A 226,294-nucleotide genomic window follows, 5' to 3' on the forward strand; every position below is an offset into this window, starting at 1 on the left:
CGTGGCCCCCTGGCTCGGGGGCCACGACGACACCTGTCAGCTCAGCACACCACCGATGGCCATCACCCCGGCTGGGTCGTAGGACCGGATCGCCCTTCGCAGCCGCGCGATCGTCACCTCGTCGTAGGCGTCGGCGTACTCCTCGGGGGTGAAGGTGAAGTTCGGCAGCCGGTACCCGCCGGTCCACGGACGCATCGCCGCCAGGATCGCCGCCGCGTGGTCCTGCACTCCGGGGATCTCAGCGATCCCGACGATCAGGAGCGAGTAGGCAACCTCACGCGACGCGAAGGCACTGGGGTGCTCGCCACCCCGGGCGATCGCACCGCCCATCTGGCGCACCTCGACGAGCACCTGCGGCGAGGCCGCACCAGTTCCCGTCAGTTCAAGCAGAGCGTCGACGGCATCTTGAGGGAACTCCGTGAGGACGGCCGCCGCCTCGTACGCCGGTGTGGGTTCCAGTGGGTCCGTGTGCACGGAGTCGATTGCGGTGTATGGCTTGTGGGCCACATCGTCGAGGATCACCGGAGCCGCATCACGCATCGCAGCGAAGCGGCGCTCTCCCTCCTCGGCATCGCCGGTCCACACGTAGCGCACGGACAAGGAGAGGCGGTCGGCGAGCTGCGGGGGGACGCCTGGCATGTCCGGCAGCTGGAACAACGCGAAGGAGGTGGTGCCCAGCTCAGGGAGGCCGTCAGACCAGTCCCGCCACCGCTCGATCACTGACGGAGCATCCCCGCCGTCGAACCACAGCGAGCCGCCGTAGAACATCGGCTGGTGCACGAGGTCGAACTCGATCGCCGTGACGATGCCCAGCATCCCCTTGCCGCCTCGAAGGGCAAAGAACAGCTCAGGGTGGTCCGTGGGCGTGACCCGGCGCAGGACGCCGTCGCCAGTCACGACCTCGATGGCGCGAACCTTGTCGATCGCCAGCCCGTAGGTCCGCGCCATCGGCCCGAGGCCACCGCCCGTGGTGTAGCCGACGATGCCCACGTCGGTGATGGAGCCGGACAGCGGCGCAAGTCCATGGGGCGCGGCGGCTTCGACGACGCGGAGCCACTTCACGCCGGCGCCGGCCCGCGCCCAGCCCTCGGGGTGGACGACGACCTCGTCCAGTCGCTTGGTCGTGACGAGCAGCTCGGTGACGAGCTCGGCCATCGGGCCGTGTCCGGTGGCCTGTGGTGTCACGCGCAGGCCGTTGCGTGCCGCGAAGCGGACCGCCTCGACGACGTCCTGGTCGGTCTCCGCGGCCAGGACGGCTGCTGGCCTGACAGGGACCGCCACGTTCCACGGCGAGACGAGCGCGTCGTACTCCTCGTCTCCGGGGACGGCGACGATTCCCTGCGTCCGTGCGCTCAGCTCTGCGAAGGGCACAGGGCGTTCGAGCGCGGCGGGCGATTCGGCGATGGTCATGATTCCTCCGGGTCTTTCGGTGTGGTGGTGGAGCACCACCGTGAACCCGGTGCCTTGAGACGAACTTGGCGTCCGCTTGAGGCGGCGTCCCTCAGCCGGGCTGGGAGCCTGGGCGAGGCGAGACGAACAGCCCCTCGGGGTCCGCCGCCCCCCTGATGTCGACGAGTCGCTGCCACGAGTTGGCCGGCCAGCCGCGCTGTTCGTCGACGTCCGCGTCAGCCATCAGCAGGTATGCCGAGCCCGTCGCCCACGGCTGGAGGGCCTCCGTCACGCGGCTCGCGTCCTCGCGCACCGCCGCCCACCCCGCTCCCTGGTCGAGGCCGACACAGAGGACCAGGACCGAGCCGTCCATGCGGTCCAGCGCCCCCGCACGCGACGCCGTCCGACCCACCGCTCCCCCGAGCTGGCGCAGCTCGACGAAGAGCAGGTCCGACCCCGACCCGTGGCCCGCCGTCGCAACCAGCGCCTCGACGGCTCGCTCGGGCAGCGCGTCGAGCAGGACGCTGTTGGCGTAGACGGCAGTCGGCGCAAGCGGATCGAGCTGGAGCTGTGCCACCGAGGCTGCTGGACACTCGCTGAAGGTGTCGATCTCCGCGTCGAGGGCGCGCAGCGGCGCGAGCACCTGCGTGGCTGCTTCGCGCCCCTCAAGGACGACGGCGTCGATCATCACGAGCGTGCGTCCGCGGACGTCGGCGGGAAGCCACGGCAGGTCGGGCGCCTGGAAGAGCCGCGCGACACTGGTCACGGTGTCCGGCGCCTCCGCGGCCCACGAGCCCCACGCCGTGAGCACGCGCTGGGCGTGGGTCCAGTCCCAGGCGAGCAGGCCGGCATACACCGTGCTCACGGGAAGCAGGTCGAACTCGAGCGCGGTGACGACACCGAAGCCGCCACCTCCGCCGCGTGCCGCCCACAGGAGGTCACTGTCGACCTCGTCCGTCGCTCGCACGAACGTGCCGTCGGCCGTCACCAGCTCGACAGCTGTGATCGCGCTGCACTGGAGCCCGTGCTGGCGGGCGTACCAGCTCAGGCCGCCCCCGAGCGACGACCCGACGACACCGACGCCTGGGCTCGACGTGTGCAGTGCTGCGAGGTCGACGCGGCCGGCTCGCTCCACGACGTCGCCCCAGAGCACGCCGGCACCGACCCGCGCGGTGCGTCGGCCGGCGTCGACGCGGAGCTCGGTCATGGCGGTGGTTCGCAAGAGAACGGCGTCACCGAGATGGCCGGCGAGTGGAGGTGCGCCATGGCCGGTGCCCTGGGGTGCGACCTTGAGGCCCGCCGACGCGGCCGCGCGCAGCACCGTTGCCACCTCTTGGGGAAACGCCGGATAGGCAACGGCAGCAGGGTGGGAGTCAGCCTGGAGGTTCCACGGCATACGTGCCTCGTCGTATGCCGCGTCCCCGGGCAGGTGCACCGCGCCACCGCACAGACCTCGCAGGAGCTCCGCTCCGGACGGAGAGCGGGACGGTGCGGGGGACGCGGACTCGGGCACCACGGGATTCCTCACGATCGGGGCGTACCAGCATGACAAGGACGACTTGAGGGCAACTTGAGCCGGGACCCTGAGGCTCTTCGACGGATCATCGCCGGGCTCCCTGCACTGACTCGAGCACGGCTCGCACCGTCCCGGGTGTCAGGAACAGCCGCTGGGCGACCTCGTTGACGTCGAGCCCCGACGCGACCAGGTCCGTGACACGCCGCTGGCGGCTCGTGATCCCCACGGGGACGTCATCCACCTCGGCGGCGCTCTCTCCCCTCTCGACGAGAGCCGAGAGAGCGTCATGGACAACCCGTGCGGCCCCACAGGCGCGGGCAGTTGCGAGTGCGGCCTTCAGGAGGGGCACCGCCTCCTGGTGGGCGACCGCCTGACATCGTCCGAGAGCGAGTCGTGCGCGAGCCTCTTCCAAGACCGAGGAGGTCCCCGACAGCACCTCAACTGCCTCTCGGAGGTGCTCGGCGCCGTCAGCCCCTCGCAGCTCACCCAGGAGTCGCAGGGACGGGCCGAGGGCTGTCGGCGCACCCCAGCGGCGCAGGAGGTCGACCTCCTCCTGAGCCAGGACCATCGCCTCGTCGCTGCGCCCGAGGGCATGGAGGGCCCGTGCCGCGAGCCCACGCCACGGACCCCAGGCCGGGTTGGCGACCGGAGGGCTGTCGGCCGAGGCGGCCAGCTCGCCAAGGGCATCGGATGGTCGGCCCTGCTCGAGGAGCAGTCGGGCCGCGGCTTCTCGCATCAGCCTGCCGCCCTCACCTACCCAGGGGAGTCGGCGTGCGTCTTCCAGACTCGACGCGGCCGCGTCCAGGTCGCCGAGGTCGGTCAGGACCCCCAGGGTGAAGGCCGCGGCATACGTCGACGTGGCCTCGGAGATCCCCCAGACGCGCTGCTGCTCGACGGCATCGGTCAGCGACTGCACCGCGTCGTCGAGCTGGCCGCGACGCCACTGGGCGAAGCCTCGCCACAGGTTCACCGAGAGTGCGGCGAACAGTCCGCCCGTCGCGTGAGCTCGGGCGAGGGCACGGTCCCAGAAGTCCCCCAGCTCGTCGTCTGCCAGCATCAGGACGTTGGCGGCCACGATCCAGAGCAGTCCGTTGTCCACCGCCAGGAGGCGGTCCTCCTCGAGGGCGAAGCGGGCCAGCCGGACCGCACCCGCCCTGTCCTCGCCCTCACGCAGCAGCTCGTAGGACAGGGTCGCGGCAAGCATCCGGGCACCGTCGCCCTCCCCTGACACCTCAGGGACAGGTCCTGCTCGGTAGGCGTCAGCGGGGAGCCCGTGCATGAAGCCGGTGATGCGCTGCAGCGCGAGCAGTCCCTGCCGCTCGTCGTCGAGCCGGTCAGGAAGGGCTGCGCTCGCTGCGCGCGCGAACGAGGTGGCGACCCCGGGTGGGGAGACGAACACGTGGGTACGGGCGATGTCCATTGCCAGGAGCGCGCGCTCGTGCGGCTCGTCCAGGGCGGTGTACGCATCGCACAGGTGCGACACACCGGCGGGACCGTCGACCTGGGTTTCGACGCGTCCGAGCTCGACGAGAACGGCGGCACGATCGGGTCCGGACACCGGCTCTTCCAGCGCCCGCCTCAGCAGCCCGACAGCTGCATCGGCGGCACCCCGCGAGATCGCCGTGCCGGCCGCGCTCCGCAACAGCTGCACGGTGGCGACGCTGCCTCGGTGCGGTGCCCGCAGCAGGTGGACCGCCACCTGCTCGGGTGTCGCGCCCAGCGTCCGGAGGACTTGCGCGGCACGGTCGTGGTGCAACGCACGCTCGCCGGCTGGGAGGTCGTCGTAGATCGCGTCACGCACCAACGGATGGACGAAGGTCAGGTGCCCGTCATCGGTGAGGATCTCGCTCCGGCTCAGGGTGTCCAGGGCAGCCGCTACCTCGTCCTCGGGCAGCTGGGCCAACGCGGCCACGGTCGGCAGGCCGGCGGCCTCGCCCAGCACGGCAACGGCACGCGCAGAGGCCGTCACCGTGGGAGGCATCCTGCGCAGCCGCAAGGTCACCAGAGCGGAGACCGCACGAGAGCCGACTGCCCGGACCGTGTCGACGTGGGAGACATCGGGCCGGACCCCCTCGTCCGCCAGGGCGCGCAGCAGCTGGCGCAGCAGCAGTGGGTTGCCCGAGGTCATGCGGTGGCATGCCTCGACGAAGGGGTCGGCGCCTTCGCCCAGCCGCGCCCGGACGAGGGTGGCAGCCGCTTCCGGCGAAAGCGGTGCGGGCCGGAGCACGGTGACCGACGAGTCCAGGGCGAGGTCCGCCAAGAGCGCGTCATCAGGATGCTGTTCGCCCGTGCGCATGGCCAGGACGACGAGGACAGGGAGCCCTTCGAGCCGCTTGACGAGGTACGCGAGGTAGCGGAGCGAAGCGCTGTCGCACCACTGGATGTCATCGATGCAGATCACCACCGGCCCTTCGTTGGCAAGGTTCACGGTGAGCCAGTAGAGGCCGTGGAGGACGGCGAAGCTGCCGTTGTTCGCAGTCTCGTCTCCTGCCACCTCGTCGAAGACCGGCTTCGCAACCGAGGCGGCGCCGGCGAGCAGCCGGTCGCGTGCCCCGGGGTCGCCGGTGCAGGGATCGAACAGCTGGCGCACCGCACCGAAGCCAAAGGATCGCTCGAGCTGGCTGCCCCGGGCCGAGAGCACGCGGAGGCCCGCCGACGTCGCGACACGCACTGCCTCAACGAGGAGCCGTGACTTGCCGATGCCGGCCGGGCCCTCGACGAGCACGCAACCGGGTCTGGCGTCGGCCACCTCGTCCACCATCCGCCGCAAGGACGCGAGCTCCCGTGCTCTGTCGACGAGGTCGGACGTTGAACCCGTGTCAGGGGACGTCTCCCGCACGCCCAGCTCCCCCGCGGGCTGCTCTCTGACACTCCGGTCCCCCGGGCGCTGCTCCTCTGGGGGCTGCTCCCTCCCATGGAGCTCGACCCCGATCCTCGGCACCGGTCCGTCAAGGGCCGGAGACTGGGCGAGCACCTCGGCCTCGAGCGCTCGAAGCGCGGGCCCCGGGTCCACGCCCAGCTCCTCGGCCAGGGTCTGGCGTGCCCTGCGCAACGCCGCCAAGGCCCCCGCCTGACGCTGGGCGCGGTAGAGCGCAAGCGCCAGGAGTCGCCAGCGCTCCTCCCTCAGGGGGTCCTCGGCGACCAGTGCCTCGAGCTCACCGATGACGACGGCGGCGTCTCCCAGCTGCAGTCTCGTCTCGAGCCGCCGCTCGCGCGCCACGGCATACAACTCGGTGAGTCGCAGGGCTTCGGCTTCGACCCAGGGCTCGCCCAGGTACTCGGCATACGCCGGACCGCGCCACAGCCGGAGGGCGTCGTCCAGCGAGCRCATCGCCTCGGCCGGCGCGAGCCCTGCCGCGGAGTCCAGGGCTCGTTCGAAGCACCACGCGTCGACGGAGCCGGGCGCGAGCCGCAGGACGTAGCCGGCCGCTTCACTGGCGATGACGCCGTCGCGCTGCCGGGCCACGGCCTCGGGCTGGAGGCAGCGCCGGAGGTGACTGACGTAGGACTGGAGTGCTCCAGCCGGGTTCGAAGGTGGGTTGTCCCCCCAGACGCAACGCGTGAGTCGCTCGGCTGAGACGACCTGGTCTCGCCAGATCACCAGCGCGGCGAGGACGGCGCGCTGGCGCCGCCCACCGAGGTCCACGACCACGCCGTCGCGCGTGGCCGCGAGCTCGCCGAGCACTCGGAGTCGCACCGTCGTCCCGCGCTCCACCCCGCTCCCCAGTCTGCTCCGTCACGCAGGCGGCGACCGCCCGAAAGGGCGTGGTCCAGCGCACCCTTCAAGCCACCTCAGGACCGGCTCAAGGGTCCCGCGGGAGGATGGTCTCGGCAACCCCCTGCGGCCCAGACCCCAACACCAAGCCCCAACACCAAGCCCCAACACCAAGCCCCGGCACCAGGCCCCGACGACGCACTGGGCGGCACGGTGGAGCTCCAGGTCCACGGAGACGAGGGCGAGAAGGTGACCATCCTGGACGTTGGCCGAGCCACCCTGGAGATCTCCAACCCCCGGCAGGTGGACATGATCGACCTGCAGATCACCGTGTTCGAGGAACGGGGCGGTCAGTCGGTCAATTCGAGCCAGGCGTCGTTCGGTGCGTAGTCCCACTCCGTGACGAGCCCGTTCTCGGTCACGGACGCGTAGGCGTAGAAACCCGTTGCGTTGGGGAAGACACAGGCTTTGTCTGCACCTGTCAAGAAGAAGATGCTCACGTCTCGCCGGGACTCGTTCGCCGTCTCGCTGGGATGGAAGAAGTCGAACGGAAAGCCGTACGGCCCGCCGACCCGCTCGTCGGTGACGCCAGTCGTCAGGTTCTTGACCCACACCCGCAGCTGCCCGGGTTTCGGGGCGTCGGTATTGATGCCGATCTGGCAGTCAGCGGCTCCATCGCGATCGGTGTCGAAGACGAAGCCGTGTTCGACCACGCGGCTCGCGGGGTCAAGGGTTGACGCCAAGGGCGGTGTCTCCCGGAGCTGGATCCCCCAGGACAATGAATGCGAAGGGTCTCCCGAGTTGACCTCGCGGATGTCAATCCCACCGTAGCTGGAATCTGCTTCATCGATCTGGGACTGCCTCGCAGTGACCCGCCTCGAGGTGTCCGGGCGAAGCGGGGTCCAGTGCTTCGCCAGCGCATCCCCGGTGGGCCGGGGCATCGGGTCCTTGGCCGGCTGCGGAGCGGTGCGATCGAACCCGCCCACGAAAGACGTTCCGAGCATTGCCAGGACGATGAGCGCGCAGGCAGCGGCAGCGGTGATCACGATGCGGGTCCGGTGTCGCTGGGCTCCGCGCTGCTCGATGGCCGAGAAGTCGGGCGACTGCGCAGCCTGGGCCGCAGCGCGGGACATGTCAGAGCGCAGGAGCCGGTCGAGGTCAGGCATGGGGCGCCTCCTCCTGACGGGGGTCGGGAAGGTCGGCGAGCAGCAGGGCGAGTGCGGCGCGTCCCCGGCGCAGCCGGGTCTTCACGGTGCTGACGGGGACGCCGGTGGCCTCGGCGACCGCCTGGACAGGGAGGTCGGCCAGGTAGTGCAGCGCGATGGCCTCCCTCTGGATGTCGGGCAGCGTCCGGAGGGCAGCCATGAGCGCCAACCGGTCGTCCTCCATCACTGGGTGTCGCGCGACCTGCGCTCGCTCGCGGTCGCCGAGCAGCCTGCGTCGGCGCGCACGGGTGCGGCTGACGTTGACGGCGACCGTGCGCAGCCACGCCTCCGGGTTGTCCAGACGGGCGAAGGTGCGTCGGTGCTGCACCGCGCGTGCAAAGGCCTCCGCGACGACTTCCTCCGCCTCGGTGAGGTCGCGGCAAACGCCATACAGCTGACCCACCAGGCGCCGGTACGACGCTTCGAACACCACGCGCACGAGGTCGGACTCACTGTGGACCTCGTGGGCCACGAGTGGTTCTCCAGTCCCCGCATTCATGCTGGATCTACCCCTCGATGCGGATCGAGTCGAGGGCGGCCTTCAGGTCGGCCTGGTCGGTGTCGGACATGCCGGGGCCCGTCTCGACCAGGAACACCTGGCGCCTGTCGTGCACCTCGAGGACGTACACGCTCATGAGATGGTCGGGAAGGAGCACGAAGTACTTGTCCGCACGCCTGCTGTTCCAGACCTGAAGACCCATGACGTCGTCCTGGGCCAAGCGACACTTCGCCAGGTCAAGGCTCTGTGGGATCTCCAGCTCGATCCGCGTTGCGGGGTAGCCCGCCAAGGTGTCGGTCACAGGGCCCTTCTTGGTCGGGCCGGGCTGCTCCATCAGCGCCGTGACGAGGTCCCCTACGCCGGAGCCGACGGCCATGGGGACACCTTCACCCTGGCACGGGTCGGTGAAGATCTCGTCGACCACGACGGCATAGAACCCGAACTCGTTGTCCTGATCGGAGTGCTTGCTGAAGATGTGGCCGTACTGCACCGCCCAGCCGTCCCGGAACGTCACCGTGTAGTCCGCAACCGACCACGGCGAGGCCGGAATTCGGTAGCTGCCTGGCTCGATGGCCAGGTGCGCAACGGAGGACCGGCCGCTCGTCGTGGTGTCGCTGGCCCACGTCGGAATCACGGGCTGCGGGGCCCCGTCAGTGGCATCCCCCGCGCACCCTGCCAAAGCCCCCACCACCATCAGCCCAGCCGCCACGACCCGGTGAGGTGCCGGGACATTCACCCCCCGCTGGATCATGCCTCTCATGACCAAACGACCCACGAGCGGCCGGAAAGGTTTCACACCAGCGACGATCCCACCCCGCTCGCGGACAAAGGAAGTGCGTCCCTGGTGAGCATTCACCGGGCCGACTTCGAAGTGAGGGCGCCTGGCTCATGATCCCTGCCGGGTCGGTCGGGGACATGCGCGGGGTCCTCCTCGCGCGTAGCGTTAGCTGGGCGTGGCGATGCTGAACCCGGGCCGGGTGCCAACCCCGTCCCGTCCGCCGCCGGACAAGATCCATCGGCGATGGAATGGCTCCTGCACTCGCACCTGCCGGCCCGGACGGGAAAAGGTGACATGACCGGTACGCCGCCGAGAAACTCCACACGTCACGTCCGACGTGCAGCTCTCCTCCTTGCACTGGCGATCTTTCCGTATGTCTTGGCAACAGCCATAGAGCGTGGCTTGGTCCCCGAGTCGCCTGTGACCCGCCGGATGTTTGACAGCGACTTCATGCTGCTCGGGATCTGCGTCACACTTGGTCTGGCCATTGCCGCGTGGCGCTCTTCGCTCGCCGCCATGAATGCTCGCCCGACCGGAAGCGTCGCTTCTCCGATGTCGTCGGTCGCGTTTCTCCTGTCGGTCCTTGTCACCATCGCCACCGCGCTTCTGGCCGTCGGACTGGTCATCCTGAACTAAGGCCATGGCGGCGGCGATGGCCCGGATGCCGACGTGGTCCTCCAGTCCACAGCCGTAGCCCAGCGCACGACGACCACGGGCCCTGAGGCTGACGACACCTGCTGAGGGGTGGCGAGATGGTGAGAGGCCAACACCATTGCAGGACAGTGAAGACCCGTAGGAGATGCCATGAAGCAGGTGCGCAGTCGGACCCATCGGCGTTCGGCGAAAGGCGCATTCGCCACAGCACTGACCCTCAGTGCCGCAATGGGCGTTGGCGCCACGCCAGCAGATGCCGCGACCACCGTCCGGGTCCGATCGGTCGTCCGCACACAGGTCGCCGTGTCGCAGGCGTCCGGGGCCATCGTCAGCATCGTCCATGTGTGCCCCCTCGGGTCTGATCTCGACCGTCCGATGACGAAGTCGCTGATTGCCAGAACACCGCCTGGCTACCGCCTGTTGAGCCGCGAGCTGTGGCCTCGCGGCATGGTCACGCGGTGGCGCCAGACCGGGCCGATGTCTCAGGTCGACAACCCGCCACTGCCACAGCAGACCGTCGCCTGCGTGCGGAGCGTGCAGGCCGGGGCTGCACGGAGTACTGCCAACATCAGTGTCACCATGCGGCTCTGGGGCCCTGCACCAGCGAAGGCCGAGGTGTCTTCCTGGCACGATCCGTCCGGCACCTGGGGCGGTCGAGCAGCCAAGAGCACCATCACAGTTCGCGATTTCACCTCACGGCGCCTGGTGTACGCCGACGCCGGAAGTGACTTTCCCGACGAGGCGTTCGGTTACGGCTTCATCGACGGCCCCTATCCCGCCGGCAAGTTCGCGGAGCTGAAGCTCTACCTATCGGTTACCACCCGGCGGCCCTGAAGAAGGATCCATCATGTCCTACTCACAGCGGGAGACCCCGCCCGCAGACCAGCGACCACCCGCACCCACCGGGATAGTCGGAGGGTGGTTCAGCTCATGACCAGAAGTGGATTCTCGCTCAGCCCGAGTGTCGCTCGATCGGCGGCGGCAATAGCCGCGATCGCCACGGTTGCCACCATTGCGTTCTGGTCCGTCGCCATCATGGACGTTCACACCGCATTCTCGGAGTGGCTGTTCACCAACCACCTGGGACTGGCGATCGCCCTCACGGTGGGCATGGCGGCAGTGGCCTCCGGCTTGGCACTGATTGCCCTGCAGGTGTCTGATCTCGCGCCGACGTCGAAGGCGCAAGCGAAGTTCGCGCTCCGCTGCGTCGGCCTCGCTGTCCTGATCTCCGCCGGCCTGTTCCTGATCACCCGTGGGCAGGGGGGATGACGTCACAAGCCTCAACCCCGCTCCCAGAGATGGACCACGACCCGGGCGTCGTGCATCCCCTGCGTCCGGGCCGTGGTGTCGCCGACGCCTCGTGGGGCCCCCTGCTGGACCCAGCGCCTCGACCACGGGTACCTACCCAAGCGGTAAAGGGCAGAAACGTGACCGGGTCCCAGATGCGGTCCCACCTGCGTTGAGCCCAAAGAACGGACAGTTGCCGTCATTTACGGGTGTTTGACAGCGAATCCCCGCCCCAGCTCCACACAGCCACACCCGGCCGTACTGGCGATTCATGCTCAACCATGGGCCCCAACCTTCCCCCTAGGACTTCGCTACTGCTCAATCAACGAGCCGACAGACCGTCGGTTACGTCACGGTCGCGAGAAGGCGCTGCAGGCACGGCGCATGACCGCCCAGGTCGACGCGGCTCGGAAAGGGGCTCAACTCACCGGTGTTCCAGTTGCAGACACCCTTCCCCGGCGGTCTGATGGGAAGGATCTACCCGTCAGGATCCCTCCCTGAGGAGCACCAATGCCCAACTCCGTATCCAGGCGTACCTTCCTCGGCGGTTCCGCCGCGACGCTCGGCTTCGCATTTGCCGGCGCTGGCAGCCTCGACCCCTTCCTCAGCTCGGCCGCGGCAGCCACCCGCACCAGCGCCGGCTACGGCCCCCTGTACCCGGCAGGCCCCCTGCTCTCCCTCCCCAAGGGCTTCTCCTACAAGGTGATCGGGCAGTCTGGTGTCGCCGGCGCCAGCGGGTTCGTCCACCCCGGAGATCCTGACGCCATGGGCTGTTTCGCCCGCCCGGATGGCGGCTCGGTAGTCGTGTCGAACCACGAACTGGCCGGCTCGGACCGGCACGCGGTCCCACACGTCGACGGCCTCGTCTACGACGACGGTGGCATCGGTGGAACCTCCACGATCGTGCTCGACGCCGACAACAACGTGATCGAGCAGTACACATCCGTGTCCGGCACCTGGAACAACTGTGCTGGCGGCGTCACACCGTGGGGCACCTGGCTCACCTGCGAGGAGACGGAAGCCAGGACCGGCGGCACCCTCACCAAGGACCACGGCTACGTCTTCGAAGTCGACCCGACCAGCCAAGCCGCCAACATCCACAGGTCCCCGCTCCCCCTGAAGTTCCTCGGCAGGTTCGCCCACGAGGCAGCAGCGGTCGACCCAGCGACAAGCAGCATCTACCTCACGGAGGATGCCGGCGGACCGAACGGACTGTACTTCCGCTGGACCCCACCCACCGGCTTCACGCCAGGGAAGGGCGCCCTTCACGCCCTCGCCGCAGACGGCGCCGTCGAGGTCGGCACGCTCGAGGCAATGAAGTGCTTCGACGAGGACGGCAACCACGTGCCCGACCTGTCGATCGCCACCACGGTCAACACGGTCTACACCGTCACATGGGTGACTGTGCCGGATCGCGACGCCCGGAGCACCTCGGTCCGCAAGCAGTTCACCAACAACCAGATCACCCGGTCGCGCAAGCTCGAGGGCCAGTGGTGGGGCGACGGCGGCGCCTACTTCGTCGCCAGCTTCGCCCGTCACTCGGACGGCTCGACCAACGAGCACGACGGCCAGGTCTGGTTCTACGACCCCGCTAAGTCGCGGATCGTGCTCAAGACGATCTTCGGGGTCAACACGGACCCGGCCACCGGCGACTCCAGCTTTGACGGGCCCGACAACATCACCGTCTCACCACACGGCGGCCTGATCCTCGCCGAGGACGGCGAGGGCCGCTCGCACCTCGTCGGCGTGACGGAACAGGGCAAGGCCTACCCGCTCGCCCTGAACCTCGCGAACGAGAGCGAGTTCGCTGGCCCGGTGTTCAACGCATCTGGCAGCACGCTGTTCGCGAACATCCAGGCGCCGGGCTACACGCTGGCAATCACCGGACCATGGGGCCGGCCTTCAAACGCCAGTTAGGCCCCTCGGGGGGGCCCAACGGGTCAAGGACTTTCGCTCCGTCCGCGCACGTCCCTGAGCGTCATCCTTAGCACGAGCCACTCCCCCACCGTCCACGATGTCAGCCTTGGTTCGGCGCCCGCTCAGCAGGCAGAACGGAGCACAGACGCGGGGTTCCTGATCAAGACCGCCGCCCCGGCGATAGGCCTTCCCGCGCATGGTCCGAATTCCTGCTGGCGGGGGAGCATCGCTGGGGATCGGGAAGAGCGCGCCGGACGACGCGCGCTGCCACCAAGAGGTGCGGTGGCGAGGACTACGTTCACCGCACCCCTAGGTCAGCGCGTCGTGAGCGTGCACATCCCTGAGAGCGTCGTCGATCTCCATTGCTCGTCCCGCGTTATACGCGTCATTCCACTGCTGGTCCGTCAACGCAGCGCGAGCCCTTTCCCACGCACCAGCAATCTCGGCCTGTTGTCGTGGGTCGCGCATTTGCCCGAACCGTTCGTACGTCGCTTCTGCGGCGCCGAAAAGGTGCGCGGCCAGGTGGTGCTGCCCGAGTTCGGCGAGGACGCAGGCGTAGTCCTCGGCCAGGATCATCAGGTTGCTGGCCCAGTTGACTTTCAGCGCGTCCGGGACGAGTCGGTACATCTGCTCGTGCGCCTCGCCTACGCGTCCAATTAGGCGCAGGCTGCATGCCATGTTCTGGCGATCGTTGACTGCCGCGTCGGGGGCTTCGAGCTGATGGGCGATGGCTAGTGTCTCGGTCTGCAGATCCAGAGCGGACTGCAGGTCGCCGTCTGACGCTTCGAGCATGGCGAGGACTTGCAGAGCGTCGCGGAGTTCGTTCGTGTTCTGGGATTCTCGGGCGAGCCGAACCGCCTCTTGCAGCAAGGGGCGTCCCGCCGTGAACCGTCGCCGTGCGATTTCCACGCCGCCGAGATCGATGAGGCCCTTGAGGATTGCGGTGACGTCTCCGAGTCGCTTGGCCATCTCGACGCTTGCCTGCGCGGCTACGAGCGCAGCTTCTTGCTGACCCGACCGACCAAGGAGCACTGCCCGCGCCCGAAGGCAGGCGGCTATCTCAGAGCTGTCGCGGTCGCCAGCACGCTCAAGAGCTCTCTCAAGGTGTTTTCCTCCATCGGCTGGGCGATATGCCACCAGCCATTCGTTGAGCGCCTTACACAGGCGGAGACCCGAGCGGAGTCGCTCTTGATCAGCTGGGGACGGTTCGGCCTCAGGCAGCGCCCAGCTGAACACCTCGCCGAGGTTGGCGTCCTCGGCTTCGAACCAGGCTCGGGCCGCCCAGTATCCCGAGCCAACGAACTGCGTACTCATTTCCTCGGCAACGTCGACGTAGTGGCGCGCGTGCCGTTCCCTTGCCACGTCGACCTCGCCACTCTCGGTCAGCTTGGCGTGGGCGTAGTCGCGGACGATCTCAAGTAGGCGCACTCGGGGTTCCCCGTCGAGCGCCTCCGTGATGTCTACCAGGCTGGCTTCGACAAGGCCCGCAATCGCGTCAAGCGGGTCCTCGATGCCGGGTTCGCCGGCGGGTGCCACGACGGCTGCGATCGCACGCAGGTCGGCGCCTCCGCGGAACACACTCAACCGGCGGAGGACACCCTGCTGCCGTCGGGTCAACAGGTCATACGACCACGCGATCGTGTCCCGGAGCGTTCGTTGCCGACTCGGGACGCGCCGGCCGGTGGTCTCGAGGTCGAGTGCTGAGTCCAGCCGCCCCAAAACGGCAGCCGGGCTGAGTAGCCTCACTCGAGCCGCGCCCAGTTCCAGCGCTAGCGGCAAACCATCCAGTCGCCTGCAGACCGCCGCAATGTCGGCAGCGTTGTGCTCGGTAAGGGCGAAGGTTGGCCGAACCTGACGGGCGCACTGGACGAACAGCTGGACCGCACCGGAACCCGCGGCCTCGTCGATGCTGTCGCCGATTGGCAGCTCCAACGGCGGAACCAGGTACTCGTGCTCCCCCGGCAGATGCAAAGGACGCCTGGACGTGGCGATGAGCCTCACCGCTGGCACACCCGCCAGGAGCGCGGCGACCACAGTGTCTGCTTCACGCAGCTGTTCGAGGTTGTCCAGCACGAGCAGAGCCGACGCACCGACCTGTGCATTGATTGCTGAGGGGGTGCGCGCCTCTGGTGGCGCGTCGAGCGCCTCGGCGATGGAGTTCCACATACCGTTGGCCGTCGTCACCGACGCCAGAGGAACGAAGAACACGCCGTCGGGAAAGTCGTCGACGACGCGACGAGCAAGCTCTGTGGCCAACCGGGTCTTACCAGACCCTCCCGCACCGGTCAGTGTCAGGAGCCGGACGCGCGGCGTCGTCAGGGTGTCGGCCAGCCGATCCAGCTCTCCCGAGCGCCCGACGGTTGGTGTTGGTGGCTCAGGCAGGCGCGATGGCGCACCCAGCGACCACAGTGGGGGGAACTTTGCCTGCAACCCCACACCCGTCACCTGAAACAGACGTTCGCGTCGACCCAGATCCTTCAGCTGGTGCTCGCCCAGATCGCGCAACAACAGACCCTCGGGCAACTCCTCAGCCACCAGGGCCGCGGTCGCCGCCGACAGCACGAGCTGACCCCCATGCGCGGCAGCGGCTATTCGTGCCGCGCGATGTACGTCCATCCCGACGTACGCGCCATTGTGGACCGTCGGAGCGCCCGTGTGCGCACCCATCCGCACCCTGACCGGCTCCCCGCCTGGCCACGCGGAAACGCCAAGCCGACGCTGGGCCTGAACCAAGGCGCCAACAGCTTGCCGCGCCGTCTCGAAGACCACGAAGAAGCTGTCCCCCTCCGTGCCAAGCTCAACCCCACCGAAGTCGGCCCAAGCGGCGCGCAGGATCCGGCGCATCTCATCCAACGATGCCGCGTAGCCCGAACCCAGACGCGATAGCAGGGCAGTCGAACCCTCGACGTCTGTGAACACCAAGGACACCGTCCCAGACGGCAACGCGTGCATCACCACATCATCCCGCACGCTGATCCGTGGCACGTTGCATCACCGCGGCGGCGGCGCAGCGTGGTCCGGAGGGTGTTTGGTGCTTGGCCGCAGCTCGCAATGGGTCGTGGCCCGGGCTCAGACGGTATAGGCGTCGCGAAGGGCCAACAGCAGCCGGCGTCGCCGCTCCATGGGGCTGTCAGCCCCCGTGTCTCTAGCTTCTGGCTGCGATGCCAGGACCTCCCCGTCGGAGGTAAGGAAGACATAGATCCACCCAAGAACGGCGTCCGGGTCGTTGGCGTCGACGAGCGGCTTGTACGAGATGCCGAGGAGGTCTGCCCACGCGACCAGAGTGCGAGAGTATGTGTTGCTCACCAGAATTCCACGGCGGTCGACTCGGAGTCCCAAGAATGGGAGCCGGATTGCGAGCCAACCCAACAGGCCGGCGATCGCGACGCTGAGGACCAGGAATGAGGTTCCGAGCCAGCCCGCCGTATAGGGGTCCTCGAATGCCCCGAGTCCGACGAGCGGGCTGACGAGAGCTCCCGCCACACAGAGGGGAACCTGAACGACTGGCAGCTTTCCGCGAAGGTGGAAGCGGGGAAGCTCCAGTCGGGTAGTGCCGTCCGGTCCGGTGAGGAAGCCCCGCCGGCGCAATTCTGCTGAGAGAGCGACGTAGCGTTCTTCGTTGTTGGGCCGGGCGCCCGTTGGCGTGTCCTGCGGGCCATTTTCGTCGGTCGTCATCTGCGCGCGCTCCGCCCACTCGCTGGCCAGTTCGACCAGCTGCAGATAGATGACGTCCTGCACCGTGCCAGCGTAGCCAGCCTATTGAGGCTGGACCCGAGCGATTTCCGCCGCTCTGACCGATTCTCCCCGACACCCACGGGACTCACATCCCCCGATCTCCCTCGGGGCCGCCACGGATCGGCACCCGTGCCAGCCCTCCGAGTGGTTTGTACCCGGACGTGATGGGTAGGTTCGAGGTGACCTGCGCACGTCCCACCTGGGGCTGCTCACGCACCGGCAGAACGAGGTTCAGGATGTCCAAGCACGACGAGGGCGACTACTCCGAGGCCGACCTCGTGGTCAGGGGCCAGGAGGACCACGCAGCCGGCCCCACCGCGGTCGCGGTGTCGATGAAGCGGTCCCTCGACCACATGGGTGTGAGGCGTACCGCGCAGACCCTTCTCAAGCTCAACCAGGCCGAGGGCTTCGACTGCATGAGCTGTGCGTGGCCGGACCCCGACCCGGGCCACCGGCACACTGCAGAGTTCTGCGAGAACGGCGCCAAGGCCGTCGCGGAGGAGGCGACCCGCGACCGTGCCACGCCGGAGTTCTTCGCCCAGCACAGCATCGCCGCGCTCGACGCCCACACGGAGCACTGGCTCGGCCAGCAGGGCCGCATCACCCACCCCATGGTCAAGCGGCCCGGCGGCACGCACTACGAGCCGATCGAGTGGGAGGAGGCCTTCGAGCTCATCGGCGCCGAGCTGCGCTCGCTGGCCAGCCCCGACGAGGCGACCTTCTACACCTCCGGGCGGGCCTCCAACGAGTCCGCGTTCGCCTACCAGCTGTTCGTCCGTGCGTTCGGCACCAACAACCTGCCGGACTGCTCGAACATGTGCCACGAGTCCACGAGCATCGCCCTGCAGGAGTCCATTGGCATCGGCAAGGCCAGCGTCACGCTCGATGACGTCCACACCGCCTCCGTCATCGTCATCGCCGGCCAGAACCCCGGGACCAACCACCCGCGCATGCTCTCGGCCCTCGAGATCGCCAAGCAGAACGGCGCGAAGATCATCTCGATCAACCCCCTCCGCGAGGCCGGGCTGGTCAGGTTCAAGAACCCGCAGAAGCCCAAGGGCGTCATCGGGCACGGCACAGCCATGGCCGACCTGCACCTCCCCGTGAAGGTCAACGGCGACCTCGCCCTCTTCCAGGCGATCGGCTCACTCCTCGTCGAGTGGGACGCACTCGACCACGACTTCATCGCCACCCACGCCACGGGCTTCGAGCAGTGGCGCGACCACGTCCGCGCCGTCGACTGGGAACAGGTCGTCGAGGTGACCGGGCTGTCCCGCGAGCTGATCACGCAGGCCGCCGAGATGCTGCGCGGCTCCACGCGCACCGTCTACTGCTGGGCGATGGGCCTGACGCAGCACCGCAACGGGGTCGCGACCATCAAGGAGGTCGTCAACCTCGCCCTGGCGCAGGGCAACATCGGCCGCGAGGGCGCCGGCCTGCTGCCGGTGCGCGGTCACTCGAACGTCCAGGGCGACCGCACCATGGGCATCTGGGAGCGACCGCCCGCCGCCTTCCTCGATGCCCTCCAGAAGGAGTTCGGCTTCGACCCGCCGCGTGAGCACGGCCTGGACGTCGTCGACTCCCTGCGCGCCATGCGTGACGGGAAGGTCCACTTCTTCATGGGGCTCGGTGGCAACTTCGTGCAGGCCGTGTCCGACACCCACATAGCCATCCCGGCGATGCGCAAGGTCCGCATGACGGTGCAGGTGTCCACCAAGATCAACCGCTCGCACCTCGTCTGCGGGGAGACCGCGCTGATCCTGCCGACCAAGGGCCGCACCGAGAAGGACATCCAGGCCAGTGGTGCCCAGTGGATCTCCGTCGAGGACTCCACGTGCTCCGTGCACGCCTCCCGCGGCCCGCTGGAGCCGGCCAGCCCCCAGCTCAGATCCGAGGTCGACATCGTCACCGGCATCGCCGAGGCGACGCTGGGAGACCGGTACGGCCTGCAGTGGAAGGCGATGCGGGACGACTACCGCGTCATCCGTCACCACATCGCCAAGGTCGTCCCCGGGTGCGAGGACTACGAGGTCAACGTCCGCAAGCCTGGCGGCATGATCATGCCGCACCCGCCGCGCGACACCCGGACCTTCGACACCAAGTCCGGCAAGGCTGAGTTCGTCGCCTCGCCCATCGAGATCGTCCACGTCCCCGAGGGTCACGTGCTGCTCCAGACCCTGCGCAGCCACGACCAGTACAACACCACGATCTACGGCCTCAGCGACCGCTACCGCGGCATCGAAGGAGGCCGCAAGGTGGTCTTTGTGCACCCAGACGACATCACGGCGTTCGGGCTCAAGGACGGCGACCTCGTCGACATCACAACCCGATGGACCGGCGACGACCTCGTCCGGCGCGTTCACGGGTTCCGTGTAGTCAGCTATGACACCCCGCGCGGATCGGCCGCCGCCTACTACCCCGAGACCAACCCGCTGGTGCCGCTGGACTCGACCGCCATCGGGAGCAACACCCCGACCTCCAAGTCCGTGGTGGTGTCGCTGACGCTGGCCGCCGGCCCCGGCGCGGCGAACGGCACCACGCCGGGGCAGACCGGAGGCACGGCCCAGAACCCCACGGGTTCGGACTGGGACCACAAGAAGACCCCGGAGCCCGAACACCTGTCCTGAGGACGGCTCAAGACGGTTCCCCCTTCGGCGCAAGTGCCGATGAGAGTTCTCGCGCGTCCTGATCAAGCGCAGGCCGCGTCGTCGATTCGAGAATTTTGCGGGCTCGACGACCTAGGTCGTGCAGATCAACTCGGCCTGCCTCGTCTGCGGCCGCCAGACGAGCCGCCAGATCCAACGCCTCTTCGATCTCAGGTCCGGCAGCGGCGACCTCTTGGCCCATGTCTCGAAGGATGGTGCCCTCGGCCCTGGACGCGATCAAAGGATCGGCGACTCCGTCGATCCAGACCCGGGTTCGGCGGCCATCTCCGCGCTCCCCGCCAGTGATTCGCTCAAGCGCGTATATGCGGTCTGCACGCGCGAACTTGCCGAAGCCCAGGGCGACCATCCGACTATCCGAAGCCACCCTGACATCTTGACACCCGCCACTGACAAAGGTCTCGCGAGCTGGGCTGGCCGCGTCGGGAAGGCGCGTCTTACGGCTCCTCTTCGCAACACCCCAAGCCGCCTCAGCCGAAGCTGCCCCCAAGGCTAGGTGCGAGGACTTCACTCTGCATCCCGGGTCTTGGCTCCGGCGTGCCCATCACGCATCGCCTGGTGGCTCCTGACTGAGCGGAGGCGACTTGGTCACTCAGGTAGTCACTCAGCAGGGAAGAGGTCAGAATCAGCCCCTTCCCGATCGAACGAGAGCAGCCCCTGACTGGCGTTTCCGCCTGTCAGGGGCTGTTCCGAACGGGTGGGCGATACTGGGTTTGAACCAGTGACCTCTTCCGTGTCAACGACTTTCGCACCGTCCGCGGCTGTTCGTAACGGTCCGTCTGAGCACGAACCACTCCCCCGCTGTCCCCAGGCGTCCGCCCAAATCCGTACCCGTTGTCACTCACTTGGTCACTCACCCCGATCCCGCCCTCTGCACCCTCAAGCCACGGCAGACCACTCGCATCGACCACCAGTCGCCGGGGGCACATTCGCGAATCGGGACGCGTACCGCCCGGACATGGCGCACCGCCGACCCGCGTCTTCCCGCCCACTTAGACGCGGGCACGCGTGCCGCCGAACGTCGCTCCCGCCGGGTTGGTTGCCTTCGATCCCGCTCGCCGCACTGTGCGCCCTTGTCCTGCCGGTTATAGGCGGAGCAGGACCTTGATGGCCTGCCGGGTGTCCATGGCCTCGTAGCCAGCGGCGACGTCCTCGAACGGCAGCTCCAGGTCGAAGACCTTGCCCGGCTCGATCTGACGGGTCCAGATCGAGTCGATCAAATCGGGCAGGAACCGCCGGACCGGGGCGGGGCCGCCGTGGAGGTGGACGTGGGAGAAGAACAGGTCCATGCCGTCAAGGGCGACGTCGTGGGTGACCCCGACGTAGCCGACGTGCCCTCCAGGTCGGGTAGAGTGGATGGCTTGCATCATCGACTCCTGGGTGCCGACCGCCTCGATCACCGAGTGCGCGCCTAGCCCGCTGGTCAGGTCCTTGATCGCGGACACACCGTCGTCGCCGCGCTCGGCCACGATGTCGGTGGCGCCGAACTCGAGCGCGAGCTGTTGTCGTGGTTCGTGCCTGCTTATCGCGATGATCCGTTCGGCGCCGAGCTGCTTGGCGGCCAGCACACCCAGGAGCCCAACCGCGCCGTCGCCGACTACGGCGACGGTCTTACCGGGCCCGACGGCAGCGGCCACGGCGGCGAACCAGCCGGTGCCGAGCACGTCGGACGCGGCGAGCAGGTGCGGGACCAGGTCGTCGTCTGGGAGGTCCGGGGTGGCGACCAAGGTGCCGTCGGCCAGCGGGACGCGCATGCGTTCGGCCTGTGCCCCGCCCGGGGCGGCTGCCTCCCGGCGGACGCAGGAGGAGTGGTACCCGGCTAGGCAGATCTCGCAGGTGTTGTCCGAGGCAAAGAACGATCCGACCACGAACTGGCCGGGCCGGATTGTGGTCACCGCGGAACCGACCTCCTCCACGATGCCTGCGTACTCGTGCCCCATCGGGGTGGGGCCGGTCTGCTTCTCGATGCCGCGGTACGGCCACAGGTCGGAGCCGCACACGCAGGTCGCGGACAGCCGGATGACCGCATCGGTGGGCGCCAGGATCTGCGGCTCGGGACGGTTCTCGACCCGGACATCGCCGGGGGCGTACATGACCGCTACACGCATGGGCTTACTTCTTTCAGTCGGTGGCGGGACTACGGGGAAGTCGGTGGTCGGCGAACGAACCAGACGTATGCCGTCGCAGCGAGGGTCGTGCTAGCGACCGTGACGAGGCCGAGAGGAATCATCGTCATCGATCCGCCAAGGCCCACCAAGGGAGCGGCGAAGGCCCCGGCAGCGAAACGGGTGACGCCGAGGATGGATGACGCGGTGCCGGCAAACTGTGGGTAGTCCGCCAAGGCCAGCGACGTCGCTGGTGGCGAGACCGCCGCGGCACCGGCGGCGACGGCGAAGAACGACACGACCGCAACCGGCAACGGCAGGTGAATGAGCGCGGTGGCCAGGAGCCCGCCAGCGCCCACGGCGATGACTCCGAGACCGAGGACGAAGGCCAATCGCTCCGACCAGCGTTCCGCAGCGCGCCCACCCAGGAATCCAAACAACGCGAATCCTGCGGCGTTGAGCCCGAACACGAGGGAGTAGGCGGCCGGGGACAGCGCGTAAATGTCCTGAAGGACGAACGATGCCCCTGCGAGGTAAGCGAAGTAGGCAGCGGCGGTACAAGCACTGGCGAGCATCGCACCGAGAAAGAGGCGGTCCGCGATGAGGGTCCGGACGTGTCCGCCGGTGCTCCGCGCGCCCCCGCTGACCCGATGCCCCACCGGCAGGGTCTCGCGGAACCCGAGGACAGCCGCGAGCAGGACGACGCCGCCGACCGCGGCAAGAACGGCGAAGAAGCCTCGCCAGTCGACCAGCGTCGCCAGCTGCCCTCCAATCACCGGTGCAACGATCGCAGCCAGCCCGGACAGCACGACGATGCGACCGTAGTACCGCGTCAGCTGCCGGCCCTCGTGGATGTCGCGTCCCGCAGCTTGGGCAATGACGAGGCCGACCGCGCCGGCCAACCCCTGGACCAGACGCAGAGCAATGAGAACGGCGGCGGAAGTGCTGAGCACACACAACGCCGAAGCGATGACGAAGATGCCGAGGCCGACGAGCAGCGGGCGACGGCGTCCGTAGCGGTCGGAGACCGGTCCAGCAACCATCTGGCCGAGCGCCAGTCCGAGCAGGCAGGTCGTCATGGTCAGTTGCGCGGACGAAGTGCTCGCGTCTAGGTCCCGGGCGAGGGCGGGGAGAACCGGCAGGTAGAGGTCCATGGACGCCGGACCCAGGATCGTGAGCAGCGCCAGGATCGCCGGGACACCACGGCCTACCGTGACTGGCGGGGAGGACGTCGAACGTGTCGGCCCAGGAAGGGGCGGTTGGGTGGTCTCCACCTTCAGGACCCCATCCGCGGGATGGTTACGCCGGCCGGCTCGACGCGGACGTTTCCCCCCGACCTGGCGATAGCGGACAGTCCGCTGTCCACGCTCCCGAGCCGGATCAGGCCGGGCGAGGGCACGGACTGGCCGAGGTCGTCATAAAAGATCGCGATCGTGTGGCTCGGCGCCCAGTAGTACAGCTCGCCGACGCTGGGGTTGAACACGCGCTCGGCGCCGGTGACGTCGATGGGCGAGGCAAGCTTGCCGGATTTCGCCTGACCCATTGGGTCGTCCAAAACCACCCTTAGAGGCACCATGGCGGCAAACGCGCGCGCCGCCGGAGTGTCATCGAGCGTGACCGTAGCCAGCCCGTCGGTTACGCGGAGCAGCACTTCCCGCCCGGCCGGGGTGCGGCCGGCGCTGGCGACGCTGGCGGAGGCCCGGTCAGCGGGCAGCGTCGGGGTAGTGCCAGCTGGGCCGCCCAGCGACCAGCACGCCAGCACCGCGACCACGGACGCGGGTAGCAAGGCTGCACCGGCCCGCAGGCCGGAGCGGAGTCGGGGTGAAGTGTCCATGCTCCAAGGAGACCGTTGCTCCGATGGCTGGAAAAGTCACTGAGGATGGGTGTACTGACAGGGCATCCCTGATCGCCGATCGCCGCCGTACCGTGGTCCACGTGGACAACCGAGCAGAAGTCCGCGAGTTCCTGACCTCGCGACGAGCCAAGATCAGTCCCGACCAGGCGGGCGTCCCCCAAGCGGGGCAACGCCGGGTCCCCGGACTGCGCCGCAGCGAGGTGGCCGCCCTGGCCGGGATGAGCGTGGAGTACTACGCCAAGCTCGAACGCGGCTCACTGGGAGGCGTCTCGGCCGGTGTCCTCGACGCCATCGGCCGCGCCCTACAACTCGACGACGCCGAACGCCGCCACCTGTTCCTGCTCGCCCAAGCCGCCGATGGAACCGCGGCTGCGATGCGCCCCCGCCGACGCAGCCCCGCACGGTGGGCGCCGCGGCCGAGCCTGCAGTGGGCACTTGACTGCATCACCACGAGTCCGGCGATCGTCGGAAACAACAGGTCCGACCTTCTTGCCGCCAACCACCTTGGGCGCGCGCTCTACGCCGACGTGTACGTCGACACGACTCGCGTGCCGAACCTGGCCAGGTTCGCTTTCCTCGACGCCGCCTCCCACCGGCTCTACCCCGACTGGGAGCAGATGGCGGACATCACCGTTGCCAACCTGCGCACCGCCGCTGGTCAGGACCCGCACGACAAGGCGCTCCAGGATCTGGTCGGCGAGCTCTCCACCCGCAGCGATGAATTCCGCCGCCGTTGGGGTTCCCACAATGTGCGCACCCACGCAGGGGGCACCAAGCACTACCACCACCACGTCGTCGGCGAGCTCGACCTTGCCTACGAGACTATGGACCTCAGATCCGAGCCTGGGCTCAGCATGACCATTTTCACGGCTGAACCCGCATCCCCCACCGCCCAAGCCCTCGCCCTGCTCGCCTCCTGGGCAGCCACCCAGCAAACAACTCCGGTCCGGACGACCTGAGCGTGCCGTAGACCGATACAACAGTTCGCTACCGGCCCCTGCCGCCGCCCCGTAGACCGGCTTCGCTTGGGGCGCTCACCGCGTTTTCGAACGCGATGTGGATCCGCGATCATGTCGTCGCGGAGGGTGCTGCATTCCGCCGCCTGTGCATCACGTCCAATCCGGCATGAGCCGAGGCTGCCCCGGCGCTAGGTGTGCGTGCTCCGCTATGCTTCAGAAGCCTTGGCTCCGGCGTGAGCATCACGCATGGCCTGATGGGTCTTGAGGATCCCTTGGAGCTCCTTGGCCCGGCTAGGGCTGATGTCGCCGCTGTTGCAGTGTCTCCGCCATTGATCCGCCGGCGCGGTAGTGCGACTGTCACGGCCATCCGAACTGAGATTTCCTCAGCGCGTTCATCGCGCGCCCAACGGTCAGGCGGGGAGGACCAGGTTTCGGTGTCGGGTTACCAACGCTGACCACAGCGCCAGAAGCAGTCCGACCAGGGTCAGTCCCAGCATCGGGGCGAGGGTGACTGCGGCCGCCGGCGCATTGGGCACATGAGTGAAGGGCGACAGGTCCAGCAGCCACGGCGGCAGCCCCAAGGAGACGCCGAACATGGGTCCCGCGACGATAGAAAGCACCACGAGCGCCCACGCGAGACTCGATGACCACCGCGGGGCCACCGCGGTGGCGAGCACGGCCGTGGCGCCGAGGACCGTGATGGCGGGAAGCTCTACGGCGGCAGCGCCGAGAAGGTCGCCCAGCAAAGGACGGGTGCCGCCGAGCACGCTGCCGCCGGTGATGCTCATGGCCACAGCGAATCCGCCCATCAGGATCGTGGCCCCGGCCAGCGCGTTCACGGCGTGGGCGCCCAGCCATCTAAGGCGTGAGACCGCGGTCGCAAGCACCGCCTCCAGGGTGCCCTGCGCCTCGTCGTGGTGGAGGCGAAGCATGAGCGTCACCACGTACATCCAGACAGCTGTACCCGCAATCTGCATCATCGAGGCCCAGTAGGCACCCATCAGGTCAACGTCGCCGCCAAATCCCTTGTACCACTCCGTTGCCGCACCCTTGAGGCCCCTGATCTGCTCGCTCAGAGCACCGAAGATGAGGCCGAAGCTCACCATGCCCAGGACCCAGGCGAGCAACACTCCCCGCTGCAGGCGCCAGATGAGGCCAAACGGACTCAGCAGAACCTGGCTGGCGGAGGCTGCACCGCGGCGCTCGGGCCACATCCCGCGGCCCACGTCACGTCGGGCTGCCAGAGCGGCCGCGGCGACGAACAGGCCGGCCACCGCGAGGGCGGCCAAGCCCAAAGGCCACCACAAGTTGTCGGCGAACGGACGCATCTGCTGACCCCAACCGATGGGCGACAACCACGCCGGCCAGCCGCTGGTGACCCGAAGGGCGTCCGAGTCGACGATTCCGGTCATGTTGCCCAGCGCGGCGAGCACGAACGAGGCGCCGACTCCCGCGCTGGCCAGCCCGATCGCGCCGCGGCTGGTCGACACCAGCTGTGAGGTCACCGCGGCGATGCCTGTGAAGAACACGCCCACCAAGGCGATGGACGCGCCGCCCACCAGTGACCCGGCGGCGGGTTGTCCGGCGAGCACCAGACCTAGCGCCAGCATGATGGCCAACACAACGTTCGCGGCGAGCGTGACGACCGTGGCCGCTGTCATGGACGCGTACCGGCCCACCACACCGGCGCCCAAGATCTCCTCACGCCCCAGTTCCTCGGACTGGCGCGTGTGTCGCACCACCGCGAGCACGCTCATTACGGCGGCCAGTACAGCCAAGGTCAGCGCGTCGCGGTGGAGAGCGTAGCCGCCGACGCTGGGGCCGGTCACCAGCCCGAGGACCCGCATGCCCGGGTTCTCCACGACGATGCGGGTGTCCAGCTCCAGCAGCCCGGGGTGCTTGGCGTAGTTGCTGTCGAATAGGGCTGTGGTGGCATTGGTGAATGCCGCCATCCCGAGGACCCAGGCGGAAAGGGTGATCCGATCGCGCCGCAGGGCAAGGCGGACCAGTCGCACGGTGCCGGTGAAACCACTCATCGAGTCGTCACCGCCCCCGCGGGAGCCTCCTCGTCGACCGGCGCGCTGAGGGGTTCTCCGTAGTGCCGCAGGAACAGCTCCTCGAGAGTCGGTGGGGAGGTCACCATCGTGCGCACCTCGAGCTCGACCAGATGGGCCAGGACCTGGTTCAACTCACCGGGGTCGACGCTGAACTCGGCGTGCCCATCGTGCTGGCGGGCATCGTGCACGCCCGGCCAGGACTCCACGGACTGCAACGGGTTGACGGTGTCGACCACCACCGATGTGCGGGTGAGGTGACGCAGCTCCTCGAATGTGCCGCTCTCGGCTGCCCGCCCCGCCCGGATGATCGTGACGCGATCACAGAGCGCCTCCACCTCGGACAGGATGTGGCTGGACAGGAGAATACTCCGACCCCCAGCGCGCAACTCCTGGACGACGTCCTGGAACACCGCCTCCATCAGCGGGTCCAGCCCCGAGGTGGGCTCATCGAGCAGGTAGAGCTCAACATCGGAGGAGAACGCCGCCACCAGGGCGACCTTCTGCCGGTTCCCTTTTGAGTAGGAACGGATCGTCTTCGTCGGGTCGAGCTGGAACTTTTGGAGCAGCTCCTCTCGGCGCGCTGCGTCCAAGCCGCCCCGCAGGTCGCCAAGCAGGTCAATCACTTCCCCGCCGGTGAGATTGGGCCACAGATTCACTTCCCCGGGCACGTACGCGAGGCGCCGGTGCAACGCCACCGCATCACGCCACGGGTCGCCACCGAGCAGGGTTACCTGCCCCTCGTCCGCACGCAACAATCCCAGGAGAACGCGAATCGTCGTGGTCTTTCCGGCGCCGTTGGGTCCCAGGAAGCCATGGACCTCGCCGGCCTGCACGTGAAGGTCAAGTCCATCCAGGGCCCGGGTGCTGCGCCCGAAGTCCTTTACCAGTCCGGAAACTGCTATGGCAGTAGCCATCGGAACCATCTCCTTCCAGTCCCACCCGCAGTCCATGCCAAATGGGCCCTGTCTGGAAGGGTCGAAGGTCCCGAGCCCGACCTGGCCCTTCGCAGCACCCCCTGGCGAGCAGGTTACCGACGCGTCTTACGGGCTCGCTTCTGTTGTCCACCGGCCGCTTTCGAGGGAGCTGGCGGTTGGCTCTTCCCCGCCGTGAGGGTGCGGGGTATCGGGCGAGGTGGGCAGTTGCTACTAGCCGAGCTGGCCGCCGATCACCTTGACCACACCCGGGTCCGATGGCTGCCGGCGGTCAGCCCCGCGACCGAGGGCACGATTGTCTGTGTCGTCAGGATGGAGGCTGGGTAGTGCCGGTCGGCTCGTGTTCGAGGTGCTGCTTCAGGCTCTGCCAGATGCGCCGTTCCTGGCGTCGACCGAGCCAGGTGATCAGGGGACTGAGCAGCCGCAAGGCACCTTTCGGGCGGACCTGTCCGGCCCAGCTCATGCGGGTCCCGCCAGCGACCGGCTCGAACTTGAGCCTGTAGTCGATATCGGCCTGCTTCATCGTCGTGGTGCTTGCCAGCAGCCTCGGCCGGTCGTATTCGGTGATCTTGATCAGCATCTCCGCTGTGCGTCCGGCGGACCGCACCGCGGATTGGAACCTGCTACCCGTGCCGACCGGGGCAGTGCCGACCTTCTGAGCGCGGATCATCCCGGCGTTGTACAGCGGCTCGTTCGACTGGTCCGCCACGAAGTCGAACACCACCTCCAGCGGGCGGCAGATCGTGACCTCACCCTTGATACCAGCCATATGTCACCTCCCCAACCCTCGGCCACCCGCGCCAGGTTCGTCGACCCGCACCGCCCGCACATCCCGGAGCAGCAAGACGAACCCGATGACGTAGAACGCCAGGATCACCGGCTCCAACGGGTCGAACGACACCGCATCCGGAACGCCGGCCGTGACCTGCAGTGGCATGCCGAACATGTAGCTGATCTGCTCGGGGATGCCCGACAACAGCGCCACGAACGCCAGCAGGTAACCCCACCCGGTCCGACGCCACAGCAGCACGGCGCCAGCCGCGTACAGCGGAACCTGCACCGCCAGGTCCAGTACCAGCGCGAGGTGGATGATCGCGGGCGTCTCCACGAGGGCACTGCCAGCGGGCACGGTCCCGTTGGCCGCGTTGGCGACCGCCGCCGAGACCCACATGCCGCCGAGGGAGAGTGCAAGAATGCCCAGGGCCGCGGCCACCGGCCGAACGCGCCTAACCCTGCCGAGCCGTTCGCGCACCGCGTCGATGTCAAGGCCGGCCAGCGTGAGCACCAGGGCGGTCAGGCTCGCCGAGAAGACGACCACGTGGAGCAGGAACACGTCGTTGAATCCGGTGCCGAAGACGTAGAAGGCGTAGCTGTAGACCAGGTCGGCCAACAGCCCTGCCGTCACCAACCGGCCCTGCAAGGACCCCCGGCGCGTGTAGGCAGCAGCGACGCAGAGTCCTGGAACAACGATGAAGGCCGTCACCACGTCGTCACCCCGAAGGATTTCGGCCGTGGAACGAGCACCGATGTACACCCCGTCGACCACAAGCCCTACCACCGCCGCCGTCAAGGCGAGGGCAGCGGTCGCCCAGACAAACCCAGCCAATCCGTTGTGGATCGAGGTTACTCGCACCGATCGCCTCAGACCCTGGGGCTGGAAACCGCTGACCGTGACCATCGTGGCCACCTCCCTCCACGGGGCGGCCAACCGCTCGGAGAGGACAAGACCGCCGTCTTTGGTCCCCACGCTAGGAACCCCCGGCCACGCGGATCAGGGCCAGAAGTCCCCACTTTGAGAACCACGCCGCGAATTCGTGCTAATGGCCCTGCTACCTTGACAAGCACCAAGGAATGCCTCGGCCGCTCCACCCACAGTGGGCTCGGCAACAGACTCTTTCCGCCGCACTGGGCGGCAAATGTCCACTAGCAAAGCCGATGAGCGTGCGTCCCAGATGTGAGTCTGGGCCGGCTCAGGGCAACAATCGGGCGCATCGACCACCCGCTACGGCGGGGTCACGCGTGGCAAGGGGGCTGCCCGTGCTGGTGGCCGAGCACATCGCTCCCACCCTGCGACGGGCGATCTCCACTGCGGTGGGCGACGTACCGCATCACCAGCACGACCACCGCCGTGGTGAGCAAACCGGCCAGCAGCACCTTCATCGCGTGATAACCCGTCTATGTTCGGCTGAAGGTCTTCTTCGGTGGCCCAGCCGAACAACACCTCGCGGTGACCAACCCCAACAACGACTTCACACCTTCCATCGTCATCCGTCGGCGTCCAACTGAGCACGTGCCACTCCCCAAAGTCCGCCAACGTCCACCCAAATCGGCGGTCGTTGTCACTCATTTAGTCACTCACCGGCTGGGCGAGGAGGACGCGGTTTGGATCCACCAACGAACATGACACTTGGCCGCTGACGACACGGCGGACTGCACCGACCAAAGGGGTTGAACCCCGGCCTGAATACATGGATTCTCGAACTGGCGACGATACCGCTCGGCAGCCCGCCCAAACGAGGCGGCTATCACGCCTCCACCGGCCTCCGCGGTCACCTACTCGGGCTGAAACGTCCCCCCTCAAGGTGATGGAAGTTGTCGCCCGTTGCTGCGGCGGCATGGCGGTAGGTGTCAGTCGCGGGTGGCTGGCCTGACCGCGCGGCCGCTGATCTTGCGCGGCTCGATTTCAATGAACAGGTTGCGAGCTCCGTCGGCCCACGGCACCGGTCCGGTCTCCCAGGCCGATGTGAGCAGGTGGTCGTGTGTCATCGCCTCAGCGAATCCGAGTACGAGAACGCTCCAGCCGGATTTGTTCTGCTCATCAATTGCGTCGATCTCGAAGGCGACACTGGTTCGCCGGACGAGCCCGGCCATAGGGCCGTAGGGGGACGTACGGAAGATCACTCTCCCGCTCAGGTATTGATAGGTCACCGGCAAGATCTGCGGGCCCTCGCCAGCCGTGAAACCGACCCGGCCGGCGGTGTGTTGCGCCAAAAGCTCCTTGCACTCGGTCTCCGACAGCTCAGCGAAATTGCCGGCGTGGGGTTTCTCGTCCTGTGGTGAGGTCATGACCAGACTCCATTCATTGCATCGGGGCGGTGAACTTCCCCGTGGTGGCCGGCTTCACCGCCCCGCCGATTTCGGGTCGCGCGCCGCGTTGGTCGCATGACTGGAGTCCTGCAGAGTCCGGAAGGTGGGCTAGTCCGTCCGGCGTTCGGCCCTGGGAGATTTCGACTCTACGCCGAGCTTGCCGGACCCGCCTTCGCCTGCCCTTTCCATGCCCGAAGGCCTTCTGGAGCGTTGGCATCGTAAGGGAGGGCAGCTGCGAAGACGACCTCGCTAGGCAATTCTCACCACAGCAGCCGGTTGGTTGACCCCGACTTGGTGAGCCGACGCGTGTTGTGTGCGCTCCGCCATAGCGTCCCCACCTGACGGGTCACGAATCGGGAAGCTCATCGTGGTGGCATGGCGCCCTCGGAACGCTGAGTTACCGTCTCCCACCAGTTCACCCTCGCGGCGAGCCCTCAACCCCGGGGCAATTCGCGGACGAAGGTCTCATCGTTGGCGCAGCACTGCTCGCTGTCGGGCCAGAGTCTCCGCATCGATCTCCCCGCGCGCGTACCGCAGCTCAAGCTCTTCTTCCGCTGCCGTGCGAAGTGCCGCATCCTGCGCGGGAGGTGTGCGATCGCCTTGACCCCTAGAGGGATACAGAGCGTTGATGCCCACCACGAGACCGACCACCAGCAGAATGGTCAGAACCGCCATGATGACGATCAACATCAGGCCCGTTTCCCCGTCCGCCCAGTCCATCATCAGGCTCACCTCACCAGGTTGTTGTTCAAGGATGTCAGGTTTGCATGCAGTCGTTCCCGTGGGCTGTGCCAAAGGTCCCGCCACATCCAAGGGCTGTCAGCCCCGCACGATCATGACTGGACAGGACGCCTCGTGGATGACTGCGTGGCTGACCGAACCCAGGAGCAGCCCCGCGAACCCGCCATGCCCGCGGGTGCCAACGACGATGAGCCCTGCGTGCGCACCTAGCGGGCTCAGAACGTGCCCCGCGCTGCCGTAAAGGACTTCCGTCTCGATGGGCAGGTTTGCGAAGGTCGCTTGAGCTCGGCGAGCAGCAAGCCGAACCATGTCCTCCGCGTGCGCGCGCACTGCCTTCGTGTGCTCGGTTCCGGCCTGTTCGCTCTCGACGTAGGCCTGAGCATCCGGGGAGAAGTAGCCGTGCGCCACGTGCACGATGTGCAGGGCAGCGTCAGAGATCGCTGCCATCTCGGCCGCGAGGTCCAGGGCATCCTCCGACGCCCGCGACTCGTCAACGCCCACGACGACGGGATGGTCGCGACCCGGCTGGACTGGCCGTTCGGTGCCCACCACCACGGCTGGACACGATGCGTGGGCGGTGACGGCGTAGGCGACCGAGCCCAGCAGCCCGGCCGCGAGTGGGCCTCGTCCACGACTGCCGGTCACCACGATGTCGGCATCCTTGGATGCGTGGACGAGCTCGGCGGCTGGAGAGCCGATCGCGAACAGACCGGCGACCTGCGAAGGTTGCGTCATCAGCTTCCGAGCACGAGCGACCCCATTGGCCAGCAGCTCTCGGCCGGCCTCGCCCAGACTGTCCGGGAGTCGAGCCAGGTCGTATGCCGGCTCGATGGGTGCCGCTGCAAGGTCGACGGTGTGCATCACGGTGAGGGTCGTGCCCCACCGGTTTGCTGTGGCGGCAGCCCATTCCAGGGCTGCAATGGAGCCGGGAGAGTCGTCGTACCCGACGACAATTCCCTTGGCCAGGCGGTGCTTTGACTGGTCGACCATGACGTTCCTCCTGAGCTGATGGGCTGGCGGGCTCGCGGGACTACCGACCTGCCATGACCCTGGTGAGAGCATCCGGCGGCTCGGCGGCCTGGGCGAGGGCCGAAAGTCCCTGCTCAACGGACGTTCCGAGATTCGGCGTATCGGACTGCTACGACTGGTGCCCTTTGCGTCCGCGATGCGCACGCACTCGTCAGATGTGATCAGCTCGAAACGGGGACGGTGCTGTACATCGGCAACAAGAGCAGTGACCTTCGCCCCTCTCCCCCAGTCGACGAACTATCAAGAATCAAGGCATGGGCGATGAATCTCTCCGGTCATACGTAGATCTGTTCTGGCTTCCGCTCGGCGCGGGAGGGCACTTCGTGCGCTGGAATGGCCGCCTCTACGAGTGGTGGTCAGCGTGGCGCGATAACCGCGCCTCAGCGGACCTGTACCACTGTGGCCTGATGGTCTGCTTTGACGGCACCAAGTACGCGGTCGAGATGGGTCCGGTATGGAACGTCAGTGACCCTGAGCGTGGTGTCATCGTCGAAGGGCCAGTTGGGTCGAGGTCGCTCGGTCGCTTCCGCGCATTTCGCTACGAGGTGCGGTGCTGGCCCGGGGGTTACATCCCGGACATCGCCGAAGCAGTCGATAGTCCAGTGCGCACGACCCAAGACCCGATACGAGTCGCAGCCGTGCTCGAGGTGCTCGGCGATGTGCCGGCGTTGACCTGGGGCAGAGATGAACTGGGCGCAGGTGAAATGTGGAACTCCAACTCGGCGGTGGCCTGGGTGCTGGCCAAGACGCGCCATGACATGGAAGGCATCAGGCCGCCTTCACGCGGCCGGGCGCCGGGTTGGAACGCAGGTCTCGTGGTCGCGGCCCGACAGGCCTGATCCGTGATGTGGGAACGGTGATTGGCCCTGACATGGCCTTGGCCGATGTCTGGGCGACCGCCGCCTGGGTGGACCCGGACGAAGCCACCCGGCATACCGCCTGCTGCGGCACCGATGAACTCGACGCGGGCCCGTCCGCGTCACCGGGCCAGGTAGCCCCCGTCGATCGGGTAGTAGGTCCCGGTCGCGAACGAGGCTCCGTCACTCGCAAGCCACGCCACCAGCTCAGCGACCTCCTCCGGCTCCCCCAGCCGCTGGAGGGCGTGTTGACCGGCCAGCCCGGCTAGGGCCTCCTCGGTGAGGTGGGTCGTCACGAGCGGCGTGCGAATGAAGCCGGGACCGACCGCATTGACGCGGATCCCGTCGGCAGCGTGCTCCCAGGCAGCGACCTGGGTCATCCCCACGACACCGTGCTTGGCGGCGGTGTACGCGACGGCGGTCGGGAACCCCACCACGCCCAGGATCGACGCCATGTTGATGATGGACCCACCACGACCGGAGGACTTCATTGCCCGAATCGCCGCCCGCTGGGTGTAGAAGACCCCGTCGAGGTTGACCCGGATGACCTCGTGCCACGCCTCATCGGTGTAGTCCCCACTGGCCAAGGCTTCACCACCGATCCCCGCGTTGCACACCGCGACGCTGACGTGGCCCAGCGTGTCCAGGACCTCATCCATCGCCGCGTCGACAGCGCCGGAGTCACCGACGTCGACCACCGCACCATGAGACCGGTAGTCATAGTCCTCCAGCTCCTTGAGAACCGTGTCGATCGCGTCCTGGTCCCGGTCCCAGATGCAGACGTCGGCACCCGAGCGCGCCATCACGTGCGCGCAAGCACGCCCGATCCCGGACGCACCGCCGGTGATGACCGCAACCTTGCCGCCCAAGCCGTAGTTGTTCATGCTCAATCACCCTTCCTGTCGATGACTCAAGCCTGCGCGCCTCCTGGCCGCTGTCAAAGGGTCCTTGGTCCTGTCCGCGAGTCACGCGCCTTCGACGGGCGCGCATTCCGTTCCGACACGTACGGCCTTGCCCCACCGCCCGGGTCTTCGCGCTCGTCCGTGGCGCTTGCACGGACTGGCGTCGGCTCGGGAGCTAGCCCCCGGATCCTCACGCTGCGACGCGCCAAGAGCGCGGCGGAAGACGGGTCAAAGGTCCCTTATCTGGCAGCCGAGGGGCCCGCAACATGGGTCGCATGAGCGCTCCACTCCTCCTGCCATTCGCCCTTGGCGACGCATCCATGGTCGACCTGTTGGGTGGCAAGGGTGCCAACCTCGCAGAGATGACCCGGCTGGGACTGCCCGTACCTCCGGGTTTCACGATCACGACGCAGGCATGTCGTGAGTTCCTGAAGAACGGCGCTGTCCCCGATGAGCTCCCCGGACTCGTGACCGCGGCAGTCAGGCGGCTCGAGGCGCAGTCCGGGAGGTCCTTCGGCTCCGTGTCCGACCCCCTCCTCGTGTCGGTCCGGTCAGGTGGCAAGTTCTCCATGCCGGGAATGATGGAGACCGTCCTCAATGTCGGAATCACCGACCTGACGCTGCCCGGCCTGGCCGCCCGCGGCGGCTGGCACTTCGGGTGGGACTGCTACCGGCGGCTCGTCCAGATGTACGGCCACACGGTTCTCGGGGTCGACGCCGGGACCTTTGACGGGCTGCTCGCCGCCGCCAGGTCGCGTTACGACGTCATGGACGATGCACATCTGCCGGCCGAGGCCCTCGAGATCCTGGTCTCGGACTTTCGGGATGTGCTGGTGAGCGAGACGGGCCGCGACCTCCCCCAGGACCCGCACGAGCAGCTCGACGGCGCCATCACGGCGGTCTTCCGGTCGTGGAACGGCGACCGTGCGAAGACATACCGCGCTCACGAGGGCATTCCGGACTCGCTCGGCACGGCGGTCAACGTTGTCGCGATGGTGTTCGGCAACACCGGCAACCACTCGGGCAGTGGCGTCTGCTTCACCCGAAACCCAGCGACCGGAGCTGCCGTCGCGTACGGGGACTACCTGCCGGACGCACAGGGCGAAGACGTGGTCAGCGGCAGCCGCACGACCATGCCGCTGACTGAGCTTGCTGCCCGGGAGCCGGGCCTGCACGGTGAGCTCCTCAAGCACCTGTCCACCCTCGAGCACCACTATCGCGACCTGTGCGACGTCGAGTTCACCGTCGAGGCCGGCAAGCTGTGGTTGCTCCAGACCCGAGTGGGAAAGCGCAGTCCCGCAGCGGCCTTCCAAATCGCCGCCGACCTGGCAGCCGAAGGGCTCATCACGCTCGACGAGGCCCTGTGGCGAGTTGACGGGCACCAGCTCGAGTCCCTGCTCCACCCACGTTTCGACACTGTCGCGGGCGGCGAGGTACTCGCTACGGGGCTCCCGGCCAGCCCAGGCGCCGGCGTGGGTCCCGTGGTGTTCGACTCCGCCGAGGCGGTGGCCTCCCACTCCCGCGGAGAAACCCCGGTCCTCGTCCGTGTGGAGACGTCTCCGGACGACCTGGCGGGGATCATCGCCGCCGAGGCGGTCGTGACCGCGCGAGGTGGGCTCACGTCCCATGCTGCGGTTGTGGCGCGAGGCCTGGGCAGGACCTGCGTGACCTCCGTCGCAGGGCTTCTGGTCGATCCGGTTGCACGACGCGCAACCACCTCGGAGGGTGTCGTGCTCCGCGAGGGGGACGTCGTCTCGGTCGACGGGACCAGCGGACTGATCTACCGCGGGGCACTCGAGGTGCGCCCCAGCCCGGTTGCGCGCGCGCTCGAAGCCGGAACCACCGACGAGCCCGACGCCCTCGTCCAGGCGGTGACGACCATTCTCGGCCACGCCGACGCGCGGCGGACGCTCCACGTCCGCGCCAATGCTGAGACCGAAGCCGACGCGCTCCTCGCACGACGGCTCGGAGCAGAGGGGATTGGGCTGTGTCGCACCGAGCACATGCTGCTCGGGCCGCGGCGTGAGCTGGTCGAACGCGTCATCGGCGGAGACAGCCGCGACGAGGCCCTGATCGAGATCGAGGAGCTGGCGGTTCGCGAGTTCACCGGCCTTCTGCGTGCCATGGACGGCTTCCCCGTGGTGGTGCGGCTTCTCGACCCACCGCTGCATGAGTTCCTGCCTGATGTCGTCGAGCTCACGACCGAGGCCGCTCTTCGCCAGGAGCGGCACGAGACCGACCAGCGCCAGGACGCTCGGTTGGCAACCGCGCGAAGGTGGCACGAGACCAACCCGATGCTCGGGCTGCGCGGCGTCCGCCTGCTTACCGTTGTCCCCGAGCTCGTCGTGGCTCACGTACGGGCGGTGGCCGAAGCGACCCGCCAGCTCCGCGCCGAAGGCCTGGACCCTCACCCCGAGGTCATGGTGCCGCTCGTTGCCGTAGAGACCGAGCTAGCACTCGCCATGAGCCACATCGAGGAGGCCCTGCGGGACGCCGGGTCAACATGGCCCGTTCCGGTGGGGACGATGATCGAGTTACCCAGGGCCGCCCTCATCGCCGACACGCTTGCACAGCGGGCGGAGTTCTTCTCCTTCGGCACAAACGACCTGACGCAGACCACCTGGGGCATCTCCCGCGACGACGCCGAGGCCAGCTTCCTGGCGGCATACCGGGACCAGGGGCTGCTCGCCACCGACCCCTTCACGACCTTCGACCAAGCCGGAGTCGGACAGCTCGTCCAGACCGCGGTGCGGCTTGGTCGGGAAACCAGACCCGACCTCGGGCTGGGGGTCTGCGGGGAGCACGCAGGTGACCCGGCGTCCATCCACTTCTTCGCAGCCATCGGTCTCGACTACGTGTCGTGCTCACCTCCACGCGTGCCGGTCGCCCGTCTGGAGGCGGGACGCGCGGCACTCCGTCGCCAGGCGCCGGACGACGTAGGCACCCGATGAGTCGCACACGAGTCAGGAGAACACCATGACCTCCACCCTCTCGTTCCTCGGCGCGGCCGGAACCGTTACCGGCAGCAAGTTCCTAGTTGAAGAACAAGGCTCACGCCTGATGGTGGACTGCGGTCTCTACCAAGGGGAGCGACGCTGGCGCAGGCTCAACTGGGACGACCTACCGGTGCCCGCCGACACCCTTGACGATGTGCTGGTGACGCACGCACACCTCGACCACTGCGGCTATCTCCCGGCGCTGGTACGGCAGGGCTACTCCGGGCCCGCGTGGGCCACGGCCGGGACCGCCCGACTCGCTGACATCGTGCTTCGTGACAGTGCTCGTCTGCAGGAAGAGGACGCTCTCCACGCAGCGGGTGGCGGCTGGTCCCGGCATGACCCGCCACTCCCCCTCTACAGCGTCGCTGATGCCGAGCGGGCCATCGCGCGATTCGAGATCCGGCCCTACGACGAGCCCTTCGCTCTCTCGGCTGGCGGCTCGGTGACCTTCGGTCGTGCGGGCCACATCCTGGGCTCCTCCACGGCACTCGTCGAGCTCGGCGAGAGCAGCATCCTGTTCTCCGGCGACCTCGGGCGCCCATCGCACCCGCTGCTTCGTCCGCGCGCCGCTCCACCCGCAGCGCGGACGGTCGTCATCGAGTCCACCTACGGCAACCGGACCCACCCACGTGGCGACGGGTCGCACCCCGTGCTCGCCGCCGCCATCCGTCGCACCATCGGCCGAGGAGGCTCTGTCGTCATCCCGGCATTTGCAGTCGACCGGACCGAGCTCGTCCTGCTCGCGCTGGCCAGGCTGGTCACCGCCGGGTCCATTCCCGATGTGCCCGTGTACGTCGACAGTCCGATGGCCCTGCGCGCACTCGACGTCTACAGCCAGCCCGAGTCTGCCGGCGAACTCGCGGGCGCCGGACTCGGCGAGCTCTCGGTACTGCATGGACTGCGCGCGGCGCGGAGCGCCGACGAGTCCAAGGCGCTCAACAATCCGGGGAGACCTTGCATCATCGTGTCCGCCTCGGGAATGGCCACCGGAGGCCGCGTGGTCCACCACCTGCGCAACCTCCTCCCCCACCCCCGAAACTCAGTGATCCTGACGGGGTACCAGGCCGTCGGCACGCGGGGCCGTGACCTGCTGGAGGGTGCGGGCCAGGTCAAGATCATGGGGCAGTACGTGCGAGTGCGCGCCGAGGTCGTCGCGGACGACGAGTTCTCCGTCCACGCCGACGCCGACGAGCTCCTCGGGTGGTTGCAGCAGATGCCGACACCTCCGCAGACCGTGTACCTGGTCCACGGAGAACCGGACGCCAGTGCGGCGCTCGCCACCCGGGTGCGGGAGGCACTCGACTGTGCCGTGGTCACGCCCCGCCTGGGTGAACGTGTCCTCGCCGACTAGCGAGACGGGCGCTCACGCTGGGGGACGCACTGCCAAGCCGCCACGGGATGTTCGGCGACGAGGAGGCGATCAACGAGGAAGCGCGGTATGCCGGCCGGTCACCGACCGGCATACCGCGCTTGGGCGTGGTGCCTGCCGAGGCTGGCCGGAGGAGGGTGGGCCCGAGTCGCGGAGTCCCTCATGCGGAGGGACGAAGGCACGTCCTGGCCACGGCGTCCAGCGCGTCGTTGACGGTGCCGAACACCGGTACGGAGCCGTGGTGCCGAGACCCGCGCCGGCCGACCGCCACGATGGCGGGGGTGGGCTCACCCGTCGACGACACGCCCGGCAGCCCACCAAGGAGCCGCAACAGAGCGCGCTGACGCCGTGCCGGACTGGAACTGTGGTCGACCACCACGGCGTCAACGCCGGGGTCGTCCAGCAGGGTCTCCAGGACCTCCCGAACACGGTCCGGGGTCGTGTCCACGGGCAGCGAGACCACTGGGCCGCGGGTGGTGGCCCACGGACTGAGGAAGTGGATCCGCATTTCGGTGTGCTGCGTCAGGTCAGGACCGGTGAGGGCTCGCCGGGCGAGCTGGCGGCTTGCTCCGTCCTGGGCCGGCCGCGGACTGCTGCTGACGACAGCGACCCGGCGACCCAGCGGCCGATGCTCCAACACGAGCAGCATGGCCAGGTCGACGAGATCCTCGAGCGAGGTCGCACGGATGGGCTCAGCGGCGTTGTCCGTGAACGCCCCCTGCTCGCCGCTCACGTTGACGGCGAAGAGGACGACGGGTTTGACTGCCTTGTGGACTCTCGCCAGCTCGTGGACGAGACCAGCAGGGGCTGAGCCACCGAGGCTGACCAGGATGACCTCTGTCCGTGAATCTCGGGCAAACCAGGCGACCATGTCGCCCACGCCGAGGTCGGTCGCCCGGCCGACGTCGACGATCGCCGAGACGCCCAGACCTCCTGCCGCGAGGAGGGCACGCAGGGAGTGCAGGCAGCTCGAATCGTCGGTGACAACCGCCACGGTGCCCGCAGCCACCCGGGTTCGCTCGTCTCCGACGTGCAGCCGGATGAGCGGGTTCGTGTTGACCAGGGCCTTCGACCCCGGCCCGAGCACGCGCGCGCCCGCATCAAGGATGCGTTCCAGCATGCTTACGTCTAGGACGTCCCGTCCACGGCGTGTTCCCAATCGGTCAGGGCCGGATCCAACAAGGGCGATCGCACGGACACCCGCCTGCGCGCAGGCCAGTGCCGCAGGGGCGGCATCCCTCACTCGTTCCGGGATCAGTGCGAGGTCTGCGCCGACCGGTACCTCGTATCCCCCATCCACCCGCTCGATCGTCGCGACGGGTATCTCGGGCCGTCGAGCCAGTGCGACGCCTCGGACACGGGTGCCAGACGGTGGGGCCAGCATCGCCACGCCGCTCGGCTCCAGAAGCAGCCCGACCGCCGCGGCCCGTGCTTCTTCAGCCCTCGCCTCATGGGCGGACGCGTAGGCCGGGTTCTCTGCAATGGTAAGAGTCACGTTCGCGATGCCATTGTCGAAAACCGAGTGGTAGGACAACCCGAGGTGCCGGAGGACGTCGAACATCTGAGTGTTCGCGCCCAGCACCGTGCCCACCATCGTCCGGACGCCACGTTGGCGAGCCTTCGTCACGAGAGCCTCAACGAGCACCGTTCCGATGCCGTGTCCCTGGTCTTCGTCGTCGACGGCCACGGCAAATTCGACGGTGCCGTCAGCCAGCGGATGGGTCGAACCCACCCCGATGATGCACGCCCCCGATTCGACCACCAGCGCATCCATCGTGCGCAGGGCGTCTGTCAGTTCGTGGGCGTACCACTGTCCCGGCTTGTTCGAGATCGACAGGAAGCGCTGGCGGGCGGACCGCGTCGACAGGTGGTGGAGCAGTTCCCCGATCGCCACAACGTCCGACGACATGACCTCACGGACCGTGAGGACCCGTCCCCCACGATCGAGAACCTGCTCCATGGACACCACCCTGTCCCGGGGGGTCCCCGGCAGGGAAGGGACCAATGTCCCTTCACGCCTGCGGCCGGCGCTGGCTCACGAGCTCTGGAGAACAGCGACGCCGGTCACACGGCCGCCGGCCAGGTCGTCCAGGGCTCGGTCGGCGTGGACGAAGGGGTAGCTGGTCACCTGTGCGGACAGGGCAAGGGCACCGGCGAGTCGGAGCAGCTCGGCGCCGTCCGCGCGGGTGTTGGCGGTCACCGAGGTCAGGTGCTTCTCGTAGAACAGGTGCCGCTGGTAGTTCAGGGTGGGAATGTCGCTGAGGTGGATCCCGGCGAGGACGAGGGTGCCACCCCGCTCGAGAGCCTCCAGCCCGACCGGCACGAGCTCGCCAGCGGGGGCGAAGAGGATCGCCGCGTCGAGTGGCACTGGCGGCGCGCCGTCCGCCGGGCCCGCGGACGCGACACCGAGTTCCAGGGCGAGGCGCCGTGCGCCCTCGCCCCGCGTCAGGACGTGCACCTCCGCTCCCTGGTGCATCGCGATCTGGGCCGTGATGTGGGCGCTCGCTCCGAACCCGTAGATTCCGAGGCGCCCGCCGGGCCGCAGCTTGGTTCGGCGAAGAGCCCGGAACCCGATGATTCCAGCGCACAACAGGGGTGCCGCCTGCAGCGCTTCCATCCCGTGAGGGATGCGATAGGCGTATGCCGCCGGGACAGTGGCGTACGCCGCATACCCGCCATCGGCATCCCAGCCCGTGAAGGTGCACCGGTCGCACAGGTTCTCGGCTCCGCTGCGGCACCACTGGCACTGGCCGCAGGTCCCTCGCAGCCAGGCGATCCCGGCGCGGTCGCCGACCCGGAACTCGTGCACACTCGCTCCGACGGCGACCACCGACCCCACGACCTCATGACCTGGCACCACGCGTTCCCGGTGGACCGGCAGGTCACCGTCGGCCACGTGCAGGTCTGTTCGGCACACCCCACAGGCCTCGACCTCGACCAGCAGGTCTCCGAGGCCGGGTACCGGGACGGCCCGCTCTGTCTGCCGGATCCGGCTCAGCCCTCCCGCCTCGCCGGTGACCTCCCAGGCCGGCATCCTGTTGCGGCCGACGACTTCAGAGGGACGGGCGGGAATCCTGTCGGTCATGTGATCCTCCTCCGTGCCACGTGCGTATCCAGTGATCGGCTCCACTCTTGCCCTACGCAGCAGGGTCGGTCAGGGACTTGGTCCCGGTTTCGTCGCCCCATCGATGGCGCCGTGGCCCTGACACGGGACTTTCGGCCCGATCGCAAGGCCCGGAGTGCGACGAGCCTTGGGGGACCAACCACCTGCTGGAGGACACCATGAGAGCCAAGCCCGGAGACCGCATCATCCTTGCCGCACCTGTCATCGACGGCCCGCTCCGCGACGGTGAGGTGCTCGAGACACGTGGAGACGACGGCGCACCCCCGTACCTCATCCGGTGGAGCGACGGCCACGAGGGACTGTTGTACCCGGGACCCGGTTCGGTCCTGCGGATCACGCCACATGCCGTGGAAGGCGCGGTCGAGCCCAAGCTGAAGGAGCCCGAGCCGCACCCGACCGGCGCACACCCGAGACTGCGTGACTGGGAGGTTCGCGTGTCGATCTTCGGCTCGGACGACGATGCGGAGGCCACCGTGGTGCTGCTCTCCGACTCCCCTTCGCACCTGACCGCTCATGGGCACAGTCACCGGAGCAGCAGCGACCGGGTGGTCCCCGAGATCGGTGACGAGGTCGCGGTGGCGCGGGCCCTGCGGCGGCTTGCCGACCAGCTGCTCGAGACCGCGGCCGACGACATCGAAGGACTCACTGGCGAGCACGACGTGAGCCTGCGGGCCCGCTGACTGCGGCTGACCTGATGCAATCCTCCCCCTCGCCATCGAGGACGGGCAGCGTTCGTGGCTCAGACGGTGTACCCGTCGCGACCGGACTGACCGCCGCCGAGGCCGCCGCCCGGCTCGCCCGCCACGGACCGAACATCCTTCCCGAAGCCCCGGTTCCCGGGCTGGTTCGCCGCGTGCTCCGGAGCCTGCGGGATCCACTGGTCATCGTGCTGCTGATCGCGTTGGCACTGACGCTCTTGACCAGGGATCTCAGCGATGCCGCAGTGATCGCCCTCGTGGTGGTGGTGAACTCTGCCATCGGGGTTCGGCAGGAGGTTCAGGCGGACCGAGCCGTTCGCGCCTTGTCGGCCATGGTGGCCACTCACGCGTGGGTGGTGCGCTCGGGGAGTCCCGCAAAGGTTCCTGTCGCGGAGGTGGTGCCCGGCGACCTGCTCCGACTCCGACAGGGCGAGCTGGTGCCCGCGGATGCTGTGCTCGTCGAGGGTTCGGGCCTGCAGGTCGACGAGTCGACGCTGACCGGCGAGTCGCTGCCGGTGGACAAGCAGCCGGGCTGTGACCCCGGCCCGGCCCTCGATCGACCGGAATCCCCTCGGGAACGGCTCGCCGGTGGGCAAGAGACCGACTCGAGCCTCCTGTCCGGAACGGTCGTCGTCCATGGTCGCGGCGTTGCCCGCGTGACGACCACCGGTGCCACCAGCTCGGTCGGCCGCATCGCGGGCCTCATGAGGGGTGCCCCACCGGCCACCCCCCTACAGCTCCGCATGGCCAGGCTCTCCGCCCAGCTCGCCGTCGCGGCTGTGGTGCTGAGTTGTCTGGTCCTGGTCCTCGGTCTGCTGCGCGGCGAGCCCCTGGAGCAGATGGTGCTGACAACCATCGCCCTCGTCGTCGCTGCCGTGCCCGAGTCGCTGCCCCTGGTGGTCACTGTGAGTCTGGCGATGGCCGCCCGACGAATGGCAACGCGACACGCCGTGGTACGCCACCTGTCCGCCGTCGAGACCCTTGGCTCGGTGACGCTGCTGGCCACGGACAAGACGGGGACACTCACCCGCGGGAGCATGACGGTCCACGACAGGTGGCAGCCAGCCGGCCTGGGCTCTGACCTCCTCGAGCGCGGCCTGGCGCTCTGCAGCGACGCCGCCCTCGACACGGATACCGGACACGCTCACGCCGACCCCACCGAGGAAGCTCTCCTGAGAGCGGCGACGATGTCCGCGACGGACACGCGCGAGCTGCGGTCGGCCTACCCACGCACGGCCGAGACTCCGTTCGACAGCGTCCGCAAACGGATGAGCACAACCCATCGGGCCCCGGACGGGACACTCGTCACGTGGCACAAGGGCGCTCCCGAGGCAATCCTCGTAGGCGACTGGCTGAAGGACGCCGATGCGGTGTTGGAGGAGGCGCGGGACAAGGCGGAGTCGTGGGCTCGTCGGGGCACACGCGTCATCGCCGTTGCGGTCGAAGATCAGAGCGCGGAGGGCACCCCCCTGTCCGGGCCGCACCTGGTGGGCCTGGTCGGACTCGAGGACCCTGTGCGGGACTCCTCGCGCGCGACCATCGCCGCGTGCCGTGACGCAGGCATCCGCGTCGTCCTCATCACCGGGGACCATCCGGCAACGGCCGACGCCATCGCGGGGCGGGTGGGCATCGGTGACGGCCATCCCGCGACGAGCCTCTCGAACGGCAATGCCACCGTGGGCGCGTGCGTCGCGGCAGAGGCCGCAGTCGTGGCGCGCGCCACGCCGGCCGACAAGCACGCCCTCGTCAGTGCCTTCCAAGCCGCCGGTCACGTGGTCGCGATGACCGGGGACGGGGTCAACGATGCTCCAGCACTGCGTCAGGCCGACATCGGGGTGGCGATGGGCATCCGAGGCTCCGAGGTCGCTCGCCAGGCGGCAGACCTCGTCCTGACTGACGACGAGCTCGGCACCGTGGTCGCCGCGGTGGAGGAAGGGCGAAGGGTCTATGCCAACATCCAGCGCTTCCTCACCTATGGTCTGGCGGGCGGCGGGTCGGAGGTCCTCCTCATGTTGCTGGGACCCCTGCTCGGCACCCCCTTACCGCTCCTTCCGGCACAGATCCTGTGGCTGAACCTGCTCACGCACACCTTCGCCGGCGCCGGTCTAGCCGCCCAGCCTGCCGACCCGGCGGCGCTTGGCCGAGGCCCACGACACCCTGGGAGCAGCCTGTTGTCCGGAGGCCTGGGGTGGCGGACGGTCCTCATCGCGGCGCTCCTCACGGCGGCGAGTCTGGTTGCCCTTGCCGTGAGTCCGTCGGGCTCCGGTCAGACAGCCGCCCTGCTGACCCTCGGGGGCGGCCAGCTGGGTGTCGCCTGGGGGCTCAGAACCAGGCGGGCAGATGCCGCCGGGGCCGGATGGTGGTCGGATCCCCTCCTGCCGCTGCTACTGCTGGCCGGCGCAATGCTGGTCTCCGCCACCCTCTTGCCTCCTGTTCGCCTCCTGCTCGACACGGTCGCGGTCGGCACTCAGACGTGGGTCCTTGTGGGCACCTCGGGCGTCTTGGCCTGCGTCGTCACCCGTCTGCTCCGGGCGCAGGCACCGTGAAGCCGCCCTCCGGCGCGCGGGACCAAATGCCCTGTGCCCCGTGCGGGGACGGCGCGACGGTGGGTACACGTCCTCACACCAGGGAGAGATCATGACCACCCAAGCCCACATCCACCGACCGGTCGTGGTCGGTGTCGACGGCTCGCCACACGCATCGCTGGCACTCGACTGGGCCGCAGCGGAAGCAGCGCTGCGCGGCGCCCCGTTGGAGGTGCTTCGGGCCTTCTCGCCCGACTACCCCGCGGCGCGGTCCGCCGGACCCGGGGAACCTGTGCCCCCTCAACCTTCGAGCGCCCTCCAGGCGGCCGCCGAGGACGGCTGCGCCGAAGCAGTCGCCAGGGTCCGTGTCGCTCATCCGACCCTGGCGGCCACCGGCCGGACCCTGCCTGGCGACCCCGGAGCGGCCATAGTCGACGCATCGAGCACGGCGGGCCTCGTCGTCATGGGCGCGAGAGGATTGGGCAGGGTCCGCGGGATGCTCATGGGTTCGGTCTCCTCCTATGTCACGCCTCGTGCACACTGTCCGGTCGTCGTGGTGCGCGAAGCACCCAGTCGGTCGCTGGCCGAGCTGCGGGTGGTGGTCGGCGTGGACGGTACGACCGACTCGACGACGGCCCTTCGGTTCGCCTTCGAGGCCGCGGCCCGTCGTGGGACCGGGCTCACCGTCGTCCACACGTGGGACCTTGACGTCGATACCACCGCGGCCGCCCTGGCGTGGTCGGTGGACTCGCAACAGGCCGACGAGCAGGAGCGATCCCTGGTGGCCGAGGCCGTGGCTGGGTTTGCCGCGGAGTACCCGACCGTCGATGTGCGCCGACACGTCGTGCGCGGCCATCCCGTGGCCGAGCTCGTGCGACAGAGCGAGAATGCGGCACTGCTGGTAGTCGGGACCCGAGGGCGTGGCAGCGTCAGAGGAATGGTCCTGGGTTCGGTGTCGCAGAACGTCCTGCACGACGCACGCTGTCCCGTGGCCGTCATCACCTCGTCGGACGACGCCCCGTCCACCGCACCCACTTCGAGGAAGCACGAGTTCCACCTCCCCGTTCCGCCGGTGCGCGAACGACTCTGACACCCCTGCAGCAGCATGACTTACGCCCTGACACCACCGCGCACGGGAAGCCACGTTGGCGGTATACCCAAGAGGAGGAGCCATGACCAGTGAGAGAACCCAGCCGATTGGCGCCATCGTCGTGGGTGTCGACGGGAGTCCTGCGGACGAGCGGCCACTCGAGGTCGGCATCGCTCAGGGACGCCTGCACCGGCGGCCCGTGCACATCATCCACGCCACGGGCGTCGGAATCGTCCCGTGGACACCGGAGCGCCTCGCGAAGCAGGCCGCCCTCACGGCGGCATGCGTCGAACAGGCGTACGTCCTCACCGACGCGGTAGACATCAGCTCTGCGACTGTGGTCGATGACCAGTCGGCCGCCCTGGTCAACGCCAGCGGCACAGCGTCCCTGATCGTCATGGGAGCCGGTCGACTTGGGACCGTGGGCAGCGTTGTCCTCGGGGCGACTACGGGCAAGGTCGCCAGCCACGCGCGATGCCCGGTAATGGTGGTGCCCGACGCGTGGAGCACTCACGATGACCTTCCCGTGGTGGTGGGTGTCGACGAAGACGTCCATTCGAGTCGCGCCGTGGGCATCGCCTTCGCGGAGGCTTCAGCTCGGCAGGCACCTCTGGTGGCGTTGCATGCCTGGTGGTGGGACGAGGCGAGTCCACTTTCGTCGGAGATCGCCGGGGACCAAGATGTCGACTTGAACGACGAGTGGAGGGCAGTCGCCGCCTCCCAACGCGTGATGATGAGCGAGATGTTGGCCGGCTGGCAGGAGAAGTACCCCGATGTCGACGTCCGCACCCAGTTCGTCCGTGGTGATGCCACCGCAGTCCTGGAGGAGGCCTCAGGAGATGCCCAGCTGTTGGTGGTGGGCAGCCGTGGCAGGGGCGGATTCACCGGTCTGCTCCTGGGCTCGGTCAGCAGCCGAGCCTTGCACCACTCCCTTTGTCCGGTCCTCGTCGTCCCGTCCCTGCCGAGAGGTCCCGAAGCCGACTGATCGACACGATCACTCCGGACGCTCGCGCCGTTCGCCGAGACTCGTCGCAATCATTCAGGCGGTTCGCCCGCTGGTCACAGCAGCGTTGACAGCGACGTCTGGTTGACAGCGACGTCTGGGATGACAGCGACGTCTGGGACGTCTGGAACGACGACCACCGGGCAGGCGGCCCGAGCCAGGACCGCCTGCGCCCCCTTTCCCAACCCACGCGTCGACGCCGTTGCCTCCGTGAACAGTCCGGTTCCGGTTTCGCATCCGAAGCCGACCACCACCAGGCCACCTCGACGCGAACCACGCACGAGAGCGTCCTCCGGGTCCATATGTTGGACCCGCGTCTGCGTCGCCACGGTCGGATACTGGTGCCGGACATCGTCCTCACTCCTGCTCGCAGCGGCCGTCGCGCGCGTACACAGGTCGCGCGCCCACTGGCCGGCCGTGTCAAAGCCATGAGGTGGACGGGACCATTCCCGAGCCGGTGGCAGCGACCAAGCAGCCACGATCGTCAGAGGAACACCGCGCACCTGGGCCGTGTGGGCCGCGAAGTCGAGGGCCGCCTGCGAGCTGGCCTCCCCCGTTGCGCTCACCACCACAGGGAGTACCGCGCGCTCGGGACCCGTTGCTCCTCGCACGATGACGACCGGACAGCGCGCATGGTCCGCCAGGACCATCGAGGTGGAACCGACGGCGCTGGAGACCGGGTCGTCCTGTGACCGCTGACCGACCACGACCAGCGAGGCCCCGGCCGCCGCTTCCGAGAGCACTCCGGCCGGGTGCCCGGTGATGCGCGCTCCACTGACCTGTCCATCCGTCACCAGAGTGCTCGCAATCCGGATCCCTTCGTCTAGTAGGAGATCCCGCACAGATCCGGAGTGCTCCCCACCGGCCCCAGGCAGGGAAGCCAGCGTGCCGGCATACGGAACGACCTGGATGACTCGCAGGGGCAGACCACGACAGGCTGCCTCCCGAGCCGCCCACTTCAGAGCCGCAAGAGCACGCCCCGATCCGTCGTAGCCGATGACGACTGAGGTGCTGCGCTGCATCAGGTTCCTTCCGTCGTCGGGCATCTCACGCCCGTGACTCCACGATGCTCTGACGAGGCTCAGCCCGCCCGGGGCCTTGGTCCCGAATCACGGGCGAGCATGTCCTGCCCAGCGGCGCACCGACACGAACGTCGGGCCATTGGTCCCTGCCCGACGCCCCCGGCAAGCAGGAAAGTGGAGTTGCCAGCAAGGTTCACTGGCACTGACCAAGGAGGCATTCCATGAGCACCAACGTTCGCAACCGCCACCATGGCGACACGCGGACCACCCACGAGGTGGTCCCAGAGACCGCTGGCAACAAGGCTTTTCGCTACGTGGCCGCAGCCACCCGCCTGTCCCTCGGCTGGGTGTTCCTGTGGGCGTTCCTGGACAAGCTGCTGGCACTGGGGTTCTCGACCGGACGCGACGCGAAGACCGATGTGGTCGACACCTTCGGCCCGGCAGCCTGGATCCACGAGGGGTCTCCAACGCTGGGCTTCCTCAAGTTCGGCACCAAGGGTCCGCTGGCAGACTTCTACCAAGGATTCGCCGGTGACTCCTGGGCGAACTGGCTGTTCATGGTGGGCCTCGCCGGCATCGGGCTCGCACTCGTCCTCGGGATCGGCATGCGCATTGCCGCAGCGTCCGGCACAGCGATGCTCGTCATGATGTGGAGCGCCGCCCTGCCGCCGGAGAACAACCCCTTCATGGACGACCACCTTGTCTACGCCTTGGTCCTGGTCATGCTCGCCCTCGCAGGGGCTGGCCGCACCCTCGGCCTCGGCCGCTGGTGGGAGCGTCTGGCGATCGTCCGTCGCCACTCGGTCCTCAAGTAGAGGTCGATGTGATCGCCCGAAGCAGGTCGGACGGGCCCGTCGCGATGCGTCGGGCCCGCACCGGTGACCTGATCCGGTGGAGCGAAAGTTCTGACGCAAATATTTGAGCGGATGACCGGCACGAAGGAGCTGGAGCAGATGTCGCTAGGCGACGATCCACGGACCGATAGGAGACCGCGGGCCCTCGTGGTCTACGAGTCCATGTTCGGGAACACCCAGGCCGTGGCCGAGGTCGTGGCCCTCGGGCTGTCCCGTGACTTCGAGGTCGACCTCATCGAGGTCGGGGAGGCGCCCTCTCCCATCCCTGATGATGTTGCCTTGCTGGTGGTGGGTGCGCCGACCCACGCCTTCAGCCTCAGCCGTGCGAACACCCGTGACAGTGCACGGCAACAGGCTTCCGCAACGGCCCGTCCGTCGGAGTCGGGGCTCCGCGACTGGCTGAGCCGCCTGCAACAGAGCGGCCGCCAAGCCCTGCCGGCGGGCCTGGTCGCTGCGGCCTTCGACACGAAGGTCGCCCGCCCGCGAATGCCTGGCTCCGCCGCGGGTGCAGCCGCAAAGAAGTTGCGCCACCTCGGTGTCCGTGTCGTCGCGGCCCCCCAGACCTTTTACGTCGTAGGGATGCAAGGCCCGCTCGTCGACGGTCAGAGCGACGAGTCGCTCGCGTGGGCCCGTTCCCTGGCCGCCGCATACATGACTTCCGGGAGCGCCACAGCCAGGTGACCACCAATTCGCTGCGGAGCGGATCCAGTCACAGCAGGTGTTGCCAAGCAGCCTCGATGGCACTCAGCGCCTGCCGCGCGCTCTCCGCTTGGCTCGTGGACGTACTGACCAGCACCGCCGAGGGCCACGACTCGCGTTGCGACGCGAGCTTGCTTCCGATGACGAGGTCCGCGTCGCTGTAGCGACTGGGCTCGTGGTCGCGATCTCGCAATCGGGCTGCGAGGACCCGAGCCGGGGCCGTGCACTCAAGTTCAACGAGGGGTGTGTGCAGGTCAATCGCGATGCGGTGGAACAGTTCTCGCTGCTCGGCCGTTGAGAACGACGCGTCCACGACCACAGTCTCGCCGTAGGCAATGATGAACCTCGCCTTGACCGCGAGCGCCTCGTAGACTGCCACGGTGTGGGCAAGCGAGTACATGCCCTGCCCGAAGGCTTCGGGGTAGTGCTCGACGGGGTTGAGGCCGGCCAACTCCTTGCGGATGCGGTCCGCGCTCAGGACCGCTGCGGGCAGACGCGCGCCGAGCTGATCGGCGACCGTTGACTTACCTGATGCGGGTGCCCCTCCCAGAAGAACTAGCCGAGGGAGGCCGGCGCGCAGATGGCGCAGTCCCAAGTCGGCCAACAACTCGGCCTCGAGCGCGGCCTCATCCCTGACCCGGCCAGACGTCGTGCTTTCGCGGATCGCCGACACCTTGGCTCGCATCACCGCTCGGTACGCGATGTAGTGGTGCGACAGCGACTTCGGCTCCACCGCGCCTGAGAACTCGTGGTAGTCGTGCACCAGCTGCTCGGCGACATCGGCGGCCCCGAGATGCTCGATGTCCATGACCAGGCTCGCGAGGTCGTCCACCACGTCCATCCAGCGCAGTGCGTCGTCGAAGTCGAGGCAGTCCAACACCTGCGCTCCCTCCGTCAGGAGGAAGATGTCGTCGGCGAGAAGGTCGCCGTGACCGTCGCGCACCCACCCGTCGCGCGCCCGGTCCTCGAGAAGAGAGCTGCGCCCGGCGACATATGCCGTGGACAGGGTCTCGATCTCGTCGACAACGAGGGGGGACAGGCGGCTGGGAGCCAGTGCCCGCAACCCGGCGACGTTGGACCGCCACCGTTCTCCGAGCGCCGCCGGGCTTCCGGCTGCACTGATCTCGGCGTTGGTTCTCGCCGTCGAATGAAAGACGGCGATCTGCTTCGCGAGCTGGCGTATCGCCCATGTGACGTCAATACCCTGCCTGACGAGGGTCGCGAGGCGGCGATCTGCCGGCATCCGCTTCATCACCAGGACGCTGTCGCGATTCTGGCCACGCCCATCCACGAGGTCGAGCACCTCGAGGTAGACGTCAGGGGCCATCCGGCGGTTGAGTGTGAACTCCCGGCGACAGGCCACATTGCGCCGAGCCGGGGTGCTGAAGTCGAGGAAACCGAGGTTGACAGGCTTCTTGATCTTGTAGGCGTGGTCACCGCACAGCAGCACCACGGCGGAGTGGGTCTCTCGCACTTCCGCGCCCGCGATCGTGCGCTCGTCGGCACCCGGCGAGGTCCGCGCCTGCGACTGCAGATCGCGGTCTACTGTCGGTAGCTCTGCCATCAGTTCAGTCTCGCTGCGCCCCCGCGAAGCCGACAGGGACCTTGGACCCTGTGGACTCCCATCGGTTCGACCGACGATGTAGGACATGGACACCAAACGCACGAACCCGACTGAACAACCCGATCAGGACGACGTCCACGTCACCACTGCGGCAGAGTCATGGGACCTGTTGCGCGAGGGTGTCGTGGGGCGTCTGGCGGTCATCTACGAGGGCGCACCTGAGATCTTTCCCGTGAACTACGCGGTTGACCACGGGACCGTGGTCATTCGCACGGCGGGTGGCACCAAGCACCAAGCCGCCCGCAAGCGTCGGGTGGCTTTCGAGGTCGACGGGTACGATCTCCATGCCGGTGCGGCCTGGAGTGTGGTCCTCAAGGGCCGGGCCGTCGAGGTCTTCGACGTGGACGAGGCGATCGAGGTTCTGAGCCTCCCGCTGATCCCCTGGGCGAAGGGTTCCAAACCACATCTCCTTCGGATCGTCCCCGACTCCATCACGGGCCGGCGGTTCGCCGTCGCCGGAGGCGTGACGCGGGCGTGATCACGTCGACGCGGAGCGCCATCGTCACCGTTCTCCGCGGACTGGCGACGCAACACGACCGGCCGCTACGGGTGGTGGCCAGTGGCAACGCGTCCGCACCGTGGACCCTGCTGCAGCTGCTCGACGACTCGGTGCCACGGTTCGAGTTGTTCATGCTCAACGCGCCATACGGCATACCCACTCGACCGGGAGTTGCCCACGTGACCCCCTTCGTCGGCTCCGGGATGCGGGGCACGGCTGGACTCTCCTACCTTCCCGCGCGCCTGTCCCACGTACCGACGCTCCTTGCCACGAGGTTCGTGCCGGATCTCGTCCTCGTGACGGTGTCGGCACCGATCGCGGGCAGCTGGTCGTTGGGAGCCGAGGTCAACATCCTGCCCGCTGCGATGGAGGTATGCCGTGCGGCCGGCGGCGTAGTTCTTGCCGAGTCACGTTACGACATGCCCTTCACGTTTGGCGACGGCACGCTGCGTGTCGACAACCTCGATGGTGTCCTGACCACCACCAGTGCACAGCGGTCCCACCCGAGGGTTCCGTCCGTTGGTTCCGACATCGTGAGTATCGGCACCCAGGTCGCAGCCCGAGTGCGGTCTGGTTCGACCCTTCAGCTGGGGATCGGCGCCATCCCCGATGCGGTCGTCCCCCGCTTGACAGCTCGTCACCACCTCGGAGTGTGGAGCGAGATGGTCTCGGACGGGATCCTCGACCTCGATCGGGCCGGGGCCCTCGACCGAGAGCGCGACGTTGTTGCCTCCTTCGCCGCAGGCGGCGCGCGGCTGATGGCTTGGCTGCACGAGAACCCGCGAATCCAGATGTTGCGCACCGAGACCGTGAACGACCCGGGACGAATTGCCGCCAACCCGCAAATGACGAGCATCAACACCGCGCTGGCCGTCGACCTGTTCGACCAGGCGAACGGGAGCCACATCGGATCGCGCCTGTACTCGGGGTTCGGGGGCCAGTGCGACTTCGTTGTCGGAGCGATGGACTCCGTCGGCGGTCAGGCGTTGATGGCACTGCGGTCGTGGCATCCGCGGGCCGACGCGTCAGCCATCGTCGGCCTTCTCGAGGGACCGGTGACCTCGTTCCAGCACACGGCCGTCATCACCGAGCAGGGGACTGCCGAGGTCATGGGTTGGGACGCCCAGTCACAGGCCAGGCACCTCATCGATCAGGCGGCTCATCCATCGGTTCGCGCCGAACTCTGGGAGGACGCGAGGGAACTCGGCCTCGCCGATTCAGCTCCGGAAGCGGCCGGTGATGCTCCTCGGACCAGGACGGCGTCTGGGACACGGCAACCGGTGCTGAACGCGACCCTGGACAGGCCGGCCCCTGCCTCTTCAGCCCGAGACTTGGGGGACGACCACGACCGGACACGAAATGTCGTGGAGCACTCGTCGGACCGTCGGTGAGCCGACGAGGTCGGGGCGCGGCCTGGGGTGACGAGAGCCCAGTACGACGAGGTCTGCGTCATCCGCCGCTGCCAGGATGGCCGCCGCTGGTTGCTTGCGTATCGACACCCGGCTGAGCTGCACGTCGGGGTACTTCTCGGCCCATCCGGCCAGCGACTCTGCCATGGCCGCCTCTTCGTTGCCGATCTTGGTCTGCCAACGTTCCGACGGTGTGACCGCGGCACTGAGCCCGATCCGGTCCGAGCCGTGCCAGGCGTGCACCGCCGTGAGACGCAGGTGGCGGGCGTCGGCTTGTGAGAAGGCGAATCCGATTGCGTCGTGGCAACCGGCGGACTCATCGACGCCCACCACGACTCGCCGGGGAACGTCCCGATCCATGTCCCGGGGGCGGATCACTGCCACCGGGCACAGTGCGGACGCCGCCACGGCCAGCGCGGTGGACCCGAGCATGGCGGGAACCAAGCCACCCCGCCCGTGGGCTCCGACACACACGATGGCGGCCTGCCTAGATGACGCGATCAGCGCGGACTCGCCCGATCCGTCGACCACGATGTCGCTCACGCGCAGTCCCGGAGCCACGACTGCAGCGCGCTCCCTCGCCGTAGAGATGACCTTCGCGGCCTCGCCATCCGCACCCCGGCGTCGTCCGTGCGCGTGGACGAGGTGCAGAGCCCGGCGCTCAAGCTGGGCAGTCTCGATGGCCCAGTCGAGCGCGACCAACGACTGCTGCGAACCGTCCAGCCCGGCGACGACCGCGCCCTGTGCCACCACTGTGCTCATCTCGAGACCCTCCAGTCATCCATTCCTGCCCCCGTGTCCTTCCTTGGGACCAAGCCTGTCGCTCGTGACAGCTGTGGCACAGGGCACTTGGTCCCGTCCGGGACCAAGTGCCCTGTGCACGATGGGCTCGATGGCGAACGCTGGAGGTCAACGGACAAGGAAGGAACGGTGGGTGATGTTGGTCGCCGATGTCATGACCTCGCCTGCGGTGAGCATCCGCCGAGGCGCGACGCTCGAGGACGCGATTCAGCTACTCGGAGCAGCCGGGATCAGTGCCCTCCCTGTGGTGGATGCCGAGTTGCGAGTGGTGGGAATCATCTCGGAGGCAGACGTCCTCCGGGAGCCTCTCCCCCCTGACCCCCGAGCTCACCTGCGGCCTCAAGAGGCCATTTCGCGCCGGGACCGCACCGTGGACGAAGTGATGACGGTTGACGCGGTGTGCGCCACAACGCACACCGACTGCTCGGACGTGGCTCTGGCCCTGGCGGACACGGGCTGGAAGAGCATGCCCGTCGTGGAGGAGGGCCGCCTCGTCGGAATGGTGAGCCGCAGCGACATCCTGCGTTCGCTGGCGGTACCCGACACGGTGATCACCCAGGCGGTACTCGGCGCCTTTGCAGCAGCCGGACACCCGGAGTGGGTCGCCGTCGTGCGCTCAGGACATGTGACGATCGATCCCCCCGACACCAACCTCGTTGAGGCTGCACTGGCGACCGCTGCGACCGTGCCCGGTGTTCGGAGCGTGCAGCTCGGGTCAACGGAAGAGGCCCCCGACCACGAGGTGGGGCGAGAGGCATGAAGGACTCCTGCGTCGTGGCCTGGCTCCGGGCTGATCTGTCCATCCGCGTGATGGCACGGGCAACGGCCGAGTCCGCTGTGCGCGGGGCAGATTTGCGCCTGCTGTCAACCGGACCACCCCCACCGCAGTGGTCGTCGTGGCGGTCCGCTGCGGCGAGTCTCGGAGTAACGGCGAGCTGGCATGTTGTCGCCGATGTCTCGCACGCTGGTATGCCGGACGCCTTGCTCGCGGAGGTGGCGCGGGCAACCCTGGTCGTCACCGACACGACCAGCCTTGGGACAGCCGCCCGTTCGCAGCTCGCGCAGGTCGTCGATGTGTACGTCGTGGCGGACCCACGCGTCCAGGCGCTGGCTCGGTTGCGCGAGCCGGCTGTCGTGGTCGGTGTTCCCGACAGCCCTGAGTCAGCACACCTCGTCTCAGCAGCAGGGCGGGAGGCCGACCTGCGTCAGCGGCACCTCATCGTCCTGCATGCCGAGTCGCGAGTAGTCGATGTGCCGGGCCATGGGATGGAACGTCGCTGGTTGATGGCCCTGCCCTCCGACAACACCGGCGCGCCGCACCCCCCGTCGCGAGTGGTCGTCACCCATCGACCCGTGACGGACGCACTGCGCGACCACGTGGAAGGCGACGACGTTCTCGTCGTGGGCGTGCACTCGCCCACCGAGGTGCATGCGGACAGCCTCGACGCGTCACTGTTGGAGGCACCTCCTTGCGACCTCCTGCTCACCCAAGCAGCGCGCCGTCCCGCAAGCGAGACAATTCAGGCATCGCACGGACTGAACCTGACCGTCTAGTGCGGCAGCAGTTCGCGCCCTGTGATCTCGTCGGACCTGATCCGGATCCACACGGAGTCTCCAACGTCCGCCTCACTGATCGGCCAGGGCCGACGGTCGAGACCGTTGAGCTCTGCTGCGGTCTCATCGTCGTCCACGACGGAGGCTGTGCCCGACAGGGCGACGCTCCAGCCAGTAGCTGCTGACGCGTCGTACACGTCCACCTCGAAGCCCATCGGGTCGTGGTCGGCCGCAGCCTCGATCTTGGATCCCCCGCTCGTCCGGAAGTAGACGTCCATGCCTCGTACTACATGGTGAACCGGCAGCACGACGATCTTGCCGTCGCGGGTGAAGGCCACCCTGCCGACGGCCGTCGAGCGAATCCGCTCGAGGCACTCATCGGTGCCCATGACGCGCAGACCGCTGTGGTCGGTGGGGACGTCGGTAGTCATCGCAGGCACCTATTCCTGGGTGTGGATGACAGCCAAGGGGCAGGGCCGCTCGTGGTGCAGCAGCCCTTGGCTCACCGAGCCGAGTAGAAGACCGGTGAACCCTCCGTGGCCGCGGCTGCCGACAACGATGAGCTGTGCCCCTTCAGCCTCCGCGATGATCGCCTCGACCGGCAGCTGGCGGACCAGGACCCTGCGAACGTCCACCTCAGGGTACTTCGCCGACCACGCAGCCACGGCCCCCTGTAGCAGCCGCTCGTGAGCGTCGCCGATGTCCGTGACCTTGTCCTCGCTGAGCCATGAGACGCCGATCCGATCCGGGACGTCGAGCCACCACGCGTGCAGCGCCACCACGGGGGCGGACAGCGTTGAGGCCCGCTCGAAGGCGAAGGCGAGCGCGGCGTCGTTCGCCGGCGAACCGTCCACCGCCACGACGATTGGGGCCGTGGGTGGGCAGTCGAACTCGTGATCGACAACGACGACCGGGCAGGCTGCGTGGGCCACTACCTGGGTCGATGTCGATCCGGCGATGGCTTCGCCGACTGCCGTGTGGTGCCGGCGACCAACAACGATGAGGTCAGCCTTGTGTGAGGCCTCCACCAGAGAGGAGGCAGGCGATCCGAGCGCGGAGTCGATGGTCACTGATGCGCCGGGTGCGCGCGCGGCCGCATAGCTGCGAGCCTCGTTGACGAGTTCACCGGTGAGATCACTCGGCCAGGGTGTTGCTGCTCCGAAGCCCGGCGCGGCGTTGTACAGAACACCACGCGCGACGAACATGTGAAGCGGGGCTTCTCGCCGCGCCGCCTCTTGAACTGCCCAGTCAAACGCGGCGTCGCTCGCTCCGAACACGTCATAGCCCACGACCACCGGGCGGCGTCCTACCTTGGTATCCATTGCTCCTCCAGGGTCCTGGTAATGGGATTGATACGACGATCGTGGCAGCGCCCGCCGAGCGGCCACAGGGTCATTGGTCCCGAACGGATCCCGTCACGGAGTGCGGCGTTCTAGGCGCCTCGGCGACTACTCAGTCCCTAGACCTGCTCCAGGGAATGCCGCTGACGGAGCTGCGATCGCGTCCTCGCTCGCTGGTTCTGGCACCAGTACGACGTCGCAAATTGCCGTCTCCAGGAGCTTCTGGGTGAGTGAGCCGGGAACCGGGCCCCGCAGCCTGCCCTTGCCCCGGTTCCCGAGAACCAATAGGTCCCCCGCTGAGCACGCGGCCAGCAGTGCGTCCGCGACCGGTGCGACCGAGACCGACACCGTGATCGAGGCCGCCGCACCATCCGTCTCAACGTCTTCGACAGCGTCAGCGCATTCCCGCTCGGCCCGGCCGACAGCGGCGGCCAGGTGCGGCTGGCCCGGAAGGACCGCCTGCACCACGACGAGGGCGATGTGCCGAGCGGCCGCCTGTGCCGCGGCGTAGGAGAGCGCGTGATGTGACCACGACTGAGGAGTGAGGCCGACCACCACTGTTGGCTGTTGACCGGTCGAGACCTCAGGGCCGTCCGGCGCGGCAAGCATCAGCGGCGCTGTGGCGCTGTGTGCGAGCCGGAGGCTCGTCGACCCCAGCGAGAAGGCGCGTTGACCGCCTCGACCGTGCCCACCGAGGACCAGCAGGTCGGTCTCGGCCAGAAGGGCCGTCAGCTCCGGTGCCTCGAGAGGCACGACGAGGGGACGAACGCTCACGGCTGGGTCGATCTCGCGAGCCCACGCCAAGCCCGTTCGTGCCATGCCTGTCGCCGTGGACAGAGCGTCGTGCTCGCCACGAGCGACGTCTGCAAGTCGGTCAGTTCGTGCATCGCGAAGGTCGGGGATCGACAAGATGACGAGGTCTGCGTCCCTGCGTACCGCTTCGAGAGTTGCAGCGGTGACGGCGCGGTGGCTGTGCCACGACCCGTCGCATCCCACAACCACGGTCCTGGGTGTCTTCACTGGCATGGTCTCCACCGTCCTCACGCCCGACCACGTAGTCGTGACCGGTTGCATGCCAGCATCACTCGCCGGACGAGTCGTCACCGGGGCCTTTGGTCCCGGGACTGTCACCGGTAACCAGGTGACGACCAGCTGGAGGTACGGGGGGCCAGGACCCCGCCACGTCGTCGGTTTCAGGATGACCCGGTCTCGACGCGCGTCGCGGGCCGAGGGGTGTGCCCCGTCGTGGTGGCGAGGTAAACCGCCGCCTGGGTCCGGTTCTCCATGCCCGTCTTGCCCAGCGCGACGTCACGTAGTTCTTCACAGTCTTCTCGGGCAATGACAGGGTCTCACCGATCTGACGGTTGGTCAGGCCTTCAGCGATGTGTTCCAGGATGCGGCGCTCCTGCGGGAAGAGCTCGGCGAGCCGTGGGTCCTGCACGTGGCGACCACCGAGACTCCGTCGCGCGGCCGTGTCACGCGATGCAGGGGGTCCAGAACAGGACAAGAGTTCAGGACAGTCAAGACCTGGCCGCCCAGCGAACTGGCTGGATATCAGCGCGTCACGACGGGTCGAAAGTCCCTGTCACCCCACCGAGGAGGGAGAGACGGTGGAGGTGACCAGCAAAGGAGAAATCCCATGTCGACCACGATGGCCGCGCCCCCGACCCCGCGACAGTCTCCCAACTACCCCGTGCGAGTGCAGGCCGCTTCCCAACCGCACGCGTCGCGGTGGCTGTGGCTCGTGAAATGGCTGCTCGTCATCCCGCACGTCGTCGTGCTGGCGTTCCTCTGGATCGCCTTTGTGGTGCTGAGCCTGGCGGCGTTTGTAGCGATTCTCGTCACGGGCCGCTACCCCCGGGCACTGTTCGACTTCAACGTGGGAGTGATGCGCTGGAGCTGGCGTGTTTCCTACTATGGGTACAGCGCTCTCGCCACCGACCGGTACCCGCCGTTCACGCTCTCTGACGTTCCCGACTACCCGGCGCACCTCGAGGTCGACTACCCCGAGCACCTGTCCCGGGGGCTGGTGCTCGTCAAGTGGTGGCTGCTTGCATTGCCGCACTACCTGGTGGTCGGCATTCTCGCCGGTGGTGGCACGTGGTGGATCGCGACCGATGACTCGCCAGCGCGCTTTGCCTGGGGTGGCGGACTGGTCGGACTCCTCGTGCTGGTCGGGGCGGTTGTGCTTGCCCTCACCGGTCGGTACCCGCGTTCTGTGTACGACTTGGTGATGGGGCTGAACCGGTGGGTTCTGCGGGTGTGCGCCTATGCCGCTCTGATGACTGACGATTACCCCCCCTTCCGCCTCGACCTGGGTCCCGACGAGCCCGGCGGGACGGATGTCTCCACGGGCCCGGGGCAACGGGGTCCGGCCGCACCGACCGCGCCGGCCGTGGCGTCTGCCGCGCCCCCCTCGCCCGCCGTGGCAACGACCAGCAGACGGGGTTCGGAGGCTCGGGCCGGCTGGACCGCAGGCAGGATCGTCAGTGTGGTCGTCGGTTCCGTCCTGGGACTGACCGCCTTGGCCATGCTGACCGGGGGTCTGTCGCTGCTGGTCGCCGACACCGCCCTGCGTGACGGTTCGGGTTACGTCAGTTCTGCCGAAGGGCACGTGAGCAGCTCCGGGTATGCCGTGGCGATGCCTTCCCTGCGCATCGACACCGCACCCGGCGCCACGATGCTCCCGCGACGGATGCTGGGGGACGTGCGACTCCAGGCCACGGCTCCCGAAGGCGAGTCCGTGTTCCTCGGCATCGCCCCTCGAGCGAAGTCCAGCAGTACCTGGGCAACGTGGCCCGGTTCGTCCCAGACTCAGCTTGGGCGGGAGGCCGCGAAATCACCGGCATTGCACCGACAACGCCGCCGACCGCGCAGTCCATCTGGGATGTGTCAGCGGTCGGCACCGGTTCGCAGGAGCTGAACTGGACTCAACGCAGTGGTGACTGGGCATTGGTGCTCATGAACGCCGACGGTTCCCCCGATGTGAGCGCGCAGGTCAGGGTTGGTGCCCGGCTGCCCTGGCTGGGTCGGGCCGGGATCGCCGTGCTGATCGGAGGCCTCATCCTTCTTGTCAGTGGCGTCTCCTTGGTCGCCACGGCAGCTCGACGCGCGAGCCGTCGACTCTCCGGACTCGGCACCGACGAGAGTCGCAGCACCTCGACGGCGCAGCCATTCGAGTACCAGATCGAGTCCTTCACCCTGCACGAACAGCCCGCGCTGGTGGTTCGTGGCACGATCGGTCAAGGCCAGTTCGGCTCCTTCCTCAGCGCTGCGTTCACGCGCGTGAGCGAGGTCGCCCCGGCTGACGGGATGCACGTCTCCGGACCCCCTTTCGCCCGGGTGCACCCCGAGCCTGACGGAACGTTTTCAGTGGAGGCAGGCTTCCCCGTGAGTGGCATGCTGCTCGGGCAGGGAGACGTCAAGGCGACTCACCTACCCGGGGGGTCTGCGCTGCGGACGACCCATCGGGGCGGCTATGCGGAGACTCGGAACGCGCACCAGGCGTTGCACGCCTACGCATCCGCGCATGGCATGAGTCCGAGCGGTGATGCTTGGGAGGTCTACCTCGATGCTCCGGATGTCGCTCTGCCCAGGACACTGGTGGTACTACCGACTCGACCTTCGAGCGAGGCTTCCACGAGTGCGAAGGGTTGACCCGACGGGGTTGACCACCGGGCGTGCTACGGACGCTGAAAGCCCGGGGGCGGGCCGCCGAGGTTCGCTATCGACCACTCGACGTACGCCTGTACGGCGGTGGGTAGGGTCATGAAGATTCGCTCCTCCCCCACTCTCGCAAGGAATCCGGTGCGCTGGAGATCGTCTCGCAGGTCCTGCTTCACCCGGGCCATCGCGAAGACCACCCCTCGTCGGCCGACCTCCTGGCGAAGTGACTCCAAGATGTCAGCCGCTGTGAGGTCGACGGTGACGTTGGCCTCGGCGTTGAGCAGGAACCATCTGGCTGGCGCGGGTGCCGCGTCGAGGGCTGCCAACGCCCGCCTCGTGAAGTCCTGAGCGTTCGCGAAGAACAGGGGTGAGTCATAGCGGTAGACCACCAGTCCGGGTACGGGTGTGGCCTTCGGATAGTCGTCGATGTCGTGCATCCCGGGAAGGCCGGGCACGTAGCCAAGGATGCCATCGTGAGGGCGGGTGACGCGGTGGACCAGGTCCAGCACGGAAAGGGCGACGGCCACGAGGACCCCCTGGAGCGCTCCGAGAACCAGTACAGCGGCAGTGGTGCCGACGGCGAGCGCGAGCTCCACACGGCGAAAGGCAGCGATGCGGCGGAATTCGGGCAGGTCCACCAGACGCACCGCGGCATATACGACCATCGCCCCGAGGGCTGCCCGTGGGAAGGCGGCCATCACCGGTCCGAGGAACGCGACGGAGAGCACGACGGCACCCAGCGCCACGAGCGAATAGAGCTGGGTCCGGCTGCCCAGCGAGTCGCCGATCGCCGTCCGGCTCCCGCTACTGCTCACGGGAAACCCCTGGGCCGCACCGGAAGCGAGGTTTGCGGCGCCGAGAGCCAGGAGCTCCTGGTTGGCGTCGAGGGCAGTCTCGTTGCGTGCGGCGAAAGCGCGAGCTGTCAGCACGTTGTCAGAGAACGCGACCATGGCGACTCCGAGGGCCGCAGGCAGGAGCGTCAGCAGATCCTCCGGCCCCATGTGTGGCAGCTGGAGAGCAGGGACCCCGCGCGGGATGGCTCCCACCACCGACACACCCGTCGCATCGAGGTCGAAGAGGGCAACGACCCCGGTTGCCAGAAGCATCCCGATGAGGGGGACGGGGGCCTTCGGGAAGTACCGGCTCGCAAGAAACAGGAAGGTCAGGACGAGAAGAGCCAGGACTGCCGTGGGAGGGTCGACGTCCCCCAGGTGACGCAGGACGAAGCCGACCTCCTCCACCGGTGAGTCGCCCTCCACCGTCAGCCCGGTGACCTTGCCCAGTTGGGTCACCACCATGAGTAGGGCCACTCCCGCCATGTAGCCGACGAGCACCGGCCGCGAGAGCAGGTCCGCCAGGAAACCCAGACGTGCCACCCAGGCGACCACGCAGATGAGGCCCACCAGACCCGCGAGCACGGCGGCAAGGGCCGCGTACCTTTCCGGCTGCCCTGCTGCAAGACCCGCCAGCGCCGTGGCGGTCATCAGGGCGGTGGTCGACTCAGGGCCCACGGACAACTGGGGTGACGACCCCATCACCGCATAGACGAGCAGTGACACCGAGGCAGCCCATAGCCCCGCCACTGCGGGGAGCCCGGCGACCTCGGCATACGCCATCACCTGCGGGATGAGGTATGCCGCAACCGTGACCCCGGCCAGGACGTCACCACGCAGCCACCCCCGCTTGTAGCCGGCGAACGCTGCGACACCCGGCGTCACCCGGCCCCAACGCCGTCCACCCTGCGATCGCAGCCGGCTCACGTCGCTGGCCTGAGGCCGCCGCGGGTCAGAAGAGTCATCACGCCACGCCTCCTCCCGGTGTCCAGCGTCCCATTCTCACGTCCGCCGGAACACCTGTCACAGGGCCAAGATCCCGGGCCGCGCCCGCCCAATTCCGTGACCGAGGCCGGTTTCGTGCCGATGTCGATCATGTCGTCCAGGGTCCTGAGGTAGTTCACTGGCCGCGTTGAGCCCGACCGCCCTGCGCGGCGAGTGCTGATTCAGGCAGCGCCGCCCGAAGTGCCGCCGCCAGGCCTCCCGCAACCACCTCGCGCAGCTCGTACCGTGCCCGCACAACCGGTACGGGGACGGAAAGCACTCGTGTCAGGTCGATCGGCGTGCCGCTGACCACCGCGTCGCAGACCCCTGCATCCACGGCTGCCCGGATCGTCGCCTCGAGGTCGCGTACCTGCGCCGCGCCGTAGCCCATGGCCGGTAGGACGCCACGGGCGTTCGCATACTTGGCGTACGTTGGGGCGATGCACCCCACGGCATACGGCACCGGGTCGACGATCTCGGAGGCCCCAGCCGCCCGGGCGCCGACCACGCCGGCGCCGTAGGTCATGGATCCGTGGGTGAGCGTCGGGCCGTCCTCGACGACGATGACACGACGCCCGTGCACTGCCGCAGCGTCGTCGACGGTCACCGGGCTGTCAGCCCGCAGGACGGTCGCGGCGGGGTTGAGGGAGCGCACTGACGCCTCGACTGCCTCGATGTCGGCCCTTCGCGCCGAGTCGCACTTCGCGACGACGACGACATCGGCCATGCGGACGTTCGCCTCCCCTGGGTGGTATGCCGCCTCGTCGCCCGGGCGCAGCGGGTCGGCGAGCACGATGTGCAGGTCGGGCACGAAGAAGGGAAGGTCGTTGTTGCCGCCGTCCCAAAGAGTGACGTCTGCCTCCCGCTCCGCTTCGCGCAGAATGCGCTCGTAGTCGACGCCCGCGTAGACGACTCCCCCCGCGTCGATGTGCGGCTCGTACTCCTCGCGTTCCTCGATGGTGCAGTGGTGTCGGTCGAGGTCGGCATAGGACCCGAACCGCTGGACGGCCTGCGCGGCGAGGTCGCCGTAGGGCATGGGGTGCCGGACCGCTACGACCCGCAGGCCGTGGTCGCGCAGGATCCTGGATAGGTAACGGGTGGTCTGGCTCTTGCCAACACCGGTGCGCACCGATGTGACCGCGACGACCGGCTTCGTGCTGCGCACCATGGTGCGCCGGGCGCTGTGGAGACGGAAGTCCGCGCCCGCACCGATACACCGCGACGCCAGGTGCATGACCTCCTCGTGGCGCACGTCGGAGTAGGCGAAGACAACCACCTCCACGCGCTCGCGCTCCAGGAGATCGGTCAGCTCCGACTCTGCCACGATCGGGAGGCCGTCCGGATAGAGCGCCCCGGCAAGCTCTGGCGGGTAGCGACGTCCCGCGATGTCGGGAATCTGCGTCGCGGTGAAGGCGACGACCTGGTGGCTCGGGTCGTCGCGGAAGACGACGTTGAAGTCGTGGAAGTCGCGCCCGGCAGCGCCGAGGATGACGACGCGGGTGCGGGGTGAGTTGGTGCTGGTCACGGCCATCTCCGCGACTGGGTCACCGACGTGACCGATCCACCCAGTGTGGGAGGTCTCTCGTTTCCAGCGTCCGCGTCAGCGGTCATGGCGGCGGCCGATCAGGAAGTAGGCGCACGGCCCCACGAAGTTCACGAAGGTGGCGCCGACCCACACCCAGCGTGGTCCGTTGACCTGTTCCGGCGCGCGATGACGCAGGTCTCGAAGGGCTGCGAGCTGAAGAGCCACCTGCGCGAGCGCCCCCGCCACGACCACGCGGCGCTGAAACTGGCTCAGGTCAGCCCAATTGCTCTTCCCCATGATGGTCTCCCTCGGAACGTCATTTGACAGTGAAGTCTTGTCGTCCGTGGCTGGGCCGTTGCCCTCCCCGCCGGAGGGGTCGTCGGTGGACAGGGTCACGATGTATGCCAGGTCCCAGCCGACTGCTGAACGACAATGCGCCGAAGCCTCCGGTGCCGGTGCCACCCATGGTCGAACCCCGGGCGACCTCGATCCCAGCGGCGGTGCGGATCGTCCAGCCGAAGGTGGCCTCGAACGACGCCCCGAGTCCCGTGAAGGTCACCTTTCCGGCCCTGCGGATGCCCCCCTCCTGCGGGGCGGTGATCCATGCCTGAGCCTGGACCTCGAGCGGGACGGCCCGCTTGGTGGCGGTGCCGATACGCAGGGCTCCCCACACGTCCGCGGGTTTGCCGTCCCTGGTGATCGTCACGCTGGTCGCCGGCGTCCCGCTCCGGGCGGCCGCGGCGGTGGCGGTGTAGATGAGCTGCTGGAGGGCGGTCGCGGCGACCTCGCTGCCGAGGTTGGTGTTCGCGAACGCGTCAGCGGACAGGTCGACCGCGACGTTGTTCCCCGTCTGCTGCACCGTAATCCGGCTGGCGGGTCGCCACGGCGTCATGTAGTCCGTGTCGAGTGGGGCCAGTCGGGTCATGGCGCTCACGGCTGAGGCGACGGTTCCGCCCGTGTCGGGCACGGTACGGAACGCGCGGTACAGCTTGAATGAGCGCTGGGACTCGGCGACGTAGTAGACGGGGATGCTCTTGAGGGTGGTGGCCGCCGTCGGAGTTGACGGGGTCGTGGTGGACGGGATGGTCGTCGACGTGGTCCCCGATGGGCGGGGCGACGCCGGGGTGACGAGCGTGCTGGATGAGGGCCGGCCCGGGCCGTCTGCGCCGCCGCACGCCGCGACGGAGGCAACGGATGCGGGGACGATGAGCGCGCCCGCGACCACCTGCGTCGACTGACCTCTCATGACTCCTCCTCGGAACGTTGCTTCCTTCCAGTGCAGAGCGGAAGGAAGCCGCGGACAAGGGCCGAAGGGCCCGTCACGGAGAGGACCGACCTGGGTCCACACGAACCAGGTCCTCAGCTCTGGCGGATCCGGGACCAAGGTCCCTGCTGCGATCTCGCCAGAGGTGAGAGAAAGGGGGTGTCGCAATCGGCAACGACGGCGACACCGAAGGGAACCACCACCCTCGGTCCCACGGGCCAGACCCGCGGGACACGCCCTCGACGACGGGATGTGGTGGCACGGGTTCTCATCGGCGCTGCGTGCAACGTCGGCAACGCAGACGAGGCCCCGGACGATTCTTGAATCGCCCGGGGTCTCGCCATGTCGGGCCGAAAAGCGTGGCTGCAGGGAAGCTTGGCGCCTGTCCCTGCGTGAACGGAGACTGATCAACTTCGAGGCACCCCGCCGAAGAATTTCATGGGCATGGCACAGGACGATCCAAGCACTCGATCGAATCAGCCACAGGCGGCCTACGGCCAGGCTCCCCCATCCGCATCGATCTTGACGGGGTCGGAACCGAGTGCCGTGGCAACAAGTGCGCCAGCGCGGCGGCGGCGCCGCCCTTGTGTTGGGCCATGTACAGATGCGCGGCGGCCGCGTATACAGGAACCATGGCGTGGTGCTCAGCTATAAGCCCACCGAAGGAGCTGGCTCTGGTCCGCGCGAGGCGATGTGGTTGGCCCGTGGGCTGTCCGACAATCGCACACTCGTTGCCCGTTACGACAGGTGCCAAGTTGCTGTCCCACCGTATTGGTGGAGCGTCCACGGCCTGCAAGAGCGGTCGACTCCAGAAGCAAGAGTGGTCATTCAGACCGCCGGTTGGGACCAGTCATGTCGGCAACGGAGTTTCACATCACCATCGGATACTCGCCCGCCTCGGACGGATGGGGGTTTGTGGGCAGCGTCAAGATCGAAGAGCACGAGTGCTATCGGACAATGCAGGGCTTCACGACACCAACCGAGGCCCTCCAAGCAACCCAGCTGATCGTCGGTGACGCCCTCGGAGTTTTGCTGGCAGGACAAGAGTGGCGCGCTTTGGGCCAAGGGACGGGACACGCGCCGACCCGTCAGGACCTGAAGTTCGGGCTTTCAACCTCGGATTCGCGCGGCGGCGGCTCGCAGCGCAGCTCATAGGTCGGGCGACTCGCCAGGACCGGATGTGCCGGGCCGTGCCGCCAAAGCCAACGAGACTGCGGTGGCCCTTGCGACAGTGTGTGCTGGTGGGAGCTCAGGACTTGTGGCCATTCGGGGAACGGTGGGCCAGCCGCAGTCTGATCAACGGCTGATGCCCCGACTCGACAAAGACGCAGTGAACGGAACGCCGCTTGGCGCCCACTACACAACGTTGAGCTCGAGCAGATAGACGAGAAAAGCGCGCACTGGCGGATCAAACCACGCCGCGCCCGGCTTTCAGCGGCAGCGGTCGGTGGTGGCTCCAGCGTGCGGACAGCCGGTGGACGCGGTGGGTGTGGTCGCGCTGAAGGGGACGCGGCGTGGTGGTGAGGGCTGCCTTGTAGAAGAAGTACTTGCCCATTTCCACGGCGGCCAGGTAGGCGATCACGAAGGCGGTGAGCACCCCGAAAAACGCGGGAGGCAGCGGCGCGAACCCGAGTACGTCGTTGAACGGGCTCTGCGGGACCAGGACACCGACGGTCACGACGGCGAGAACCGAAATCAGCAGAGGCCTCGAGGGGCGACTGGCGAAGAACGGGACGCGACGGGTGCGGATCACGAACACGATGAGGGTCTGGGTGGCAAGGGACTCGACGAACCAGCCGGACCGGAACTCGGGCGCGGTGGCGTCGAAGGCCCAGAGCATCGCGGCGAAGGTGGCGAAGTCGAACACCGAGCTGATGGGACCGAAGCGGATCATGAACCGGCGGATGAAGCCGATGTCCCAGTGCGAGGGACGGGCCAGCTGTTCCTCGTCCACGCGATCGGTCGGGATGGTCATCTGGCTGGTGTCGTAGAGCAGGTTGTTGAGCAGGATCTGGAAGGGGAGCATCGGCAGGAACGGCAGGAATGCGGCGGCGGCGGTGACGCTGAACATGTTGCCGAAGTTCGACGAGGTGCCCATGAGCACGTACTTGATGGTGTTGGCGAAGATCCGGCGTCCCTCGGTGACACCATCTGCGAGCACGTCGAGGTCGCGTTCGAGCAGGATGATGTCGGCGGCGTCCTTGGCGACGTCGGTGGCCGAGTCAACCGAGATCCCGACATCCGCGTGGTGCAGGGCGAGGGCGTCGTTTACACCATCGCCGAGGAAGGCCACGGCGGAGCCGGCGTCGCGCTGGGCGCGAAGGATCCGAGCTTTCTGCTCGGGGCTGACCCTGGCGAAGATCGTGGCCCTGCCGACAGCGGCGACGAGCTGGGCGTCGTCGAGTGAGTCGAGATCGGCACCGGTGAGGGTTCCGTCAGACTTGACCCCGAGGGTCCGGCACACGGTCTCGGCTACCACCGGATTGTCACCCGTCACGATCTTGACCGTGATGCCGAGCCCTGCAAGCCGCGCGATCGACGCAGCGGCCGATGGCTTCGGCTGGTCGAGAAACACGAGGAAGCCCGCGAGGGTCAGGTCGTGTTCGTCGCCGGGGGCGATGGTGTCTAGGTCCGGGGCCAATCGGCTGGCGATGGCGACCACGCGGTGGCCGGCGCTGAACTCTGCGTCGAGCACGCGAAGGGCACCTTCGGCGACGTTCGTGCAGTGCCCTAGAACCGCTTCGGGAGCGCCCTTGGTGATCAGGAACCGCTTGCCGTCGTGGGCGGCGAGCACCGACGCACAGCGCCGCTCGTGATCGAAAGGTGTCACGGCAATCTGCTGAAAGTTGCCGAACTGGCTAGTAGCCGCGGCAGGCGCTTCCCACAGGGCGACGTCGAGCGGGTTTCCACCCACGGCTGTGTCCCCGGTCGGAGTGGCCTCGTTGCACACCAAGCCGAGGGTGAGCACGTCGTCGCTCTCGTTGCCGGCCGGATCGATCGCCCGTTCGAAACTGATGTGGCCATCGGTCAGAGTGCCGGTCTTGTCAGTGAACAGGACGTCGATGTCGCCGAGGTCCTCGATGCACACCAGACGCTTGACGAGCACCTTCTTTTCCGCGAGGCGCCGAGATCCGGTGGCCAGGCTTGTAGAGACGACAGCCGGCAGCAGCTGCGGGGTGATGCCGACGGCTACAGCAAGAGAGAACAACACTGCGTCTATGACCGGGCGCCCCAGGCCGACGTTGATCACAAAGATCGCCGCGCTGAGCACCGCACCTACCTTCGCCAACAGCCCCGAGAAACGGGTGAGCCCGAGCTGGAACTCGGTTTGAGGATGTCGCTCACCGAGCCCGACGGCGATACGCCCGAACTGGGTCGAGGAGCCGATCGCCACCACCACCGCCTCGGCGGCTCCTTCGTGGACGACCGTGCCCATGAACAGGCACGACGACAGCTCGGCCAGCGGGGCGGCCCTCGGCACACGATCGGCCGACTTCTCCGCCGGAACTGACTCACCAGTCAGGAGCGACTCGTCACACTCAAGATTGCTCGCGGATAGGATGCGCACATCGGCCGGGATGATCGAACCGACACCCAGGCGCACGATATCCCCCGGCACAAGGTGGGTGACTTCAACGCTGACCGATCCCCCATCGCGCGTCGTCGCGACCACGTGGCGTATCTCCGAGTGCATCGCCTCCGCCGCGCGCTCGGCCCGGTACTCATTGGTGAAGCCGAGGCCCACCGACGCCGCGACGATCACCCCGATGATGACAGCGTCGAGTCCCTCGCCCACCACCCCGGACACAGCCGCCGCGGCAAGCAGCAACCACAACAACGGACTCTGCAGCTGCCGGGAGAGCACCGGCCACGCACTCGCATGATGCGAACGCACGGCGTTCGGACCAAAGAGTGCAGATCTTGTCGCGACCTCCACCGACGACAGACCCGACAGCCGGGACCCGAAGGCGGCCAGCGCCTGGTCCGGGGTCAGCGCAGCCGCCTCCACGATCGACGGTAGTGACGCAACCTCGAGCGAGGATGGGAGAACGGTCACACCCGAGTATGCGCTGCCGCATTGGGTGAACGGTGTTTCTGCGTCGTGCGCGAACGCGCGAATCCACAACTCACGCCGCTGCTGAGGTACCTGCCGTCATGGCTGTACGCGGCTGACCCTGGCGACYTGAACCCCGCGACGCCCACACCGGAGCCAATCTCTTCATGCCTAGTCTCGAGGACCCGGCGGACTAACCGCATACCTCGCAGTCCACCGTGACCGTCGGCGGATCTGGTGGACCTTTGGCACAGGCCCCGGGACCGGTAGAGGAGCTAAGCCGATCGGCGCGCACTCCACCTCCCGCATTTGGGGCAACCTTCCATCACCGATCGTGGGCGTGGGTGACGCGTACCCGTGTCGACCCGATGCTTCGCGACGGACAACCTGGTGCTGACTTCCAGCTCGTGCCTCCATTCGACGAACCTCGATGGCGGACTGGTCCGCGCGAGACGTGTCGATCGCCGAGCGAAGAACCTCCATTGGGTCGCCTTCAGGAACACCGACGTGATTGGTGTCGCCGTCGAGGTCGTACGCAACATCGACATAGAGGCGGTTGCACTCGCGTCCCCTGGTGGCCATGACGTACAGAGGTTCGCGCATTGTTGCCCCCGTCACGAAGGCGTGAGCGGTGTCGACGGTGCGGCCCTGTGCCCGGTGGGCGGTCGACGCGTAGCCGAGTTCGACATTCTCGGCAACGTAGTCGCGGGGAAGAACACCCAACGCTCCTCCACGAACACCGCGCACGCGAACGGAGCCGTCACGGTTAACGGCTTCCACGATCCAGTCATCACCGTTCTTGACCCACCCGCGCCCGTTCACGATGGAGCGCCGGTTCAGGCGGGTGACAATGAGATCGCCGACCCCAACCTTCGTTCCGTCCGCCGTGGTCCAGCCGGTGTTGGCAACCTCGCCAGTTGCGACCCTGTGGGCGCGCGCACGGCTGTTCAGGTCGGCCACGGTTAGGGCGTCGGCGGCAACCATCAAGGATTGGCGTCCGGCTCGAGTGTCGTTGAGCCAGGCTGCGAACAGCAGGTCGAGCATGTCCTCGCGGGACCCGGACTCAACGCGCCCATGCCGGAGGTAGACGTCGGCGACGTCGCCGTTGCCGATGCGCAGTTGCAGCGAGGCATCGCGTTCCCACTCGTGGCGGAATCGGCGCACCCCGTGAAGAGTCGGAACCTCATGGCCGCGGTCGTCAGTGAGCAGCTTGAACGCACCACCGGCCTGTACAGGGGAGAGTTGCGCCCAGTCCCCCACCAGCAGCACCTTGGCGCCGGCGCGTGACGCAAGGGCGGTGATCTGGTCAAGGTCCTTGGTGTTGGCCATAGATGCCTCGTCAACAATGACCAATTGCCCGGGTGTTAGGGTCCAGCGTCGGTATGCCGCGCATTCGGTCGCCGCCTGTTGCTGCAGTTGGCGGGTGGCCGGGGATGGGTAGGCGCCCGCCAGCCGGGCGGCATACTCGCGCAGTCTTTGCTCGCGTTCGGGCAGGCGCGCGTTCTCACTGATCCACTTGGCGGTGTTTTCGGTGTTGACCCCTACGGCGTCCGCCAAGACGTCTGCGGCGGCCGCCGACGGAGCCAACCCGACGACCGAGCCGGGACCGAACGTGGCTTCCCATATGGCGCGGACGCCGGCCATCGCAGTGGACTTTCCGGTACCAGCCGCTTCGACGAGTACGTCGAGGCGACGCCCAGACGTGACGATGACGGCGACCGCGTGCGCCTGCTCCGCAGACAAGACATGGTCTCTGCCGGGGGGTACCAATTGGTCCATCCTGGTGACAACCTGCGGGTGCACGGCCGGCCCGTCGGTGGCTTGCCCGGCGATGAGCAGCCGGGCTTCGGCATCGAGGATCTCCTGGGTTGCGTAGACCTCGCTGTTGCGGGCTCGCAGCCGGGACGTACCGTCCGCCCGCAGCAGGTGCGCAGGCACAAGTTCGACGCTGTATGGCGTCAGCCTGACTGCTTTCGCGACAGCAAGGTCAGCAGTCCGTTCAGCGACGCTGATGCGGTCGGTGGGCGTGGCAAACCGGACCCCGTGCAGCTGCCTGTGGATCTCCGCCAGCAGGTTCGCGCGAGTGAACGTGGCCTGCCTCTCCGCGACCTTGGCCAACACAAGGGTGGCCGCATCGGCAAGGATCCCCTCCCCCAGGTCAGACGCGGGCACCAGGCTTTGCATGAGTCGTCCGGCCAGCTGGGTCACCCACGAGGTCTGATCTGGGCCGATGAACACGGCAGCACGTTCGCGCCAAGACTCGACGAGCTGGCTGAACGGCCGGACATGCTTGTCCCCGCGGGTCACGAGGGTGGCCTGCTGCCGAAGCTGGATGACCTCACGAGCCGTGGGCTGACGACCGTGCGAACCGACAAACGCGTCGACGAGGCCATCCTTTGCTCGTTCGATGTCGGTCGTGCGTTGGGAGAACTCAGCCCGCAACTCCTTCGGCACGCCCTCGACTGCCCACTTCGGCTCGGCCGAGCGGCGCCGCGCCTCGGGCACCCACGCCCACCCAAACTCGCGCGTGAGCTCATCGGCCAGGAGGCCGTTGTAGAGCTCGGACATCCCCACTGCCGCCCGGAACAGGGCCTTCGAATCGAGCGTCCGCCACGCTCCATCGCGTACGGATTGAGCCCTATTCAAGACGACTACGTGTGTGTGCAGCTGGGGGTCACCGGCACGGGAGTCCCAGTGGTCGAACCCGGTCGCGACCACTCCGCGCACGTCCTCGTTGATCGCGCCGCCATGGCCGGTGCGGGTGGCGAAGACCTGGGACTCCCCGTAGGCGATGACCGACAGAAGGGCACGCGCGTGTGCCGCGTGGATTCGCGCGCGCGTGCCTTCGTCGGCCAATGCCCAGGCAACCGACACCGACTTGGGCGCAGAGAACGTGAGGTCGAAACCGGCTATTGACTGACGCGCTTTACAAACCCGGCCTAGGTGGTCGACGAACACCATCCCTGGCCCCGTCGGTGCCCGGCCGAGCTGCTCTCCCGTGACCGGGTCCTGCAGCATCCCTAGCATCCGCCACAGCTGCTCTTCCGTCACCGCTGAGCCCGGCTCGACGCCGGCTCCCCCGGCAAGGCCAGCCAACCCCGCCCCGAGAAACCGGCCAGGTGGAGTGCCATGGGCAGCGTAGTAACCGGTCAGGCCGCGAGCCGGGCCTGCTTCGTCCACGCGAGCGACTGATGACATCAGGTATCGGTAGCCGGCACCCAGCGTCATCCGCCTGATCGACATCGTCATACCTCGCAAACGCGCCCTTGGGGGCAACATCGCAACCACATCCCGCACCTTGGTGCCAGACGTGTGAAGCGGCGTGGTGGGTGTCGAGCGGGTGGCCGGGGTGGGGCGCGCGTTCTGTCCGTGGTTGGAGGTCGTCGGCGGCCAGATTCGGCCCCGGGCCGGACCTGAGGAGACGGGGAGGTGGAGCGGACCTGACTGGAGCGGTAGGGCTTGGCGCGGTCGTGGACGAGGTGTGAACCACCCAAAGCCGCGGCCGGCTGAAGGGATCGCTTCGGGCTTGCAAGGGGAGCTTTGCGCTCAGGCGCCAGCCTCAGTGGGCTGGATTGGCCCTGGGATGTTGTCAGATCGGCGTCGTTGCCGTTCTTCCAGCACCTCGATGATGATCACCTGGATGGAACCCGCGATCGGGATGGCGGCCAGGGACCCCAGGATGCCGGCGACCTCGGTGCACAGGATGATCGATATCAGGACTGCCAGAGCTGAGAGCTGCAGGGCGCGGCCGTAGATGAGCGGGCGCAGCGTGTGGCCCTCGATCAGGTGGTAGAGGAGCATGAGGACGAAGACAATGGCGGCGGCGGCGGGGCTTTCGGTCAATGCAACCAGGCTGAGCAGCACGGTGACGACCGCTGGGCCGATGTAGGGGATCAGCTCGACGATCGCCGTGAACAGGCCAAGGGGGAGTGCGTACGGGACCCCGACGAGCAGCAGGATCACCGTGGCGACGACTCCGGCGAGAAAGCTCGCCAGGAGGTTGCCGGTGACGAAACCCCTGACGGACTTGTACACGCCAGCGCCGATGCGCTCGGCCGGGAGCATGTGACGCTCGGGTATCAGGTCGGTGACCCGTCGCCGCCATTCGGGGCCCTCGAGGAGCATGAAGAGCGTCAAGAAGGCGATGATGACCATGCCGGTAACGGTTGTGGCCACGCCCTTGGCGATGCCGAACGCTGGCGTTGCCGCTCCCGTCAGCGCGTCGGAGCTTTGCCTGGTCGTTGCCCCACGGACGCTTTCGACGACGTGGTATCTGCGCTCGAGGAACCCGAACGGTCCGTGACCCTTGGTCAGGTCGTCCACCAGAACGGGCAGGGCAGTGACGAAGTGCGAGACCTGCGTCACCAACGGCGGGATGAAGACCAGACCCAGCAGCGCGAAGAAGGCCACCGTGAGGCTGGAGACGAGGGCGACCGCCACCCCGCGACCCAGCCCGCGACGCTGGAAGAACTCCACGGCGGGGTTGATGGCGATCGCCAGGAACAGAGCGACCGCGATGAGTGTGAGGCCTTTTTGCGCCCGCAGGATGAACTCGAGGGCGGCCAGTACGCCCAGCGCGATACCCAGCCCGATGAAGACGGTGCGAAGGCGAAGCGTGACCACCCGCACGTTGCTCGTGGGGAGTTGTGGTTGGGGCGTGCCAGCCGACATGCGCAGAGTCCTCTCAGCGGTGCCCCTGCGCTGCAGGGTTGACCTGACCGTAGTGCCCGTCCGGTGAATTGGCAGGCCGGAGCGCGCTCGTGCTCGTCAGGGAGCTGGGCTGGATCCGCTGGACCTGTTCCTGGTCCACATGACGGACTTCGTCCTCCCGACCAACGTCCTCGCCATCGGCGTGGGCTTCCAGTGCACCAAAGTGGCCGGCGATCTCCACAGGCAGGGGATTCATCCTGCCGAGCTCGCCCACAGAGGTAATCGCGGGAGGGCATCGGGCGGACGAAGTGCCGGGATAGTGGCCCATGCGTGGGCCGGCCCCTTCCTCCCTTTCGCGGTGCGCGCCGACGCGGGAGAGGTCAAGCTCCGTTACCCCGCTACATACAGACTCCGTGCATCCACCGCCGGTCGAGCGAGTGAAACCTTGGATGAGGCAGAGCCATCCACAGAATCACCGTGGCTCATCCCAATGATTCCGAGAGTGCCCAACAATGCTGACGTCGGCTGCACCACCAGGCCACGAACTAGCTGATGGTGCCCCCTCTTCCGCGTTGTCCATCCGAGGACAACAAGGGAGAAACCAATGACAGCAGTGGCAGAACGAGCGCTCTACGCCATTTCTGATGTCATGACGTTGCTGAGCATGAGCCGCAGCGTCATCTACGAGCAGATCCGCGCCGGACGGCTCGAAACCGTGCATCAGGGTCGTCGGTGCTACATCACCGGCGCCGCGATCGACCGCTACATCGCCTTGCTCGAGTCCGAGGCCCAGACTGATGCCAACACGGCGTAGCCGTGGCGAGGGCGGGGTCCATTACTCGGAGGCAAGGGAGCGGTGGATCGCCACCGCCCATGTCGGATTCAGCGCCGACGGCAAGCGCATCGTCAAGCGGGTCAGTGGCCGGACGAAGACAGAGGCCAAGACCAAGCTCCAAGCGATCCGCCGTGACCTCGACGACGGCGTTGGCGTCCAGGGGCACAAGTTCACCGTGGAGGATGCCCTGATGGACTGGCTCGAGCACGGTCTCAACGGTCGCGATCCCAAGACCATCGCATCCAATCGCTTCTTGATCGAGCACCGGCTCGTCCCAGGTTTGGGACGACGTCGCCTGCGCGAACTGACAGCAGATGACGTTGACCGATGGCTCGCCAATGAGGCACGTCAGGTCAGCAGCGCAACCCTGAGCAAGATGATGTCGATCCTGCGCCGCGCGATCCAACGGCAGATGGCGCGGGATCGAGTCAAGCGCAATGTCGCGCTGCTCTGTGAGCTGCCCAAGGGACAACCGGGACGTCCGTCGAAGTCAATGACGTTCGAGCAAGCCAAGGCGTTACTTGCCGCTGCAGAGGACTCAGATTTGAACGCCTATGTTTCCCTCTCCCTGCTCACCGGCGCCCGGACCGAGGAGCTGCGCGCCCTGACCTGGGCCAACGTCGACCTCCTCGGAGATACAGAGGTCAACCCGCCCGGGCCCCCAACCGTGCAGTTGTGGCGCTCGGTACGCGCCAGCGATGACACGAAGACCAAACTGTCTCGGCGTACCTTGCGGCTTCCTCTGCGCTGCGTCGAAGCGCTGACATCGCATCGGGATGATCAGCAGGGGGTTCGTGATCGTGCGGGCGATCGCTGGCAGGACAACGACCTGGTCTTCACGTCCTGGCACGGCGCTCAGCTCGACGCCGCCAACGTACGTCGGGCCTTCAGACGGGTGCTGGCCGACGCCGGCCTGGACCCCAAGGCGTGGACCCCCCGGGAGCTACGGCACAGCTTCGTGTCGCTGATGTCCGACGCGGGAGTCCCGGTGGAAGAGATCGCGCGGTTGGTCGGGCACCGCGGCACGGTCGTCACCGAAGCCGTCTACCGCAAGCAGCTCCGCCCCGTGATCACCGAGGGAGCCGAGGCGATGGACCGGATCTTCGCCGTTCATAACGTCCAGAAACATCCCAGGACACCCACGGATGTCGACGCGAAATCGGATCCTTAGTCACTCACTTAGTCACTCAGTGGCCAATTTGGCCGCTCTGCAGGCATGAACAAAACAGCCCCTGACCCGCGTTTTCGCAGGTCAGGGGCTGTTTCGTGCTGGTGGGCGATACTGGGTTTGAACCAGTGACCTCTTCCGTGTCAAGGAAGCGCGCTACCACTGCGCCAATCGCCCCGGGTCCTGCTGGGTGGTGGGTCGTGCTGGGTGGTGCTGGGTTCGACTCAGGGTTCAAGTCGTCTGAGGTGGAGACGGGATTTGAACCCGTGTACGCGGCTTTGCAGGCCGCTGCCTCGCCTCTCGGCCACTCCACCGTGAAGGCGGTCAAACCCTCCGAGCGGATGACCGGGCTCGAACCGGCGACCTCAACCTTGGCAAGGTTGCGCTCTACCAACTGAGCTACATCCGCATACACGCGCTATTGGTGTTGAACGGGGTTTTTCACCCGCTGCGCGTGCGTGCAGACATTATCCGATCATCAGCGTCGTCTCCAAATTGGGTGTCGTCCGCGGCGTTTTCCGACCCACGAGGCATGGGGGTCAGCGGCTTTCGCGCCTCGTCCCGCAGTCCCTCGACCGAGGACGTCAGCTCCTCGCGCGCCCCGTCGACACGCAGCCGATCATCGCTGGCCGGCGCGTTGAGGGGCAGCGAGCCAGTCCTGCGCGCAGACACGCGGGCCTTCACCCACTTCACCATCTGTGCCCGCAGGGAAAGCCGATCCGCCACCGGCCACATCGTGCGGATCGCTGCGTTGAGGGCGGCACCGATGAGGACGGCGATGGCCAGCGCGTACAGGAAGATCAGCAGCACGATCGGGGCGGACAGCGGGCCGTAGATCGAAGTTCCACCGCTGACCGAGGCCGTGATCGTGCCGCGAAGGACGAAGGACGCAAGCACCCAGATCAGCAAGGTGAGTACTGCGCCGGGCACGTCCCTCAGCCACGGCGACCGACGCGGCGTGGAGATGTGGAACAGGGTCGCGATGCTTGCCACAGCGGCAATGGTCACCACGGGCCAGTAGAGGTACGCCAGGAACTCTGCCCCCGGCGGCAACAGATCCTTGAGCCACGTCGGGCCGATCACGACGAGCGGGACGACCACGATCCCGACGACCAGAGACAGGAAGTACAGGGTCAACGACAGCGCACGGGTCCGGACGATCCCCCGCTCGCCCGACTGTCCGTACATGATCGAGATCGTGTCGACGAAGACGTTGAGCGCTCGCGACCCCGACCAGATCGACAGCAGGAAGCCGAGCGAGATCAGGTCTCCGCGACCGTTCTGCAGCACGTCGTTCGCCGTGGGCAGGATGATCTGTTCGACGACGTTGGCGACCAGGAAGTCGGACGCGAAGTTCTGGATCCCCTTGATCAGCTGGTTGACGATGTCCTTGCCGAGCCACCCGCTGATGTAACCCACGCCACCGAACAGCCCCAGCACCAACGGCGGCAGAGACAGCAGCATGAAGAAGCCTGCCTCCGACGCCAGGCCGGTCACCCGGTACCGCAGGCACACCCGGATCGTCTCCACGGTCAGCTTGGCCGCGGGCATGGCGCCGGGCACGCGTAGCAGCGCGCGGCGTACCCGGGCCTTAGGTGTCACCCCGTCACGGTATCCCGGCATAGTGTGCCCTCGTGCCCACCCACGCCGTCACCAACCAGGTGCCCCCACTGCCCGACTACAACACGGTCACGTCCCAGCCGGCGCTGGACGAGGGGCTGAGGCGCTGGGCCGGCTCCGCGGCATACGACGAAGTCAGTGCGCTGGGGGCCCGTGCGGGCAGCGCCGAGGCGCGCGAATGGGCCGTCCAGGCCAACGAGAACGAGCCCGTGCTGCGCACCCACTCCCCCACCGGCGAGCGCATCGACGAGGTCGCCTTCCATCCAGCCTGGCACTCCCTGATGGACGTCGCCGTCGGCGCCGGGCTCACAGCCGAGCCGTGGACCCAGCCCGCCGGGAGCGGCGCCCACGTGCGGCGGGCAGCGGGCTTCGTCGCGTGGTCCGAGAACGAGCAGGGTCACCTGTGCCCCATCTCCATGACGTATGCCGCGGCGCCGGCCCTCGCGGCCAACGCACCTCTCGCGGCGCGTTGGCTGCCCCAGCTCGCCTCGCGCAGCTACGACTTCGGGCTGAGGCCCCTGGCCGACAAGCGCGGGGCGCTGGTCGGGATGGGCATGACCGAGAAGCAGGGCGGTTCGGACGTCCGTGCCAACACGACGCGTGCAGTCGCGACGCCGGACGGTCCGGTCGAGGGCGGCGAGACCTACCGGCTGACCGGCCACAAGTGGTTCTGCTCGGCCCCGATGAGTGATGCGTTCCTCGTCCTGGCGCAGACCGATGCCGGCGTCGGTTGCTTCCTCGTGCCGCGCGCGCTCGACGACGGCGCACGCAACCCCTTTGCGCTGCAACGACTCAAGGACAAGCTGGGCAACCGGTCCAACGCCTCTTCCGAGGTCGAGCTCGACGGCACATGGGGCGTGCGCGTCGGCGATGACGGTCGCGGGATCCGCACCATCCTCGACATGGTCGCGGCCACCAGGCTCGACTGCATCCTCGGTTCGGCGTCGACGATGCGAGCCGCCCTCGTGCGGGCGATCCACCACACCCGACACCGCTCCGCGTTCGGTGCCCTGCTCGTCGACCAGCCGCTCATGCAGAACGTCCTGGCCGACCTCGCCCTCGAGGTCGAAGCCGCCACCACCCTCGCGCTGCGTCTGGCGCACGCGGTCGACGAAGGCGACACCGCGCTGTCGCGACTCGGTGTGGCCGTCGGCAAGTACTGGGTCTGCAAGCGCACCTCACCGATGGTCGCGGAGGCGCTCGAGTGCCTGGGCGGCAACGGCTACGTCGAGGAGAACGGCCTCGCCCGGCTCTACAGGGAGGCACCGCTCAACTCGATCTGGGAGGGCTCGGGCAACGTCAACGCCCTCGACGTCCTGCGCGCAATCACCCGCGAGCCCCTGTCCGTCGAGGCGTTCCGCAAGGAGCTCGCCCTCGCCAACGGCCACAGCACCGTCCTCGACGAAGCCATCACCCGCGTCGACGACGTGATCGCGTATGCCGCGGAGCCCGGCGCGCAGGCGGGCGCCCGACACGCCGTGGAACGCCTCGCGGTGACCCTGCAGGCGTCCCTGCTGGCCCGCTACGCGCCGACCGTGGTCGCCGACGCGTTCGTTGCCAGCCGCCTCGGAGGGCAGCACGGCGCCACCTTCGGCACCCTCGACGCGGGTCTGTCGACCCAGCATGCCCGCACAATCATCGACCGCGCGTTCGCCGGCTGATGCGAGGCGGTCGCGCGCGCGGGCTCTTGATCGGCGCCGCCCTCGGCATGCTCGTCACGGGCGCACTGATCCTGCTCCCGGCGGCCCTCCAGGGCGACTTCTACGAGATTGGCGACGCGCTGCTCGTCATGGGTGTTCCGATCATCGTCCTCAGCGCCATCGTCGGCGCCGTCGTCGTGGCAAGTCCCCGCGGATCCGGGGCTGGCAGAGCGGCGCACACCTCCAAGGGTGCCCGGCAGGTCTGGATCGGGTGTCTGTGCGTGGGCGCCCTCCTCGCTGTCTGGCTCCTCCTGTGGGGCACTGGGGCGATCAGCACACCGGTGCTCTGGATCGGCTAGTCCTGGATCACGGAGAGGACGTTGCCTGCGGGGTCGGTGAACCAGGCGATGAGCGGGCCGCCCTTGCGGAAGATGCCCTTGGCGTCGGTCTCCATCGGGGTGCCCTCGTACCTCTCGAAGGCCACTCCCCGACCCGTTAGTTCGTCAACCGTCGCCTCGATATCGCTCACCGGGAAGTTCAGGATCGTGAAACCTGCCGGCTCGTGGTTCGGCTTCGGGTAGGCGATGGCGTGGTGTCCCCCGCCGAGCTGGATGCGCAGGATGCCGTTGGCCTCGCTCACCTCCAGCCCCAGAGTCTCGGCATAGAACCTGCGGGCGGCTTCGGTGTCCGGCACCGAGAAGCCGCTGAACGCCTGGGAGTCCTTGAGCATGGCTGATTCCTTCCGTTGACGACCCAGTGTCGGCTACCGGTACCGACCCAGACGGCCCGGCAAACTCATCGGTCGGACGGTCGGGCTCAGGACTTCGCCAGTCGCTGCTTCTCGGCCTCGACGTCGAAGTCGGCGGCCGGCCACTGGGGGTCCATCGCCTCCAGGTGCTCGAGCACCAGGTTCTGGACAGCCAGCCGGGCGTACCACTTGCGGTCGGCGGGAACGACGTACCACGGGGCTGCCTCGGTCGAGGTCTTCTCGAGCACCGCCTGGTACGCCTCTTGGTACTGCGGCCACCGCAGGCGCTCGTCGACGTCCCCGGGGTTGTACTTCCAGTGCTTGTCCTCGCGCTCGAGCCGCTCGGTGAGGCGGGCCTTCTGCTCGTCCACCGAGATGTTCAGCATCACCTTGACGATCGTCGTGCCGTCAGCGACGGCCTTGGCCTCGAAGTCGTTGATCTGGGCGTAGCGCCGCGACCACGTCGCCCGGGGCACGAGCTCGTGGACGCGGACGATGAGCACGTCCTCGTACTGCGACCTGTCGAAGACACCGACCTGACCGGGGCCAGGCAGGGCGTTGCGGATGCGCCAGAGGAAGGGGTGCTTGCGCTCCTCGGCGGTGGGCGCCTTGAAGGCGGTGTACTTGACGCCCTGCGGGTCCATCTGCCCGACGACGTGACGCATGATGCCCCCCTTGCCGGAGGTGTCCATGCCCTGCACCACCAACAGGAGAGAGCGCTTCACGTCACCCTTGGACTCGGCATAGAGCCGCTCCTGGAGCTGGCTGATCTCCCCTGCGCGTGCCGCGAGGGCTTCCTCGCCCGCTGCCTTGTCACCGTCGAAGCCCGGGGTGGAGCGTGGGTCGCACTCGGCGAGGATGAAACCATCCGTGACCCTCAACGCGTCGGCGAAGGCCGTCGGCTCGGGGACACCCTTGTCGGATGCCGCCGTGGCGTCCAGGCCTGCGACCTTGGACTTCGGCCCCCCCTTGGACTTCTTGTCGCCCTTGGACTTCTTGCTGGCCTTTGCGTCGTTCTTCCCCTTGCCCATTGACGCATCCTGTCATCGCGGGGCACGGCGCGCGAGGGATTCCAGCCGAGCAAGTGCCCGTGCGTCAGCCGGCACCCCCGCCGTCGCCCGGCCCCCACTGTCCCGGAGGCCCACCCAGACCCGACCCGGACCGCGGGTCGTCCGGGCGATAGCTCGGGTCGCCGGTCGAGCCGCGCCGCCTGAGGACGAGGAAGAGCGCAGCGATCACCGCGACAACGACCAGAAGCCAGATCCACCACATGGTCGCTCCCTCCATGCCGCACCCAGCGGCGGCCACTTCCAATGTCCTCAGCCCGAGTGTCCTCATGTCGAGGATGGCTGTCCACAGCCCAGCAGATGGGGCAGTTGCTCAGTCGGCGTGGCGCGCGAGGGAAGTGAGTCGCGAGATCGCGCGAAAGTACTTCTTCCGGTAGCCGCCCGCCAGCATCTCCTGGGAGAACAGGTCGCCCAGCTGCAGCCCGCTGGCGAACACAGGGATGTCGGCGTCGTAGAGCCGGTCCGCGAGGACGACCAGCCGCAGGGCGACGGCCTGGTCCGTCACGGGGCGCACGTGGGTCCACCCGACGGCGGTGACCCCGTCGAGCATCGCGCGATAGCGGCTCGGGTGCACGGTCGCGAGGTGACGCGTCACGTCGACGAAGTGGTCGAGCACCCCACCGTCGACGTCCACGCCAGCGCGCACCTCGTCCTCTGAGGAGGGCGGGGGGCTGTCGACGCTGTCGCGGTGCCGGTAGTCGGGGCCGTTCACCGTCAGGACCTCGAAGCGTGCCGACAGCGCCTGGATCTCCCGCAGGAAGTCCTCGGCCGCGAACCGCCCGGCCCCCAGCGCGTCGGGCAGGGTGTTCGACGTGGCGGCCAGCGAGACCCCCGCTGTGGCCAGCCGCCCGAGCAGCGTCGCCATCAACACGGTGTCGCCCGGGTCGTCGAGCTCGAACTCGTCGATGCAGACCAGCTCGTGCCCGCTGAGCGCCTCCACGGTGGGTTGGAAGCCCAGCGCTCCGACGAGATTGGTGTACTCGACGAAGGTGCCAAAGGCCTTGGCCCCGGTGGCTTCGTGCCACAAGGACGCCAGCAGGTGGGTCTTGCCGACTCCGAAGCCGCCGTCGAGATAGACCCCGCGGCCGTCCCCTGCGGCGGCCTTTCGCCGCGCGAACCATCGGCCACTCGCGCGCTGGCCCAGCGACCTGGCATACCGCTCGAGTCGCTCCACGGCAGCCGCCTGCGAGGGTTCGGACGGATCTGGCCGGTAGGTCGCGAACCGCTCGGTGTCGAAACGGGGAGGGGGCACGAGCTCCCGCACCAACCGCGCACGGTCCAGCCGAGGAGAGCGGTCGAGGAGGGAGCCGGGCACGATGTCGAGCCTAGTGAACCAAGATCGAGGGAAATGCAAGACTGTGCGCATGCGCCTGCTGCTTGACTCCTCCGGCACCCATGCCCCCGGTGACCTCGTCGACGCCGCCGACCTCGCGGACCTGTACGCCCCGCCCGCCCGTCGCTGGCTGCGCGCCAACTTCGTGGCGACCCTGGACGGCGCGGCCAATGGTCCCGACCAGAAGTCGGGCAGCATCAACACCGAGGCCGACCATGTGGTCTTCGACCTGCTGCGCCGGATGACGGACGTCGTCGTGGTCGGGGCCGGCACGGTCAGGGCCGAGGGTTACCCCTCGCTGAAGGCCGAGAACGCAGCGGCACCGACGCTCGTGGTCGTCAGCCACTCAGGACAGCTGCCTGTGAGCGTGGCCGACGGACCTCCCGGATCCGTCCTGCTCGTCACCCGCAGCGGAGCCGACGCACGCGCCCTGGACGCCTCGCGTGAGCTGATCGGTGAGGAGTTCGTCCTCATGTCCGGCACCGACTCGGTGAACTTGGTGCGGATGAGAAACATGTTGGAGGACAAGGGCTTCCGGCAGATCCTGTGTGAGGGCGGCCCCACCCTGCTCGCCAGCCTGTTGAAGGCCGGGGTCGTCGACGAGCTCGACCTCACCTGGTCGCCCGTCATCGTCGGCGGCCAGCATCCGGCGATCGTCAACGGACCGGAGCTGAACGTCCCCGCCTCCCCCGCGGTCCTGCTCGAGGAGGACGGCAGCATCCTCGGACGCTGGTTCGTCAACCGCTGACCTGACAGGTCCGCGCGGCACCGGGTGTGGATGGCTCAGGTGGCCACGAACTCGGCGACAGACCGCTCCCAGCGGTCCGGGTCGACGTTCCACTCCTTGGTGTGCCGCGCGGTGTCCCACCGCTCCATCGTCACCAGGTCTGGCCGCGCCTGCGCCAACGCCTGGGACGGGCCCACGGGGACGAACTCGTCGTCGACCGAGTGGATGAGCAGGATCGGGTGCGCCAGCTCGCCCGCACGCGCCACCCAGTTGGTCTTGGCCACGTCCACCGGGTCGTGCACGCCGACGAGTCGGCGCGCCGAGCGGCGACCCATGAGGGCCCGGCCGAGACCGCCGATCGGGGCCGGGATGCCGTTGGCCCGCGCGTGGTGGGCCAGCACGTCACCCCAGTCGATGACCGGCGCGTCGAGCACCACGTGGGTGACGTGGTCGGCCAGCCAGGAGCGGCTGAGGGTCTGCAGGACGATGGCCCCTCCCATCGACCACCCGACGAGCAGTAGCTCCCGCGCCCCACGCTGCACCGCGTGCAGGCCGGCGTCCTCGATGTCGCGCCACTCCGAGAGGCCCAGGTTGTAGCGCCCGTCCGGTCCGCTGCGTGCTCCGAGGTCGTTGCGGTAGCTGGGGATGATCACGTTGATCCCGTTGTCGTGCAACGGCTTCACCGCCCGCACCCCCTCGTGGCGCCTGGCCCCACGGCCGTGGACGAGGATTGCCCACCGGTGCGACGTCGTGGCGGCCGGCACCACCCAGGCGGGCATGGTGCCCAGCTCGGTGAGCACGTCGACGTACTCGGTGCGCAGTCCCAGTGAGCGGTCCGGGGGGCTGGCGAAGTAGTACTGGTTCCACCGGCCGAACCCGCCGGTGAGGTGTCCGAAGTCGACCCCCAGCAGCTCTCGACGCACCCGGCCCGATCCCTGGTCGAGCTCCAGGACGTCGCCGACGCGCGCGTGACCGCTCTCGCTGTCCAGCCAGAGGCCGTACCGTCCGGGCGAGACCGTCTCTGGGCTCACCCCTAAGGTCACCGAGTCGTCGGCGACGGCAAGGATCTGGGTGTCATCGGGTCGCTGGCGGTCCGGGGTGAGGACCCGGCGTGCGAAGTAGGTCGCGGCGCCCATGGTGGTCAGGGCACCTGCGGTCAGCACCGACCCTGCGGTCACTGCTCCCGCGATGGCCGCCTTGCGGCCGGCAGACATCGGGGTCGAGGTCGCCCCGGTGGCCACTACCTCTCCCCCAGCACGTCGGCGAGGTCGAAGCTGACCGGCTCCTCGAGCTGGTCGTAGGTGCACGACTGCGGGGTTCGGTCCTGGCGCCAGCGGACGAACTGGGCTGTGTGGCGGAACCGGGCGCCCTCCATGTGGTCGTACCTCACCTCGACCACGCGGTCGGGCCGAAGCGGCGTGAACGACAGGTCCTTGCCCGCGTTCCAGCGCGACGTCGCCCCGCCCGTCGGGGTGCGGTTGCCCATCTCCTCCTTGGCCCAGGCCCACGGGTGGTCGTCGAAGTCGGTGACCAGCGGCTGCAGCTCGTCGAACAGCTCCTTGCGTCGCGCCATCGGGAACGCCCCGATCACGCCCACGCTCATCAGGGACCCCTCGTCGGTGTAGAGGCCCAGCAGGAGTGACCCGATCAGGTCGTCGCCGCTCTTGTGGGTCCGATAGCCCGCAACCACGCAGTCAGCGGTCCGCTCGTGCTTGATCTTCAGCATCAGCCGCTTGTCGGGCACGTAGCCGATGTCGAGGGGCTTGGCGATGACGCCGTCGAGCCCGGCCCCCTCGAACTGCTCGAACCACTCCTGCGCAACGCTCGGGTCGTGGGTGGCCCGGGTGAGGTGGATGGGCGGCTGCGCCGCGGCGAGGGCCTCCTCGAGCCGGGCACGGCGCTCCGAGAACGGGCGCGCGGTGAGGTCGTCCTCGCCGATCGCGAGCAGGTCGAACGCGACGAAGCTGGCAGGGGTCTCGGCGGCGAGCCTCTTCACCCGGCTGGCGGCGGGGTGGATCCGTTGCTGCAGCGCGTCGAAGTCGAGCCCGTCGCCGGTCGCGCCGATGAGGACGATCTCGCCGTCCACGACGCACTTCTCGGGGAAGTTGGCCAGCACGGCCTCGACCACCTCGGGGAAGTAGCGAGTCATCGGCTTCTCGTTGCGGCTGCCGATCTCCACCTGGTCGCCCGACCGGAAGATGATCGAGCGGAATCCGTCCCACTTGGGCTCGAACAGGTAGTCGCCCGTGGGGATCCCCTTCACCGGCTTGGCCAGCATCGGGGCGACGGGCGGCACGACCGGACCCCACACGGAGCGCAGGTCCGCATCGCGTTCGGCCTTGGGGGGCATGTAGTCCTCGTCGGACTTGTCCTTGCGGCGCTTGCTCGGCTGCACCCTGGGTGGCTCTCCCGGCATCTTGGGGTAGTCCGGCGGGAAGTTCAGCTCGCCGAGGCCACGCTCGCTGATGTCCTTGTCCCACAAAGCAATTGCCGAGGAGACGTCACCGACAGCATCGTCCATCGCCGCCCATGCGTCACCATCCGCGGCGACGATCCCCGGCACCGTCAGCACGGTGAAGTCGCCGGGACTGACGCCGGGCAGCGTGTCCCAGCTGACCGGCATACTCACCGGCGCTCCGGGGAGCGGGCGCGGGCTGTAGGCCGAAGCGATGGTGCGGTCCCGACACGCCTGGTTGAAGTCGACGAAGACGCGCTCGCCGCGCTCCTCCTTCCACCACGAGGTCGTCACGAGGTCGGGCAGGCGACGCTCGAGCTCGCGCGCGATCCCGATCACCCCGTGCCGCACGTCGAGGAACTCGTGGGTCGGCGCGACCCGGACGAAGACGTGGACACCTCGGTTGCCGGAGGTCTTGGCCCAGCCGGTCAGCCCGAGCTCGGTGAGCAGCTCGCGGAGCACGAGGGCGGCTTCGACGGAGTCCTTGAAGTCGCGGCCCGGCTGCGGGTCGAGGTCGATCCGCAGCTCGTCGGGGTTGTCGACGTTGCTCGTGCGCACCGGCCAGGGGTGGAACGTCACCGTGTTCATCTGCATCGCCCACACCACGGCTGCCGGCTCGTCGACGACCACCTGGAGGTGCTTGCGACCCGAGGGGTAGGTGCACATGACGGGGTCGATGAAGTCGGGCATGCCCTTGGGCGGGTTCTTGGTCCAGAACTCCTCGCCCGTGATGCCCTCGGGGAACCGCTGCAGGGTCACCGGGCGGTTGCCCAGTGCGCGCATGAAGCCGTCAGAGACGTCGACGGCGTACTGCGCGAGGTCGAGCTTGGTGATCCCGTCGTCGGGCCAGATCAGGCGCTCGGGGCTCGAAATCCGAACACGTCGCGATCCCTCAGGTCCCCCGGGGACTTCCAGCTCGGTTGCTTTGGCCGCCATGGCGCGAGCCTATCTGGGGAGCCCGTCAGCGGACCGTAAGGATCTGCGGGACCAGAATGGGCCTTGATTGCGTTGTGATGGACGTGAAGCTGTTTGGACGAAGTGGGATCACCGGGCGAAGGAGCCGAAACGTGAGCATGGACCAGACCGACCGCACCTATGCCGTCACCAAGACGGACGAGCAGTGGCGTGAGGAGCTGAGCCCGGCGGAGTACCAGGTGCTCCGTCAGGCAGGCACCGAGCGGCCGTTCGTCGGGGAGTACACCGACACCAAGGACGAGGGCGTCTATGCCTGCCGAGCCTGTGGTGCCGAGCTGTTCACCTCCGACACCAAGTTCGACAGCCACTGCGGGTGGCCGTCGTTCTACTCACCCCTCGCCGGCGACTCGGTCGAGTACCTCGAGGACTATGACATGGGCATGAAGCGCGTCGAGGTCAGGTGCGCCAACTGTGGCAGCCACCTCGGCCACGTCTTCGAGGGCGAGGGCTACGGCACCCCCACGGACCAGCGCTACTGCATCAACTCGATCTCGATGACCCTGCGCCCCAAGCCCGACGCCACCTGACCGACCCCCCTGCCCCGCCTTTATCGGGTCATGGGACAAAGGTCGGCTTCACCCCGGAACGGTTTCGGGGTGAGGCCGACCTTTGTGGGGCGCGGCCGGCTTGAGCACAGCGCTGGATGGGTATGCCGCGTGGCTGAGGACACCGAGCGCCCGCAGCCGCGCGATGAGCGGTCCAAGGCGCTCGAGATCCGACCAGACGACGCGGACCACCCGGTATCCCAGCCGTCTCAGCTCGTCCTCTCGGCGTTTCTCAGCGATGAGCGCCTCCGAGCCACCGTCGCGATACTTCACGAGGCCGTCGAACTCGATCACGACGTTGGTGCCCTTGACGAGGAAGTCGACCCTCGCCACGACTCTGCCTCGCTCGTCGCGGATGGCGACCTGCGCCTCGACCTCGATCCCCACCGCGGCGAGGCCGACGCGAAGGCGCGACTCCCCCACGGACTCGGACTTCGGGTCGACGAAGGCCAGCATGGTCCTGACCCGGCTCGACCGCGGCCAGCCGTGCACGCGCGCGGCGACGGCCTCGAGCTCGTCGCGCGAGATCATGCCCTCGTGAAGCGCCGCGTCGGCCGCCACCACTCCGGGGGTGGCGCCGTGCTCGAGGCAGTGCTGGACCACGGCCACCGGAGTGGAGACCACACCACGGGGCGCCTTCAGCCCAGCGAACGGCGGCCGGATCACGAGGTCTCGCGTCAACACCTCACGGTGGATCGGTCGCTCGAGGTGCGCACGCTGCAGGGAGGCACCCCAGACGGGGAGCCCGAGTGCCACCAGCGCCGTGTGACCAGAGAGCGCGCCGTCCGGATAGAGCAGCTGCGCGCCGCGGCCGAGCAGGCGATGCCTTTCCGCCGAAGCCGTCGGGCCGTCGGGCGGCGCGCCCACGGCATACACACCGCGAGTCAGGCGCACCACGCCGCCGTCGCGAACCAGTGCCGCCAGCGACTCGCGGCTGTGGCCGAGCAATCTCGCCTGACGGGTGATGAACACGCCGTCCTGCGAGTTGGCGATGTCGAGAAGCGCAGGGTCCATGGCCCGAGGATGTCCGCCGTCGAGGCGCTCCATCGACCCACGGACGTGGACCTGTGGAGGGCTGGGTGCGGACAGGTCGCTTGTGGACGGCCGTCGCCACACCCGGGCAAGGACGGCATGACCCGAGAACGGTTTCGGGGTGAAGCCGACCCAAGTCCCTAGACCCGATAAAGGTGGGGCGGGGTCAGCGCAGGGAGGCGAGGAGCTCGTCGACCTGGACGCGGCGACCGGTGTGGAACGGCAGCTCCTCGCGGACGTGCATGCGGGCCCGCGAGGCGCGCAGCTCACGCATCAGGTCGACGATGCGGTGCAGCTCGTCGGCCTCGAAGGCCAGCACCCACTCGTAGTCGTTCAGCGCGAACGAGGCGATCGTGTTGGCCCGCACGTCGGGGTAGTCACGTGCCTGCTGCCCGTGCTCGCGCAGCATGTCGCGGCGCTCGGCGTCCGGCAGCAGGTACCACTCGTAGGACCGGACGAACGGGTAGACGCAGATGAAGTCCTTGGGCGGCTCGTCGCCGAGGAACGCCGGGATGTGGCTCTTGTTGAACTCCGCCGGTCGGTGCAGCGCTGCCGCCGACCAGGTCGGCTCGAGCAGGTGGCCCAGCTCGGTGCGCAGCAGGGAGCGGTAGGCCCGCTGTACGTCCTCGATCCGTTCGGCGTGCCACCAGACCATGAAGTCGGCGTCGGCGCGCAGCCCCCCGATGTCGTAGACGCCGCGGGTCACCACACCCTCTGCCTCGAACTGCGCGAAGAGGTCCTCGACCTCCTTGGCCATCACGTCCCGGTTGTCGCCCAAGGGCCCGGTGACGGAGAACACCGACCACATGGCATACCGGATCGAGTCGTTGATCTCGCGGATCCGGGCAGCGTTCGGGTTGGAGGGGTGCGGCTCGCTCATGCCCCTATCCTCCCGCGCCGATCGTTCGCGTCCGCAGGTGGGTGGTCACCGCCAGTGCCGCCGACCGCCCAGTCGCGATGCACGCCGGGATCCCCACACCTTCGTATGCCGCGCCGGCGAGGGCCAGCCCCGGCGCGGCCGCCGCTGCGGCCCGGATGCGGGCCACCCGGTCGAGGTGCCCGACGGTGTACTGCGGCAGCGCACCGCCCCAGCGTTGGACGTGGGTGTCGACGATCCGGGGCAGCTGGTGGCCGAGGGCCTCGCTGACCTCGGCGACGGCGATCGCCACGAGCTCCTCGTCCGGGCGCTGCAGGTCGGTCGTCTCGCCGAACCGCCCCACAGAGGCTCGCAGGAAGGAAAGGTCCCCGGCAGCCTCGGCGGTCCATCGCCACTTGGTCGAGGAGAAGGTGCTGGCCTTGATGGTCCTGCCCTCGACCGCCGGCACGAGGAAACCGGAGCCGGGAAGCGGCACGGTGCCGGGGCCCTCGGCCCCGACGGCCAGGGTGATGATCGCCAGCGAGGCGTACTCGACCTCACGCAGCGCCCGGGACGCGTCGGGCAGGTGTCGAGCCAGGAGCCGGCTCGCAGGGGCGGCGGGGACGGCGAGAACCACCGCTTCCGCGACCAGCCGTTCGGGCCGCGGGTGCGGTCCGACCACCACCGACCAGCCGCCACCCGCGGTGTCCGGCTCCCGGTGCAGCTCACGGACGATGGTGCTGCTGCGAATCGTCACGCCGCGAGCCCGCAGCGACTCGGTCAGCGACTCGGCGAGCCGGCCCACCCCACCCACCAGCCCGGCGAAGACCGGCGCGGCCAGCTGGTCGGTCTGGCCCGCCTGGCCCGCGCGGTCGGCCCGGCCCGCCCGGCCCGCCTCACCGGCCTGGCCCGCAGCTGCTGTCTGCGTGAGGGACTCGCCTCGCCGGGCCGCCGCGAACACGGAAGGCAGGCAGGCGCGCAGCGACAACGACCGAGCCTGCCCGGCATACACGCCCCCGAGGAGCGGCTCGACGAGACGGTCGACGACCGCGTCGCCCAAGCGGGCCGCGACGTAGTCGCCCACCGAAACGTCCTCGAAATCGCCTCTGTCCCATGGTGTTTCGCCCTCGGCTCGAGCGACCTCGTCAGGGGACAGGACGCCGAGCGCGGAGGCGGCCGGCGAAGGGATCCCCATCAGCGTGCCCTTGGGCATGGGGTGAAGGTCACCTCGCGACCAGATGGACGCCGACGTCGTGTCGGGGTGGACGACCTCGCCATCGAGGCCCAGCTCGGACATCAGGTCCAGCGCCTCGGGTCGTCTGGCCAGCATCGACTCGGCCCCCACGTCCAGCGCCACCCCTGCCACGGGTTCGCGTCGGAGCTTGCCGCCGGGTCGGTCTGCCGCGTCGAGGATCGTGATGGTCGCGTCAGGAACCGCACGCGTCAGCTCCCAAGCGCAGGCAAGTCCAGCGATACCTCCCCCGACGATGAGGATTCGTGATCCGACCATGCCCACACCCTTTCAAGATCGTGACTGTTTCGACACCACCGGGTGGGAACGTCGAGCCCACGACGCGAGTCGCACCGGTATTCCGCACCGCCCGATACGACCAGCTCGACTCGACCAGGGGGTCGCCATGTTCAGCGTTCGTCCGCACCGCAGCATCGCCGTCGTCGGCGCAGCTCTCCTCGCAACGCTCGCCCTCGCTGCCTGCGGCGGCGGCGGCTCCGACACCTCCAGCGCCGCCTCGGTGGCCGGAGGCAGCTCCAACGAGTCGTCCGGCCGGGCCGTGGCCCCGTCCGCCGGCGACAGTTCCGCGTCGGGAGGTGACTCGGCCAAGCCGGGATCAGGCACCGCTCCCAAGGGAGTCACGGCAGCCAACCTCGCGGCCAACCAGGACTCCCTCGCCCGTCGCGCGACCATCGCGCTCCAAGTCAAGAACATCGGCCAGGCAGTGGCGAAGGTGCGGGCCACCACGGCGACCGCCGAGGGCATCGTCCTGTCGGAGAACATCGGGACGGCGAACAGCGACGCCCCCCTCACGGACTCCGCGAAGGTGACCGCCACGACGTACGCCGAGATCACCCTCTCGGTGCCCTCCGCAGAGCTCGACCGGGTCATCGCCGAGCTCGGGTCGGTCGGCACGGTGATCCGCTCGACGAGCTCGAGCGAGAACGTCGGCGGACAGATCGTCGACACCGCCTCACGGCTGGAGACGATGCGGGTCAGCGTCGAGCGGGTCCGGGCCTTCCTCAAGGACGCCAAGGACCTCAACCAGATCGTCGCCATGGAGGCCGAGCTGACCCGGCGCCAGTCCGACCTCGAGTCCCTCGAGGCGCAGCTCGCCTCCCTCAAGGGGAGCGTCGCGCGCTCCCCCATCCAGATCAGCCTGACCACAGAGCCGAACGCGATCGTGGAGGAGCCCGACCAGGCCGGCTTCCTCGTCGGGCTCAAGGGTGGCTGGGACGCCTTCACCGGGTCCGCGACCGTGCTGCTCACGGTCGTCGGAGCGATGTTGCCGTTCCTCGTCCTGCTCGGCCTCCTGGGACTGCCGGTGTGGTGGTACGTGCGACGCCGTCGTCCGGTGACGCCGCCCCCCGCCGTCCTGCCGCAGTAGCCCCCACTACGGCAGGGGCGAGGTCGGTCGGCGACTCAGCGCTGGCCGACCTCGTGCACCAGCTCGACCACACGGGTCAGCACATCGGGATCGGTGTCGGGCAGCACGCCGTGGCCCAGGTTGAAGATGTGACCGGGTGCGGCCCGTCCCTCCTCCACGATCGAACGGACCTTGGCCTCCAGCGCCTCCCAGGGCGCGAAGAGGAGGGCGGGGTCGAGGTTGCCCTGCACTGCGTACGAACCGTCGAGACGGGCGAGGGCATCGGTGAGGGACACGCGGTAGTCGACGCCGACCACGTCGGCGCCCACGGCGCCCATGGCCGGCAGCAGCTCACCGGTGCCGACCCCGAAGTGGATCTTCGGGATGCCGCGTGCCGACACGGCTTCCAGCGCCGCGGTCGAGTGCGGGGCGACGAAGCGCTCGTAGTCGGCTCGTGGGAGGGCCCCCACCCACGAGTCGAAGAGCTGGACCGCGGAGGCCCCTGCGGCGGCCTGCACGTCGAGGAAGGTGCCCGAGATCTGGGCCAGGCGGGCGCACAGGTCGTGCCACAGCTGCGGGTCGCCGTACATCAGTGCCTTGGTGTGTTCGTGGTTCTTGCTCGGGCCGCCTTCGACCAGGTAGCTCGCCAGCGTGAACGGTGCGCCCGCGAAGCCGATGAGGGGCGTGTCACCCAGCTCCGCGGTCAGGAGCCGGACGGCTTCGGTGATGTAGGGGACGTGGTCGGGCGTCAGCTCGGGCAGGCGGTCGAGGTCGCCGCGGGTGCGGATCGGCTTGGCGACGACCGGCCCGACGCCGGGGACGATGTCGAGGTCGACGCCGACGGCAGCCAGGGGCACGACGATGTCGGAGAAGAAGATCGCGGCGTCGACGCCGTGGCGGCGCACCGGCTGGAGGGTGATCTCGGTGACCAGGTCGGGGCGACGGCACGACTCGAGCATCCCGACGCCTTCACGGACCTTGCGGTACTCCGGCAGCGAGCGCCCTGCCTGACGCATGAACCAGACAGGCGTGTGGCTCACCGGCTGACGGCGGGCAGCACGGACCAGGGCGGAGTCGTGGGGGGAGGTCACCGGGTGATTCTAGGTCGCTCAGAGGGCGATGATCGCCGCGCCCGCCAGGGACAGCACCGCGCCCACCTGCTGGATCCTGCGCAGCCGCTCCCGCAGCAGGACGCGTGCCAGCACGATCGTCACGACGGGGTAGAGCGAGGCGAGCACGCTCGCCACGCTCACCTGTCCGCGCGAAGATGCGATCCCGAACAGGAGGTTGGCGCCCATGTCACCGCAGCCGATGGCCAGCAGGGCAGGCAGCTCGCGGGCCTGCACCCCTCCCCTGGACCGCAACGCCAGTGCCAGCGTGAGGAACACGACGAAGGACACCCCGCGCATCCCCCACAGGGTCATGAGGGTCGATGTCCGGGCGCCGCGGTCGATGCAGAACAGGGCGAACCCGAACCCGACCGCCGCCACCCCAGCCAGCACCACCGGCCTCGGAGAGACCCCGCCACTCAGCTCGGGCCCCGACGCCAGGGTCACGCCGACGATGGCGACCACGATCCCCACCCAGGTCCAGGAGGACGGCTCGTCGCCGGTGGCCACGCCGAGGAGCACGGGAACGGCCACCCCCAGGGCTGCGATCGGGGCGACGACGCCGATCGTGCCACTCGCCAGGGCGGTGTAGAAGCAGAGCAGTCCCGCCACCCCGGAGACGGCGGCACCGACCGACCACAGGGGCCAACCCGTCCACGTGAGGCTGTCCCAGCGGAGGGCGACGGCAACGCACAGGACGAGGAACGCCAGTGACTGCGTCCACCCCACGACGGCGACGGCGGGGCGGCGCCGCGAGTACAGCCCGGCGAAGAAGTCCGCGGTCCCCCAGCTGGCGCTGGACGCCAGCGCGAGCAGCGAGAGCATGGCCGCACGCTACCGGTGGCGCGACACGACGCGGACGGCAACCTCCCTGTGATATCCGAGATCGCGGCATACCCTCTGATGGTGGGCAGCCGAACGGTCCCTGGCGACCAATCCCCCGAGTTCACGCAGGCGCTCAGTGACCTGCGCGGAGCGCGCTTGCGCCCCGAGGTCCGCCTCACCGAGGTGCCCGCTCCCCAGCGCATCGCGCCGTATGCCGTGGCCCTCACCGCCGAGGTGGTGGGCGCCGCCAACGACGAGGACGAGTTGGCGTCGGGACGCTTCGTGCTGCTGCACGACCCGTCGGTCCCGGACCCGTGGGACGGGGCCTGGCGTGCGGTGACGTTCGCCCGGGCCGAGCTCGAGCCCGAGCTGGCCAACGACCCGATGCTGGGTGCGGTCGGGTGGTCCTGGCTGACCGACGCCCTGGCCCATCACCACCTGGGCTACACCGCAGAGGCCGGCACGGTCACGAGAGTGGTCTCGGAGAGCTTCGCCGGTCTGTCCGACCGGCCCGCCAGCGTCGAGATGGAGGTCCGCGCTTCGTGGACCCCCGTGGCCGGCAACGTCGGCGCCCACCTCGTCGCGTGGTCCGACCTGTTGTGCACCATCGCGGGTCTGCCGCCCCTGCCGGAGGGCGTCATCGCCCTGCCTGGACCACGCCGTTAACAGTGGAGTGCTGACTTCCGGGACGTGTTCCGTGGCATCGGCCGGGTAGGTTGATCCGGTGACCGACACCGAGGCCGAGCAGACTACGGCCGACCAGGCCGAGGCCGGGCGGACGGAGGCCGGGCAGACGGAGGCCGTTCAGGCGGTGCAGCCCGAGCAGCAACCAGCCGTCGAGCTGACCCCTCTCGACATGCCTGTCGACGGCGTGCCCCCGGTCGTCGAGTCCGAGCGGGCACTGATGGAGGCCGCCCGCGCCATCGCTGCCGGCGAGGGGCCGGTCGCCCTCGACGCCGAGCGGGCGAGCGGCTACCGCTACGGCCAGCGCGCCTACCTCGTGCAGCTGCGACGCGAGGGCTCGGGCACCTGGTTGATCGACCCGATCGCGTGCCCCGACCTGTCGCCCGTCAACGACGCCATCGGCAGTGCCGAGTGGATCCTGCACGCGGCCACCCAGGACCTCGCCTGTCTCGCGGAGGTGGGACTGCGGCCTCAGCAGCTGTTCGACACCGAGCTCGCCGGGCGACTTCTGGGCCTGCCCCGCGTCGGGCTGGCCGCGGTGGTCGAGCACTACCTGGGCCTGTCCCTGGCCAAGGAGCACTCCGCGGTCGACTGGTCCACCAGGCCCCTGCCCGAGCCGTGGTTGCGCTACGCCGCCCTCGACGTCGAGGTGCTGGTCGACGTGCGCAACCTGATGGGCGTCGACCTCGCCAAGCAGGGCAAGGACAGCTGGGCGCGCGAGGAGTTCGAGGCACTGCTCGACTTCATGGGACCGGCGCAGCGCGTCGACCCGTGGCGGCGGACGAGCGGCATGCACCGCGTCCGACACCGCAGGATCGCGGCGGTCGTGCGAGAGCTGTGGGAGACCCGCGACCAGATAGCCCAGGACCGGGATGTCGCCCCCGGGCGGGTGCTGCCGGACGCGGTGCTGGTCGAGGTGGCCATGGAGTCACCGACCAACCCCGGCACGCTCCCCGGTGGGCACCGGTCCGTCCGGCGCTACCAGCGCCAGTGGCTCGACGCCGTCACCCGGGCGAACGCGATCCCCGAAGGCGACCTGCCGCCGATGACCCTGCGCTCGGACGGCCCGCCGCCCCAGCGTGCCTGGGCCGAACGCAACCCCATCGCGGCCGCCCGACTGAGCGCCACGCGCGAGGCGCTGACCGCGTTCGCCACCGAACACGTGATCCCGATCGAGAACGTCCTGTCTCCGGAGCCCCTTCGCCGGGTGATCTGGACTCCCCCGGCCGACCAGACCGCCGCCGGGTTCGCCGCCGCGCTCACGGCTCTCGGAGCCAGGCACTGGCAGGCCGGCGTGGTCGCGCCGATGATCGAGGCGGCCTTCGAGGCCAACCCCGACGCCTGATCCGGCTCCTCGCGCTGCAGGTTTCGTTCCAATGGGAGGCAAACCTGCATGGGTGACGGCTCTCACTCGCGGGATCTGGTGACCTCGTTGTTACCGGGAAGTAGCATCGGTCCTGTACCCACCGCATACCCGGTGGATCGCACCGATCCCGCACCCCAAGACTCAATCACCCGAGACTCCAATCAAGGGAGGCCACCTGTGCCCCGCACCCTTCATGAGGTCGTGTTCGTCGACGGAGTTCGCACGCCGTTCGGCAAGGCCGGCGACAAGGGCATGTATGCCCAGACGCGCGCCGACGACCTCGTCATCCGCTGCATCCGCGAGCTGATGCGCCGTCATCCCGAGCTCCCTCCGGAGCGCGTGGAAGAGGTCGCCATCGCCGCCACCACGCAGATCGGCGACCAGGGCCTCACGCTCGGGCGAATGGCTGCCCTCCTGTCCGGCCTGCCCAACACCACGCCCGGCTACTCGATCGACCGCATGTGCGCCGGTGCCATGACGGCCGTGACGACTGCGGCGAGCTCGATCGCGTTCGGCTCCATCGACATCGCCATCGCCGGGGGCGTCGAACACATGGGCCGCCACCCCATGGGTGAGGGTGTCGACCCCAACCCGCGGATCGTCGCGGAGAAGCTCGTCGACCCCTCCGCCCTGGTCATGGGTTCGACCGCCGAGAACCTGCACGACCGGTACCCCTCGATCACCAAGGACCGCAGCGACGCCTTTGCCGTCAGGTCCCAGGACAAGCTCGCCAAGGCCTACGCGAACGAGCAGATCCAGCCCGACCTCGTGCCGGTCGCCACGCGCCACCAGGAGCTGGGCTACGGCCTGGCCACCCGGGACGAGCCGCCGCGTCCAGGCACCACGGTCGAGGACCTGGCCTCGCTCAAGACGCCGTTCCGCCCGCACGGCAATGTCAGCGCCGGCAACTCGGCCGGGCTCAACGACGGTGCCACCGCGTGCATCCTCGCTTCGGAGCAGGCTGCCCAGGAGCTGGGCCTGCCCGTCAAGATGCGCCTCGTGGACTTTGCCTTCGTGGGGGTCGAACCCGAGGTCATGGGCATCGGCCCGGTCCCGGCGACCGAGAAGGCTCTCGCCAAGGCGGGCTTGTCGATCGAGGACATCGGCCTGTTCGAGCTCAACGAGGCCTTCGCCGTGCAGGTGCTGGCGTTCCTCGAGCACTTCGACATCGCCGACGACGACCCGCGTGTCAACCAGTACGGCGGCGCCATCGCGATCGGTCACCCGCTGGCCTCGTCGGGGGTGAGGCTGATGACCCAGCTGGCCCGACAGTTCGAGGAGCACCCGGAGGTGCGCTACGGGCTGACCGCCATGTGCATCGGGATCGGCATGGGCGCCAGCGTCATCTGGGAGAACCCACACCACGCTGACTACGGCCAGGAGGTTGCGGCATGAGCGAGCAGACACCGACGCAGACAGGGACCCAGACAGTGACGCAGACACCCGGGTTCGAGGAGGTCGTCACCCACACCCCGGTGCGCGACGTCGTCCTCCCCGGCAAGGCGGGAACCCTGGCGCTGGTCACGCTGGACAACGGCTTCGACCACACCAAGCCGAACACCTTCGGCCCGCAGACCATCGCCGGACTGAAGGCCACCATCGACGCCCTGCGCGCCCGCGCCGACGCCGGTGAGATCCAGGCGGTCGGGATCACCGGCAAGCCGTTCATCTTCGCCGTCGGCGCGGACCTCAAGGCCGTGTCGCAGGCGAGCGACCGCACGCAGGCGATCGAGGTCGCCCGCGCCGGTCACGCGGCCTTCGCGGCGATCATGGACCTGCCCGTCCCGACCTTCGCGTTCGTCAACGGTGCGGCCATGGGTGGCGGTGTGGAGATCGCACTGTCGGCCGACTACCGCACGATCTCCGCAGGGGTGCCCGCGCTCGCGCTGCCGGAGACCTTCCTCGGGCTCGTCCCGGGCTGGGGTGGCTGCTACCTGCTGCCCAACCTGGTCGGTCCGGCCAACGCCCTCAAGGTCATCATCGAGAACCCGATGAACACCAACCGCATGCTCAAGGGTCCGCAGGCCTTCGAGCTGGGAATCGCCGACGCGATGTTCGCACCGGCCGACTTCCTCGAGGAGTCGCTGCTGTGGGCGGCTGGGGTCCTCACGGGCGACACCGTCGTCGAGCGGACGACCAAGGAGGGCAACGGGATCTCCCGCGACAAGGCGGAGTGGGCAGGCGCCATCAAGGCCGCCAAGGGCCTGGTCGACCTCAAGACCGGCGGCAAGGCACCGGCGCCCTACCGCGCCCTGACCCTCGTCGAAGCAGCTCGCACCGCCACCCGCGACGAGGCCTTCGCTGCCGAGGACGAGGCGCTCGCCGACCTCGTCATGGGTGACGAGCTGCGCGCGGGGCTCTACTCCTTCGACCTGGTGCAGCGGCGGGCCAAGCGTCCCGCAGGCGCCCCTGACAAGGCATTGGCCCGCAAGGTCACCAAGGTGGGCATCGTCGGCGCCGGTCTCATGGCCAGCCAGCTGGCCCTGCTGTTCGCCCAACGTCTCGAGGTGCCGGTCGTGATGACCGACCTCGACGAGGAGCGGGTGGCCAAGGGAGTCGGTTACGTCCACGCCGAGGTCGACAAGCTGCTGGGCAAGCGGCGGGTCAGCCCCGACAAGGCCAACCGCCTCAAGGGCCTGGTCAGCGGCGCGACCTCCAAGGACGGCTTCGCCGACGCCGACTTCGTGATCGAGGCGGTGTTCGAGGAGATGTCCGTGAAGAAGACCGTCTGGGCCGAGGTGGAGGCGATCGTCACCCCCGAGTGTGTCCTGGCGACCAACACGTCGTCGCTCTCGATCACCGAGATGGCCGCGGAGCTGGCCCACCCCGAGCGGGTCGTCGGCTTCCACTTCTTCAACCCGGTCGCCGTCATGCCCCTGCTCGAGATCATCAAGGGCGAGCAGACCGACGACGCAACCCTGGCGACGGCGTTCGCCACCGGCAAGACGCTCAGGAAGACGACCATCCTGGTCAAGGACAGCCCGTCCTTCATCGTCAACCGCCTCCTCGGTCGCTTCATGGGCGAGGTGGCCAGGGTCGTCGACGAGGGCACCCCCATCGAGGTCGCCGATCGAGCCTTCGCCGGGCTTGCCCCGATGCCGCCGTTCATCCTGCTCGGCCTGGTCGGTCCGGCCATCGCCCTACACAACAACGAGACCCTGGCCAAGGCCTTCCCCGACCGCTTCTACGTCTCGGAGAACCTGCGCAAGGTCGTCGCGGCCAAGAAGCCGGCCATCTACCTCTGGCCCGAGGGCAAGCCGGTCGTCGACCCCGAGGTCGAGGCGCTCTTCGACAAGCCGGCCGACCCGGTCGTGCTGTCCACCGAGGAGGTCCGTGAGCGGGTGCTCGGCGTGCTCGCGGACGAGTCGCGTCGCATGCTCGACGAGGGCATCGTCGCGGCTCCGATGGACCTCGACCTGGCCATGATCACGGGCGCCGGGTTCCAGTTCTGGAACGGTGGCCTGACTCCCCTGCTCGACCGTGAGGGCGTGTCGGAGAAGGTGACCGGCCAGCGCTTCCTGCCACCGGGCGCTGCGAGCGTGCCGACCCTCGCGGGTTGATCTCCGGAATGTGAAATGAGCCTGACGGTTTCGTCAGGCTCATTTCACATTCCGCACTCGTGTCCCCGACCACGGGCGGTGGTGGAACGCGCAGGCCCCTGTGTGCTCGCCCACACAGGATCAGGCGGAACTGTGGCCTGCCACCACATGCTCGCGTGCTGACGGCCGACCTAGTCTCGCCTGATGCCGACGACGCCAGCGCTGCTCGACCTGTCCGGACGCACTGCGTTGGTGACCGGCGCCGCGAGCGGTATCGGGGCGGCCTGCGTGGAGCGGCTCGTGGCCGCCAAGGCGAGCGTGTATGCCGTGGACCTCGACGCCGAGGGCCTGACGAGGTTCGCCGGTGTCGGGGCTGTGGAGACCATTCCCGTCGACCTCGCCGACCTCGATGTGGTCGAGGGGCTGCCCGGCACGATCGACATCCTCGTCAACAACGCCGGCATCCAGCATGTCGCTCCGATCCAGGAGTTCCCCGTCGACACGTGGGACCTGATCATCCGGCTGATGCTGACCTCGCCGTTCCGGCTGACCCGGCGCGTGCTCCCGCACATGTACGCGCAGGGCTGGGGCCGGGTCGTCAACGTGTCGAGCGTGCACGGGCTTCGCGCCAGCCCCTACAAGGCGGCCTACGTGAGTGCCAAGCACGGGCTCGAGGGGCTGTCCAAGGTCACGGCGCTCGAGGGCGCCGAGCACGGAGTCACGAGCAACTGCGTGAACCCGGCCTATGTGCGGACCCCGCTGGTCGAGAAGCAGATCGCCGACCAGGCTCGCTCGCACGGCATCACCGAAGACGACGTGATCGGCAGGGTGATGCTCGAGCCCGTGGCCGTCAAGCGGCTCGTCGAGGCGGACGAGGTAGCCGAGCTCGTCGCCTTCCTCTGTGGCCCGGCCGCGGACTCGGTGTCCGGTTCGTCGTTCTCGATGGACGGCGGCTGGACCGCCCACTGAGGGGGTCCGGCGCCTAGGATCCGTGACGATGGACGCCCACGACCACTCCCCCGCGATGAGGCTGCTGCGCCTGCTCGCGGAGGGGGCGCCCGCGTCGGAGCTCGAGGCCCTCGGCCAGGACGCGGACGAGGCCGGAGAGTCAGGCGAGTCGGGGGAGGCACGTGAGCTGGCCCTTCGAGTGCGCGCCGCGTTCGACTCCCGCCGTCGTCGGGAGGCCGAGCTGACCGGCCTCGTGGAAACCGCTCGCGACCTCGCGGCCCTGCGCGACCCCAGCGGCATCCTCGAGGCGATCGTGCGCCGGGCACGTGCGTTGCTGGGCACCGACGTCGCGTACCTCACGCTGTTTGACCCCGAGGCCGGTGACACCTTCATGCGCGCGACCGACGGGTCGGTGAGCGCGGAGTTCCAGGAGGTCCGCCTGTCGCTGGGCGACGGCCTCGGCGGACTCGTCGCCTCGACGCGCAAGCCCTACTGGAGCGCGGACTACCTGCACGACCACAGGTTCCAGCACACGGGCACCATCGACAGCGCCGTCGGCGACGAGGGCCTGGTGTCGATCTGTGGCACACCGCTGGTGGTGGAGGACGAGTTCGTGGGCGTGCTGTTCGCCGCGAACCGCTCGCCCCGCCCGTTCTCGCCCGACCAGGTCGCCCTCCTCGGGTCCTTGGCGGCTCTGGCCGCCGTCTCGATCGTGCAGACCCGTAGCGCCGAGGAAGTCCGCCGGCACACCGCAGGTGTCGAGCGGGCCGCCGCGGCGCACGACCGGTTCGCCGAGCTGGTGCTGGCCGGAGGAGGTGTCGACGACATCACGAAGGCGCTGGGCGACCTGCTCGGCGGCTGGGTGGTGCTGCTCAACTCCGAGGGCGAGACCCTGAGCAGCCATGGCCCTGCCCCGTTGCCCGAGGACGGTGCTGGCGCGGCGCTCGCGCGCTCGTCGGTCGTCCGTGAGACGGAGGCCTCGGGTCGGCTGGCGCACGACGCCCTCAGCGACCAGTGGGCGATCGTCGTCAAGGCTCCACAGACCCCGTTGGGCATCCTCGTCCTCGGCGGGGTCGGGGTGCTCGACGACGCAGACCGGCGGACGGTCGAGCGGGCCTCGGTCGTCAGCGCGCTGGTCCTGCTGTTCGAGCGCACCGCTGCCGAGGCCGAGCAACGAGTTCGCACCGACCTCGTGGCCGACCTACTCAGTGGTCGTGGCGATCCCACCTCGCTGGCGAGTCGCGCCCGTGCCCAGGGAGTCGACCCGCACGCCGCCCACGCCGTGCTGGTGGCACACGCGGACGCAGACACCTCCCGTCGCACTCTCCTGCTGGCCGCCCACGCGGCGGCGGGGCACGGATCAGTGGTCGGCGAGCACGATGGACACGTGGTCGCGCTGCTCCCGTCGGACGACCCGCACCAGTCCGCCGCCGAGCTCGCCCGCCGGCTCAGCCGCCTGGCGACCGTGACCGTCGGCGCAGCGGGACCGACGACGCTGACCGAGGACGTCCCGGCCATCTGGCGCGAGGCGGTCCGCACCGTCTCGGCGCTGGTCTCCCTCGGGCTCGCGGGCACCGGTGCCAGTGCCGACCACCTGGGCTTCGCCGGACTCGTCGTGGGTTCGGCCCCGGACATCGGCGGCTACGTCCGCCAGCACCTGGGGCCGCTGCTCGACTACGACGCCCGTCGCGGGTCCGAGCTCGTGAAGACCCTGCAGGCCTACTTCGACGCCGGCGGCAGCCCTCGACACGCAGCCACCGACCTGCACGTGCACGTCAACACCGTCAGCCAGCGGCTGGAACGCATCTCCGCGCTCCTCGGACCGCACTGGCAGCGCCCCGACGACGCACTCGAGCTCCAGCTGGCACTGCGCCTGATGCGGCTCAGCGCAGGCGCGACGCCAAGGACGTAGCCACCGCGTCCGCGGTGAGCCCGACCTCTTCCAGCAGCTGCCCGCGTGAGGCGTGGTCGAGGAAGCGCTTGGGTATGCCGTGCACGTGCACCGGGACGTCGACGCCCGCGTCACGCAGCGCCAGCGTCACCGCAGCGCCCACTCCACCGCTGACGAGGTTGTCCTCCACGACGGCGACAGCTCCAGCCCGGCGAGCCATGGCCACGAGGTCGTCACTGACGGGCAACACCCAACGCGGGTCCACTGCGGTGACCGAATGTCCCTGCGCCTCGAGCTTTCCCGCGATCTCGACCGCCATGGCGGCAAACGCACCCACACCGACGAGCAGGAGGTCGCACGCCTGGGCCGAGGTCTCGTGGAGCACGTCGACCACCCCTTCCTGACGCACGGCCGCCACGGCGGGTCCCACGTCGCCCTTGGGGAAACGGATCACCGTCGGACCATCCGTGACGTCGATCGCCTCGCGGAGCTGGCGCTTGACCTGGTCACCGTCACGAGGAGCAGCCAGTCGAAGGCCAGGGACCACCGAGGCGATGGTCATGTCCCACATGCCGTTGTGGGAGGCGCCGTCGCTGCCGGTGATCCCGGCGCGGTCGAGGACGAACGTGACGCCCGCCCGGTGCAGGGCGCAGTCCATGAGCAGCTGGTCGAAGGCCCGGTTGAGGAAGGTGGCGTAGACCGCGACAACCGGATGCAGGCCGGCATACGCGAGGCCGCTCGCCATGGTGACGGCGTGCTGCTCGGCGATGCCGACGTCGAAGACGCGATCGGGGTAGGCGGCGGCGAAGCCGTCGAGGCCGACGGGGATGAGCATCGCGGCGGTGAGCGCGACGACGTCCTTGCGCTCGCTCCCGATGGCTACCATCTCGTCGTTGAACTCGTCGGTCCAGATCCTCCCGCTCACCTCGAACGGCAGTCCCGTCTCGGGGTTGAACTTGCCGATGGCGTGCCACTGGTCGCCCTCGTGCTGACGCGCCGGGTCGTAGCCGCGGCCCTTCTCGGTGATGACGTGGACGAGCACCGGGCCACCGAAGGCCCGCGCCCTCCGCAGGGCGGACTCGACGGCCTGCTCGTCGTGGCCGTCGACGGGACCGAGGTACTTGAGGCCGAGGTCCTCGAACATCCCCTGCGGGGCGACGATGTCCTTGATTCCCTTCTTCACGCCGTGGAGGGTCTCGTACATCGCTCCCCCGACGACCGGCGTGCGGCTCAGCGTGTTCTTGCCCCAGTCGAGGAAGCGCTCGTAGCCGCGGGTCGTGCGCAGGGTGGCGAGGTGGTCGGCGAGTCCGCCGATCGTCGGAGCGTAGGACCGCTCGTTGTCGTTGACGACGATGGTGAGTGGCAGGTCCTTGTCTGCGGCGATGTTGTTGATCGCCTCCCAGGCCATCCCTCCCGTGAGCGCCCCGTCGCCGATCACCGCGACGGTATGCCGCCCGTGCTCGCCGCGCAGCCGTCTCGCCTTCGCGATGCCGTCGGCCCAGGACAGTGCGGTGGAGGCGTGCGAGTTCTCGACGACATCGTGCTCGGACTCGGCGCGACTGGGGTAGCCGGACAGGCCGCCCTGCTTCTTGAGCTTGCTGAAGTCATGACGACCCGTGAGCAGCTTGTGGACGTAGGACTGGTGGCCCGTGTCGAAGACGATGGCGTCCCGGGGGCTGTCGAAGACCCGGTGCAGTGCGATCGTCAGCTCGACGACACCGAGGTTGGGACCGAGGTGGCCACCGGTCTTCGAGACCGACTCGACCAGGAAGTCCCGGATCTCCTGGGCGAGGCCGGGGAGCTGGGCAGGCTTCAACGCCTTGAGATCGGCCGGGCCGTTGATGGTCTCGAGCAGTCCCACGCGCACCGTCCTTTCTGTTTGCGGTCGACACAGGGGGTCCTCTGTCTGCAGGGGAACCGCCCGAGTCTATGCGCCCTGCCTGATCTCGACCTCCTGCGGCACCCCGGTCACCTGGACCTCGCCGTCACGCGTCACCGTGACCGTGAACCCGGCCCCGCCCAGCCGCAGTCCCTCGACGTGCAGCGCGCCGAACGCGGTGGGCCGGATCGGGTCGACGTGCAGGACACCGGCGGGCAGGTCTGCGCGAAGTCCCAGGGCCACGGTGAGGACGGCGCCCGCCGAGGCCGCCGACCACGCCTGCGGACGGCATGAAGCAGGGTAGGGCGACGGCCGGCCCAGCATGGGCAGCCCGGAGTAGAGCTCGGGCCAGCGGTAGTCGAAGGCCTCGCCCGAGGCCACGAGTGCGTGGACGACGCGAGCGGCCTCTGCTTGGAGGCCCTCGCGGGCCAGTCCGAGCGCGACGATCGCGGAGTCGTGGGTCCACACCGAGCCCGTGTGGTAGCCGATCGGGTTGAACCCGCCGTTCCCGGTGCCCAAGGTGCGCACCCCGAAGGTGTCGAGCAGCTCAGGGCCCGTGACGGTCGCGCCCACGGCGGTGGCTTCGGCCCGGTCGAGCGCACCGGTGCCCAGCGCGTGGCCCATGTTGGAGCCGAGCCCGTCGACGGGTTTTCCCGAGCCGTCCAGCGCCATGGCCAGGTATCGCCCGGCGTCGCCGTCCACCCAGAAGGCCGCCCGGACCCGGTCGCGCAGGGCCTGTGCCTCGGCGCGGGCCCGGTCGCCACCCGTCTCAGCCAGCGCGTCGAGGAGGTCGGCGGCGCCGACGAGGGCCTCCACGGCATACGCCTGCGCCTCGACGAGGGCGATCGGGGCCTCGGCCACGCGACCGTCACGCATCCGCATCGAGTCGCCGGAGTCCTTCCACCCCTGGTTGGCCAGGCCGTGGCCCGTGGTGTCGAGGTACTTGAGGAAGCCGTCGTCGTCGGGCTGTCCGTCTCCGGTCAGCCAGGTCAGGGCTGCCCGGAGGTTCGGCAGGAGCGCCCGCACCTGCGTCTCCGGCAAGCCCCAACGCCAGGCCTCGACGAGGAGGGTCACCCAGAGCGCGGTCGCGTCGACGGTGCCGTAGTAGAGGGGCGGGAGGGACAGGTCACCCTTGCGCGGTGACCCCACGTATGCCGTGCGCCGCACCTCGTGCGCGATCTTGCCGGGCTGCTCGGCGGAGTCGGCGTCGTAGCCCTTCCCCTGACGGCGGGCCAGGGCACGCAAGGTGCCGGCCGCGAGCTCGGTGCCGAACGGAAGCATCATCCGCGCGGTCCAGATCGAGTCGCGACCGAAAAGCGTGAGATACCAGGGCGATCCGGCAGCAGCGAAGACATCGGTCGGGTCGAGCGGGTCCCGCAGCAGGAGGTGCCTGAGGTCGTCGACCGACTGGGTGACGAGCGGGCCGAGGCGCGGGTCGTCGGCAACGACACGGATGGCGTCCCAGTGCACCCCATCACTGCCGGGGTCGGCGTCGAACTCCGAGGCGGCCGTCCGGCTCGGGGTGATGGTGACACGGAACAGCTGGCTCTCCCCCGGCTCCACCACGACCTGGTGTTCGACGACAGCCCGGTCGGGAGCGAGCTCGAGCGAGTCGGGCGCGGGGTGGAAGTCGACCGTCGTGAGGTGACGCGGGGTGGTGAAGGTGACGACACCGTTGCCCGCGCCCTGGGGCGCGACGGGACGGACCGCGGGGGCGTCGACGGCGCCGTACTTCACCTGGGCGATGGAAACCCCGTCGGACCCGAGCTCGAGCCGCAGCGCCGCTCGGACTGTCTGGGCGGCACGCGAAGTGACGGTGATGTCTTCACGCATGGCGCCGTCGGCGAGGGTGCGCACACGGCGGACCTCGACGGTGGGGTCCGCGCCCACGTCGCCGAGCCCCCGGGCGGCGCCGAAGAACTCAGCGACGGCTCCGCCTGCCCCTGCGGCCACCGCGCTGGGGGCTTCGCCGGACACGGTCAGCTCGAGGCGCGAGAGCACCCGGACGTCGTCGACGAACAGGCCGTGGCCCGAGTCGGGACGCAGGTCGCCATCCGCCGCCGACAGCGCCGTCGCGTTGCCGTTGACGATGATCGACACGTCGTGCAGCCACGGTTGGCGTGGCGTCTGCTCGGTGTTCAAGCGGTCCTCACTCTCGGGACGAGCCGTGCGTGGGTCGCCACGATCATGCCGCCATGATCTCTGGTCCTTTCGCCGGGGTCCCTTGACGACGATCCCGTCGTGGGCCATTCTCAGACTAGTTTGAACGTTCAAATCGGGCCACCTCACCACAACGTGGCGCAGAACGAACACGCGCAAGGGAGCGGATGTGGCAGGTGGTTCCGGGCAGTCCCGCGAGCGAGCGACGATCATCGACGTCGCCGCTGCCGCCGGGGTCTCGCGCCAGACCGTCAGCAACACCCTCAACAACCCGGACCGGGTGGCCCCCGACACGTTGCGCAGGGTGCACCGCGAGATCGAGCGACTCGGGTTCTCGCCCAACGCTGCGGCCCAGCAGCTGCGCCGACGCAAGGCGTCTGCCTACGGCTTCGAGGTCAACCCCTCGGGTGTCGGCCGGATGGGGCACATCCTCGATGGCTTCCTGGTCGAGCTCACCGTCGCGGCGCCGGGTCACAGCAGCCACCTCGTGACCTTCGCCCCCGACCTGTCGGACCTCCTGGACGGCTACGACCAGATCCTGTCCACCGGCCTCGTCGACGGCTTCATCCTCGGTGACACCCGGCACGGTGACCCACGGCCGGCCTGGCTCCTCGCGAACGACGTGCCCTTCGTGACCTTCGGCAGGATCTGGGACGACCCCGAGATGGGCCGCTGGGTGGACGTCGACGGCCGAGCCGGCATGGAGCTGGCGGTCGAGCACCTCGTCGCCCAGGGCTACACCTCCATCGCCTACCTGGGGTGGCCCGACGGGTCCCCGGTCGGCGACGACCGGCGCCGAGGGTGGCTCTCCGGGTTGGCCGACGCCGGGCTCGCGGGCAGCGCCATCGCCGAGGAGGCCGTGCAGGAGCTCACCGCGGCGACCGTCGCAGCGGAGCGGCTCCTCGACCGCCTGCCCTCGGGAGGCGCCATCCTCTGCGCCTCCGACCTCCTCGCACTCGGGGCGCTGCGCGCCGTCCGCAACCACGGGCTCGAGCCGGGCCGCGACATCGGTGTCGTCGGCTTCGACGACAGCGACGTCGCCGAAGCCCTGCAGCTGACCAGCCTGCGCCAGCCGCTGCAGGACGCGGCCGCCCATGCGTGGCGGATCGTCCAGGCCAAGGGCACCGACCTCTCTCTGACCGCGCTGCTCGCACCGACCCTCACCGTCCGGGCGAGCACCACCCCCACCGGTTTCCCACCCCCCACACCGTCCCCCACCCGGGTGGACGGCACACGTATCCCTGAGGAGCAGCAATGAGGCGCACCCCATTTCTTGCCGTCGCCGCGACGGCCACCACCATGCTGGCGATGAGCGCCTGCGGCGGAGGCGGCGGCTTCAGCAGCGGCTCGGCCACGCAGAACACCAAGAAGGGCCCGGTGCACCTGACCGTGATGATCGGCAGCTCCGGTGACGCCGAGACGACAGCGGTCAAGGCGGCGACAGCAGCGTGGGCGTCCAAGTCCGGCAACACCGTCGAGGTCATCGCCGCCTCCGACCTCGGCCAGCAGTTGGGTCAGGCGTTCGCCAGCTCGAGTCCGCCCGACGTCTTCTACACCGACGCGTCCAAGATCGGCACCTACGCCAAGGCCGGCAACCTCTTCCCCTACGGCGACCAGGTCAAGGATGCCGGCTTCGTCGACTCGCTGGTGAAGTCATTCACCTACGACAACAAGTTCTACTGCGCCCCCAAGGACTCCTCGACCCTGGCGCTGGAGATCAACACCGACATGTGGAAGGCCGCTGGGCTCACCGACGCCGACTACCCCAAGGACTGGGCGGGCCTGGAGTCCGTTGCCACGAAGCTGACCAAGGGCAACGTCACCGGTCTGGTCATCGGCAACGACATCAACCGCTCCGGCGCCTTCATGAGGCAGGCCGGGGGCTGGGTCGTGACCGACGGCAAGATGAGCGCCGACGCGGCTGGCAACCTCCAGGGCCTCCAGGAGGTCCAGAAGATGATGAAGGCGGGCGTCCTCAAGTTCAACACGCAGACCAAGCCGGCCGCCGGCTGGGGCGGGGAGGCCTTCGGCAAGGGCCTTGCTGCCATGACGATGGAGGGCAACTGGATCGCGGGTGGCATGAAGGACTACCCGAAGGTCAAGTACACGACCGTCGAGATGCCGGCCGGCCCGGCAGGCAAGGGCACCCTGACGTTCACCAACTGCTGGGGCGTCGCAGCCAAGTCCCCCAACCAGGCCGCCGCCGTCGACCTGATCAAGAGCCTCATCACGCCCGACCAGCAGATGAAGTTCGCGGACGCCTTCGGCGTCATGCCGTCGACGACGCAGGGCCTGCAGCAGTTCGCCACGAAGTACCCGGACAGCAAGGCGTTCGTCGACGGCGCGGCATACGGTCAGGGCCCGGTCAACCTGGCTGGTCTCGATGACGTCATGTCGAAGTTCAACAGCCAGCTGGGGACCATGACCGGGACCTCCGGCGACCCGAAGGCCTGGCTGAGCGACCTCCAGAAGAACGGCAGCTCAGCGCTCGGAGGCTGAGCCCGCACGTCAGTGGGTGGCGCGCGAAGCCCGTTCTTCCTGCGCCACCCACTGTCCGCCCCGTTTCCGCCACCCCACTGCACGACGGACCAGGAGGACCCATGTCCCTGATCGGCGATACAAGCGCAGGGACCAGCCCGCAGGCCCTGGTCACGCAGACGGCGGTGGCCACGGCGAAGCCACCGCGCCGCGGCAGCAGCGGGCTGCGCGGACGCGAGGGGATCGCCGGGTGGTTGTTCGTCAGCCCGATGATCGTCATCCTCGGGCTGTTCCTGGTGATCCCCATCGTGATGGCGCTCTGGGTCAGCCTCACCAACTGGAACGGCTCGGTGGACCCGTTCCATACCGGCCCCGGAGCCGAGTTCGTCGGCGCCAAGAACTACACGGACCTGATCGCCAAGGACGGCCTGACCCGGTCCAACTTCATGCAGTCGATCGGCAACACCTTCTGGTACGTCCTGTTCGTGGTCCCGCTGCAGACGGTGCTCGCCCTCGGGCTGGCGCTGCTGGTCAACAACCGGCTGCTCAAGGCCAGGAGCTTCTTCCGGACCGCGTTCTACTTCCCGTCAGTCACGAGCTCGATCGCGATCTCGACGGTCTTCCTCTTCCTGTTCTCGAGCACGGGCGCGGTCAACTCGCTCCTTGGCGCGCTGGGCCTGGGCCAGCCGAACTGGTTCACCGACGACCGGGGCCTCGTCCGCCTGCTGTTCAACACGGTCGGGGTGGACAACCCCGGCTGGGGACAGCACGAGGTCCTCGGCCGCTCCATCTGGGACTGGGTGTCCGGGCCGTCCGTGGCCCTCACCGTGATCATCATCCTGGTCGTGTGGACCACGTCCGGGACGTTCATGCTGATGTTCATCGCCTCCCTGCAGGACCTGCCGGTCGAGGTCGACGAGGCGGCGGCGCTCGACGGCGCCACCGGCTGGCAGAAGCTCAGGCACGTCACCATCCCCATGATCAAGCCGGCACTGTTCCTGGTGCTCACCCTGGGTCTCATCGGCACCTGGCAGGTGTTCGACCAGATCTACGTCATGGGCGCTGGCGCACCCAACGGCACGACCCTGACGCCGGCCTTCCTGAGCTACCAGCAGAGCTTCAAGAACTTCAAGTACGGCTCGGGTGCCGCGATGGCGTTCGTGGTCTTCGTGATCATCGTCGTCCTCACCTCGCTGCAGCGCCGGGCACTGACCGACAAGGACGAGCGCAGACCCCTCCTCGGGCGACGGAAGAAGGTCGGTCGATGAGCTCCCGCACCAGCCCCGCCAAGCAGGCGCTCCTGTACGCCGCCGTCGTGCTGTTCGCGGTGTTCTTCATCTACCCGTTCTTCATCCAGATCGCGACGTCGTTCAAGTCCGACCCGGACGCGGCAGCCAACCCGTTGTCCCTCATCCCCAACCCGTTCGACCTGCATGCCTGGAATAACATCTTCGGCCAGGGCGCGGCACACGTCCCCGCGACCACGTGGATCAAGAACTCGGTCCTCATCGCGGTCGTGGTGACGGGCGCCCGCGTCTTCCTCGACAGCTTGGCCGGATATGCCCTGTCACGACTGCAGTTTCGCGGTCGCGGCTTCGTCTTCGCCGCGCTGCTGGCCGTGATGGCGGTTCCGGGCGTGGCCCTGCTCATCCCCAAGTTCCTCATGGTGAACTACCTGGGCATCTACGACACCTACACCGCCATGATCCTGCCCCTCATCGTGGATGGCGCCGGCGTCTTCATCATGAAGCAGTTCTTCGACTCGGTCCCCATCTCGATCGAGGAGGCCGCCCGGATGGATGGTGCCAGCATCTTCCGGACGTTCTGGTCGGTGGTGCTCCCCATGGCGCGTCCGGCCCTGATCACCCTGACCATCCTGTCGTTCCAGGGCTCGTGGAACGAGTTCTCGCACTTCCTCGTGGTCACCCGTGGGACACCGGATCACATGACTCTGGTCACGGGCCTGGCCAGCCTCACGAGCGGCCAGCTCGGGGCCGGGACGCAGTACCCACTGAAATTGGCGGCAGCCCTGCTCACCACCATCCCGGTGGCTATCCTGTTCTTCTCCTTGCAGCGCTACTTCGTGCGTGGCGCGAACGAGGGGGGCGTCAAGGGCTGAGGCCCACGAGTGGAGCCAGTCGCACGGACCCGGACGGGCTCCACTCCCCCAGTACCCCGGCTGGGCGCGCGTGCACCCCCGTCCCGCGCGCCCAGTCGGCCTGAGTGAACCAGCACTGGTATGCCGGCGTCCCGGCGTCGCGTTCGGCTCACCTCACAGCCGCGGCACGTAGCGCTTTCCCTGCAAGGCGTCGTAGACCAGTCCCGCGCTGCGTCGAGCCGCGAGGAGGCGGACGCCCTCCGCCTCGAGGTCGGCCAGGACCTGCGCCAGACCATCGGTCGTCAGGTGCTCCCCGAGCTCGACCCGCACCTCCCGATAGGCCTGACGCATCGCCACCAGCTGCGCATCGATGTGCTGGGTCGTCACCCAGGCCAGGGCGACGGGCTGACGACGCCACCCGGCATACAGGCGGTACTCGGACGGGCAGAAGTCCAGCAGCCACGACACCGCCGGCACCTGCCAGCCAGTCGACTCCGGCGGCGGAACCAGCGGGGGCCAACCCGGCGGCACCGCCGCACTGGGCCCCTTGTGGACCTGCGGACCCGGGCTGAGGCGGCGGCCCGGGTCAGGAGCGCGGCCGGCTGACGTGGGCATCCACGACCGCACATGATTCGAACATGTGTTCGAGTATAGGCGATGGCCGAGGCGACAGACAGGCATCTCACCGAACAGCGCCGCGGGACGTGCCCCGTTGGCCGCCCTGGCAACGCGGTCCGGCTCAGCCGCGCTCGGCGCGAGGCGGGGCGGCGAACGCACGGTCAGCCTGCGCGCTGACCTCACGGCGCCGCTCGAGCGGGACATCACGCCAGTCGACACCGAGCAGGGCCGCGTCCAACGACCACAACAGCATCGTGTGCCGCGGAGCGCCCGCGTGGACCGCCCTGAGGTAGGCCTCGACGGGACCCAGCCGATCGAGCTCGTCGGGCGTCTCGATGCCCGCCGCGAGCAGCATCGCCTCACTCGCCGGCCCGAGGTTGGGCAGGTCGCGCAGGCGTTGAGGCATCACCTCGCCAGTCTGGAGCGCGACCCCCGGCAGGGGGAAGGGACGGACCGCGACGCGCGCGCGGTCCGTCCGTTCCCGCCGACGTCACGTCAGGGCGACGAGACGCCGACTGGTGATCCGCGAAGCAGCTCCGACGAGGAGCAGCAGCACGGCAAGCAACAGCAGTGCCCCGCTGTCACCACCAGTCATGGCCAGGGTGGGCGCCGCCTTCGCGGCCGAGAACAGGGAGGGCAGCGCCGACGCGGCCGGAGGGTCGGCGGAGGCGGCGCCCCCGCTGTCGCCGGCGCCGGTGGCACCACCGGGCGGGAGCTCACCACCGGTGGAGGTGCCGGGGTCGCCCGGGGCGCCGGGACCCGACCCACCGGGAGTCACCGGGCTCGTGCTGGTGCTCCCGGTCGTGCTGGAGTTACCCAGGACGGACACGGCATTGCCGCTCGCGGATACCGGAGCCGCCGCCGGAGCRGYGACCTGGTTACCACCACCGGTCGCGTCCTGACCCGAGGTCGAGTCACCCGCCGCGGTGCCACCGGAGGAACCGGCCGACGAACCGGCCGGAGCCGACGCCGTCGAGCCCGAGGACGAGGAGTCCCCCAGCACCGACACGGCATTGCCRCTCGCGGATACCGGAGCCGCCGCCGGAGCGGYGACCTGGTTGCCACCACCGGTCGCGCCCTGAGCCGACGTGGTGTCAGATCCCGAGCCTGCAGGAGCCGACGTCGTGGACGACGCCGTCGAGCCCGAGGACGAGGAGTCCCCCAGCACCGACACGGCATTGCCACTCGCGGATACCGGAGCCGCCGCCGGAGCAGTCACCTGGTTACCACCACCGGTCGCGTCCTGACCCGAGGTCGAGTCACCCGCAGCGGTGCCACCGGACGAACCGGCCGACGAACCGGCCGGAGCCGACGCCGACCCCGAGGACGAGGAGTCCCCCAGCACCGACACGGCATTGCCGCTCGCGGACGCCGGAGCCGCCGCCGGAGCAGTCACCTGGTTACCACCACCGGTCGCGCCCTGACCCGAGGTCGAGTCACCCGCAGCGGTGCCACCGGACGAACCGGCCGACGAACCGGCCGGAGCCGACGCCGACCCCGAGGACGAGGAGTCCCCCAGCACCGACACGGCATTGCCGCTCGCGGATACCGGAGCCGCCGCCGGAGCAGTGACCTGGTTACCACCACCGGTCGCCCCCTGACCCGAGGTCGAGTCACCCGCCGCGGTGCCACCGGACGAACCGGCCGGAGCCGACGCCGTCGAGCCCGAGGACGAGGAGTCCCCCAGCACCGACACGGCATTGCCGCTCGCGGACGCCGGAGCCGCCGCCGGAGCAGTCACCTGGTTGCCACCACCGGTCGCGCTCTGACCCGAGGTCGACTCACCGGCCGCGGTGCCACCGGACGAACCGGCCGGAGCCGACGCCGACCCCGAGGACGAGGAGTCCCCCAGCACCGACACGGCATTGCCACTCGCGGATACCGGAGCCGCCGCCGGAGCAGTCACCTGGTTACCACCACCGGTCGCGCCCTGGCCCGACGTGGTGTCAGATCCCGAGCCGGCAGGAGCCGACGTCGCGGACGACGCCGAACCGGAGCTTGCCGAGTCGCCGACCACCGAGATCGAGTTGCCCGTCGGTGTGACGGGGGCGAAGACGGACGTTGCCGCTTGGTTGCCACCCAGAGCGCTGTCAGCGCCCGTGGTGCTGTCATCGGCCGAGGCTTGTCCTGCGAAGAACAGGATGYCGCCCCCGACCACGAGGGCTACTTCGAGCCCTCGACGCAGATATGCATGCATGGTCATTCCTTCCTGATCGTGCTGTGTCGCCCGCGAGGCGGGCATGGCTCGTGAGCGCCTGCTGGGAGGCGCCGGAGCAGCATCAATCAGGTCGAGAGCCGGGCTGAGCCGGCAGTCCCCGAGGGGCTCGCCAGTCGGACGCGCTGGATCCCCTCGGGGTGAAGGCGGGAAGAACGATGGCTGAGTCGATCGAGGCAAGCTCCTCCGACGAGGTTCCGCCACCCGGGTTGGGTGCCGAGCTGGTCGGGGGCATCGGAGACTGCGGTGCCGGGAATGGCCCGGGCGGTTCAGATGGTCCGGGACCGGTAGACACTGGCGTCGCGCCTATGGCCACGATGGCGGACCGCACTCCCGTGCCTGTCGTCTTCGAGTCGAACGAAGCCAGGGCCAGCCCGCGAGGAACGGTTGCGGGACGGGTGGGAGACGGTCGATTCCCTTGCGTTGCAGGCGAATCCGCAGCCTGGATCGCCACTTCTGGATCCGGGACGTGAAACACAGGTAGCTTCTTGGGCAACGGAGCCTTCGACAGGTCGGGCAGTGGCACGTCCACGAGTGGATCTCGCCCCACGACGGGAACCGTGTCCGACACCGTCACCACAGCGTCGGCGATGACCACCACAGGTGCCTCGAGCGCCGGGACGGCTGCGGCAACGGCTTTCAGCGACTGTGCGGCGGCGTCCACCCTGTCCGAGGTCGTGCTCACCGGCTTCTCCACCGAGGCGATGAGCGCAGCTGCTGAGGCGGGTGCGGGACGCTCAGCAGCGTCGGCCCGCACGGAGGAGAACAGGACCCAGGCGAGGCACAAGAAGGCAGCGCAGACGAACAGCCTCAACAGGCTGCTGATGCGCCCCGTCCCCCGCATGTAGTCGTCCCCAAGCTCCCCGGCTCAAGGTGTTTACCTGATTTCAGTGGATCATGGCTCACCGGGCTCCGCAACCAGGGGCACCCTGCTGACGCCGGAATTGAGGTCAGGAACTGACCGCATCCCGCCCTAGCCTGAACTCATGAGCCAGACAACCGAGACCCTTCCCACCGCCCCCTCGTCGAACGCAGGCTCGGGAGAACGCGCCGACCTGCTGGAGGCGCTGCGCAAGCATCGTGGCTTCCTCCGCTTCGCCGTCAAGGAGCTCATCGACGACCAGGCGCGCACCCGGACGACCGTCAGCGAGCTCACCCTGGGCGGGCTCGTCAAGCACGTCGCGGACGTCGAGGCGCAGTGGGCGACCTTCATGGTCGAGGGCAGTGGCTCGGCGCCGGAGATCGACTGGGCGTCGATCGACTGGGCGAACCCGCCGGCCGAGGTGGCCGCCTTCGCGGACTCCCACCGAATGCTCGACGGTGAGACGCTCGCCGGTGAGCTCGCCCGGTACGAGGAGGTTGCCCGTCACACCGACGAGCTCGTCCTGACGCTCGACCTGGACACGGTCCACGAGCTGCCCAAGGCCCCCTGGTTCGAGCCGGGGGCGACCTGGTCGGTTCGCCGGACCGTGCTGCACATCCTCGCCGAGACGTCGCAGCATGCCGGCCACGCAGACATCATCCGTGAGTCCCTCGACGGCCAGAAGACGATGGGCTGACCAACGTCGAGGCCCCAGTCACCACGATGGTGACCGGGGCCTCGACGGCGCTCACGCGGCATACCGAAAACGGTTGCAGCGCAGCGGGACTCAGCTGTTGACGAGCGACCGCAGGACGTACTGCAGGATGCCACCGTTGCGGTAGTAGTCGGCCTCACCGGGGGTGTCGATGCGAACGACCGCGTCGAACTCCACAGGGTCGGCGCCTTCGCGGACGGCGGAGACCTTCACGGTCTTGGGCGTCCGGCCCTCGTTGAGCTCGGTGATGCCCGAGATCGAGATCGTCTCCGTGCCGTCCAGGCCGAGCGAGTCCGCGGACTGCCCCGCCGGGTACTGCAGCGGGATCACGCCCATGCCGATCAGGTTGGAGCGGTGGATGCGCTCGTAGGACTCGGCGATGACAGCGCGCACGCCCAGCAGGCGGGTGCCCTTGGCAGCCCAGTCCCGTGACGAGCCCGAGCCGTACTCCTTCCCCGACAGGATGACCAGCGGCACACCCGCTGCCTGGTAGGCGGCCGAGGCGTCGTAGATCGTCGTCTGCTCGCCCGCCTTCGCGGAGGCAGTGTCGACGAAGGTCTTCGTGAAGCCGCCCTCGACGCCGTCCAGCAGGAGGTTCTTGAGCCGGATGTTGGCGAACGTGCCGCGGATCATCACCTCGTGGTTGCCGCGTCGTGAGCCGTAGGAGTTGAAGTCCTTGCGGTCGACGCCGTGCTCGGCGAGGTAGGTCCCGGCGGGACTGTCGGCCTTGATCGAACCGGCCGGGCTGATGTGGTCGGTCGTGACCGAGTCGCCCAGCTTCGCCAGCACCCGTGCATCCGAGATGTCCGAGACCGGCGTGGTCTCCATGGTCATGCCGTCGAAGTACGGGGGCTTGCGCACGTAGGTCGAGTCGTCGGCCCAGTCGAAGGTCTTGCCCTCGGGCGTCGGCAGCGACCTCCAACGCTCGTCGCCGGCGAACACGTCGGCGTAGTCGCTGGTGAACATCTCCTTGTTGATGCTCTCGGTGATGGTCCGCTCCACGTCGTCCGGTGTCGGCCACAGGTCCTTGAGGAAGACATCGTTGCCGTCGGTGTCCTGGCCCAGCGGCTCGGCGTCGAAGTCGAAGTCCATCGTCCCGGCGAGGGCGTAGGCGATGACCAGCGGCGGCGACGCGAGATAGTTCATCTTCACGTCCGGGTTGATCCGGCCCTCGAAGTTGCGGTTGCCCGAGAGCACCGAGACCACGGCCAGGTCGTTCTCGTTGATGGCCGCGGAGATCTCGTCCGAGAGGGGCCCGGAGTTTCCGATGCAGGTGGTGCAGCCGTAGCCGACGAGGTGGAAGCCGAGCTTCTCGAGGTAGGGCCACATGCCGGCCTTCTCGTAGTAGTCCGAGACGACCTTGGAGCCCGGCGCCATCGACGTCTTGACCCACGGCGCCACGGTCAGCCCGCGGTCCACGGCGTTCTTGGCGAGCATTGCCGCAGCCATCATGACCGACGGGTTGGAGGTGTTGGTGCAGCTCGTGATCGAGGCGATCGAGACGATGCCGTGGTCGATCTCAAACGTCGCCCCCTCGGCCGAGGTGACGCTCACCCTCTTGGTGGGTCGACCCGCGCCGTCACCTTCGTAGGCCGGCTTGTCGCCACCGTTGGTGCCGTCGGTGCTGCCCTGCGGCGAGGGGTCGCTCGCGGGGAAGCTGGTGGCCGCACCGGCGTCGCCCTCGTGGTGCGCGACGTAGGTGGGAAGCACCTTGCGGAAGGCGTCCTTGGCGTCGGTGAGCGCGATGCGGTCCTGCGGGCGCTTCGGGCCGGCGATCGAGGGGACCACCGTCGAAAGGTCGAGCTCGAGCCGCTCGGAGTAGCGCGCCTCGGGCTGGTCGGGCCCGGCGTGCAGCCACATGCCCTGCTCCTTGGCGTAGGCCTCCACGAGCGCCACCGACTCGTCGGAACGGCCGGTGAGGCGCAGGTACTCCAGGGTCACGTCGTCGATCGGGAAGATCGCGCACGTCGAGCCGAACTCGGGGCTCATGTTGCCGATCGTGGCGCGGTTGGCAAGTGGCACGGCCGAAACGCCTTCGCCGTAGAACTCGACGAACTTGCCGACGACGCCGTGCGCGCGCAGCTGCTCGGTGATGGTCAGGACCACGTCGGTCGCGGTCGCACCGGCGGGGATGGACCCGGACAGCTTGAAGCCGACGACGCGCGGGATGAGCATCGAGACGGGCTGGCCGAGCATCGCGGCCTCGGCCTCGATCCCACCGACGCCCCAGCCGAGCACCCCGAGCCCGTTGACCATGGTGGTGTGCGAGTCGGTGCCGACGCAGGTGTCGGGGTAGGCCACACCGTCGCGGACCATCACCGTGCGCGCGAGGTGCTCGATGTTGACCTGGTGGACGATGCCGGTGCCGGGCGGCACGACCTTGAAGTCCTCGAACGCCGTCTGGCCCCAGCGCAGGAACTGGTACCGCTCGCCGTTGCGCTGGTACTCGATCTCCACGTTGCGCTCGAAGGCGTCGGCGCGGCCGAAGACGTCGATGATGACCGAGTGGTCGATGACCATCTCGGCCGGGCTCAGGGGGTTGATCTTGGCCGGGTCGCCGCCGAGGTCGGCCACTGCCTCGCGCATGGTGGCCAGGTCGACGATGCAGGGCACCCCCGTGAAGTCCTGCATGAGGACGCGGGCGGGGGTGAACTGGATCTCGGTGTCGGGTTCGGCGCTCTCGTCCCAGGCGCCGAGGGCCCGGATGTGGTCCGCGGTGATGTTGGCACCGTCCTCGGTGCGCAGGAGGTTCTCCAGCAGCACCTTCAGGCTGTACGGGAGGGTCTCGCTGCCCTCGACCGCGCTCAGTCGGTAGACCTCGTAGGAGTTGTCACCGAYCTTCAGCTCACCGTGGGCGTTGAAGCTGTTCGTGCTGGCCACTGCCTGCTCCTTCGATGCTCTGGGATCGTTGCTGTGAGGCTGCACCAGGTCGTGCTCGATGCGCACCCGATTTATCTTGACGTCAAGATATCACGTCGGTCAGGCCTGTGCCTGATCCTGCTCCACGGGCGAGCGCAGCGAAAGTGCAAGCCCGTGCCGGCCGGCTTCCCGGCATCACGCACCGGTCCTCTCGAACAGGGCGATGCACTCGACGTGGTGGGTCATCGGGAAGGCGTCGAAGGCCCGGAGCTCGCCCAGCCGGTACCCCTCCTCCGCGAGGAATGCTGTGTCCCGCGCCAGCGCCGAGGGGTCGCAGGCGACGTAGGCGATCGCCCGGGGCCCCAGAGCCGCCACCTGGGCGGCGACGGCGCGGCCGGCTCCGGTGCGTGGCGGGTCGAGCACGACGAGGTCTGCGCGCAGAGGCAGCAAGGGGTGACGCCGCAGCTTGCGCGAACGCTGTGCGCGGTTGCGCGCGGGGCCCGACCGGTGCGCCCGTGGCACACCGAACGCGTCGTCCACTCGCGCCCGCACCACGACCACCGACGGGTATGCCGCGAGGTTGCCCGCCGCCGAGGCCACGGCTTGGGTGTCGGACTCCACGGCGACGACCTTGCCCGACTCCCCCACGCGCTCGGCCAGGGCCGCCGCGAAGAGTCCCACCCCGGCATACAGGTCGAGTGCGGTCTCACCCGGCTTGGGGGCGAGCATGTCGGTCACGGTGTCGACGAAAGTCGCGGCCGCCCCTGGGTGGACCTGCCAGAAACCGCGAGCCGACACCTCGAAGCTGCCCGAGAAGCTTTGTGCTGCAACGCGCTCCGTGACGACTGGAGCATCCGCCTCACCGGAGGGGACGGGGACGACGACGGCCTCGCCCTCGGACGGTGCCGCGACGTCGACGGCCACCTCGCCGGACCAGTCCTTGGCCAGCACACCGGTCGCCACGACGCGGGGGTCCGCGATGAGGCAGGACTCGACGGGAATGACATCGTGGGACCGGCTCCCCCTCAGCCCGGCCCGACCGGCGTCGTCGACGGCGAACTCCACCCGGGTGCGCCACCCGAGTCCGGCATCGTCGCCCGGCAGCGGATCGACGGCCACGTCGACGTCCCGCTTGGCGAGCCGGGAGAACTGCTCTCGGACGACAGCGGTCTTGAGCTCGCGCTGGTAGGAAAGCTCTGCGTGCTGGAAGTCGCAGCCGCCGCACAGTCCCGGCGCGGCATACCGACAGGGCGGGACGACCCGGTGCGGGCTGGCCTCGAGCACCTCGACGCAGTCGGCCCGCACGAAGCGCTGACCCTCGCGCGCCTCGGTGACCTGCGCGTGGACGCGCTCCCCCGGCAACGCGTGACGGACGAACACGACGCGGCCCTCGTGCCTGGCCACGCAGAAGCCGCCATGGGCCACAGGGCCGATGTCGAGCACCACGACGTCGCCGACGGCGAGGGCAGCTGGTGTGGTCGGAGGAGCGCTCACTGGCCGAGTCGGACCGAGCCCGCGGTCGGGCCGTCGAACCGCTCCTCTGCCCCCTGGGAGGAGGCCAGCTGCCACGGGACGCTGGCCACCATGACACCGGGTGTGAAGAGCAGCCGGCCCTTGAGCCGCAGGGCGCTCTGGTTGTGCAGCACCTGCTCGTACCACTTGCCCAGGACGTACTCCGGGATGTAGACGACGACCACGTCCCGGGGATGGCCGGACCGCAGGGACTTGACGTACTCGACGACAGGACGGGTGATCTCGCGATAGGGCGAGTCCAGTGCCTTGAGGGGCACAGGGATGTCGCGGCGGTCCCACTCCTCCTGCAGCGCCTTGGTCTCATCCGGCTCCACGTTGACCGTGATGGCCTCGAGCTTGGACGGCCGGGTGGCGCGGGCGTAGGCGAGCGCGCGCAGGGTGGGCTTGTGGATCTTGGAGACGAGGACGATCGCGTGCACGCGGCTCGGCAGCAGCTGGGCGTCGAGGTCGTCCTCGCTGAGGCGCAGCTCGTCGCGAACCCGCTCGTAGTGCTTGCGGATGCGCAGCATGATGAAGAAGATCACGATCATCGCGGCGATGGCGTAGCCCGCGCCGTGGACGAACTTGGTGAGCAGCACCACGACGAGGACCACCCCGGACATCGTGGCGCCGATCGCGTTGATCACCCTGCTCCGCATCATCTTGCGCCGCTCCGCGCCGTCGCGCTCCAGCCGCAGGTGCCGGTTCCAGTGCCGGATCATGCCCGTCTGGCTGAGGGTGAACGACACGAAGACACCGACGATGTAGAGCTGGATGAGCTTGGTGACCTCGGCGTGGTAGATGACGATGAGCAGCGCGGCGGCGCCGGCCAGGATGAGGATGCCGTTGGAGAAGGCCAGCCGGTCGCCGCGGGTGTGCAGCTGACGGGGCAGGTAGCCGTCCTTGGCGAGGATCGAGCCCAGCACCGGGAAGCCGTTGAAGGCCGTGTTGGCGGCCAGGATGAGGATCAGCCCCGCGACGATCGAGACGATGATCACGCCGGGGTGGAAGCCGGAGAACACCGCCTTGGACACCTGCCCCATGATCGTGTCCTGGACGTAGTCGGCGGGGACTGGCCGACCGTCCGGCTTCAGCAGCTGCGTGTGGGGGTCCTCGGCGAACTTGATGCCGGTCCACTTCGCCAGGACGAGCATCGACATCAACATGGTGATCGAGACCAGCCCCATCAGCAGCAGCGTGGTCGCGGCGTTCCGGGACTTGGGCTTCTTGAAGGCCGGAACGCCGTTGGAGATCGCCTCGACACCCGTGAGCGCCGCACAGCCCGAGGAGAAGGCCCTCAGGAGCAGGAACATCATGGCGAAGCTGCCCAGCGACGCGAAGCCCTTCTCCGGGGCGAGGGTCAGGCTGGCGCTCTCGGCTTGGGGCAGCGTCCCGCCGACCTCCCGGACCAGCCCGACGACGCCCATTCCGAGGACGCTCGCCATGAAGGCATAGACCGGAATGGCGAAGGCCTTGCCCGACTCGCGAACCCCACGCAGGTTCATGGCCGTCAGCAACGCGACCAGACCGACCGCCACGATCACCTCGTGGCCGCGGATGAACGGCAGCGCGGCCGCGGCGTTCTGGACGCCCGAGGAGATCGACACCGCCACCGTCAGCACGTAGTCGACCAGCAGCGCCGCGGCCACCGTCAGACCAGCCTTCGGCCCGAGGTTGGTGGTGGCCACCTCGTAGTCGCCACCACCCGAGGGGTAGGCGTGGACGTTCTGTCGGTAGGACGCGACCACGACCAGCATGACGCCGACCACGCACAGCCCGATCTGCCACGAGTGGGTCAGGGCGAGGAAGCCGCCTGCGAGTCCCAGGGTCAGGAAGATCTCGTCCGGCGCATAGGCGACCGACGACAGCGCGTCGCTCGCGAAGATCGGGAGGGCGAGCCTCTTGGGGAGCAGCGTCTCGCCCAGACGGTCACTGCGCATCGCGCGTCCGACGAGCACGCGCTTGACGACACGTCCAGAGGTGGGCACGGCCAACACTCTAGGGCGCGCCATCCACGGCTGCGCGGCGCCCTGCGGACGCCGGAGGCCGCGGTGTAGCGTCGGCGTCGTGCACTTCGTCATCATGGGCTGCGGCCGAGTGGGCTCCTCCCTCGCGCTCAGCCTCGAGAGCCAGGGCCACGACGTCGCGATCATCGACCAGGAGGAGTCGGCCTTTCGTCGGCTGGGGTCCGCCTTCGAGGGTCGCAGGGTCACCGGCGTGGGGTTCGACCGGGACACCCTCCACGAAGCCGGGATCGCTGACGCCTACGCGTTCGCGGCTGTCTCGAGTGGTGACAACTCCAACATCCTCGCGGCCCGCGTGGCCCGCGAGACCTTCGGTGTCGAGCACGTGGTCGCGCGCATCTACGACCCCGGTCGCGCCGAGGTCTACCAGCGGCTCGGCATACCCACCGTGGCGACGGTGAAGTGGACGGCCGACCAGATGCTGCGCCGGCTGCTCCCCCAGGGACACGTCCCCGAGCTCGTCGACCCGTCCGGCAACGTGGTCATCGCCGAGGTGACGGTCAACCCTGCCTGGGTGGGCCACCGCATCAGTGAGCTCGAGGAGGCCACCGGCAGCCGAGCGGCCTACCTGACGCGGCTGGGTGCCGCGATCCTGCCGGGGACCGACAGCGTCTTCCAGGAGGGAGACCTGCTCCACCTCGCGAGCCTCGCGAGCGAGCTCGCCTCCGTCGAGCGCACCCTTGACTCACCGCCCCTCGTGACCGAGCACTGAGCCAGACCGAGCCGTAAGGAAGAAGCATGCGCGTCGTCATCGCCGGGGCAGGCAGCGTGGGCCGCTCGATCGCCCGCGAGCTCCTCCACAACGGCCACCAGGTGCTCCTCATGGACCGGGAGCGCAAGGACGTCCAGGCAAGCAAGATCCCGGATGCCAACTGGCTCCTCGCCGACGCCTGTGAGATCACGGCCCTGCACGAGGCCGGCCTGGCCGAGTGCGACGTGGTCGTCGCGGCGACCGGTGACGACAAGGTGAACCTCGTGGTCTCCTTGCTGGCCAAGACCGAGTTCGGTGTGCCGCGTACGGTCGCCCGCGTCAACAACCCCAAGAACGAGTGGATGTTCGACGAGGCCTGGGGGGTCGACGTCGCGGTGTCCACCCCACGCCTCATGACCGCGCTCGTCGAGGAGGCCGTCAGCGTCGGTGACCTCGTCCGCATCTTCCAGTTCCAGCAGGGCAAGGCCACGATGGTCGAGCTGACCCTGCCCCCCGAGAGCCCATATGCGGGCAAGCGCGTCGGTGACGTGGCGTTCCCGGGAGAGACCGTGCTGGTCGGGATCATCCGCGAGGACCACCCCATCGCCCCCAGCAGGGACGACTCGCTCGAGCCGCACGACGAGCTGCTGTTCATCTCGACGCCCGAGTTCGAGGACGAGCTCGAGGCGATGCTCAGCCCGGGTCAGCGGGTCCCGCGCGGCGAGGAGTGACCTGAGCCCCCGCGCTCGGTCGCCCGGGTGCTCGGCCGGCTCAGGCTCGCAGCTCTGACTCGTCCGACGCGACGGGCTCCTGCGTCTCGGAGTCGTCCATCGTCCCGTCGTCGAGCTCTGGCGGCGTGTGTCCCTTGACCAGCAACAGGCCCATCACGCCGACGCCTGCCAGCCACAGGGGCCACCCGAGGACGACCTTCGCGACGCCCAGGAGGGCCACCTGCTCCGCCAGGTAGAGCGGCACCATGATGAGCAACCGCAGGACGAACAGGCCGACCAGGACCAGGGTCAGCCGCTGACAGACCCGGACCAGCCCGCGGTCGCGGTGCCAGCCGACCGGGTCGTCGGCCATCCGCGGGTCACCGGCGCCGACCATGAAGCCGACCAGCGGCCACCGGACCGCGACGGACACGGTCGCCACCGCGAGCATCACGGCATTCCAGATGATGCCGGGCAGGAAGGCATCCTGGGCGCGACCGCTGCGCAGGGCGAAGAAGGCCGCGATGGCCGTGGGGAACACGGCCGAGAGGACGTACTGGAGGCTCTGCCGCTGCACGATCCGCACCACGGCAAGGACCACGGTCACCACCACCGAGGCGACGATGGCCGTCGTCAGGTCCTGGCGCCACACCCACAGGACGACGAAGGCCACAGTGGGCAGGGCCGTCTCCACGGAGCCGCGCCAACCACCCAGGGCGGTCGACAGGCGATGGCGGATGAGCTCCTCGACGGTGGCGCCGGAGCTCAGTTCAGTGGGCACGCAGCGGGACGATCTCGTAGGAGGGGTTGAAGATCGTGGGGATGCCGCGGCTGTAGGTCACCCGTCCGTGGGCGCGCAGGTAAGTGCCCGGCTGGATGCCACCGATGGTCCGCCGCCCCAGCCAGATGAGGTTGATGGTGCGGCTGCCGTCGTAGAGGTCGATCACGAGCGCAGGGACGTTGACGCGGGGGCGCAGGGTCACCGCACGTACCGTGCCCGACACGGTCGCCTCCTGGCGGTCCAACAGGTCGGACATGGGGGTGCAGCCCATCCGGGCGGCATCCTCCTTGAGCTCGTCGGCCTCGATCTGGGTGACCGACTTGGTGAGCCGCTCCCCGAGCCGGGACAACGCCGACTTGCGGCCGTGCGCAGGATGCTGGGCGACGGTGCTGGGCTGCTTGGTGGCCATGATGTGTCCTACCTGACCTCGGTGATCTCGGGACCCCGCTCGAAGGGCTTGAGGTCGTCGACGTGTCCGGATGCCCGCTGCGCGTCGGCACTGTCGACGTCGGCCGGCGAACCACCGGCCTGGGCACCGTCGACCTCAGGCACCTCGATCTGCTCAGGAAGCTTGAGCAACAGCATCTCGCGGGGCGCCATCGCGGCGTCGCCACGGACGACGACGGTGCTCCGCACGACCTCCAGCAGGGGCGCCGCCGCCTCGTCCTCGATGGCGGCACGGCCGGAGAAGACCGCCCGCAGGAACCATCGGGGTCCATCCACCCCGGCGAAACGGGCGGGGGCGAAGACGGTGCGCCCATCAGGCCCGGCAGAGGGCATTCTCGTGCGCAGCTCCGTGCCGAACGGACCGCGGGCCTCGTCGGCGGTGCCGCCCTGGGCCAGGATCGACTCGGCGATCTCGGCGCGGATGTCGTCCCAGATGCCCAACGTCTTGGGCGCGGCGAAGGCCTGGATCTGCACCGCGGAGTCACCGATGACGGCAGTGGCGCCGACCACCTGGTTGGCCGCCTCGTCGACCTCCAGACGCAGTTCCATGCCCGGGACCCCCTGGATGCGCAGGGCACCGAGGTCCAGCCGTCCGTCGCCGTCGACGTCGACCTCCGTGGAGTCGAACGGCCCCTGGGCCCCGGGCCGCTCGACCGTGTCGACGGAGTCGTCAACGGTCGCGTCGACCGGTTCCTCCACCGTCTCGTCGACGGGCTGGTCAAGGTCCTCCACGTCAGCCGCGTCGGTGTTCTTGCCTCGTCGGAAAATGCCCACTGGTGTGTCAGTCCTTCGTTGTCTGGGTGTGGTCGCCGAAGCCGCCACTGGCACCGTGTCCAGTGTCGCCCCGTGAGGTGGCTTCGAGCGAATCAACCTCGAGGAACTCCACCCGCGCGACCTGCTGGACCACCAGCTGGGCGATGCGGTCGCCACGACGGACCGTGAAGGCGTCACGCGGGTCGAGGTTGATCAGGTTGACGAGAATCTCGCCCCGGTAGCCCGCATCGACCGTGCCCGGGGCGTTCACGATGCTGATCCCGTGCTTGGCCGCCAGGCCGGAGCGGGGGTGGACGAGGCCGACCCAGCCGTCCGGGATCGCCAGTGCCACCCCGGTGGGGACCAGGCTGCGCTCCCCCGGCTCGAGGGTGAGGTCGGCGGCGGCGCACAGGTCCGCTCCTGCATCGCCGGGGTGGGCGTAGGACGGAAGTGGCAGCCCGGCGTCGAGGCGGCGCACGCCGACCGGGACCGTCGACGGGGGAACGAGAGAAGGGCCAGTCACGTGGACTGACCCTATCTCGGCACCGATCGTCCCCGTGTCACGGATCGTGTCACCCGGGGGGCGGCTCACGGTGTCACCGCTCACCTACGCGGCGCACTCCCGGCACACCATCTGGCCGCCGGACTCGGAAGCGAGCTGGCTGCGGTGGTGCACGAGGAAGCACCGTGAGCAGGTGAACTCGTCGTACTGGCGCGGAATGACCCGCACCGAGAGCTCTTCACCGGACAGGTCCGCACCAGGCAGCTCGAAGCCCTCGGCCTGCTCGGTCTCGTCGACGTCCACGCTGGACGCGCTCTTGTCGACGCGGCGGGACTTCAACTCCTCGATCGAGTCCTCGGACAGCTCGTCGTCGGTCTTGCGCGGCGCGTCGTAGTCAGTCGCCATGGTCGCTGTCGCTCTCCCTGTTGTGTCGGTGATCTGTGTCTCCCCGTGCATCGGAAAGACGAGTCGCCGGTGTTAACGCTGGTGCCTGCGGTTTTGTGCCCACCGCAGGCGGGGATTGTGCCCTATCCGGGGCGCCACGTCACCATCGGGTCCAGATTCGGCCCTCCAGTGCCTCTCGCGACCCCTGCGGTACGTGCCACGCCGCGGCCAAGCGCAGGTCTGGGTTCACCCAAGATTCATCCAGATCGGGCAGCCCCAACTCCCACGAATGCCGGGTGTACCCGTAGAGTCCTCACCTCCGGCCCGGCCGACCCGACTCGTGAAATGACGAAGAGAGGGGTGCACGATGACCGAGTTCCACACCGAAATCACCCAGCGCGCCGCCCGCGCAGCACAGTCCCTGCGCACAGCCCAGGAGTCCGGCGACGACTACCTCGCCACCGTCCGTGAAGCCGAGCTCGAGAGCCTGGCCCGCCTCGCGGACGAGCACGGCCTGCGCATCCCCGAGCTCACCAACTACAGCGCAGCCTGACCAACCGTCAGGCCTTCCAGCGCACCGCGCGGCTAGCCGCCGGTGACCTCGGAGCCGGCCAGCTCGGTCGCGCGCAGCACCACCTCGTGCAGTTCGGTATGCAGCGTGGCCGCCGCGGCGACCACCATCCCCTCGCTGGGTGGTTCGGAGCCGAGGCCGGAGAACACGCCTCCGGCCTCGGTGAGCACCAGCCACGCCGCGGCCATGTCCCACGGGTTGAGCCCCCGCTCGTAGTAGCCGTCCAGGCCCCCCGCGGCGACCGAGCAGATGTCGAGCGCGGCACTCCCGATCCGGCGGATGTCGCGGATCTGCGGCAGGACCTCGAGCAGCACGCGGGCCTGCCAGTCGCGACGCAACGGGTCGTAGCCGAAACCCGTGCCGACGAGGGCGTGACCGAGCTGGGGCGGGTTACCGATCTCCAGCCGGGTCCCCGTCGAGTCCCCCACCCGAAGCCACGACCCCGCGCCGACCCGGGCGTGGAACAGCTCACCGGTCACCGGGTTGACGACAGCCCCGGCCACCGGTCGCCACGCCCCCGGCGTGGTCGGGTCACCGACGACGGCCGCCACGGACACGGCATACGAAGGAATGCCGTAGAGGTAGTTGACCGTGCCGTCGATGGGGTCGACCACCCAGGTGATCTCCGATCGGCCATCCGTGCCGCCCTCCTCCTCGCCGAGGAAGCCGTCCTGGGGCCGGGCGTCGTGCAGCCGGGAGCGCAACAGGTCCTGAGCCCGCTGGTCCATGATCGTGACGACGTCGGTGGCTGTGCTCTTGGTCTTGGCGACGCTGAGGTTGGCGGGACGTTCGTCGACGACGAGTCGCCCCGCCTCCAGGCACACCTCGACGGCAAGGCGCTCGAGGGCCTCGAGGGTCGCGGCGTCCGGTGCGTGGAGGCCCATGGTCAGTCCCGCCCGCACAGGGCCGGCCTGGCGTCGCGCAGGTTGGGGCAGCACCCCGGGGCACAGGTGGACGGCATCGCCTCGCGACCGGGCCACACGGGTGTCGCCGGCTCCTCGCCGCGCGCCTGGGCGGCTCTCTCCAGGACGAGGTCGACCAGTCCGGACACGAACTCCGCATCGACACCCACCGTGGGCACACGCACGAGGCGCAGCCCGAGCCGCTGCGCCGTGGCGGCAGCCTCGGTGTCGAGGTCGTAGACGACCTCCATGTGGTCGGAGACGAAGCCGATGGGCGCCACCACCACCACGGTGGCCCCGTCCTGTGCCAGCTCCTCGAGGCGGTCGTTGACGTCCGGCTCGAGCCAGGGCTGCGTCGGGGGGCCTGATCGGGAGCAGAAGACGAGCTCCCCGGTGAGGTCGGTGTCGAGGGTCGCGTTGACCTCGTCGGCGATGGCGGCCCCGAGGGCGAGGTGCTGTCGGCTGTAGGCGTTGCCCTCCGAGTCACCTGGTCCGGAGGTGTCGTCCATCGCAGTTGGGATCGAGTGGGTGACGAACAGCAACCGGATCCCGGCAGCCGGCGTTCCGTCGCGCAGGACAGCGCGCACTGCCTCGGTGACCAGCCGGGTGTTCGCGCGGGCGAAGCCCGGGTGGTTGGAGTAGGGGCGGACCTTGTCCAGCTCGATCGTCATGCCTACCTCGGCCACCGTCTGCTGCGCGGCAGCCAGGTCCTCGCGGTACTGCCGGCAGGAGGAGTAGGACGAGTAGGCACTGGTGACGACGGTGACCAGGCGCCGCAGGCCCTGGTCGTGCGCCTGCGCAAGTGCCTCTGCCGTGAAAGGGGTGAAGTTGCGGTTGCCCCAGACGATCGGGGTGTCGATCTCGCGCCGGTCCAGCTCGGCGCGCAACGCGGCCAGCAGCGCTCGGTTCTGCTCGTTGATGGGGCTGCGGCCGCCGAAGCCGTAGTAGTGCTCCCCGACCTCCTCGAGCCGCTCGTCGGGGATGTTCTTGCCTGCGGTCACCGTTCGCAGGAACGGCAGCACGTCCTCGGGCTTCTCCGGTCCACCGAAGGACAGCAGGAGGATGCCGTCGTAGGGCTCGAGGGGTCCTGGGTCAGTGGTCACGTCAGGCAGCCGTTCATGTGTGGTCTCCAGTCCGAAGGGGCTTGGGGGCGTGGACGTCGAGGACGACCGCCACCATCCGCATACCGAAGACGAGGGCGACACACCCCCAGATGACGAACGGGTTGATGGCGTCGAAGTGGTGGGCCGTGACGATGAGGACCGAGCCGAGCAGGGCCGGCAGCGCGTACATCTCGCGACGCAGCACCTCCGGCACCTGGCCGGCCAGCACGTCGCGGACGATGCCCCCGCCCACCGCGGTGATGCCTCCGACGAAGACGGAGGTGAGCGGGTCCATTCCCGCACCCAGCGCCTTGAGCGAGCCGCCGATGGCGAACACCGCCAGTCCGGCTGCGTCGAGCACCCGGACGAAGCGCGAGATCCGTTCCACGCCCGGGTGGTAGAGGAACGTCACGAGCCCGGCGACCAGCGCGGACGTGAGGAGTCGCCAGTCAGAGATGCCCACCGGCGGCAGCGCGCCGATGAGGATGTCGCGCATGACGCCGCCCCCGAGGGCTGCGGCACCGGCCAGGACGAGCACTCCGAAGAGGTCGAGGCGCTTCTTCACCGCCACCAGGCCCCCGGACAGCGCGAAGGCGAACACCCCGACGAGGTCGAGTGCCAGTTGGAGGTGTGCGTCGAAGGTCAGCATCGCGAGGTCAAAACTACCGTTGCGGCGTGGGCGCTTTCGCCTCGACCTCGGGGATGGCAGAGTCAGCAGCACGGTGCCCGATCCACGAGCGAGGGCGATACGGGAGACCACGCCGATACTGGAGACGATGGCAATGCGGGATTTGCGGCTGATCGGAGTGCAGGATGACGGCCAGCACCTGTTGCTGTCCGACTCCGAGGGGGAACACTTCCGTGTCCAGCTCGACGAACCACTGCGCGCAGCTGCTCGTCGCGACCGGCCTCGGCTGGGTCAGCTGCAGATCGAGATCGACGGAGGCATGCGTCCCCGCGAGGTCCAGGCACTGATCCGAGGTGGCCTGTCGGCCGAGGAGGTGGCGGGACGGTCCGGCTGGCCGGTCGAGAAGGTGCGCCGCTACGAGGGCCCGATCCTGGCCGAACGTGAGTACGTCGCCGGCTTGGCCCGCGCCGTGCGACTGCGCGGGCGCAGCGCGAGCGGTGCCAGTGCACCGACCCTGTCCGCCCGGGTGAGCCAGCGGCTGTCCGGACGAGGGGTCGACCCCGGCGCGGCGGAGTGGGACGCGGCTCGCAGCACCGAAGGCGACTGGACCGTCATCCTCACCTTTCCCGCCGGTGGCCGCGAGCGGCAGGCCCGCTGGTCCTTCGACGTGCAGGCGCGTACCGTCGCGGCCGTTGACGACGAGGCCCGTTGGCTCAGCGAGGAGGACGCCTCCGGGACCACCTCCCCGCTCCCGGCTCCCCACCTCGTGTCCGCACCGGTCCGCACGACGACCGTCTACGACGTCGAGGCCGAAGGCGGCGTCGGGTCGGCCCGCCACCCGGCCCCCCGCGGTGGGTCGTCCTCCTCCACCGACGAACCGCTGGACCTGATGTCGGCCATGCGTGAGCGTGCCTCGCACCGTGGCCGGCCCCGTCGACGCAAGAACCCCCCGACCCATACCCCCGTCGACGATGCACCCCGCCACGACGCCCTCCCCCTCGAGGACCTCGCCTACGACCCGGAGTCGATGCCGCCGCCGCCGGGAGCCAAGGGTCCGCACCCCCTCGACGACCCGGACAGCGCCATCGGCGACGACGTGCTGCCGGCTGTCGTCCCGTCGGAGGCGGACAGTGGGCCCGAGCTGGGCGACGGGCCCGAAGCGAACGCGCGCGGCGACCTGGACGCCGAGCCCGAGGTCGAGGCACCGCGTGAGCGCGCCGAGGCACACCATGACCATGACCACGACCACGACCAGGACCAGGACCAGGACGAAGCGCGGGAGGACCGGGCACCCCGCAAGGCAGCCGCCGGGGCTGCCGGGGCCTCCAAGAGGCCCGCTCGCCGCAGCGTCCCCAGCTGGGACGACGTCATGTTCGGGGCCAAGCCGCGCGACTGAGGGCGTGGTCCAGGAACAGCGTTCAGCCCTGCGGGAACGGCACTCAGCCCTGCGGGACCGGGCAGACGTCGAGGTCGAACGGCAGGACGTCGGGTGAGGCCGCAGCCGCACGGGCGGCGGCCGAGTTCATCCGGCGCATGAAGTGGCGGCGGCAGAGCACCTCGTACTCGACGAGGGTCTCGCTGCCGGGCTTGGTGTCGCCGACCACGACCTGCTCGCCCTCGACCACCATCACGCCGTCCACCACGCGGGCGTTGTGGGTGGCACGACGGCCGCACCAGCACAGGGCCTGCACCTGAAGCACCTGGACCTGGTCGGCGAGCTCGATCATCCTGCGCGACCCCGGGAACAGCTGGGTGCGGAAGTCGGCCGTGATGCCGAAGGCGAACACGTCGATGCCCATCTCGTCGACGAGCTTCGCGAGCTGCTCGACCTGCGCAGGGGTGTAGAACTGCACCTCGTCGCAGATGAGGTAGTCGACGCGCAGCCCGCTCGTGGCCTGCTCGACCACCGCATCCCAGAAGTCGAGATCGTCACTGACCTCGTGGGCGGCCGTGGACAGCCCGAGCCGCGAGGACAGCACGTCCGTCCCGGCGCGGTCGAGCTTGGTGTAGATCAGGCCGGACCTGCCGCGGGCCTGGTGGTTGTGGTCCATCTGGAGGGCAAGGGTCGACTTGCCGCAGTCCATGGTCCCGGAGAAGAAGACGAGCTCAGCCACGAGAGGACACCTTAGGCGTTGTCGCGCGCTGCGACATGGAACAACGGCACGGCGGACTCCTCGGGCGTCAGCGAGCCGTGCAGCCCGAGCAGCGCCAGGAGCTGTGGCCTGGCGCGACGCGAGTCGACGATCGCGAAGTTGTCCCGCATCGCCACGACCAGGTCGCCGATGCGTGGCCGGTTCACGTCGCTGACCGGCCCGAACCAGCCCTCTCGGGTTGCCTCCTCCCGCGTCCGGATCCAGGCGCGCTCCCCCACCCGGGCCGCCCAGGTCTGGGCGACGTCAGCGGCCGCCCCGTCCTCGCAGTAGAGCTGGAGGGCGCGTGGCTCGCCACCCACGTGCCGGATGCCGGCGGCCAGCTCTTCGTCGTGCGCCAGGTCGATCCGGAGGGCGTGGGGGGCGTCCACCATGCCGTGGTCCGCGGTGATGTACACGGCCGTGTCGCTGGGCACCGATCGCACCAGCCGACCGAGCTCGGCATCGATGGCCTCCAGCTCGTCACCCCATTCCCAGGACTGGCAGCCGAACACGTGGCCGACCTTGTCGAGCTCGCCCCAGTAGAGGTACACCAGCCCACGGGCGCTGGAGCGCACGGCTTCGAGCGAGGCGTCCACGCGGTCCGCGAGCGTGTCAGCCGCTCGAAACCTCCCGCCGCGCAACGCCGCTCGCGTCAGGCCCGAACCGTCGAAGAAGCCCGGCCCGACCCGGGTGACCGACACCCCGGCCGCCTCGGCGACCTCGAACACGGTCTCCTGTGGCTGCCACGTGAGCGGGTCGGGACCGTCCTCCCAGGAGAGCTCGTTGACCAGCCGGTCCTCACCGGGCACCAGGACTTCGTACCCGAGCAGCCCGTGCGACCCCGGGGGCAGGCCGGTGCCGAACGTCCCCATCGACGTCGCCGTCGTGGCCGGGAAGCCGGCCGTGATGCGGTATGCCGCGGGCAGCAGCGAGCGCAGGAAGGGAGCGTGTCCGCCGCGTCGCCTGATCAGCTCATAGCCGAGACCGTCGACGAGGACGACGATTGCGCGTCGCGCCTCCGGCAGCGCGAGGTGGGCCTGGTCGGCATACCTGCGGACACCGAGGCTCGCGGCAACGGCGGGCAGCACACCGGCCAGCCCGGACTCGTCGTAGTGGGGTGGGAGCAGTCCCGCGTGTGGCATCGGCTAGGGCATCGCCTTGGGCCGGACCTCGGGAGGGAGGGGCACGTCAGCTGCCGATGCTCGCCGACAGCTCCCGGGCGAAGCTGAGGGCCTGCTGCAGGGCCGGCTCGCCCTCGGCGTCGGCGCTGATCCGCAGCGAGATGTCGTCGGAGGCGACGCTGCCCTCATAGCCGTGGTCGGCCTCGCAGTCCGGGTCGGCGCAGGTGGCCGGCATCAGGTCGATGCGGCTCACGGCGCCCCAACCCAGCGTGAGCGTGATCTCACGGCCCAGGGATCCGGGCTGGTACTCCTGGGGGCGGGCCACCACGTGGGTGATCATCACCCCGCGCACGGCCGACAACGGGACGCTCTCGGTCGTGGCCGTGGCGACGTCCTCGTGGCCCGGGCGTTCGTCGGTGTGGTCGTCCGCGTGCGCGATCACCAGCCTCGAGGTGGTGAGGGCGAGCACGGTGATGTGGCGACGAACCACGTCGTGGTCGAACGTCGTCTCCTGGTGGACCAGGTGGGACACCACCTCCTCGCCACCCAGGGCCGCGTGGACGACGTCCGCCACCAGGGCCGGGTAGTAGCCGGCCCGCTCGATCGCCCGCGTGAGGTCGACGGGTAGCGGTGCCGGCGGTACGGAAGCGCCGTTGGAGGCGGCGCCCTGTGCAGCGGCACCCGGTGAGGCGGCGCTCTGTGAGCCGGCATTCTGGGGTGAGGTGGAGCCCATGGGTGCCATCTTGCCCTAGGGAGGCGCACCGCGCTCCGGCCAGGTCGCGAGTCAGCCTGTCTAGGTGAGGGTGCGACGCCCCGGGTCCTTGCGGCGCGGGGTCGGCGCCAAGGTGACCTCGGCGCCGAGCACGTCGACGCCCCCGACCTGCGCATTGACGGGGTTCAGGACGAGGCTGGACACCTCGGGCAGGTTGTCAGCGAGCACCGACACGCGGGCGATGAGGTCGGCCAGGGCGGCGCGGTGCACGGGGGCGGCACCGCGGTGGCCGTGCAGCATCGGTGAGGCCTTGACCGACGAGATCAGGTCGGACACGTCCACGTCGGTCAGCGGCGGGATGCGATGACCGATGTCCCCGAGCAGCTCGGTCGGCGGACCGGCAATGCTGAACGAGACGACCGGACCGAACAACGGGTCCTCGTCGGTTCGAACCACGCACGACACGCCGGGCGTGGCCATCCGTTGCACGACGAAGGAGTTGGCCGACATCGGGGCCAGCCGCTCGTTGAGCCCGTCGAAGGCCTCGCGCAGCTGCGCCTCGGTGCGAAGGTCGACCCGGATACCGCTCAGTCCCGGCGAGTGGCGCATGAGCGGTGCGACCGACTTGATGACGACCGGATAGCCGATCACCCCCGCCGCGGCGACGGCGTCGTCGACCGTGCGGGCGGGCACGCTGCCCCACACCTCGATCCCGTAGGCGGCCAGGAGCTCGGTGACCTCCTGGAGGGTGAGCCGTCGGCCTTCGGGCGACTCTTCGAGGATGCGTTCGACGAGGAGCTCTGCGGCCTCGCGGTCGATACCCGCCGGATGGACCGCTACGCCGCGGTCGCGTGCCCGCCACTCGGCATACCTCGTCGCGGCGGCGAGGGCGCGGACGGCGTCCTCGGGCATCGCGTAGGCGGGCACGACTGTGGGGCGCCCGTCAATGGCGTTGCCGGACAGTCTCTCGAGAACACCACGCATGCCGAGGAACGTTGCCAGACAGGGCTTTTCGTTCTTCATGGCTGCATCGCGAACCGCCGTGGCAACGTCCTCGTCGGGAGTCACCAGCGGTGGGATGAAGCAGGTGAGGACGCTGTCGACCTCCGGGTCGGCGAAAGCATCGGCCAGAGCCTCCGCGAACTGCTCGCCACGGGCCTCGCTCGGCAACGACACCGGGCCGTGGGCGACGTCGAGCCCCCAGCTGATGCAGGCCTCTGCGGTCAGCGCCCCGAGGGCATCGGAGTTGCCGACGATGGCCACCCGGTTGCCTCGCGGCAGCGGTTGGTGGGCGACGAGCTGGGCCACGTCGAACATCTGGTGGACGTTCTCCACCCGGATCACCCCTGCTTGGCGCAGCATCGCGTCGAAGGCCTCGGGACGGACCCTCGTCGAGCCGGCCCGATGCCCGGGCGGGACGCCGTAGGACGAGACGCCGGACTTCACCACGATGACCGGCTTGGTCGAGGCCAGCCGCCGGGCGATGCGGGAGAACTTGCGCGGGTTGCCCATCGACTCGAGGTACAGGCCCACCACGTCCGTGCTCTGGTCGTCGATCCAGTACTGCATGAAGTCGTTGCCCGAGACGTCGACCCGGTTGCCGGCGGAGGCGAACACCGAGATGCCGAGGCCTCGGCGGGCGGCGGAGGCGAGGACCGCGATCCCGAGGGCCCCGCTCTGGGCGAACAGTCCCAGCCGACCGGAGGGCGGCAGCTCGGGAGCCAGCGAGGCGTTGAGCCGGACCGCCGGGTCGTTGTTGATCACGCCGAACGAGTTGGGTCCCAGCACCCGCATGCCCGACTCCCGGGCAGCGGCCAGGAGCTGGGACTGCAGCTCCTCCCCTTGCGGGCCGGACTCGGCGAACCCGGCACTGACGACCAGCAGGGTCTTGACCCCCGACTCTGCGCAGTCGGCGACGACGTCGAGCACCTCCCCGGCAGGCACGGCGACGATCGCGAGGTCGACCTCGTCCGGGATGTCGGACACCCGCGCGTGGGCGGGGAGCCCGAGGACCTCCATCGCCTCGCGGTTGACGGCGTGGACGACGCCGTTGAAGCCGGCCGACATCAGGTTGGTGAGGATGTGGTGACCGATCGAGTCGGACCGGCGGCTGGCCCCGACCACGGCGATGGAGTCGGGGAACAGCGCCGAACGCATGCTCACCGACTCGGCCCGGTGCTCGCGCGAGAGCCGGACGGCCTCGGAGCGTTCGGTGGGCTGGATCTTGAAGGTCAGGGAGACGACACCGTCCGCGAAGTGGCGGCTGACCTCGTAGCCGGCATCCGAGAACACCGAGATCATCTTGCGGTTCTGCGGCAGCACCTCGGCGGTGAACTCCTCGACCCCTGCCTCCCAGGCGATGACTGCGAGGTGCTCGAGCAGCACCGAGCCGATCCCCTTGCCCTGGTAGAGGTCGGAGATGTTGAAGGCCACCTCGGCGCTGGTCGGGGTGATCCGGTCGTAGCGGCCGATGCCGATGATCTCGCCACGTACGGTGGCCACCAGGGCCACGCGGTCGTGGTAGTCGACGTTGGTGAACCGGGTGACGTCGCGGTCACTGAGCTGGCGCAGCGGCGCGAAGAAGCGCATGTAGATCGACTCGTCGGACTGGCCGGCGTGGAACCGGTGGACGGCGTCGACGTCGCTCGGGGTGATCGGCCGCAGGTGGGCCACGGACCCGTCCCGCAGGACGACGTCGGCCTCCCACTCTGCCGGATAGCCGGCTGGAAGCGCCGAGGCCTCACTCATGGCGAAAGCATGTCATGCCGTGGATGGGCCATGACGGGGCGGACCGAACTCGCGGTTACCTGCGCAGGGAGACGGTCTCGAAGGTCGCGCCCGAGTCGTCGCTCTGCCAGTAGGCCAGCCCGCCCGTGATGGCGTAGACCAGGCCACCACCTGCCGCTCCGGCCCAGGTGGGTGACCCCACTGTGCCGAGCCTGACAGGAGTCCAGGTCACGCCGCCGTCTCCGCTGGTGAGCAGGGACGTGGGCTCGTCCGCCACTCCGGCGCTGGAGGGCAGTCCCTGGCGAACAGCCACGAGGTGCCTGGCATCGGTCGCGGTGAGCCAGATGCCCGCCATGGACGGTCGCCCCAGACCGGGGGCCGGGCGGGTGCTCCAGGTGGCACCGTGGTCGCCCGAGACAGCAAGGGCATACTCCTCCGCCGGCTTCGTGGCCGAAGGGCAGACGCCGAGGAGCGTGCCCGGGGTGTTGGCCGTTGCGAAGACCCACAGTCCTTGGGCGTCGGCACACCCCTTCGGCAACGGCAGCACTCCGAGGTTCCCGGTGAGACGCATCGCCCGACCGGTCACCGTCGGGGTGGTCGTGGTGACGTTGTAGTAGGCGTCGGACCCGTCCATCGTGATCCACGCGTTCTCCCCGGCGACCGGCATCCCGGAGAATTGCACCGGCACCGTGCCGGTCGTCCCGATGGACCCGGTGCGCGGCTGGAGGCCCACGCAGCCACGCGGGCCGGTGACGGCGCCGTGCTGACAGGATCGGGCGGTGACCATCCAGACCTGCGTGCCGTCCGTCTCCAGCGAGAGGACAGTGCGGCCGCGGACGTCGACGTCGGTCCAGCTGCGGCCACCGTCAGCGGTGCGCAGGGTCTTGCTGCCGTAGACGTAGCCCACCCTGTCGTTGGCGAACCGGATCCCGACCAGCTGGTTGGCGCGATCGGGGGTGGTCCGCGCACCGGGTGTCGTGAGCGTCTCGAAGGAGGCCCGCGTCGTCCACGTGGCCCCGTCGTCGTCGGAAGCGATGACGGCGGTGCACTCACCCTTGGGACAGGTCGCCGATCCCAGGGCGTAGAGGTGCTTGCCGCCGGCATTGGACATCGACACGATGCCGAACGACTTCGGGGCAGGCTGGGAGGTCGGGCCGACCGGCGTGCTGGGGGCGCCGGACGACCCCTGCGACGGCGGCGGCACCACGACCGACGGCCGCACGGTCTCGGAGACCGTGACGGTCGACACGGGCGAGGTGCTGCTGGCGGTGTCGGCTGCCTGGTCGGTGCCCGGTCCTCGTCCCGTGCCCCAGACGACACCACCGACCAGGACGACTGCGGCGGCACCCGCGAGGTAGGGCATCAGGTGGCGCCGGCGGGGCCGGGAGGCCTCGACGACGATCGCCTCCCAGCGGTCGGTCCCCGCAGGCAGCTCCCGGATGTCGGCGCGCTCCCGTGCGAAGAAGTCCGCGACGGGGTCGCGCTGCTCCCCGGCGCCGGGCAGGTCGGACAGGTCGGGGCTCATCGAATCTCTCCCAGCATCGTCGCCATCCGCTGGCGCGCGTCGAACAGGTCTCGCTTGATTGTTCCCTCGGACTTGTCGAGCTGCCGGGCCACGGTGGCCACGGGCAGGTCGGCGAAGTAGTGCAGCATCACGGCCACCCGCAGTCGGTCGGGCAGTGCCTCGACGGCATCCCGGACGGTCAGCCTGGTGGCGTGGTCGGCGTCGGTCGTGAAGTCGTCGCGACCAGCCTCGTGACGTTGGTAGGCGACGGCCTCGCGCCCCCGCTTGCGCCAGTGGTCGCGCACCAGGTTGGCAGTGACGGTGTAGAGCCAGGGCCTCGGGTCATCCACCCGGTCGAACTCACGGAACAGCTTGAGGAAGGCCTCGGTCGCCAGGTCGTGGGCCAGGTCGGTGTCGCCGACCAGCTTGGCGGTCCACCCGGCGAGGCGTGCGTAGTGCACGTCGTAGATCTCACGAACGGACGCTTCCACGTCCACGCGGTCTCGCGCCGGCACTGCCACCCCTCCCGTGAGTGCCACCGCGGCCATGGTCGTCATGCCTCGTGGACGCCGCAGGACGGCCCCGGGTTGGCAGTGCTCGGGCGGTGGGTTCGTCGGCCAGTCTTGCAGCCGCCTGTGGGGGTCCCCCGACCGCCACGGCGGATCCCCACGACAGGATGGGCCCATGGAGTTCGCAGAGGTGATCCGGCGGCGCCGCATGGTCCGGCGGTTCGACCCGGACCGACCGGTCACGCCCACCGCCCTGGAGGCGGTCCTGTATGCCGCGCAGCGGGCTCCCAGCGCCGGTTTCAGCCAGGGCTGGGACTTCGTCGTCCTCGCCGAGGACCAGGACCGGCGCCGGTTCTGGGACGCCACCCGTGACCCGGACCTGCCGCCCGGCGCGCCCCCGGACGGCTGGTTGGCAGGGGTGTCGTCCGCTCCGATCCTCGTGCTGTGCCTCTCCGACCCCGACACCTACCTCGACCGGTATGCCGAGCCCGACAAGGGCTGGACCGACCGGGACCCGACCAGGTGGCCGGTGCCCTACTGGGACGTCGACACGGGCATGGCGGCCATGCTCATGTTGCTCGCCGCCGTCGACCAGGGCCTCGGGGCCCTGTTCTTCGGCATCCCTCCGGCGCGGCACGAAGCGGTCCGGCGGGCCCACGGCATACCGGAGAACCGGCGGCTGGTGGGGGTCGTGGCCCTCGGCCACGAGCTGCGCCGCACCGAGGGCTCCAGCCGGACCCGGCCGCGCCGCGAGGTGGCCGAGGTCGTGCACTGGGGGCACTTCAGCGGCGAGTCGGGGGCAGGCCCCATCTAGGCGTGGGACAAGATTGGGGGGTTCCCCGCGCCGTGCGGGGACGACCGCAAGGAGATGCACACACGCATGGCCCGCAAGACCCCGCCAGCGCCCGCCGACGAGAGCTTTGTCGAGCGGATCGTCGACATCGACGTCGAGGAGGAGATGCAGGGGGCGTTCCTCGAGTACGCCTACTCGGTCATCTACTCCCGCGCCCTGCCCGATGCACGCGACGGCCTCAAGCCGGTGCAGCGCCGCATCCTCTACTCCATGTCCGAGATGGGGCTGCGCCCCGAGCGCGGCCACGTGAAGTCCTCTCGCGTCGTCGGCGACGTGATGGGCAAGTACCACCCCCACGGCGACACGGCGATCTACGACGCCCTCGTCCGGATGGCCCAGCCGTTCACGATGCGCCTCCCGCTGGTCGACGGGCACGGAAACTTCGGCTCACTCGACGACGGCCCGGCCGCGTCGCGCTACACGGAGGCACGGCTCGCGCCGGCCGCGATGCTGATGTCCACCGGCCTCGACGAGGAGACCGTCGAGTTCATCCCCAACTACGACGACCAGCTGCTCCAGCCCGAGGTGCTCCCCGCCGCGTTCCCCAACCTGCTCGTCAACGGGGCCAGCGGAATCGCCGTCGGCATGGCGACCAACATGGCGCCGCACAACCTCGTCGAGGTCATCGGTGCGGCTCGCCACCTCATCGCGAACCCCACCTGTTCCCTCGACGACCTGATGCGGTTCGTCCCCGGTCCGGACCTGCCGCAGGGTGGCCGCATCATCGGGCTCGACGGGATCCGTGACGCTTACCTGGGCGGGCGCGGCAGCTTCCGCACCCGCGCGACGACCCGGGTCGAGAAGACCTCGCCGCGCCGGATGGGCATCGTCGTCACCGAGCTGCCCTACCTCGTCGGCCCCGAGAAGGTCATCGAGAAGATCAAGGACGCAGTCCAGTCCAAGAAGCTCCAGGGCATCTCGGACGTCAAGGACCTCACCGACCGCAAGCACGGCCTGCGGCTGGTCATCGAGGTCAAGAACGGCTTCAACCCCGACGCCGTCCTCGAGCAGCTCTACAAGCTCACTCCGATGGAGGACTCCTTCTCCATCAACAACGTCGCTCTGGTCAACGGGCAGCCAAAGACGTTGGGGCTCAAGGACTTGCTGCGGGTCTACGTCGACTTCCGCACCGACGTCGTGCGCCGCCGGACCGAGTACCGGCTGAACAAGTACAAGGATCGGCTGCACCTCGTCGAGGGGCTGCTCATCGCGATCCTCGACATCGACGAGGTCATCCAGGTGATCCGCACGTCGGACGACGCGGCTGCCGCGCGCGCCCGGCTGATGGACGTCTTCGACCTGTCGGAGGCCCAGGCCAACTACATCCTCGAGCTCCAGCTGCGCCGGCTCACCAAGTTCAGCCGCCTCGAGCTCGACAAGGAGAAGACCGAGCTCGAGCGGCTCATCGAGGAGCTCGAGCTGATCCTCGGCGACGAGAAGCTCCTGCTCAAGACGGTGTCGAACGAGCTCGCGGACGTCGCGAAGACGCACGGGACCCCGCGCCGCACGGTGCTGCTGGAGTCGGCGGGTGTGCCGGCCGCCACCCGCACGCCCCTCGAGGTCGCTGACGACCCCTGCTGGGTGCTGCTGTCGTCCACCGGCCTGTTGGCGCGCACCGGCTCTGCCGACCCCCTGCCCGTCGACGCCGCGCGCAGCAAGCACGACGCGCTCGTCGGCGCGGTCCGCACGACGGCCCGCGGCGAGGTCGGGCTGGTCACCTCCCGTGGTCGGCTCGTGCGACTCTCGGCCGTGGAGCTGCCCACCCTGCCGCCGACCAACGGCGCCCCCAGCCTGTCTGGGGGCGCGCCACTCGCTGCCTATGTCGACCTCCCGTCAGGCGAGGAGCCCCTCGCCCTCGTCTCGGTGTCGCCCGACTCCGCCGGGATCGCCCTCGGCACGGCTCAGGGCGTCGTCAAGCGGGTGACGACGGACTATCCGGCGCGGGCCGACTTCGAGGTGATCTCGCTCAAGGACGGTGACGAGGTCGTCGGCGCAGTCGAGCTGTCCTCCGGGACAGAGGATCTCGTGTTCATCACCTCGGACGCCCAGCTGTTGAGGTTCGGTGCCGCCGTGGTGCGGCCCCAGGGCCGTCCGGCTGGAGGCATGGCCGGCATCAAGCTCGCCGCCGGTCAGCGCGTCGCGTTCTTCGGCGCCGTCCCCGAGGGCGCCGACGCCATCGTGGTCACGTCGTCGGGTTCGTCCGGGGCGCTGCCCGGCACCGAACCCGGTTCCATCAAGGTGACCCCCTACACCGAGTACCCGGCCAAGGGCCGCGCCACCGGTGGCGTGCGCTGCCACCGCTTCCTCAAGGGTGAGGACACGCTCGTCCTGGCCTGGGCGGGCGCCCTGCCCGCACGGGCCGCAGCAGCCAACGGCGTGGCGCTGGACCTGCCGGACGCGACTGGTCGACGAGACGGCTCCGGCGTCCCTGCGACGACAGCCATCGCCCGCATCGCCGGTCCCCCACGGTCGTGACCTCCAGCCCCGCGACCCATGCCACCCCCGCGCCGGACGCCTGCTCGGTCGGCTTCGACCAGGCAGACGTCAGCGCCTACGGCACGGCAGCCCGCGCGACCTTCTTCGTCGCACTGGAACAGCCCGGACCCTGGGGTCGAGATGCCGCAACACAGTCACATCTGCTTGCAGGAGTAGGCAGTTCGCTGTCCAAGGCCTGCGCCGACCGGGGTGGTCGACTGTCCCTCATCCGGCGCCCCGGACGGCACGCCGACGACCCGCACGGCGGCGCGCACACGGCATACCTCGCGTGGTCGGGCAGCATGCCCTGGCTGTTGCGCGTGACGGTCACCGACCCCGTCGCGCTGCTCGAGCTGGACCTCGACGCCCTCGCGAGAGGTGACCGTGACGCCGTCCTTGCCACCGCGCCCGGCGCCGAGCCCGCAGAGCCGATCCTGCTGATCTGCACCAACGGACGTCGCGACGTCTGCTGCGCCGTCCGGGGGCGCCCCGTCGCCCTCGAGGCGGCAGACGGCCACCCGGGGCGTGTGTGGGAGGCGTCGCACACCGGTGGCCACCGATTCGCCCCCACGGGCGTCCTGCTCCCCCACGGAGCGACGCTGGCCCGACTCGACGGCTACCTGAGCGGCCAGCTGCTCGAGCTGGCCGCCTCCGACCACCTGCCGGAGGGAGTGCTGGGGCCCCGGCACGACCGGGGACGCAGTGCGTTGACCGCTGCGGAGCAAGCCGCCGAGTCGCACGTCAGGCACGAGTCCGGCATCACCGACCTCACCGCTCTCACGGTGTCCCGCGCCGCCCCCGCGGACCTCGGACTGGACGCCCGGCCGGACGGCGCGGACCCGGGTGCCGACGTGTATGCCGTGCGGCACCGGGACGGGCGCACGTGGCAGGTCGCCCTCGAACGCCGCCCCCACGACGACCTGCCCGAATCGTGCGGAAAGGACCCTGTCCGCGTCGTGGACTGGGTGGGCCGGTTGCTCGGCTGAGGATCGGGACAAGTCCGACGCGTCACACCAAGGTCTCCTGCGAGTTACCCAATCGTTACCGCGACCCGTGCATCTTCGGATTGCGGCGACGGAGCGTAAACGTTTACATGAGACCGGTTCACCTCAGCGCAGAGGCAGTCCGCCTCGGCGCTACGCGAGAAATATGGGAGGCGGGCGTATGGCCCTTCGAATGCTCAAGCGGCGCACCCTCACGGTGATGACCGGAGCTGTAGCCGTGGCGCTCGTCGCCTCGGCCTGCGGCGGCGATGACGGCGGCGGCACCACGGGTGGTTCCTCGGCCGGCGCTGCCACGCGAGGCCCGATCACCTATGTCCAGGGCAAGGACAACAGCAACCTGGTCGCCCCTCAGGCGGACCGCTGGAATGCCAAGCACCCCACCGAGAAGGTCACGGTCAAGGAGCAGTCCGACCAGGCCGACCAGCAGCACGACGACCTGGTCCAGCACTTCCAGGCCAAGGACCCCAGCTACGACGTCGTCTCCGTCGACGTCGTCTGGACGGCCGAGTTCGCGGCCAAGGGCTGGCTGACCCCGCTCAAGGACTCGTTGGCCCTGCCGACCACCGGCTTCCTCGAGCCCACCGTCAAGGCGGCGACCTACAACAAGACGCTGTTCGCCGCTCCGACGTCCTCGGACGGCGCGATGCTGTACTACCGGTCCGACCTGGTGAAGACCCCGCCGAAGACCATCGACGAGATGTGGGGCATGTGCTCCATCGCCAAGCAGAACGGCATGGACTGCTTCGCCGGCCAGTTCGCCAAGTACGAGGGTGGCACCTGTAACGCCACCGAGTGGATGAACGCCTACGGCGCCAAGGTCGTCGACGACGCCGGCAAGCCGACCGTCGACTCCCCCGAGGCAGCCAAGGGTCTGAAGGAGCTCGCCGACCACTACAAGAGCGGCGACATCCCCAAGCAGGCGATCACCTACCAGGAGGAGCAGAGCCGAGCAGCATTCCAGGACGGCAAGCTGCTGTTCCTGCGCAACTGGCCCTACGTCTACAACCTGGCCAGCACGGACGCCTCGTCCAAGGTCAAGGGCAAGTTCGCGGTCGCACCCCTCCCGGGAGTCACCGGCCCCGGCACCTCGACGCTGGGTGGCCACATGGCTGCGATCAGCGCCTACTCGAAGAACAAGGCCACGGCCCTGGACTTCCTGAAGTTCCTCACCAGCCCTGAGGAGCAGAAGACCAACATGGAGAAGGGTTCGCTCGCTCCGGTCATCGAGTCGATCTACACCGACGAGGCACTGGTCAAGAAGTACCCGTACCTGCCGGTGCTGAAGGAGTCCATCTCCAACGCGGTGTCCCGTCCGGTGACGCCGTTCTACCCGCAGGTCACCCAGGCCATCCAGGACAACTTCTTTGCGGCCATCCAGGGCCAGAAGACTCCTGAAGCCGCGGTGAAGGACATGCAGGCCGCCATGGCCGCAGCCGGCGGCTGACCGGTCTGACGCAACATCCCAAGGTGTGGGGGTGGCCCCACCGGGGCCACCCCCACACCTACAGGACCCCTGCCTATCGCATCCCCTGGTCGACGCTCGACTCGACCAACCATCTCGACCCACCTGAGACGCACCTCCCGGGCTAGGAGCAGGCATGAGCGCAGCCACATCAACAGCACCCCGATCGACCGGCACGAAGCCGAAGAAGTCGAAGGGGCTGAACGCAGGACAGGGACGCTTGGGGCTGATGCTTGTTGCCCCCACCATGGTCTTCCTGGCCGTCATCATCATCTACCCCCTGTTGAAGGCCATCCAGCTGTCCTTCCAGAAGGACGCCGGGCTTGACCCCGCCACCGGGCTGTTCGTCGAGGGCGGCAGCGCGGGCCTGTCCAACTACACGCACTGGCTGCTCCAGAAATGTGGCGAGGTCGACTGCCCGCCCGGCACCCTCGGCGCCCAGTTCTACGACGCGCTGTGGGTGACGCTGTTCTTCACCGTCGTCAGCGTCGTCGTCGAGATCCTCCTGGGCATGTGGTTCGCCATGATCATGAACCGCGACTTCAAGGGCCGCGGTCTGGTCCGTGCCGCGATCCTGGTCCCGTGGGCGATCCCGACCGCAGTCACCGCCAAGCTCTGGCTCTTCATCTTCGCCTTCGACGGCATCGCCAACCGGCTGCTCGGATTCGTGGGAATCAGCCCACAGCTGTGGGTCAGCGACCCAGTGGCCGCCAAGTTCGCGATCATCATCGCCGACGTCTGGAAGACGACGCCGTTCATGGCGCTGCTCATCCTCGCGGGCCTGCAGCTGGTCCCCGGCGACGTCTACGAGGCCGCCCAGATCGACGGCGCCACCAAGTGGCAGACGTTCACGCGGATCACGCTGCCGCTGGTCAAGGTGCCGCTCATGGTGGCCGTCCTGTTCCGCACCCTGGACGTGCTGCGCATCTACGACCTGCCCGCGATCCTGACCAACGGCGGCGGCGGCACGACCTCCCTGTCGATGCTGGTCATCAAACAGATCCGTGGTGGCTTCCACAGCGCCTCGGCCCTCTCGACCATCGTCTTCCTGCTCATCGCGTTCACCGCCTTCCTGTTCATCAAGTTCGGTGGCGCAGACGTCGTGCAACGGCCACCAAAGAAGAAGAAGGAACCGGCTGCCGCGGTCGGCAACCCGGTCGCCGCCAACGCAACCACCCCGGGAGCCTGAGATGACCACCACGACCGCCGCGCCCCCCACCTCGGGACGTACCGAGGCGCAGGAGATCCACTTCAAGAGCGATCGCGCCGCCAAGATCCGGATGTACATCGGTCTTGCCGCCCTCGTCGTCTGGGGCCTCGCCCCCTTCTACTGGATGGTCGTCACCGCGTTCCGCGATGTCGGCTACACCTTCGACACCACGCCGTGGCCGACCCACGTCACGCTGGACAACTTCACGACCGCGTTCTCCACGGACCGTGGCAACCACTTCGGCGCCGCGCTCGTGCACTCGGTCATCATCGGGATCCTGACGACGGCAGTGGCACTGCTCGTCGGGGTGTTCGCGTCGTACGCACTCGCCCGGCTCGACTTCCCGTTCAAGTACGCCGTGCTCGGGGTGATCCTCGGAGCGTCGATGTTCCCCGGCGTGGCGCTGGTGTCGCCGTTGTTCCAGATGTTCTCCAACTTCGGCTGGCTGACCGGTGCCAACTACCAGGCGCTGATCATCCCGAACATCTCGTTCGCCTTGCCGCTTACCATCTACACCTTGACGGCATTCCTGGCCGAGATGCCTTGGGAGCTCGAGGAATCCGCCCGCATCGACGGCTGCACGCCCGGCCAGGCCTTCCGCAAGATCATGCTTCCCCTCGCGGCGCCGGGCCTGTTCACCACGGCGATCCTGGCCTTCATCTCCAGCTGGAACGAGTTCCTGCTGGCAGCCCAGTTCTCGACCAAGTCGACCCAGACGGTCACGGTTGCCATCGCGAACTTCACTGGTGCACAACCACACCAGGAGCCCTACACGGCGGTCATGGCGGCGGGAACCATCGTCACCGTCCCGCTCATCATCATGGTCCTGATCTTCCAGCGGGCCATCGTGTCCGGCCTGACGGCGGGAGGTGTGAAGGGCTAGGCACGAGGCCTACCCCTCACCACCCATGGGAATCTTCAACCCCGGGAGCGGCACCGGCGGCGCGCGGGCGAGAGCCCAACGGCTGGACATGCTCCTCGGGATCCTCGGGTTCTTCGCGTTCATGGCTGTGATCCAGACTGTCCTGCTCGAGGTGCGCGGGGAGCCGGCGGCAGCATCCGCCGCGCTCCTCGCGGTCCTCCTGGCGGCCCTCTGGTTCGTCTGGCGGCTGAGGCGCAACACCGGCGTCTAGACCTCGACTGGAGGTGCGAGATGACCACCATCGGCGACGTGGCCAAGGCGGCGGGCGTGTCGGTGGCCACTGTGTCCCGCGCCCTCCGCGGCGTCGACAGGGTGAGCCCCCGCACCCGAGACCGGGTCCTGGCGGCGGCCACCGAGCTCCACTACGTCGCCTCGCCCGCCGCGACCAGCCTGGTCTCCGGCCGGACGCGCGGAGTCGGCGTCATCACCCCCTATTTCAACCGGTGGTTCTTCGCGACCGTGGTCAGCGGCATCGAGAAGGCGCTGCGTGAGGACGGCTTCCACGTCCTGCTCTGCGACCTCGAGGGGCACACCTTCGACACGCGGCTGCCCATCACCCAGAACATGCTCTGGAAACGCGCCGACGGCGCCATCATCCTCAACGTCCCACCCGTGCCCTCTGAACGGTCCCTGCTGGACCGCCTGGGTATGCCGGTGGTGACGGTGGGCAACCAGCAGCCCGGATGGCCTTCGGTGCGGATAGACGACCGTGCCGCGATGGCCCTCGCGACGCGCTACGCGATCGAGCTCGGACACCGCGAGATCGGCTATGCGGGTACCGTCCCCTCCTCGATCACCCATCTGCAGACGCCCTTCGACCGGCGAGAAGCCTTCGCCAAGGTGATGTCCGACCACGGCCTCGTGTGTCCGCCGGAGTGGACCCTGGAATGCGACTGGACCGCCGCGGGGGCCGCGGCGCACGCCGACCAGCTGTTCTCACTCCCGCACGTGCCGACCTGCGTGATCGCCGCGTCCGACGAGATGGCTTTCGGGGTCCTGAGCGCTGCCCGACGCCACGGTCTGGACGTGCCGGGTGACGTGTCCGTCATCGGCATCGACGACCACATCCATGCCGAGATCTTCGACCTCACCACCGTGCGCCAGGACGTCGAGTCCCAGGGGCGGCGAGCGGGACGCCTCATGCTCGACGCGCTGCACGGGCGGGCAGCCGACACGATCATCGACGACGTGCTCGAGGTCGAGCTCGTCGTCCGTGGCTCGACCGCGGCACCGTCACACCAGCGGTCACGTCACCCTTCACGCCGGCAGTCACGCAAGTCCGCTGCGCTCCCCCAGCCTGGCTGACTGCGGCAGTGGCCTGACCTCGACTCGGCGACCCCTGTGGCGTCGCCCGCCGGGCTCAGGCGTCGATCCGCTCCCGGTCCAGCCCCGCCGCAGAGTCGACGATGAAGTCCTTGCGGGGCGCCACGTCGTTGCCCATGAGCAGCTCGAAGACCCGCTCGGCCGCCTCGGCGTCACGCAGGGTCACCTTGCGCAGGGTGCGGTGCCGCGGGTCCATCGTGGTCTCGGCCAGCTGGTCGGCATCCATCTCGCCGAGTCCCTTGTAACGCTGCAGGGGCTGCTTGATGTTCTTGCCCCGCTTGCCCAGGGACGCCACCGTCGTGCGCATCTCCTTCTCGGAGTAGGTGTAGATCAGCTCGTTCTTCTTGGACCCCATGTTGACCACCTCGATGCGGTGCAACGGGGGTACGGCGGCATACACCCTCCCCGCCTCCACGAGGGGACGCATGTAGCGGAAGAACAGGGTGAGCAGGAGGGTGCGGATGTGGGCCCCGTCGACGTCGGCGTCGGTCATGATGATGACCTTGCCGTAGCGGGCCACGTCGAGGTCGAACGAGCGGCCAGAACCCGCACCGATCACCTGGATGATGGCGGCGCACTCGGCGTTCTTGAGCATGTCCGAGACGGAGGCCTTCTGAACGTTGAGGATCTTGCCGCGGATCGGCAGCAGCGCCTGGTAGTCACTCGAGCGGGCCAGCTTGGCGGTGCCCAGGGCGCTGTCGCCCTCGACGATGAACAGCTCGGACCTCTCGACGTCGGTCGAGCGACAGTCGGCGAGCTTGGCGGGCAGGCTGCTGGTCTCCAGGGCGTTCTTGCGACGTTGGGTCTCCTTGTGCAGCCGCGCGCTGATCCGCGACTTCATCTCCGAGACGACCTTCTCGAGCAGCAGCGCCGCCTGGGCCTTCTCACCGCGCTTGGTCGAGGTGATCCGGGCGGTGAGCTCCTGCTCGACGACCTTGGCAACGATGGCGCGCACCGCGTTGGTGCCGAGCACCTCCTTGGTCTGGCCCTCGAACTGCGGCTCGGCCAGACGCACCGTCACGACCGCCGTCAGGCCGGCCAGCACGTCGTCCTTCTCGGGCTTGTCGCTGCCGACCTTGAGCCGGCGACTGTTGACCTCGAGCTGCTTGCGGAAGACCTTGAGCAGGGACTGCTCGAAGCCGGCCAGGTGGGTGCCGCCCTTGGGGGTGGAGATGATGTTGACGAAGGAGCTGACCTTGGCGTCGTAGCCGGTGCCCCAGCGCACCGCGATGTCCACCCCGCACTCACGCTCGACCTCCGTGGGCGACATGTGGCCCTTGGAGTCGAGGACCGGCACCGTCTCGGTGAACGTGCCGCTGCCCTGGAGCCGCCACACGTCGGTGACCGCCGCGTCCGGAGCCAGGAACTCCACGAACTCGGAGATGCCRCCGTCATGCACGAGCGTCTCGACGTGGGTCGCCGACTCCCCGGCTGTGCCGGGGCGTCGACGCTCGTCCCGGATGACCAGCGTCAGCCCGGGGATGAGGAAGGACGTCTGGCGCGCTCGCGCGATCAGCCCGTCGTAGTCGAACTCGGCGTCCTTGAGGAAGATCTGCTCGTCTGCCCAGTAACGGATCCGGCTGCCGGTCACACCGCGCTTGGTCCTGCCGACGACAGCCAGCTCGCTGGTCCGCTCGTAGGGGGTGAACTCGTGGTCAGGCGCCTTGTCGTCGGTCGCGACGTCCGGGAAGTAGCCGGGCTCACCCCGCCGAAAGCTCATGGCGTAGGTGTTGCCGCCGCGGTCGACCTCGACGTCGAGCCGCGCAGAGACCGCGTTGACCACCGACGCGCCGACGCCGTGCAGGCCACCGGAGGCAGTGTAGGAGCCACCGCCGAACTTGCCGCCTGCGTGCAGCTTCGTGAAGACCACCTCGACACCGGTGAGGCCGGTCCGCGGCTCGATGTCGACGGGGATGCCGCGGCCGTTGTCGCGCACCTCCACCGAGCCATCGCGGTAGAGGATCACCTCGATCCGGTCACAGACACCCGCCAGCGCCTCGTCCACCGCGTTGTCGATGATCTCCCAGAGGCAGTGCATGAGTCCGCGGCCGTCAGTCGAGCCGATGTACATGCCAGGTCGCTTGCGGACCGCTTCGAGGCCTTCGAGGACCTGAAGGTGGTGCGCGCTGTAGTCCGACGTCGACTTGGTGGTCGCAGCCTTCTTGGCAGTGGTGGCGGTGGCCAACGGTCTGGTGCTCCTGTGGTGGGTCAATGCCCCCCGTGCTCACGGAGGTGGGCCCCACGCTATCTCGGTGACCCACGCCCCCAGCGCAGGCACGCGGCATACCGCCCTTCATGCCCTGCGAAGCCCCATTTCCCATCCACCGGACGCCCGACCTACGAATCACCCATTGCGACATGAGATGACACACATGGAGACCCAATACCCGCAGGGAAGAACCAGGCGTGCTTGACTGTTGACCACGGCACCGGATGGGCCACCCAGGGAAGTAATCCCCACGGTGGAGCAACCAAAGTCCGGGGTAGGACGTCTCTAGGAGACAACGCGCCTCCGGGCGCAACGAAAGGAAGGCTGACGTGACCACTGCACTGGCACCCTCATTGAACGCGGCCGACCGCTGCGACCGCTGCGGCGCCCAGGCCTACGTGCGCGCTCGCCTTCACGCTGGTGGCGAGCTGCTGTTCTGCGCTCACCACGGACGCGAGCACCTGCCCAAGCTGCGCGAGCACGCCGACATCCAGGACGAGACCGAGCGGCTCCACGAGACCCCTCCCGTCGCTCCCCTCGAGGAGCGGTAGGAAAGCCACACCGGACCTCCCACCGTGGAGGCCACCCTCTGGGTCCCCGCCGTCCTGATCCTGATCGGGATGGTGGGGATCGTCATTCCCGTCATCCCCGGGCTGCTCCTGTGCCTGGCCGCGGTGTTCCTGTGGGCCCTGGACGCCCAGAGCACGCTCGGCTGGTCGGTGATCGCGGTCTGTGCCCTGCTCTACCTCGCGGGAGTGGCGCTGCAGTATGCCGTGCCCGGGCGGCGGCTGCGCGAAGCCGGCGTCCGCCGGTCCACCCTGGTCATCGCAGTGCTGCTCGCTGCCGTCGGGTTCTTCGTCATCCCCGTGGTCGGTGCGCCCATCGGGTTCGTGCTCGGGATCTACCTCGTGGAGCTCGGGCACTCGCAGGACAGGACCGCCGCCTGGGCCTCGACGAAGTCCGCGCTGAAGGCGGTGTTCCTGTCGATGGGGATCGAGCTGCTCGCTGCGCTCGCCATCGCCACGACCTGGGTCGTCGGAGTGCTCTTCAGCAGGGTCTGAGCGCCGGCCTGGCCCAGTAGTCGTCTGGTCTCAGTGCCCGTCTGGTCTCAGTGCCCGTCTGGTCTCAGTGCCCGTCTGGTCTCAGTGCCCGTCTGGTCTCAGTGCCCGTCTGGTCTCAGTGGTCGTGGGGGTCAGTGGTTGTGGGTCAGTAACCGTCGTCGCGGCGACGGTCCCAGCGTTCCTCGATGCGGTGCATGAACGAGCCGCCGGACCTCGGTGCCTTCGACTTGGTGGGGGTGGCCCGGCGCACGCTGCCATCGGGCTGGACGGTGCCCAGGGCGGCCTTGCGCCGCGGCGGTGTGAGGGCGAAGGCGACTGCCCCGACCATCAGGGCGAATCCGATCGCGCCGATCCACATGGTGGTGTTCACCCCGACCAGCACGAGGGCCAGCCCTGCGACGACACCCACCACACCAACGGCCATCCGACGACGCGCCGACGCTCGCGCCCCAGCGCCCTGCATCTGCGAGGCGAACTTGGGGTCCTCGGCATACAGCGCCTGCTCCATCTGCTCAAGCAGCTGCTGTTCGTGCTCGGAGAGCGGCACGGTGACCTCCTGGACGTTCGGCGTGCACCCACTAAACGCATCAGGCCACAGAATCGTTGCCCGCCGGGAGCATCATTGCCGGTCAGTGGCCGTCCGCTGACGTCTTCAGGATATGTCCCCCGGCGTGGTTGCACTACCCGTTCGCCGAGCCCGGTGTGGGCTGACCTCGATGCTGGTCACGCGGCCTGTCGCGCGGCTTGTCGCGATCCCCGTCGGGGATCAGGCTGGCCGGTCGGACGCTTCCGGCACCGAACCGCGCGCTGGCCCGGTCGACGGCGCGGTCGGCGTCGCGCCAGCCGTGGTCGGGCTCGTCCAGGGTGCCCTGGATGGGAGCCCCGACACCCTCGACCAAGCCCTCCATCCGCACCCCGACCAGCCGGATCCGGGCGCGCTGGAGCCCGAGGGCGTCGTAAAGGCTCTTGGCGGTGTCGAAGATCTCCCGGCTCACGTCGGTGGGGTCGCGCAGCGTCTTGCTGCGGGTGATGGTCGTGAAGTCGGAGAACCGCACCTTGATCGAGACCGTGCGCCCGAGCACGCCGGCCGAACGAACGCGTGCCGCGGTGCGGTCGCTCAGCTTGAGCAGCTGACGGTGGATGTATGCCGGGTCGTCGACGTCGAACTCGAACGTCTCGTCCGAGCCGATGCTGCGCTCGCGACGCTGGGTTTCGACCTGGCGCGAGTCGCACCCCCAGGACAGGTCGTGCAGGTGCGGCCCGGCACTCTCGCCCAGGGCCCGTCGCAGCGTGTCGACGGGGGTGTGGGCGATGTCGGCGACCGTGTGCAGGCCCAGGCGCAGCAGCGTCTCCTCGGTCCTGTCCCCCACTCCCCAGAGCGCCCCGACCGGGAGCTGCTGGACGAAGGTGACCACCTCGTCGCGCGGCACGACGACCATGCCGTCCGGCTTGGCCAGTCCTGAGGCGAGCTTTGCGACGAACTTCGTGGGGGCGACTCCAACCGAGCAGGTGATCCCCTGTTCGTCGTGGATGGTGTCGCGGATGAGCTGGCCGATCCTCGCGGGGTTGCCCAGCCGGCGCAGTGAGCCGGACACGTCGAGGAAGGCCTCGTCGAGCGAGAGCGGCTCGACCACCGGGGTGATCGTCTCGAAGGTCGCCATGATCGCGGCCGAGATCTGGCTGTAGAGGCGGTGGTCGGGGGCGACGACGGTCGCCGTGGGACACAACCGTCGGGCGCGGGACATCGGCATCGCCGAGGCCACACCGAACTTGCGGGCTTCGTAGGTCGCCGAGAGGACGACGCCGCGGTTGCCCCCGCCGCCGATGATGACGGGAGTGCCCACGAGCTCGGGGCGGCTCAGCAGCGACGCGGAGGCGTAGAACGCGTCCATGTCGACGTGCAGGACGGTGCACCCCGTGTCATCGGGTGGGTGCTCCCCCCCGCGCTGCGGGAGCGCGTACTGGCGCCGGCTCATCGGTGGCCCCGGTTCGCCCTCAGCGTCGGGCGAGGACGTGCACGGCCGCGCCCAACTGTCCGAGGAACCCGAAGTCGGGGTGGCGGCTGGCCACCTGTTCCAGCTCGAGCAGGGCCATGCGGTCGGCCTCGGAGTCGATCAGCGCCGACGGCACGAGGTCGCTGAACAACCGCACGCCGTGGACGTCCTCGACGACGAGCCCGGTCTGCTCGACCAGGGCCTGCAGCGCGGCGGCGTCGAACCGGCGCGGCAGCGGATCGGCGCCGCCCCAACGGCCGTCTGCCGAGGTCAGGGCGGTGTGGGCCTGGGCGAACTGCCCGGCCAGCGCCCGGGCCAGGACGACGGCGAGCCGCCCTGCGGCCACCAGGCTGAGGTAACCACCGGGAGCCAGCACTGCGGCCAGCGCCGCGAGGGTGGCCTGGGGGTCGTCGACGACCTCGAGGGTGCCGTGGCAGCAGACCAGGTCGACCGGTTGGTCGCCCACGAAGTCGGCCAGGGAGTCGGCGTCCCCCTGGAGTGCGGTCACCCGGTCGGCGACGCCACGCTCGGCGCTGCGCCTCGACAGGGAGGCGAGGGCATCCGGACTCGGGTCGACGACGGTGACGTCGTGGCCGAGCTCGGCCAGTGGCACCGCGAGGCCGCCGGTGCCGCCCCCGAGGTCCAGGACCCGCAGGGGGCGACCCAGCTCGGCCTGCTGGCGCTCGATGAGGGTGCGCACCGAGGCCCACACCGCCGAGGTCCGCAGGGCTGTCTCGACGCCACCGCGTCGGGTCCGCCACTGCTCTTCGGCCACGACGGCCACCTCCTGTGCTGGGTCTGCGGGTGCGGTGGCCAGCCTAATGGCCAGTGGTGTGGGGGGGGGGTGGCCGCCCTCCCGCGTCGGGCACCGCCGCCCCTTGACCGAGGCGGTGGGACCCCCGCACGTCCTCGCCCGGCGGCCGGGTGTCGGCATAGGGCGACTGCCGGAAGCCCGAGGCATGCACCAGGACCCGCCGTCCTGCGCCCACCTGCTGCTGGTGGGCAGCCTCCAACGCCTCAGCCTGCTCGGTGGCGGCGCGCTCGCTGGCATCCATCGCGGCATACACCGCCTCGAGGCCACCACCTCGCCACGCGTCCCACAACGGGGTGAGCTCCCACGCACCCGTCGCCCGCAGCGAGATGCCCCGCGGACCGGTGCGACGCACCACACCACGGACGAGCAGCATCCACGAGTGGAAGACCGTGGCGGCATAAGGACCTTGGACATCCTCGAAGAAGGTCGCGTCGATCGGTCCGGTGGAGTCGTCGAGGGTGAGGAAGACGACCCGTCGCCCTGACCGGATCGGCGGCGTCTGGGTGGCGACCTTGACCCCGCACGCCCACACGGTGGACCGGCTGCGCGCCCGCAACAGGTCGCGACTGCGGGTGACTCCGAGCGCATCGAGCATCGGAGCGTAGAAGTCGACCACGTGGGCACTCGCGTCGAGGCCGAGGATGTCGAGCTCGGCGCGGACGCGTTCGGGACCGCTCAGCTCGGGCAGGCCGGTGCCACTGGTGAGCTCGGGTCGGTCACCGAGGTCGAGCGCGAGCTGGGTCGCCTGCTGGTCGGCTGCGCGTACCGGCAGCGCTGCCTGCGACTGCGCTGCCGCCCGGGCCCGCACCTGCCCACCCTCGAGGTGCTGGTCCGACACCGGCAGGGCACGGCTCCCCCTGGCCCGGCGTGGCGCCGCCCGACGCGCCGAACGGTCCAGTGCCCGGCCGTAGCGGTCGAGCTCGGCGACGTGCAGCAGCAGGTCACGACGGGTGGTCCGGCCCCGACGACCCAGTCCCCCGGCGTCGATGCCCGCGGAGGCCACCCGCATGCCGTAGAGACTGTCGAAACCCCCCGCGAGGACGAGGCGTTCGGCGATCGGACGCGAGACGTGGGCGCGGTGCCAGAAGTCGGCCAGCCCGGCGTAGGGCTGCCCGGCGACGATGCGGGCCACCTCTGCGTCGTTGATGCCGCGGACGTCGGCCAGCGACAGCCGGATGCCGTAGTCGCTGGCATCGGGCAGGTCGGGGTGCGGCGGGACGAACCCGGACGGGTCGTCGCGGTCCAGGCGTTCGATGCGGTAGCTGCCGGTCGAGACGTTGACGTCGAGACCGAGCACCGCGATGCCCAGGCTCCGGGCGTCGTCGAGGATCAGCCGCTTGGGATACATGCCCGGGTCGTGGGTGAGCACGCCGGCGAGGAACGCTGCGGCGTGGTGGGTCTTGAGCCATGCGGAGTGATAGGTCGGCAGGGCGAAGGCTGCGGCGTGGGCCTTGCAGAAACCGAACGACGCGAATGCCTTGAGCACCTCCCAGATCCGGTCGACATCGGCGGGGGCATAGCCGCGGGCCGAGGCGGCCGGTCGCCACCAGGCCTCGATCTCGAGCTGTCCCTTGGGGGTGCCGAGGGCACGGCGCACCTCGTCGGCCTGGGCGAGCGACACCCCGGTCGTCTCGGCGACGATCATCAGCACCTGCTCGTGGAAGACGACGACTCCCTCGGTCTCCTGCAGTGCCTCGATGAGCGTGGGGTGCAGGTAGCTGACCTCCTTCCAGCCGTGGCGGGCCTCGAGGAACGGCGTGATCATGTCGGACTTCACCGGGCCTGGCCGGAACAGCGAGATGTCGATGACAAGGTCCTCGAACCGCTCCGGACCGAACTTGCCGATCAGCTCACGCTGTCCGGGGCTCTCGATCTGGAAGCAGCCGAGGGTGTGGCTGGTGCGGATCAGGCGGAATGTCGCCTCGTCGTCGAGCGGCACCTGGGCCTGGTCGTCGAGGTCGACCTGCACTCCGTCGACCCGCTGGACCTCCTGCACGGCGTGGGCCATCGCCGACTGCATCCGGATGCCGAGGACGTCGAGCTTGAGCAGCCCGAGCGTCTCGACGTCGTCCTTATCGAACTGGCTCATCGGGAAACCCAGCCAGCTCGCCTCCACCGGCGTCCGGTCGAGCAGGCTGCCGTCGGACAGGATCACGCCGCACGGGTGCAGCGCGATGTGGCGGGGCAACCCGTCGAGCCGCTCGACGAGGTCGAACAGGGCTCGCAGCCGAGGACTGTCCAGGCCTCGCGAACGCAGCTCGGGCAGCTCGGCGATGGCGTTGCGGGCGTCCCGGGCACGGATGTGCGGGAACGCCTTGGCGATCTCGTCGATCTCCACCGACGGCAGCCCGAGCGCCGCCCCGACGTCCCGGATGGCGTGCCGCACCTTGTAGGTGTCCATCATCGAGACGCAGGTGACCCGCTCACCGCCGAACCGGTCGAGGACCCGCTCGTAGACCTCGGTGCGGCGGGCCGACTCCACGTCGATGTCGATGTCGGGCAGCTCGGCCCGCAGCGGCGAGCAGAACCGCTCCATCAGCAGGCCGTAGCGGATCGGGTCGACCCCGCTGATCCCGAGCAGGTAGTTGACCAGCGACCCGGCTCCCGAGCCGCGAGCCGCGACTCTGACCCCCATGTCGTGGATCAGGTCGACGACCTCGGCGACGGTGAGGAAGTAGGTCGGGTAGCCCAGCTCCGCGATGACCTTGAGCTCGTCGGTGAGCCGGCTCTCCACCGCCATCAGGTCGCGCTCGCTTGCCCCGGGGTAGCGCCCGGCCACCGCCGCGCGGCACCGTTGCTCGAGCACCACCTGGGCACTCATGCCGGGATCGACCCCCACCCGGTCGGGTTCGGGCAGGTGGACCGACCCGATGCCGAGGTCGTGGCGGGCGCTCTGGGCGCAGCCGAGCCCCAGAGCCAGGGTCCGCCCGACCAGGTCGTCAGCCCGGCCGAGGTCGCCACCGGTGATCTCACGGGCGATGGCGTGCATCGTGTCGGTCGTGGCCAGGTGGGCGGCGTCGGTGACCCGGTCGAGGTGCCGGGTATCGAGGGCGACCAGCCGCCGCGCGGCGTCGAGCACGTCGACGACGGCCGACTCCCCGGGATCGACGTGGCGCACCGCCGCGGTGAGCACCGCGGTGACGCCCTGCTCGTCGGCGAGCCCCAGCAGCCGTCGGGCATGACTGCGCGATGCCGGGGTGCCCTCGGGTCCCCCGTGGCAGACCACCTCGATGACGACGGCGTCAGGTGGCAGTCGGCGCCGCCAGGCATCCAGCAGCTCACGTGCCCGGTCGGTGCGCTTGACCAGCAGCGCCCGTCCCACGTCGGAGTCCGGGCCGAGCAGCACCACGAGCGGACTGGGTTCCCCTTCACCTGCGCCGCCGCACGCTGCTGCGACCACGGCGGCGGAGCTCACGGGCACTCCCCGCTCACCGCGCAGGTGGGTCTGGGTGACCAACCGGCACAGTGCCGCCCACCCCACCCCTGCGGGCACCCCAGCCGCTCGTCCCCGCGCGAGCACGGTGACCCGTGGATGGCGGGCGTCGCGCTCGGCGCCACCCCGGACAGGGGTCCGACCCCTCACCGCTGGACCGCCCGCATCCAGACCCACCGGACCCGGACCGACCGCATCTGAACCCATCGCATCTGGGCCCACCGCGAGGTCGACTCCCAGAACGGGTGCGATGCCGGCCGCGGTGGCGGCCTGGACGAAGCGGACCGCACCGTAGAGACCATCACGGTCGGTGAGCGCGAGGATCGGCTGACGGTGCTGGGCAGCGCGTTCGACCAGCGCCTGGGGCGTCGCAGTGCCGTAGCGCATCGAGAACCCCGACGCGACGTGCAGGTGGGCGAACTCGGTGCTCACGGGCCGGCCCCCGGAGTGCTGGTCACTGCGGTGGGCACCAGCAGGTGGTCGTGTGGCGACCTGGGCACTGGCAGGCCCAGGGTCCGGCAGACGAGGTCGAGGAAGAGCTCGGACTGGCGCAGCAGGTCGTCGGCCTCGCGCGCACTGTGGTCGTGGTGGCGGCGAGCTCCCACGACGTCGAAGAACCCGGCCCACTCGGAGAGCTCGGGCGCGACCGTGGGCAGCAGCTCCCACAGGCTGCGAGGACCGGACTGGCCCGCGGACTGGTGGGTGGACGTGATGCGGGTGGCGACCACGGCGGCGGCCGCGCGCAGGGCACCGAGCTGGGCCTGGTCATAGCGTCGGGCGACCTCCTCGCTCTGGCAGGCCTCGAGCAGCGAGTGCCGTGCCCGGTCCAGCAGGTCGAGCGTGGCAGCAGCTCCGCTGGCCGCCCCCTGGGCAGTCCCGTGTGCACTTCGGGCGCCCATCAGTCCGCCACCCTCAGCAGCCGCCACTGGCTGCCTGCGTGACTGGCGGGGTCGGCGCACAGGTCGTAGACCCCGATCCCAGCGAGTCGGCCGGCGCTCGCCTCGACCCGCCAGACCTGTCGTTCCCGCGCATCGGTGAGCACGTCGCTGCCCTCGCGCTCGCGGGCGTCGCGCCACCACGGCCGCCGCTCCTGCCAGCGGTCGAGCACGGCCCGGACGACATAGAGCCGGCCACGCCAGACGAAGGCGTTCGGGCCGCGCCCCGCCACCTCTCCCAGACCAGGGGTCAGGTCCTCGCGAGCGCCCTCGCGGACCTCGATGGGCTCTTCGTAGCGGCGGACCACAGGGCGCTCCTTCGGGGATCTGGTTTCGGGTTGCGGGCATGGCGCAGCGCCACCAGACACAGCGCTGCCGCGTCACCGGGTGATGCGCTCTGGGCCCTGTGAGAGGCGGGGTCGAGGCGCCTGCTCACAGGGCCAGAGCCGCAGTGGTCCGCGGGATGACCGCCCACCACGGTGTGGGGCCGTGACCGGTGGATCGGTCGTCGTCGTGAACCACGAGTTCGAACAGGTGTTCGATAAGAAGAACGGTACACCCCGCCACGGACAGTCCGTCAACCCCCTCCAGACGACTGGTGACAGCCGTGACCGCACGGCCCTAGTCTTCGGCCATGACAGCGTCCGACGTGCCGACGTCGGCCCCCGACCTGACCGGGCACCCTGCCGTCCGCAGGGTCCTGGAGAACCTTGCGATCCACCACGTCGTCCCCGAGGTGGTCACCCTCCCGGACGCCGTGCGCACCGCGGCCGCCGCGGCCGCCGCGCTGGGCATCACCCCCGCCGAGATCGCCAACTCGCTCGTCTTCCGGGCCCACGCACCGGACGGCACGATCAGCCCGATGCTCATCCTCACCTCGGGCGCACACAGGGTCGACCTGGTCAAGGTCGCCGACCTCGTCGACGACGTCGACCACCTCGACCGGGCAGACGCCGACTTCGTCCTCGAGGCGACCGGTTTCACCATCGGGGGCGTGGCGCCAGTCGGCCACCGCAGCCAGGTCCGCACCCTCGTCGACGTCTCACTCAGTCGCTACCGCCACGTCTGGGCGGCTGCCGGCCACAGCCACACCGTCTTCCGCACGACCTACGAAGAGCTGCTCCGCGTCACCGGAGGCCACGCGATCGAGGTCGCCTGAGGCGCCGCTACTGCGCTCGTGGCCAATGGCATGGCGACACCTCCTTCAGGCACTCCATCCTCCGCGACGTCCGCCACCCGGCACTCCCCCAAACCCCGCACGCAACTCGGACACAATGGGCCCATGACCACACCGAAGCCTGTCGAGTGCTGGCTCACCGACATGGACGGCGTCCTCGTCCACGAGGAGAGCGCGATCCCCGGAGCCGCCGACTTCATTGCCACACTGCAGGAGTCAGGGCGGCGGTTCCTCGTCCTGACCAACAACTCGATCTTCACCCCGCGCGACCTGCGGGCCCGGCTGCTCGCCAGCGGTCTCGACGTGCCGGAGGAGTCGATCTGGACCTCCGCCCTCGCCACAGCGCAGTTCCTCGCCGACCAGCGGCCGGGCGGGAGCGCGTTCGTCGTCGGCGAGGCAGGCCTGACGACGGCGCTCCACGAGGTGGGCTACACGATGACCGAGCGCGACCCCGACTACGTCGTGCTCGGCGAGACCCGCACCTACTCGTTCGAGTCGATCACCAAGGCGATCCGGCTCATCGAGGCCGGAGCCCGCTTCATCGCCACCAACCCCGACGTCAGCGGGCCCAGCCCGCACGGCATGCTGCCGGCCACCGGCTCCGTCGCAGCCCTGATCAGCGCGGCCACCAGCCACCAGCCCTACTTCGTCGGCAAGCCCAACCCGCTGATGATGCGCAGCGCGCTCAACCGGATCGACGCCCACTCCGAGTCGACCGTGATGATCGGCGACCGGATGGACACCGACGTCATCAGCGGACTGGAAGCAGGGCTGCGGACCATCCTCGTGCTGACCGGGTCAACCAGGCGCGAGCAGGTGCAACGCTTTCCCTACCAGCCGACCCGCGTCGTCGACTCGATCGCCGACGTCGTGCCGCTCGTCACCGAGCTGCGTCCGCTGACAGGAGCCTCGAGCGACTCGAGCGGCTGACCCCGAGGTATGCCGCCCGGCCGGGTCAGCCGCGCGAGTCGCCCAGCACGCTGGCGAGCAGCCCTGGGAAGGCCGCGTCGAGCTCCTCGCGGCGCAGCGACACCAGCCGTTCACGGCCACGAGGCTCGTTGCGGATGACGCCCGCCTCGCGGAGCACCTTCATCAGGTGGGACTTTGTCGACTTGGGCAGTGCCGGGTTCGTCGCACCGCACTGGGCCATCTCGAGCGGGCCCGCGGCGAGGTCCCGGACGATCTGCAGCCGGGCCGGGTCGCTCAGCGCGAAGAGCACGTCGGTGAGCGCCACGTCCGCCATGGCCGGGTGTGGCAGCTCTTGGTTTGCGGGCATGGTTCGATAATACTCGAACCAATCTGGCGAGATCGGGAATGTCCAGGGCAGATTGACAGTTCGATAAGTTTCGAACCGTTGTTTTTCGTCCGAGAGGCCCGTCATGAGTGCGACCAGCAGCATCCCGACCGGAACGACCAGCTCGACCACCAAGAGCTCCACCGCCGACGGTGAGGGACGCGGACGCCGGCTCCCCCGTCGCCCCGCCTTCGTGCTCGCCCTCGCGTCGGTCGTGGCGCTGATGGTCGGCGCGAGCGCACCATCACCCTTCTACCCGGTGCTCCAGACCCAGATCGGCTTCTCGGCGGGGACGATGACCACCATCTTCGGGGTGTATGCCGTCACCCTCCTGGTCACCCTGCTCGTGACCGGCTCCCTGTCCGACCACATCGGACGCCGACCGGTGCTGGCCGTGGGCTTCCTGGTCCTCGCGGTGAGCATGGTCGGCTTCTGGCACGCCGACGGCGTCGGCACCCTGCTGGTCTCGCGCGCAGTGCAAGGTGTCGCCGCAGGCCTGCTGATGTCGACCATGTCGGCAGCCGTCGTGGACCTCGAGCCAGCCACCCGCCCAGGACTCGCCGCGACGCTCAACAGCGTCACCCCGCTGTTCGGTCTCGCCGCCGGCGCGCTCGCGGCCGGTGCCGTGCTGGACTCCAGCCCGCACGCCCTCCCGCTCGTGTTCGCGACGCTCACCGCGGCCTACCTCGCACTGGCGGTGGGCGTCCTCGCCCTTCCCGAGACCTCGCCACGTCACGAGGGGTGGCTGCGCTCGCTGCGTCCACGGGTCGGCATACCTGCTGCTGCCCGACCTGCGTTCCGGCGCAGCGCACCGGCCCTGTTCGCCGGCTGGGCCACCGGTGGCCTCTATCTCTCCCTGGGCGCGCCCATCGTCGGCCAGCTGCTCGGGGGTCGCAGCCACGTCGAACAGGGTGCTGTCGTCACGGTGCTCACCGGGGTCGGCGCCCTCAGCTCCTACCTCGGCCGACAGCGCACAGCCCGCCAGATCACGCTCTACGGCACGACCATGCTCGCCGTCGGCACGGTGCTGACACTGGTCGCGCTGCACGCGGGGTCGCTCGTCGCCTTCCTCCTGGCCGCGGTGGTCGCGGGGTCGGGCTTCGGCACGTCCTTCCTCGGGATCATGCGCTCGATCACCCCGACCGTCGGGCCGGCCCAGCGCGGCGAGCTCTTCTCCAGCGTGTTCGTCGTCAGCTACCTCGCCTTCGGGCTGCCGGCGGTCGCCGCCGGGTTCGCGGTCCCGCGGTTCGGTCTCGAGACGACGGCAACCGTCTACGGGCTGGCCGTGGTCGCGCTGTCCGCCGCCGCCGCCCTGGCCAGGGCGTTCACCACCCGGGACTGACCGAACCGACCACGGGGACAGCGCTCAGGCCAGGCCTGCGGCGCTGCGCGTGGTGAGGTCGAGGTTGCGGTAGACCTCGAGGGTCGCCGTCGAGCGGTTCATCGTGATGAAGTGCAGCCCCGGTGCGCCTTCACGGAGCATCCGGTCGGCGAGCTCGGTGGCGATCTGCACGCCCACCTCACGGGTCGCGGCGGGGTCGTGCGAGACCGCCTCGAGCCGGCCCACGACGGCCGGCGGCAACGGGGTGCCCATCAGCTCGGACATCCTCGCCACCTGCTTGAAGTTCGTCACCGGCATCAGTCCGGGGGTGATCGGCAGGTCGCGACGAGCCGCCACGGCGTCGCGCAGCCGCAGGTAGCTGTCGGCGTCGAAGACCATCTGGGTGATGGCGAAGCTCGCGCCGGCATCGGCCTTGCGGACCATGACCTCGACGTCGTGCTCGAAGCTCGGCGACGCTGGGTGCACATCAGGGAACGCCGCGACCCCGATCGTGAAGTCGCCCAGGGTCCGCACCAGCGCCACGAGGTCGGTCGCGTGGTTGAGACCCTCGGGGTGAGCCACCCACTCGCCGCCGACGTTGCCCGGCGGGTCGCCCCGGAGGGCGAGGATGTTGCGGACGCCGCTCGCGGCATACAGGCCCACGACCTGGCGCAGCGCGGCCACGGACGCGCCGACACAGGTCAGGTGCGCCAACGGCGTCAACGTCGTCTCACGGGCGATCCGCTCGGTGACGCGCACCGTGCGGTCCTGGTTGGAGCCGCCCGCGCCGTAGGTGACCGAGACGAAGTCGGGTCGCACGGACTCCAGGCGGCGGATGGCGTCCCAGAGCATGGCCTCCCCGGCGTCGTCCTTGGGCGGGAAGAACTCGAAGCTGATCGAGGGATGCGGCGCCGCCAGCATTCCGGGGATCGACAACGGCTGCTGCGTCGGTCGATCCACTCCCGAGGTGTGCCCCAAAGCCATGGCGGTGAGACTAGCCGAGGGCCCACGCCGTAGGCTCAGTGCCAGCACAGGATGAGACATTCCACGGATCGACAGACGCCGGGAGGAACGCGTGGTGACCAGCCCGCTCGACGCCGCGTCCCTTCGTGAGCGCGTACAGCGCACCGTCGACGACGTCCTCGCCCACCAGGCCGGGGTCCTCGCCGAGGTGGGCCCCGACGCGCAGGAGCTGCTCGGCGCCGTCGCCCGCCTCCTCACCGGCGGCAAGCGGCTGCGGGCCGCCTTCCTCTACTGGGGCTACCGCGCCACCGGACAGCCCGACTCGGACGCCCTCGTCCGCGTGGCCACCGCCATGGAGTTCTTCCAGGCGGCTGCGCTGATCCACGACGACGTCATGGACGACAGCGACACCCGGCGGGGTATGCCGGCTGCGCACCGTTCGCTCGCAGCTCGCCACGAGCGTGAGTCGTGGTCCGGCGACGCCGACCGGTTCGGGGTGGCCGGCGCGATCCTCGCCGGCAACCTGTGCCTCAACTGGACCGAGGAGATCTACGCGACGTCCGGTCTCGACCCCGACCACCTCGCGCGCGGGCGAGGCGTCTTCGACGTGATGCGAACCCAGCTCATGGGCGGCCAGTTCCTCGACGTCGTGGAGTCCGCGCGGTCGTGGGACGGCGTGTCCACCCAGGAGCGGATCGACCGGGCAGAGCACGTGATCCGGTTCAAGAGCGCCAAGTACACCGTCGAGCACCCACTTCTCATCGGGGCCACTGCCGGTGGCGCGTCCGAGGAGGACCTCTCGGCCCTGTCCCGCTACGGCCTCGACCTCGGCCAGGCGTTCCAGCTGCGCGACGACCTGCTGGGCGTGTTCGGCGACCCGGCCGCGACGGGCAAGCCCGCGGGCGACGACCTGCGAGAGGGCAAGCGCACCGTGCTGATCGCGCACGCCCTCGCCGGGGCCGACCCGGCCGGGGTCGAACTCATCGAGGCTCGACTGGGCGACCCCGCGCTCGACGACCAGACGGTGCACCGGCTGCGCGAGGCGATCACAGCCGCAGGTGCGGTCGACGCGGTCGAGGCCGACATCGCCCGCCTCGCCGGCTCGGCGCGGATGGCTCTCAAGTCGACGCGTGAGCTCGCACCCGAGGCGGCAGGGGTGCTCGACCAGCTGATCGACAGCTCGACGACCCGGGCCCACTAGGCGTCCTCAGGCCGCCCGTCCTGGGCTGGCGCCGCTAGAAGGCCTGCTCCATCGCGCGGCGCCGCACCTCGGTCTTGAACCCGGCCGCCAGGTTGTCGACCGGGGTCCCGGCGACGCGCAGCGTCTCGTCGCGGGTGAACAGCCAGCGGAGGATCTCCGCGTCGTTCAGGCCTCCGTCGGCGAGCACGGTGAAGGTGCCCCGCAGGTGACGGAACACGTCCTCCTCGAGGAACTGCGCCGGTACCGCGACGACGTTGCGCTCACCGACCCTGGCGCTGAGCAGCTCGCGGTCCTCGATCAGCTTGCGCACCGACGACAGTGGAATGCCCAGCCGCTCGGCGATGTCGGGCACGGTCAGCCAGGAGCCGACGAGGTCTTCGAGGGGGGTCTCCGCGGGGTCCGCAGGCTGATCGGTCACGGGACAAGAGTGCCAGCGAACTCTTGCAAAGCAAATTGCGTCCCGGAGTGCCTCCGGGAGTGAATTACATCGATGTAAGTCGATATGGGGGCCTTCGATGGTGTACCTTTCACAATCGTCACACTTGCCCCACTGTTCACTCCAGCCACCCGTTCCATCACCTGTTCCACCACCTGCACCACCTGAGGCTCTCCACCACGTGCTCCACCACAGCCCGAAAGGCAGCCCCCGATGTCCCCAGTGATCGCTCCGGCAGCGCTCCCTTCGGCCACCCTCCAGGCGGCCGTCGCCGTCGTCCAGAAAGCCAAGCCCGCCCCCTATGGCTGGGTGGCCTACACGGTCCGGACCGGAGACACCCTGGCCGACATCGCCGCCCGCACGGGGACCACGACGGGGACCCTGGCGACACGCAACCACCTGAGCCACGGCGGGAACCACCTGTCCATCGGACAGCGGCTGTCGGTGCCCAAGACCGCCACGCAGGCCCGCGCCGAGGCGGCCAGGGCACGAGCCGCGGCCGCGGCGAGGGCTGCGGCGATCAAGCGAGCGACGTACGTCGTCCGTTCCGGTGACACGCTGAGCCACATCGCCGCGCGCAAGGGTGTGTCCCTCGCCGCCCTCCTCAAGGCCAATCGGCTCTCCCCCCGCTCGGTGCTGCAGGTCGGCCAGAAGGTCCGCATCCCCGGCGCCGGAGCCGCGAGCGCCCGCCGCCCGGCGGCCGCAGCGCCGTCCATCACCACCTACCGGGTGCGCAGCGGTGACACGCTCAGCGTCGTCGCCGCCCGCACCAAGACTGCCCTCCCGACGGTGTACTCGCTGAACCGGCTGAACGCCCGCAGCGTCATCCACCCCGGCCAGGTCCTCAGGGTCCACGGGGCCACGCCGGCGGCCACCCGCCCCGCCGGCACCGCGGCATACGCGGTGCGCGCCGGCGACACGCTCAGCGGTATCGCCACGAAGCACAGCGTCACCCTCGCCGCCCTGCTCAAGACCAACCGGCTGTCCGCGGCCTCGGTCATCTACCCGGGCCAGCGGCTCAAGGTGCCGGCCAAGCCGGCCAAGTCTGCCGCGAGCGCCAACTCGTTCGCAGGGCGCACCTACCCCAGCTCGATCGTCAACGCGGCCAACCGCAACCGCGCCGCCCTGGCCCGGCACGCCGTTCCCAGCCGCAGCCAGACCCAGGCGATGATCGTCGCGACAGCGCGACGCCACGGCGTGGACCCCAAGCTGGCCCTGGCCGTCGGCTGGCAGGAGTCGGGCTGGAACCAGCGCCAGGTGTCGGTGGCCAACGCCATCGGTGTCATGCAGGTCATCCCGTCGTCCGGGCAGTGGGCCTCCGAGATGGCCGGACGACAGCTCAACCTGCTCAACACCCAGGACAACATCACGGCGGGGGTGGTGATCCTGCGCTCACTGACGCGGTCCGCCAGCACGGTCGACCAGGCCATCGCCGGCTACTACCAAGGTCTCTACTCGGTGCAGAAGAACGGCATGTACGCCGACACCAAGGGCTACGTATCCGCCATCAAGGCGCACCGCACCCGGATGTGAGCCAGCCTGACGAATGCGGTCGGGACAGCGCCCACGGACCCGCCTGCACGAGATGACCAGCGAGACCTCCTACACTTTGCGGGTGTCTTCCGGTGTCACCGAGTCGTTGCTCGGGCGTGTGTTCGACGGGCGCTACCGCGTCCTGTCGCACATTGCCGACGGCGGAATGGCGTCCGTCTACCTCGCCCTGGACACCCGGCTGGACCGTGACGTCGCGCTGAAGGTGATGCGCCACGACCTCGCGCAGGACGAGGCCTTCGTGAGCCGGTTCAAGCGTGAGGCGCGCTCGGCTGCGCGACTGTCCCACCCCAACGTCGTGTCGGTCTTCGACCAGGGCGAGGACGACGGCCACATGTTCCTGGCGATGGAGTACGTCCCGGGCCAGACCCTGCGCGAGGTGATGAAGGCCGAGGGTCCGCTGACCCCGCGCGCTGCCCTCGACATCATGGGTCCGGTACTGCAAGCACTCGGCGCGGCCCACCGCGGCGGCATCATCCACCGCGACGTCAAGCCCGAGAACATCATCCTGCGCGAGGACGACGGCACGGTGAAGGTCGCCGACTTCGGCCTCGCCCGAGCCGTCTCGACCCAGACCACCGCCTCCCAGACCGGTGTCCTGCTCGGGACGGTGGCCTACCTCTCCCCGGAGCAGGTCGAGCGCGGCATCGCCGACGCCCGCAGTGACGTCTATGCCGCCGGGCTCATCCTGTTCGAGATGCTCACCGGCACCAAGGCGTTCACCGGCGACACCCCGATCCACATCGCCTACCAGCACGTCCACGGTTCCATCCCGGCACCGTCGTCGAGGGTGACCTCGGTGCCTGCCGAGCTCGACGCGCTCGTGGCGCTGGCGACTTCGCGCGACCCCGACCACCGGCCCTACGACGCCGAGGACTTCCTCACCGAGGTCCGCAAGTCGCGGGCGATGCTGACCCCGACCGAGCTGGACCGCCGACCCGAGGGCCCCGCTGCCCTGGCCGGTGGAGCGAGCACCGTGGCCGTCGAGCGGACCAGCGCGCTCCCGGCGTCCACCGGTCACGAGCCTGCCGGTCACGAACCACGCCATGCCGCCGTCCCCGGTCGTCCCGTGCCGCGGCTGTCGCTGCCCATCGACCGCACCCCCACGAGTCCCCCCGTGCTGCCCGGGCGGGGCGTCGACACCATGGACAGCGACGACGACTACGACCGTCGCGGAGGGCCCTGGCGCTGGATCTGGATCGCCCTCGGCGTCGCCCTCGTCGCGGGCATCGCCGCCTGGTGGTTCCTCGCGGGTCCCGGCTCCCCCACCGTCGTGCCGGCGACCACCAACCTCACCTTCGCCCAGGCCCAGGACAAGCTGGACGTCGCCCACCTCGGCGCCGACCGGGTCGACAGCTTCGACGAGTCGGTGCCCAAGGGCGTGGTCATGTCCACCGACCCCGGCGCCGGCGCCGAGGTGCGACGCGGCACCGACGTCAAGGTCACCGTCTCCAAGGGACCGGAGCGGTATGCCGTGCCCAACGTGCTCAACAAGTCCGCGGCCGAGGCGCGCGACCAGATCACGGCGGCCAAGCTGACGGTGGGGACCAGCAAGGAGGCCTTCGACGAGACCGTCGCCGCGGGTCTCGTGGTGGGCGTCGACCCCAAGGTCGGCACCCCGCTCAAGCGCGGCACCAAGGTCAACGTCGTCGTGTCCAAGGGCAGGCAGCCGATCCCGGTCACCGACTTCACCAACAAGCCGGCCGCAGCGGCGGTCGACGCCCTGTCCAAGGCCGGGCTCACCGTCGACGCGACCGAGCAGGCCAACAGCGACACCATCGCCAAGGGCAACGTGATCTCGCAGTCTCCGGCCGGTGGCACCCTGTTCAAGGGCGAGACGGTCAAGCTGGTCGTCTCCAAGGGCCCGGTCCTGGTGAAGGTGCCCGACGTCTCCGGCAAGCAGGCCGACGAGGCCGAGGCGATCCTGCGAGCCGCCGGCTTCGACGTCAAGCGTGAGAACGCCCTGGGTGGCATCTTCGGCACTGTCCACCACACCAACCCGGCGGCCAACACCGAGGCGCCCAAGGGCTCGGTCGTCACGATGGTGATCGTCTGACCCTGTCCCCGTCGCGGCTGGCGACGCTGCTGCTCGTGTCGGTCACCGCGGTCTGGGGCTCGACGTTCTTCCTCATCCGTGACCTCGTCGAGCACGTGCCGTCGGCCGACTTCCTGACCGTGCGCTTCGCCATCGCGGCGGTCGTCATGGCCGTGCTGTTCCGGCGCCAGCTGCTCGCCCTGACCCGGCGTGAGGTCCTGATCGGTGTCGTCCTCGGGATCCTCTACGGCCTCGCCCAGCTGCTGCAGACGGTCGGGCTCGAGCACACCGACGCATCGGTGTCCGGGTTCGTCACCGGCACCTACATCGTGCTGACACCGGTGCTCGCCGCGATCCTGCTCCGCGACCGGATCCCGGGGACGACGTGGTTGGCCGTCCTGCTCGCCACCGCCGGGCTCGCGGTGCTCTCGCTGCGCGGCATCTCGGTGGGCTACGGCGAGGCCCTCACGCTGGCCGCGGCGGTGCTCTACGCGTTGCACATCATCGGGCTCGGCCGGTTCTCGACCGCTGCTTCCGCCACCGGCCTGGCGACCGTGCAGGTCGGGGTCATCACGGTGGTGGCGCTGGTCGGCGCGCTCCCCGGAGGCGTGACCCTGCCCTCCACCGGCGGCCAGTGGACCTCGCTGCTCTACATGGCCCTGGTCGCCGGAGCCGTCGCTCTCTGGGCCCAGACGTGGGCGCAGTCGCACCTGCCCGCCACCCGAGCGGCCATCGTGATGACGATGGAACCGGTCTTCGCGGCGTTCTTCGCGGTGCTGTTCGGGGGCGAGTCACTCACGCTGCGCATGCTGCTCGGGGGCGCGCTGGTGCTCACCGCGATGTACGTCGTCGAGCTGCTCGGTCGCAGCGCCGGCGCTTCGGCGGAGGAGGACCGGCCCGCCGAGCTGCTGCATCACGAGGTCTGAGGGTTGGCGTCGGGGCCTTGTTCCAGCAGTGGCACCAGCTCGGCGATGGCGCATTCGGTGCCGGCGTCGTCGACGTCGAGGTGCCAGACGAGGCGCACCGCCGTGGTGCTCACCGGATAGAGACGTATGCCGCGTCTGCCCGCCTCCTCGACGAAGGCCGCAGGGGTCCACCCCGCCCCCGCCACGTCGAGCACGACGATGTTGGTCTCCACCCGCCGGGGGTCGATCGAGGCGGGGACCGCTGCTGCCGCTGCCTCGGCGAAACGTCGGGCGCGCGCGTGGTCGTCGGCGAGCCGCAACAGGTGGTGGTCGAGCGCATGCAGGCCGGCCGCGGCCAGGATCCCGACCTGTCGCATGCCGCCCCCGAACCGCTTGCGCCAGATCCGCGCCTGCGCCATGAGGTCCCGCGACCCGACGAGGACCGAACCCACCGGGGCGCCGAGCCCCTTGGACAGGCACACGCTCACGGTGTCGAACAACGCGCCATAGGTTGCGAGCGGGACGCCGGTGGCGACGTGGGCGTTCCACAGGCGGGCGCCGTCGAGGTGCATCGCCACGTTCCGCGACCGCGTGCCCGCGCGCAGGGCTTCGATCTGGTCGAGCGGCTGGACCGTTCCGCCCCCGAAGTTGTGGGTGTTCTCGACGACGACCAGGCGCGTGTTGACCTGGTAGGTGCCGCCGTCGGGGATCATCAGCGCGAGCGGCTGGGCGGCGTCGAGCAGCCCGTGGTCGGCTACCCAGGACCGCGACGAGATGCCGGACAGCACCGCGGCGGCACCCATCTCCGCGCGCAGGACGTGGGCCAGCGAGTCCGCGATGAGCTCCTCACCGTGGGCGACGTGCAGGCGCAGGCACAGCTGGTTGGCCATCGAGCCGGTCGGAGCGAACAACGCGTCCTCGTGCCCGAGCAGCTCGGCCACCCGCTCCTCGAGCCGTCGGACCGTCGGGTCCTCGCCGAAGACGTCGTCGCCGACGGGGGCGTCGGCCATCGCCCGGCGCATCGCCTCCGTGGGCTGGGTGAGGGTGTCGGACAGCAGGTCGACCAGGGGCGCAGCAGGCATGCGAGCCAGCCTAGGAGGTGGACCACCGTGGACGGCCGGCGACCCGGCGGCATACCTGCTCGAAGCTCGCCAGGTGGCGGGCCGGGCCGGACCCGTCGCGGACGTCAGTCCTTGGCCAGCATCTCGGCGACGAGGAAGGCCAGCTCGAGGCTCTGCTGGTGGTTCAGCCGCGGGTCGCAGACCGTCTCGTAGCGCTTGTTGAGGTCGGCGTCGAGGATCTTCTCGGCACCGCCGATGCACTCGGTGACGTCGTTGCCGGTGAGCTCGACGTGGATGCCGCCGGGGACCGTGCCGAGCCCCTGGTGCACCTCGAAGAAGCCGCGCACCTCCTCGACGACGTCCTCGAAGTCCCGGGTCTTGTATCCGCTGGCCGACTCGAAGGTGTTGCCGTGCATCGGGTCGCAGATCCAGGTGACCTGCGCGCCCGAGCCGGTGATCTTCTCGACCAGGGTCGGGAGGGCGTCACGGACGGTCTTGGCCCCCATGCGGGTGATGAAGGTCAGGCGACCCGGCTCACGGTCGGGGTCGACCTTGTCGATCAGGCGCAGGACGTCGTCGATCTCGGCCTTGGCGGACAGCTTGATGCCGATCGGGTTGAGCACCTTGGAGACGAAGTCGATGTGCGCGCCGTCGATGTCGCGGGTGCGCTCGCCGACCCAGATGAAGTGGCCGCTGGTGTCGTAGAGCTCGCCCGTGCGGCTGTCGACGCGGGTCAGCGGTCGCTCGTAGTCGAGCAGCAGCGCCTCGTGGGACGAGAAGAACTCGGTGGTGCGCATGGCGTCGAAGTCGGCGCCACAGGCCTGCATGAACTTCATCGCCTTGTCGATGTCCTTGGCCAGCCGCTCGTAGCGGTTGTTGGCCGCGTTGGCGACGAAGCCACGGTTCCAGTCGTGGACGTGGCGCAGGTCGGCGAAGCCACCCTGGGTGAAGGCCCGCACGAGGTTCAGCGTGGCCGTGCTCGCGTGGTAGGCCTGCACCAGTCGCTGCGGGTTGGGCGTGCGTGACTCGAGGGTGAAGTCGAAGTCGTTGACCATGTCGCCGCGGTATGCCGGGAGGGTGACTCCCTCGCGCGTCTCGGCGCCGCTGCTGCGCGGCTTGGCGTACTGGCCGGCCATCCGGCCGACCTTGACGACCGGGACGGAGGCGCCATAGGTGAGGACGGCGGCCATCTGCAGGATGGTCTTCACGCGGTCGCGGATGTTGTCGGCGGTCGCGGACGCGAACGTCTCCGCGCAGTCCCCGCCCTGCAGGACGAAGGCGTCGCCACGTGCCGCTGCGGCCATCCGGGACTTCAGGACGTCGCACTCCCCCGCGAACACCAGTGGCGGATACGACGCGAGCTCGGCGACGGCGCTGGAGAGGCGGGCGGCGTCGGGCCACTCCGGCTGCTGGGCAGCCGGGAGGTGGGCGCCGGCCGCGAGGCTGGCGAGGGCGTCGTGGTGCTGCGTGGTGCTCACCGCTCAAGGATAGGCGGGACCGCGCGCACCCCGTCCCATGGCCCAGATCCCGATACCCTTCGACGCGAAGGAGGGTATCCATGGCCTCTCGACTAACGGTCCCCGGCAACCCGGTGGCGCACCCCGACGCGGTGGTTGCAGGCGAGTGCTGGCGGATCACCGTCCTCACCCCCGGGCTCCTGCGGCTCGAGTGGTCGGAGTCGGGCGGGTTCGAGGACCGGGCCAGCACCTTCGCGGTCAACCGCGCGCTGCCGGCGCCGGACATGCAGGTGCACCGCCAGGGTCAGCGGATCGAGCTGTCGACGGACTGCCTGCACCTCGACTACGACGGCGAGCCGTTCAGCCCGAGTGGTCTGGTCGTCACGGCGACGTCAGCGATGCCCGATGCCCACACCAGCGAGTGGCGGTTCGGCCAGCCTGCCGACGGGCTCGGCGGCACGGCCCGCACCCTCGATGACGTCGACGGCGCCGTCCCGCTCGGCCCGGGTGTGGTCTCCCGGACCGGCATCGCGGTCATCGACGACTCCGACTCGTTCCTCATCGAGGACGGTCGCCCTGCCGTGCGTCGCCCGGGCACCCGGGACCTCTACGTGTTCGTCCGCGGCCACGACTACCGCGCCGCCGTCGCCGACCTCTACGCAGTGTCCGGGGCCGTGCCGATGCTCCCCCGTTGGGCCCTCGGCAACTGGTGGAGCCGCTACCACCCCTACTCCGCGGACGAGTACCTCGAGCTGCTCGACAGGTTCGAGGCAGAGGGGGTGCCGCTGTCGGTCGCGGTCCTCGACATGGACTGGCACTGGGTCGACATCGACTCACGGTTCGGCACCGGGTGGACCGGCTACTCGTGGAACCGTGACCTCTTCCCCGATCCGCCCACCTTCCTCGCCGAGCTGCACCGCCGCGGCCTCGCCGTGACGCTCAACGTCCATCCCGCCGACGGGGTCCGCGCGTTCGAGGACGCCTACCCACAGGTCGCCGAGGACATGGGCGTCGACCCGGCCAGCGAGCGCGCAGTGGCCTTCGACCCGACCGACCCCCGCTTCATGGACTCCTACTTCCAGCGGCTCCACCACCCGCTCGAGGACGAGGGCGTCGACTTCTGGTGGCTGGACTGGCAGCAGGGCTCGTTCAGCCGCACACCCGGCGTGGATCCGTTGTGGTTGTTGAACATCGAGCACTTCAACGACTCAGCCAGACGAGGTCAGCTCCCCATCACCTTCTCCCGGTATGCCGGTCCGGGCAGCCATCGCTATCCCGTCGGCTTCTCGGGCGACACGCACATCACGTGGGACTCCCTCGCCTTCCAGCCCTACTTCACCGCGAGCTCGTCCAACATCGGCTACGGCTGGTGGAGCCACGACATCGGTGGCCACTGGTACGGCAGCCGTGACGACGACCTGACCGTCCGCTGGGTGCAGCTCGGTGTCTTCTCACCGATCATGCGCCTGCACTCGACGCTGCACCCTTTCATCCGCAAGGAGCCCTGGACCTTCCCCGCCCAGGCCCGCACCACGATCGACACCTTCCTGCGGCTGCGGCACCGGCTCGTCCCCTACCTGCACACCATGAACGCCCGCGCCGCGCGCGAGGGTGCGCCGCTCGTCGAGCCGATGTACTGGGCCGACCCCGGAGCCATCGAGGCGTATGCCGTGCCGAACCAGTTCCGCTTCGGGACCGAGCTCGTGGTGGCCCCGATCACCAGCCCACAGCAGGAGGTCCTCGGGCTGGGCAGCGCGCAGGCCTGGCTGCCCGACGGCGTGTGGACCGACCTGTTCACCGGCACGCGGTACCGCGGCGGGAGGCAGGTGCGACTGCACCGGCCGCTGGAGACCCTCCCGGTGTTGGTGCGCGCGGGCGGCCTCCTTCCGCTGGCTGGCTCGGACGACGCCTCCGTGGGTACGGCAGTCCCCGAGCACATCGAGCTCGTCCTGGCCGTCGGGGCGGACGGCCGGTTCGACCTCGTCGAGGACGACGGGAGCAGCGGTGCCGACGACGGGAGCAGGGGCCCGGACGACGGGAGCACCGCGGCGCACACCGCGGTCACGACGACCACCTGGGACGAGTCCAGCGGCACCCTGGTGATCGCGGCGCCCACGGGAGCGGTCGACGTCCTCCCTGCCTCACGCAGCTGGACGCTGCTCGTCCTCGGCGTCGAAGCCGGCGCCAGCATGACCAGCCAGGGCGGGGTCGAGACGACTCTCTCCCCCGAACCCACGACCAGCGGCACGCGGTTCGCCCTCGGCGACGTCGCCATCGGGGGCGGCCTGACGGTCACCCTCGGCGACGTCCGGCCCTTCGACTGGTCGCGGACCGTCGAGGCGGTGGGCCAGGTGCTCGACCGGGCGCGGATCGACTACAACCTGAAGAGCACCGCCTTCGACCTGGTCGAGTCGGCGGACGGGCCCACAGACGCGGCTGCGCGCGTGCGCGGTCTCGACCTCGACCGTGAGGTCGAGGCCGCCGTCCTCGAGCTGATCCTGGCCCAGTACTGACACGCTGCAGCCTCACCGCCGCGCTGGCACTATGGCATCGGAGCCCTCGGGCACCAAGACCTCGGACACCCACGGATGGGGGCTGCCATGTGGGCAGAGCTGGTGCTTCTCCTCGCTGCTGTCGTCTTCCTGGTGGTAACAGGCTTGCTGCACCGAGGCTTCGGGAAGCAGCCGGGCGTGGCCCTGGCGGGAACTCCCCCGCGATTCGCGGCGGCTGTCGACCGGGCAGGAGGCGCGTCGTCCGTGCGCGCCGGTCTGTGGCTCGACCTGATCTTCATCGCGGCATTCGGGCTCTCGGCGACCCTGCTCCTCCGCGCAGCCGACGCGAGGTGGGGGCTCCCACTGGGTGCCGCAGGGATGGACCTGCTGGAGAACCTCCTCATCGGTCTCTTGACCCGACGTGGCTCGGCGCCGGGCACAGGCATCCTGGCGGTCGTGGCGGTCCTCAAGTTCACCCTCTATCTGCTCACGCTCATCGAGCTCGTGCGTCACGTGCGGTGGTGAGGGAGCCGAGTCGAGAAGCTCCGCTCACGACCCGCCGGGTGGCTGCAGGGTCGCCCCGGGGTGCGAGTACACGACGTAGGCCAGCCACGTCGCATCACCGTCGGCACGAGCCTTGTCCCGTGCCGCCACCACGGCCTTGGCCATGGTGGCTCCCCCGAGGAGCTCGGTGTAGAGGGTCTCGACGAAGGTGCGCGCCGGCTCGTCGCCGACCGACCACAAGGAGCTGATGAAGGCTCCCGCCCCACCTCCCAGGAAGGCCTGCGCGAAGCCGCCGAGGCTCGACAGCTGGCGGGCGACCCGCCCCGCCTGACAGGCGTTGAGCACGACGAGCGGACCATTGCCCTTGGCATCGGCGAGGTCGGCCAGCTGCTCGACAGCGCTCGCGCTCAGCGACTCCTCGACATAGCTGCCGTTCTCCGCGCGACCGGCCAGCAGGATCCTGGCGTCGGACGCAGCGGTGTTGGAGGCGGCGCCGTGGCCGGCGAAGTGCAGGAGGTCGAAACCACCGTTCTGGATGATGTCGAGGACTGCGCCCTGCTCCGCCGCGACTGGTTTGGCGCCGAGCCGCCGCTTGAGGAACTCCTCCTCCTGGGTCACTTCGGTGAGCACCCAGTCCGGGTTGGCGTAGGCCGGGCACAGGGAAAGCACCTTGCCCTTGCGGGTGCGGAATCTCACCGGCCGGGGGAAGGTCCCCCACAGCCACCGGACCATGCCGAACTGCCCGAGGAACAGGGTCTCCGTGCCGAGCTTCTTCCCGCGTTCCTTGAGGTGCACGAGCTCCCAGGGGATGAAGGGTTCCTGGGACATCACCATGAGCTGGCCCAGCCGACTCCTGTTCTCCCACAACACGTCCTGCAGCTCCGCAGGGAACAGCTGGTCGAACAGCTGACCCCCGAAGACCCGCAGCTCCCGCTGGAAGGTCTGTTCGTCGCCCTTGCTGCTCAGCCAGCGCTCCTCGATCTTCGTGTAGAGGCCGTTGACGAACGCCTCACGGTTCTGCAGGGGTGGCGACGTGAACTGCCGCAGGATCCCGAGCTCCTGCGACTGGACGTCGTAGTCGTAGTACGTGTCCCCGCCGTTCTGGCGCTCGTTGATCCGCAGCCACTGGACGCCGTCAACACCAGTGACCAGCCCGGGATCCGTCTGGACCCGGGCCTCGGCAGAGACACGACCCGGTCGGGCGACTGTCGCCGTGCCCGAGACCGTCGCCGTGAGCCGCAGGGTCACCAGGGCAGCCGGGCCCTGGCGCAGCACGACCCAGACCTCGCCGTCGCCCGCGTGCGTGGGTTGCACGTCGAAGAGGAACTCGGCGACCTCACCCGGGGCCGGGACCTCGGTCGTGACCCGGTCATCCCCCACCGTCTCGACGTTCTGCTTCGGCAGGACCTGCACGATGAGCTCTCTGGTCGAGTCGACCTTGCCACCACCCGCGCCACTCGCGCCGGTCGCCGCCGCCTTCAGCTCCTCCCGTGAGAGGCGGCAGCTGAGGCTGACCGTGTGGCCGACCACGAGGTCCGACGGCAGGTCGGCCGCCATGAACACCGAAACATCGCGGCTTCGGGCTCGTCTTGAGGGTGCCCCGGACGTCGGCTCGGGCGGCTTGGCAGCGGACTCGAACTCGGGGCTCCTGGTGCCACGGCGGGCGCCGGCCGTGGGTGCGACCTCCTCGACGACGCCGACGGGAGCCCCACGGTCCAGGACGACGCGGGTCCGCCGCGTCCTCGGCAGGGGGCGACCCTGGGGTCCCGTCTCGCGCGGCAGCGGGCCCGGCACCCGCCCGACCTCGACGGTGGGGCTGCGCATCACCTCCTGTAGACCTAGGGCGTCACCGATGGCCGTGTCTGCCTTGGCCCCCCGCAGTGCGCGGGTGAGCGTCGCAGGGTCGATGGCGTAGTGCAGCGTCTGCCCTTGGTGCTCGCGGGTGACCACGACGAAGTCGGCGTCCCGGGCTGCCGCACGTCCCTCTCGTGGTGTCGCGTCGACGGGGACCACCCGGATGTTGCGGATCGCGCGGTGCGGCAGGCTCGGCCCCACCATCGAGCCGGGGGCCACCGCCGGCTGCGCCGGTCCCCCGACCCCCAGCCAGGCGGCGAGGGCGGTGGTGACCTGCGGCTGGATGAAGTAGTTGAGGTGGTAAACCACACCGTTTGCGCCGAAGTCGAGCGTCTCCTTGACGAAGCCACCGCCGGATCCGAGGTCGATCGCCGCCATGGAGGACGTATGGACCACGAGGTCGTTCTGGACCCCCATCAACTGGTCCACCAGACCGTCTGCCAGCGCATCCAGGAGTCGTCGCGGCAGCTCGGGCGTCCCGGCCCCGTGAGCGAAGAGCTTCGGCTCGAAGTCGGAGGACACTGCATACCAGGGTGTCCCGGCGCCGGGCTGACCGGGCTGGACCTCGTTGAGCATCTTCACGAACTTGCCGTCCGGCTCCATCGCGGCAAGGCCGGGCACCTTCCGGTCGGTGACCGCGGCCGCCACGAGGTACTTCACGAACGCGCCGACGCTCTTGACCACGCCGCGCACGATCTCCGCCGCGGGGGCGCTCCCCGTCAGGAGCCCGATCGCGCGCGCGGAGGCGGCGACCAGGTTCGTGTACAGGTCGACGAAGGTGTTCCAGTTCGCCGGCTCGGCCAGCCGCGTCCCGGCATTGGTGGCCCCCACGAAGATCATCCGCTGCACGGTGGCGCGCCAGGGCGAGGACGGCAGCAGGTACTCCACGAGACTCCGCGCAACCAGACCTCCGCGGCTGTAGCACACGATGTCGATGGTCGGCGGCGCCTTCAGCGCGTTCTTCTCGAGTCGCGCCAGGAGCTCTGTGGCGTTCTCCAGTGGGTCCTTGCTCAGGGTCGGGTGGTCGAATCCGAGGATGGCGTCGTATGCCGTGCCCGCAGCATCCAGGAACGCTCGGCCGTGGTCGGTGGAGGTCAGTGCGCCGTAGCTGCCCACCGTGGAGGAGAAGGTCCCGTGCACGAAGAGCAGGATGCGGGCCGGCCGGTCCTGGGGCAGCTTCACGTCCCCGAGCGTGCTCACCCGCGACCACTTGCTGACGTCCTTGCCCTGCATGATGACAAGGCCGGGCGTCACGTGTCGCTCCAGGAAGCCCATGAGCTGTCCGGGGACCAGCCCTGCCACGAACTTGAGGACGTAGGCCTTGGCGCGGCCCACGACGAAGTCGCCCAAGGGGCCCCGGACCGTCCGAGACGGAGCCGGCGCCGCCGTGGCCGGCTCGGACGCACGGACGTCGAGCTCGAAGTGCACCTGCCGCCGCGCCGGGCCGCGGCCGCGTCGCGCCCTCACGGTCGGGGTTCCGTTGTCGGTGGGCAGCTGCCAGGAGTAGAAGCCGTCCTGCTCCAGCAGGATCACGGCTGACTCCTCTGGCGCGACATCGAGGTCCAGGCTGACGGTGGCCGCCCGGCTGGGGGCACGCCTTCCCGGGGCCGGGCGGGGCGGCACCAGCTCCACGGGCTCGACCAGCTCGAGGTCCTGGTCGGCGAGGGCGTCCAGGAGAGCACCGGTCACGTTCTCCTGGCCGGCTGCGGTCCGGCCGGCTGTTGGGCTCCGGCGCCGTCGACCGGGACTCGGTGGGCTGCCGGTCGTGGTCGTGGCCGTCCCGACTGAGTACGAGTCGGGGTAGGTCACTGTCAGCGCACCAGAAGTCCATTGCCGACTCGGCATCGTGTCGTTCCTTCCGCCTTGGCCAACCCTCCACCGCAGGGCGAGGCTGCCCGCCAGAACCTGTGACGCAATCGAACGATAGGACCATTCGACGCGACCCAACTCCGGCAATTGCACGAGAATGACGTCAGCTGTCCCTCGCCCCGCGGCCCCACACATAACGCCGTCGCTTCGGTATCAACAGCGCGCCTGACCCCTCTTTGAGGACAAGAGGTTGGGTAACCTGCCCAGCCGAGGTTGGAGGATCGTCATGCGTGACGAATTCACGTCCCGGGTCTCGAGCCTGGCGATGGTGGTAGCAGCCCTCTCGAGCCTGGGCGCTGTGATCTACCTGTCCGTCAGTGGCCAGCAGGTGGACGAGTACCTGGCCGGTCTCGCGGGGCTCACCGTCGGCGCCCTCCTGCCCTCGCCGCTCACGTCGGGACGCACGGCCCCGCCGCAACCGCGCCCCGAGCAGGGACGGCACCGGGTGCCTCGGGGAAGCGCCGACCTCGCACGCTGAGGCGGCGCAGCGCGGCATACCCCATGGATGCGCTGATGGCTCGTGGCACGGGTCACGTCCGTTGTGTCACCGTGCGGTGCGGATCAGCAGGTACCGGCGTTCTCGAAGTAGCACAAGAGGCTGACGGGCAGCACGAGGCCTGCCACCATGGCTGCCACGGAAACGGCAATCGCCGATCCCGCGACCCACACCGGCTCGTGATCGCGCCGGTTGGCGCGCAGCGCTGACACGGCCACAGCCATCGCCAAGGCGCCCATGGCAGCTCCCGCGATGCCGAAGTCCTCGATGCTGAAGGCCACTTCGCCGAAGCCCAACGGACTGTCCTGCCAACCGAAACCGATGGCGGCTGGCAGCGTCGACAGCGCCGCAACGGCAAGGGCGAGTGCGGCGAGCGATCTCCCCTGGTGGCTGGGCGTCCTGCTCACCCGCCGAAGTCTAGAAACTCGATCAGCTGCTCGGCCAGGGACCTGCCCTGCTCGTAACCGGCTCGAGCAGCGGGCGGACGCGTCGACGGGTCCATCAGATTCGTGCCGAACGCGTTGAGGGAGTTGGCATCCGGCAGGATCGTCGCGACTCTGCTGCCGCCCGCGCGCAGCTCGTCGACCTGCGCTGCAAGGTGCATCCCCCAGAGCAGCGGGTGCCGCGTTCGGCCTCCGAGTGGAGAAAGCACCAGCACCCGCCCGTAGCCGGCCGCGAGATCGGCGTTCTCGTTGCGACGGTAACCGCCGTCGATGTATCGAGCGCTGCCGATGCGGTAGGCGACGCCGCTCGCTGTGCTGGCGGCGACGGCGTCCGCCAGCGGCACCGCACTGTGGCGGTCGAACACGACCGGTTCACCCGTGTGGGCATCGACCGCGGTGATCAGCATCCTGCGTTCCGGCCATTGCTGGCTGGGCAGCCGGGCGGCGACGGTGGCGCGCCACCGCGTGTGCCCGGACCCATCCGACGCCGCCTCCAGGTCGAGCGCCGCCGCACCCATTCTGCGGCGCATGTCGGCCGCGTCCTCAGCGGCGGCGATGATTCGGTTCGTTCTCTCCAGGTGGTCGACCACCGGCCCGGTGCGAACGCGTCGACCACTGGTTGCCACCGGAGCAGTCCGCGGCGGGGCCGCAGGGCCGACGATGTCGGCAAGCAGGGTGGTCGGACTCGCGCTGGTGATCTGGGCGGCGGCCGTCGCACCGGCCGACGTCCCGATGACCAGGTCGGCCTCGGTCACATCCAACCCGGCATCCACCAGGCCGGCGCTGACGCCGATGAGCCACGCATTGCCTGCCGATCCGCCCCCACCCAAGACCAACGCCCTGCTCAGGGCTGCCGCCGAGGTCGACGCTCGCTCGCTCATGACCGGGCACTCTATGCACCCGGGAGGCCGACTGCCCGGGTGAGGCTGCCGACGGCTATCGACGTCCACCCCCTGACGCGGTTAGGTAGTTCCGTGTCGACTGCCTCTCCGGTCACCACGGCACGCGGGGTCGTGCGGACCTACCTGATGCTGCTCCTCGGCAACACCCTTGCCCAGGCCCTCATCTGGGGCATCAACACGATCTTCCTGCTCGACGCCGGCCTGTCCAACCTGGAGGCGTTCGCGGCGAACGCCTTCTTCACCGCAGGCATGGTGATCTTCGAGGTGCCCACCGGGGTGGTTGCCGACACGATCGGTCGCCGCGCGTCCTACCTGCTCGGCACGATCACGCTCAGCGTGGCCACGCTGGCCTACGTGGGGCTCTGGCACTGGCACTCGGCGTTCTGGCTCTGGGCCCTGGTGTCCATCGGACTCGGACTGGGCTTCACCTTCTTCTCGGGCGCCGTCGAGGCCTGGCTGATCGACGCCCTGGCTGCGGTCAACTTCACCGGCACCGTGGAGTCGGTGTTCGGGCGCGGGCAGGTGGTGGGCGGAGCCGCGATGCTCGTCGGCTCGCTCGGCGGGGGTGTCATCGCCCAGCATTCGTCGGTCGGTGTCCCGTTCGTCCTGCGCTCGGCGATCCTGGCCGCGATGTTCCTGTTCGCGTCCGTCGTGATGCACGACATCGGCTTCACACCCGACCCGCGTGGCCGCCCCCTCGCCGAGATGCGACACATCGTCGCGAGCTCGGTGGACCTCGGGTGGCGGGTGCCTGCCGTCAAGTGGTTGATGGTCGAGTCGCTCTTCACCGGTGGCGTCGCCATCTACGCGTTCTACGCGCTGCAGCCGTACCTCCTGGAGCTCTACGGCGACCCCCACGCGTACCAGATCGCCGGTCTCGCAGCGGCGATCGTCGCAGGGGCCCAGATCCTTGGAGGGCTGCTCGCCCCCCGGCTCCGTCACTTCGTCCACCGCCGGACCAGCGCCCTGGCCGCGATCTCGGCCCTGGGGACGCTGGCGCTCGCCCTGATGGGGCTGGTGCACAGCTTCTGGGTCGTCATCACCCTGGTGAGCGTGTGGGGTCTGCTCTATGCGGCGTCGATGCCGATCCGCCAGACCTACCTGAACGGCCTCATCCCCTCCAAGCAGCGTGCCACGATCCTGTCGTTCGACTCCCTCATGGGCTCCAGCGGTGGGGTCTGGGGCCAGCCGGTCCTCGGCAAGTCAGCCGACCTGTGGGGGTACGGACCGTCGTACGTTGTCGGCTCCGCGATATCCGCCCTCGCGTTGCCCGCGATCCTCCTCTCACGTCGCCAGAACGCTCCAGCCGACCTGGTCACCTCGAGCCCCACCGCGCCCGGCGTGGGTCCCGCGGCCCCCGTCTGACCACCCGGCCACCGGTCCAGAGCGCCCGATGCCGCGCCAGTCACGGACGGCGGTTGTAGTACTCGGTGAACTCGCGGCACCGTCCTTCGCCGTCGAAACGCATGACGAAGCAGTTGTCGTAGAGGCGGACGAATGGCCCGCCCGGCACCTCTCGGTACGACGATGTGCCGGTGGCCACCACGATGTCGCCGTCCACCGCGACCGGAGAGTACTTCGCCTCGTAGGTGCCCGGCGTGTCGCGGGTCGAGGCGCCACCAGAGGCCCCCTCGCCGAGCCAGGACGCGACGACAGGGTCTCGACCGACCGTCGGCTCGTCAGACGGGTGGTAGCGGTAGACGATGTCCTCGCTGAACAGCCCGGAGACAGCGTCCCGGTCGTAGGACAGCCACGCGTCGACGTACCGGTCGAGCCACTCCTGAGCGGTCTCCCGATCCATCAACCCGCCCCCTTCCGCGTGTCGCGGTCGTCCGGAGGTTCGGACTCGCGTGACGCCGACCTCAGCTGCCCTGCTTCGCCGCCAGCGCCTCGAAGTTCTCGTACAGCTGGGGAACGCCGTGCTTGTCGCGCGCCCTGAGCGCAGCAGGGCCGACGCGCGTCCAGACACCCGCAGCCCACCACCAGTCGAGCACGAGGTCAGTGTCGATCAGCCCGTTCTTGGTGAGCGTGCCGATGGTCTCGCCCCAATTGAGAACGCGGGACACCAGGACGTCATCTATGGAGGCGGTCTCGGGGTCGAAACCGTCGGCCAACACGGCCTGCATGGCGTCTTCGAGGCCCATGGTCGAGCCCCACTGGGCCAGCTGCACGAGCATTGCGCCGTCCTGCCGATCTGCCATCTCATCCACCCCATCAGACTGTGACGTGTTCGGACAACGACGCTACGCCGAGCTACCGGCCCACGCCATACGCTCTGAGGACGAGGCACAGACCCGCCGGCGCGGGTCGCCGGACGTCGCGGGACGGGTCAACGCCCCAACGGTTCCTTCCACAACCCGCCTTCGAGGCGCACGATGGGACAGTGGAGACGTGGGACGCCATGCGGGCGCGCCGCAATGTTCGGCAGTTCACCGATCAGCCGGTACCCGGCGAGGCGCTCGACCGGATTCTCGAGGCTGGGCGACGCGCCCCGTCGGCGGGCAACTGGCAGCCGTGGGACTTCGTGCTCGTCACCGACAGGGCACAGCTGGTCGAGCTGGCGAAGGTCTGGCAGGGCGCCAGGCACGTCGCCGGAGCGGGGGCCGCGATCGCCATCGTCGCGCCCGAACCACAGGACGACCGGCAGTCCGAGCTGCTCCAGTACGACCTCGGCCAGGCCACGTATGCGATGACGGTTGCCGCGGCCGACCTGGGCGTCGGCACCGGCCATGCCGCCGCCTCCGACCAGGACCGGGCCAGGTCCGTCCTCGGCTTCCCCGAAGGACGATTCCTGGCCTACCTGCTCTCCGTCGGCTATCCGGCGGACAAGCCGTTGGCCGTCATCCGCCAGCTCAACCGGCGCCCCTTCGACGAGGTCGTGCACCGCGGACGGTGGTGACCGCCTGACCGCGTGGTGACCGCGCCGTGCGACCCCTACGCCCCGCGCAGGCCGATCGGGTTGCCGTCGGCGTCCACGAGCACGCACACCCTCGCACCCGGTGCGACCTGACGCGGCGCATCGCGCTCGGTGGCTCCGGCCTCCAGCAGGGTCGCGCGGGTCGCGTCGAGGTCATCGACATCGGCAAAGGCCACCGGTCCCCCACCCGCGCCGGCCGGGTTCAGGGCGACCTCGAAGCCGTCGACGTTGTACCCGACGTAGTAGGGCTCGTCGGTGTGCGGCGCCCCGAGCAACGCGGTGTACACGGCCTTGGTGGCGTCCAGATCGGACACCGGGATCACCAGACTGCGGATCGTGGCACTCATCTTCGTCACCTCCGGGTCAGGACGGTCACCTTTGCGGACCGCCTCTCATCGATGTGTTGAGGCTACGAGTCGGTGAGCATCCGACGCTTCTCGATTCCTGACCCATCCGGCGAGTGCCGCCTCGGCAACGAGCGGCTCAGGCGAGCCCGGCGAACGGACGCACCTCGACCTTGCCCCGGCAGGCCTTGGACCCCTCGGCGGCAAGGCGCAGGGCCACGTCGAGGTCCGGCGCGTCGATCACCCAGAAACCACCGAGGACCTCCTTCGACTCCAGGTAGGGGCCGTCGGTCAGGACCGGCGTGTCTCCCTGGCCGTCGACGACCGTTGCCGTCGAGACCGGCTCGAGCCCGCCGGCGAAGACCCAGTAGCCCTCGGCCTGCAGCTTGTCGTTGAAGACACCGGTCGCAGCGAACGACTCCTCCATCTCCTCCTTGGAGCCGTAGTTGCCGAACTCGTCCATCTCGGCCGGGCCGTGCACGGCCAGCAGGTAGTGCGTCATGACTGTTCTCCTTCGTTGTCGGTGGTCCCGGTGACCACCTTCCACCCACACCACGAACGGCAACCCACGAATACGACACCGCCCGCCGATACCCGTCCCGCGGCGGGCGAGCAAGTGCCACACCCCGACGGTATGCCGTGGTGAGCGTTCAATGGGGTGGGCGGCGGCAACCGACCCGCCGACCTGGCGGAGAACGCAACGTGATGGCCCGTGGCGGTCGACGTGCGAATAATGGTGCCCATGAGCAGACACCTGAGCCCATGAGCGGGGATGGTGGCCGCGATGAGCGGCCGCAGCTCGAGGATCTCGTCGAGCGGGCGCGCACTCGGCTGAGGGACTGGACGGACACGACCGACCATGATCCGGGCGTGGCCCTGCTGGAGCTGTTCGGCTTCGTCGCGGAGCTGCTCAGCTTCCACTCGGAGCAGCTCGCCGGCGAGAGCTATCTCGGCACCCGTCGTCGACCGTCCGTCGCCACGTGCGGGGTCCACCGTGCGACCGTGCTCGACAACGCGGACCCGCTCATGCAGGCGCGCCTGTTCGTCCGGGTCCCGGACCTCGGCGGAGACGACGGTGTGTGGGCCGCTGCCTGCCTGCCCTTCGGTGAAACCCACCAGGTCCCTGCCCCTGGCGACGGGGTCTGGGTCGCCCTCGAATCGTGCGACCCGTCCCGACCGATCTGGTTGGGTCAGCGCATCACCGATTGACCGCCCCGAGGAAAGGCGCCGATGTCACTCGCACGGATCCACAACTTCTCCATCTCCCTCGACGGCTTCGCCACCGGCGAACCGCAGAGCGCCGAGGCGCCCTTCGGTCACGCCGGCCAGCGCCTGCACGAGTGGATGTTCGCCACCCGGTTCTGGGACGCGAGCGGGGCCGCCGGCGTCGACAACGCGTTCGCCGAGCGCCACACCCCCGGCATCGGCGCCGAGATCATGGGCGCCAACAAGTTCGGCCCGCCCGGATGGCGCGACGACCCGGACTGGAAGGGCTGGTGGGGTCCGAACCCGCCGTTCCACACACCGACCTTCGTGCTCACCCATCGGCCGCGTCCCTCGATGGAGATGGAGGGCGGCACCACCTTCCACTTCCTCGATGTCGCCCCGGCCGAGGCGCTCGAACGTGCTCGCGACGCAGCCGACGGGCAGGACGTCCGGATCGGCGGTGGCGCCACCGTCATCCGCGACTTCCTCGCCGCCGGGCTCGTCGACCACATGCACGTCGTCCAGGTCCCCATCGTGCTCGGTCGCGGCGTCCGTCTCTGGGACGGTCTCGACTCCCTGGAGGACACCTACGGCATCGAGGCGATCTCGTCCCCCAGCGGCGTTACCCACCTCACGTTCACGCGCAAGACACGGTGAGACCTGCGAAGCGGCCGGAGATGCAGACAGGGGCGGGCGACTTCGAGCTGACGATGGACGAGCTGCGGGCGGTGGCCGGGTATGCCGCGGCGTGCGCCGAACCTGCACTCGTCATCTTCCTCAGGTCCCGTCCGGACGACCCCCGACCGGCCGCAGCTGTCCAGGCCGCGCGAGTCTTCGCCGAGGGCGCGCCGCGGTCACGACTCCAACGGACTGCCGCGGCCGACGCCCATCGGGCAGCCGCGGACGCGACGACGGACGCCGCACGGCACGCGGCGAGCGCTGCAGGAGATGCCGCCGCCGCGGCATACCTGCATCCGCTGGCGAAGGCGAGGCAGGTGCGCCACATCCTCGGGCCGGCCGCCCACGCCGCCCGGGCGGCCGAGCTCGCACGCGGCGATGACCCGGTGGTCGCCGAGTACGCCGTCACGGCCGCCGCGAAGCGAGCCACGCCGGTCGTCCTTGACGTCCTGTCGCGCTACCCGCGGGTGCCTGGGGCGCGCAGCCGGGTCGCGGTACTCATGAAGCGACTCGAGAGCCTGCTGCGGGATCCCCCTCCGGCGCCGCGGGTGGTCGACGACCCCGGACCCTTCTTCCACGGGACGAAAGCCGACCTGCGCCCGGGTGAGCTGCTCACGCCCGGCTGGCGCTCGAACTACGGCTCGGGGCGTCAGTCCAGACACATCTACCTGACGGCCACCCGCCAGGGCGCGCCACTGGCGGCCGAGCTCGCGCGGGGCACGGGGCCGGGCCGGGTCTACCGGGTCGAGCCCACCGGGACGATCGAGGACGACCCGAACGTCACCGACAAGCGCTTCCCGGGAAACCCGACCCGGTCCTACCGGACCACCGAGCCCCTGCGGGTGGTCGAGGAGATCACGGGCTGGGAGCGTCCTGCGCCGGAGATGATCCAGCACATGCGAGCGCGCATGGCCGAACTGGCCGAGCTCGGGATCGAGGCGATGGACGACTGACGGCGACTGCCCTGACCCTCGTGAGCCCGGCGTCCAGGCAATGTGGTCAGGGGTGTCGACGGTCAGGGGTGTGGACGGTCAGGGCGTCGTGAAGGAGATCGCTGCGTAGTACCTGCGCGACAGGGTGGCGATGGACTGGGCCTTGTCGGTGCCGTTGACGATCCTGCGGGCGTTCACCCAGTCCGCCTTGTGGGGGTTGAAGTAGTCCGACAGCTGCTTGCCCGTGAAGGTTCCGTTGGTCATCCCGAAGAAGATGATTCGCAGGGCGACGTCGAAGTCGAGGGCGAGCTCGGGGTGGTGGACCAGGTCGACGTGGAGGATGTCGCCCATCCGCTGGTAGTTGCCCTTGTGGGTGATCTGGACGAACCCGCGACCGTAGTACCTCTGGTGGGTGACCGGATCGGGCTTGCCGTAGGCGTGGCCCTTTCCCTTGCCGTACTCCTCGATGGGTTGGATCTTGTGGTCGGTCTCGTGGTGCGTGGTGCCCAGCATGTAGGCCAGCCAGCGCAGGTCGTCGGTCTTGTGGAACTTCTCCCACCGGTCGAGGAAGCCGTCGAGCCCGTCGACCTGGCTCTGCCTGAGGTGTCCGTCGAACAGTGCGACCCGAACGTGGTCGAAGAAGAACTTCCGGTTGATGTCGCCCACTTCAGTGCCTCCTACCCTTCGCTACCGAGGGTGCATCGGCACAACCACATGCGTCATCGCGCAAATGGCGTACAAACCCCCACGGCGCACGGGTGCGCTCCAGCAGCCGGGCGACGGAGGACGCTCACGCCTCGAGGGTGTCCAGGCCCTTCGCGATGGCGAACCGGACCAGCTCGATGCGGTTGTGCAGCTGCAGCTTCCCGAGCGTGTTCTGCACGTGGTTCTGCACGGTGCGGTGCGAGATGAACAGGTCGGACGCGATCTCCTTGTAGGACATCCCCGTCGCGACCAGCTTGAGCACCTCGGTCTCGCGTTCGGTCAGCTCGGGGATCGGCCGCGACGGATCGGCCTGCGGCTGGGTCGACATCCTGCGGAACTCCCCCAGCACCAACCCGGCCAGCCCCGGCGTGAACACGGCCTCGTCGCGGGCAGTCGCCCGGACGGCCGCCACGATCTCCTCCCGCGAGGCGGATTTCACGAGATAGCCGGTCGCCCCGGCCTTGACCGCCTCGAGGACGTCCTGCTGCTCACCGGACGCCGACAGCACCAGCACCCGGGTGGCCAGCGAGCCCAGCGCCGCGCACACCTCGTGCCCGCGCATGCCTGGCAGGTTGAGGTCGAGGACGAGCACGTCGGGCCGAGTCGCCTTGGTCCGGTTGACCGCGGCGGGTCCATCGTCCGCCGTGGCCAGCACGGTCATCCCCGCCTCGGCGAGGTCGCGCGCGACCGCGTCCCGCCACATCGGGTGGTCGTCCGCGACGACCACGCTCACCGGCGCAGCCGCCGCGGGCTCGGGTTGCTGGTCGGTCATCGCACTCCTTGGTTGTCGCGTCCGCTGTCGCGTTCCTTGTCGCGTCCCTTGCGGATTCGCTTGCTGGTTCCCTCGCTGCGTCCGGCATCGCGTCCGCCATCCTTCGGGGCACGCATCCGGACGGTCACCCCGGCACCCTCTCGCACCGTGTAGTCCGCCGTCCCACCCAGATCGGTCAACCGCCCGCGGATGCTCGAGGAAGCGCCCATCCGGCCCGCCGCGGCCGCCTCGTCGAGGCGACCAGCCGGCATACCCACGCCGTTGTCACGCACGGTCAGGGCCACCTCGCTGCCGTCGTCCTCGACGAGGACCCAGGCCTGGGCCCCGTCCCCGGCGTGCACGCGCACGTTGTCGAGAGCGGCTCCGACGGCTGCGACGAGCTCGCCGGCCACGCGCGGTGGCACGAGCACCGGGTCGGCCGGCGCGACGAGGTGGACCTGTCCCCCGGCGAACCGTCCGAGCTGCTGGCGCAGGTCCAGGTCGCCGGTCACGGTGGCTTCGGTGTCGGCCGACGACGTCCCACTCACCAGGGCGCGCAGCAGGCGTTCCTGGTCGGCGGCCATGCCCCCCAGCTGCGCGGCCTCGCCGCCCAGCTGGGTGCCGCGTCGGTTGATGAAGGCCAAGGTCTGCAGGACTCCGTCGTGCACGGTGCGGGCCAACCGCTCGCGCTCGCGCACCTGGGCCTCGAGGGCCAACGCGTCGCGCAGCTTCGCGTGCCCCTCTCGGGCGAGGTCGCAGGCATAGCCGATGAGGGCGCCGATGAGGAGCAGCAGCACGATGTTGTTGACGGTGTTGGGCGTGGGCTTCCCCACCTCGACCACATCGACGATGCCGATGAAGACCGCCGCCGGTATGCCGCCCTTGCGGCCCAGCAGCACGGCCGCCGACACCACGCCGGCCGCGGGCCAGATCGTCGGCAGGGTGCGCGAGCCCTGCTCGATGGCCGCGGAGGTGTCGACCATGAGCGTGGCCATGATCGCGGCGGCCCCGAGCAGCAGCTCGACGACGACCAGCCACAGCCGGCGGCGACGGTAGAGGACGAGGAAGACGGTCCAGAGGCCGAGCACCGCGAGGACCGTCCAGCCCAGGGCCGGCCGCGCGAGGTCGTGCGGCCGGTCCGCCAGGGAGTACGCGGCATACGCCAGGGCGATGGGCCGGAAGACGTCGATGCCCTTCCAGAAGGCAGAGACGACCTCGGGCTGGGAGTCCGGGGCCGCGATGGCACGGCGCGCGGACAGGCTCAGGTGCCGCGCCACGGCGGAGGGGTCCTCAGCTCGCCGCGCGGGCGCCGGGGGGCACCTCGTCCGAGACCGACTCGGCGTCGCGCGGGACATCGTCGCGGTCAGCGGCCGCCTCGTCCTCGGTGCGCTCATCGTCAGCGCCGGTCCGCTCGTCGATGTCACCGACGGCGTCGTCGACGCTCGGGCGCTGCCCCTTGCGCGAGGTCTGGTCGTCCCCGGCGTCGAGGGCCTCCTCGAGCTCCTTGGCGGCCGAGCCGGGCAGGGCTGCCTCCTGGAGCTCGCGCGCCTTGGTCTTGGCGGCGGCGAGGATGCGGTCCTTCATCGACGTGGCGTACATGTCGACGTACTCCTGGCCGGACAGCAGCATCAGCTCGTACATGATCTCGTCGGTGATCGAGCGCAGGACGAAGCGGTCGTCCTCCATGCCCTCGTAGCGCGAGAAGTCGAGCGGCTTTCCGATCTTCACACCGATGCGGATCAGCTTGGGGATCTTGGTGCCGGTCGGCTGGGCCTTGTCGGTGCCGATCATCGCGACAGGGAGCACCTTGACCTTGCCCTCGAGGGCCATCCGGGCGACACCGGTGCGTCCACGGTAGAGCCGGCCGTCGGGGCTGCGCGTCCCCTCGGGATAGATGCCGAGCAGCTCGTCGCGGCGCAGCACCTTCAAGCCAGAGCGCAGGGCCGCCTCACCCGCGCGACCGCCGGAACGATCCACGGGCAGCTGACCGACGCCGCGGAAGAACGCGGCGGTCAGGCGGCCCTTGAGGCCTCGTCCGGTGAAGTAGTCCGACTTGGCCAGGAAGGTCATCCGGCGCGGGATGACCAGCGGGAGGAAGATGGAGTCCGAGAACGACAGGTGGTTGCTCGCGAAGATGGCTGGGCCGTCGTCGGGAATGTTCTCCTCGCCCTCGACCCACGGGCGAAAGAGCAACTTGAGGATCGGGCCAAGAACGACCGTCTTGAGCACCCAGTAGAACACCAGCACACCTCCCGAAGTGACGCCGTGAACTCTACGGTACTCAAGGCGTCGTCGCGGCCCGTGCGAGAATGCCCGCCACCCCAGCTCCGTTTCTGCCCCTGCCCCAGGAGTGACCGTGTCCCTGCTTCCCGGCGCAGAGCCCTACTCCCACGATGGATCCGACACCGGTGTGCTCTTGGTCCACGGCTTCACGGGGACCCCACAGGGCGTGCGTCCCTGGGGCGAGTACCTCGCCGAACGCGGCTACACGGTCCGGGTTCCGCGGCTGCCCGGGCACGGGACGACGTGGCAGGAGCTGAACCGCACCAGGTGGGAGGACTGGTATGCCGTCGTCGACACCACGTTCCGCGAGCTCCATGAACGCTGTGGCCGCGTCTTCGTCGGCGGGCTGTCGATGGGCGGGGCGCTGGCCCTGGCCCTGGCCGCAGAGCACGGCCCGCGGGTCTCGGGACTGGTCCTGGTCAACCCCGCGGTGAAGTTCGAGGACTGGCGGATCCGGCTCGTCCCACTCCTCAAGCACGTCATGCCCAGCGCTGCTGCCATCGCCAGCGACATCAAGAAGCCCGGGGTGGTCGAGCTGGCCTACGACCGCTCGCCGGTGCACGCGGCGCACTCGCAGTTCACGGCCTGGAAGAACGTCATCCGCGACCTGCCGGAGGTGACCCAGCCGGTGCTCCTGCTGCACTCGCCGCAGGACCACGTCGTGCCCGCGTCGAGCTCGGAACTGATCCTGGCCCGGATCTCCAGCGAGGACTCCACCGAGATCCTCCTCCACGACAGCTACCACGTGGCTACCCTCGACAACGACGCGCCACGTATCTTTGAGGAGTCGGTGCAGTTCATCGAGCGGCTGAGCTAGGCCGAGTTCGTCCAGCCATCCGGCTCGATCCAGACCAAGGGGCATCCCATGAGCGACCGCGACGTCGACGCCGAGTTCGCGGACATCATCGCGCGCTGGGACGAGGTCCAGTCCTTGCCCGACAACCCCGACAGCCCCGCCTCCGCCGAGTCCCCCACCTCCGCCGACTCCGCCGACCGAGGCTCCGGCTCCCAGGACGGCGACACCAGCGACCCGTCGACCGAGGGCGCCTCAGGTCCGGCTTCGGGTCAGCCCCCGACCGGGGTCAACCCGCCGCTGCGGCCGACCGTGAACCCACCCCCGACCAGGCCGTTCGTCGTGTGGCGCGGAGCCGAGCAGCCGGGAGCCGCCGAGGACGCCCCGGATCCGGTCGAGCTGCGCGACCAGCGCGACCTCGACGACGACGAGCACTTCGAGCCCGGCCCGACGGCGCCCCTGCCGCCCCAGGAGGACCTTCAGTTCTGGGGCATCATCGTCGGTCTCGTGGCTGGTCCGCTGCTCCTGCTGTGGCTGGTGCTGTTCCGGCCGAACGTCAGCAGCTGGTGGACGCTCGGAGCCCTCGGACTCACGGTCATGGGGTTCGTCCTGCTCGTGATGCGGCAGCCGCAGGCCCGCGACGAGGACGACCCCGACAACGGAGCCCGCGTCTGAGAGCTGCGGCGAGGCGGGTGCCGTGCCCCTTCTCGGGGCGTCACCCGGAGGGGCTACCCGCTTCCGCCTGCTCGACCGTGGACTCGGCCACCGGTGGTCCGGTCTCGGTCTGTGCCGTCGGGACCACCTGAGGGTCGAGGTCGACGTCGACCCACGTCGGGCGGTGGTCACTGGCTGCCACCAGGTCGGCGACCTCGAGAGGGACCTCCTGGTGCGGGAGGACGCCCAGCTCGGGCGAGGCGAAGATGACGTCGAGCAGCTTGCGTGGTGCCGTGGCCGGGTAGGTCGGGGCGGTCGGCGAGATCAGGCGCAGCGGGGAGGCGAACAGCCGCCAGGCCCGGCCCGTCTCTCCCTCGTTGAGGTCGCCTGCGAGCAGCACCGGCCCGCCGCTGGAGACCGTCCTGAGGATCTGTCCCGCGTGCCGCTCACGTTCGTCGGCATCGAGGCTCAGGTGCACCGAAGCCACCACGAGCGGCTGGTGACCGGCGGGCCCGACGCGCAGCACGGCATACCCGCGGGTGCGTTGGAGGGCTGCGACGCGCAGCCGGTAGTGGCGCGACTCGGGCACCTGCACGCGCAATGACGTGAAGATGGTCGTGCCGCCGCTGCCGCGGTGCCGCCCCGACCAGAACATCCCGCACTCCGCGGCGAAGGCCGAGACCCGCCACGCCGAGAAGAGCCGCCTTGGGACCTCCTGGAGGCACAGCACATCGGGATCGATCGCGCGGACGACCCGGGCGGCGGCGCGACGGTCGAGCGTGAAGTCCTTGACGTTGTAGGACGCCACGCGCATCGTGCTCATGCGCCCTCGGCGCCGGCGCGTCCCAGGGCGTCTCGTCGGGCCAGGTCAGCGGCGCCGATCAGTCCGGCCTCGTTGCCCAGGGCCGCGGCCACGATCCGCGCTTCGGGGCGGTAGCCCCGACCGGTGAGGTGACGCCGGAACGCGGCGCGAGCCGGCTCCAGCAGCAGGTCGCCGGCCGCGCTCACCCCACCGCCGACGACGAAGATCCCGGGATCGAAGGCCGCCGCGAGGTTGGCGATGCCCAGGCCCAGCCACTGCCCGATCTCACCGAGCAGCTCGGTCGCCGTCGAGTCACCCTCGCGTGCCGCCTCGGTGATCATCGGCCCGGTGAGCGCTGAGACGTCACCACGGGCGCGCGCGAGCAGGTCACTGGCCATGGGGCTGTTCGCCGTCATCAGGGAGCGGGCCTCACGGACGAGGGCGTTGCCCGAGGCGTACTGCTCCCAGCAGCCCTTGTTGCCGCACTCGCAACGATGTCCGCCCGGCACCACCTGCATGTGCCCGAACTCCCCCGCGATCCCGAAACGGCCGCGCATGATCTGGCCGTCCATGATCAGCGCGCCACCGATGCCGGTGCCGAGGTTCACCATGACGACGTGTGAGTCCCCTTGTGCCGCACCGAATCTCCACTCCGCCCAGACAGCGGCGTTGGCGTCGTTGTCGACCGAGATCGGCACCGGGACGCGGCGCTGCAGGTTGGCTTCGAGCGGTTCGTCGCGCCAGGACAGGTGGGGGGCGAAGACCACGGTGGCCCGGTCGGCGGCCACGAACCCGGCCGCTCCGATGCCGACCGCGACGACGTCGTCCCCGGCGACGTCGATGAGCTCCCTGACCACCTCGACGATGGTGTCCTCGACCACGCCCGGACTCATGGACCGGTGAGGCGTGTCCCGTCTCGCCCTGGCCACGACGGAGCCATCGGCGTCGACGACTCCCCCGGCCACCTTGGTGCCGCCGATGTCGATGCCGACGGCCAGCCCCGAGCTCACGACCCGACGCCCTCGGCGGCAAGCGCTGCCGCGCCGATCAGCCCGGCGTCGTTGCCGAGGCGAGCGGCCACCATGTCGGCGACCGGCCGGTGGCCGCGCCCCGTCAGGTTGCGTGCGTATGCCGCGTGGGCAGGGCCGATCAACAGGTCGCCGGCCGCGACGACACCGCCGCCGATGACGATGAGCTCGGGGTCGAGGATGGCGGAGACCGAAGCGGCGCCCTCCCCCACCCAGCGGCCCAGGTCGGCGAGGAGCTCGACGGACGCCGAGTCCCCTGCCTGCGCGGCGCTGGTGACGTGGTGCCCCCTGAGAAGGCTCGGGTCGCCTTCACAGGCCTGCGCCAACGCCGCGGCGCTCAGGGCGCCCGACGCCACGAGCTCGCGTGCCTCACGGACCAGGGCGCTGCCCGACGCGTAGACCTCCCAGCAGCCACGGTTGCCGCAGCCGCAACGGATGCCGTCGGGGACGACCCGCATGTGCCCGAGCTCGCCACCGATGCCGAAGGCGCCGCGCAGCAACCGTGAGTCGACCACGACGCCACCACCGATGCCGGTGCCGACGGTGATGAGCACCATGTCGTCGGCCTCGGTGGCCGCCCCGTACCGGAACTCCCCCCACGCCGCGGCGTTGGCATCGTTCTCGATCGTGACGGGCTGGTCGACGAGGGCCTCGAGCCGCATCTTGAGCGGTTCGTCGCGCCACGCGAGGTTCGGGGCGAAGAGCACGGTCGAGCCGGTCCGGTCGATGAAGCCGGCGCAGGCAACACCCACGCCCCGGACGTCCGTACGGTCCGCGCCCAGCTCGGCAACGACGGCAGCGACGTCGTGGGCGATCTGGTCGGGGTCGTGGGCGGGGGTGTCCCTGCGGGCGCGCGCCAGGATCTCCCCGGTCGCGGAGACGACCCCGGCCGCGATCTTGGTGCCCCCGATGTCCACCCCGATGGTGACGCTCATGAGCTGGCGCTCCCCGTGTGGTGCTCGTCCTCGTCGTCCACGACGATGTCCTGCACCCGGCCCCGTGCCGCGCCGGACGACTTCCCCGCAGCCTTTCCGCCTGCCGTTCCCGAGGCCCTGCCCTGCGCGGTTGCGTCGTCCGTACGGCGTTGTCCCGCCATGTCGCGCAGGGTGGCTGCGAGCGCCCCCGCGAGGTCGGCCAGCCGGTCCACGGTCTCGGGTCGGACCGAGCGCAGCAAGCCGATGCCCTGGCAGACCGGGCACAGCTGACAGGTGACGGCCTGCCCCACGCCGTTCGCTGCACCGCAGGCCTCACACCGAGGCGCCTGGCCGCCGCCGGCGTCGTGGTCGCGGTCAGGACCGGCATCGTCCGGTGACGTCCGCCCACGACCCGCCGCCGCGGCATACCCGGCCTGGGTGGTGCTCGCCCACCCGCCGAGGGCGTCGAGCAGACGGGCTGCCTCCTGGGCCACCGTGCCCACGGCAGGGCGTTCGTCGTCAGCCACGCGGCCAGACCTCCTCGTCGGGGACGAAGCGCACCCGCAGCAGACCATCGCGCACAGAGGCACCTTCGACCACACATCGTTGCAGAGCCGCGGGGAGGGTCAGCACCCGGCGGTGCTCGCCCACCGTCACCACGAGCTCGTCGTCGCGGCGCTGGAGGCCGAGGTCGGCAGCGTGCGCGAGCGGCAGCGGCAGCGTCATCACGAAACCCTCCGGCGTCCGATCGACCGTGAGGCCGCGATGGGTGACCGGCGAGAGGACGTCGGTCGCACCTTCCTGCGCCTCGGCGAGGTCGGCGAGCGCATCGGCCCCAATCGGCTCGGACGACAGATAGGGAGTCACGACGACCGGCAGCCCGGCGAAGGACTCACGGACCTCGACCAGGCCCTCCTGCTGCGCCGCGTTCCACGAGGCGCGCCAGGCATCGGGGGCGTGGCGCCCCGCCTCGGCGGCCGCGTCCGGGAAGACCCGGTTGACCACGACCGCGTCGACGACGAACCCGTAGAGGGACAGCGACGTCCAGGTCCGCCGGGACTCGGCGATGACGACGCGCTCGGGGGTGAGGACCAGGCGCACCGAGGTCTGGTCGCCCGTCAGGATGCGGTGCACGGCGCGCATCTGGCGGTGCCACCCGGTGACCGCCTCGACCACCGCCACGTCGGGCAGGGGCACCCCGGCGGCAGCCGCCGCGGCCGGGCGCAGCGTCCGGATCAGCCCGCGCTGGGCGGGCAGCAGGCGTTCGAGGTGCCAGGCGAGGGCTTCAGGCAGCGCGAGCAGCCGCAACGTCTCAGCCGTCGGCGCGCAGTCGACGACAACGAGGTCCCACGGACCCGACTCCACCTGCGCGCGCAGCTCGAGCAGGGCCGCGATCTCCTCGGCACCTGGCAGACGGGTCAGCTCCTCGGCGACCACCGCGTCGATGCCGACCGTGTCCAGGACCGAGAGCAGGTAGTCCTGCACCACCCGCCAGGACTCGCCGAGCAGGTGCGGTGGGGAGATCTGCAAGGCGGAGAGGCCGGGTTCGACGTCCACCGGCGCCCCGCCGCCGTCGCGGCCCGAGCGGGGGTCCACGCCGAGGTCGACACCCAGCGCGTCACCCAGCGAGTGCGCCGCGTCGGTCGACATGACCAGCGTCTTGACGCCGGCGCGAGCCGCGTGGACCGCGGTGGCGGCAGCTGTGGTGGTCTTGCCGACACCACCCTTGCCGGTGAAGAGGATGACCCGCATGGCTACCGGCGCCCTGGGGCGACGACCTGCCTCAAGCCTCCACCCGCTTCTTCAACGACTTCAGCGCGGTGTCGATGATGACCTTCTCGGCCTTGCGCTTGAGCATGCCGAGCATCGGGATCTTGACGTCGACCGCGAGGCGGTAGGTCACCGTCGTGGCGTCCTTGCCCTTGGCAGCCAACGTGTACGAGCCGTTCATGGCCTTGAGGACGGTCGCCTCGACCAGGCTCCAGGACACGACGCCGGTGCCGTTCTTGGCGACGTCCCACTCGTAGTCGAGGGTGTAGGTGTCCTTGATCGCCCCTGCGTCGAGGGTGAACTGCACCTGGTCGGCCCACCCGTCTCCCTCCTCGGTGAGGATGGTGACCTTCTTGACCTCGGTCGCCCACTGCGGATAGCTCTCGAAGTCGGCGATGACGTCCAGGACCTCACCCGGCTTGGCGTCGATGTCGATGCTGGATTCGGTGCGGTCGGCCATGCGCGGAAGGTTACAGCGCCGAGCCTTTCGACGACGACCGCGGCTCGTGACGGCGACCCGTCGTTCCCGACGCCCACACGGTCACTGAGGGGCGCCCTCGAGGCGGTCCTTGAGCTCGTGCACGGCGCGCTTCCACCGCAGGGTGTGCCGGGTGGCCACATCGCGCGGCGCGCGGGGCCCGCGCGTGCCTCTGACGTAGTGGTGCACCACCACGCCGTCGCGGAACGGCTCGAGCCAGACCTCCATCTCGCCGACGACCTGTCCAGTCACGCTCCAGCGCACGCCCTTCAGCCCGCGGTCCCTGAGGACGGCCCGGGTCACGTGTGGCCAGATCTGGTCGGTCCAGGCCTCCTCGTCGAGGCTTGCACGCACGACCTGGGGCGCAGCCCGGATGAAGGTCTCGTCGACGATGTCGATCCTGCGGTCCCTCACCCGGACAGTCTTTCGCACCTCACGCCGCGATGTGACGGAGCCTTCAAAGAACGCCCTCCCCCGGTGCACCTACCCACGGGTAGTCTGTGCAGCACTGAGGCAGTGATGCCGTCGTCAAAGGAGACTCTGTGCAGGAACACGTCGCACCGCCCCTCGTGCCGCCGACCACCGAGGGGAGTCTTGCCGATCTTCCGGGTCGCAACGCCGCATCGAACCCCTCGCGGGTCGCGTTCTCGCGCAAGGAGGGCACCCACTGGATCGACGTGACTGCGGCCGAGTTCGACGAGGATGTCCGGGGGGTCGCCAAGGGCCTGATCGCCTCGGGGATCTCCCCCGGCGACCGCGTGGCGATCATGTGCAAGACCCGCTACGAGTGGACCCTCACGGACTTCGCGATCTGGGCAGCCGGTGCGGTCACGGTCCCGATCTACGAGACCTCCTCCGCGGAGCAGGTCAGCTGGATCCTCACCGACTCGGGCGCCAAGGGCATCATGCTCGAGACCGCGGCCCACGCAGCAACCCTCGAGGAGGTCCGCACCCAGGTGCCCGGACTGGCCCACGCCTGGCAGGTCGACGCCGGGGCGATCGCCGAGCTCAAGGCCGCCGGCTCCGAGGTGTCCGACGCCGATCTCGAGGCCGCCAAGGGCAGCCTCGACCGCGCCAGCCTCGCGACCATCATCTACACGTCGGGCACGACCGGGCGGCCCAAGGGCGTGCAGCTCACCCACGACAACTTCCTGGCGCTGTCCGAGAACGCCATCACCAAGCTCACGTCGGTCGTCAAGGCCGACGGCGCGTCGACGCTGCTCTTCCTGCCGCTCGCGCACGTCTTCGCCCGGTTCATCCAGGTCCTCTGCGTCACCGGCGAGGCCAAGATGGGGCACAGCGCCGACATCAAGAACCTCCTCGCGGACTTCGCGGAGTTCAAGCCGACCTTCATCCTGTCGGTCCCCCGGGTCTTCGAGAAGATCTACAACTCCGCCGAGGCCAAGGCGACCGCCGAGGGCAAGGGCAAGATCTTCGCGACCGCCGCCGACACCGCGATCTCTTGGTCGACCGCGCAGGACACCGGAGGCGCCGGCCTGGGTCTCAAGGTGCGCCACGGCATCTTCGACAAGCTGGTCTACTCCAAGCTGCGCGCCGCCATGGGGGGACAGGTCATGTATGCCGTGTCCGGCGGGGCGCCGCTCGGCACCCGCCTGGGGCACTTCTTCCGCGGCATCGGCGTCACCGTCCTCGAGGGCTACGGCCTCACCGAGACCACCGCCCCCGCCACGGTCAACGTGCCGGACCGGGTCAAGATCGGCACCGTCGGTGCCCCGCTGCCCGGCGTGGGCATCCGGATCGCCGACGACGGCGAGATCCTCATCCAGGGCAACAACGTCTTCGCGGCCTACCACAACAACGCCGAGGCGACGTCGGGCGCGGTCGTCGACGGCTGGTTCCACACCGGCGACATCGGCGAGCTCGACGAGGACGGCTACCTCAAGATCACCGGCCGCAAGAAGGAGCTGCTCGTCACCGCCGGCGGCAAGAACGTCGCACCGGCCGCCCTGGAGGACCGGCTGCGTGCCCACCCGCTCATCTCCCAGTGCATCGTCGTCGGAGACCAGAAGCCGTTCATCGGCGCCCTGCTCACCCTCGACGAGGAGATGTTCCCCGGCTGGGCCAAGAACAACGGGCTCACGGGTGTGACCTTCGACCAGGCCCGCACGAACGAGACGGTGCTCGCCGAGCTCCAGAAGGCCGTCGACGACGCCAACAAGTCGGTCTCCAAGGCCGAGTCGATCCGCAAGTTCGCGGTCCTGCCCGGGGACTTCACCGAGGACAACGGCTACCTCACACCGAGCCTGAAGCTCAAGCGCAACATCGTCATGAAGGACTTCCACGACCAGGTGGAGTCCCTCTACGCCGGCGGCGGCAAGGAGTAGCCGGGCGACCTCTAGGGTCTAGCCATGCGCCGACACCGCCACGGATCGTCCACTCGGACCGTGGCGGTGTCCTCGTTGGCGTTCGCCCTCGGCTGGCTGCTGTTCTTCACTGCCCTGCAGTGGAGCGTGGTGCGCTACCGCATCCCCATCGTGGCGACCCTGACGGCGGCCACGGTGGCGCTCGCCCTTTGGCAGTGGGCCGGCTGGCGGATCCAGCTGACCCGTCCGGCGGTGGCCGTCATGCTGGGCGGCTCGGCGCTGGCCACGCTGGCGGTCCCACTGTTCAGCTATCTCGCACCGACTGGCCTCGCACTGGCCACGACCCTGCTCGTCGTCGCGCCGCTCGCGGCGGCGGTCCTGTTGTGCACCAACGGTCCTCGCGCCCCGTGGGCAGCCGGCCTCGTCGCCGTGACGGGGTATGCCGCGTGCGCTGCCACCGCCGTCATCTCCTCGCCTCGACCGCGCATCGATGTCTGGGTCGTCCTCCAGCAGGCGACTGACGCCCTCGGACGCGGGGAGAACTTCTACTCCATGACGTGGACCGGCTCCCCCGGCGTCAAGGACGCCTTCCCCTACCTGCCGTGGACCACGGTGCTGCTCGCGCCCGGACGCTGGCTCCTCGGTGACGTCCGCTGGGCCCTCGCGTCGTGGACGCTCGTGGCGGTGGCCGGGGTCTGGCTGCTCGCGCGCGGGACGGCACCGCGGCATACCGGAAATGGCGTCGGGCGCGGCTGGGTCTGGACCGCAGCGGCGGTGACGGCGCTCCTGGTGTTCGCCCCGGGGACCCTCACCCAGCTCGACCAGTCCTGGACGGAGCCACTGCTGCTCGCCGGGATCCTCTGGTGGGCCGTCCTGGTGCAGCGCGACCGGGCCTGGTGGGCCGTCATCCCGCTGGCGTTGGCGTGTGCCAGCAAGCAGCACCTGGCCCTGCTGCTGCCCGTCCTGCTGCTGTGGCGTCCGTTCGGCTGGCGCAGGTCCATCGCGACGGGTGCGCTGACCGGTGTGTTGATCGCCCCGTGGTTCCTCGCGAGCCCGCCGGACTTCGTCCACGACACCATCAGCCTGTTGGTGGGCTTCCATCCGATCAAGTTCGCCAACACGCTCTACCTGTTGGCGCTCAACACCTTTGGTGTGACCCTGCCGTTCGCCGTGACGGGGGTGGCTGTGCTCGGCACCCTCGCTGCCGTCTGCTGGACGGTTTGGCGGCGCCAACCCCTCCTGGCCCACGTGCTGCGCTGGCTGGCCCTGGTCCTGCTGGTGGCGAACCTCGTCAACAAGCAGGCCTTCTACAACCAGTTCTGGTTTGTGGGCGCCCTGGTCGTCGTCTCGCTGGTCCTCCCCCAGTCGGGTCGGGTGGCGGGTGCCGGACGCGCTGGCGCGCCCGCCCCGCAGGACGGGCGCGTCAGCGGTCAGGACTTCGCCAGGGTCCGCAGGTAGGCCAGCCACTCCTTGGTGAACGCAGCCTGCGAGGTGCGCAGCACGGCCGCAAAGGCTGTGGCGACGTTGGCGTCGGGGTCGCTGCTGGTGCTGGACGAGCCGTCGGGACTCGTGGCCGCCGCGAGGTAGAAGCGCACCAGCGCAGAAGTGCCGTACCGGTCGACGATGCGGTTGACCGCCAGCCACGCGGCGTTGTAGCTCGGCGCGATGGTCGTGCGTGAGGGGTCGAAGTCAGCGGCGGACGGCAGCGCCTTGGGCCCCGTGCCGGCGCGGACCCGGACGAGCAGGGCTGCGGCCACCTGGGTGCGCGTCGCGCCGCTGTCGCGGTAGCCGACGAAGTCGGCCATGCCCTCGGACAACCAGAGCGGCACTGGGCAGTTGGTCGAGGCGCGGATCGCGACGTGGGTCGCCTCGTGGGTCACGACGACCTGCCTGCCGCGGGGCACCAGGCGGGCGAAGGCACTCGGGTTGACCACCACCCGGTCGGCGCCAGCCCGGCCCTGGAGGTCGAACGGGCCGTCCGTGACAGCGGCGACCTGCGCCACCTGATCCTTGTCCTGTCCGACCTGCTCGGCCATCTGCGCCGCAGTCCCGGGGACGACGAGGACCAGGCGGCTGTTCCACTGCGGCGTCCAGACGGCGTCGACCCGCTTGACGGCGAGGTTGCCGAGGGCGAGGTAGGGGCGCAGCCGACTCTGTGGACCCGATCCGACGACCAAGGTGGTCGCGCTGCGCACCACCGTGAACCTCGGCAGGTCCCACAGCTGCACCTGGGTGCCGCCGTCGGTGTCGTCGGCCAACCGCCAGTGGTCACCACGTCGTACGACGGTGAAGTAGGACTCGAACTCGCGCGTCGCCGTGTCGAAGCCCCCGAGGCGGTAGCGGCCGGCCACCCGGGAGACCCACGCATCAGGGCCGACCTGGGCCGCCCGCTCGGTGCTCAGCGCGGGAGCTGGCTCGGGCGTGCCATAGCTGAAGGTGCTCAGTGGGAGCTGCGCGAGCGCGTCGAACTGCGCGAGCTGGCGCAGCCCGAAGCCCGAGGTCGGGTCGTCCAGGGTGGCGGCGAACGCCGACCGATCGTGAGCGCGGACCGCTGAGGCCCGCTGGGAGAGCAGGGCGGCCAGGGCGTCCTCTCGAGCGACGGAGGGCTCGGGGGCGTTCTGCTGGGAGGCTTGCGACGTCGTCGAGGTGCGGACGGCCGGTGGCTCGTCGGAGGAGCAGCCGACCAGCATGGTGACGACGAGCGCGATGAGCCCGGCACCGGCGGCCGCGCGGCCCGGGCGACCGCCACGGGACGGGGTGGGCCGGCTCATCCAGCCATCGTAGGGAGCGATCAGCCGACGGCGCGGACGTGGGCGGCCCAGGGCTCACGGCGAGCGCTGGCCGAGGCGGCCTCGTGCGCACTGACCAGCCCCGCGTCGGCGAACCTCGCGACGACCGCCCGCTCAGCGGCGTCGAGGGGCAGGTGCGCGCCCTGCGGCACCAGCATGGCCGTCACCATGCAGTCGGCGCAGTGCAGGTCGCGCACCGGGCAGCTCTGGCATTCGATGATCATCGCGACCACCTCGCTCTCTGTCTTGGGACTCTGTCCGTCTGGGGACTGCTGTCGTGTCACCTGTCGACGACGCTAGGTGAGGGCACTGACAACGCCAGCGACGCCGGCACACCCGACGTCGTGCCGAGGGCGCGCCTGCCACGGGCTGTCACACCACCGGCCTACCGTCTGGTCCATGCAGACGGCCGACGACCAGATGGTGCAGGGCACCTTCGACGACCTGGGCACGTCGCTGGCTGAGGTCACGTTCGTCGTCGTCGACCTCGAGACGACCGGTGGCAGCCCGGCTGACTCGGCCATCACCGAGATCGGCGCCGTGAAGGTGCGTGGCGGCGAGGTGCTGGGCGAGTTCCAGACGCTGGTCAACCCGCACCTGCCGATCCCGCCGTTCATCCAGTCGCTCACCGGCATCACGACCTCGATGGTGGCCGACGCTCCACGCATCGAGTCCGCTCTGCCGGCCTTCCTCGAGTTCGCCCAGGGCGCGGTGCTCGTCGCCCACAACGCCGGGTTCGACATCGGGTTCCTCAAGATGGCTGCCCGCGACCAGGGCATCGACTGGCCACGGCACGCGGTGCTCGACACGGTCCACCTCGCGCGCCAGCTGGTCAGTCGCGACGAGGCGCGCAACCACAAGCTGTCCACGCTGGCCGCCCTGTTCGGTGCCACGACCACCCCAGACCACCGCGCCCTGCACGACGCGCAGGCCACCGTCGACGTCCTGCACGCCCTCATCGGCAGGGTGGGCAGTCTCGGTGTCCACACCTTCGAGGAGCTCGCGAGCTACACCTCGCGGGTCAGCCCCGCCCAGCGGCGCAAGCGGTGGCTGGCCGACGGCCTGCCCAACGAGCCGGGTGTCTACCTGTTCAAGGACTCCGACGGTCGGGTCCTCTACGTCGGGACGTCGGTCAACATCCGCACCCGGGTCCGCAGCTACTTCACGGCGTCCGAGCAGCGCACTCGCATGGCCGAGATGGTGCGCCTGGCCGAGTCGGTCACCCCGATCGTCTGCGCCACCACCCTCGAGGCCGAGGTCCGCGAGCTGCGCCTCATCGCCGAACACAAACCGCGCTACAACCGGCGGTCCAAGACCCCCGAGCGAGCCACCTGGGTCAAGCTCACCGTCGAGGCCTTCCCCCGCCTGTCCATCGTGCGCGAGGTCCGCGGTGACGGTGCCCGCTACATCGGCCCGTTCGGCAGCCGCAGCTCGGCGGAGGACGCCGTGGCGGCGGTCCACGAGGTCATCCCGCTGCGCCAGTGCGTGCAGCGGCTGTCCCCCACCCGACCCGTCGGTTCGTGCGCCCTGGCCGACATGGGCCGCTGCGGCGCTCCGTGCACGGGGGCCCAGAGCGTGCAGGAGTATGCCGCGGTGGTGCAGGACGCCGTGCACGCCCTCGCCGGGGACTCGCGCGGGGTGGTGACTGCGCTGCGCACCCGGATGGGCTCGCTCGCCGACCAGGAGCGGTTCGAGGACGCGGGCACGCTGCGCGACCGCATGCTCGCACTGGTGCGCGGCATGGCCCGGGCCCAGCGGATCGCACCCTTGGCCGCCAGCCCCGAGATCATCGCCGCGCGTCCGGCCACGTCGGGCGGCTGGGAGATCGTGGTGGTCCGGCACGGCCGCCTCGCCGCCAGCACCATCTCGCCACGAGGGGCTGACCCGATGCCCTATGTCGATGCGGTGCGTGACAGTGCCGAGGTCGTGCTCCCGGCCCACTGGCCGGCCCCTGCGGCCACCCCCGAGGAGACCGAGAAGATCCTGCGCTGGCTGGAGTCGCCCGGCGTGCGCATCGTCGACCTCGATGGCGAGTGGACCTGCCCAGTAGGGGGCGCCGGTGGCGCCCGTGCCGAGCTCGAGCCGCAGGTAGTCGCGCGGCACGCGGTGGCCGGCTTCGTCGCGGCCTCCTGACGCGCCGCGAGAGTGCGCTGCTCTCGTCGAGCCCGGACCGATACATTGGTCAGGTGATCTCCGCCATCGTGCTCATCAACGCCGAAGTCGACCGCATCCCCGAGGTGGCGCAGGCCATCGCCGAGCTCGAAGGCGTGTCCGAGGTCTACTCGGTCGCCGGCGACGCCGACCTGATCGCGATGATCCGGGTCAAGGAGCACGAGCAGCTCAACGACGTGATAGCCGACCGGCTCAACAAGGTGCAGGGCGTCATCGGGACCAACACGCACATCGCGTTCCGCACCTATTCCAAGCACGACCTCGAGGCGGCCTTCAGCCTCGGCCTCGACGGGGACTGAGCACCGGCTCCGCGACTCCCCGTCGGGGCGCGGCACTCCTCCCACCTCCTCGGCCACACGGCCGGTCTGAGTAGCAACGCCCTTCCGCGACCCCCCGGCCGACCCCCACACTCGGGTGACACGGTGCACTCGCGCCCGCACCCCCCGGAGGACCGATGTCGCCGATCCCCTGCCCCGCCTGTGGCCTGCTCCTGCCCGAGGCATCGACCTCGTGCCTCGCCTGCCACCTGCCCCTCACCGGCCCCGACGCGGTGCGGCTGTGGCAGGTCGACCAGGGTCTCGCCGCCCTCCAGCGCGAACGCAGCCTCCTTCTCGCGTCACTGCGCGCCACGGCTGACGCCCCCGCGTCCGCGGCAGCGCCGGCCGCCCCGCCCGCCCCGGCCGAGACGGCGGAACGGGTGTCCCAGCCGCCCTCGGAGCTGCCCTGGGAGCTGAGGGAGCTCTCTTCGGAGTCACCTTCGGACGTTGCCCTGTCCGGTTCCTCCGCCCCAGCCCACCTGACACCCGCCACGGCCCCGCGGAGGGGCTGGACCACCCAGCAGACCCTCCTCGCAGTCGGTGTCCTGCTCGTCCTGGTCGCCGCGTCGATCGCCCTGGCCATCGCGTGGTTCGTCATCGGCCGCACCGGTCAGATGCTGGTCATGGGTGGCTTCACCGCTGCCGCGACCGTGGCCTCGCTCCAGCTATCGCGCCGTCGGCTGCCCAGCAGCGCCGAAGCCCTGGCCCTGGTGGCGGGCGGACTGTTGCTCCTGGACGTCAGTGCCGCGCGACGCTTCGGCCTGGCTGACCTCGACGCCCTGGACGCCCGCGCCTACACCGCCGTCACCGGCCTGGTCGCAGCCCTCGCCCTGGCCGCCGTGCACCGTCACGACCGCCGCGTCGCCGGCTTCGCCGTGCTGTCGTTGACGGCAGCCTCGATCGGCTGGGCAGGAATCGTCGGTTACGCCTCGACTGCTGCCGGCGGTGCGGCGCTGTCCCTCCTCGGAGCTGCGCTGTTCGGAGCCGTGCACCTGGTGGTGCCGGCCTCCTTCGGCTTGACCCGCCGCGCCGCGACCGGCCCCGCCGCCGGGTGGGCGGCGCTCTCGTTTGCCGCGGCCTCAGTAGGCGCGGCCACGGCGTCGGCCGATGCCCTGGACACCCCGTCCGGTACCGGGGTCGGCGCGATGACCTTCGACGGCGCAGCGTGCGTGGTCCTCCTGGCCACCCTGGCCGCTGCCGGCGCGCTGGTGGTCAGGCGGGTCGTCGCCGTGCGGGCGACACGCCTCGGCGGCCGGGGAGCGGTCCGAGCCGACTGGGTCGCCCGACCGCTGTCCGGCGACTGGCGCGCCCTCGGCATCGTCGCCCTGGTCGCCTCCGCAGCGGTCCCGACGGCTGTCCTGTGCCTCGCCCTGCAGGTCGGCGCGTTCTGGACCGCGGTGCTGGCCCTGCTCACCGCGGTGCTCGCCACCGTCCTGGCGGCCGCCCGCATCCGGACGACGTCGCTGGGCACGGCCTGGTGCGAGGCCCAGACCGGCCTGGCCCTCGCGGTCCTGGTCCTTGTTGCGATCGTCCACGACTCACGTCCCGCTACGATCGTCGCCCTCACCGGCGTGGCCCTTGCTGCCACGACGGCAGCGGTGCACCGGCCGGGGTGGCGGGTGCAGGCGACCGCAGTGGGTGCAGTCGCAGCGGTGGCGGGTGTCACGATCAGCGGATCCATTGTCTCCATCGACGTCGAGGTGCTGACCGCTTCCGCGGCGGGTGCTGCCCTCGTCGCCGGAGCCCTGGTGCGGCGCTCGGAACCCGAAGAGGCACCGTTGGCCGCCGTTGGCCACCTCACCCTGTTCGGCGCTCTACTGGGCGCGGTGGGGGTCGGGCTCGGCGACGGTGTGGTGATCACCCTCCTGGTGGCCATCGCCCTGACCGCGGCGGCGACCGCCGTGCTGCGCCCTGTCCTTCGCCCCGTCGCCGCAGGGGTCAGTGCAGCGGCAGCCGCCTGGGCGCTGTGGCTGGCCGGTGGGCTCGTCGGCGGCCGCACCCAGTGGACCGTGCTCGTCGCCGCCGCACTGGTTCTCGTGGCCCTGGCCCAGTGGCGACGCGGCCGTCCCGAGGAGGTCGTCCTCGGCACCCTCGCCTGTCTCGTCGCCGTCACCACCGTCGCCGTCGCCGTCGACCGGTCGTGGCCGCATGCAGCAGCAGCCGTCGCCGCGGCATACGGGCTCGTCGCCGTCGCGTATGCCGCCCTGCCGCACCGTCGCGCGACGGTCGCCCTCGCCGTGGTCGGGCTCACGGCGGCAGCCTGGCTCGAGCTCGACCGGGCCCAGGTGACCACGCTCGAGGCCTGGACGCTGCCACTCGCCGCACTGGTGCTCGCCGCCGGGCTGTGGTCGCATCGCGAGCTCAGCGACCACTCCTGGTTGACCGCCGGACCGGGCCTGGCGGTGGCGCTGCTCCCCTCCGCGTTGTACACCACGGTCGACGACGGCCTCCTGCGCCCGTTGGTCACGGTGACTGCAGCGGTGCTCGTCCTCCTGGCCGGCGCGCTGCGACGGTGGCAGGCACCGGTCGTCCTGGGTGCGACAGCAGCCATCGTCATCGCGCTCACCCAGCTCGGCCCCTATGCGGTCCAGCTACCGCGCTACCTCACGCTGGGCACGCTGGGTGTCGCCCTGTTGGCGGTCGGGGCGAGGTACGAGCAGCGCCGGGCCGACGCCCGCCAGGCGGTGAGCTGGCTGGCCGGGATGTCGTAGGTCGACAGGTCGTCGGCCAGCACGGCACGAGCCGCTCACCCCGACGGCGGAGGCTGCCGTGGCACGAGTCGGCGTACCTTCACCGCATGGACGATCTGACCCTCCTCTTCGAGCGGGCCGCCCACGTGGCGGCACGCCACCGGTCGGGGCTGCCGGTGACCCGGGTGGCCCCGGCAGTCGATGCTGCGACGCTGCGGCTCGAGGTGGACGCGGTGCTGCGCGATGCGCCAACACCCGCGGGCGAGGTCCTCGACGAGCTGGTCAGGGCCTTCACACCGGGGCTGGCCGCGACCCCGGGGCCCCGGTTCTTCGGCTTCGTGATCGGCGGCGCCCTGCCTTCGGCCACGGCCGCGGACATGGTGGCGGTCGGGTGGGACCAGTGCGCCTTCAACGCCACCCTCTCCCCCGCAGCCGCCGTCGCCGAGGAGGTCGCCGGTGGCTGGCTGAAGGAGCTGATGGGGCTACCCGCCGACGCATCGGTCGGTTTCGTCACCGGTGCGCAGGGAGCCAACACCGTCTGCCTGGCCACGGCTCGTCAGCACGTCCTCGCCGCGGTCGGGTGGGACGTCGGGCGTGACGGGCTGGGTGGCGCCCCGGCCGTGCGCGTGGTCGCCAGCGCCGAGCGGCACGCGACGATCGACCGGGCGCTGCGGCTGCTCGGGTTCGGCACTGCGGTGGTGGAGTCGGTGGGCGCCGAGGTCAACGGCGCCATCGACGTCGACGACCTCTCGGCGGTCCTCGACCGGGGCGCGCCAGGACCGACGATCGTCTGCCTCCAGGCGGGGAACGTCAACACCGGCGCCTGCGACGACCTCCGGGCCGCCTGTGACGTGGCCCGGCGACACGGTGCCTGGGTGCACGTCGACGGGGCCTTCGGCCTCTGGGCCGGCGCCTCGCCCGAGAAGGCGCACCTCGTCGACGGGATCGGCCTCGCCGACTCGTGGTCCTGTGACGGCCACAAGTGGCTCAACGTCCCCTACGACTGCGGATTCGCCATCTGCGCCCACCCCCAGGTGCACGCCGCAGCACTGTCCTATACCGCGGCATACCTCACCGGGCAGGGTGGAGCGACGCCCGCGTTGGGTGACCTCGTCCCCGAGTCGTCACGAAGGGCAAGGGGATTCGCTGTCTGGGCCGCCCTGCGTGAGCTGGGTCGTGACGGTGTCGCGGACCTCGTCGACCGGTGCTGCGCACTGGCCCAGCGGTTCGCTGACGGGCTCGAGGCAGGCGGCGCCGTGGTGGTCAACGACGTGGTCCTCAACCAGGTGCTGGTCAGCTTCGGCAGCGACGCACGGACCGACAAGGTCATCGAAGGGGTGCAGCGAGACGGGACCTGCTGGCTCGGCGGCACGACCTGGCGGGGCCGTCGACTGATGCGGGTATCGGTGTCGAACTGGTCCACGACAGAAGCCGACCTGGACCAGTCGGTCGCAGCGATCCTGCGAGTGGCCGCTACTGAGGTGGAGCCGGACGGGGCGGATCCGGACGGGGAGGACCAGCTGGTCTAGTCAGGCCGGTGTGCTCTGCGTCGCCGCGGCCCACCGGTCCAGCTGGGCGGCGGCCGCCCCGGAGTCCAGGGCAGCCTCGGCCCGGTCCATGCCCGATCGCACCGCCGCCGCAAAGGTCTCGTCCGAGGCGCCGTGCTCGATCCTGTCGCCCGCCCCACCCGACGTGTCGGGGGTGGCGGCGAGATCTGGTGCGGCCAGGGCCAGCGCCATGCCTGCGTTGAGCACGACCGCCTCGCGGACCGCCCCACGCTGCCCGGCGAACAGGTCTCGCGCCACCTGGGCATTGTGCGTCGCGTCGGCCCCGCGCAGGGCCTCGACCGGCTGGCGCTGGAGGCCGACGTGAAGGGGGTCGAAGACACGCTGGGTGACCTCACCGCCATGAACCCACCACACCGTCGAGGTGGTGCTCAGGGTCAGCTCGTCGAGGCCGTCGTCGCCGCGGAAGACCACAGCATCCTTGCCCCGCCCGGCGAACACGCCGGCCATGAGCGGCGCCACGCGCGGGTCGGCGACCCCGACGACGGCATACGTGGGCTGGGCGGGGTTGGTGAGGGGCCCGAGGACGTTGAACGCCGTGCCCACACCCAACCCGCTGCGCGCCACGGCAGCGTGTCGCATCGCGGGGTGGAAGGCCTGGGCGAAGCAGAACGTGATGCCGGCATCCGTCGCCACCTCGGCCACCCGCTGCGGGCTGAGGGTGAGGTTGACGCCCAGGGCTTCGAGCACGTCCGCCGAACCAGAGGCCGACGACGCGGCCCGGTTGCCGTGCTTGACCACTCGGATACCACTGGCAGCGATGACGATCGAGGCCATCGTCGAGATGTTGACCGTGTTGGACCGGTCGGCGCCGGTGCCCACGATGTCGAGGCTCGGACCCGGGACCTCGATGCGGTTGGCGTGCGCCAGCATCACGTCGGCGAGGCCACGTAGCTCCTCGACGCTCTCGCCCTTGGCGCGGAGCGCGACGAGGAATCCGGCCACCTGGACCGGCGAGGCCTCGCCGCTCATGATCTGGTCCATCGCCCACGCCGCTTGGTCGGTGGAGAGGTGGTTCCGCGCGATCAGCAGGGTGAGCAGGTCCGGCCAGGTGGGACCAGCCGGCTCAGGGACGCTCATGCCGGTCAGGAGGCGCTGGGGCGAGCGCCGCGACCCAGCTCGGCCACGGCGGAGGCCAGGGCGATCGGGTCGAGCGGGTGCGGGACCGCGAGGTCGGCGAGGGACCACGTCGCGAGCCAGCCATCCTGAGGTCGTCCGGTCAGGACGAGGACCGGCGGGCACTCGAAGATCTCGCTCTTGAGCTGGCGACACAGGCCCAGCCCACCCATCGGCGCTGCCTCACCGTCGAGGATGAGGACGTCGAAGCGGGCGTTCTCGACGGCCTCGATCACCGCTGCCGCGGTCGCGCACTCACGCCACGACACGACCTCCACGTCCCGCGCCGGACGACGTCCCACCGTGACCCGGACTGCGTCGCGCGTGGTCTTGTCGTCGCTGTACAACAGCACGGAGATCTGGCGGGCCGAGGACCCCGACGAGGTCGGTGCGTCGGCGGCGGTCGCGTGCGAAGCGGTCATGTCGCAGATGCTACCGGTGCGGCGTTTCGGCACGCCCACGCACCCATCGGGGGGTCGACGGTGTGCCGCGCTGCGAATGTGGCTAATCTGGCGCACGTGGCGACCGCATCTCCAGTGACCTCTGAACCCGCCCGCTCAGCCGGCAGCATCCCCGGCCACGGGCCGGTGTCCCGACCCAACATGGTGTCGGTGGGCACCATCGTCTGGCTCTCCAGCGAGCTGATGTTCTTCGCGGGCCTGTTCGCGATGTACTTCACGATCCGCTCGGTGGAGCCGGAGCTGTGGAAGGAGTCGACGGGGGTGCTCAACGTGCCCTTCGCGACGATCAACACGATCGTCCTCGTCGTCTCGTCGGTCTGGTGCCAGCTCGGCGTCCACGCGGCCGAGCACGGCAAACCGCACCGCGGCGACGCCAGCCTCCTCGCCGTCCCGAGCTGGGGCATGCGCGAGTGGTACGTCCTCACCTACATCTTCGGCGCGGTCTTCGTCTCCGGTCAGGTCCTCGAGTACTCCGAGCTCGTGCACGAGGGCATCTCCCTCTCCTCCACCGCGTACGGCTCGGTCTTCTACCTCACGACCGGCTTCCACGCGCTGCACGTCACCGGTGGCCTGCTGGCCTTCCTGCTGATCATCGGGCGCACCTTCACGACCCGTCACTACAGCCACGCCCAGGCTGCCGGCGCGGTCGTGACCTCGTACTACTGGCACTTCGTCGACGTGGTGTGGATCGCGCTGTTCGCGACGATCTACCTGCTGAAATGACCGGCACGATGACCTCCCAGCCCGCCCTGCCCGCCTCCATCGACAGGACCGCACTGTGAACGCCTTGGCCGCCCGCCGTCGCCACCCGGCCGCGATCGCCCTGCTCTTGCTCCTGGGCCTGATCCTCACCGGGGTCGCCTACTCCGCCCTCGCGCCCAAGAAGGCCGACGCCGCCACGACAGCCGCCAGCACCGTCGAGGAGGGCAAGAAGCTCTTCCTCGCCAACTGCGCGACCTGCCACGGGCTGCAGGCCCAGGGCACCAAGGCCGGTCCGGCCCTTCCGGGCGTCGGCGCCGCTGCCGTGGACTTCCAGATGGGCACCGGCCGCATGCCGATGGCTGCGCCGAACGTCCAGGCCCCCCGCGCGGAGCAGGTCCGGTTCACGCAGGACCAGATCTCCGCGGTGGCGGCATACGTCGCGTCGCTGGCCCCCGGACCCGCCATCCCCGAGGCCGAGTACACCAACGGTGAAGGGGGCGACGTCGCCCTCGGCGCCGAGCTGTTCCGGGTCAACTGCGCGATGTGCCACAACTTCGCCGGCTCCGGCGGCGCCCTGACCCGCGGCAAGTACGCCCCGAACCTGCACAACGTCGAGGGCAAGCACATCTACGAAGCCATGGTCACCGGCCCCCAGTCGATGCCCGTCTTCAGCGACGACAACATCTCCCCGGAGTCCAAGAACGACATCGTGGCCTACCTCCACGCGGTCGACGAGCAGGAGAACGTCGGCGGGATGGCGCTGGGCAACCTCGGCCCCGTGTCCGAGGGGCTCTTCGCCTGGATCTTCGGGCTCGGCATCATGGTCGGCTTCGCCGTCTGGCTCGGCCGGAAGGCCGCCTGATGGCCCCGAAGGCTCCGACGGCACAGAGGGCACACACGGCCATGACGGGTCGGTCACACCCTCTGGCCCAGACCATCGCCCGGGGCGACACTGGAACTGACCACCGCGACTCGACAGGATCGACGACACGATGAGCGAACACGACACGCCGCACGGCGCGGTCGTCGGCACGAGCGACGGCCACGGCGCTGGCCACATGGCCGGCCAGAGCGACGGCCACGGCGACGGCTACGGCTCCACTGCGGTCCGGCTGGACCAGGGCCATGTCGAGGGCACCGGCGGCCTTCCGGCGCACTTCCAGAACCCGGGCCTGCCGCCGCACGCCGCACGGATGTCGGACCTCGACGAGAAGTCAGCCAAACGGGCCGAGAAGCAGGTCGCAGCGCTCTTCGGCCTCTCCAGCCTGGGCACGGTGCTGTTCATCGTCGCCTACTTCGCGATCGACCCCGAGCGGTCGGGATTCATCCCCGGCATCGGCAACGCAAGCATCTACAACGTCGTCCTCGGCGTGACGATGGCCCTCGCCCTCCTCGGCTGCGGTGTCGGGGCGGTCCACTGGGCCAAGACCCTGATGCCCGACGTCGAGTCGGTCGAGGAGCGACACCCCCTGCGGGCCAAGGACGAGGACCGCACGCGGGTGGTCACCGGTCTCATGGACGGCGGCGACAAGGCCCAGCTCGGCCGTCGCCCGCTCATCAAGTTCTCGCTGGTCGGCGCCCTCGCGCTGCCGCCGCTGGCGATCCTGCTGCCGCTGGTGGGCGGGCTCGGTCCCCTGCCGAAGAACCAGCTCTCCACCACGATGTGGAAGAAGGGTGACCGGCTGGTCCGCGACCCCGAGCGCACCCCGATCCGGGCGGATCAGGTCACCATCGGTTCGGTCTTCCACGTGCTCCCCGAGTCGATCAAGGACTCCGAGCACGTGCTCGAGGACAAGGCCAAGGCCGCCGTGCTCCTGATGCGCCTCAACCCCGAGGACATCAAGCCCCAGAAGGAGCGTGACTGGGGCCACGAGGGCATCGTCGCCTACTCCAAGATCTGCACCCACGTCGGTTGCCCGGTTGGTCTCTACGAGCAGCAGACGCACCACCTGCTCTGTCCCTGCCACCAGTCGACGTTCGACGTGACGCAGGACTGCAAGGTCATCTTCGGGCCGGCCAAGCGTCCGTTGCCGCAGCTGAAGATCACCGTTGACGCGCAGGGTTACCTGATCGCCGACGCCCCGTTCCGCGAGGCCGTCGGTCCGAGCTTCTGGGAGCGTGGTTCCGCATGAGCACCGACCGCCACCCGACGGGTCGCGACCCGATCGACCGCCTCCGCAGGGACGACCCCCAGCCCGAGGAGCCCACCAACCCCGGCCTGAAGGCCGTCGGGGGCGTGGCGGGCTGGCTGGACGACCGCACGGGAGCGGCCAAGCCGGTCGGCTACCTCATGAAGAAGGTCTTCCCCGAGCACTGGTCCTTCATGCTCGGCGAAGTCGCCATGTACTCCCTGATCATCTGCCTGCTCTCGGGCACGTTCCTTACCTTCTGGTTCGTCCCCAGCGCCGGTCAGGTCGTCTACGACGGCAGCTACCTGCCCCTGCGTGGCATCACGATGTCGGAGGCGTTCCGGTCGACGGTGGACATCTCCTTCGACATCCGCGGCGGTCTGCTCATCCGCCAGATCCACCACTGGGCCGCGCTGATGTTCATCGTCGCGCTGTCGGTCCACATGCTGCGCGTGTTCTTCACGGGTGCCTTCCGCAAGCCGCGTGAGATCAACTGGGTGATCGGCTGCATCCTGTCGATGCTGGCCCTGATCGAGGGTTTCGCCGGCTACTCCCTGCCGGACGACCTGCTCTCCGGGACCGGCCTTCGCGCCGCAGAAGGCTTCATGCGCTCGGTGCCCGTGCTCGGGTCCTACCTGTCGTTCGCGCTGTTCGACGGCCCCTTCCCCGGCGAGGCGATCATCCCCCGCCTGTTCTCGATCCACGTGCTGCTGCTCCCGGCGATCCTGGTCGGACTGTTCACCGCCCACATCGGGCTGGTGTTCGTGCACAAGCACACCCAGTTCCCCGGGCCCGGCCGCACCAACGACAACGTCGTCGGCTTCCCGGTCATGCCGGTGTATGCCGCGAAGGCCGGTGGCTTCTTCTTCATCGTCTTCGGCGTCATCTCGCTGATCTCTGGATTGGTCACCATCAACCCGATCTGGGCCTATGGTCCCTACGACCCCTCGCCGGTCACTGCAGGAGCCCAACCCGACTGGTACATGGGCTTCGCCGACGGCGCGCTGCGTCTGTTGCCCGGCTGGCTTGAGTTCACCGCCTTCGGCTTCACGTTCTCGTTCAACGTGATGATCGGCGCCATCCTCCTGATCCCGGTCATGTACGGCCTGATGGGCGCCTACCCGTTCCTCGAGAAGTGGGTCACCGGCGACAACCGCGAGCACCACCTGCTCGACCGGCCGCGCAACAACCCCACTCGCACAGGGCTGGGCATGGCAGCGTTGACGGCCTACGGCGTGCTCATGTTCGCCGCGGGCAACGACCTCATGGCGATCAAGCTGCACCTGTCGATCAACGACATCACCCACACCCTGCGGGCAGCCTTCTTCATCGCGCCACCGATCGTCTTCTGGGTCACCAAGCGCATCTGCCTGTCGTTGCAGCGCAAGGACCGCGACCTGGTCCTGCACGGCCGCGAGACCGGACGCATCGTGCGCACCGCCGACGGGAAGTTCTTCGAGCAGCACGAGCCGCTCGACGAGTTCACCCGCTGGAACCTCGTCCAGCACGAGGACCACGAAGTCCTGCTGCTCGAGGCGGGAACCGACGCCCACGGCGTCGCCTCACCGACGGCCCGCAAGGACAAGGCCCGCTCGGCCCTGTCGCGGTTCTACTTCACCGACAGCATCAACCCGGTGACGCCGGCCGAGCTGGCCGCGGCACACCACGACGGCCATGGCCACGAGGCGATCGAGGCCGCTCCGAGCGGCGACGAGTCGCGGCCGGCCCTCGAGAGCTCGCGCAGGGAGCCCCCCAAGCGCCCCTGAGGCCCTTCACAAGCCCACCAGAGGCTCCCTGAGCCTCTCAGGCCAAACACCCCCGGGTATGCCGCCCGCTCACCACCCACGCCTCGCGTGCGGCCGCGAGTGGGCGGCATACCGATGCCTGGGGGTGTTTCGGCGTGACGGCCCTCACGTGACAGGCTGGCCCCGTGGTCGAGATGGGGGCAGCCGAGTTCGAAGTGGCCGTGGGCGACGCCCTCGACGCTGTGCCTCCCGAGCTGATGCGGCTGCTGGACAACGTCGTCTTCTTCGTCGAGGACGAGCCGCCACCGGACGACCCCGACCTGCTCGGCGTCTATGACGGCACCCCCATCACCGAGCGTGGTGACGGCTGGGCCGGGGCGCTCCCGGACCGGATCACGATCTTCCGCGGCCCGTTGACCCGGATGTGCGAGGACCGCGAGGACCTCCTCGACGAGATCGCCGTGACCGTGGTGCACGAGATAGCGCACCACTTCGGGATCGACGACGCGCGCTTGCACGACCTCGGCTGGGGGTGAGCCCTGCCACGCGCACCCCACGGCGCGCAGGTGCCGTGCCCCGGTCACGGGACACGGCACCGGTGGTGCGTTGGAGCTACTTCCGCGCGCCGCTGAGCTGGACCGTCTGCTCGGCGTAGCCGACCGCGCACTCGAAGACGCCACAGGCGAACGCGAAGGTCACGCTCGCACCCTTGCCACCCTTGAAGAGGCCGTTGTCGCTGTAGGCGGTGCCGGACCAGGTGTGGGTCGCCCCGTCGCACTGGATGGGGTTGACGAAGAAGAAGCCGGTGATCTTCACCCGGCCGACCTGCTGGGTGAGGGTGCCCTCGATGTCGCTGAAGAAGTCGTCGGCGTTCGTGCAGGAGTAGGTCCCGCCGATAGTCGCCGAGCCGTCCTTGTTGGCCACGCCCCGCGGGTTGACGGTGATGGTCGCCTCCGGCGGCGGCGGGGCGTTGTCGAAGGTGACGACCAGGTTCCCGCCGACGGCGGCGGTGTCGCTGAAGGCGACGACGTAGTAGGTCTGCCCGGCCGTGGTCGCGAATCCGACCGTGGTCGGGCCGCACGCCACGAGGTTGCCGGCAGCGGGATCGCCCTCGGTCACCATGAAGCCGCCCGAGTAGCTCGAGGCCGACATGTCGGCGATGACGCCACCGTCGGTCGCGGCGGTGTAGCGGAACCAGACGCTGGCGTTGGTGAACGGCGCCCCACACTGCGCGTTCAGCGCGGCATCGGTGGCATCGGTCTGGGCGCCGGTGGTGTCCTGCTCGAAGGTGCTGGGCAGGGCCGAGACGACGGTTGCCTTGGCAGCGGTGTCGTTCGGAGCGGGTGCCGCGGTGGCGGCGGAGGCCAGCACCGGCACCAGGAGCAGTGCGGCGGCGGCGGACAGGGCGGAGCGAGACATCAACAACATGTGGATCCCCCAGCTGTGTGATGGACCATGCCCCAGTGGATGGTCACACCCGGATTGACTCCACCCGACCGGCTCGCGGTTGCATGCTTGACCAAGAAATTGCTCGCGGTCGACCAAGCCTTTGCCGTCGACGAGCGGCGCGACGAAACCCGGAGGACGCCCTGGGAGCCCTCGGACGCCGCTCAGGCGAGCGCGCTCTGCGCCTTCCAGCCGGCGAACGAGTACTGCCAGACGCCGATGCCCTCAGAGGGCTGGAACTGCCGGGACGAGCCGGTGAACTTCACGACGTCGCCGGCCTTGGAGTTGGCGTACATCCAGGCGGCGTTGGCGGGGGACATGTTCACGCAGCCATGGCTGACGTTGGCGCTGCCCTGTGCTCCGACCGACCAGGGCGCGGAGTGGAGGTACTCCCCCGTCCACGTCACGCGCATGGCGGACTGCGTGGTGATCTTGTAGTAGCCGGGCTCGCCCTTCTTGATCCCGATGGTCGTCGAGTCCATGACGACGGTGCCCTCCTTGCGGATGATCACCTTGATGCCGGAACGGGTCTCGGTCTGCGGGCCCGGGCGCCCGGCACTGATCGGGATGGTCTTGATCACGGCGCCGCCGCGGGTCACGGTCATGACGTGGCGCTTGATGTCCACGGTGGAGACCATCGAGGAGCCGATGGTGAAGCTGGCGGAGTCGTCGTTGCCGACCCACTTGCCCTCGCCGGTCTGGACGCCGGTGAGGGGGGCACTGATGGTGACCTTGGTGCCGGGCTTCCAGTAGTTCACGGGCCGCCACATGAGCTGGCGGTTGTCGAGCCAGCCCCAGGCGCCGGCCTGCTTGGGTGAGGTGGTGACCTTGACGAGCTTCTCCACCTCGCCGCGCAGCTTCGCGGTGGCGACCGCGGAGTCGAACTGGATGCTCACCGGCATGCCGACGCCCACGGTCTCGCCCGAGTTGAGGATGCCGTAGGTGGCCGTGACCTTGGGCTTGAGGGTGGTGAACGTGGAGGTCGTCGTGGACGGCGTGCCGTCTGGACCCGTTGCCTTCGCGGTGACGGTGTAGGACGCGCTGGGTGCCAGTCGCGCGCTGGAGGTCCAGGAGCCATCGGTACCGAGGGCGCCCGCGACCGTGGCGCCCTTGGCGTCGGTCACGGCGACCTCACCGAGCGAACCGGTGGTGGCCTTGACGACCACGGGCTCGGTGGGCAGCACGTCGGTGGCGTCCTGGGCCGGGCTGATCGTGAGCTCCGCGGGAGTGGGCGTCGCCGACGAGGAGGACGAGCTGCTGCTCGAGCTGGCTGCGACGTTGTCGGTGCTCGGGCTGTCCACGGCGCCTGAGCACCCGGCCAGCACGGTTACCCCCGACAACGCGGCCACGGCCAAGGCCGTGGCCAGTCGTCGTGACCCCTGTGTCCTACCCACCACGTGTGTGCTCCTGTGCTCTGCGCCACCGTGGCGCCCTGTGCGTGACTTGTTCGTGTGCGGCTGGACCGGTCGGATGGTGCCCCGACGATGCCCGTCACCCGAACAGACGCCGGGCAGCCCTCATTGGTTGGCTATGCAGCTGTGTCTGGCCGGGCGATCACGATCCCGCGCCCAGCCCCCTGGAGCCGAGCCCCCTGGAAGAGGTCCGCCCCTGCGCGGACCTGGCAGCAGTCTACCTGCTCGGGATGGGTGCCTTGACACGACGAAGGGCCGGGCGTACCACCCCGAGGGGTGCGTACGCCCGGCCGAGCTGTCGATGGAGCGCCGTCAGACGGCGTGCGGGCCCTTGAAGTACTCGAAGGTCCAGCCCACCAGGGCGACGACCCCGAAGCCCGCCCCGATGATGAACAGCCACCAGCCGACGGCCAGGCCGAGGAAGCACAGGGCGGACGCTCCGGCGAGGGCCAGGGGCCACCAGGAGTGCGGGCTGAAGAAGCCGTACTCGCCCTCCTGCTCCCAGATCTCGCCGCTGGGGTTGTCCTCGGGCCGCTCCGGGAGGCGCCGCGCCGTGGCCCACAGGTAGAAGGCGATCATGGCGCCGAGACCGGCGGACAGGAACAGCCCTGCCGGGCCGACCGGCTCCCGCCAGTGGGTGAAGATGCCGTAGATGAGCCCCAAGGGGGCGAAGAAGGCAGCCAGGATGACGAAGAGCTTGTACTCGATCTTCACGGGTCAGTCACGCTCCTCGTGGAACCGCGGGTGCTTGTGCTCGTCGAACTCGCCCGTCGCGTGGTGCTCGGACGTGCGGGTCTCGGCCATGATCCGAGTCAGGGTGTCCGGGTCGGCGTGCACCCCACCGAGCGGCGCCGCCTCGGGGTGGTGCAGGTCGAAGGCCGGGCGCTCGGAGCGGATCCGCGGGAGCACGTCGAAGTTGTGACGCGGCGGCGGGCAGGACGTCGCCCACTCCAGGGAGGCGCCGTAACCCCACGGGTCGTCGGTCTCGACCAAGGGCGCCGTGCGCCAGGTCTTCCAGACGTTGTAGAGGAACGGCAGCGTCGACGCGGCCAGCAGGAAGGCACCGAAGGTGGACACCTGGTTCTCCCAGGTGAAGCCGTCCTCGGGCAGGTAGTCGGCGTAGCGACGCGGCATACCGTCGACACCCAGCACGTGCTGGATCAGGAACGTCGTGTGGAAGCCGATGAACAACATCCAGAAGTGGATCTTGCCCAGCGTCTCGTCGAGCATCCGCCCGGTGAACTTCGGCCACCAGAAGTAGAAGCCGGCGAACATCGCGAACACCACGGTGCCGAACACGACGTAGTGGAAGTGGGCCACCACGAAGTAGCTGTCGGAGAGGTGGAAGTCCAGCGCCGGGCTGGACAGGATGATGCCGGTCAGGCCGCCGAAGAGGAAGGTGACCAGGAAGCCGACCGCCCAGAGCATCGGTGTCTCGAAGGACAGCTTTCCGCCCCACATCGTGCCGATCCAGTTGAAGAACTTCACGCCGGTGGGCACCGCGATCAACATGGTCATCACTGCGAAGAACGGCAGCAGCACCTGGCCGGTGGCGTACATGTGGTGGGCCCACACGGTCACCGAGAGGGCCGCGATGCCGATGGTCGCGAAGACCAGCGTCTTGTAGCCGAAGATCGGCTTGCGCGAGAAGACCGGCAGGATCTCGGAGATGATGCCGAAGAAGGGCAGGGCGATGATGTAGACCTCTGGGTGGCCGAAGAACCAGAACAGGTGTTGCCACAGCATCGGCCCGCCGTTGTCGGCCTCGAAGATCTGGGCCCCGAACTTGCGGTCTGCACCCAGCGCCAGCAGGGCCGATGCGAGCACCGGGAAGGCCATCAGCACGAGCAGGCTGGTGACCAGGATCGTCCAGGTGAAGATCGGCATGCGGAACATCGTCATGCCGGGCGCGCGCATGCAGATGATCGTGGTGATGAAGTTGACGGCACCGAGGATGGTGCCGAAACCACCGAGCGCGAGACCGAAGACCCACAGGTCACCACCGAGGCCGGGGGTGTTTGAGGCGTCCGACAACGGCGAGTACGCGAACCAGCCGAACGACGCCGCCCCCGAGGGGGTGAGGAAGCCTGCGGAGGCGATCAGGCCACCGAACAGGTAGAGCCAGTAGGCGAACATGTTCAGCCGGGGGAACGCGACGTCAGGGGCGCCGATCTGGATCGGCATGAGGGCGTTGGCGAACCCGGCGAACAACGGCGTCGCGAACAGCAGCAGCATGATCGTGCCGTGCATGGTGAACAGCTGGTTGAACTGGTCGGGGTTGTCCACGACCTGCAGTCCGGGCTGGAACAGCTCCGCACGGATCAGCAGGGCGAGCACGCCGCCGAACATGAAGAAGAGGAACGAGGTGATGAAGTAGAGGTTGCCGATGACCTTGTGGTCGGTCGTCGACGCCCACTTCACGACCGTCTGACCCTTGGTGAGCCGGCGGGTCGCCGTCGCCTCGGTGGAACGGTAGTACGTCCCGGCCGAGGTGGACTCGGTTGCCGCTGCCATCAGTTGCCCCCTGCACTCGGGATGAGGTGTTGGTCTTCGTCCATGACCTTGGCGGGGTTCAGGCTGTTGTCGAGCTGACCCGTGTTGCCCTGCGCCTTGAGCTCGGAGATGTGCTGCTCGTAGGCGGCCTGGTCGACGACCTTGACGTTGAACAGCATCTGCGAGTGGTAGGCGCCACACAGCTCGGCGCACTTGCCCTTGAAGTCACCGGTCTCGGTCGGGAAGACCTGGAACTTGTTGACCCGCCCCGGGATCATGTCGAGCTTCTGCAGGAATGCCGGGACCCAGAAGGAGTGGATGACGTCCCTCGACGTCAGCACGAACTCGGTGCGCTTGTTGACCGGCAGGTAGAGCGTCGGCAGGTTCTTCTCGGTGCCGGGCTCCCCCGTGAGCTCGGCCTGCGTGCCGCTCTCGTAGGTCTGCTCGTTGACGTAGTTGAAGTCCCAGCTCCACTTCTTGCCCACCACGTTGACGACGACGTCCGGGTGCTTGGAGGTGTCGAGCAGGGCGGCCTCGTCACGCGCGGTGTAGTAGAAGAGCACCGCGATCATGAACACCGGGACGATCGTGTAGAGGATCTCCATCGGCACGTTGTAGCGCAGCTGCACCGGCAGACCCGTGTCGTCCTTGGCCCGGCGGTAGGCGACGACACACCAGCCGATCAGGCCCCAGACGAGGGCGCCGACGAGGAGCGCGGCGATCCACGCGCCGTTCCACAGCGAGGTCACGCGTTCGCCGCCCTCGGTCACCGCACGGGGGAGGAAACCGTCCTGCACGCGCCCCGCACACCCCGAGAGGGTGAGGGCCACGAGCGACAGCCCGAGAGCCGTGGTCGATCTCCTGCTTGCAGTCCGCCGCCTGTGTGGGCGCGGCGCAGAGACGTCGTGCTGACGCAACGGTGCACCTTCTTCGAGACAGTGATGGGCCATCGCGCCAAACCCTACTCCAGCGAGTGCGTGTCGTCCGGTCAGGGTGGGACTAACGTCGGGGTGTGGCGAACCCCTCCCCGGACGACGGTTCCGACCGCGCGTTTCTCGATGCGGCACCCGGCCCCATGCACCCCCGCGCCAGAGAGACCCTCGTCGCCGCGATCGATGCAGGGTGGGCCGACCCGCGACGCCTTCACCGTGAGGCGCGGGCCGCGCGCCGCCTGCTCGACCAGGCCCGTGAAGTGCTCGCGGCAGGACTCCAGGTCCGCCCCTCCGAGGTGGCCTTCGCCCCCGACGGCTCGACCGCCGTCCGCTGGATGGTCGAGGGCTTCAGGTATGCCGCGCGCCGTCGTGGAGCGCGCGTCGTCGCCTCCGCGGTCGAGCACTCGGCAGTGCTGGTCCCGGGCCGCCACTGCGCGGACTCCGCCGGCGACCTGGCGTTGTTCGCCACGGTCGGGGTGGACGGGGCTGGTCGGGTGGACCTCGAGGCATGGTCCCGGGCGATCACAGCTCCCGGCACCGTCGCTGCTGCCCTCCAGCACGCCAACGGCGAGGTCGGTACCGTGCAGCCGCTCGACCGCGCCTGGGCGCTCTGCCAGGAGGCCGGGCTGCCGCTCGCCGTCGACGCCCAAGCGTCGCTGGGCCGGATGGCCGGCCCCACCTCCTATGACGCCCTTGCGGGCGATGCCCAGTCCTGGGGCGGTCCCGGCGGCCTCGGGGTGGTCGTGCTGCCCGAGCGCGCCCGGTGGCTGCTCCCCGGCGCGCCGGACCCCGACGCCGCGCTGAGCGGCCCGACCCGACACACCCCGTGGGTGCCTCTTGCCCTTGCCGCCGCGGAGGCCTGGCAACAGACCGAGGCGACACGCGAGTCCGACGCGGCCGAGACCTTCACGCTCGTGGACCGGATCCGGGCCGCCGCGGCAGCCGTGCCCGACGTCGAGGTCGTGGGCGACGCGACCGTGCGACTCCCCCACGTCGTGACGTTCTCGGCCCTCTACGCCGACGGCGAGGCGCTCGTCCGCGAGTTCGACCGGCGCGGCTTCGGGGTGGGTTCGGGTTCGGCGTGCACGGCCAGCACGCTCGAACCCAGCCACGTCCTCGCGGCGATGGGTGCCCTGACGCACGGCAACGTCCGGATCACGGTGCCCCTCGCGGCGGTCGCTCCCGAGCGCGCGGCCCAGGTCGACGCCTTCTGCGAGGTGATCGCTGACGCGGTCGCCTCGGTCCGCGCCGAGCTCGGAGCACACCGGTTGTGAGCCCTCCCCGGGACGGAGCGGAGTCCCCGCCCCTCGTCGTCGACGCACGTGGCCTGCGCTGCCCCCTGCCCGTCATCCGCCTGGCACAGGCCGCACGCGACGCGGCACCCGGAGCCGTGATGGAGGTGTGGGCCACGGACGCGGCGGCCAGGGCCGACATCCCCGCGTGGTGCCGGATGCGCGGCCAGGACTACCTCGGTGAGGTGCCCACGGACGGTGACCACGCGGCATACCGGGTCCGGCTGGTGTCCTGAGGCCTCGGCCTCAGGGGGCGACGCCGAAGGTCGGTGGCGCCAGGGCGACGGCGTCCTCGAGCAGGCGCAGGTAGTCGCGTCGCGAGACCGTCACCACCCCGAGGCTGCGCAGGTGGTCGGTGGCCCACTGCACGTCGATCAGCCGTCGCGGGTCGCCGTCGGCGAAGACGTAGCCCGCGGTGGCGACCACGGCCGCCTTGGAGGCGTCGGTCACGCGGTGGAACATCGACTCGCCCGCGAAGAGCCCGCCGACGGTGATGCCGTAGAGCCCGCCGACGAGCTCACCGTCCTGCCACGTCTCGATGCTGTGGGCCCATCCCAGAGCGTGCAGCTCGGTGTAGGCATCGGCGATCTCCTCGGTGATCCATCGCCCGTCCCGGCGCGGGTCGGCGCACGCGTCGACGACCTGCCGGAAGGCGGTGTCCACCCGCATCTCGAAGCGCCGCAACGACTTCTGCAGCGACCGACTGGCGTGGACGCCACCGGGCAGCAGCACGCCGCGGGGATCCGGCGACCACCACCCGAGCGGCCTGGCACCGTGTTCGCCCAGGCCCATCGGGAAGACGCCGCTGCGATAGGCCTCGACGAGGGTCCCAGCCCGCAGGTCGCCCCCGACCGCGACCATGTCCTCGCCGTCCTCCACCTCGCTGAGGTCGAACTCCCACGTGGTCGGCAGGGGCTCGACCGGGTCGGTCGCCACCGGTGGCGTCCTACGGCGCGATGCAGGCGATGTGGGGTTCGATGGCGTCGGCCGAATCCTGGCCGTACGCGTCCGCCAGCCGCTGGAGGAAGCTCGCCTTGCCGAGGGTGTACTCCTGGGTGCCCACCGTCTCGATGACGTAGGTCGCCAGCATCGACCCGAGCTCGGCGGCGTGCCGCAGCCCCAGGTCGGCTGCCAGACCGGTGAGGAAACCTGCGCGGAACGCGTCGCCCACTCCGGTCGGGTCGGCGCGCCGGACCTCGCGCGCCACCGACACCTCGATGGGGTCCTCCCCCTTGCGCTCGATGGTGACGCCCTCCTTGCCCCGCGTGATGACGCGGGTGTGCACCCGGTCGGCAACCTCCTCGGCACTCCAGCCGGTCTTCTGCTCGGTGAGCGCGGCTTCGTACTCGTTGGTGAGCAGGAAGTCGGCACCGTCGATGAGCTGGCGGATCGTCGCGCCGTCGGCGAAGGCCAGCTGCTGGCTGGGGTCGGCAGCGAACGGTATGCCGCGCGAGCGGCACTCGCGGGTGTGGCGCAGCATCGCCTCGGGGTCGTTGGCACCGATGAGCACGAGGTCGAGCCCGCCGACACGCGTGGCGATCGGGCCGAGCTCGATGGCCCTTGCCTCGCTCATCGCGCCGGCGTAGAAGGTCGCGATCTGGGCCATGTCCTCGTCCGTCGTGCAGACGAAGCGTGCGGTGTGCTTGGACTCGGACGTGTGCACCGATGCGCAGTCCACCCCGTGCCGCTCGAGCCAGCTGCGGTAGTCGCCGAAGTCCTCACCGACCGCTCCGACGAGGATCGGGCGCTGGCCGAGGTTGGCCATGCCGAACGCGATGTTGGCGGCCACGCCCCCGCGACGCACCTCGAGGTCGTCGGCGAGGAATGACAACGAGACCTTGTCGAGCTGCTCCACGACGAGGCTGTCGCGGAACCTGCCCTTGAAGGTCATCAGGTGGTCGGTGGCAATGGAACCCGTGATGGCTATCTGCACTCTGGGAAACCTACCGTGCCATCCACCGAATGACTGTTGCTGCTGGCCCCGTGACACGGCACAGTCACCTCCATGAGCGAACCCGAGATCGGTGCCTTCGACTTCAGCGCCCTGCGCGCGACCTTCGTCAACTGCACGCTGAAACGGTCTCCGGAGCGGAGCCACACGCAGGGCCTGGTCGACATCAGCGCCGCCATCATGCGCAAGCACGGAGTCGACGTCGAGGTGATCCGGGCGGTCGACCACGACATCGCGACCGGCGTCTACCTCGACATGACCGAGCACGGCTGGGACCGCGACGAGTGGCCGACCCTGTTTGCCCGGATCATCGACTCGGACATCCTCGTGGTGGCGGGCCCGATCTGGCTGGGCGACAACTCCAGCATCACCAAGCAGGTCATCGAGCGGCTCTATGCGGGGTCATCCATGACGAACGCGGCAGGCCAGTACGTCTACTACGGAAAGGTCGGTGGCGCGATCATCACCGGCAACGAGGACGGCATCAAGCACTGCTCGTCCAACATCCTCTACAGCCTCCAGCACATCGGCTACTCCATCCCACCGGCTGCGGACGCCGGGTGGATCGGCGAGGCGGGACCCGGTCCGTCCTACCTCGACCCGGGCAGCGGCGGCCCCGAGAACGAGTTCACCCAGCGGAACACCACGTTCATGACGTGGAACCTCATGCACCTGGCGGCCATGTTGAAGGCGGCGGGTGGCTTCCCGGTGGGCGGCAACCAGCGCACCGAGTGGGACGCGGGCGCCCGGTTCGACTACCCCAACCCCGAGTACCGCTAGACCACACGCGAGAGGGCCCGTCACCAGTGGTGACGGGCCCCTCGGCGTTGCTCAGCTGCTGTACGTGATCAGCTGCTGTGCTCGATCAACTGAAAGAGTCGCCGCAGGCGCAGGAGCTGCCCGCGTTGGGGTTGTCGATCGTGAAGCCCTGCTTCTCGATCGTGTCGGCGAAGTCGATGCTCGCGTCGACGAGGTAGGGGGCGCTCATCCGGTCCACGACGACCTCGACACCGTCGAAGTCGCGCACGAGGTCACCGTCGAGGGTGCGCTCGTCGAAGTAGAGCTGGTAGATGAGGCCCGAGCAGCCACCGGGCTGCACGCCGACGCGCAGGCGCAGGTCGTCGCGGCCCTCCTGCTCGAGCAGGGACTTGACCTTGGCGGCAGCAACGTCGGTGAGGAGCACGCCGTGCGTGGCCTCGGCAGGCGCCTCGGTCGCGTCGGCGGTCGTCGCCGGGGCGGTCTGGTCCTGAACACTCATGATGATGAGTCCTTCATGTCGGTGGAGGTCGGCCACCAGTGCCAACCTGCGGTTCTCGCGAAATGTTCCCCGCGCACCCCCCACTGTACGTCGTGGTCAGCTCCGGGGGGACCAGGTGGCCGCCACCCGGGCAGCGCGTGCCGAGAGCGTTCCGACCGGATCGGACATGGCAGCCTCGACCTGTGCGGGGGTCTGCGCCACGGCATAGCTGCCCGACAGCCCGAGGGTCATCGCCTCACGGCGCCCCACGAGGGTCTGGCCGGCAATGAGGACGCTCGGCGTGGCCGTCTCGAGCGCCATGGCGGCAACCCCGGCCACGACCTTGCCCTGCAGGCTCTGCCAGTCGAAGCAGCCCTCCCCCGTGACGACCAGGTCGGCCGCCCGCAGGAGGTCTCTGAACCCCACCGCCTCGAGGACCTCCGACACCCCGCTGACCCTGGTGCCCCCGAGCAGGGACAGTCCGTAGCCGAGGCCGCCCGCTGCGCCGGCGCCGGGCGCCTTGTCGAGGCGGCGGCCCGTACCGGTCAACAGGTCGGTCTGCTCCGGCAGCGTGCGACGGACCACCTCGACGAACCGTCCGAGCGCCCCCTCCAGGGCCTGGGCGATCTCGGGAGAGGCCCCCTTCTGCGGACTGAACACCGCGCTGGCGCCCTGGAGCCCGAGCAGCGGCGACTCGACGTCGGTGGCAAGGACCAGCTCGACACCGCGGAAGCGTTCGCGGGTGGCCGCGAGCGCCGGGAGGGCCGCGTCCGAGATGTCGGCCAGGGCCAGCCCACCCCGCGCGAGGTCCTGGGGTGCGCCCGCGCCGAGTGCCGCGAGCATTCCGGCGCCGGCGTCGTTGGTCGCGCTGCCGCCGAGGCCCACCACGATCCGGTTGGCGCCCTCGCGCAGGGCAGCGTCGACGAGCTGGCCGACTCCCCACGTGCTGGTCACCGCGGGGTTCCGCTCGTCGGCTGAGAGCAGGTGCAGCCCTGCCGCCTGCGCCGACTCGAGGTATGCCGTGCGGTCACCGTCCGTGCCCGTCATCAGGATCGCGGCCGGCACGTCGCGACCGAGCGGGTCGGCGACCGTCACGGCCAAGGTCTGCGCCTCGGGGAGCGCCGACGCGAGCACGTCGAGGAAGCCCGGACCGCCGTCGGACAGCGGACGCAGGGTCAGCAGGTCGTGCGGGGCGGTGGCAGCCCACCCGTGGGCGATGGCCCTGGCGGCCTGCTGGGCGGTAAGGGTGCCGGTGAAGCAGTCCGGCGCGATGACGACGTGCACGCGCCCATCCTTCCAGCCCGGGCGCCGAGCGCCACGGCGGGTTTCTTCGCTCCCATTCTTCCGGGCTGCTGAGCACGAGCGGGGCGGATTCCTGTTCGCCGTGGAGGCCAGAGGGGCAAAACAGGTCCACAATGGATGGATGCGCCCCCGTCAGCCCGCCAAGAAACCGCATCTGCCGAACAGCCCGTTCCGGGCAGCTCCGGTGCCGGACATCCCGGACTTCGCAGTGAACGACCGGGTGACCCACGACCGGCATGGGCTCGGATCGGTCGTCAAGATCACCGGCGACCGCATCCACGTGAAGTTCGGTGAGAACACCGTCAGCGTGGCGATGTCCAGCAGCAAGATCCACCCGCTCTAGACCCCTCCACCCCTAGGGCACCAACGCAGCACCCAAGAGCCGGCGGGCGGCAGCCTCGTCCCCGTCGGTCACGAGCACCGCTGAGTCAGCGCGGTGCCACAGCGCAAGGTAGAGGTGCGACGCCGGTCCACTGACCCGGCCGACCGCCTCCTGCGCCACGTTGTCGTGGACGCGGACGGCGCCGTCGACGACGCGCACGGTCCACGAGGCGTTGGTGTCTGTGCAGGAGAAGGCGATGGGCTCGGGGGCCGGGATCACCTCCAGGGGCGGTCGGTCGGCGTGTCGGACCAGGCTCCGCGGCGCCATCACCTCGAAGACCTCGGCAACCCCGTCGGCTGCCTGCTCGGTCGTCAGTGCGGGGACGGTGTCGACGAGGCCGGCGGTCGGCAGCACACCGTGCGCCTGGAGCGCGTCGACGTGGTGCACCGTCGTCTCGTGGAACTGCCGGCGTCGCCAGAACCGGACGTCCTGGTGTCCCGGCACCGCCGAGAAGCTCCACGCCGGGTGCTCGGCCGGCAGCCCGGACAGGGTGGTCACGATCGTCTCGGCACACGCGGCATACCAGTCCGCCAGCGGCTGCTCGCGGTCACGTCGCGGGTAGGGGTCCGGCTGCGAACCGGTGCGCGCACAGTGCGCCGCCCACAGGTGCACCCGGCCCAGGTGGTCGACGAGGTCGGTGACGGTCCAGCCCGGACAAGCGGGCACGGAGGCCTGCGGGTCGGCGGCCCGGATCGTGCCGACCATGGCGGTCGTGGCTGCCAGCAGTGCTTCCACGAGGTCTGCGTCGTCCATGGCGGCGACCCTAGGGCACGGACCGCCCGCCTGGGTCCGGTCGTTCACGGCATACGATCGAGCCGTGAGCACCCCTGTGACGCAGTCGGACTCCCGGCCCACCAGTCCCCTGCCGCTGCTCGTCCTCGGACGTGGCACCGAGCTGCAC

Annotated in this window: 203 protein-coding genes, 3 tRNA genes and 3 pseudogenes (1 of these 209 cut by a window edge); 91 read left to right on the forward strand and 118 right to left on the reverse strand. The window is 69.4% G+C overall.

Annotation, left to right across the window (positions count from 1 at the left end; all coding sequences use genetic code 11):
• Positions 1–36: 36 nt before the first annotated feature.
• The 3 genes from AC1DXJ_RS14760 to AC1DXJ_RS14770 all read right to left on the reverse strand — a co-directional run bounded on the left by AC1DXJ_RS14760 (position 37) and on the right by AC1DXJ_RS14770 (position 6,620).
• Positions 37–1,410, reverse strand: coding sequence for an FAD-binding oxidoreductase (locus AC1DXJ_RS14760; RefSeq protein ID WP_477632241.1), 1,374 nt, complete (start codon positions 1,408–1,410; stop codon positions 37–39).
• A gap of 91 nt (positions 1,411–1,501) precedes the next feature.
• On the reverse strand, positions 1,502–2,917 hold the full coding sequence (locus tag AC1DXJ_RS14765) for an FAD-binding oxidoreductase (RefSeq protein WP_477632242.1): 1,416 nt from the start codon (positions 2,915–2,917) through the stop codon (positions 1,502–1,504).
• Between the two features lie 73 nt (positions 2,918–2,990).
• A complete protein-coding gene (locus tag AC1DXJ_RS14770) occupies positions 2,991–6,620 on the reverse strand; it encodes a BTAD domain-containing putative transcriptional regulator (protein WP_477637357.1) in 3,630 nt (1,209 codons plus the stop codon).
• Positions 6,621–6,869: 249 nt separating this feature from the next.
• On the opposite strand from AC1DXJ_RS14770, the gene AC1DXJ_RS14775 reads away from it, so the two are divergent.
• On the forward strand, positions 6,870–7,010 hold the full coding sequence (locus tag AC1DXJ_RS14775) for a hypothetical protein (RefSeq protein ID WP_477637358.1): 141 nt from the start codon (positions 6,870–6,872) through the stop codon (positions 7,008–7,010).
• Here AC1DXJ_RS14775 and AC1DXJ_RS14780 read toward each other — a convergent pair.
• Genes AC1DXJ_RS14780 through AC1DXJ_RS14790 form a run of 3 tightly spaced genes read right to left on the reverse strand, consistent with a single transcriptional unit; the run spans position 6,971 to position 8,958 of the window.
• A complete protein-coding gene (locus AC1DXJ_RS14780; protein ID WP_477632245.1) occupies positions 6,971–7,786 on the reverse strand; it encodes a hypothetical protein in 816 nt (271 codons plus the stop codon). The genes AC1DXJ_RS14775 and AC1DXJ_RS14780 overlap by 40 nt on opposite strands.
• Positions 7,779–8,297: an RNA polymerase sigma factor gene (locus AC1DXJ_RS14785; RefSeq protein ID WP_477637359.1), complete on the reverse strand. Its 519-nt coding sequence runs from the start codon at positions 8,295–8,297 to the stop codon at positions 7,779–7,781. The genes AC1DXJ_RS14780 and AC1DXJ_RS14785 overlap by 8 nt, the downstream gene beginning before the upstream one ends.
• A 34-nt stretch (positions 8,298–8,331) precedes the next feature.
• A complete protein-coding gene (locus AC1DXJ_RS14790; RefSeq protein ID WP_477637360.1) occupies positions 8,332–8,958 on the reverse strand; it encodes a hypothetical protein in 627 nt (208 codons plus the stop codon).
• A gap of 438 nt (positions 8,959–9,396) precedes the next feature.
• Here AC1DXJ_RS14790 and AC1DXJ_RS14795 point away from each other — a divergent pair, with 438 nt between their 5' ends.
• From AC1DXJ_RS14795 to AC1DXJ_RS14810, 4 genes are all read left to right on the forward strand, one after another.
• A complete protein-coding gene (locus AC1DXJ_RS14795; RefSeq protein ID WP_477637361.1) occupies positions 9,397–9,738 on the forward strand; it encodes a hypothetical protein in 342 nt (113 codons plus the stop codon).
• Positions 9,739–9,906: 168 nt separating this feature from the next.
• Complete coding sequence (locus AC1DXJ_RS14800) at positions 9,907–10,590, forward strand: hypothetical protein (protein WP_477613111.1); 684 nt, start codon at positions 9,907–9,909, stop codon at positions 10,588–10,590.
• Between the two features lie 96 nt (positions 10,591–10,686).
• The gene (locus tag AC1DXJ_RS14805) at positions 10,687–11,025 is read left to right on the forward strand and encodes a hypothetical protein (protein ID WP_477613112.1); all 339 of its coding nucleotides are present in this window, start codon (positions 10,687–10,689) and stop codon (positions 11,023–11,025) included.
• Between the two features lie 528 nt (positions 11,026–11,553).
• The gene (locus AC1DXJ_RS14810; protein WP_477613113.1) at positions 11,554–12,960 is read left to right on the forward strand and encodes an alkaline phosphatase PhoX; all 1,407 of its coding nucleotides are present in this window, start codon (positions 11,554–11,556) and stop codon (positions 12,958–12,960) included.
• Positions 12,961–13,269: 309 nt separating this feature from the next.
• Here AC1DXJ_RS14810 and AC1DXJ_RS14815 read toward each other — a convergent pair whose 3' ends face one another.
• Both AC1DXJ_RS14815 and AC1DXJ_RS14820 read right to left on the reverse strand, forming a co-directional pair.
• The gene (locus AC1DXJ_RS14815; protein WP_477637483.1) at positions 13,270–15,912 is read right to left on the reverse strand and encodes an ATP-binding protein; all 2,643 of its coding nucleotides are present in this window, start codon (positions 15,910–15,912) and stop codon (positions 13,270–13,272) included.
• 117 nt (positions 15,913–16,029) lie between these two features.
• Positions 16,030–16,698, reverse strand: a complete 669-nt coding sequence (locus AC1DXJ_RS14820) for a hypothetical protein (RefSeq protein ID WP_477613114.1) — start codon at positions 16,696–16,698, stop codon at positions 16,030–16,032.
• A gap of 233 nt (positions 16,699–16,931) precedes the next feature.
• Here AC1DXJ_RS14820 and AC1DXJ_RS14825 point away from each other — a divergent pair, with 233 nt between their 5' ends.
• Positions 16,932–19,322, forward strand: a complete 2,391-nt coding sequence (locus AC1DXJ_RS14825) for an FdhF/YdeP family oxidoreductase (protein WP_477637362.1) — start codon at positions 16,932–16,934, stop codon at positions 19,320–19,322.
• 7 nt (positions 19,323–19,329) lie between these two features.
• Here the strand turns inward: AC1DXJ_RS14825 and AC1DXJ_RS14830 are convergent, their stop codons facing one another.
• From AC1DXJ_RS14830 to AC1DXJ_RS14845, 4 genes are all read right to left on the reverse strand, one after another.
• Positions 19,330–19,707, reverse strand: a complete 378-nt coding sequence (locus AC1DXJ_RS14830; protein WP_477613116.1) for a hypothetical protein — start codon at positions 19,705–19,707, stop codon at positions 19,330–19,332.
• 736 nt (positions 19,708–20,443) lie between these two features.
• A complete protein-coding gene (locus AC1DXJ_RS14835; protein ID WP_477637363.1) occupies positions 20,444–21,466 on the reverse strand; it encodes a zinc-dependent alcohol dehydrogenase family protein in 1,023 nt (340 codons plus the stop codon).
• A 29-nt stretch (positions 21,467–21,495) separates the two neighbouring features.
• The gene (locus AC1DXJ_RS14840; RefSeq protein ID WP_477637364.1) at positions 21,496–22,737 is read right to left on the reverse strand and encodes a multidrug effflux MFS transporter; all 1,242 of its coding nucleotides are present in this window, start codon (positions 22,735–22,737) and stop codon (positions 21,496–21,498) included.
• A 2-nt stretch (positions 22,738–22,739) separates the two neighbouring features.
• Positions 22,740–23,234: a cyclophilin-like fold protein gene (locus tag AC1DXJ_RS14845; RefSeq protein WP_477637365.1), complete on the reverse strand. Its 495-nt coding sequence runs from the start codon at positions 23,232–23,234 to the stop codon at positions 22,740–22,742.
• Positions 23,235–23,398: 164 nt separating this feature from the next.
• Between AC1DXJ_RS14845 and AC1DXJ_RS14850 the strand changes: the two genes are divergently transcribed.
• The gene (locus AC1DXJ_RS14850; RefSeq protein WP_477637366.1) at positions 23,399–24,277 is read left to right on the forward strand and encodes a helix-turn-helix transcriptional regulator; all 879 of its coding nucleotides are present in this window, start codon (positions 23,399–23,401) and stop codon (positions 24,275–24,277) included.
• Between the two features lie 410 nt (positions 24,278–24,687).
• Here the strand turns inward: AC1DXJ_RS14850 and AC1DXJ_RS14855 are convergent, their stop codons facing one another.
• From AC1DXJ_RS14855 to AC1DXJ_RS14890, 8 genes are all read right to left on the reverse strand, one after another.
• Positions 24,688–26,313 (reverse strand): ABC transporter permease, encoded by a 1,626-nt coding sequence (locus tag AC1DXJ_RS14855; RefSeq protein WP_477637367.1) that lies wholly within the window; start codon positions 26,311–26,313, stop codon positions 24,688–24,690.
• Positions 26,310–27,248 carry an ABC transporter ATP-binding protein gene (locus AC1DXJ_RS14860; protein WP_477637368.1) on the reverse strand — a complete coding sequence of 313 codons (939 nt, stop codon included), beginning with the start codon at positions 27,246–27,248 and terminating at the stop codon, positions 26,310–26,312. The genes AC1DXJ_RS14855 and AC1DXJ_RS14860 overlap by 4 nt, the downstream gene beginning before the upstream one ends.
• 325 nt (positions 27,249–27,573) lie before the next feature.
• The gene (locus AC1DXJ_RS14865) at positions 27,574–28,035 is read right to left on the reverse strand and encodes an SRPBCC family protein (protein ID WP_477637369.1); all 462 of its coding nucleotides are present in this window, start codon (positions 28,033–28,035) and stop codon (positions 27,574–27,576) included.
• A 3-nt stretch (positions 28,036–28,038) separates the two neighbouring features.
• A complete protein-coding gene (locus tag AC1DXJ_RS14870; RefSeq protein WP_477637370.1) occupies positions 28,039–29,013 on the reverse strand; it encodes a hypothetical protein in 975 nt (324 codons plus the stop codon).
• 266 nt (positions 29,014–29,279) lie between these two features.
• Positions 29,280–29,426 carry a hypothetical protein gene (locus AC1DXJ_RS14875; protein ID WP_477637371.1) on the reverse strand — a complete coding sequence of 49 codons (147 nt, stop codon included), beginning with the start codon at positions 29,424–29,426 and terminating at the stop codon, positions 29,280–29,282.
• A gap of 468 nt (positions 29,427–29,894) precedes the next feature.
• A complete protein-coding gene (locus AC1DXJ_RS14880) occupies positions 29,895–30,332 on the reverse strand; it encodes a pyridoxamine 5'-phosphate oxidase family protein (protein ID WP_477637372.1) in 438 nt (145 codons plus the stop codon).
• A gap of 486 nt (positions 30,333–30,818) precedes the next feature.
• Entirely contained in the window at positions 30,819–31,085 is a 267-nt protein-coding gene (locus AC1DXJ_RS14885) for an SHOCT domain-containing protein (RefSeq protein ID WP_477637373.1), read from the reverse strand.
• A gap of 87 nt (positions 31,086–31,172) precedes the next feature.
• Positions 31,173–32,084, reverse strand: a complete 912-nt coding sequence (locus AC1DXJ_RS14890) for a universal stress protein (RefSeq protein WP_477637374.1) — start codon at positions 32,082–32,084, stop codon at positions 31,173–31,175.
• Between the two features lie 677 nt (positions 32,085–32,761).
• On the opposite strand from AC1DXJ_RS14890, the gene AC1DXJ_RS14895 reads away from it, so the two are divergent.
• On the forward strand, positions 32,762–32,962 hold the full coding sequence (locus AC1DXJ_RS14895; RefSeq protein WP_477637375.1) for a hypothetical protein: 201 nt from the start codon (positions 32,762–32,764) through the stop codon (positions 32,960–32,962).
• A gap of 140 nt (positions 32,963–33,102) precedes the next feature.
• Here AC1DXJ_RS14895 and AC1DXJ_RS14900 read toward each other — a convergent pair whose 3' ends face one another.
• Positions 33,103–33,864 (reverse strand): SDR family NAD(P)-dependent oxidoreductase, encoded by a 762-nt coding sequence (locus AC1DXJ_RS14900; RefSeq protein WP_477637376.1) that lies wholly within the window; start codon positions 33,862–33,864, stop codon positions 33,103–33,105.
• Between the two features lie 293 nt (positions 33,865–34,157).
• On the opposite strand from AC1DXJ_RS14900, the gene ppdK reads away from it, so the two are divergent.
• Together ppdK and AC1DXJ_RS14910 are read left to right on the forward strand one after the other, a co-directional pair.
• Positions 34,158–36,833: a pyruvate, phosphate dikinase gene (gene ppdK / locus AC1DXJ_RS14905; protein ID WP_477623699.1), complete on the forward strand. Its 2,676-nt coding sequence runs from the start codon at positions 34,158–34,160 to the stop codon at positions 36,831–36,833.
• A gap of 25 nt (positions 36,834–36,858) precedes the next feature.
• Positions 36,859–38,232 carry an MBL fold metallo-hydrolase RNA specificity domain-containing protein gene (locus AC1DXJ_RS14910; RefSeq protein WP_477623698.1) on the forward strand — a complete coding sequence of 458 codons (1,374 nt, stop codon included), beginning with the start codon at positions 36,859–36,861 and terminating at the stop codon, positions 38,230–38,232.
• Positions 38,233–38,410: 178 nt separating this feature from the next.
• Here the strand turns inward: AC1DXJ_RS14910 and AC1DXJ_RS14915 are convergent, their stop codons facing one another.
• The gene (locus AC1DXJ_RS14915) at positions 38,411–40,210 is read right to left on the reverse strand and encodes a GNAT family N-acetyltransferase (RefSeq protein ID WP_477637377.1); all 1,800 of its coding nucleotides are present in this window, start codon (positions 40,208–40,210) and stop codon (positions 38,411–38,413) included.
• Positions 40,211–40,285: 75 nt separating this feature from the next.
• Positions 40,286–41,335, reverse strand: coding sequence for a zinc-binding alcohol dehydrogenase family protein (locus AC1DXJ_RS14920; protein ID WP_477637378.1), 1,050 nt, complete (start codon positions 41,333–41,335; stop codon positions 40,286–40,288).
• A gap of 197 nt (positions 41,336–41,532) precedes the next feature.
• On the opposite strand from AC1DXJ_RS14920, the gene AC1DXJ_RS14925 reads away from it, so the two are divergent.
• The 4 genes from AC1DXJ_RS14925 (at position 41,533) to AC1DXJ_RS14940 (ending at position 46,672) form a co-directional block, all read left to right on the forward strand.
• Positions 41,533–42,054: a dsRBD fold-containing protein gene (locus tag AC1DXJ_RS14925; RefSeq protein WP_477637379.1), complete on the forward strand. Its 522-nt coding sequence runs from the start codon at positions 41,533–41,535 to the stop codon at positions 42,052–42,054.
• A 14-nt stretch (positions 42,055–42,068) separates the two neighbouring features.
• Positions 42,069–44,618: a cation-translocating P-type ATPase gene (locus tag AC1DXJ_RS14930; protein ID WP_477637380.1), complete on the forward strand. Its 2,550-nt coding sequence runs from the start codon at positions 42,069–42,071 to the stop codon at positions 44,616–44,618.
• Positions 44,619–44,709: 91 nt separating this feature from the next.
• A complete protein-coding gene (locus tag AC1DXJ_RS14935; protein WP_477637381.1) occupies positions 44,710–45,687 on the forward strand; it encodes a universal stress protein in 978 nt (325 codons plus the stop codon).
• Between the two features lie 82 nt (positions 45,688–45,769).
• Positions 45,770–46,672 (forward strand): universal stress protein, encoded by a 903-nt coding sequence (locus tag AC1DXJ_RS14940; protein WP_477637382.1) that lies wholly within the window; start codon positions 45,770–45,772, stop codon positions 46,670–46,672.
• A gap of 74 nt (positions 46,673–46,746) precedes the next feature.
• Here the strand turns inward: AC1DXJ_RS14940 and AC1DXJ_RS14945 are convergent, their stop codons facing one another.
• Entirely contained in the window at positions 46,747–47,712 is a 966-nt protein-coding gene (locus tag AC1DXJ_RS14945; protein ID WP_477637383.1) for a universal stress protein, read from the reverse strand.
• A 221-nt stretch (positions 47,713–47,933) separates the two neighbouring features.
• Here AC1DXJ_RS14945 and AC1DXJ_RS14950 point away from each other — a divergent pair, with 221 nt between their 5' ends.
• Positions 47,934–48,527 carry a hypothetical protein gene (locus tag AC1DXJ_RS14950; protein ID WP_477623692.1) on the forward strand — a complete coding sequence of 198 codons (594 nt, stop codon included), beginning with the start codon at positions 47,934–47,936 and terminating at the stop codon, positions 48,525–48,527.
• A gap of 111 nt (positions 48,528–48,638) precedes the next feature.
• Positions 48,639–49,247, forward strand: coding sequence for a flavodoxin family protein (locus AC1DXJ_RS14955; protein WP_477637384.1), 609 nt, complete (start codon positions 48,639–48,641; stop codon positions 49,245–49,247).
• Between the two features lie 28 nt (positions 49,248–49,275).
• On the opposite strand, the gene AC1DXJ_RS14960 is transcribed toward AC1DXJ_RS14955, so the two are convergent.
• Positions 49,276–50,829 (reverse strand): bifunctional aminoglycoside phosphotransferase/ATP-binding protein, encoded by a 1,554-nt coding sequence (locus AC1DXJ_RS14960; RefSeq protein WP_477637385.1) that lies wholly within the window; start codon positions 50,827–50,829, stop codon positions 49,276–49,278.
• A gap of 85 nt (positions 50,830–50,914) precedes the next feature.
• Here AC1DXJ_RS14960 and AC1DXJ_RS14965 point away from each other — a divergent pair, with 85 nt between their 5' ends.
• Complete coding sequence (locus tag AC1DXJ_RS14965) at positions 50,915–51,367, forward strand: pyridoxamine 5'-phosphate oxidase family protein (protein WP_477623688.1); 453 nt, start codon at positions 50,915–50,917, stop codon at positions 51,365–51,367.
• On the forward strand, positions 51,364–52,779 hold the full coding sequence (locus AC1DXJ_RS14970; protein WP_477637386.1) for an acetyl-CoA hydrolase/transferase C-terminal domain-containing protein: 1,416 nt from the start codon (positions 51,364–51,366) through the stop codon (positions 52,777–52,779). Before AC1DXJ_RS14965 ends, AC1DXJ_RS14970 begins: the two co-directional genes overlap by 4 nt.
• On the opposite strand, the gene AC1DXJ_RS14975 is transcribed toward AC1DXJ_RS14970, so the two are convergent.
• Complete coding sequence (locus tag AC1DXJ_RS14975; RefSeq protein ID WP_477637387.1) at positions 52,708–53,559, reverse strand: universal stress protein; 852 nt, start codon at positions 53,557–53,559, stop codon at positions 52,708–52,710. The two genes, AC1DXJ_RS14970 and AC1DXJ_RS14975, sit on opposite strands and share 72 nt — an antisense overlap.
• Before the next feature lie 193 nt (positions 53,560–53,752).
• Between AC1DXJ_RS14975 and AC1DXJ_RS14980 the strand changes: the two are divergent.
• The 3 genes and pseudogenes from AC1DXJ_RS14980 to AC1DXJ_RS14990 form a co-directional block, all read left to right on the forward strand.
• Positions 53,753–53,890 (forward strand): annotated as a pseudogene (locus AC1DXJ_RS14980) (CBS domain-containing protein); the annotation flags it as partial.
• 90 nt (positions 53,891–53,980) lie between these two features.
• Positions 53,981–54,358: a CBS domain-containing protein gene (locus tag AC1DXJ_RS14985; RefSeq protein WP_477637484.1), complete on the forward strand. Its 378-nt coding sequence runs from the start codon at positions 53,981–53,983 to the stop codon at positions 54,356–54,358.
• Positions 54,359–54,567: 209 nt separating this feature from the next.
• A complete protein-coding gene (locus AC1DXJ_RS14990) occupies positions 54,568–55,152 on the forward strand; it encodes a hypothetical protein (RefSeq protein ID WP_477637388.1) in 585 nt (194 codons plus the stop codon).
• On the opposite strand, the gene AC1DXJ_RS14995 is transcribed toward AC1DXJ_RS14990, so the two are convergent.
• From AC1DXJ_RS14995 to AC1DXJ_RS15010, 4 genes and pseudogenes are all read right to left on the reverse strand, one after another.
• Positions 55,149–55,583 carry a pyridoxamine 5'-phosphate oxidase family protein gene (locus AC1DXJ_RS14995; protein WP_477637389.1) on the reverse strand — a complete coding sequence of 145 codons (435 nt, stop codon included), beginning with the start codon at positions 55,581–55,583 and terminating at the stop codon, positions 55,149–55,151. The two genes, AC1DXJ_RS14990 and AC1DXJ_RS14995, sit on opposite strands and share 4 nt — an antisense overlap.
• 9 nt (positions 55,584–55,592) lie before the next feature.
• Complete coding sequence (locus AC1DXJ_RS15000; RefSeq protein WP_477637390.1) at positions 55,593–56,540, reverse strand: universal stress protein; 948 nt, start codon at positions 56,538–56,540, stop codon at positions 55,593–55,595.
• A 60-nt stretch (positions 56,541–56,600) separates the two neighbouring features.
• Positions 56,601–57,566 carry a universal stress protein gene (locus AC1DXJ_RS15005; protein WP_477637391.1) on the reverse strand — a complete coding sequence of 322 codons (966 nt, stop codon included), beginning with the start codon at positions 57,564–57,566 and terminating at the stop codon, positions 56,601–56,603.
• Between the two features lie 119 nt (positions 57,567–57,685).
• A pseudogene (locus tag AC1DXJ_RS15010) lies at positions 57,686–57,930 on the reverse strand (response regulator transcription factor); the annotation flags it as partial.
• A gap of 201 nt (positions 57,931–58,131) precedes the next feature.
• Between AC1DXJ_RS15010 and AC1DXJ_RS15015 the strand changes: the two are divergent.
• On the forward strand, positions 58,132–59,415 hold the full coding sequence (locus tag AC1DXJ_RS15015) for a DUF4389 domain-containing protein (protein ID WP_477637392.1): 1,284 nt from the start codon (positions 58,132–58,134) through the stop codon (positions 59,413–59,415).
• Positions 59,416–59,453: 38 nt separating this feature from the next.
• Entirely contained in the window at positions 59,454–60,149 is a 696-nt protein-coding gene (locus AC1DXJ_RS15020; protein ID WP_477637393.1) for a GyrI-like domain-containing protein, read from the forward strand.
• A 26-nt stretch (positions 60,150–60,175) separates the two neighbouring features.
• Here the strand turns inward: AC1DXJ_RS15020 and AC1DXJ_RS15025 are convergent, their stop codons facing one another.
• From AC1DXJ_RS15025 to AC1DXJ_RS15040, 4 genes are all read right to left on the reverse strand, one after another.
• Positions 60,176–61,918 carry a SulP family inorganic anion transporter gene (locus tag AC1DXJ_RS15025; RefSeq protein ID WP_477637394.1) on the reverse strand — a complete coding sequence of 581 codons (1,743 nt, stop codon included), beginning with the start codon at positions 61,916–61,918 and terminating at the stop codon, positions 60,176–60,178.
• A gap of 193 nt (positions 61,919–62,111) precedes the next feature.
• Positions 62,112–63,500 carry a cyclic 2,3-diphosphoglycerate synthase gene (locus AC1DXJ_RS15030; protein ID WP_477637395.1) on the reverse strand — a complete coding sequence of 463 codons (1,389 nt, stop codon included), beginning with the start codon at positions 63,498–63,500 and terminating at the stop codon, positions 62,112–62,114.
• A gap of 75 nt (positions 63,501–63,575) precedes the next feature.
• Positions 63,576–63,797 carry a PLDc N-terminal domain-containing protein gene (locus tag AC1DXJ_RS15035; RefSeq protein ID WP_477623678.1) on the reverse strand — a complete coding sequence of 74 codons (222 nt, stop codon included), beginning with the start codon at positions 63,795–63,797 and terminating at the stop codon, positions 63,576–63,578.
• A gap of 19 nt (positions 63,798–63,816) precedes the next feature.
• Positions 63,817–64,746, reverse strand: coding sequence for a Gmad2 immunoglobulin-like domain-containing protein (locus AC1DXJ_RS15040; protein ID WP_477637396.1), 930 nt, complete (start codon positions 64,744–64,746; stop codon positions 63,817–63,819).
• A gap of 870 nt (positions 64,747–65,616) precedes the next feature.
• On the opposite strand from AC1DXJ_RS15040, the gene AC1DXJ_RS15045 reads away from it, so the two are divergent.
• Positions 65,617–65,919: a hypothetical protein gene (locus tag AC1DXJ_RS15045; protein ID WP_477623676.1), complete on the forward strand. Its 303-nt coding sequence runs from the start codon at positions 65,617–65,619 to the stop codon at positions 65,917–65,919.
• A 253-nt stretch (positions 65,920–66,172) separates the two neighbouring features.
• On the opposite strand, the gene mgtA is transcribed toward AC1DXJ_RS15045, so the two are convergent.
• The 3 genes from mgtA to AC1DXJ_RS15060 form a co-directional block, all read right to left on the reverse strand.
• Entirely contained in the window at positions 66,173–68,821 is a 2,649-nt protein-coding gene (gene mgtA / locus AC1DXJ_RS15050) for a magnesium-translocating P-type ATPase (protein ID WP_477637397.1), read from the reverse strand.
• Between the two features lie 168 nt (positions 68,822–68,989).
• Positions 68,990–72,067, reverse strand: a complete 3,078-nt coding sequence (gene mobF / locus AC1DXJ_RS15055) for a MobF family relaxase (protein ID WP_477637398.1) — start codon at positions 72,065–72,067, stop codon at positions 68,990–68,992.
• 297 nt (positions 72,068–72,364) lie between these two features.
• Positions 72,365–73,489, reverse strand: a complete 1,125-nt coding sequence (locus AC1DXJ_RS15060; protein ID WP_477623673.1) for an AI-2E family transporter — start codon at positions 73,487–73,489, stop codon at positions 72,365–72,367.
• Between the two features lie 583 nt (positions 73,490–74,072).
• Here AC1DXJ_RS15060 and AC1DXJ_RS15065 point away from each other — a divergent pair.
• Both AC1DXJ_RS15065 and AC1DXJ_RS15070 read left to right on the forward strand, forming a co-directional pair.
• Entirely contained in the window at positions 74,073–74,282 is a 210-nt protein-coding gene (locus AC1DXJ_RS15065; protein ID WP_477623672.1) for a helix-turn-helix domain-containing protein, read from the forward strand.
• Positions 74,266–75,474, forward strand: coding sequence for a site-specific integrase (locus AC1DXJ_RS15070; protein ID WP_477637399.1), 1,209 nt, complete (start codon positions 74,266–74,268; stop codon positions 75,472–75,474). The genes AC1DXJ_RS15065 and AC1DXJ_RS15070 overlap by 17 nt, the downstream gene beginning before the upstream one ends.
• 99 nt (positions 75,475–75,573) lie before the next feature.
• Here the strand turns inward: AC1DXJ_RS15070 and AC1DXJ_RS15075 are convergent.
• From AC1DXJ_RS15075 to AC1DXJ_RS15090, 4 genes are all read right to left on the reverse strand, one after another.
• Positions 75,574–75,648 (reverse strand) — tRNA-Val (locus AC1DXJ_RS15075).
• 66 nt (positions 75,649–75,714) lie between these two features.
• Positions 75,715–75,785: transfer RNA gene (locus tag AC1DXJ_RS15080), tRNA-Cys, on the reverse strand.
• Positions 75,786–75,807: 22 nt separating this feature from the next.
• A tRNA-Gly gene (locus AC1DXJ_RS15085) sits at positions 75,808–75,880 on the reverse strand.
• Between the two features lie 32 nt (positions 75,881–75,912).
• Positions 75,913–77,073 (reverse strand): YihY/virulence factor BrkB family protein, encoded by a 1,161-nt coding sequence (locus tag AC1DXJ_RS15090; RefSeq protein WP_477613117.1) that lies wholly within the window; start codon positions 77,071–77,073, stop codon positions 75,913–75,915.
• Positions 77,074–77,105: 32 nt separating this feature from the next.
• Here AC1DXJ_RS15090 and AC1DXJ_RS15095 point away from each other — a divergent pair, with 32 nt between their 5' ends.
• Together AC1DXJ_RS15095 and AC1DXJ_RS15100 are read left to right on the forward strand one after the other, a co-directional pair.
• Positions 77,106–78,752, forward strand: a complete 1,647-nt coding sequence (locus AC1DXJ_RS15095) for an acyl-CoA dehydrogenase family protein (RefSeq protein WP_477613118.1) — start codon at positions 77,106–77,108, stop codon at positions 78,750–78,752.
• On the forward strand, positions 78,752–79,090 hold the full coding sequence (locus tag AC1DXJ_RS15100) for a hypothetical protein (RefSeq protein ID WP_477613119.1): 339 nt from the start codon (positions 78,752–78,754) through the stop codon (positions 79,088–79,090). The genes AC1DXJ_RS15095 and AC1DXJ_RS15100 overlap by 1 nt, the downstream gene beginning before the upstream one ends.
• Here the strand turns inward: AC1DXJ_RS15100 and AC1DXJ_RS15105 are convergent.
• The 4 genes from AC1DXJ_RS15105 to zapE form a co-directional block, all read right to left on the reverse strand.
• On the reverse strand, positions 79,087–79,461 hold the full coding sequence (locus AC1DXJ_RS15105; RefSeq protein ID WP_477613120.1) for a VOC family protein: 375 nt from the start codon (positions 79,459–79,461) through the stop codon (positions 79,087–79,089). The two genes, AC1DXJ_RS15100 and AC1DXJ_RS15105, sit on opposite strands and share 4 nt — an antisense overlap.
• An 86-nt stretch (positions 79,462–79,547) precedes the next feature.
• Positions 79,548–80,510, reverse strand: a complete 963-nt coding sequence (locus AC1DXJ_RS15110; protein ID WP_477613121.1) for a polyphosphate kinase 2 family protein — start codon at positions 80,508–80,510, stop codon at positions 79,548–79,550.
• Positions 80,511–80,574: 64 nt separating this feature from the next.
• On the reverse strand, positions 80,575–80,766 hold the full coding sequence (locus AC1DXJ_RS15115) for a hypothetical protein (protein ID WP_477613122.1): 192 nt from the start codon (positions 80,764–80,766) through the stop codon (positions 80,575–80,577).
• Between the two features lie 93 nt (positions 80,767–80,859).
• Positions 80,860–81,861 (reverse strand): cell division protein ZapE, encoded by a 1,002-nt coding sequence (gene zapE / locus AC1DXJ_RS15120; protein WP_477613123.1) that lies wholly within the window; start codon positions 81,859–81,861, stop codon positions 80,860–80,862.
• Between the two features lie 49 nt (positions 81,862–81,910).
• On the opposite strand from zapE, the gene AC1DXJ_RS15125 reads away from it, so the two are divergent.
• Entirely contained in the window at positions 81,911–82,627 is a 717-nt protein-coding gene (locus AC1DXJ_RS15125) for a dihydrofolate reductase family protein (RefSeq protein WP_477623668.1), read from the forward strand.
• A gap of 35 nt (positions 82,628–82,662) precedes the next feature.
• Here AC1DXJ_RS15125 and AC1DXJ_RS15130 read toward each other — a convergent pair whose 3' ends face one another.
• Complete coding sequence (locus tag AC1DXJ_RS15130; protein ID WP_477613125.1) at positions 82,663–83,847, reverse strand: alpha/beta hydrolase family protein; 1,185 nt, start codon at positions 83,845–83,847, stop codon at positions 82,663–82,665.
• Positions 83,847–85,997 carry an ATP-dependent DNA ligase gene (locus tag AC1DXJ_RS15135; RefSeq protein ID WP_477637400.1) on the reverse strand — a complete coding sequence of 717 codons (2,151 nt, stop codon included), beginning with the start codon at positions 85,995–85,997 and terminating at the stop codon, positions 83,847–83,849. Before AC1DXJ_RS15135 ends, AC1DXJ_RS15130 begins: the two co-directional genes overlap by 1 nt.
• A 137-nt stretch (positions 85,998–86,134) precedes the next feature.
• Between AC1DXJ_RS15135 and msrB the strand changes: the two genes are divergently transcribed.
• The gene (msrB, locus tag AC1DXJ_RS15140) at positions 86,135–86,563 is read left to right on the forward strand and encodes a peptide-methionine (R)-S-oxide reductase MsrB (RefSeq protein WP_477613428.1); all 429 of its coding nucleotides are present in this window, start codon (positions 86,135–86,137) and stop codon (positions 86,561–86,563) included.
• Positions 86,564–86,611: 48 nt separating this feature from the next.
• Here msrB and AC1DXJ_RS15145 read toward each other — a convergent pair whose 3' ends face one another.
• The 3 genes from AC1DXJ_RS15145 to hemG form a co-directional block, all read right to left on the reverse strand.
• Positions 86,612–87,595: a type IV toxin-antitoxin system AbiEi family antitoxin domain-containing protein gene (locus AC1DXJ_RS15145; RefSeq protein WP_477613127.1), complete on the reverse strand. Its 984-nt coding sequence runs from the start codon at positions 87,593–87,595 to the stop codon at positions 86,612–86,614.
• 184 nt (positions 87,596–87,779) lie between these two features.
• Positions 87,780–88,493 carry a hydrogen peroxide-dependent heme synthase gene (gene hemQ, locus AC1DXJ_RS15150; protein ID WP_477637401.1) on the reverse strand — a complete coding sequence of 238 codons (714 nt, stop codon included), beginning with the start codon at positions 88,491–88,493 and terminating at the stop codon, positions 87,780–87,782.
• Positions 88,494–88,497: 4 nt separating this feature from the next.
• The gene (gene hemG, locus AC1DXJ_RS15155; protein WP_477637402.1) at positions 88,498–89,979 is read right to left on the reverse strand and encodes a protoporphyrinogen oxidase; all 1,482 of its coding nucleotides are present in this window, start codon (positions 89,977–89,979) and stop codon (positions 88,498–88,500) included.
• Between the two features lie 127 nt (positions 89,980–90,106).
• Between hemG and AC1DXJ_RS15160 the strand changes: the two genes are divergently transcribed.
• Entirely contained in the window at positions 90,107–91,087 is a 981-nt protein-coding gene (locus AC1DXJ_RS15160; RefSeq protein ID WP_477613130.1) for a DUF4349 domain-containing protein, read from the forward strand.
• A 35-nt stretch (positions 91,088–91,122) separates the two neighbouring features.
• On the opposite strand, the gene hemE is transcribed toward AC1DXJ_RS15160, so the two are convergent.
• Together hemE and AC1DXJ_RS15170 are read right to left on the reverse strand one after the other, a co-directional pair.
• The gene (hemE, locus tag AC1DXJ_RS15165; protein ID WP_477613131.1) at positions 91,123–92,157 is read right to left on the reverse strand and encodes a uroporphyrinogen decarboxylase; all 1,035 of its coding nucleotides are present in this window, start codon (positions 92,155–92,157) and stop codon (positions 91,123–91,125) included.
• A gap of 18 nt (positions 92,158–92,175) precedes the next feature.
• The gene (locus AC1DXJ_RS15170; protein ID WP_477613132.1) at positions 92,176–93,000 is read right to left on the reverse strand and encodes an EamA family transporter; all 825 of its coding nucleotides are present in this window, start codon (positions 92,998–93,000) and stop codon (positions 92,176–92,178) included.
• 78 nt (positions 93,001–93,078) lie between these two features.
• Between AC1DXJ_RS15170 and AC1DXJ_RS15175 the strand changes: the two genes are divergently transcribed.
• The 6 genes from AC1DXJ_RS15175 (at position 93,079) to AC1DXJ_RS15200 (ending at position 101,449) form a co-directional block, all read left to right on the forward strand.
• The gene (locus tag AC1DXJ_RS15175; protein WP_477613133.1) at positions 93,079–93,666 is read left to right on the forward strand and encodes a DUF3000 domain-containing protein; all 588 of its coding nucleotides are present in this window, start codon (positions 93,079–93,081) and stop codon (positions 93,664–93,666) included.
• 58 nt (positions 93,667–93,724) lie between these two features.
• Entirely contained in the window at positions 93,725–95,029 is a 1,305-nt protein-coding gene (locus tag AC1DXJ_RS15180) for an HRDC domain-containing protein (protein ID WP_477637403.1), read from the forward strand.
• 198 nt (positions 95,030–95,227) lie between these two features.
• Positions 95,228–96,445, forward strand: coding sequence for a thiolase family protein (locus AC1DXJ_RS15185; RefSeq protein WP_477613134.1), 1,218 nt, complete (start codon positions 95,228–95,230; stop codon positions 96,443–96,445).
• Entirely contained in the window at positions 96,442–98,610 is a 2,169-nt protein-coding gene (locus AC1DXJ_RS15190; protein WP_477637404.1) for a 3-hydroxyacyl-CoA dehydrogenase NAD-binding domain-containing protein, read from the forward strand. The genes AC1DXJ_RS15185 and AC1DXJ_RS15190 overlap by 4 nt, the downstream gene beginning before the upstream one ends.
• A gap of 183 nt (positions 98,611–98,793) precedes the next feature.
• A complete protein-coding gene (locus AC1DXJ_RS15195; RefSeq protein WP_477613136.1) occupies positions 98,794–99,558 on the forward strand; it encodes a 3-hydroxybutyrate dehydrogenase in 765 nt (254 codons plus the stop codon).
• Positions 99,559–99,586: 28 nt separating this feature from the next.
• Positions 99,587–101,449 carry a helix-turn-helix domain-containing protein gene (locus AC1DXJ_RS15200; protein WP_477632268.1) on the forward strand — a complete coding sequence of 621 codons (1,863 nt, stop codon included), beginning with the start codon at positions 99,587–99,589 and terminating at the stop codon, positions 101,447–101,449.
• Here the strand turns inward: AC1DXJ_RS15200 and dxs are convergent.
• Entirely contained in the window at positions 101,421–103,289 is a 1,869-nt protein-coding gene (gene dxs, locus AC1DXJ_RS15205) for a 1-deoxy-D-xylulose-5-phosphate synthase (protein WP_477637405.1), read from the reverse strand. The two genes, AC1DXJ_RS15200 and dxs, sit on opposite strands and share 29 nt — an antisense overlap.
• A 66-nt stretch (positions 103,290–103,355) precedes the next feature.
• Entirely contained in the window at positions 103,356–105,449 is a 2,094-nt protein-coding gene (locus AC1DXJ_RS15210) for a glycogen debranching N-terminal domain-containing protein (protein WP_477637406.1), read from the reverse strand.
• 187 nt (positions 105,450–105,636) lie between these two features.
• Here AC1DXJ_RS15210 and AC1DXJ_RS15215 point away from each other — a divergent pair, with 187 nt between their 5' ends.
• From AC1DXJ_RS15215 to AC1DXJ_RS15230, 4 genes are all read left to right on the forward strand, one after another.
• Positions 105,637–106,725: a LacI family DNA-binding transcriptional regulator gene (locus tag AC1DXJ_RS15215; RefSeq protein ID WP_477637407.1), complete on the forward strand. Its 1,089-nt coding sequence runs from the start codon at positions 105,637–105,639 to the stop codon at positions 106,723–106,725.
• Positions 106,722–107,966 carry a sugar ABC transporter substrate-binding protein gene (locus AC1DXJ_RS15220; RefSeq protein ID WP_477637408.1) on the forward strand — a complete coding sequence of 415 codons (1,245 nt, stop codon included), beginning with the start codon at positions 106,722–106,724 and terminating at the stop codon, positions 107,964–107,966. The genes AC1DXJ_RS15215 and AC1DXJ_RS15220 overlap by 4 nt, the downstream gene beginning before the upstream one ends.
• A gap of 101 nt (positions 107,967–108,067) precedes the next feature.
• A complete protein-coding gene (locus AC1DXJ_RS15225; RefSeq protein WP_477637409.1) occupies positions 108,068–109,213 on the forward strand; it encodes a carbohydrate ABC transporter permease in 1,146 nt (381 codons plus the stop codon).
• Complete coding sequence (locus AC1DXJ_RS15230) at positions 109,210–110,064, forward strand: carbohydrate ABC transporter permease (protein WP_477637410.1); 855 nt, start codon at positions 109,210–109,212, stop codon at positions 110,062–110,064. Before AC1DXJ_RS15225 ends, AC1DXJ_RS15230 begins: the two co-directional genes overlap by 4 nt.
• 153 nt (positions 110,065–110,217) lie before the next feature.
• Here the strand turns inward: AC1DXJ_RS15230 and AC1DXJ_RS15235 are convergent, their stop codons facing one another.
• The 3 genes from AC1DXJ_RS15235 to AC1DXJ_RS15245 form a co-directional block, all read right to left on the reverse strand.
• The gene (locus tag AC1DXJ_RS15235) at positions 110,218–110,511 is read right to left on the reverse strand and encodes a hypothetical protein (protein ID WP_477637411.1); all 294 of its coding nucleotides are present in this window, start codon (positions 110,509–110,511) and stop codon (positions 110,218–110,220) included.
• A 271-nt stretch (positions 110,512–110,782) separates the two neighbouring features.
• A complete protein-coding gene (locus AC1DXJ_RS15240; protein ID WP_477613430.1) occupies positions 110,783–111,067 on the reverse strand; it encodes a TfoX/Sxy family protein in 285 nt (94 codons plus the stop codon).
• A gap of 84 nt (positions 111,068–111,151) precedes the next feature.
• Positions 111,152–112,858 carry a chaplin family protein gene (locus tag AC1DXJ_RS15245; protein ID WP_477637412.1) on the reverse strand — a complete coding sequence of 569 codons (1,707 nt, stop codon included), beginning with the start codon at positions 112,856–112,858 and terminating at the stop codon, positions 111,152–111,154.
• A gap of 608 nt (positions 112,859–113,466) precedes the next feature.
• Between AC1DXJ_RS15245 and AC1DXJ_RS15250 the strand changes: the two genes are divergently transcribed.
• The gene (locus tag AC1DXJ_RS15250) at positions 113,467–113,724 is read left to right on the forward strand and encodes a hypothetical protein (RefSeq protein WP_477637413.1); all 258 of its coding nucleotides are present in this window, start codon (positions 113,467–113,469) and stop codon (positions 113,722–113,724) included.
• A gap of 138 nt (positions 113,725–113,862) precedes the next feature.
• Entirely contained in the window at positions 113,863–114,435 is a 573-nt protein-coding gene (locus AC1DXJ_RS15255) for a DinB family protein (protein ID WP_477637414.1), read from the forward strand.
• Positions 114,436–114,525: 90 nt separating this feature from the next.
• On the opposite strand, the gene acnA is transcribed toward AC1DXJ_RS15255, so the two are convergent.
• The 3 genes from acnA to AC1DXJ_RS15270 form a co-directional block, all read right to left on the reverse strand.
• Positions 114,526–117,333, reverse strand: coding sequence for an aconitate hydratase AcnA (gene acnA / locus AC1DXJ_RS15260; RefSeq protein WP_477637415.1), 2,808 nt, complete (start codon positions 117,331–117,333; stop codon positions 114,526–114,528).
• Between the two features lie 174 nt (positions 117,334–117,507).
• Complete coding sequence (locus AC1DXJ_RS15265; RefSeq protein ID WP_477637416.1) at positions 117,508–118,806, reverse strand: class I SAM-dependent RNA methyltransferase; 1,299 nt, start codon at positions 118,804–118,806, stop codon at positions 117,508–117,510.
• Positions 118,803–120,836, reverse strand: a complete 2,034-nt coding sequence (locus tag AC1DXJ_RS15270; protein WP_477613150.1) for an APC family permease — start codon at positions 120,834–120,836, stop codon at positions 118,803–118,805. The genes AC1DXJ_RS15265 and AC1DXJ_RS15270 overlap by 4 nt, the downstream gene beginning before the upstream one ends.
• Positions 120,837–120,891: 55 nt before the next feature.
• Here AC1DXJ_RS15270 and AC1DXJ_RS15275 point away from each other — a divergent pair, with 55 nt between their 5' ends.
• A complete protein-coding gene (locus tag AC1DXJ_RS15275) occupies positions 120,892–121,560 on the forward strand; it encodes a potassium channel family protein (protein ID WP_477613151.1) in 669 nt (222 codons plus the stop codon).
• 26 nt (positions 121,561–121,586) lie between these two features.
• Complete coding sequence (locus tag AC1DXJ_RS15280) at positions 121,587–122,270, forward strand: potassium channel family protein (protein WP_477613152.1); 684 nt, start codon at positions 121,587–121,589, stop codon at positions 122,268–122,270.
• A 40-nt stretch (positions 122,271–122,310) separates the two neighbouring features.
• Here the strand turns inward: AC1DXJ_RS15280 and AC1DXJ_RS15285 are convergent, their stop codons facing one another.
• The 5 genes from AC1DXJ_RS15285 to AC1DXJ_RS15305 all read right to left on the reverse strand — a co-directional run bounded on the left by AC1DXJ_RS15285 (position 122,311) and on the right by AC1DXJ_RS15305 (position 125,137).
• Positions 122,311–123,030, reverse strand: coding sequence for a DUF3159 domain-containing protein (locus tag AC1DXJ_RS15285; RefSeq protein WP_477613153.1), 720 nt, complete (start codon positions 123,028–123,030; stop codon positions 122,311–122,313).
• Positions 123,020–123,439 carry an OB-fold nucleic acid binding domain-containing protein gene (locus AC1DXJ_RS15290; RefSeq protein WP_477613154.1) on the reverse strand — a complete coding sequence of 140 codons (420 nt, stop codon included), beginning with the start codon at positions 123,437–123,439 and terminating at the stop codon, positions 123,020–123,022. The genes AC1DXJ_RS15285 and AC1DXJ_RS15290 overlap by 11 nt, the downstream gene beginning before the upstream one ends.
• 8 nt (positions 123,440–123,447) lie before the next feature.
• Positions 123,448–124,251 carry a DUF3710 domain-containing protein gene (locus tag AC1DXJ_RS15295; RefSeq protein ID WP_477623657.1) on the reverse strand — a complete coding sequence of 268 codons (804 nt, stop codon included), beginning with the start codon at positions 124,249–124,251 and terminating at the stop codon, positions 123,448–123,450.
• Between the two features lie 7 nt (positions 124,252–124,258).
• Positions 124,259–124,753, reverse strand: a complete 495-nt coding sequence (gene dut / locus AC1DXJ_RS15300; RefSeq protein WP_477613156.1) for a dUTP diphosphatase — start codon at positions 124,751–124,753, stop codon at positions 124,259–124,261.
• Positions 124,754–124,837: 84 nt separating this feature from the next.
• A complete protein-coding gene (locus AC1DXJ_RS15305) occupies positions 124,838–125,137 on the reverse strand; it encodes a DUF4193 domain-containing protein (protein ID WP_056920802.1) in 300 nt (99 codons plus the stop codon).
• Positions 125,138–125,483: 346 nt separating this feature from the next.
• Here AC1DXJ_RS15305 and AC1DXJ_RS15310 point away from each other — a divergent pair, with 346 nt between their 5' ends.
• Positions 125,484–125,669, forward strand: a complete 186-nt coding sequence (locus tag AC1DXJ_RS15310) for a hypothetical protein (RefSeq protein ID WP_477613157.1) — start codon at positions 125,484–125,486, stop codon at positions 125,667–125,669.
• A 32-nt stretch (positions 125,670–125,701) separates the two neighbouring features.
• On the opposite strand, the gene AC1DXJ_RS15315 is transcribed toward AC1DXJ_RS15310, so the two are convergent.
• Genes AC1DXJ_RS15315 through AC1DXJ_RS15325 form a run of 3 tightly spaced genes read right to left on the reverse strand, consistent with a single transcriptional unit; the run spans position 125,702 to position 128,341 of the window.
• Positions 125,702–126,571: an inositol monophosphatase family protein gene (locus AC1DXJ_RS15315; protein WP_477637417.1), complete on the reverse strand. Its 870-nt coding sequence runs from the start codon at positions 126,569–126,571 to the stop codon at positions 125,702–125,704.
• A 2-nt stretch (positions 126,572–126,573) separates the two neighbouring features.
• Complete coding sequence (locus AC1DXJ_RS15320; protein ID WP_477637485.1) at positions 126,574–127,701, reverse strand: ferrochelatase; 1,128 nt, start codon at positions 127,699–127,701, stop codon at positions 126,574–126,576.
• A gap of 4 nt (positions 127,702–127,705) precedes the next feature.
• Entirely contained in the window at positions 127,706–128,341 is a 636-nt protein-coding gene (locus AC1DXJ_RS15325; RefSeq protein WP_477613159.1) for a trimeric intracellular cation channel family protein, read from the reverse strand.
• A gap of 127 nt (positions 128,342–128,468) precedes the next feature.
• On the opposite strand from AC1DXJ_RS15325, the gene sepH reads away from it, so the two are divergent.
• Positions 128,469–129,716: a septation protein SepH gene (gene sepH, locus AC1DXJ_RS15330; RefSeq protein ID WP_477637418.1), complete on the forward strand. Its 1,248-nt coding sequence runs from the start codon at positions 128,469–128,471 to the stop codon at positions 129,714–129,716.
• Positions 129,717–129,759: 43 nt separating this feature from the next.
• Here sepH and AC1DXJ_RS15335 read toward each other — a convergent pair whose 3' ends face one another.
• The 6 genes from AC1DXJ_RS15335 to AC1DXJ_RS15360 are packed head-to-tail and all read right to left on the reverse strand — an operon-like array spanning position 129,760 to position 137,073.
• A complete protein-coding gene (locus AC1DXJ_RS15335) occupies positions 129,760–130,434 on the reverse strand; it encodes a thymidine kinase (protein ID WP_477613161.1) in 675 nt (224 codons plus the stop codon).
• A gap of 11 nt (positions 130,435–130,445) precedes the next feature.
• The gene (locus AC1DXJ_RS15340; protein ID WP_477613162.1) at positions 130,446–131,594 is read right to left on the reverse strand and encodes an alkaline phosphatase family protein; all 1,149 of its coding nucleotides are present in this window, start codon (positions 131,592–131,594) and stop codon (positions 130,446–130,448) included.
• 46 nt (positions 131,595–131,640) lie between these two features.
• Positions 131,641–132,306, reverse strand: a complete 666-nt coding sequence (locus tag AC1DXJ_RS15345) for a DUF5998 family protein (RefSeq protein WP_477613163.1) — start codon at positions 132,304–132,306, stop codon at positions 131,641–131,643.
• 60 nt (positions 132,307–132,366) lie between these two features.
• On the reverse strand, positions 132,367–135,033 hold the full coding sequence (locus tag AC1DXJ_RS15350) for a bifunctional acetate--CoA ligase family protein/GNAT family N-acetyltransferase (RefSeq protein WP_477637419.1): 2,667 nt from the start codon (positions 135,031–135,033) through the stop codon (positions 132,367–132,369).
• A 55-nt stretch (positions 135,034–135,088) separates the two neighbouring features.
• Entirely contained in the window at positions 135,089–136,537 is a 1,449-nt protein-coding gene (locus AC1DXJ_RS15355; RefSeq protein WP_477637420.1) for a beta propeller repeat protein, read from the reverse strand.
• The gene (locus AC1DXJ_RS15360) at positions 136,534–137,073 is read right to left on the reverse strand and encodes an RNA polymerase sigma factor (RefSeq protein ID WP_477623650.1); all 540 of its coding nucleotides are present in this window, start codon (positions 137,071–137,073) and stop codon (positions 136,534–136,536) included. The genes AC1DXJ_RS15355 and AC1DXJ_RS15360 overlap by 4 nt, the downstream gene beginning before the upstream one ends.
• Positions 137,074–137,200: 127 nt before the next feature.
• On the opposite strand from AC1DXJ_RS15360, the gene AC1DXJ_RS15365 reads away from it, so the two are divergent.
• The 8 genes from AC1DXJ_RS15365 (at position 137,201) to AC1DXJ_RS15400 (ending at position 146,256) form a co-directional block, all read left to right on the forward strand.
• Positions 137,201–137,839, forward strand: coding sequence for a nitroreductase family protein (locus AC1DXJ_RS15365; protein WP_477637421.1), 639 nt, complete (start codon positions 137,201–137,203; stop codon positions 137,837–137,839).
• A 66-nt stretch (positions 137,840–137,905) separates the two neighbouring features.
• The gene (locus AC1DXJ_RS15370) at positions 137,906–140,353 is read left to right on the forward strand and encodes a DNA gyrase/topoisomerase IV subunit A (protein WP_477637422.1); all 2,448 of its coding nucleotides are present in this window, start codon (positions 137,906–137,908) and stop codon (positions 140,351–140,353) included.
• On the forward strand, positions 140,350–141,339 hold the full coding sequence (locus AC1DXJ_RS15375) for a sucrase ferredoxin (protein ID WP_477637423.1): 990 nt from the start codon (positions 140,350–140,352) through the stop codon (positions 141,337–141,339). The genes AC1DXJ_RS15370 and AC1DXJ_RS15375 overlap by 4 nt, the downstream gene beginning before the upstream one ends.
• A gap of 178 nt (positions 141,340–141,517) precedes the next feature.
• Positions 141,518–142,801: an ABC transporter substrate-binding protein gene (locus AC1DXJ_RS15380; protein WP_477637424.1), complete on the forward strand. Its 1,284-nt coding sequence runs from the start codon at positions 141,518–141,520 to the stop codon at positions 142,799–142,801.
• A 154-nt stretch (positions 142,802–142,955) separates the two neighbouring features.
• On the forward strand, positions 142,956–144,008 hold the full coding sequence (locus AC1DXJ_RS15385) for a carbohydrate ABC transporter permease (protein ID WP_477637425.1): 1,053 nt from the start codon (positions 142,956–142,958) through the stop codon (positions 144,006–144,008).
• Between the two features lies 1 nt (position 144,009).
• Positions 144,010–144,912, forward strand: a complete 903-nt coding sequence (locus AC1DXJ_RS15390) for a carbohydrate ABC transporter permease (protein WP_477637426.1) — start codon at positions 144,010–144,012, stop codon at positions 144,910–144,912.
• A gap of 25 nt (positions 144,913–144,937) precedes the next feature.
• Positions 144,938–145,162, forward strand: coding sequence for a hypothetical protein (locus AC1DXJ_RS15395; RefSeq protein WP_477613172.1), 225 nt, complete (start codon positions 144,938–144,940; stop codon positions 145,160–145,162).
• Positions 145,163–145,182: 20 nt separating this feature from the next.
• Positions 145,183–146,256 carry a LacI family DNA-binding transcriptional regulator gene (locus AC1DXJ_RS15400; protein ID WP_477637427.1) on the forward strand — a complete coding sequence of 358 codons (1,074 nt, stop codon included), beginning with the start codon at positions 145,183–145,185 and terminating at the stop codon, positions 146,254–146,256.
• 55 nt (positions 146,257–146,311) lie between these two features.
• On the opposite strand, the gene AC1DXJ_RS15405 is transcribed toward AC1DXJ_RS15400, so the two are convergent.
• Positions 146,312–148,459, reverse strand: coding sequence for a DNA gyrase/topoisomerase IV subunit B (locus AC1DXJ_RS15405; RefSeq protein ID WP_477637428.1), 2,148 nt, complete (start codon positions 148,457–148,459; stop codon positions 146,312–146,314).
• Positions 148,460–148,812: 353 nt separating this feature from the next.
• Here AC1DXJ_RS15405 and AC1DXJ_RS15410 point away from each other — a divergent pair, with 353 nt between their 5' ends.
• Together AC1DXJ_RS15410 and AC1DXJ_RS15415 are read left to right on the forward strand one after the other, a co-directional pair.
• Positions 148,813–149,034: a DUF7455 domain-containing protein gene (locus AC1DXJ_RS15410; protein WP_477613175.1), complete on the forward strand. Its 222-nt coding sequence runs from the start codon at positions 148,813–148,815 to the stop codon at positions 149,032–149,034.
• A 24-nt stretch (positions 149,035–149,058) separates the two neighbouring features.
• Positions 149,059–149,544: a DUF456 domain-containing protein gene (locus AC1DXJ_RS15415; protein WP_477637429.1), complete on the forward strand. Its 486-nt coding sequence runs from the start codon at positions 149,059–149,061 to the stop codon at positions 149,542–149,544.
• 145 nt (positions 149,545–149,689) lie between these two features.
• On the opposite strand, the gene AC1DXJ_RS15420 is transcribed toward AC1DXJ_RS15415, so the two are convergent.
• From AC1DXJ_RS15420 to AC1DXJ_RS15445, 6 genes are all read right to left on the reverse strand, one after another.
• Positions 149,690–150,091 carry a DUF3040 domain-containing protein gene (locus AC1DXJ_RS15420; RefSeq protein ID WP_477637430.1) on the reverse strand — a complete coding sequence of 134 codons (402 nt, stop codon included), beginning with the start codon at positions 150,089–150,091 and terminating at the stop codon, positions 149,690–149,692.
• Positions 150,092–150,224: 133 nt separating this feature from the next.
• Complete coding sequence (gene dinB / locus AC1DXJ_RS15425; RefSeq protein WP_477637431.1) at positions 150,225–151,520, reverse strand: DNA polymerase IV; 1,296 nt, start codon at positions 151,518–151,520, stop codon at positions 150,225–150,227.
• Positions 151,521–151,539: 19 nt separating this feature from the next.
• Entirely contained in the window at positions 151,540–152,313 is a 774-nt protein-coding gene (locus AC1DXJ_RS15430) for a methyltransferase domain-containing protein (RefSeq protein WP_477632278.1), read from the reverse strand.
• 43 nt (positions 152,314–152,356) lie between these two features.
• On the reverse strand, positions 152,357–156,217 hold the full coding sequence (locus AC1DXJ_RS15435) for a DNA polymerase III subunit alpha (RefSeq protein WP_477637432.1): 3,861 nt from the start codon (positions 156,215–156,217) through the stop codon (positions 152,357–152,359).
• Positions 156,214–156,684 (reverse strand): SAV_6107 family HEPN domain-containing protein, encoded by a 471-nt coding sequence (locus AC1DXJ_RS15440; protein WP_477637433.1) that lies wholly within the window; start codon positions 156,682–156,684, stop codon positions 156,214–156,216. Before AC1DXJ_RS15440 ends, AC1DXJ_RS15435 begins: the two co-directional genes overlap by 4 nt.
• A complete protein-coding gene (locus AC1DXJ_RS15445; protein ID WP_477613181.1) occupies positions 156,684–157,028 on the reverse strand; it encodes a DUF6504 family protein in 345 nt (114 codons plus the stop codon). Before AC1DXJ_RS15445 ends, AC1DXJ_RS15440 begins: the two co-directional genes overlap by 1 nt.
• Positions 157,029–157,354: 326 nt before the next feature.
• Here AC1DXJ_RS15445 and AC1DXJ_RS15450 point away from each other — a divergent pair, with 326 nt between their 5' ends.
• Complete coding sequence (locus AC1DXJ_RS15450) at positions 157,355–157,879, forward strand: YbaK/EbsC family protein (protein ID WP_477613182.1); 525 nt, start codon at positions 157,355–157,357, stop codon at positions 157,877–157,879.
• 123 nt (positions 157,880–158,002) lie between these two features.
• Positions 158,003–158,827, forward strand: a complete 825-nt coding sequence (locus AC1DXJ_RS15455) for an HAD-IIA family hydrolase (protein ID WP_477637434.1) — start codon at positions 158,003–158,005, stop codon at positions 158,825–158,827.
• A gap of 25 nt (positions 158,828–158,852) precedes the next feature.
• On the opposite strand, the gene AC1DXJ_RS15460 is transcribed toward AC1DXJ_RS15455, so the two are convergent.
• Positions 158,853–159,173, reverse strand: coding sequence for an ArsR/SmtB family transcription factor (locus AC1DXJ_RS15460; protein WP_477637435.1), 321 nt, complete (start codon positions 159,171–159,173; stop codon positions 158,853–158,855).
• Between the two features lie 103 nt (positions 159,174–159,276).
• On the opposite strand from AC1DXJ_RS15460, the gene AC1DXJ_RS15465 reads away from it, so the two are divergent.
• On the forward strand, positions 159,277–160,533 hold the full coding sequence (locus tag AC1DXJ_RS15465) for an MFS transporter (protein ID WP_477637436.1): 1,257 nt from the start codon (positions 159,277–159,279) through the stop codon (positions 160,531–160,533).
• 24 nt (positions 160,534–160,557) lie between these two features.
• Here AC1DXJ_RS15465 and metF read toward each other — a convergent pair whose 3' ends face one another.
• Positions 160,558–161,496 (reverse strand): methylenetetrahydrofolate reductase [NAD(P)H], encoded by a 939-nt coding sequence (metF, locus tag AC1DXJ_RS15470; protein ID WP_477637437.1) that lies wholly within the window; start codon positions 161,494–161,496, stop codon positions 160,558–160,560.
• Positions 161,497–161,590: 94 nt separating this feature from the next.
• Here metF and AC1DXJ_RS15475 point away from each other — a divergent pair, with 94 nt between their 5' ends.
• Positions 161,591–162,676, forward strand: coding sequence for a polyprenyl synthetase family protein (locus AC1DXJ_RS15475; protein ID WP_477637438.1), 1,086 nt, complete (start codon positions 161,591–161,593; stop codon positions 162,674–162,676).
• Between the two features lie 34 nt (positions 162,677–162,710).
• On the opposite strand, the gene AC1DXJ_RS15480 is transcribed toward AC1DXJ_RS15475, so the two are convergent.
• Entirely contained in the window at positions 162,711–163,094 is a 384-nt protein-coding gene (locus AC1DXJ_RS15480) for an Rv2175c family DNA-binding protein (RefSeq protein WP_477613188.1), read from the reverse strand.
• 231 nt (positions 163,095–163,325) lie between these two features.
• Between AC1DXJ_RS15480 and AC1DXJ_RS15485 the strand changes: the two genes are divergently transcribed.
• From AC1DXJ_RS15485 to AC1DXJ_RS15495, 3 genes are all read left to right on the forward strand, one after another.
• Positions 163,326–164,645, forward strand: a complete 1,320-nt coding sequence (locus AC1DXJ_RS15485) for a lytic transglycosylase (RefSeq protein WP_477637439.1) — start codon at positions 163,326–163,328, stop codon at positions 164,643–164,645.
• A gap of 82 nt (positions 164,646–164,727) precedes the next feature.
• On the forward strand, positions 164,728–166,719 hold the full coding sequence (gene pknB / locus AC1DXJ_RS15490) for a Stk1 family PASTA domain-containing Ser/Thr kinase (RefSeq protein ID WP_477613190.1): 1,992 nt from the start codon (positions 164,728–164,730) through the stop codon (positions 166,717–166,719).
• Between the two features lie 35 nt (positions 166,720–166,754).
• Positions 166,755–167,624, forward strand: coding sequence for a DMT family transporter (locus tag AC1DXJ_RS15495; protein WP_477613191.1), 870 nt, complete (start codon positions 166,755–166,757; stop codon positions 167,622–167,624).
• Here AC1DXJ_RS15495 and AC1DXJ_RS15500 read toward each other — a convergent pair.
• Positions 167,612–168,685 carry a threonine aldolase family protein gene (locus AC1DXJ_RS15500; protein ID WP_477637440.1) on the reverse strand — a complete coding sequence of 358 codons (1,074 nt, stop codon included), beginning with the start codon at positions 168,683–168,685 and terminating at the stop codon, positions 167,612–167,614. The two genes, AC1DXJ_RS15495 and AC1DXJ_RS15500, sit on opposite strands and share 13 nt — an antisense overlap.
• Before the next feature lie 104 nt (positions 168,686–168,789).
• Entirely contained in the window at positions 168,790–170,142 is a 1,353-nt protein-coding gene (locus tag AC1DXJ_RS15505) for a class II 3-deoxy-7-phosphoheptulonate synthase (protein ID WP_477613193.1), read from the reverse strand.
• An 80-nt stretch (positions 170,143–170,222) separates the two neighbouring features.
• On the opposite strand from AC1DXJ_RS15505, the gene AC1DXJ_RS15510 reads away from it, so the two are divergent.
• Positions 170,223–172,634, forward strand: a complete 2,412-nt coding sequence (locus AC1DXJ_RS15510; RefSeq protein WP_477637441.1) for a glycoside hydrolase family 31 protein — start codon at positions 170,223–170,225, stop codon at positions 172,632–172,634.
• An 87-nt stretch (positions 172,635–172,721) separates the two neighbouring features.
• Complete coding sequence (locus AC1DXJ_RS15515) at positions 172,722–173,138, forward strand: hypothetical protein (protein ID WP_477637442.1); 417 nt, start codon at positions 172,722–172,724, stop codon at positions 173,136–173,138.
• 24 nt (positions 173,139–173,162) lie between these two features.
• Here AC1DXJ_RS15515 and AC1DXJ_RS15520 read toward each other — a convergent pair whose 3' ends face one another.
• Positions 173,163–176,975: a DUF7379 domain-containing protein gene (locus AC1DXJ_RS15520; protein WP_477637443.1), complete on the reverse strand. Its 3,813-nt coding sequence runs from the start codon at positions 176,973–176,975 to the stop codon at positions 173,163–173,165.
• Positions 176,976–177,066: 91 nt separating this feature from the next.
• Between AC1DXJ_RS15520 and AC1DXJ_RS15525 the strand changes: the two genes are divergently transcribed.
• Complete coding sequence (locus AC1DXJ_RS15525; protein WP_477613197.1) at positions 177,067–177,318, forward strand: hypothetical protein; 252 nt, start codon at positions 177,067–177,069, stop codon at positions 177,316–177,318.
• 83 nt (positions 177,319–177,401) lie between these two features.
• Here the strand turns inward: AC1DXJ_RS15525 and AC1DXJ_RS15530 are convergent, their stop codons facing one another.
• Both AC1DXJ_RS15530 and AC1DXJ_RS15535 read right to left on the reverse strand, forming a co-directional pair.
• Positions 177,402–177,743, reverse strand: coding sequence for a hypothetical protein (locus AC1DXJ_RS15530; protein WP_477637444.1), 342 nt, complete (start codon positions 177,741–177,743; stop codon positions 177,402–177,404).
• Entirely contained in the window at positions 177,740–178,660 is a 921-nt protein-coding gene (locus AC1DXJ_RS15535; RefSeq protein WP_477637445.1) for a patatin-like phospholipase family protein, read from the reverse strand. Before AC1DXJ_RS15535 ends, AC1DXJ_RS15530 begins: the two co-directional genes overlap by 4 nt.
• Positions 178,661–178,807: 147 nt before the next feature.
• On the opposite strand from AC1DXJ_RS15535, the gene AC1DXJ_RS15540 reads away from it, so the two are divergent.
• Entirely contained in the window at positions 178,808–180,046 is a 1,239-nt protein-coding gene (locus AC1DXJ_RS15540) for an MFS transporter (RefSeq protein WP_477637486.1), read from the forward strand.
• 40 nt (positions 180,047–180,086) lie between these two features.
• Here the strand turns inward: AC1DXJ_RS15540 and AC1DXJ_RS15545 are convergent, their stop codons facing one another.
• The gene (locus AC1DXJ_RS15545; protein ID WP_477637446.1) at positions 180,087–180,482 is read right to left on the reverse strand and encodes a nuclear transport factor 2 family protein; all 396 of its coding nucleotides are present in this window, start codon (positions 180,480–180,482) and stop codon (positions 180,087–180,089) included.
• 61 nt (positions 180,483–180,543) lie between these two features.
• Positions 180,544–180,882: a DUF4760 domain-containing protein gene (locus tag AC1DXJ_RS15550; protein WP_477637447.1), complete on the reverse strand. Its 339-nt coding sequence runs from the start codon at positions 180,880–180,882 to the stop codon at positions 180,544–180,546.
• Between the two features lie 182 nt (positions 180,883–181,064).
• Between AC1DXJ_RS15550 and AC1DXJ_RS15555 the strand changes: the two genes are divergently transcribed.
• Positions 181,065–181,580 (forward strand): nitroreductase family protein, encoded by a 516-nt coding sequence (locus AC1DXJ_RS15555; protein ID WP_477637448.1) that lies wholly within the window; start codon positions 181,065–181,067, stop codon positions 181,578–181,580.
• A gap of 35 nt (positions 181,581–181,615) precedes the next feature.
• Here AC1DXJ_RS15555 and AC1DXJ_RS15560 read toward each other — a convergent pair whose 3' ends face one another.
• A complete protein-coding gene (locus tag AC1DXJ_RS15560) occupies positions 181,616–181,945 on the reverse strand; it encodes a VOC family protein (RefSeq protein WP_477632282.1) in 330 nt (109 codons plus the stop codon).
• Between the two features lie 136 nt (positions 181,946–182,081).
• Positions 182,082–182,444 (reverse strand): YciI family protein, encoded by a 363-nt coding sequence (locus AC1DXJ_RS15565; RefSeq protein ID WP_477613204.1) that lies wholly within the window; start codon positions 182,442–182,444, stop codon positions 182,082–182,084.
• Positions 182,445–182,704: 260 nt separating this feature from the next.
• Here AC1DXJ_RS15565 and AC1DXJ_RS15570 point away from each other — a divergent pair, with 260 nt between their 5' ends.
• The 4 genes and pseudogenes from AC1DXJ_RS15570 to arr all read left to right on the forward strand — a co-directional run bounded on the left by AC1DXJ_RS15570 (position 182,705) and on the right by arr (position 184,779).
• Positions 182,705–183,151: a phage baseplate assembly protein V gene (locus AC1DXJ_RS15570; RefSeq protein WP_477613205.1), complete on the forward strand. Its 447-nt coding sequence runs from the start codon at positions 182,705–182,707 to the stop codon at positions 183,149–183,151.
• Positions 183,152–183,172: 21 nt separating this feature from the next.
• On the forward strand, positions 183,173–183,805 hold the full coding sequence (locus tag AC1DXJ_RS15575) for a dihydrofolate reductase family protein (RefSeq protein ID WP_477613206.1): 633 nt from the start codon (positions 183,173–183,175) through the stop codon (positions 183,803–183,805).
• A 53-nt stretch (positions 183,806–183,858) separates the two neighbouring features.
• A pseudogene (locus tag AC1DXJ_RS15580) lies at positions 183,859–184,215 on the forward strand (putative immunity protein); the annotation flags it as partial.
• Between the two features lie 111 nt (positions 184,216–184,326).
• Positions 184,327–184,779, forward strand: a complete 453-nt coding sequence (gene arr / locus AC1DXJ_RS15585; protein ID WP_477613434.1) for an NAD(+)--rifampin ADP-ribosyltransferase — start codon at positions 184,327–184,329, stop codon at positions 184,777–184,779.
• Positions 184,780–184,857: 78 nt separating this feature from the next.
• Here the strand turns inward: arr and AC1DXJ_RS15590 are convergent, their stop codons facing one another.
• From AC1DXJ_RS15590 to AC1DXJ_RS15605, 4 genes are all read right to left on the reverse strand, one after another.
• Positions 184,858–185,424 (reverse strand): glycoside hydrolase family 19 protein, encoded by a 567-nt coding sequence (locus AC1DXJ_RS15590; RefSeq protein ID WP_477637449.1) that lies wholly within the window; start codon positions 185,422–185,424, stop codon positions 184,858–184,860.
• A gap of 124 nt (positions 185,425–185,548) precedes the next feature.
• On the reverse strand, positions 185,549–186,235 hold the full coding sequence (locus AC1DXJ_RS15595) for a response regulator (protein ID WP_477637450.1): 687 nt from the start codon (positions 186,233–186,235) through the stop codon (positions 185,549–185,551).
• A complete protein-coding gene (macS, locus tag AC1DXJ_RS15600) occupies positions 186,232–187,491 on the reverse strand; it encodes a MacS family sensor histidine kinase (protein WP_477637451.1) in 1,260 nt (419 codons plus the stop codon). Before macS ends, AC1DXJ_RS15595 begins: the two co-directional genes overlap by 4 nt.
• A gap of 13 nt (positions 187,492–187,504) precedes the next feature.
• Positions 187,505–188,455, reverse strand: a complete 951-nt coding sequence (locus tag AC1DXJ_RS15605; RefSeq protein ID WP_477637452.1) for a lysophospholipid acyltransferase family protein — start codon at positions 188,453–188,455, stop codon at positions 187,505–187,507.
• Positions 188,456–188,570: 115 nt separating this feature from the next.
• On the opposite strand from AC1DXJ_RS15605, the gene AC1DXJ_RS15610 reads away from it, so the two are divergent.
• Both AC1DXJ_RS15610 and AC1DXJ_RS15615 read left to right on the forward strand, forming a co-directional pair.
• On the forward strand, positions 188,571–189,314 hold the full coding sequence (locus AC1DXJ_RS15610; RefSeq protein ID WP_477613211.1) for an alpha/beta hydrolase: 744 nt from the start codon (positions 188,571–188,573) through the stop codon (positions 189,312–189,314).
• 48 nt (positions 189,315–189,362) lie between these two features.
• Positions 189,363–189,965, forward strand: coding sequence for a hypothetical protein (locus tag AC1DXJ_RS15615; RefSeq protein ID WP_477637453.1), 603 nt, complete (start codon positions 189,363–189,365; stop codon positions 189,963–189,965).
• 40 nt (positions 189,966–190,005) lie between these two features.
• On the opposite strand, the gene AC1DXJ_RS15620 is transcribed toward AC1DXJ_RS15615, so the two are convergent.
• The 7 genes from AC1DXJ_RS15620 to AC1DXJ_RS15650 form a co-directional block, all read right to left on the reverse strand.
• Positions 190,006–190,767, reverse strand: a complete 762-nt coding sequence (locus AC1DXJ_RS15620; RefSeq protein WP_477637454.1) for an endonuclease/exonuclease/phosphatase family protein — start codon at positions 190,765–190,767, stop codon at positions 190,006–190,008.
• Positions 190,764–191,756 (reverse strand): ROK family glucokinase, encoded by a 993-nt coding sequence (locus AC1DXJ_RS15625; protein ID WP_477637455.1) that lies wholly within the window; start codon positions 191,754–191,756, stop codon positions 190,764–190,766. Before AC1DXJ_RS15625 ends, AC1DXJ_RS15620 begins: the two co-directional genes overlap by 4 nt.
• On the reverse strand, positions 191,753–192,709 hold the full coding sequence (locus AC1DXJ_RS15630; protein WP_477637456.1) for an ROK family glucokinase: 957 nt from the start codon (positions 192,707–192,709) through the stop codon (positions 191,753–191,755). The genes AC1DXJ_RS15625 and AC1DXJ_RS15630 overlap by 4 nt, the downstream gene beginning before the upstream one ends.
• Positions 192,706–193,215 (reverse strand): hypothetical protein, encoded by a 510-nt coding sequence (locus AC1DXJ_RS15635; RefSeq protein ID WP_477637457.1) that lies wholly within the window; start codon positions 193,213–193,215, stop codon positions 192,706–192,708. Before AC1DXJ_RS15635 ends, AC1DXJ_RS15630 begins: the two co-directional genes overlap by 4 nt.
• Positions 193,208–194,440, reverse strand: a complete 1,233-nt coding sequence (locus AC1DXJ_RS15640) for an ArsA family ATPase (RefSeq protein ID WP_477637458.1) — start codon at positions 194,438–194,440, stop codon at positions 193,208–193,210. The genes AC1DXJ_RS15635 and AC1DXJ_RS15640 overlap by 8 nt, the downstream gene beginning before the upstream one ends.
• A 31-nt stretch (positions 194,441–194,471) precedes the next feature.
• Positions 194,472–194,918 (reverse strand): SRPBCC family protein, encoded by a 447-nt coding sequence (locus AC1DXJ_RS15645; RefSeq protein WP_477613218.1) that lies wholly within the window; start codon positions 194,916–194,918, stop codon positions 194,472–194,474.
• A gap of 81 nt (positions 194,919–194,999) precedes the next feature.
• Entirely contained in the window at positions 195,000–195,350 is a 351-nt protein-coding gene (locus AC1DXJ_RS15650; RefSeq protein WP_477613219.1) for a hypothetical protein, read from the reverse strand.
• Positions 195,351–195,478: 128 nt separating this feature from the next.
• Between AC1DXJ_RS15650 and AC1DXJ_RS15655 the strand changes: the two genes are divergently transcribed.
• Positions 195,479–197,281 (forward strand): AMP-dependent synthetase/ligase, encoded by a 1,803-nt coding sequence (locus tag AC1DXJ_RS15655; RefSeq protein ID WP_477637459.1) that lies wholly within the window; start codon positions 195,479–195,481, stop codon positions 197,279–197,281.
• Between the two features lie 24 nt (positions 197,282–197,305).
• Positions 197,306–198,718, forward strand: coding sequence for a hypothetical protein (locus AC1DXJ_RS15660; RefSeq protein ID WP_477637460.1), 1,413 nt, complete (start codon positions 197,306–197,308; stop codon positions 198,716–198,718).
• Here AC1DXJ_RS15660 and AC1DXJ_RS15665 read toward each other — a convergent pair.
• The gene (locus AC1DXJ_RS15665) at positions 198,691–200,031 is read right to left on the reverse strand and encodes a hypothetical protein (protein ID WP_477637461.1); all 1,341 of its coding nucleotides are present in this window, start codon (positions 200,029–200,031) and stop codon (positions 198,691–198,693) included. The genes AC1DXJ_RS15660 and AC1DXJ_RS15665 overlap by 28 nt on opposite strands.
• A 20-nt stretch (positions 200,032–200,051) precedes the next feature.
• Positions 200,052–200,273 carry a hypothetical protein gene (locus AC1DXJ_RS15670; protein WP_477613223.1) on the reverse strand — a complete coding sequence of 74 codons (222 nt, stop codon included), beginning with the start codon at positions 200,271–200,273 and terminating at the stop codon, positions 200,052–200,054.
• A 175-nt stretch (positions 200,274–200,448) separates the two neighbouring features.
• Between AC1DXJ_RS15670 and AC1DXJ_RS15675 the strand changes: the two genes are divergently transcribed.
• From AC1DXJ_RS15675 to AC1DXJ_RS15690, 4 genes are all read left to right on the forward strand, one after another.
• Positions 200,449–202,182, forward strand: coding sequence for a DEDD exonuclease domain-containing protein (locus AC1DXJ_RS15675; protein WP_477637462.1), 1,734 nt, complete (start codon positions 200,449–200,451; stop codon positions 202,180–202,182).
• A 53-nt stretch (positions 202,183–202,235) separates the two neighbouring features.
• The gene (locus AC1DXJ_RS15680; protein ID WP_477613225.1) at positions 202,236–202,520 is read left to right on the forward strand and encodes an Lrp/AsnC family transcriptional regulator; all 285 of its coding nucleotides are present in this window, start codon (positions 202,236–202,238) and stop codon (positions 202,518–202,520) included.
• A 155-nt stretch (positions 202,521–202,675) separates the two neighbouring features.
• The gene (locus AC1DXJ_RS15685) at positions 202,676–205,249 is read left to right on the forward strand and encodes an SCO7613 C-terminal domain-containing membrane protein (protein ID WP_477637463.1); all 2,574 of its coding nucleotides are present in this window, start codon (positions 202,676–202,678) and stop codon (positions 205,247–205,249) included.
• A gap of 86 nt (positions 205,250–205,335) precedes the next feature.
• Positions 205,336–206,757, forward strand: coding sequence for a pyridoxal phosphate-dependent decarboxylase family protein (locus AC1DXJ_RS15690; protein ID WP_477637464.1), 1,422 nt, complete (start codon positions 205,336–205,338; stop codon positions 206,755–206,757).
• Here the strand turns inward: AC1DXJ_RS15690 and trpD are convergent, their stop codons facing one another.
• Together trpD and AC1DXJ_RS15700 are read right to left on the reverse strand one after the other, a co-directional pair.
• Positions 206,758–207,873 (reverse strand): anthranilate phosphoribosyltransferase, encoded by a 1,116-nt coding sequence (trpD, locus tag AC1DXJ_RS15695; protein WP_477637465.1) that lies wholly within the window; start codon positions 207,871–207,873, stop codon positions 206,758–206,760. It abuts the gene before it with no gap.
• Between the two features lie 5 nt (positions 207,874–207,878).
• Positions 207,879–208,331 (reverse strand): response regulator, encoded by a 453-nt coding sequence (locus AC1DXJ_RS15700; protein ID WP_477613229.1) that lies wholly within the window; start codon positions 208,329–208,331, stop codon positions 207,879–207,881.
• A 96-nt stretch (positions 208,332–208,427) separates the two neighbouring features.
• On the opposite strand from AC1DXJ_RS15700, the gene ctaE reads away from it, so the two are divergent.
• The 5 genes from ctaE to AC1DXJ_RS15725 all read left to right on the forward strand — a co-directional run bounded on the left by ctaE (position 208,428) and on the right by AC1DXJ_RS15725 (position 213,482).
• Positions 208,428–209,093, forward strand: a complete 666-nt coding sequence (gene ctaE, locus AC1DXJ_RS15705; protein WP_477637466.1) for an aa3-type cytochrome oxidase subunit III — start codon at positions 208,428–208,430, stop codon at positions 209,091–209,093.
• Between the two features lie 55 nt (positions 209,094–209,148).
• Positions 209,149–209,934, forward strand: a complete 786-nt coding sequence (qcrC, locus tag AC1DXJ_RS15710; RefSeq protein WP_477637467.1) for a cytochrome bc1 complex diheme cytochrome c subunit — start codon at positions 209,149–209,151, stop codon at positions 209,932–209,934.
• 196 nt (positions 209,935–210,130) lie between these two features.
• Positions 210,131–211,204 (forward strand): cytochrome bc1 complex Rieske iron-sulfur subunit, encoded by a 1,074-nt coding sequence (gene qcrA, locus AC1DXJ_RS15715; RefSeq protein WP_477613435.1) that lies wholly within the window; start codon positions 210,131–210,133, stop codon positions 211,202–211,204.
• Positions 211,201–212,967 (forward strand): cytochrome bc1 complex cytochrome b subunit, encoded by a 1,767-nt coding sequence (gene qcrB, locus AC1DXJ_RS15720; protein WP_477637468.1) that lies wholly within the window; start codon positions 211,201–211,203, stop codon positions 212,965–212,967. The genes qcrA and qcrB overlap by 4 nt, the downstream gene beginning before the upstream one ends.
• Before the next feature lie 173 nt (positions 212,968–213,140).
• A complete protein-coding gene (locus AC1DXJ_RS15725) occupies positions 213,141–213,482 on the forward strand; it encodes a metallopeptidase family protein (protein ID WP_477613436.1) in 342 nt (113 codons plus the stop codon).
• Between the two features lie 76 nt (positions 213,483–213,558).
• Here the strand turns inward: AC1DXJ_RS15725 and AC1DXJ_RS15730 are convergent, their stop codons facing one another.
• The 5 genes from AC1DXJ_RS15730 to ctaC all read right to left on the reverse strand — a co-directional run bounded on the left by AC1DXJ_RS15730 (position 213,559) and on the right by ctaC (position 219,247).
• Positions 213,559–214,374 carry a DUF6299 family protein gene (locus AC1DXJ_RS15730; protein ID WP_477637469.1) on the reverse strand — a complete coding sequence of 272 codons (816 nt, stop codon included), beginning with the start codon at positions 214,372–214,374 and terminating at the stop codon, positions 213,559–213,561.
• A 182-nt stretch (positions 214,375–214,556) separates the two neighbouring features.
• The gene (locus tag AC1DXJ_RS15735; RefSeq protein ID WP_477637470.1) at positions 214,557–215,789 is read right to left on the reverse strand and encodes a L,D-transpeptidase; all 1,233 of its coding nucleotides are present in this window, start codon (positions 215,787–215,789) and stop codon (positions 214,557–214,559) included.
• 327 nt (positions 215,790–216,116) lie between these two features.
• On the reverse strand, positions 216,117–216,518 hold the full coding sequence (locus tag AC1DXJ_RS15740) for a cytochrome c oxidase subunit 4 (RefSeq protein WP_477613235.1): 402 nt from the start codon (positions 216,516–216,518) through the stop codon (positions 216,117–216,119).
• Between the two features lie 3 nt (positions 216,519–216,521).
• Positions 216,522–218,318 carry an aa3-type cytochrome oxidase subunit I gene (ctaD, locus tag AC1DXJ_RS15745; protein WP_477613236.1) on the reverse strand — a complete coding sequence of 599 codons (1,797 nt, stop codon included), beginning with the start codon at positions 218,316–218,318 and terminating at the stop codon, positions 216,522–216,524.
• On the reverse strand, positions 218,318–219,247 hold the full coding sequence (gene ctaC / locus AC1DXJ_RS15750; protein WP_477623635.1) for an aa3-type cytochrome oxidase subunit II: 930 nt from the start codon (positions 219,245–219,247) through the stop codon (positions 218,318–218,320). The genes ctaD and ctaC overlap by 1 nt, the downstream gene beginning before the upstream one ends.
• Positions 219,248–219,309: 62 nt before the next feature.
• Here ctaC and AC1DXJ_RS15755 point away from each other — a divergent pair, with 62 nt between their 5' ends.
• Positions 219,310–220,503: an aminotransferase class V-fold PLP-dependent enzyme gene (locus tag AC1DXJ_RS15755; protein ID WP_477637471.1), complete on the forward strand. Its 1,194-nt coding sequence runs from the start codon at positions 219,310–219,312 to the stop codon at positions 220,501–220,503.
• Positions 220,500–220,757 (forward strand): sulfurtransferase TusA family protein, encoded by a 258-nt coding sequence (locus tag AC1DXJ_RS15760; RefSeq protein WP_477637472.1) that lies wholly within the window; start codon positions 220,500–220,502, stop codon positions 220,755–220,757. Before AC1DXJ_RS15755 ends, AC1DXJ_RS15760 begins: the two co-directional genes overlap by 4 nt.
• A gap of 10 nt (positions 220,758–220,767) precedes the next feature.
• Here AC1DXJ_RS15760 and aat read toward each other — a convergent pair whose 3' ends face one another.
• Positions 220,768–221,457: a leucyl/phenylalanyl-tRNA--protein transferase gene (gene aat / locus AC1DXJ_RS15765; protein WP_477637473.1), complete on the reverse strand. Its 690-nt coding sequence runs from the start codon at positions 221,455–221,457 to the stop codon at positions 220,768–220,770.
• 10 nt (positions 221,458–221,467) lie between these two features.
• The gene (locus AC1DXJ_RS15770) at positions 221,468–222,454 is read right to left on the reverse strand and encodes a carbohydrate kinase family protein (RefSeq protein ID WP_477623632.1); all 987 of its coding nucleotides are present in this window, start codon (positions 222,452–222,454) and stop codon (positions 221,468–221,470) included.
• A 72-nt stretch (positions 222,455–222,526) separates the two neighbouring features.
• Here AC1DXJ_RS15770 and AC1DXJ_RS15775 point away from each other — a divergent pair, with 72 nt between their 5' ends.
• Positions 222,527–223,252: a flavodoxin family protein gene (locus AC1DXJ_RS15775; protein WP_477613242.1), complete on the forward strand. Its 726-nt coding sequence runs from the start codon at positions 222,527–222,529 to the stop codon at positions 223,250–223,252.
• A gap of 85 nt (positions 223,253–223,337) precedes the next feature.
• Here AC1DXJ_RS15775 and erpA read toward each other — a convergent pair whose 3' ends face one another.
• On the reverse strand, positions 223,338–223,730 hold the full coding sequence (gene erpA / locus AC1DXJ_RS15780) for an iron-sulfur cluster insertion protein ErpA (RefSeq protein WP_477613243.1): 393 nt from the start codon (positions 223,728–223,730) through the stop codon (positions 223,338–223,340).
• 96 nt (positions 223,731–223,826) lie between these two features.
• Positions 223,827–224,993: a glycerate kinase family protein gene (locus AC1DXJ_RS15785; protein WP_477637474.1), complete on the reverse strand. Its 1,167-nt coding sequence runs from the start codon at positions 224,991–224,993 to the stop codon at positions 223,827–223,829.
• 139 nt (positions 224,994–225,132) lie between these two features.
• Between AC1DXJ_RS15785 and AC1DXJ_RS15790 the strand changes: the two genes are divergently transcribed.
• On the forward strand, positions 225,133–225,354 hold the full coding sequence (locus AC1DXJ_RS15790; protein WP_477613245.1) for a hypothetical protein: 222 nt from the start codon (positions 225,133–225,135) through the stop codon (positions 225,352–225,354).
• 12 nt (positions 225,355–225,366) lie between these two features.
• Here AC1DXJ_RS15790 and AC1DXJ_RS15795 read toward each other — a convergent pair whose 3' ends face one another.
• The gene (locus AC1DXJ_RS15795) at positions 225,367–226,146 is read right to left on the reverse strand and encodes a maleylpyruvate isomerase N-terminal domain-containing protein (protein WP_477637475.1); all 780 of its coding nucleotides are present in this window, start codon (positions 226,144–226,146) and stop codon (positions 225,367–225,369) included.
• A 76-nt stretch (positions 226,147–226,222) separates the two neighbouring features.
• On the opposite strand from AC1DXJ_RS15795, the gene nadA reads away from it, so the two are divergent.
• A protein-coding gene (nadA, locus tag AC1DXJ_RS15800; protein ID WP_477637487.1) for a quinolinate synthase NadA crosses the window boundary here: on the forward strand, positions 226,223–226,294 show its 5' end (the start). The gene runs 1,122 nt beyond the window's last position; only the first 72 of its 1,194 coding nucleotides appear in the window; it begins with the start codon at positions 226,223–226,225; its stop codon lies off the right edge, out of view.

Source organism: Pedococcus sp. P2_D9 (assembly GCF_056404275.1).

Excerpts from the sequence above, each read along its gene's own strand:
- AC1DXJ_RS15455 (WP_477637434.1), top strand. The coding sequence starts at position 158,003 with ATGACCACACCGAAGCCTGTCGAGTGCTGGCTCACCGACATGGACGGC.
- AC1DXJ_RS15310 (WP_477613157.1), top strand. The coding sequence starts at position 125,484 with ATGACCGAGTTCCACACCGAAATCACCCAGCGCGCCGCCCGCGCAGCA.
- AC1DXJ_RS15160 (WP_477613130.1), top strand. The coding sequence starts at position 90,107 with ATGTTCAGCGTTCGTCCGCACCGCAGCATCGCCGTCGTCGGCGCAGCT.
- AC1DXJ_RS15700 (WP_477613229.1), bottom strand. The coding sequence starts at position 208,331 with ATGACCGCTTCGCACGCGACCGCCGCCGACGCACCGACCTCGTCGGGG.
- AC1DXJ_RS15595 (WP_477637450.1), bottom strand. The coding sequence starts at position 186,235 with ATGACCGACCAGCAACCCGAGCCCGCGGCGGCTGCGCCGGTGAGCGTG.
- AC1DXJ_RS14890 (WP_477637374.1), bottom strand. The coding sequence starts at position 32,084 with ATGGTCGACCAGTCAAAGCACCGCCTGGCCAAGGGAATTGTCGTCGGG.
- AC1DXJ_RS15350 (WP_477637419.1), bottom strand. The coding sequence starts at position 135,033 with ATGAGTGAGGCCTCGGCGCTTCCAGCCGGCTATCCGGCAGAGTGGGAG.
- AC1DXJ_RS15795 (WP_477637475.1), bottom strand. The coding sequence starts at position 226,146 with ATGGACGACGCAGACCTCGTGGAAGCACTGCTGGCAGCCACGACCGCC.
- AC1DXJ_RS14915 (WP_477637377.1), bottom strand. The coding sequence starts at position 40,210 with ATGGAGCAGGTTCTCGATCGTGGGGGACGGGTCCTCACGGTCCGTGAG.
- AC1DXJ_RS14825 (WP_477637362.1), top strand. The coding sequence starts at position 16,932 with ATGTCCAAGCACGACGAGGGCGACTACTCCGAGGCCGACCTCGTGGTC.
- AC1DXJ_RS15575 (WP_477613206.1), top strand. The coding sequence starts at position 183,173 with ATGTCACTCGCACGGATCCACAACTTCTCCATCTCCCTCGACGGCTTC.
- AC1DXJ_RS15640 (WP_477637458.1), bottom strand. The coding sequence starts at position 194,440 with ATGCGGGTCATCCTCTTCACCGGCAAGGGTGGTGTCGGCAAGACCACC.
- AC1DXJ_RS15400 (WP_477637427.1), top strand. The coding sequence starts at position 145,183 with ATGACCACCATCGGCGACGTGGCCAAGGCGGCGGGCGTGTCGGTGGCC.
- AC1DXJ_RS14965 (WP_477623688.1), top strand. The coding sequence starts at position 50,915 with ATGGACACCAAACGCACGAACCCGACTGAACAACCCGATCAGGACGAC.
- AC1DXJ_RS15790 (WP_477613245.1), top strand. The coding sequence starts at position 225,133 with ATGCGCCCCCGTCAGCCCGCCAAGAAACCGCATCTGCCGAACAGCCCG.
- AC1DXJ_RS15725 (WP_477613436.1), top strand. The coding sequence starts at position 213,141 with ATGGGGGCAGCCGAGTTCGAAGTGGCCGTGGGCGACGCCCTCGACGCT.
- AC1DXJ_RS15460 (WP_477637435.1), bottom strand. The coding sequence starts at position 159,173 with ATGCCCGCAAACCAAGAGCTGCCACACCCGGCCATGGCGGACGTGGCG.
- AC1DXJ_RS15500 (WP_477637440.1), bottom strand. The coding sequence starts at position 168,685 with ATGCCTGCTGCGCCCCTGGTCGACCTGCTGTCCGACACCCTCACCCAG.
- AC1DXJ_RS15560 (WP_477632282.1), bottom strand. The coding sequence starts at position 181,945 with ATGAGTGCCACGATCCGCAGTCTGGTGATCCCGGTGTCCGATCTGGAC.
- AC1DXJ_RS14990 (WP_477637388.1), top strand. The coding sequence starts at position 54,568 with ATGCCGGACGCCTTGCTCGCGGAGGTGGCGCGGGCAACCCTGGTCGTC.
- AC1DXJ_RS15250 (WP_477637413.1), top strand. The coding sequence starts at position 113,467 with ATGACCACCACAGGTGCCTCGAGCGCCGGGACGGCTGCGGCAACGGCT.
- AC1DXJ_RS15255 (WP_477637414.1), top strand. The coding sequence starts at position 113,863 with ATGAGCCAGACAACCGAGACCCTTCCCACCGCCCCCTCGTCGAACGCA.
- AC1DXJ_RS15015 (WP_477637392.1), top strand. The coding sequence starts at position 58,132 with ATGTCGACCACGATGGCCGCGCCCCCGACCCCGCGACAGTCTCCCAAC.
- AC1DXJ_RS15675 (WP_477637462.1), top strand. The coding sequence starts at position 200,449 with ATGCAGACGGCCGACGACCAGATGGTGCAGGGCACCTTCGACGACCTG.
- AC1DXJ_RS14815 (WP_477637483.1), bottom strand. The coding sequence starts at position 15,912 with ATGCACGCGTTGCCGTCTGGGACGGTGTCCTTGGTGTTCACAGACGTC.
- AC1DXJ_RS15440 (WP_477637433.1), bottom strand. The coding sequence starts at position 156,684 with ATGGGCGCCCGAAGTGCACACGGGACTGCCCAGGGGGCGGCCAGCGGA.
- AC1DXJ_RS15485 (WP_477637439.1), top strand. The coding sequence starts at position 163,326 with ATGTCCCCAGTGATCGCTCCGGCAGCGCTCCCTTCGGCCACCCTCCAG.
- AC1DXJ_RS15775 (WP_477613242.1), top strand. The coding sequence starts at position 222,527 with ATGAGCGAACCCGAGATCGGTGCCTTCGACTTCAGCGCCCTGCGCGCG.
- AC1DXJ_RS15630 (WP_477637456.1), bottom strand. The coding sequence starts at position 192,709 with ATGAGCGTCACCATCGGGGTGGACATCGGGGGCACCAAGATCGCGGCC.
- AC1DXJ_RS15280 (WP_477613152.1), top strand. The coding sequence starts at position 121,587 with ATGCGCGTCGTCATCGCCGGGGCAGGCAGCGTGGGCCGCTCGATCGCC.
- AC1DXJ_RS15270 (WP_477613150.1), bottom strand. The coding sequence starts at position 120,836 with ATGGCGCGCCCTAGAGTGTTGGCCGTGCCCACCTCTGGACGTGTCGTC.
- AC1DXJ_RS15465 (WP_477637436.1), top strand. The coding sequence starts at position 159,277 with ATGAGTGCGACCAGCAGCATCCCGACCGGAACGACCAGCTCGACCACC.
- AC1DXJ_RS15125 (WP_477623668.1), top strand. The coding sequence starts at position 81,911 with ATGCGCCTGCTGCTTGACTCCTCCGGCACCCATGCCCCCGGTGACCTC.
- AC1DXJ_RS15450 (WP_477613182.1), top strand. The coding sequence starts at position 157,355 with ATGACAGCGTCCGACGTGCCGACGTCGGCCCCCGACCTGACCGGGCAC.
- AC1DXJ_RS15525 (WP_477613197.1), top strand. The coding sequence starts at position 177,067 with ATGCGTGACGAATTCACGTCCCGGGTCTCGAGCCTGGCGATGGTGGTA.
- AC1DXJ_RS15190 (WP_477637404.1), top strand. The coding sequence starts at position 96,442 with ATGAGCGAGCAGACACCGACGCAGACAGGGACCCAGACAGTGACGCAG.
- AC1DXJ_RS15135 (WP_477637400.1), bottom strand. The coding sequence starts at position 85,997 with ATGGCGGCCAAAGCAACCGAGCTGGAAGTCCCCGGGGGACCTGAGGGA.
- AC1DXJ_RS15690 (WP_477637464.1), top strand. The coding sequence starts at position 205,336 with ATGGACGATCTGACCCTCCTCTTCGAGCGGGCCGCCCACGTGGCGGCA.
- AC1DXJ_RS14830 (WP_477613116.1), bottom strand. The coding sequence starts at position 19,707 with ATGGTCGCCCTGGGCTTCGGCAAGTTCGCGCGTGCAGACCGCATATAC.
- sepH (WP_477637418.1), top strand. The coding sequence starts at position 128,469 with ATGGCAATGCGGGATTTGCGGCTGATCGGAGTGCAGGATGACGGCCAG.
- AC1DXJ_RS14760 (WP_477632241.1), bottom strand. The coding sequence starts at position 1,410 with ATGACCATCGCCGAATCGCCCGCCGCGCTCGAACGCCCTGTGCCCTTC.
- AC1DXJ_RS15540 (WP_477637486.1), top strand. The coding sequence starts at position 178,808 with ATGCTGCTCCTCGGCAACACCCTTGCCCAGGCCCTCATCTGGGGCATC.
- AC1DXJ_RS15005 (WP_477637391.1), bottom strand. The coding sequence starts at position 57,566 with ATGCAACCGGTCACGACTACGTGGTCGGGCGTGAGGACGGTGGAGACC.
- AC1DXJ_RS14930 (WP_477637380.1), top strand. The coding sequence starts at position 42,069 with ATGCAATCCTCCCCCTCGCCATCGAGGACGGGCAGCGTTCGTGGCTCA.
- AC1DXJ_RS14920 (WP_477637378.1), bottom strand. The coding sequence starts at position 41,335 with ATGACCGACAGGATTCCCGCCCGTCCCTCTGAAGTCGTCGGCCGCAAC.
- ctaD (WP_477613236.1), bottom strand. The coding sequence starts at position 218,318 with ATGGCAGCGGCAACCGAGTCCACCTCGGCCGGGACGTACTACCGTTCC.
- AC1DXJ_RS15340 (WP_477613162.1), bottom strand. The coding sequence starts at position 131,594 with ATGCCACACGCGGGACTGCTCCCACCCCACTACGACGAGTCCGGGCTG.
- AC1DXJ_RS14910 (WP_477623698.1), top strand. The coding sequence starts at position 36,859 with ATGACCTCCACCCTCTCGTTCCTCGGCGCGGCCGGAACCGTTACCGGC.
- AC1DXJ_RS15380 (WP_477637424.1), top strand. The coding sequence starts at position 141,518 with ATGGCCCTTCGAATGCTCAAGCGGCGCACCCTCACGGTGATGACCGGA.
- mobF (WP_477637398.1), bottom strand. The coding sequence starts at position 72,067 with ATGACGATGTCGATCAGGCGGATGACGCTGGGTGCCGGCTACCGATAC.
- AC1DXJ_RS14875 (WP_477637371.1), bottom strand. The coding sequence starts at position 29,426 with ATGAAGGTGCTGCTGGCCGGTTTGCTCACCACGGCGGTGGTCGTGCTG.
- AC1DXJ_RS15315 (WP_477637417.1), bottom strand. The coding sequence starts at position 126,571 with ATGGGCCTCCACGCACCGGACGCCGCGACCCTCGAGGCCCTCGAGCGC.
- AC1DXJ_RS14940 (WP_477637382.1), top strand. The coding sequence starts at position 45,770 with ATGACCAGTGAGAGAACCCAGCCGATTGGCGCCATCGTCGTGGGTGTC.
- AC1DXJ_RS15035 (WP_477623678.1), bottom strand. The coding sequence starts at position 63,797 with ATGGGGAAGAGCAATTGGGCTGACCTGAGCCAGTTTCAGCGCCGCGTG.
- AC1DXJ_RS14780 (WP_477632245.1), bottom strand. The coding sequence starts at position 7,786 with ATGCCTGACCTCGACCGGCTCCTGCGCTCTGACATGTCCCGCGCTGCG.
- arr (WP_477613434.1), top strand. The coding sequence starts at position 184,327 with ATGAAGCGACTCGAGAGCCTGCTGCGGGATCCCCCTCCGGCGCCGCGG.
- AC1DXJ_RS15360 (WP_477623650.1), bottom strand. The coding sequence starts at position 137,073 with ATGACGACCATGGCCGCGGTGGCACTCACGGGAGGGGTGGCAGTGCCG.
- AC1DXJ_RS15645 (WP_477613218.1), bottom strand. The coding sequence starts at position 194,918 with ATGGCCGACCGCACCGAATCCAGCATCGACATCGACGCCAAGCCGGGT.
- AC1DXJ_RS15305 (WP_056920802.1), bottom strand. The coding sequence starts at position 125,137 with ATGGCGACTGACTACGACGCGCCGCGCAAGACCGACGACGAGCTGTCC.
- AC1DXJ_RS15345 (WP_477613163.1), bottom strand. The coding sequence starts at position 132,306 with ATGGGCTCCACCTCACCCCAGAATGCCGGCTCACAGAGCGCCGCCTCA.
- AC1DXJ_RS15100 (WP_477613119.1), top strand. The coding sequence starts at position 78,752 with ATGCGAGGCGGTCGCGCGCGCGGGCTCTTGATCGGCGCCGCCCTCGGC.
- AC1DXJ_RS15685 (WP_477637463.1), top strand. The coding sequence starts at position 202,676 with ATGTCGCCGATCCCCTGCCCCGCCTGTGGCCTGCTCCTGCCCGAGGCA.
- AC1DXJ_RS15020 (WP_477637393.1), top strand. The coding sequence starts at position 59,454 with ATGAACGCCGACGGTTCCCCCGATGTGAGCGCGCAGGTCAGGGTTGGT.
- AC1DXJ_RS15370 (WP_477637422.1), top strand. The coding sequence starts at position 137,906 with ATGGCCCGCAAGACCCCGCCAGCGCCCGCCGACGAGAGCTTTGTCGAG.
- AC1DXJ_RS14810 (WP_477613113.1), top strand. The coding sequence starts at position 11,554 with ATGCCCAACTCCGTATCCAGGCGTACCTTCCTCGGCGGTTCCGCCGCG.
- AC1DXJ_RS15620 (WP_477637454.1), bottom strand. The coding sequence starts at position 190,767 with ATGAGCACGATGCGCGTGGCGTCCTACAACGTCAAGGACTTCACGCTC.
- AC1DXJ_RS15660 (WP_477637460.1), top strand. The coding sequence starts at position 197,306 with ATGCGCCGACACCGCCACGGATCGTCCACTCGGACCGTGGCGGTGTCC.
- AC1DXJ_RS15110 (WP_477613121.1), bottom strand. The coding sequence starts at position 80,510 with ATGGGCAAGGGGAAGAACGACGCAAAGGCCAGCAAGAAGTCCAAGGGC.
- qcrB (WP_477637468.1), top strand. The coding sequence starts at position 211,201 with ATGAGCACCGACCGCCACCCGACGGGTCGCGACCCGATCGACCGCCTC.
- AC1DXJ_RS15515 (WP_477637442.1), top strand. The coding sequence starts at position 172,722 with ATGTGGGCAGAGCTGGTGCTTCTCCTCGCTGCTGTCGTCTTCCTGGTG.
- AC1DXJ_RS14985 (WP_477637484.1), top strand. The coding sequence starts at position 53,981 with ATGACGGTTGACGCGGTGTGCGCCACAACGCACACCGACTGCTCGGAC.
- hemQ (WP_477637401.1), bottom strand. The coding sequence starts at position 88,493 with ATGAGCGAGCCGCACCCCTCCAACCCGAACGCTGCCCGGATCCGCGAG.
- AC1DXJ_RS14860 (WP_477637368.1), bottom strand. The coding sequence starts at position 27,248 with ATGGCTACTGCCATAGCAGTTTCCGGACTGGTAAAGGACTTCGGGCGC.
- AC1DXJ_RS15145 (WP_477613127.1), bottom strand. The coding sequence starts at position 87,595 with ATGGACCCTGCGCTTCTCGACATCGCCAACTCGCAGGACGGCGTGTTC.
- dinB (WP_477637431.1), bottom strand. The coding sequence starts at position 151,520 with ATGAGCCGGCGCCAGTACGCGCTCCCGCAGCGCGGGGGGGAGCACCCA.
- AC1DXJ_RS15730 (WP_477637469.1), bottom strand. The coding sequence starts at position 214,374 with ATGTTGTTGATGTCTCGCTCCGCCCTGTCCGCCGCCGCCGCACTGCTC.
- AC1DXJ_RS14935 (WP_477637381.1), top strand. The coding sequence starts at position 44,710 with ATGACCACCCAAGCCCACATCCACCGACCGGTCGTGGTCGGTGTCGAC.
- AC1DXJ_RS15105 (WP_477613120.1), bottom strand. The coding sequence starts at position 79,461 with ATGCTCAAGGACTCCCAGGCGTTCAGCGGCTTCTCGGTGCCGGACACC.
- ctaC (WP_477623635.1), bottom strand. The coding sequence starts at position 219,247 with ATGGCCCATCACTGTCTCGAAGAAGGTGCACCGTTGCGTCAGCACGAC.
- AC1DXJ_RS15065 (WP_477623672.1), top strand. The coding sequence starts at position 74,073 with ATGACAGCAGTGGCAGAACGAGCGCTCTACGCCATTTCTGATGTCATG.
- AC1DXJ_RS15240 (WP_477613430.1), bottom strand. The coding sequence starts at position 111,067 with ATGCCTCAACGCCTGCGCGACCTGCCCAACCTCGGGCCGGCGAGTGAG.
- AC1DXJ_RS14955 (WP_477637384.1), top strand. The coding sequence starts at position 48,639 with ATGACCGGCACGAAGGAGCTGGAGCAGATGTCGCTAGGCGACGATCCA.
- AC1DXJ_RS15670 (WP_477613223.1), bottom strand. The coding sequence starts at position 200,273 with ATGATCATCGAATGCCAGAGCTGCCCGGTGCGCGACCTGCACTGCGCC.
- AC1DXJ_RS14795 (WP_477637361.1), top strand. The coding sequence starts at position 9,397 with ATGACCGGTACGCCGCCGAGAAACTCCACACGTCACGTCCGACGTGCA.
- ppdK (WP_477623699.1), top strand. The coding sequence starts at position 34,158 with ATGAGCGCTCCACTCCTCCTGCCATTCGCCCTTGGCGACGCATCCATG.
- AC1DXJ_RS15565 (WP_477613204.1), bottom strand. The coding sequence starts at position 182,444 with ATGACGCACTACCTGCTGGCCGTGCACGGCCCGGCCGAGATGGACGAG.
- AC1DXJ_RS14945 (WP_477637383.1), bottom strand. The coding sequence starts at position 47,712 with ATGCAGCGCAGCACCTCAGTCGTCATCGGCTACGACGGATCGGGGCGT.
- AC1DXJ_RS15355 (WP_477637420.1), bottom strand. The coding sequence starts at position 136,537 with ATGAGCCCCGACCTGTCCGACCTGCCCGGCGCCGGGGAGCAGCGCGAC.
- AC1DXJ_RS15220 (WP_477637408.1), top strand. The coding sequence starts at position 106,722 with ATGAGGCGCACCCCATTTCTTGCCGTCGCCGCGACGGCCACCACCATG.
- AC1DXJ_RS15535 (WP_477637445.1), bottom strand. The coding sequence starts at position 178,660 with ATGAGCGAGCGAGCGTCGACCTCGGCGGCAGCCCTGAGCAGGGCGTTG.
- AC1DXJ_RS15290 (WP_477613154.1), bottom strand. The coding sequence starts at position 123,439 with ATGGCCACCAAGCAGCCCAGCACCGTCGCCCAGCATCCTGCGCACGGC.
- AC1DXJ_RS14900 (WP_477637376.1), bottom strand. The coding sequence starts at position 33,864 with ATGAACAACTACGGCTTGGGCGGCAAGGTTGCGGTCATCACCGGCGGT.
- AC1DXJ_RS14805 (WP_477613112.1), top strand. The coding sequence starts at position 10,687 with ATGACCAGAAGTGGATTCTCGCTCAGCCCGAGTGTCGCTCGATCGGCG.
- AC1DXJ_RS14995 (WP_477637389.1), bottom strand. The coding sequence starts at position 55,583 with ATGACTACCGACGTCCCCACCGACCACAGCGGTCTGCGCGTCATGGGC.
- AC1DXJ_RS15200 (WP_477632268.1), top strand. The coding sequence starts at position 99,587 with ATGGACGCCCACGACCACTCCCCCGCGATGAGGCTGCTGCGCCTGCTC.
- qcrA (WP_477613435.1), top strand. The coding sequence starts at position 210,131 with ATGGCCGGCCAGAGCGACGGCCACGGCGACGGCTACGGCTCCACTGCG.
- AC1DXJ_RS15665 (WP_477637461.1), bottom strand. The coding sequence starts at position 200,031 with ATGAGCCGGCCCACCCCGTCCCGTGGCGGTCGCCCGGGCCGCGCGGCC.
- AC1DXJ_RS15390 (WP_477637426.1), top strand. The coding sequence starts at position 144,010 with ATGACCACCACGACCGCCGCGCCCCCCACCTCGGGACGTACCGAGGCG.
- AC1DXJ_RS15060 (WP_477623673.1), bottom strand. The coding sequence starts at position 73,489 with ATGTCGGCTGGCACGCCCCAACCACAACTCCCCACGAGCAACGTGCGG.
- AC1DXJ_RS14865 (WP_477637369.1), bottom strand. The coding sequence starts at position 28,035 with ATGGCTGGTATCAAGGGTGAGGTCACGATCTGCCGCCCGCTGGAGGTG.
- AC1DXJ_RS15040 (WP_477637396.1), bottom strand. The coding sequence starts at position 64,746 with ATGAGAGGTCAGTCGACGCAGGTGGTCGCGGGCGCGCTCATCGTCCCC.
- AC1DXJ_RS14800 (WP_477613111.1), top strand. The coding sequence starts at position 9,907 with ATGAAGCAGGTGCGCAGTCGGACCCATCGGCGTTCGGCGAAAGGCGCA.
- AC1DXJ_RS15550 (WP_477637447.1), bottom strand. The coding sequence starts at position 180,882 with ATGGCAGATCGGCAGGACGGCGCAATGCTCGTGCAGCTGGCCCAGTGG.
- AC1DXJ_RS15510 (WP_477637441.1), top strand. The coding sequence starts at position 170,223 with ATGGCCTCTCGACTAACGGTCCCCGGCAACCCGGTGGCGCACCCCGAC.
- AC1DXJ_RS15070 (WP_477637399.1), top strand. The coding sequence starts at position 74,266 with ATGCCAACACGGCGTAGCCGTGGCGAGGGCGGGGTCCATTACTCGGAG.
- erpA (WP_477613243.1), bottom strand. The coding sequence starts at position 223,730 with ATGAGTGTTCAGGACCAGACCGCCCCGGCGACGACCGCCGACGCGACC.
- AC1DXJ_RS15225 (WP_477637409.1), top strand. The coding sequence starts at position 108,068 with ATGTCCCTGATCGGCGATACAAGCGCAGGGACCAGCCCGCAGGCCCTG.
- AC1DXJ_RS15170 (WP_477613132.1), bottom strand. The coding sequence starts at position 93,000 with ATGCTCTCGCTGCTCGCGCTGGCGTCCAGCGCCAGCTGGGGGACCGCG.
- AC1DXJ_RS14925 (WP_477637379.1), top strand. The coding sequence starts at position 41,533 with ATGAGAGCCAAGCCCGGAGACCGCATCATCCTTGCCGCACCTGTCATC.
- AC1DXJ_RS14975 (WP_477637387.1), bottom strand. The coding sequence starts at position 53,559 with ATGAGCACAGTGGTGGCACAGGGCGCGGTCGTCGCCGGGCTGGACGGT.
- AC1DXJ_RS15395 (WP_477613172.1), top strand. The coding sequence starts at position 144,938 with ATGGGAATCTTCAACCCCGGGAGCGGCACCGGCGGCGCGCGGGCGAGA.
- metF (WP_477637437.1), bottom strand. The coding sequence starts at position 161,496 with ATGGCTTTGGGGCACACCTCGGGAGTGGATCGACCGACGCAGCAGCCG.
- AC1DXJ_RS14835 (WP_477637363.1), bottom strand. The coding sequence starts at position 21,466 with ATGCGTGTAGCGGTCATGTACGCCCCCGGCGATGTCCGGGTCGAGAAC.
- AC1DXJ_RS15115 (WP_477613122.1), bottom strand. The coding sequence starts at position 80,766 with ATGGAGGGAGCGACCATGTGGTGGATCTGGCTTCTGGTCGTTGTCGCG.
- AC1DXJ_RS15175 (WP_477613133.1), top strand. The coding sequence starts at position 93,079 with ATGGTGGGCAGCCGAACGGTCCCTGGCGACCAATCCCCCGAGTTCACG.
- AC1DXJ_RS15385 (WP_477637425.1), top strand. The coding sequence starts at position 142,956 with ATGAGCGCAGCCACATCAACAGCACCCCGATCGACCGGCACGAAGCCG.
- AC1DXJ_RS14880 (WP_477637372.1), bottom strand. The coding sequence starts at position 30,332 with ATGACCTCACCACAGGACGAGAAACCCCACGCCGGCAATTTCGCTGAG.
- hemG (WP_477637402.1), bottom strand. The coding sequence starts at position 89,979 with ATGGTCGGATCACGAATCCTCATCGTCGGGGGAGGTATCGCTGGACTT.
- trpD (WP_477637465.1), bottom strand. The coding sequence starts at position 207,873 with ATGAGCGTCCCTGAGCCGGCTGGTCCCACCTGGCCGGACCTGCTCACC.
- AC1DXJ_RS15545 (WP_477637446.1), bottom strand. The coding sequence starts at position 180,482 with ATGGATCGGGAGACCGCTCAGGAGTGGCTCGACCGGTACGTCGACGCG.
- AC1DXJ_RS15520 (WP_477637443.1), bottom strand. The coding sequence starts at position 176,975 with ATGTGTGGGGCCGCGGGGCGAGGGACAGCTGACGTCATTCTCGTGCAA.
- AC1DXJ_RS15195 (WP_477613136.1), top strand. The coding sequence starts at position 98,794 with ATGCCGACGACGCCAGCGCTGCTCGACCTGTCCGGACGCACTGCGTTG.
- AC1DXJ_RS15325 (WP_477613159.1), bottom strand. The coding sequence starts at position 128,341 with ATGCTGACCTTCGACGCACACCTCCAACTGGCACTCGACCTCGTCGGG.
- AC1DXJ_RS15230 (WP_477637410.1), top strand. The coding sequence starts at position 109,210 with ATGAGCTCCCGCACCAGCCCCGCCAAGCAGGCGCTCCTGTACGCCGCC.
- AC1DXJ_RS15615 (WP_477637453.1), top strand. The coding sequence starts at position 189,363 with ATGAGCGACCGCGACGTCGACGCCGAGTTCGCGGACATCATCGCGCGC.
- AC1DXJ_RS15365 (WP_477637421.1), top strand. The coding sequence starts at position 137,201 with ATGGAGTTCGCAGAGGTGATCCGGCGGCGCCGCATGGTCCGGCGGTTC.
- msrB (WP_477613428.1), top strand. The coding sequence starts at position 86,135 with ATGGACCAGACCGACCGCACCTATGCCGTCACCAAGACGGACGAGCAG.
- AC1DXJ_RS14950 (WP_477623692.1), top strand. The coding sequence starts at position 47,934 with ATGAGCACCAACGTTCGCAACCGCCACCATGGCGACACGCGGACCACC.
- AC1DXJ_RS15045 (WP_477623676.1), top strand. The coding sequence starts at position 65,617 with ATGTCGGCAACGGAGTTTCACATCACCATCGGATACTCGCCCGCCTCG.
- AC1DXJ_RS15570 (WP_477613205.1), top strand. The coding sequence starts at position 182,705 with ATGAGCGGGGATGGTGGCCGCGATGAGCGGCCGCAGCTCGAGGATCTC.
- AC1DXJ_RS14855 (WP_477637367.1), bottom strand. The coding sequence starts at position 26,313 with ATGAGTGGTTTCACCGGCACCGTGCGACTGGTCCGCCTTGCCCTGCGG.
- AC1DXJ_RS14960 (WP_477637385.1), bottom strand. The coding sequence starts at position 50,829 with ATGGCAGAGCTACCGACAGTAGACCGCGATCTGCAGTCGCAGGCGCGG.